At 60.2% G+C, this 230,686-nt stretch carries 184 protein-coding genes, 1 tRNA gene and 3 pseudogenes (1 of these 188 cut by a window edge); 87 read left to right on the top strand and 101 right to left on the bottom strand.

Features of this window, described 5'->3' with window-relative positions; all coding sequences use genetic code 11:
• On the top strand, positions 1 to 952 hold the 3' portion of the coding sequence (locus ACTJK7_RS00940; protein ID WP_189121121.1) for an MFS family transporter. Its footprint begins 416 nt before the window's first position; the window shows 952 of its 1,368 coding nt (coding positions 417-1,368); its start codon lies off the left edge, out of view; its stop codon occupies positions 950 to 952.
• 13 nt (positions 953 to 965) lie between these two features.
• Positions 966 to 2,009, top strand: coding sequence for a hydroxyacid dehydrogenase (locus ACTJK7_RS00935; RefSeq protein WP_440779624.1), 1,044 nt, complete (start codon positions 966 to 968; stop codon positions 2,007 to 2,009).
• Between the two features lie 47 nt (positions 2,010 to 2,056).
• Here ACTJK7_RS00935 and ACTJK7_RS00930 read toward each other — a convergent pair whose 3' ends face one another.
• Both ACTJK7_RS00930 and ACTJK7_RS00925 read right to left on the bottom strand, forming a co-directional pair.
• The gene (locus ACTJK7_RS00930) at positions 2,057 to 3,172 is read right to left on the bottom strand and encodes an FUSC family protein (protein WP_189121119.1); all 1,116 of its coding nucleotides are present in this window, start codon (positions 3,170 to 3,172) and stop codon (positions 2,057 to 2,059) included.
• A 6-nt stretch (positions 3,173 to 3,178) separates the two neighbouring features.
• Entirely contained in the window at positions 3,179 to 4,576 is a 1,398-nt protein-coding gene (locus tag ACTJK7_RS00925; RefSeq protein WP_440779625.1) for an aldehyde dehydrogenase family protein, read from the bottom strand.
• Positions 4,577 to 4,744: 168 nt separating this feature from the next.
• On the opposite strand from ACTJK7_RS00925, the gene ACTJK7_RS00920 reads away from it, so the two are divergent.
• On the top strand, positions 4,745 to 5,656 hold the full coding sequence (locus tag ACTJK7_RS00920) for a LysR family transcriptional regulator (protein ID WP_189121117.1): 912 nt from the start codon (positions 4,745 to 4,747) through the stop codon (positions 5,654 to 5,656).
• Here ACTJK7_RS00920 and ACTJK7_RS00915 read toward each other — a convergent pair.
• The 10 genes from ACTJK7_RS00915 to ACTJK7_RS00870 form a co-directional block, all read right to left on the bottom strand.
• Positions 5,653 to 6,243: a glutathione S-transferase family protein gene (locus ACTJK7_RS00915; protein ID WP_440779627.1), complete on the bottom strand. Its 591-nt coding sequence runs from the start codon at positions 6,241 to 6,243 to the stop codon at positions 5,653 to 5,655. The genes ACTJK7_RS00920 and ACTJK7_RS00915 overlap by 4 nt on opposite strands.
• Positions 6,244 to 6,327: 84 nt before the next feature.
• A complete protein-coding gene (locus ACTJK7_RS00910) occupies positions 6,328 to 6,906 on the bottom strand; it encodes a TetR/AcrR family transcriptional regulator (protein ID WP_189121115.1) in 579 nt (192 codons plus the stop codon).
• Positions 6,907 to 7,001: 95 nt separating this feature from the next.
• Complete coding sequence (locus ACTJK7_RS00905) at positions 7,002 to 7,826, bottom strand: HpcH/HpaI aldolase/citrate lyase family protein (protein ID WP_440779630.1); 825 nt, start codon at positions 7,824 to 7,826, stop codon at positions 7,002 to 7,004.
• Positions 7,823 to 8,665 (bottom strand): FAS1-like dehydratase domain-containing protein, encoded by an 843-nt coding sequence (locus tag ACTJK7_RS00900; RefSeq protein WP_440779631.1) that lies wholly within the window; start codon positions 8,663 to 8,665, stop codon positions 7,823 to 7,825. The genes ACTJK7_RS00905 and ACTJK7_RS00900 overlap by 4 nt, the downstream gene beginning before the upstream one ends.
• Before the next feature lie 18 nt (positions 8,666 to 8,683).
• Positions 8,684 to 9,613 (bottom strand): electron transfer flavoprotein subunit alpha/FixB family protein, encoded by a 930-nt coding sequence (locus ACTJK7_RS00895; RefSeq protein ID WP_440779632.1) that lies wholly within the window; start codon positions 9,611 to 9,613, stop codon positions 8,684 to 8,686.
• Positions 9,613 to 10,362 (bottom strand): electron transfer flavoprotein subunit beta/FixA family protein, encoded by a 750-nt coding sequence (locus ACTJK7_RS00890; RefSeq protein ID WP_189121114.1) that lies wholly within the window; start codon positions 10,360 to 10,362, stop codon positions 9,613 to 9,615. The genes ACTJK7_RS00895 and ACTJK7_RS00890 overlap by 1 nt, the downstream gene beginning before the upstream one ends.
• 53 nt (positions 10,363 to 10,415) lie before the next feature.
• The gene (locus tag ACTJK7_RS00885) at positions 10,416 to 11,618 is read right to left on the bottom strand and encodes a CaiB/BaiF CoA transferase family protein (protein WP_440779633.1); all 1,203 of its coding nucleotides are present in this window, start codon (positions 11,616 to 11,618) and stop codon (positions 10,416 to 10,418) included.
• 54 nt (positions 11,619 to 11,672) lie between these two features.
• Positions 11,673 to 12,836: an acyl-CoA dehydrogenase family protein gene (locus ACTJK7_RS00880; protein WP_189121112.1), complete on the bottom strand. Its 1,164-nt coding sequence runs from the start codon at positions 12,834 to 12,836 to the stop codon at positions 11,673 to 11,675.
• Positions 12,837 to 12,908: 72 nt separating this feature from the next.
• A complete protein-coding gene (locus tag ACTJK7_RS00875; RefSeq protein ID WP_189121111.1) occupies positions 12,909 to 13,505 on the bottom strand; it encodes a thiamine pyrophosphate-dependent enzyme in 597 nt (198 codons plus the stop codon).
• Positions 13,493 to 14,023 carry a thiamine pyrophosphate-binding protein gene (locus ACTJK7_RS00870; RefSeq protein ID WP_189121110.1) on the bottom strand — a complete coding sequence of 177 codons (531 nt, stop codon included), beginning with the start codon at positions 14,021 to 14,023 and terminating at the stop codon, positions 13,493 to 13,495. The genes ACTJK7_RS00875 and ACTJK7_RS00870 overlap by 13 nt, the downstream gene beginning before the upstream one ends.
• A 421-nt stretch (positions 14,024 to 14,444) precedes the next feature.
• Between ACTJK7_RS00870 and ACTJK7_RS00865 the strand changes: the two genes are divergently transcribed.
• The 3 genes from ACTJK7_RS00865 to ACTJK7_RS00855 all read left to right on the top strand — a co-directional run bounded on the left by ACTJK7_RS00865 (position 14,445) and on the right by ACTJK7_RS00855 (position 17,853).
• Positions 14,445 to 15,368 carry a LysR family transcriptional regulator gene (locus ACTJK7_RS00865; protein WP_440779636.1) on the top strand — a complete coding sequence of 308 codons (924 nt, stop codon included), beginning with the start codon at positions 14,445 to 14,447 and terminating at the stop codon, positions 15,366 to 15,368.
• Between the two features lie 272 nt (positions 15,369 to 15,640).
• The gene (locus ACTJK7_RS00860) at positions 15,641 to 17,011 is read left to right on the top strand and encodes an MFS family transporter (RefSeq protein ID WP_440779637.1); all 1,371 of its coding nucleotides are present in this window, start codon (positions 15,641 to 15,643) and stop codon (positions 17,009 to 17,011) included.
• Positions 17,012 to 17,172: 161 nt separating this feature from the next.
• A complete protein-coding gene (locus ACTJK7_RS00855; protein ID WP_440779639.1) occupies positions 17,173 to 17,853 on the top strand; it encodes a nitroreductase in 681 nt (226 codons plus the stop codon).
• Positions 17,854 to 17,969: 116 nt separating this feature from the next.
• Here ACTJK7_RS00855 and ACTJK7_RS00850 read toward each other — a convergent pair whose 3' ends face one another.
• The 3 genes from ACTJK7_RS00850 to ACTJK7_RS00840 all read right to left on the bottom strand — a co-directional run bounded on the left by ACTJK7_RS00850 (position 17,970) and on the right by ACTJK7_RS00840 (position 21,291).
• Entirely contained in the window at positions 17,970 to 19,406 is a 1,437-nt protein-coding gene (locus ACTJK7_RS00850) for an alanine/glycine:cation symporter family protein (protein WP_440779641.1), read from the bottom strand.
• 86 nt (positions 19,407 to 19,492) lie between these two features.
• Complete coding sequence (locus ACTJK7_RS00845) at positions 19,493 to 20,302, bottom strand: alpha/beta fold hydrolase (RefSeq protein ID WP_189121108.1); 810 nt, start codon at positions 20,300 to 20,302, stop codon at positions 19,493 to 19,495.
• Positions 20,303 to 20,391: 89 nt separating this feature from the next.
• The gene (locus tag ACTJK7_RS00840; RefSeq protein ID WP_189121107.1) at positions 20,392 to 21,291 is read right to left on the bottom strand and encodes a LysR family transcriptional regulator; all 900 of its coding nucleotides are present in this window, start codon (positions 21,289 to 21,291) and stop codon (positions 20,392 to 20,394) included.
• A gap of 107 nt (positions 21,292 to 21,398) precedes the next feature.
• On the opposite strand from ACTJK7_RS00840, the gene ACTJK7_RS00835 reads away from it, so the two are divergent.
• From ACTJK7_RS00835 to gabP, 7 genes are all read left to right on the top strand, one after another.
• Positions 21,399 to 22,079, top strand: a complete 681-nt coding sequence (locus tag ACTJK7_RS00835; RefSeq protein ID WP_440779642.1) for an RraA family protein — start codon at positions 21,399 to 21,401, stop codon at positions 22,077 to 22,079.
• Complete coding sequence (locus ACTJK7_RS00830) at positions 22,063 to 22,728, top strand: RraA family protein (RefSeq protein ID WP_440779644.1); 666 nt, start codon at positions 22,063 to 22,065, stop codon at positions 22,726 to 22,728. The genes ACTJK7_RS00835 and ACTJK7_RS00830 overlap by 17 nt, the downstream gene beginning before the upstream one ends.
• Entirely contained in the window at positions 22,725 to 23,354 is a 630-nt protein-coding gene (locus ACTJK7_RS00825) for an RraA family protein (protein WP_189121104.1), read from the top strand. The genes ACTJK7_RS00830 and ACTJK7_RS00825 overlap by 4 nt, the downstream gene beginning before the upstream one ends.
• A complete protein-coding gene (locus ACTJK7_RS00820) occupies positions 23,351 to 24,559 on the top strand; it encodes a pyridoxal phosphate-dependent aminotransferase (RefSeq protein WP_189121103.1) in 1,209 nt (402 codons plus the stop codon). Before ACTJK7_RS00825 ends, ACTJK7_RS00820 begins: the two co-directional genes overlap by 4 nt.
• A gap of 76 nt (positions 24,560 to 24,635) precedes the next feature.
• Positions 24,636 to 25,571 carry a LysR family transcriptional regulator gene (locus ACTJK7_RS00815; RefSeq protein ID WP_189121102.1) on the top strand — a complete coding sequence of 312 codons (936 nt, stop codon included), beginning with the start codon at positions 24,636 to 24,638 and terminating at the stop codon, positions 25,569 to 25,571.
• A gap of 438 nt (positions 25,572 to 26,009) precedes the next feature.
• On the top strand, positions 26,010 to 26,912 hold the full coding sequence (locus tag ACTJK7_RS00810; RefSeq protein WP_189121101.1) for a DMT family transporter: 903 nt from the start codon (positions 26,010 to 26,012) through the stop codon (positions 26,910 to 26,912).
• A gap of 146 nt (positions 26,913 to 27,058) precedes the next feature.
• A complete protein-coding gene (gabP, locus tag ACTJK7_RS00805; RefSeq protein WP_189121100.1) occupies positions 27,059 to 28,465 on the top strand; it encodes a GABA permease in 1,407 nt (468 codons plus the stop codon).
• A gap of 43 nt (positions 28,466 to 28,508) precedes the next feature.
• On the opposite strand, the gene ACTJK7_RS00800 is transcribed toward gabP, so the two are convergent.
• The 6 genes from ACTJK7_RS00800 to ACTJK7_RS00775 form a co-directional block, all read right to left on the bottom strand.
• On the bottom strand, positions 28,509 to 29,549 hold the full coding sequence (locus ACTJK7_RS00800) for a GlxA family transcriptional regulator (protein WP_440779645.1): 1,041 nt from the start codon (positions 29,547 to 29,549) through the stop codon (positions 28,509 to 28,511).
• A gap of 66 nt (positions 29,550 to 29,615) precedes the next feature.
• Positions 29,616 to 30,467: an ABC transporter permease gene (locus ACTJK7_RS00795; protein ID WP_440779647.1), complete on the bottom strand. Its 852-nt coding sequence runs from the start codon at positions 30,465 to 30,467 to the stop codon at positions 29,616 to 29,618.
• The gene (locus ACTJK7_RS00790; protein WP_440779648.1) at positions 30,454 to 31,311 is read right to left on the bottom strand and encodes an ABC transporter permease; all 858 of its coding nucleotides are present in this window, start codon (positions 31,309 to 31,311) and stop codon (positions 30,454 to 30,456) included. The genes ACTJK7_RS00795 and ACTJK7_RS00790 overlap by 14 nt, the downstream gene beginning before the upstream one ends.
• Positions 31,308 to 32,420 carry a quaternary amine ABC transporter ATP-binding protein gene (locus ACTJK7_RS00785; RefSeq protein ID WP_189121096.1) on the bottom strand — a complete coding sequence of 371 codons (1,113 nt, stop codon included), beginning with the start codon at positions 32,418 to 32,420 and terminating at the stop codon, positions 31,308 to 31,310. Before ACTJK7_RS00785 ends, ACTJK7_RS00790 begins: the two co-directional genes overlap by 4 nt.
• Positions 32,421 to 32,494: 74 nt before the next feature.
• Complete coding sequence (locus tag ACTJK7_RS00780) at positions 32,495 to 33,346, bottom strand: glycine betaine ABC transporter substrate-binding protein (RefSeq protein WP_189121827.1); 852 nt, start codon at positions 33,344 to 33,346, stop codon at positions 32,495 to 32,497.
• A 125-nt stretch (positions 33,347 to 33,471) separates the two neighbouring features.
• The gene (locus ACTJK7_RS00775; RefSeq protein ID WP_189121095.1) at positions 33,472 to 34,164 is read right to left on the bottom strand and encodes a GntR family transcriptional regulator; all 693 of its coding nucleotides are present in this window, start codon (positions 34,162 to 34,164) and stop codon (positions 33,472 to 33,474) included.
• A gap of 339 nt (positions 34,165 to 34,503) precedes the next feature.
• On the opposite strand from ACTJK7_RS00775, the gene ACTJK7_RS00770 reads away from it, so the two are divergent.
• From ACTJK7_RS00770 to ACTJK7_RS00745, 6 genes are all read left to right on the top strand, one after another.
• Positions 34,504 to 35,226, top strand: a complete 723-nt coding sequence (locus ACTJK7_RS00770; protein WP_189121826.1) for a GntR family transcriptional regulator — start codon at positions 34,504 to 34,506, stop codon at positions 35,224 to 35,226.
• Positions 35,227 to 35,320: 94 nt separating this feature from the next.
• On the top strand, positions 35,321 to 36,640 hold the full coding sequence (locus tag ACTJK7_RS00765; protein ID WP_440779649.1) for an NAD(P)/FAD-dependent oxidoreductase: 1,320 nt from the start codon (positions 35,321 to 35,323) through the stop codon (positions 36,638 to 36,640).
• A gap of 184 nt (positions 36,641 to 36,824) precedes the next feature.
• Positions 36,825 to 38,153 (top strand): MFS transporter, encoded by a 1,329-nt coding sequence (locus ACTJK7_RS00760; RefSeq protein ID WP_440779775.1) that lies wholly within the window; start codon positions 36,825 to 36,827, stop codon positions 38,151 to 38,153.
• 71 nt (positions 38,154 to 38,224) lie between these two features.
• A complete protein-coding gene (locus tag ACTJK7_RS00755) occupies positions 38,225 to 39,118 on the top strand; it encodes a dihydrodipicolinate synthase family protein (protein ID WP_189121093.1) in 894 nt (297 codons plus the stop codon).
• 12 nt (positions 39,119 to 39,130) lie between these two features.
• Positions 39,131 to 40,621 carry an aldehyde dehydrogenase gene (locus ACTJK7_RS00750; protein ID WP_189121092.1) on the top strand — a complete coding sequence of 497 codons (1,491 nt, stop codon included), beginning with the start codon at positions 39,131 to 39,133 and terminating at the stop codon, positions 40,619 to 40,621.
• 217 nt (positions 40,622 to 40,838) lie between these two features.
• Complete coding sequence (locus ACTJK7_RS00745) at positions 40,839 to 42,584, top strand: MOSC domain-containing protein (protein ID WP_440779651.1); 1,746 nt, start codon at positions 40,839 to 40,841, stop codon at positions 42,582 to 42,584.
• A 51-nt stretch (positions 42,585 to 42,635) separates the two neighbouring features.
• Here ACTJK7_RS00745 and ACTJK7_RS00740 read toward each other — a convergent pair whose 3' ends face one another.
• The 7 genes and pseudogenes from ACTJK7_RS00740 to ACTJK7_RS00710 form a co-directional block, all read right to left on the bottom strand.
• Positions 42,636 to 43,439 carry a helix-turn-helix transcriptional regulator gene (locus tag ACTJK7_RS00740; protein WP_189121089.1) on the bottom strand — a complete coding sequence of 268 codons (804 nt, stop codon included), beginning with the start codon at positions 43,437 to 43,439 and terminating at the stop codon, positions 42,636 to 42,638.
• Between the two features lie 85 nt (positions 43,440 to 43,524).
• The gene (eutH, locus tag ACTJK7_RS00735) at positions 43,525 to 44,757 is read right to left on the bottom strand and encodes an ethanolamine utilization protein EutH (protein WP_440779652.1); all 1,233 of its coding nucleotides are present in this window, start codon (positions 44,755 to 44,757) and stop codon (positions 43,525 to 43,527) included.
• A gap of 97 nt (positions 44,758 to 44,854) precedes the next feature.
• Positions 44,855 to 45,619 (bottom strand): SDR family NAD(P)-dependent oxidoreductase, encoded by a 765-nt coding sequence (locus ACTJK7_RS00730; protein ID WP_189121087.1) that lies wholly within the window; start codon positions 45,617 to 45,619, stop codon positions 44,855 to 44,857.
• A 300-nt stretch (positions 45,620 to 45,919) separates the two neighbouring features.
• Positions 45,920 to 47,308 carry an efflux transporter outer membrane subunit gene (locus ACTJK7_RS00725; protein WP_440779653.1) on the bottom strand — a complete coding sequence of 463 codons (1,389 nt, stop codon included), beginning with the start codon at positions 47,306 to 47,308 and terminating at the stop codon, positions 45,920 to 45,922.
• A pseudogene (locus ACTJK7_RS00720) lies at positions 47,308 to 47,640 on the bottom strand (efflux RND transporter permease subunit); the annotation flags it as partial. The pseudogene ACTJK7_RS00720 and the gene ACTJK7_RS00725, both read right to left, overlap by 1 nt.
• Positions 47,641 to 47,717: 77 nt before the next feature.
• Entirely contained in the window at positions 47,718 to 48,179 is a 462-nt protein-coding gene (locus ACTJK7_RS00715; protein ID WP_440779654.1) for a MaoC family dehydratase, read from the bottom strand.
• Between the two features lie 13 nt (positions 48,180 to 48,192).
• Entirely contained in the window at positions 48,193 to 49,083 is an 891-nt protein-coding gene (locus ACTJK7_RS00710; RefSeq protein WP_346641787.1) for an HpcH/HpaI aldolase/citrate lyase family protein, read from the bottom strand.
• Positions 49,084 to 49,424: 341 nt separating this feature from the next.
• Here ACTJK7_RS00710 and ACTJK7_RS00705 point away from each other — a divergent pair, with 341 nt between their 5' ends.
• Positions 49,425 to 50,273, top strand: coding sequence for an alpha/beta fold hydrolase (locus tag ACTJK7_RS00705; protein WP_440779655.1), 849 nt, complete (start codon positions 49,425 to 49,427; stop codon positions 50,271 to 50,273).
• Between the two features lie 39 nt (positions 50,274 to 50,312).
• A complete protein-coding gene (locus ACTJK7_RS00700; RefSeq protein WP_440779657.1) occupies positions 50,313 to 51,005 on the top strand; it encodes a nitroreductase in 693 nt (230 codons plus the stop codon).
• A 23-nt stretch (positions 51,006 to 51,028) separates the two neighbouring features.
• Here ACTJK7_RS00700 and ACTJK7_RS00695 read toward each other — a convergent pair whose 3' ends face one another.
• Positions 51,029 to 51,781: a YkgJ family cysteine cluster protein gene (locus ACTJK7_RS00695; RefSeq protein ID WP_440779658.1), complete on the bottom strand. Its 753-nt coding sequence runs from the start codon at positions 51,779 to 51,781 to the stop codon at positions 51,029 to 51,031.
• 228 nt (positions 51,782 to 52,009) lie between these two features.
• Here ACTJK7_RS00695 and ACTJK7_RS00690 point away from each other — a divergent pair, with 228 nt between their 5' ends.
• On the top strand, positions 52,010 to 53,074 hold the full coding sequence (locus ACTJK7_RS00690) for an MBL fold metallo-hydrolase (RefSeq protein ID WP_440779776.1): 1,065 nt from the start codon (positions 52,010 to 52,012) through the stop codon (positions 53,072 to 53,074).
• 67 nt (positions 53,075 to 53,141) lie between these two features.
• Here the strand turns inward: ACTJK7_RS00690 and ACTJK7_RS00685 are convergent, their stop codons facing one another.
• Entirely contained in the window at positions 53,142 to 54,542 is a 1,401-nt protein-coding gene (locus ACTJK7_RS00685; protein ID WP_440779659.1) for an MmgE/PrpD family protein, read from the bottom strand.
• A 216-nt stretch (positions 54,543 to 54,758) separates the two neighbouring features.
• On the opposite strand from ACTJK7_RS00685, the gene ACTJK7_RS00680 reads away from it, so the two are divergent.
• The 6 genes from ACTJK7_RS00680 to ACTJK7_RS00655 all read left to right on the top strand — a co-directional run bounded on the left by ACTJK7_RS00680 (position 54,759) and on the right by ACTJK7_RS00655 (position 62,261).
• Positions 54,759 to 56,258, top strand: a complete 1,500-nt coding sequence (locus ACTJK7_RS00680; protein ID WP_440779660.1) for an aldehyde dehydrogenase family protein — start codon at positions 54,759 to 54,761, stop codon at positions 56,256 to 56,258.
• An 87-nt stretch (positions 56,259 to 56,345) separates the two neighbouring features.
• Positions 56,346 to 57,692, top strand: a complete 1,347-nt coding sequence (locus tag ACTJK7_RS00675) for an MFS transporter (RefSeq protein WP_440779661.1) — start codon at positions 56,346 to 56,348, stop codon at positions 57,690 to 57,692.
• A gap of 239 nt (positions 57,693 to 57,931) precedes the next feature.
• Positions 57,932 to 58,993 carry a TRAP transporter substrate-binding protein gene (locus ACTJK7_RS00670; protein ID WP_346648320.1) on the top strand — a complete coding sequence of 354 codons (1,062 nt, stop codon included), beginning with the start codon at positions 57,932 to 57,934 and terminating at the stop codon, positions 58,991 to 58,993.
• A 3-nt stretch (positions 58,994 to 58,996) separates the two neighbouring features.
• Positions 58,997 to 59,536, top strand: a complete 540-nt coding sequence (locus ACTJK7_RS00665) for a TRAP transporter small permease (protein ID WP_440779662.1) — start codon at positions 58,997 to 58,999, stop codon at positions 59,534 to 59,536.
• 2 nt (positions 59,537 to 59,538) lie between these two features.
• Entirely contained in the window at positions 59,539 to 60,822 is a 1,284-nt protein-coding gene (locus ACTJK7_RS00660) for a TRAP transporter large permease (protein WP_440779663.1), read from the top strand.
• A 194-nt stretch (positions 60,823 to 61,016) separates the two neighbouring features.
• A complete protein-coding gene (locus tag ACTJK7_RS00655; RefSeq protein WP_440779664.1) occupies positions 61,017 to 62,261 on the top strand; it encodes an OprD family outer membrane porin in 1,245 nt (414 codons plus the stop codon).
• Here the strand turns inward: ACTJK7_RS00655 and ACTJK7_RS00650 are convergent.
• Together ACTJK7_RS00650 and ACTJK7_RS00645 are read right to left on the bottom strand one after the other, a co-directional pair.
• Complete coding sequence (locus ACTJK7_RS00650; RefSeq protein ID WP_440779665.1) at positions 62,240 to 63,049, bottom strand: SDR family NAD(P)-dependent oxidoreductase; 810 nt, start codon at positions 63,047 to 63,049, stop codon at positions 62,240 to 62,242. The two genes, ACTJK7_RS00655 and ACTJK7_RS00650, sit on opposite strands and share 22 nt — an antisense overlap.
• A gap of 148 nt (positions 63,050 to 63,197) precedes the next feature.
• Positions 63,198 to 63,530, bottom strand: a complete 333-nt coding sequence (locus tag ACTJK7_RS00645; protein WP_440779666.1) for a hypothetical protein — start codon at positions 63,528 to 63,530, stop codon at positions 63,198 to 63,200.
• Between the two features lie 200 nt (positions 63,531 to 63,730).
• Between ACTJK7_RS00645 and ACTJK7_RS00640 the strand changes: the two genes are divergently transcribed.
• Positions 63,731 to 64,663 carry a LysR family transcriptional regulator gene (locus ACTJK7_RS00640; protein ID WP_440779667.1) on the top strand — a complete coding sequence of 311 codons (933 nt, stop codon included), beginning with the start codon at positions 63,731 to 63,733 and terminating at the stop codon, positions 64,661 to 64,663.
• A gap of 153 nt (positions 64,664 to 64,816) precedes the next feature.
• Here ACTJK7_RS00640 and ACTJK7_RS00635 read toward each other — a convergent pair whose 3' ends face one another.
• On the bottom strand, positions 64,817 to 66,382 hold the full coding sequence (locus ACTJK7_RS00635) for an IclR family transcriptional regulator domain-containing protein (RefSeq protein ID WP_440779668.1): 1,566 nt from the start codon (positions 66,380 to 66,382) through the stop codon (positions 64,817 to 64,819).
• A gap of 175 nt (positions 66,383 to 66,557) precedes the next feature.
• Between ACTJK7_RS00635 and ACTJK7_RS00630 the strand changes: the two genes are divergently transcribed.
• The 10 genes from ACTJK7_RS00630 (at position 66,558) to ACTJK7_RS00585 (ending at position 76,121) form a co-directional block, all read left to right on the top strand.
• On the top strand, positions 66,558 to 67,367 hold the full coding sequence (locus ACTJK7_RS00630; RefSeq protein ID WP_440779669.1) for a ribonuclease activity regulator RraA: 810 nt from the start codon (positions 66,558 to 66,560) through the stop codon (positions 67,365 to 67,367).
• Positions 67,368 to 67,370: 3 nt separating this feature from the next.
• Positions 67,371 to 67,817: a nuclear transport factor 2 family protein gene (locus ACTJK7_RS00625; RefSeq protein ID WP_027608974.1), complete on the top strand. Its 447-nt coding sequence runs from the start codon at positions 67,371 to 67,373 to the stop codon at positions 67,815 to 67,817.
• A 65-nt stretch (positions 67,818 to 67,882) separates the two neighbouring features.
• Positions 67,883 to 69,289: an aldehyde dehydrogenase (NADP(+)) gene (locus tag ACTJK7_RS00620; protein ID WP_440779670.1), complete on the top strand. Its 1,407-nt coding sequence runs from the start codon at positions 67,883 to 67,885 to the stop codon at positions 69,287 to 69,289.
• A gap of 13 nt (positions 69,290 to 69,302) precedes the next feature.
• Positions 69,303 to 69,596, top strand: a complete 294-nt coding sequence (locus tag ACTJK7_RS00615) for a Dabb family protein (protein ID WP_264232907.1) — start codon at positions 69,303 to 69,305, stop codon at positions 69,594 to 69,596.
• An 87-nt stretch (positions 69,597 to 69,683) separates the two neighbouring features.
• Positions 69,684 to 70,973, top strand: coding sequence for an MFS transporter (locus tag ACTJK7_RS00610; RefSeq protein WP_440779671.1), 1,290 nt, complete (start codon positions 69,684 to 69,686; stop codon positions 70,971 to 70,973).
• 35 nt (positions 70,974 to 71,008) lie between these two features.
• Entirely contained in the window at positions 71,009 to 71,818 is an 810-nt protein-coding gene (locus ACTJK7_RS00605) for an NAD-dependent epimerase/dehydratase family protein (RefSeq protein ID WP_440779672.1), read from the top strand.
• Positions 71,815 to 72,903 carry a mandelate racemase/muconate lactonizing enzyme family protein gene (locus ACTJK7_RS00600; RefSeq protein ID WP_440779673.1) on the top strand — a complete coding sequence of 363 codons (1,089 nt, stop codon included), beginning with the start codon at positions 71,815 to 71,817 and terminating at the stop codon, positions 72,901 to 72,903. The genes ACTJK7_RS00605 and ACTJK7_RS00600 overlap by 4 nt, the downstream gene beginning before the upstream one ends.
• Before the next feature lie 83 nt (positions 72,904 to 72,986).
• Complete coding sequence (locus ACTJK7_RS00595) at positions 72,987 to 73,856, top strand: aldose 1-epimerase (RefSeq protein ID WP_440779674.1); 870 nt, start codon at positions 72,987 to 72,989, stop codon at positions 73,854 to 73,856.
• A 39-nt stretch (positions 73,857 to 73,895) separates the two neighbouring features.
• A complete protein-coding gene (locus tag ACTJK7_RS00590) occupies positions 73,896 to 75,176 on the top strand; it encodes an OprD family porin (RefSeq protein WP_440779675.1) in 1,281 nt (426 codons plus the stop codon).
• A 42-nt stretch (positions 75,177 to 75,218) separates the two neighbouring features.
• Positions 75,219 to 76,121, top strand: a complete 903-nt coding sequence (locus ACTJK7_RS00585) for an alpha/beta hydrolase (protein ID WP_440779676.1) — start codon at positions 75,219 to 75,221, stop codon at positions 76,119 to 76,121.
• Positions 76,122 to 76,133: 12 nt separating this feature from the next.
• Here the strand turns inward: ACTJK7_RS00585 and ACTJK7_RS00580 are convergent, their stop codons facing one another.
• Positions 76,134 to 77,171, bottom strand: a complete 1,038-nt coding sequence (locus ACTJK7_RS00580; RefSeq protein ID WP_440779678.1) for a LacI family DNA-binding transcriptional regulator — start codon at positions 77,169 to 77,171, stop codon at positions 76,134 to 76,136.
• A 281-nt stretch (positions 77,172 to 77,452) separates the two neighbouring features.
• Here ACTJK7_RS00580 and ACTJK7_RS00575 point away from each other — a divergent pair, with 281 nt between their 5' ends.
• The 4 genes from ACTJK7_RS00575 to ACTJK7_RS00560 all read left to right on the top strand — a co-directional run bounded on the left by ACTJK7_RS00575 (position 77,453) and on the right by ACTJK7_RS00560 (position 83,021).
• Positions 77,453 to 78,838: an MFS transporter gene (locus tag ACTJK7_RS00575; RefSeq protein ID WP_440779679.1), complete on the top strand. Its 1,386-nt coding sequence runs from the start codon at positions 77,453 to 77,455 to the stop codon at positions 78,836 to 78,838.
• 16 nt (positions 78,839 to 78,854) lie between these two features.
• Complete coding sequence (locus tag ACTJK7_RS00570) at positions 78,855 to 80,042, top strand: L-talarate/galactarate dehydratase (protein WP_440779680.1); 1,188 nt, start codon at positions 78,855 to 78,857, stop codon at positions 80,040 to 80,042.
• 65 nt (positions 80,043 to 80,107) lie between these two features.
• Complete coding sequence (locus ACTJK7_RS00565; RefSeq protein WP_440779681.1) at positions 80,108 to 81,640, top strand: UxaA family hydrolase; 1,533 nt, start codon at positions 80,108 to 80,110, stop codon at positions 81,638 to 81,640.
• Positions 81,641 to 81,776: 136 nt separating this feature from the next.
• Positions 81,777 to 83,021, top strand: coding sequence for an OprD family porin (locus ACTJK7_RS00560; RefSeq protein WP_440779682.1), 1,245 nt, complete (start codon positions 81,777 to 81,779; stop codon positions 83,019 to 83,021).
• A gap of 277 nt (positions 83,022 to 83,298) precedes the next feature.
• On the opposite strand, the gene ACTJK7_RS00555 is transcribed toward ACTJK7_RS00560, so the two are convergent.
• Complete coding sequence (locus tag ACTJK7_RS00555) at positions 83,299 to 84,240, bottom strand: tyrosine-type recombinase/integrase (protein ID WP_440779683.1); 942 nt, start codon at positions 84,238 to 84,240, stop codon at positions 83,299 to 83,301.
• A gap of 203 nt (positions 84,241 to 84,443) precedes the next feature.
• Here ACTJK7_RS00555 and ACTJK7_RS00550 point away from each other — a divergent pair, with 203 nt between their 5' ends.
• The 5 genes from ACTJK7_RS00550 (at position 84,444) to ACTJK7_RS00530 (ending at position 93,265) form a co-directional block, all read left to right on the top strand.
• Entirely contained in the window at positions 84,444 to 85,430 is a 987-nt protein-coding gene (locus ACTJK7_RS00550; RefSeq protein WP_440779684.1) for a DNA-binding protein, read from the top strand.
• Between the two features lie 326 nt (positions 85,431 to 85,756).
• Positions 85,757 to 87,811 carry an AAA family ATPase gene (locus ACTJK7_RS00545; protein WP_430757556.1) on the top strand — a complete coding sequence of 685 codons (2,055 nt, stop codon included), beginning with the start codon at positions 85,757 to 85,759 and terminating at the stop codon, positions 87,809 to 87,811.
• Entirely contained in the window at positions 87,808 to 88,629 is an 822-nt protein-coding gene (locus ACTJK7_RS00540; protein ID WP_430757557.1) for a hypothetical protein, read from the top strand. Before ACTJK7_RS00545 ends, ACTJK7_RS00540 begins: the two co-directional genes overlap by 4 nt.
• Before the next feature lie 314 nt (positions 88,630 to 88,943).
• Entirely contained in the window at positions 88,944 to 91,337 is a 2,394-nt protein-coding gene (locus ACTJK7_RS00535) for an ATP-dependent endonuclease (protein ID WP_440779686.1), read from the top strand.
• Positions 91,334 to 93,265: a UvrD-helicase domain-containing protein gene (locus ACTJK7_RS00530; RefSeq protein ID WP_440779687.1), complete on the top strand. Its 1,932-nt coding sequence runs from the start codon at positions 91,334 to 91,336 to the stop codon at positions 93,263 to 93,265. The genes ACTJK7_RS00535 and ACTJK7_RS00530 overlap by 4 nt, the downstream gene beginning before the upstream one ends.
• A 131-nt stretch (positions 93,266 to 93,396) precedes the next feature.
• Here ACTJK7_RS00530 and ACTJK7_RS00525 read toward each other — a convergent pair whose 3' ends face one another.
• The 6 genes from ACTJK7_RS00525 to ACTJK7_RS00500 form a co-directional block, all read right to left on the bottom strand.
• A complete protein-coding gene (locus ACTJK7_RS00525) occupies positions 93,397 to 95,637 on the bottom strand; it encodes a DEAD/DEAH box helicase (protein ID WP_440779688.1) in 2,241 nt (746 codons plus the stop codon).
• Positions 95,612 to 96,907, bottom strand: a complete 1,296-nt coding sequence (locus tag ACTJK7_RS00520) for an ATP-binding protein (protein WP_440779689.1) — start codon at positions 96,905 to 96,907, stop codon at positions 95,612 to 95,614. Before ACTJK7_RS00520 ends, ACTJK7_RS00525 begins: the two co-directional genes overlap by 26 nt.
• The gene (locus ACTJK7_RS00515; RefSeq protein WP_440779690.1) at positions 96,904 to 99,324 is read right to left on the bottom strand and encodes a TerB N-terminal domain-containing protein; all 2,421 of its coding nucleotides are present in this window, start codon (positions 99,322 to 99,324) and stop codon (positions 96,904 to 96,906) included. The genes ACTJK7_RS00520 and ACTJK7_RS00515 overlap by 4 nt, the downstream gene beginning before the upstream one ends.
• 150 nt (positions 99,325 to 99,474) lie before the next feature.
• Complete coding sequence (locus tag ACTJK7_RS00510) at positions 99,475 to 101,124, bottom strand: hypothetical protein (RefSeq protein WP_440779691.1); 1,650 nt, start codon at positions 101,122 to 101,124, stop codon at positions 99,475 to 99,477.
• A gap of 703 nt (positions 101,125 to 101,827) precedes the next feature.
• Entirely contained in the window at positions 101,828 to 102,628 is an 801-nt protein-coding gene (locus ACTJK7_RS00505) for an SIR2 family NAD-dependent protein deacylase (RefSeq protein WP_440779692.1), read from the bottom strand.
• 191 nt (positions 102,629 to 102,819) lie between these two features.
• Positions 102,820 to 103,281, bottom strand: a complete 462-nt coding sequence (locus tag ACTJK7_RS00500; RefSeq protein WP_440779693.1) for a hypothetical protein — start codon at positions 103,279 to 103,281, stop codon at positions 102,820 to 102,822.
• 142 nt (positions 103,282 to 103,423) lie between these two features.
• Here ACTJK7_RS00500 and ACTJK7_RS00495 point away from each other — a divergent pair, with 142 nt between their 5' ends.
• Positions 103,424 to 103,699, top strand: a complete 276-nt coding sequence (locus ACTJK7_RS00495; protein ID WP_440779694.1) for a helix-turn-helix domain-containing protein — start codon at positions 103,424 to 103,426, stop codon at positions 103,697 to 103,699.
• A gap of 355 nt (positions 103,700 to 104,054) precedes the next feature.
• Here ACTJK7_RS00495 and ACTJK7_RS00490 read toward each other — a convergent pair whose 3' ends face one another.
• The 8 genes from ACTJK7_RS00490 to ACTJK7_RS00455 form a co-directional block, all read right to left on the bottom strand.
• Positions 104,055 to 104,420, bottom strand: a complete 366-nt coding sequence (locus tag ACTJK7_RS00490; protein ID WP_440779695.1) for a hypothetical protein — start codon at positions 104,418 to 104,420, stop codon at positions 104,055 to 104,057.
• Positions 104,421 to 104,714: 294 nt separating this feature from the next.
• Positions 104,715 to 105,026 (bottom strand): hypothetical protein, encoded by a 312-nt coding sequence (locus tag ACTJK7_RS00485; protein WP_440779696.1) that lies wholly within the window; start codon positions 105,024 to 105,026, stop codon positions 104,715 to 104,717.
• Positions 105,027 to 105,099: 73 nt separating this feature from the next.
• Positions 105,100 to 106,380: a tyrosine-type recombinase/integrase gene (locus ACTJK7_RS00480; protein ID WP_440779698.1), complete on the bottom strand. Its 1,281-nt coding sequence runs from the start codon at positions 106,378 to 106,380 to the stop codon at positions 105,100 to 105,102.
• A gap of 275 nt (positions 106,381 to 106,655) precedes the next feature.
• On the bottom strand, positions 106,656 to 107,855 hold the full coding sequence (locus tag ACTJK7_RS00475; RefSeq protein WP_440779699.1) for a hypothetical protein: 1,200 nt from the start codon (positions 107,853 to 107,855) through the stop codon (positions 106,656 to 106,658).
• Between the two features lie 533 nt (positions 107,856 to 108,388).
• On the bottom strand, positions 108,389 to 108,904 hold the full coding sequence (locus tag ACTJK7_RS00470) for a cupin domain-containing protein (protein WP_108561972.1): 516 nt from the start codon (positions 108,902 to 108,904) through the stop codon (positions 108,389 to 108,391).
• 256 nt (positions 108,905 to 109,160) lie between these two features.
• On the bottom strand, positions 109,161 to 109,820 hold the full coding sequence (locus ACTJK7_RS00465) for a carbonic anhydrase (RefSeq protein WP_011334144.1): 660 nt from the start codon (positions 109,818 to 109,820) through the stop codon (positions 109,161 to 109,163).
• A 134-nt stretch (positions 109,821 to 109,954) separates the two neighbouring features.
• Positions 109,955 to 110,464 carry a nucleoside deaminase gene (locus tag ACTJK7_RS00460; protein ID WP_323151682.1) on the bottom strand — a complete coding sequence of 170 codons (510 nt, stop codon included), beginning with the start codon at positions 110,462 to 110,464 and terminating at the stop codon, positions 109,955 to 109,957.
• Between the two features lie 30 nt (positions 110,465 to 110,494).
• Complete coding sequence (locus ACTJK7_RS00455; protein ID WP_440779701.1) at positions 110,495 to 111,835, bottom strand: nucleobase:cation symporter-2 family protein; 1,341 nt, start codon at positions 111,833 to 111,835, stop codon at positions 110,495 to 110,497.
• A gap of 214 nt (positions 111,836 to 112,049) precedes the next feature.
• On the opposite strand from ACTJK7_RS00455, the gene ACTJK7_RS00450 reads away from it, so the two are divergent.
• On the top strand, positions 112,050 to 112,964 hold the full coding sequence (locus tag ACTJK7_RS00450) for a LysR family transcriptional regulator (RefSeq protein ID WP_108561967.1): 915 nt from the start codon (positions 112,050 to 112,052) through the stop codon (positions 112,962 to 112,964).
• 191 nt (positions 112,965 to 113,155) lie between these two features.
• Complete coding sequence (locus ACTJK7_RS00445) at positions 113,156 to 114,610, top strand: MFS transporter (RefSeq protein ID WP_108561965.1); 1,455 nt, start codon at positions 113,156 to 113,158, stop codon at positions 114,608 to 114,610.
• A gap of 6 nt (positions 114,611 to 114,616) precedes the next feature.
• On the opposite strand, the gene ACTJK7_RS00440 is transcribed toward ACTJK7_RS00445, so the two are convergent.
• Together ACTJK7_RS00440 and ACTJK7_RS00435 are read right to left on the bottom strand one after the other, a co-directional pair.
• Complete coding sequence (locus ACTJK7_RS00440; protein WP_108563683.1) at positions 114,617 to 115,468, bottom strand: LysR family transcriptional regulator; 852 nt, start codon at positions 115,466 to 115,468, stop codon at positions 114,617 to 114,619.
• A gap of 93 nt (positions 115,469 to 115,561) precedes the next feature.
• A complete protein-coding gene (locus ACTJK7_RS00435; protein WP_011334137.1) occupies positions 115,562 to 115,792 on the bottom strand; it encodes a hypothetical protein in 231 nt (76 codons plus the stop codon).
• A 282-nt stretch (positions 115,793 to 116,074) separates the two neighbouring features.
• On the opposite strand from ACTJK7_RS00435, the gene ACTJK7_RS00430 reads away from it, so the two are divergent.
• On the top strand, positions 116,075 to 116,875 hold the full coding sequence (locus ACTJK7_RS00430; protein ID WP_440779702.1) for a DUF1206 domain-containing protein: 801 nt from the start codon (positions 116,075 to 116,077) through the stop codon (positions 116,873 to 116,875).
• On the opposite strand, the gene ACTJK7_RS00425 is transcribed toward ACTJK7_RS00430, so the two are convergent.
• Positions 116,869 to 117,783 carry a LysR substrate-binding domain-containing protein gene (locus tag ACTJK7_RS00425; RefSeq protein WP_011334135.1) on the bottom strand — a complete coding sequence of 305 codons (915 nt, stop codon included), beginning with the start codon at positions 117,781 to 117,783 and terminating at the stop codon, positions 116,869 to 116,871. The genes ACTJK7_RS00430 and ACTJK7_RS00425 overlap by 7 nt on opposite strands.
• A 197-nt stretch (positions 117,784 to 117,980) precedes the next feature.
• Between ACTJK7_RS00425 and ACTJK7_RS00420 the strand changes: the two genes are divergently transcribed.
• The 4 genes from ACTJK7_RS00420 (at position 117,981) to ACTJK7_RS00405 (ending at position 122,009) form a co-directional block, all read left to right on the top strand.
• Positions 117,981 to 118,730 carry an SDR family NAD(P)-dependent oxidoreductase gene (locus tag ACTJK7_RS00420; protein ID WP_064381592.1) on the top strand — a complete coding sequence of 250 codons (750 nt, stop codon included), beginning with the start codon at positions 117,981 to 117,983 and terminating at the stop codon, positions 118,728 to 118,730.
• Positions 118,731 to 118,824: 94 nt separating this feature from the next.
• Complete coding sequence (locus ACTJK7_RS00415) at positions 118,825 to 120,123, top strand: MFS transporter (protein WP_039768386.1); 1,299 nt, start codon at positions 118,825 to 118,827, stop codon at positions 120,121 to 120,123.
• An 18-nt stretch (positions 120,124 to 120,141) separates the two neighbouring features.
• Positions 120,142 to 120,990: a transketolase gene (locus ACTJK7_RS00410; protein ID WP_108561961.1), complete on the top strand. Its 849-nt coding sequence runs from the start codon at positions 120,142 to 120,144 to the stop codon at positions 120,988 to 120,990.
• Positions 120,987 to 122,009 (top strand): transketolase family protein, encoded by a 1,023-nt coding sequence (locus tag ACTJK7_RS00405; protein WP_108561959.1) that lies wholly within the window; start codon positions 120,987 to 120,989, stop codon positions 122,007 to 122,009. Before ACTJK7_RS00410 ends, ACTJK7_RS00405 begins: the two co-directional genes overlap by 4 nt.
• Before the next feature lie 20 nt (positions 122,010 to 122,029).
• On the opposite strand, the gene ACTJK7_RS00400 is transcribed toward ACTJK7_RS00405, so the two are convergent.
• On the bottom strand, positions 122,030 to 123,007 hold the full coding sequence (locus tag ACTJK7_RS00400; protein ID WP_108561957.1) for a GlxA family transcriptional regulator: 978 nt from the start codon (positions 123,005 to 123,007) through the stop codon (positions 122,030 to 122,032).
• 105 nt (positions 123,008 to 123,112) lie between these two features.
• On the opposite strand from ACTJK7_RS00400, the gene ACTJK7_RS00395 reads away from it, so the two are divergent.
• The 4 genes from ACTJK7_RS00395 (at position 123,113) to ACTJK7_RS00380 (ending at position 128,441) form a co-directional block, all read left to right on the top strand.
• Positions 123,113 to 123,910 (top strand): SDR family NAD(P)-dependent oxidoreductase, encoded by a 798-nt coding sequence (locus ACTJK7_RS00395; RefSeq protein ID WP_064381600.1) that lies wholly within the window; start codon positions 123,113 to 123,115, stop codon positions 123,908 to 123,910.
• A 213-nt stretch (positions 123,911 to 124,123) separates the two neighbouring features.
• Positions 124,124 to 124,279 carry a hypothetical protein gene (locus ACTJK7_RS00390; protein ID WP_176243893.1) on the top strand — a complete coding sequence of 52 codons (156 nt, stop codon included), beginning with the start codon at positions 124,124 to 124,126 and terminating at the stop codon, positions 124,277 to 124,279.
• A 373-nt stretch (positions 124,280 to 124,652) separates the two neighbouring features.
• The gene (locus ACTJK7_RS00385; protein WP_108561955.1) at positions 124,653 to 127,058 is read left to right on the top strand and encodes a glucose/quinate/shikimate family membrane-bound PQQ-dependent dehydrogenase; all 2,406 of its coding nucleotides are present in this window, start codon (positions 124,653 to 124,655) and stop codon (positions 127,056 to 127,058) included.
• A gap of 84 nt (positions 127,059 to 127,142) precedes the next feature.
• A complete protein-coding gene (locus ACTJK7_RS00380) occupies positions 127,143 to 128,441 on the top strand; it encodes a carbohydrate porin (protein WP_440779707.1) in 1,299 nt (432 codons plus the stop codon).
• A 69-nt stretch (positions 128,442 to 128,510) separates the two neighbouring features.
• Here ACTJK7_RS00380 and ACTJK7_RS00375 read toward each other — a convergent pair whose 3' ends face one another.
• A complete protein-coding gene (locus ACTJK7_RS00375; protein WP_440779708.1) occupies positions 128,511 to 130,706 on the bottom strand; it encodes an OsmC domain/YcaO domain-containing protein in 2,196 nt (731 codons plus the stop codon).
• A gap of 207 nt (positions 130,707 to 130,913) precedes the next feature.
• Here ACTJK7_RS00375 and ACTJK7_RS00370 point away from each other — a divergent pair, with 207 nt between their 5' ends.
• Positions 130,914 to 132,209 (top strand): OprD family porin, encoded by a 1,296-nt coding sequence (locus tag ACTJK7_RS00370; RefSeq protein WP_440779710.1) that lies wholly within the window; start codon positions 130,914 to 130,916, stop codon positions 132,207 to 132,209.
• 8 nt (positions 132,210 to 132,217) lie between these two features.
• Here the strand turns inward: ACTJK7_RS00370 and ACTJK7_RS00365 are convergent.
• The 5 genes from ACTJK7_RS00365 to ACTJK7_RS00345 all read right to left on the bottom strand — a co-directional run bounded on the left by ACTJK7_RS00365 (position 132,218) and on the right by ACTJK7_RS00345 (position 136,694).
• Positions 132,218 to 132,313, bottom strand: a tRNA-Sec gene (locus ACTJK7_RS00365).
• A gap of 6 nt (positions 132,314 to 132,319) precedes the next feature.
• Complete coding sequence (gene selB / locus ACTJK7_RS00360; RefSeq protein ID WP_440779777.1) at positions 132,320 to 134,230, bottom strand: selenocysteine-specific translation elongation factor; 1,911 nt, start codon at positions 134,228 to 134,230, stop codon at positions 132,320 to 132,322.
• Complete coding sequence (gene selA / locus ACTJK7_RS00355; RefSeq protein ID WP_440779711.1) at positions 134,227 to 135,633, bottom strand: L-seryl-tRNA(Sec) selenium transferase; 1,407 nt, start codon at positions 135,631 to 135,633, stop codon at positions 134,227 to 134,229. Before selA ends, selB begins: the two co-directional genes overlap by 4 nt.
• Positions 135,634 to 135,684: 51 nt before the next feature.
• Positions 135,685 to 136,365 carry a DUF3313 domain-containing protein gene (locus tag ACTJK7_RS00350; protein WP_440779713.1) on the bottom strand — a complete coding sequence of 227 codons (681 nt, stop codon included), beginning with the start codon at positions 136,363 to 136,365 and terminating at the stop codon, positions 135,685 to 135,687.
• A gap of 17 nt (positions 136,366 to 136,382) precedes the next feature.
• Positions 136,383 to 136,694, bottom strand: coding sequence for a hypothetical protein (locus ACTJK7_RS00345; RefSeq protein ID WP_011334117.1), 312 nt, complete (start codon positions 136,692 to 136,694; stop codon positions 136,383 to 136,385).
• A gap of 149 nt (positions 136,695 to 136,843) precedes the next feature.
• On the opposite strand from ACTJK7_RS00345, the gene ACTJK7_RS00340 reads away from it, so the two are divergent.
• Complete coding sequence (locus tag ACTJK7_RS00340; RefSeq protein WP_440779715.1) at positions 136,844 to 137,569, top strand: response regulator; 726 nt, start codon at positions 136,844 to 136,846, stop codon at positions 137,567 to 137,569.
• On the top strand, positions 137,566 to 138,897 hold the full coding sequence (locus tag ACTJK7_RS00335) for an ATP-binding protein (protein WP_108561940.1): 1,332 nt from the start codon (positions 137,566 to 137,568) through the stop codon (positions 138,895 to 138,897). Before ACTJK7_RS00340 ends, ACTJK7_RS00335 begins: the two co-directional genes overlap by 4 nt.
• A gap of 3 nt (positions 138,898 to 138,900) precedes the next feature.
• Here ACTJK7_RS00335 and fdhE read toward each other — a convergent pair whose 3' ends face one another.
• The 4 genes from fdhE to fdnG are packed head-to-tail and all read right to left on the bottom strand — an operon-like array spanning position 138,901 to position 144,496.
• Entirely contained in the window at positions 138,901 to 139,827 is a 927-nt protein-coding gene (fdhE, locus tag ACTJK7_RS00330; protein WP_085654090.1) for a formate dehydrogenase accessory protein FdhE, read from the bottom strand.
• A gap of 3 nt (positions 139,828 to 139,830) precedes the next feature.
• The gene (locus ACTJK7_RS00325) at positions 139,831 to 140,484 is read right to left on the bottom strand and encodes a formate dehydrogenase subunit gamma (RefSeq protein ID WP_085654089.1); all 654 of its coding nucleotides are present in this window, start codon (positions 140,482 to 140,484) and stop codon (positions 139,831 to 139,833) included.
• Positions 140,481 to 141,416 carry a formate dehydrogenase subunit beta gene (fdxH, locus tag ACTJK7_RS00320; RefSeq protein WP_108561938.1) on the bottom strand — a complete coding sequence of 312 codons (936 nt, stop codon included), beginning with the start codon at positions 141,414 to 141,416 and terminating at the stop codon, positions 140,481 to 140,483. Before fdxH ends, ACTJK7_RS00325 begins: the two co-directional genes overlap by 4 nt.
• A 14-nt stretch (positions 141,417 to 141,430) precedes the next feature.
• A complete protein-coding gene (gene fdnG / locus ACTJK7_RS00315) occupies positions 141,431 to 144,496 on the bottom strand; it encodes a formate dehydrogenase-N subunit alpha (RefSeq protein WP_159085216.1) in 3,066 nt (1,021 codons plus the stop codon).
• A 251-nt stretch (positions 144,497 to 144,747) separates the two neighbouring features.
• On the opposite strand from fdnG, the gene ACTJK7_RS00310 reads away from it, so the two are divergent.
• The 4 genes from ACTJK7_RS00310 (at position 144,748) to ACTJK7_RS00295 (ending at position 148,941) form a co-directional block, all read left to right on the top strand.
• Entirely contained in the window at positions 144,748 to 145,896 is a 1,149-nt protein-coding gene (locus ACTJK7_RS00310) for a MalY/PatB family protein (RefSeq protein ID WP_108561934.1), read from the top strand.
• 95 nt (positions 145,897 to 145,991) lie between these two features.
• Entirely contained in the window at positions 145,992 to 146,849 is an 858-nt protein-coding gene (locus tag ACTJK7_RS00305) for a glucose 1-dehydrogenase (protein WP_108561932.1), read from the top strand.
• Positions 146,850 to 146,937: 88 nt separating this feature from the next.
• Positions 146,938 to 147,549, top strand: a complete 612-nt coding sequence (locus ACTJK7_RS00300; RefSeq protein ID WP_108561930.1) for a Yip1 family protein — start codon at positions 146,938 to 146,940, stop codon at positions 147,547 to 147,549.
• A 48-nt stretch (positions 147,550 to 147,597) separates the two neighbouring features.
• The gene (locus ACTJK7_RS00295) at positions 147,598 to 148,941 is read left to right on the top strand and encodes a cation:proton antiporter (protein ID WP_108561928.1); all 1,344 of its coding nucleotides are present in this window, start codon (positions 147,598 to 147,600) and stop codon (positions 148,939 to 148,941) included.
• 2 nt (positions 148,942 to 148,943) lie between these two features.
• On the opposite strand, the gene ACTJK7_RS00290 is transcribed toward ACTJK7_RS00295, so the two are convergent.
• The 4 genes from ACTJK7_RS00290 to ACTJK7_RS00275 all read right to left on the bottom strand — a co-directional run bounded on the left by ACTJK7_RS00290 (position 148,944) and on the right by ACTJK7_RS00275 (position 155,988).
• Positions 148,944 to 150,863, bottom strand: coding sequence for a PAS domain S-box protein (locus ACTJK7_RS00290; protein ID WP_440779717.1), 1,920 nt, complete (start codon positions 150,861 to 150,863; stop codon positions 148,944 to 148,946).
• Positions 150,864 to 150,963: 100 nt separating this feature from the next.
• Positions 150,964 to 151,878 carry a zeta toxin family protein gene (locus ACTJK7_RS00285; RefSeq protein ID WP_108561923.1) on the bottom strand — a complete coding sequence of 305 codons (915 nt, stop codon included), beginning with the start codon at positions 151,876 to 151,878 and terminating at the stop codon, positions 150,964 to 150,966.
• Positions 151,879 to 152,053: 175 nt separating this feature from the next.
• Positions 152,054 to 154,339, bottom strand: a complete 2,286-nt coding sequence (locus ACTJK7_RS00280; RefSeq protein ID WP_323162370.1) for an ATP-dependent DNA helicase — start codon at positions 154,337 to 154,339, stop codon at positions 152,054 to 152,056.
• Complete coding sequence (locus ACTJK7_RS00275; RefSeq protein ID WP_440779719.1) at positions 154,336 to 155,988, bottom strand: VRR-NUC domain-containing protein; 1,653 nt, start codon at positions 155,986 to 155,988, stop codon at positions 154,336 to 154,338. Before ACTJK7_RS00275 ends, ACTJK7_RS00280 begins: the two co-directional genes overlap by 4 nt.
• Before the next feature lie 196 nt (positions 155,989 to 156,184).
• Between ACTJK7_RS00275 and ACTJK7_RS00270 the strand changes: the two genes are divergently transcribed.
• Positions 156,185 to 156,409, top strand: a complete 225-nt coding sequence (locus tag ACTJK7_RS00270) for a YgdI/YgdR family lipoprotein (RefSeq protein ID WP_039768348.1) — start codon at positions 156,185 to 156,187, stop codon at positions 156,407 to 156,409.
• Positions 156,410 to 156,467: 58 nt separating this feature from the next.
• On the opposite strand, the gene ACTJK7_RS00265 is transcribed toward ACTJK7_RS00270, so the two are convergent.
• The 14 genes from ACTJK7_RS00265 to ACTJK7_RS00200 form a co-directional block, all read right to left on the bottom strand.
• Entirely contained in the window at positions 156,468 to 156,842 is a 375-nt protein-coding gene (locus ACTJK7_RS00265) for a hypothetical protein (protein WP_108561916.1), read from the bottom strand.
• A gap of 159 nt (positions 156,843 to 157,001) precedes the next feature.
• Positions 157,002 to 158,855, bottom strand: a complete 1,854-nt coding sequence (locus ACTJK7_RS00260; RefSeq protein ID WP_440779721.1) for a polyurethane esterase — start codon at positions 158,853 to 158,855, stop codon at positions 157,002 to 157,004.
• Positions 158,856 to 158,955: 100 nt separating this feature from the next.
• On the bottom strand, positions 158,956 to 160,644 hold the full coding sequence (locus tag ACTJK7_RS00255; RefSeq protein ID WP_440779722.1) for a polyurethane esterase: 1,689 nt from the start codon (positions 160,642 to 160,644) through the stop codon (positions 158,956 to 158,958).
• Positions 160,645 to 160,701: 57 nt separating this feature from the next.
• Positions 160,702 to 163,788: an autotransporter serine protease gene (locus ACTJK7_RS00250; protein WP_108561910.1), complete on the bottom strand. Its 3,087-nt coding sequence runs from the start codon at positions 163,786 to 163,788 to the stop codon at positions 160,702 to 160,704.
• Positions 163,789 to 163,967: 179 nt separating this feature from the next.
• A complete protein-coding gene (eprS, locus tag ACTJK7_RS00245; protein WP_440779724.1) occupies positions 163,968 to 166,919 on the bottom strand; it encodes an autotransporter serine peptidase EprS in 2,952 nt (983 codons plus the stop codon).
• Between the two features lie 56 nt (positions 166,920 to 166,975).
• Positions 166,976 to 168,343 (bottom strand): TolC family outer membrane protein, encoded by a 1,368-nt coding sequence (locus ACTJK7_RS00240; RefSeq protein ID WP_323151605.1) that lies wholly within the window; start codon positions 168,341 to 168,343, stop codon positions 166,976 to 166,978.
• A gap of 2 nt (positions 168,344 to 168,345) precedes the next feature.
• The gene (locus tag ACTJK7_RS00235; protein ID WP_085654085.1) at positions 168,346 to 169,695 is read right to left on the bottom strand and encodes an HlyD family type I secretion periplasmic adaptor subunit; all 1,350 of its coding nucleotides are present in this window, start codon (positions 169,693 to 169,695) and stop codon (positions 168,346 to 168,348) included.
• The gene (locus ACTJK7_RS00230; RefSeq protein WP_064381661.1) at positions 169,692 to 171,467 is read right to left on the bottom strand and encodes a type I secretion system permease/ATPase; all 1,776 of its coding nucleotides are present in this window, start codon (positions 171,465 to 171,467) and stop codon (positions 169,692 to 169,694) included. The genes ACTJK7_RS00235 and ACTJK7_RS00230 overlap by 4 nt, the downstream gene beginning before the upstream one ends.
• 204 nt (positions 171,468 to 171,671) lie before the next feature.
• Complete coding sequence (locus tag ACTJK7_RS00225) at positions 171,672 to 172,097, bottom strand: AprI/Inh family metalloprotease inhibitor (protein ID WP_159085215.1); 426 nt, start codon at positions 172,095 to 172,097, stop codon at positions 171,672 to 171,674.
• Positions 172,098 to 172,190: 93 nt separating this feature from the next.
• Positions 172,191 to 173,657: a serralysin family metalloprotease gene (locus ACTJK7_RS00220; RefSeq protein WP_064381663.1), complete on the bottom strand. Its 1,467-nt coding sequence runs from the start codon at positions 173,655 to 173,657 to the stop codon at positions 172,191 to 172,193.
• A 387-nt stretch (positions 173,658 to 174,044) separates the two neighbouring features.
• Positions 174,045 to 175,130 (bottom strand): polyamine ABC transporter substrate-binding protein, encoded by a 1,086-nt coding sequence (locus ACTJK7_RS00215; protein WP_108561904.1) that lies wholly within the window; start codon positions 175,128 to 175,130, stop codon positions 174,045 to 174,047.
• 56 nt (positions 175,131 to 175,186) lie between these two features.
• Entirely contained in the window at positions 175,187 to 175,531 is a 345-nt protein-coding gene (locus tag ACTJK7_RS00210; RefSeq protein ID WP_011334089.1) for a cupin domain-containing protein, read from the bottom strand.
• Between the two features lie 27 nt (positions 175,532 to 175,558).
• Positions 175,559 to 176,965 (bottom strand): NAD(P)/FAD-dependent oxidoreductase, encoded by a 1,407-nt coding sequence (locus ACTJK7_RS00205; RefSeq protein ID WP_108561902.1) that lies wholly within the window; start codon positions 176,963 to 176,965, stop codon positions 175,559 to 175,561.
• Between the two features lie 51 nt (positions 176,966 to 177,016).
• The gene (locus ACTJK7_RS00200; RefSeq protein ID WP_011334087.1) at positions 177,017 to 177,832 is read right to left on the bottom strand and encodes a helix-turn-helix domain-containing protein; all 816 of its coding nucleotides are present in this window, start codon (positions 177,830 to 177,832) and stop codon (positions 177,017 to 177,019) included.
• Positions 177,833 to 178,095: 263 nt separating this feature from the next.
• Between ACTJK7_RS00200 and ACTJK7_RS00195 the strand changes: the two genes are divergently transcribed.
• The gene (locus ACTJK7_RS00195; RefSeq protein WP_011334086.1) at positions 178,096 to 178,368 is read left to right on the top strand and encodes a DUF1652 domain-containing protein; all 273 of its coding nucleotides are present in this window, start codon (positions 178,096 to 178,098) and stop codon (positions 178,366 to 178,368) included.
• A 57-nt stretch (positions 178,369 to 178,425) separates the two neighbouring features.
• On the opposite strand, the gene ACTJK7_RS00190 is transcribed toward ACTJK7_RS00195, so the two are convergent.
• Positions 178,426 to 180,900 carry a UvrD-helicase domain-containing protein gene (locus ACTJK7_RS00190; protein ID WP_440779725.1) on the bottom strand — a complete coding sequence of 825 codons (2,475 nt, stop codon included), beginning with the start codon at positions 180,898 to 180,900 and terminating at the stop codon, positions 178,426 to 178,428.
• Positions 180,901 to 181,178: 278 nt separating this feature from the next.
• Between ACTJK7_RS00190 and ACTJK7_RS00185 the strand changes: the two genes are divergently transcribed.
• Positions 181,179 to 181,874: a pirin family protein gene (locus tag ACTJK7_RS00185; RefSeq protein WP_440779726.1), complete on the top strand. Its 696-nt coding sequence runs from the start codon at positions 181,179 to 181,181 to the stop codon at positions 181,872 to 181,874.
• A 61-nt stretch (positions 181,875 to 181,935) separates the two neighbouring features.
• Here ACTJK7_RS00185 and pgm read toward each other — a convergent pair whose 3' ends face one another.
• The 4 genes from pgm to ACTJK7_RS00165 all read right to left on the bottom strand — a co-directional run bounded on the left by pgm (position 181,936) and on the right by ACTJK7_RS00165 (position 188,161).
• Positions 181,936 to 183,582 (bottom strand): phosphoglucomutase (alpha-D-glucose-1,6-bisphosphate-dependent), encoded by a 1,647-nt coding sequence (pgm, locus tag ACTJK7_RS00180; protein WP_323162355.1) that lies wholly within the window; start codon positions 183,580 to 183,582, stop codon positions 181,936 to 181,938.
• Positions 183,583 to 183,658: 76 nt separating this feature from the next.
• A complete protein-coding gene (locus ACTJK7_RS00175) occupies positions 183,659 to 185,089 on the bottom strand; it encodes an aminotransferase-like domain-containing protein (protein WP_108561894.1) in 1,431 nt (476 codons plus the stop codon).
• A 49-nt stretch (positions 185,090 to 185,138) separates the two neighbouring features.
• Positions 185,139 to 186,593 (bottom strand): hypothetical protein, encoded by a 1,455-nt coding sequence (locus tag ACTJK7_RS00170; protein ID WP_064384099.1) that lies wholly within the window; start codon positions 186,591 to 186,593, stop codon positions 185,139 to 185,141.
• A 545-nt stretch (positions 186,594 to 187,138) separates the two neighbouring features.
• Positions 187,139 to 188,161 (bottom strand): zinc-dependent alcohol dehydrogenase family protein, encoded by a 1,023-nt coding sequence (locus tag ACTJK7_RS00165; RefSeq protein WP_064381679.1) that lies wholly within the window; start codon positions 188,159 to 188,161, stop codon positions 187,139 to 187,141.
• Between the two features lie 270 nt (positions 188,162 to 188,431).
• Here ACTJK7_RS00165 and ACTJK7_RS00160 point away from each other — a divergent pair, with 270 nt between their 5' ends.
• On the top strand, positions 188,432 to 189,346 hold the full coding sequence (locus ACTJK7_RS00160) for a LysR family transcriptional regulator (protein WP_042610061.1): 915 nt from the start codon (positions 188,432 to 188,434) through the stop codon (positions 189,344 to 189,346).
• Positions 189,347 to 189,404: 58 nt separating this feature from the next.
• Here the strand turns inward: ACTJK7_RS00160 and ACTJK7_RS00155 are convergent, their stop codons facing one another.
• On the bottom strand, positions 189,405 to 190,655 hold the full coding sequence (locus ACTJK7_RS00155; protein WP_323151611.1) for an MFS transporter: 1,251 nt from the start codon (positions 190,653 to 190,655) through the stop codon (positions 189,405 to 189,407).
• A gap of 102 nt (positions 190,656 to 190,757) precedes the next feature.
• On the opposite strand from ACTJK7_RS00155, the gene ACTJK7_RS00150 reads away from it, so the two are divergent.
• Positions 190,758 to 191,726 (top strand): AraC family transcriptional regulator, encoded by a 969-nt coding sequence (locus tag ACTJK7_RS00150; RefSeq protein WP_064381684.1) that lies wholly within the window; start codon positions 190,758 to 190,760, stop codon positions 191,724 to 191,726.
• Between the two features lie 37 nt (positions 191,727 to 191,763).
• Here the strand turns inward: ACTJK7_RS00150 and ACTJK7_RS00145 are convergent, their stop codons facing one another.
• From ACTJK7_RS00145 to ACTJK7_RS00120, 6 genes and pseudogenes are all read right to left on the bottom strand, one after another.
• Positions 191,764 to 192,525, bottom strand: coding sequence for an SDR family oxidoreductase (locus ACTJK7_RS00145; RefSeq protein WP_108561890.1), 762 nt, complete (start codon positions 192,523 to 192,525; stop codon positions 191,764 to 191,766).
• 29 nt (positions 192,526 to 192,554) lie between these two features.
• Positions 192,555 to 193,381, bottom strand: a pseudogene (locus ACTJK7_RS00140) (EamA family transporter).
• Positions 193,382 to 193,456: 75 nt separating this feature from the next.
• Positions 193,457 to 194,362, bottom strand: a complete 906-nt coding sequence (gcvA, locus tag ACTJK7_RS00135) for a transcriptional regulator GcvA (protein WP_108561886.1) — start codon at positions 194,360 to 194,362, stop codon at positions 193,457 to 193,459.
• A gap of 41 nt (positions 194,363 to 194,403) precedes the next feature.
• On the bottom strand, positions 194,404 to 196,395 hold the full coding sequence (locus tag ACTJK7_RS00130; RefSeq protein ID WP_108561883.1) for an FUSC family protein: 1,992 nt from the start codon (positions 196,393 to 196,395) through the stop codon (positions 194,404 to 194,406).
• A complete protein-coding gene (locus tag ACTJK7_RS00125; RefSeq protein WP_236196360.1) occupies positions 196,395 to 197,303 on the bottom strand; it encodes an efflux RND transporter periplasmic adaptor subunit in 909 nt (302 codons plus the stop codon). The genes ACTJK7_RS00130 and ACTJK7_RS00125 overlap by 1 nt, the downstream gene beginning before the upstream one ends.
• A 12-nt stretch (positions 197,304 to 197,315) precedes the next feature.
• Complete coding sequence (locus ACTJK7_RS00120) at positions 197,316 to 197,504, bottom strand: DUF1656 domain-containing protein (RefSeq protein ID WP_236196361.1); 189 nt, start codon at positions 197,502 to 197,504, stop codon at positions 197,316 to 197,318.
• Between the two features lie 140 nt (positions 197,505 to 197,644).
• Here ACTJK7_RS00120 and ACTJK7_RS00115 point away from each other — a divergent pair, with 140 nt between their 5' ends.
• The 4 genes from ACTJK7_RS00115 to ACTJK7_RS00100 all read left to right on the top strand — a co-directional run bounded on the left by ACTJK7_RS00115 (position 197,645) and on the right by ACTJK7_RS00100 (position 204,605).
• A complete protein-coding gene (locus ACTJK7_RS00115; protein ID WP_064381695.1) occupies positions 197,645 to 198,460 on the top strand; it encodes an AraC family transcriptional regulator in 816 nt (271 codons plus the stop codon).
• Positions 198,461 to 198,726: 266 nt separating this feature from the next.
• Entirely contained in the window at positions 198,727 to 199,980 is a 1,254-nt protein-coding gene (gene mexE, locus ACTJK7_RS00110; protein WP_011334072.1) for a multidrug efflux RND transporter periplasmic adaptor subunit MexE, read from the top strand.
• 15 nt (positions 199,981 to 199,995) lie between these two features.
• The gene (locus tag ACTJK7_RS00105) at positions 199,996 to 203,187 is read left to right on the top strand and encodes an efflux RND transporter permease subunit (protein WP_064381697.1); all 3,192 of its coding nucleotides are present in this window, start codon (positions 199,996 to 199,998) and stop codon (positions 203,185 to 203,187) included.
• Positions 203,184 to 204,605 carry an efflux transporter outer membrane subunit gene (locus ACTJK7_RS00100; protein ID WP_440779728.1) on the top strand — a complete coding sequence of 474 codons (1,422 nt, stop codon included), beginning with the start codon at positions 203,184 to 203,186 and terminating at the stop codon, positions 204,603 to 204,605. The genes ACTJK7_RS00105 and ACTJK7_RS00100 overlap by 4 nt, the downstream gene beginning before the upstream one ends.
• An 86-nt stretch (positions 204,606 to 204,691) precedes the next feature.
• Here ACTJK7_RS00100 and ACTJK7_RS00095 read toward each other — a convergent pair whose 3' ends face one another.
• The 3 genes from ACTJK7_RS00095 to ACTJK7_RS00085 are packed head-to-tail and all read right to left on the bottom strand — an operon-like array spanning position 204,692 to position 207,975.
• Positions 204,692 to 205,645 (bottom strand): HlyD family efflux transporter periplasmic adaptor subunit, encoded by a 954-nt coding sequence (locus tag ACTJK7_RS00095; protein WP_440779729.1) that lies wholly within the window; start codon positions 205,643 to 205,645, stop codon positions 204,692 to 204,694.
• Between the two features lie 4 nt (positions 205,646 to 205,649).
• Positions 205,650 to 205,850: a DUF1656 domain-containing protein gene (locus ACTJK7_RS00090; RefSeq protein ID WP_064381702.1), complete on the bottom strand. Its 201-nt coding sequence runs from the start codon at positions 205,848 to 205,850 to the stop codon at positions 205,650 to 205,652.
• On the bottom strand, positions 205,840 to 207,975 hold the full coding sequence (locus ACTJK7_RS00085) for an FUSC family protein (RefSeq protein ID WP_440779731.1): 2,136 nt from the start codon (positions 207,973 to 207,975) through the stop codon (positions 205,840 to 205,842). Before ACTJK7_RS00085 ends, ACTJK7_RS00090 begins: the two co-directional genes overlap by 11 nt.
• Positions 207,976 to 208,167: 192 nt before the next feature.
• On the opposite strand from ACTJK7_RS00085, the gene ACTJK7_RS00080 reads away from it, so the two are divergent.
• The 3 genes from ACTJK7_RS00080 (at position 208,168) to ACTJK7_RS00070 (ending at position 212,521) form a co-directional block, all read left to right on the top strand.
• On the top strand, positions 208,168 to 209,223 hold the full coding sequence (locus ACTJK7_RS00080; protein ID WP_108561875.1) for a tetratricopeptide repeat protein: 1,056 nt from the start codon (positions 208,168 to 208,170) through the stop codon (positions 209,221 to 209,223).
• 128 nt (positions 209,224 to 209,351) lie between these two features.
• Positions 209,352 to 210,854, top strand: a complete 1,503-nt coding sequence (locus ACTJK7_RS00075; protein WP_064381707.1) for an ATPase domain-containing protein — start codon at positions 209,352 to 209,354, stop codon at positions 210,852 to 210,854.
• Positions 210,851 to 212,521 (top strand): ATP-binding protein, encoded by a 1,671-nt coding sequence (locus tag ACTJK7_RS00070; protein ID WP_323151742.1) that lies wholly within the window; start codon positions 210,851 to 210,853, stop codon positions 212,519 to 212,521. Before ACTJK7_RS00075 ends, ACTJK7_RS00070 begins: the two co-directional genes overlap by 4 nt.
• 13 nt (positions 212,522 to 212,534) lie before the next feature.
• Here the strand turns inward: ACTJK7_RS00070 and ACTJK7_RS00065 are convergent, their stop codons facing one another.
• The 5 genes from ACTJK7_RS00065 to ACTJK7_RS00045 are packed head-to-tail and all read right to left on the bottom strand — an operon-like array spanning position 212,535 to position 219,079.
• Positions 212,535 to 212,912: a response regulator gene (locus tag ACTJK7_RS00065; protein WP_007954537.1), complete on the bottom strand. Its 378-nt coding sequence runs from the start codon at positions 212,910 to 212,912 to the stop codon at positions 212,535 to 212,537.
• 44 nt (positions 212,913 to 212,956) lie between these two features.
• A complete protein-coding gene (locus ACTJK7_RS00060; protein WP_323151743.1) occupies positions 212,957 to 214,171 on the bottom strand; it encodes a hybrid sensor histidine kinase/response regulator in 1,215 nt (404 codons plus the stop codon).
• Positions 214,165 to 214,758, bottom strand: a complete 594-nt coding sequence (locus ACTJK7_RS00055; protein ID WP_197868151.1) for a chemotaxis protein CheB — start codon at positions 214,756 to 214,758, stop codon at positions 214,165 to 214,167. Before ACTJK7_RS00055 ends, ACTJK7_RS00060 begins: the two co-directional genes overlap by 7 nt.
• A complete protein-coding gene (locus tag ACTJK7_RS00050; RefSeq protein WP_064381715.1) occupies positions 214,755 to 215,588 on the bottom strand; it encodes a CheR family methyltransferase in 834 nt (277 codons plus the stop codon). Before ACTJK7_RS00050 ends, ACTJK7_RS00055 begins: the two co-directional genes overlap by 4 nt.
• The gene (locus tag ACTJK7_RS00045) at positions 215,588 to 219,079 is read right to left on the bottom strand and encodes a response regulator (protein WP_064381716.1); all 3,492 of its coding nucleotides are present in this window, start codon (positions 219,077 to 219,079) and stop codon (positions 215,588 to 215,590) included. The genes ACTJK7_RS00050 and ACTJK7_RS00045 overlap by 1 nt, the downstream gene beginning before the upstream one ends.
• 261 nt (positions 219,080 to 219,340) lie before the next feature.
• Here ACTJK7_RS00045 and ACTJK7_RS00040 point away from each other — a divergent pair, with 261 nt between their 5' ends.
• The 8 genes and pseudogenes from ACTJK7_RS00040 (at position 219,341) to ACTJK7_RS00005 (ending at position 230,616) form a co-directional block, all read left to right on the top strand.
• Positions 219,341 to 219,706, top strand: a complete 366-nt coding sequence (locus tag ACTJK7_RS00040; RefSeq protein ID WP_085654080.1) for a response regulator — start codon at positions 219,341 to 219,343, stop codon at positions 219,704 to 219,706.
• Between the two features lie 205 nt (positions 219,707 to 219,911).
• Positions 219,912 to 223,778 carry a hypothetical protein gene (locus ACTJK7_RS00035; RefSeq protein ID WP_159085214.1) on the top strand — a complete coding sequence of 1,289 codons (3,867 nt, stop codon included), beginning with the start codon at positions 219,912 to 219,914 and terminating at the stop codon, positions 223,776 to 223,778.
• An 82-nt stretch (positions 223,779 to 223,860) separates the two neighbouring features.
• Positions 223,861 to 225,151 (top strand): annotated as a pseudogene (locus ACTJK7_RS00030) (glycosyltransferase).
• A gap of 151 nt (positions 225,152 to 225,302) precedes the next feature.
• On the top strand, positions 225,303 to 226,142 hold the full coding sequence (locus ACTJK7_RS00025; protein ID WP_108561861.1) for a phospholipase: 840 nt from the start codon (positions 225,303 to 225,305) through the stop codon (positions 226,140 to 226,142).
• A 75-nt stretch (positions 226,143 to 226,217) separates the two neighbouring features.
• The gene (locus ACTJK7_RS00020; protein WP_011334055.1) at positions 226,218 to 227,123 is read left to right on the top strand and encodes an AraC family transcriptional regulator; all 906 of its coding nucleotides are present in this window, start codon (positions 226,218 to 226,220) and stop codon (positions 227,121 to 227,123) included.
• 225 nt (positions 227,124 to 227,348) lie between these two features.
• Positions 227,349 to 228,659 carry an ABC transporter substrate-binding protein gene (locus tag ACTJK7_RS00015; protein WP_108561859.1) on the top strand — a complete coding sequence of 437 codons (1,311 nt, stop codon included), beginning with the start codon at positions 227,349 to 227,351 and terminating at the stop codon, positions 228,657 to 228,659.
• Positions 228,660 to 228,850: 191 nt separating this feature from the next.
• Positions 228,851 to 229,777, top strand: a complete 927-nt coding sequence (locus tag ACTJK7_RS00010; protein WP_039768250.1) for a carbohydrate ABC transporter permease — start codon at positions 228,851 to 228,853, stop codon at positions 229,775 to 229,777.
• A gap of 8 nt (positions 229,778 to 229,785) precedes the next feature.
• Positions 229,786 to 230,616 carry a carbohydrate ABC transporter permease gene (locus ACTJK7_RS00005; protein WP_007957423.1) on the top strand — a complete coding sequence of 277 codons (831 nt, stop codon included), beginning with the start codon at positions 229,786 to 229,788 and terminating at the stop codon, positions 230,614 to 230,616.
• The last annotated feature ends 70 nt before the right edge of the window (positions 230,617 to 230,686 follow it).

The raw sequence follows: 230,686 nt of genomic DNA, 5'->3' as shown, positions 1-230,686 counted from the left end.
CACGGGCGCGACCTACATCAGCGAGGTGTCCAGGGCGGGGCGCCGATCGTTTTACGGGTCTTTCCAGTACATGACGATCATTGCCGGGCAGTTGCTGGCGCTATTGACCGTGGCACTGCTGCAACTGCTGCTGTCCGAGCAGGACCTCAAGGCCTGGGGTTGGCGCGTGCCGTTTCTCATCGGCGCACTGGCGTCCATTGTCGTCGTGTATCTGCGCCGGACCATGCGCGAGACGGCGACCGAGCAGGACATGAAACGCAAGGAGTCCGGTTCGCTCAAGGCGCTGATGCAACATAAGCGCGCCGTGTTGTTGACCTTCACCATCACGATCGGCTGCTCACTGTATTTCTATACCTTCACCGCCTACATGCAGAAGTTCCTGGTGGTCAGTGTCGGCATTGCGGCCCCGACTGTGAGCATCATCATGGCCGCTGCTCTGGTTGTCTTCATGCTATGCCAACCGTTGTTCGGGATACTCGCGGACAAGATCGGTGTGCGCCGCAACATGATCATTTTCGGTGCGCTGTCGACTTTCCTTGTAATCCCGTTGCTGTCAACCATCAAGACAGTGAACGATCCGTTTGGCGCCTTCGTTCTGGTGCTTGCTGGCTTGCTCATCGCTGCGTTTTACACACCGGTGACAGGCGTGCTCAAGGCCGACTTTTATCCGCCAACCGTTCGTGCGCTGGGCGTAGGTCTGCCCTATGCAGTGGGCGCGGCGATGTTCGGTGGCTCGGCTGAATACGTGGCCTTGACGTTCCGTGCAATGGGTATCGAACAGTACTTCTATGTCTACGTCGCGGCGATTGGTGCAATCACCCTGATCTCCTCGTTACTCATGCCTGATCTGGGTAAGCACGGATACCTGGACGGTGACGGAAAGGTGGAGGAGAACATCGGCCTTGGCAAGTTCTCGCGACGCAAGTCTCTATCTACCCAGATCAGCCAGTGAAGTAGAGGTTTCGATGAACTCGAATGCCAAGAAAGTCATGCGTTTTGATGTCTGGTACCACCCAGTAATGGCACAGACTTTTGCCAGTGCGGGCGGTGTCGAGTTGGTAACGGTCGCCCGTAGTGAGACTACTGATGGGGTGCTGGATGTTTTGCGGGCAAGTCATGTCTATCAGATCCCTTCGGCTCGGGATGAGCTGCCAGCTCAGTGGCGGATCACGGCCCAGTTGCTGAAACAGCTACCCAACCTGCTTTGCGTTTCCACCAATGGTGCCGGATACGACACGGTCGATATCGACGCCTGCACTCAAGCGGGGGTACTGGTCGTCAACCAGTCTGGTGCCAATGCACAATCTGTGGCCGAGGCCACCATCGGGCTGATGATCGACTGTGCGCGACGGATCAGCGAGTCGGATCGGCGACTGCGGTCGGACCGCGGGTTTTCCCGTGAGGACCTGATGGGCAGCGAACTGTATGGCAAGACGCTTGGCATAGTCGGTTTGGGGGAAATCGGTAGTCGGGTTGCCCGTGTTGCCCAAGCGCTTGGTATGTCTGTCGTCGCCTATGACCCATTTCTGGATAACGCGCAAATCCAGTTGCGCGGTGCAACCCCCAGCAATCTGGACGCGTTGTTACAAGAAAGCCATGTAGTCTCCTTGCACTGTCCCCGCGATACGGCAACGCTGAAACTGATGGATGAGTCGAGATTTGCTCGCATGCGCAAGGGCGCCATATTCATCAACACGGCACGTGGCGGTTTACACGACGAGGCCGCGTTACATGCGGCCCTGGCGACGGAGCATCTGGGGGCCGCCGGGCTTGATGTCTGGGATGAAGAGCCCCCCGCTCTGGAGCATCCACTGCTGGGATTGCCGGGAGTTGTCGGGCTTTATCATACCGCTGGGGTTACTCGCGAGGCACGGTGGCGCATGGGGCGCTGGGCCGCTGATCAGATCCTTCAGGTGCTGGCTGGAGAGCCTGGGCCGCGCATGGTCAATCCGCAGGTGTTTCCACGCTATTTGCAAAGATTGAAAGCGAGTGATCATTCATTGGCATGATTGCCAGGGTTGGGGCCAGGGCCCGAGCCATGAGCTGGTCTGGCAGCTCATGGCTCACGTTTAGTGTGCCGTTTCAGCCAGTTCGGTAACCGGACCAGGGCGATCAGCAAAAATCCCAGCATGACGCCTTCCAGGCGGATCAGGCCCGGAGCAGGACTTGCGTACAGGTATGAGTCGGGAACCATGACCACCAGGTACACCAAGGCGAATTGCGTTCCCATGTAGGCGAACGGTTGGCCGCTGTTCTCGAGATGGCGGCCGATCCAGACACCCACGCACATCACCAGGGTCATGGCGGCCCAGCTTGAGCCCAGCAGCCAAAGTGCGAGACCTGCGAGCAACGCCCCAACCCCACATCCCAGCAGGCGGTGCAGATTACGACGGTGCACGCTTCGGCTACCCTCGGCCAATGCCGCAGCAGGTACCATCATCACTGCCATGATGGTAATCGCGGCCTGGCTGAGGCCGTCCTCGGCGACCCAGCTTGAAAACAGCGGTACCAGGGCCAGGGCTACAGCGGCCTGCACGGCATGGGTGAGCTGCGCGCGATCCACGCAATCATGGGAATTCGCCTCGGCCGCGTAGGGCGAAAGATGGCGCTGGAGCCCTTGATGCTGCACGGTGCTGGAGAAAATGCGGATGAACCAGCAGGCCACAGTACCGCAGGCCACTTCTTTCACCCGGGTACTGGCGAAATGAAAGATCTGCTCCGGGCTTGTGGCCTGCATGGCCGCGATGGCGACCATGGCGAAGGTGAGCCCCGTGAACAGCCAGGCGTACCCGTGTGTCTGGCGGATGGCGAGTAGCAAGGTGGCGCCGCCCACCAACCCAACGACCAGGCCTAGCAGGTGTGGGGCGATTGCAAGCTGAGACGTCAGCCAAGCGGCGGACGCGGCACCAGCGGCGGTGCCGATTATGCGCAGACCGCCGCGGTAGACACATTCATGCAGGCTCGCGCGCATGACCATGTAACCGCTGAACGCCGCCCAGCCGACGTTCTCCACCTTGAGGTAATGGGCCATGGCGATGGCCAGCAGTACCGAGAGCAAGGTCTCGACCTCATCGGTCAGCCTGGCCTTGAGCCGGGTCGGTGCCACGAACTCGTTGCGCAGTGCCTCCAGGAAGGTGGCCAGGCCGGCCCGGAGCAAAGACAGCCTGTTCATCCACGGTTACTCCAGCACCTTGGAACGCCATACCATCATTTTCTCGGTCTGCATTTCCTTCATGGTGTGAGGAATGCCACCGACACCATGGCCCGACTGGCGAACGCCGGCAAACGGCATCCAGTCGACACGGAACAGCGTGTTTTCATTGACCATCACCGCCGAGGCGTCGAACTGCTGATAGCACTGCATGGCGGTGTCCAGGGCACGGGTGAAGACAGCAGCCTGGAACGCGTAGGGCAGGACATTGGCAAGCTCGATCGCCTCACCCAGCTCGTCGTAGCTGTACACCACGATGACCGGGCCGAACACTTCTTTCTGCATCACCTGACTATCCGCTGGCGGATCAAGCAGCACGGTGGGCGCGTAGCAATTGTTGCCCAAGGCGACGCCGCCGCGAATCAGCTCGGCGCCCGACCCGACTGCCTCATCGACCCACTGGCCGACGCGCTTGACTTCACGCTCGTGGATCAACGGGCCTACGTCGGTCTGCTCGCTGCTTGGGTCGCCCACCTTCAGCGCGGCGCCAAGCTCGCCCAGGCGCTGGGCGACCTCGCGGGCAATGCTGCGATGGCAGAATACCCGTTGCACGCTGACGCAGGCTTGCCCAGCATGCCAGAAACCACCGCGCGCCAGGCGCGGCAGAGCATCATCAAGGTCCGCGTCTGCAGCGACGACCACCGGTGCCACACCGCCGTGTTCAAGCGCGCAACGTGTACCCGGGGCCAGTTTCGATCGGAGCATCCAGCCAACCGGCGCGGAACCGATGAACGAGAAGAAACCGACGCGCGGATCGGCAACCAGCTTGCCAGCCACCTCGGTGTCCAGCGGCATCACCATCTGCGCCCAGCCTTCCGGCAGGCCGCTTTCGAGCAGGATGTCGATGATCACCTTGCAGCTGAGCGGCGTATTGGCCGCCGGCTTGACCACCACCGGGGCGCCTACTGCAATCGCGGGAATCACCTGGTGGATGATCAGGTTGAACGGATGGTTGAACGCCGAGATCGCGGTCACCACGCCAATCGGTTCAAGCTGGGTGAACGCAACCTTGCCGGTGGAGATTGTATTGAGGCCCATGGGAATGACATGGCCCGCGTCGGCGCGCAACACCTCGATGCAGTTACGGATACCTTCGATGCCCCGGTCAACTTCGGTCAGCGAGTCTTTCAAGGGCTTGCCGCCTTCACGTGCGGCCTGCAAGGCGATCGCCTGGCGACGGGCGCCGATCAATTCGGCCGCGCGCTCGAGAATCTGCATTCGGGTGACTTTCGACAGCCAACCTTTGCGATCACGGAACAGCGCGTAGGCTCTGGCCAGGGCTGCGTCGACATCCTCGGCAGTGGAAATGGCTACTTGGCCAACCAGGCTCTGGTCATAGGGGGAATACACCGAATGCTGTGACATTGCTCGAACCTCGTAGCTATAACAGGGGAATCATGTTCTGGATCAAAGCCTAGTTCCTGCGGGCGTTAAGGAAAATTGGCATTTCTTAAAGGAGGCGTTAGTCAAATCTAAACGCTGAAGCCGCAACTGCGTTAATCTGTCAGCATCATTGATTCGGGTAAGTCCCCCATGCATTTCGATTTCAAGGATCTGGCGCTGTTCATCCAGATCGCCGAGGCGCCCAGCCTGACCCAAGGGGCCAAGCGGGCTTTCCTGTCACCTGCTGCTGCCAGCGTTCGGATCAAGGCCCTTGAGGCCCAGCTGGGCACTCATCTGTTGTATCGGGCCAGCCGCGGCACCGAACTGACAGAGGCCGGACAGCGCTTGCTCAAGCACGCCCGGGTGATCATGCGCCAGGTCGGCTACCTGAAAACCGAGTTCGACGAGTACGGTGCCGATGGCTCCGGGCACATCCGCATCTTCGCCAACACCACGGCGGTGACCGAATTCCTGCCGGAGATTCTTGCGGGGTATCTGGGACGCAATCCCGGGGTAACCATAGACCTACAGGAGCGCTCTTCGAGGGATATCGTGCGCGGCGTGCTGGAAGGGTCGACCGACCTTGGCATCACTGCCGGCACCATCACCGCCAAAGATCTGGAGGTGATCCATTTCAGCACCGACAGGGTGGTGCTGGTGGTGCCGGTCGGGCACCCGCTGGACCGGGGCCAGCCGCTGCGCCTGGCCGACACACTGGGGTATCACCAGGTCGGGCTGCAGGAGGGCAGCACGTTGCATGAGTTCGTCCGTGAACACGCCGAACAGGAGGGTCGGAACCTGTCGTGGCGCATCCAGGTGTCCAGTTTCGAAGCCCTCTGCAGGATGGTGGAGGCGGGAGTAGGTATCGGCATCATCCCGCAGTCGGCAGCGCTCAGGCACCAGAAAACCCTGCAGCTGTCGGTGGTCCCGCTGGATGAACCCTGGGCGCTTCGCGAACGCAGTATTCTGGTGCGCGATTTCGATGCGCTACCGGGCTGCGTCAAGGCGTTGATCAACCTGATGCGTCCGGCTGCGGGTGATTCTCGCAAGCAGCCAGGTTAGGCCAGTACCGGACGGGTGCTGGCAAATGAAGCGCGTTGATTGAGGTGATTGCTCAGCGCATCCAGCGCCGCAACGTCTGGCAACCAGGGCGCGTGGCCGAAACGAAAACGCACGGCATCGAGCAGCACCACCGTGATGATATTGGCAAGACTCGGCATGCTGCCTTCGTTGTGCGTCGGTGCGCCGGCGTTCAAGCGTTGCAGCGCGTCTTCGATGGCACGCCGTCGGCGCAAGCCGACGGGGGCGTCATCGAAGTCCGGGCGTGTGCGACGGCCGATGATGATCGAGGCGAAGGCTTCGAGGGCTCCGAAGGCCAGCGCACTCTGCGCCAGCTCGCAGGCCGAAGGCAACGCCAAGGCCTGTTCCGGGTAGGCAGCTTCCAGATACTGGGCGATCAGCAGGCTATGACTGATCACCACGCCAGCATCGACCAGGGCTGGAACCTTGCATGTGGGCGTAGCGTCGATCAATGCTGCGGGCGAAGCCCAAGGGTCGACCAGCACTTCTTGGTGGGCAATACCTTTTTCCTGCAGCAGGATCCTGACGATACGCGCAAAAGGGGAGGTGGAGCTAATGAACAGTTTCATGTCGCGAATCGCTGTCGGGTAAGTCGGAAAACCATGATCCGGCGCGGCAGGCGTCTTTGGAATCAATCATTTTCAAAGCAGGGGTTAACGTTTGACTAACACCGGTGCCTGGCACTGCTCGACCAGCAAGCGGCTCATGCGCATCACCCAACGTTCGATCGCTGCTTCTGCCATCGGTGTTTCCCGGTGGCGCAGGTTGTCGGCCGAGTCGAGCAAGGCTAGAACCGCATCGCACACCCCGGTAACGTCTTCCGGCCCGTGCTGTTCGAGGGCGATGTACTGTTGAAGCGGATCACATAACCGTTGTTGGGCGGCATGCACCCAGCCACGTTGCTTTCCGGTCAGATGCCGCACTTCGTGACGTAGCAGCAGGTGCTCACCAGGGTGGCTGCGCTGACGGTCCAGCATGAACCGCAGGTAGCCCTGCAGGTTGCGTGGGTAGGTGCTGCAGCGCCAGGCCTCCAGGCGCCGGGCCAGAGCGTACAGCAGCACGTCCAGGAGCAGGTCCTGCTTGCTGGCGACATGGTGGTAGAGGCTGCCGGGCTGCAGACCGGCGCGTGCCGCCAGTTGGCGCATGCTCATGGCGGCATAGCCAATTTCGGCCATCAGTTCGCTTGCCGCCTGAAGCAAGCCGTCACGGCAAGAGTGTGCGTGCTGAGGCATGGCGTGGACATCTCGGGGTTGTTGAGGGGCCCCTGGTGTCGGGGGCCCGGTCCGTCAGAACGTGGGCAGCCCGGCACCAGGGGCAATAACGCGGATTACGCTTGCGGATCGGCGAATTGCAGCAGCGCGCGGGCGCGCAGGATCACCGGTGCGTCGACCATCTGCCCGTCGAGAGTGAAGACGCCCGCTCCACTGTCGGCAGCCGCGACCACGCGGCGAGACCAGTCCAGTTCGGCTGCCGATGGTTGCAGTGCACGGTGAATGACCGCGACCTGGCTGGGGTGGATGCACAGGGCGCCGCCAAAGCCCATGTCCCGGGCGAACTGCACGTGCTCATGGAGCCCGACTGCGTCCTGGATGTTCGGGTAGACACCATCGAGCGGTGCCGCCAGGCCTGCGGCCCGGCTGTGCATGATCACCGCGTAGCGGGCATGGGACAGTACCTGCTCGGCCGCTTCGCTGCCGCTGCGCAGGTTCAGGTCAAGGCCCAGGTCCAGACTACCGAACGACAGGCGCTCGACGCCGGTTGCCGCTGCCAGCTGGGGCAGGGCGACCAGGCCCTTGGCACTTTCGATGATCGGCAGTACCGGTTTGCCGGTAGCATGCGCGCGCTCGATCTGCTGAACGGTTTCGGCCTTCGGCAAGAGGATGCCGATCACCCCGGCATGGCGCTGGCAGAGCGAGAGGTCGGCGTCGAACGCCCAGTGCCCAGGGGCATTGACCCGCACCAGTACTTTGGCCTGCGGATGATCGCCGAGGAACTGTTGCAGGTTTTCTCGCGCCTGTTCCTTGGCGGCCTCCTCGACGGCGTCTTCAAGGTCGACGATCACACGGTCGGCGCCAGTGGCCAGCGCTTTGCCGATCCGCTCAGGCCGAGTGGCGGGGACGAACAGCGCCGTTCTGACAATCACCGGGCTCATTGGCTGTTCTCCAAGGTGAATGCGATTTCGCCGGTCTGGGCCATGCCTTGCGCTGCCGTGGCCCAGACCTGGGCCTTGCCCGGCTCGAGCACTCGCCCGCCGACATCGAACGGTGCCGGCGAGATCAACGGGCGCAGACCGCGAAATGCAAAGCGCCGAACCTGAGCGTGCGGGTTGGCACGCTGGAAGGCACGTAGATTCAAGGTCGCGATCAACGGGCCGTGCACCACCAGCCCAGGGTAACCTTCGGTTTCGGTGACGTAAGGCAAGTCGTAATGAATACGGTGGCCATTGAAGGTCACGGCCGAGTAGCGGAACAGCAAGGTGGCGTCCGGTGCTACCGGCTCCTGCCATTGCGCCTCGGGCGCGGCATCCGTGCCGCCGAGCTTGGGCGGGCTGGGCTCGCGGTAGACGATATCGTGCTCCTCGATCAGTGCCACGCGGCCGTTCTGCAGGTACTCATGTTGCACCGTCACGAACAGCAGCGCACCGGTACGGCCCTGTTTCTCTTCGGCCTGGATGACCGTCGAGCGACGCGTCACATCGGCTTCGACGCGCAGCGGGCTGATGAACTGCAGGCGGCTGCCGGCCCACATGCGGTTGCGGTTTTCAGCCGGGGGCAGGAAGCCGCCACGTGCCGGATGGCCGTCGCTACCCAGGCCTGCTGCGTCTACTGCCGGCTGAAAGAACGCCCAGTGCCAGAGCAGCGGCAAGGCTTCGCCGGGGGCCGGACACGGTTCGCTCAAGGTCGCAGCGATGCGCTCGACCAGAGTGTGGGTGAGGCGTTCCTCGCAGCTTTCACTGCGGCCGATCCAGGCGCTGAAGTCTTGTGTGGTCATGCTGATGTCCTCTTGTGGTCAGAGCTGGTCGCTGAGTTCAGGCACGGCTTCGAACAGATCAGCCACCAGACCATAATCGGCCACCTGGAAGATCGGGGCCTCTTCGTCCTTGTTGATCGCGACGATCACCTTGGAATCCTTCATGCCGGCCAGGTGCTGGATGGCACCGGAGATGCCGACGGCGATGTACAGCTGTGGCGCAACGATCTTGCCGGTCTGGCCGACCTGCATGTCGTTCGGCACGAAGCCAGCGTCCACCGCGGCGCGCGAGGCACCCACAGCAGCACCGAGCTTGTCGGCCAGGCTGTACAGGTGCTTGAAGTTGTCACCGTTGCCCATGCCACGGCCGCCGGAAACGACGATCTTGGCAGCGGTCAGCTCTGGGCGGTCGGATCTGGCCAGGTCTTCGCCAACGAAGGCCGAGATGCCGGCATTGTGCGCAGCCGCTACCGCTTCGACGGCAGCCGAGCCACCTTCGGCGGCCACGGCGTCGAAGCCGGTGGTACGCACGGTGATGACCTTGACCGAAGCGCTCGATTGCACGGTGGCAATGGCGTTACCGGCGTAAATTGGGCGCTTGAAGGTATCGGCCGATTCGACCGAGATGATCTCGGAGATCTGGTCGACGTCCAGCAGCGCGGCAACACGTGGCAGGATGTTCTTGCCGTTGGTGGTGGCCGGGGCCAGCACGTGGCTGTAACCCTTCGCCAGCTCGACGATCAGCGGCGCGACGTTTTCGGGCAGCGCATGGGCGTAGGCCACATCATCGGCCAGCAGTACCTTGCTGACGCCGGCAATCTGCGTAGCAGCAGAGGCTACATCTGCGGCGTTGAAGCCGACCACCAGCATGGCGATTTCGCCGCCGATCTGGTTGGCCGCTGCCAGTGTGTTGAGGGTGGCGGGGGCCAGTGTGTGATTGTCGTGTTCTGCAACTACCAGAATGGCCATCAGATTACCTTAGCCTCGTTTTTCAGTTTCTCGATCAGCTCAGCGACCGACTTGACCTTGATGCCAGCGCTGCGGGCAGCCGGAGCTTCGACTTTCAGGGTCTTGTTGGTGGAGGCGAGGGAAACGCCCAGTGCATCTGGAGTGACGGTCTCCAGCGGTTTCTTCTTGGCCTTCATGATGTTCGGCAGCGACGCGTAGCGCGGCTCGTTCAGGCGCAGGTCGGTGGTGACGATGGCAGGCAGGTTCAGCGCAACGGTCTGCAGGCCGCCGTCGATTTCACGGGTAACGTTAAGTTTGTCGCCCGCCAGTTCCACCTTGGAAGCGAAGGTGCCTTGGGCGAAGCCGGTCAGCGCAGCAAGCATCTGGCCGGTCTGGTTGTTGTCACTGTCGATGGCCTGTTTGCCGAGGATCACCAGATCAGGCTGCTCCTTGTCGACAACGGCTTTGAGCGCCTTGGCCACGGCCAGGGAATGCAGCTCGTCAGCGGCTTCGACCAGGATGGCGCGGTCGGCCCCCAGGGCCAGGGCGGTACGCAGTTGCTCCTGGGCGGAGGTCGGGCCGACGGAAACCACGACGATCTCGGTCGCCGCGCCGTTTTCCTTCAGGCGCACGGCTTCTTCCACGGCGATTTCACAGAAGGGGTTCATGGCCATTTTCACATTGGCCAGGTCGACACTGGAGTTGTCCGCCTTGACGCGGACTTTCACGTTGTAATCGACCACACGTTTGATAGCGACCAGCACTTTCATAAGCAGTAAGACTCGTTCTGGATCAGGGAACAGCAGGCAATTAAAAAGAGGGGTCAGATGACCCCTGAAGTGCGCAGCTGTTGAATGCGTTCACTTGGCAAGCCCAGTTCAGCCAGGATGGCCTCGTTGTGCTCGCCAAGGGCAGGGACAGGGTCCATGCGCGGTGTATAGGCGTTGCTGGTGGCGGGTGGCAGCAGGCTGGGTACGCTGCCGGTGGCCGTGTCGATCTGCCGCCAGCGCTCACGCGCCTTCAATTGCGGGTGCTGCCAGACACCCTGCATGTCGTTGACCTTGGCGTTGGCGATGCTGGCGCCTTCCAGGCGCTGGATCACGGTGTCGAAGTCGAGCGTGGCAAAGGCTTGGACGATCAGGGCGCGCAGGGCATCGCGATTGGCCACGCGCTTGTAGTTGGCGGCAAAACGCTCGTCCTCGGCCAACGCAGGGTCCAGCAGCACTTGCTGGCAGAACAGCTGCCACTCCCGTTCGTTCTGCAAGCCGAGCATCACCGTGCTGCCGTCGCCAATCGGGAAAGGCCCGTAGGGATAGATCGTGGCATGCGCGGCCCCGGCGCGCGGTGGCGGCGGGGCGCCCTCGTAGGCGTAGTACATCGGGTAGTTCATCCACTCGACCAGGCTTTCCAGCATGGAAATCTCGACCTGGCTGCCGACACCGGTCTTCTCCCGCAGCAGCACCGCCGAAAGGATGCCGGTGTAGGCATACATGCCGGCGGCGATGTCGGCGATGGAGTTGCCCGCCTTGGCCATCTGGTCATCACCCGCGCCACCGGTTACCGAAAGGAAACCGCCTTCGCTCTGGATCAACAGGTCGTAGGCTTTCTTCTGCTCGTAGGGCCCGCCAACGCCGTAGCCGGAGATGTCACAGACGATCAGGCTGGGGAAACGCTCGTGCAGCGCCTCGAAACTCAGACCCAGACGGGCGGCGGCGCCAGGTGCCAGGTTTTGCACCAGAACATCGGCCTGCTCCAGCAGTTGGTCGAGGATGTCACCGGCAACGGCTTGCTTGAGGTCCAGGGTGAGGCTTTCCTTCGAGCGGTTGGTCCATACGAAGTGCGAAGCCAGGCCATTGACGCGTTGGTCGTAACCCCGGGCGAAGTCGCCACTGCCGGGGCGTTCGACCTTGATGACCCGGGCGCCCAGATCGGCCAACTGACGCGTACAGAAGGGCGCCGCGATGGCGTGTTCGAGGCTGATGACGGTGATGCCTTCGAGGGGGCGTTGGGCCTTGGACTGGCTCATGTGTATCGTCTCTCTTGTCATGGCAGCCCCTTGGCGGGGCAAGGGGACGCTGAATCAGAACGAGCGTGGCAGTTCCAGAAGGTGTTCGGCCACGTACGACAGGATCAGGTTGGTGGAGATCGGCGCCACCTGGTACAGGCGGGTTTCGCGGAACTTGCGCTCCACGTCGTATTCGTTGGCAAAGCCGAAGCCACCGTGGGTCTGCAGGCAGGCGTTGGCAGCTTCCCAACTGGCTTTGGCGGCCAGGTACTTGGCCATGTTCGCGGCAGCGCCGGCGTTTTGCCCGCTGTCGTACTGGCGGCAAGCTTCCCAGCGCATCAGGTCGGCCGCTTCGATCTCGATGTGAGCTTCGGCGATCGGGAACTGCACGCCCTGGTTCTGGCCGATCGGCCTGCCGAACACCACGCGGTCACGGGCGTACTGGGCAGACTTTTCGGTGAACCAGCGGCCATCGCCGATGCACTCGGCGGCAATCAATGTGCGTTCGGCATTCAGGCCATCGAGGATGTAGCGGAAGCCCTTGCCTTCTTCGCCAATCAGGCTGTCGGCCGGGATTTCCAGGTTGTCGAAGAACAGTTCGTTGGTTTCGTGGTTGACCAGGTTGGCGATCGGTTGCACGGTCAGGCCGTTGCCGATGGCTTCGCGCAGGTCGACCAGGAAGATCGACATGCCGTCGACCTTCTTCTTTACCTCGGCCAGTGGCGTGGTGCGGGCCAGCAAAATCATCAGATCGGAGTGCTGGATACGGGAGATCCAGACTTTCTGGCCGTTGATGACGTACTTGTCACCCTTGCGCACGGCTGTGGTCTTGATCTTGGTGGTGTCGGTACCGGTGGTCGGTTCCGTAACACCCATCGACTGCAAACGCAGTTCACCGCTCGCCAGCTTCGGCAGGTAATAGCTTTTCTGGGCGTCGCTGCCATTACGCAACAGGGTGAACATGTTGTACATCTGCCCGTGGATGGTCCCGGAATTGCCGCCGCAACGGTTCACTTCTTCCAGGATGACCGAGGCCTCTGCCAGGCCCAGCCCGGAGCCGCCGAATTCCTCGGGGATCATCGCCGACAGCCAGCCAGCGTCGGTCATGGCTTTGACGAACGCCTCGGGAAAACCTTTTTCTTCATCGATCTTGCGCCAGTACTCCGCAGGGAAGTCGCTGCACAGGGCACGCACGCCTTCGCGGATGGCGTTGAGTTCTTCGTGGTTGTATTCGGTCATGGTCACTCTCCAGGGTGGGCAGGGCCGGTGGCGTCATCGTGGTTCCGCCACCAGCCCCACCCGCAAACACGGTCAGATGGGCTGGAAGCCCAGGGCGGCGCGGAAGCGGTTCTTGATGTAATGGCCGTCGCGCGGCGGCAGTACCCGCGGCGGGTTTTCTGCCTTGATTTTCACAGTGGCGAGTTTTACGCCGTCGCGGTTGGCGAAGCGCTCGCGAAGCCCATGCACGCCGTTCATCTCGAGGATTTCGTCAGTCCAGGAAAACCCGCAAGTGGCGGCAACCTGGTCGAGCTTGATGCCGAAGCCGGCGTGGCTGACCTGCATACCGGTCTCACCGAAGTGGCCGTTGTCGAGCACCACGATGGTCAGGTTCTTCGGCTGCTGCAGGGATACGGTTGCCAGCGCACCAAAGCCCATCAGCAATTCGCCGTCACCGGTGATCACCACCACGCTTTTGTCCGGCTGGGCATTGGCCAGGCCCAGGCCAACGGTGATGGCGCTGCCCATGGCGGCCCACAGGTAGTAGTTGTTGTCGTGGTCGCCGGCGGCCATCACGTCGTACGAGGCGGAGCCCAGGCCGGTGACGACCAGCAGGTCGCTGCGGTCGGCGAGCAGGGCGCGCACTACTTGGCGGCGGCACAGCACGTGGTTGGCGCTTACTTGACCCATTTCTTTTCTCCGATCAGGCGCTGACCGAGCAGCAGGGCGGTGGCAGCATCACCGTTGAAGGCCATGGTGGCGGCACCATGCAGCAGCGGGGCAACGTCTTCCGGTTTGTCGGCGCGCCAGGTCATGATTTTCATCAGGTTCAGCGAGGCTTCGGTGGCTTGGCCCATGGGGTTTTGCCAGGCGTTGAACTCAGCCCAGTCACCGCGCATGGTCACCACCATGAGCAGAGGGAAACCCGCGCAATTCTGCAGGGCGAGGGTATTGATGCAGTTTCCGACGCCACTGGACTGCATCAGCAAGGCGCCACGCTCGCCGCCAAGCCAGGCACCTGCGAGGTAGCCGATGCCTTCTTCCTCGGTGGTCAGGACCACGGCTTTGATATCAGGATCTTCATAGGACATGCGGATGGCGGCCGAGTGGCCAGCGTCCGGTACGAACACGACATGCTTGACGTCGTGGGCCTTGAGGACGCGGAACACGTCCTCTTGCCAGTTCTGTTCAGCTTCTTGCGATGACATGGGTATCTCCTGGCAGGGCTGCTCTTGTTTTTTTACATCATGGCGAGAGAAGGCCGGGGCGACGACTACCGTTTTTTTCTTTGAGATATGCCGCAAAAGCATAGCTTTAGGTGTAAAGCCACATGTTCGCGGGGGTGTGCGACCGCGAGACGCATCACTTGGGGTATGGCTGCGCAGCGGCGATGTGCGCCTGCGTCTGATCAAAATGCTCAGAGGGTCGCTGGTGTTATCCACGCTGATGGTCGGCATTGCCACTATGGGCGATGCCAGATGAGCGCAGTCGCCGATACCTCCACCTGCGAATGCTGCGGGTGACTATCTGATATATCCAAATTGTATAGCTGCTGCCCCGGCCGCTGATTAGACTGTGCCGAAAGCGCCGGTCAGAGGGCGCTGCCTTCCTGCTCGCAATGGTTGACCGATGGACGTAGTGCAACTCAAGACCCTCATCCACGTGGCCGAGCTTGGCAGCTTGAGCAAGGCATCCGATCGTCTGCACGTGGCGCAACCTGCCTTGAGTCGGCAGATCCGGCAGTTGGAGAAGGAACTGGGTGTCTACCTGTTCGAGCGGCACGGCCGCGGCATGGAAATCACGCCGGCCGGGCTCGAGGTGCTGGAGCGCGCGACGCGCATCATGGATGAGCTCGAAGCCATCCGCAGCTCCGTCGCCGGCGGGCGCGCCGCGTTTCGTGGCATGGTCGCCATCGGCACCACGCCGACCATCGCCGAAATTGTCACGGTGCCTTTGGTCAAACGTATACGCGATACCCACCCGGACCTGTCCATCAGGTTCTCTTCGGCATTCAGTGGCTACCTGCTGGACTGGCTGCAGCGTGGCGAGTTGGAACTCGCCATCTCTTATGACCCGCAACCTTTGCATACGCTGCGCATCGAACCGGTGATGATGGAAAACCTGGTGCTGGTCGGCCCACCCGAAGCAGGCCTTGATAGGGATACCGCCCTGCATTTCGCCGAATTGGCCGAGGAGCAGATGGTACTGCCAAGCCCGCGCCACGGCTTGCGCAAGATCATGGATCAGTGCGCGCTGGAGCGCGGGTTCAAGATCACCACCAGCGTCGAGGCCGACTCCTTCGGCGCCATGATCGACCTGGTCCGCAACGGGTTCGGTTTCACGGCCTTGCCGCTGGCATCGATATACGCGCAGTTGAAGGACGGCACATTGTGCGCCGCGCCGCTGATCGATCCGACACCCATGCGCAAGCTGGTGCTGGTGTCACCGGCAGACCGGCACGTCAGCCCAGCCACGCGTTATGTTGGCCAGACCTTCGTCGAGATTGCCTCGGAGCTGGTGGAGCAGGGGATCTGGGCTGGGCACATGCTCTGAGCCGCCACGCCTGAGCTATTCAATCGCAGCATAACTGCTAGAGCCCAGTGGGTCTGGCCGCTGTCAGGGTGAGGGCGTAGCTTTGCCCGGGAATAAAAGTCAGTGCCCTTTGACTGACTTGTAAAATAATAGATCCCAAAAGGTACCCCAAGATGTGTGTTACATCGCCTCGTGTTCTGCCGTCCCCCTCATTCATATCTGCAACGACTCCTAGCCAGTAATCCGACGCCGCTGTTCCTTTCTTGCGTTCGCCCAGAATCTGGAGTCACCCCATGCACGCCAACAACAATAATGCCGCTTCGCCCGAAATCCGTAACCTGACCAACCGCCAACGCATCCGCGCCATTCTCAGCGCCTGCTCCGGCAACCTGGTGGAGTGGTACGACTTCTTCATCTACGCCTATACCTCGATCTACTTCGCCGCGCTGTTCTTCCCCCAGGGCGACCAGACCACGCAACTGCTCGCCACGGCAGGCATCTTCGCCGTCGGTTTTTTCATGCGCCCGCTGGGCGGATGGATCTTTGGCTACCTGGCCGACACCCGCGGCCGGCGATTCTCCATGATCATCTCGGTGTTCCTGATGTGCGGCGGCTCGCTGATGATCGCCGTATTGCCGACCTATGAAAGCGTCGGCATGGCCGCCCCGGTGCTCCTGCTCATCGCCCGGTTGATGCAGGGCCTTTCGGTCGGCGCCGAATACGGCACTGGCGCAACCTACATCAGCGAAGTGTCGAGCACCGGCAAGCGCTGCTTCTTCGGCTCGTTCCAGTACTTCACCATCATCGCCGGCCAGTTGCTGGCACTGCTCACCGTGGTGGTGCTGCAGAATGTGCTGGCGCTGGACGACCTGAAGGCCTGGGGCTGGCGAATCCCGTTCCTGATTGGCGCGGTGAGTGCGCTGGTGGTGGTTTACCTGCGCCGCTCGATGCTGGAAACCGCCCACGCCAAGGACAGCAAGCACAAAGAGGCCGGGTCGATCAAAGCCTTGATGCGTCACAAAAAGGCGGTGTTGCTGACCATGGCGATCACGGCCGGCTGCTCGCTGCATTTCTACACGTTCTCGACCTACATGCAGAAGTACCTGGTGGTCTCCGCAGGTTTCGACCCTGCCACCGTCAGCTTCATCATGACCGCAGCGCTGATCGTGTTCATGTGCTTGCAGCCGGTCTACGGGATGCTGGCTGACCGGATTGGTTCGCGCAACAGCATGATCGCATTTGGTGTGCTTTCCAGTGTGTTCATCGTGCCATTGTTGAGCGGGCTGAAGAACGTCAGTAACCCGTACGAGGCCTTCGCGCTGGTCATGGGTGGATTGCTGATCGCCGCGTTCTACACGCCAGTGACCGGCGTGCTGAAGGCCGACCTGTACCCGGCCACGGTGCGTGCGCTGGGTGTCGGTTTGCCTTATGCCATTGGCAATGCCTTGTGCGGCGGCACGGCCGAGTACGTCGCGTTGATGTTGCGAGGAGCCGGTGTCGAGTCGATTTTCTATTACTACGTTGCCGCCATGAGCGCGATCACCTTGCTGGCTGCGGTGCTCATGCCCGATCTGCGCAAGCACGGCTATCTTGACGGTTCCGGTGCGGTCGAAGAAAACACCGGGTGGCGCTCGAGCCCGGATTATACGTCTGCCCGTAATTGAAGTCCGCAGGCTTCGGGCAACTGCACGATGCGTTGCCTGAGGCCTTCGATACTGCATAGTCATTAACAACTCTCAGTACAGAAAGATGTCGCCAGTGGGCCATTTATCCCGCTCCGGTGCGGAAATAGGCTAACCACCTTTTTCTCAACCGGAGACATCTGATGAACGCAATGAACCCAAGTTTCAGCCATGTCGTGCGGCAACGCCGTTCGATGCGAGAATTCCTCCCCCAGACGGTACCCACAGCGTTGATTCAGAACGTTTTGGAAGAAGCCCAGCAATCCCCCTCAAACTGCAATACCCAGCCTTGGCAGGTGCATATTGTGTCCGGCGCCAAACGTGACGAGTTGGCTACGGCTCTGAAGGCGGCAGATGACGCCGGCCAATTCACGCCCGATTATTACTTTGATATGACGGAGTATCCGCAACTGTATGCCGAGCGAGCTCAGTCGAGTGCCAAAGCTCGCTACGATGCGATCAAGGTTACCCGCGAAGACAGGGAAGGTCGGGCCAAGGCCATGCGTCTGAACCTGGATTTTTTCGGAGCCCCACATGTGGCACTGCTATTCATGCCCGCGCTCGGTGACAGCGTTCGAGTGGCCAGCGACATGGGCATGTACGGCCAGACCTTCTTGCTCTCATTGACTGCCCACGGCCTGGCAGGTATCCCCCAGACCCTGCTGGGAATGTATGCCGATACCGTTCGAGAAGTGCTGGGCATCGATTCAGGAATGAAAATGCTGTTTGGTATCTCGTTCGGCTACGCTGACCGAACGGCAACGGCCAACGACATGGTGGTGGGCCGTATTCCGGTCTCGCAGAGTGTTACCTTCCACGGCTGACGTGACGAGTCAGGCAGCGCTTGGCCGTGGGCTGGTTCAACTCAACACTCAGGTCGGGCATCTGGAGCGAGCGCGCAGCTTGAAGGCTGCGCGTCGTTGCAAATGTGCATTCAGGTTCAGGCTCGGCGCACGTCCAAGGCCTGGTCGCGTTCGACCTGCTCCGGCGGATCGACCCAGATGGTTTTGTCGATGTTGAGGTCTTGGAATGCACCGGTTGTGAGAACCGGCTCGGCGACACCGGCTTTGCGCTGTGCGTCATAGTCTGCGAGCAGTCGCAGGCAGACTCGGCACAGCAACACCAACGCAATGAGGTTCACCAGCGCAGAAAGGGTCATGGTGATGTCAGCGAAGGCAAACACCGTGGACAAGTCCTGAACCGAGCCCCAGAGAATCAAGGCCAACACCAGGGCGCGGTAGCTCAACAGGGCGTTGTGGTTCTTGCCGAGAATGAACCTCAGGTTGTTTTCGCCCAGGTAGTAGTTGTAGAGGATGGAGGTGAACACGAACAGTGCCAGAGCCACGCTGATGAAGATGCGGCCCCAGTCGCCGACCACCGCTGCAAGCGAATTCTGGGTCAGTACGATGCCGTCACCGGTAAAACCTGGGGTGTAGAAGCCCGATAACAGGATGAGCAACGCGGTGCACGTGCAAATGATGAATGTATCGAAAAACACGCTGAAAGCCTGCACGACACCTTGCGAAACAGGATGTCGAACTTCGGCCACTGCCGCGACATTTGGCGCGCTGCCCAGGCCGGCTTCATTGGCGAATACGCCACGCTTGACGCCCATCACGATGGCGCTGCCGATCAGGCCGCCAAACGCTTGATCGAGTCCGAAAGCACTCTTCACGATGGTCAGCAGCATCAAGGGCACGTGATCGAATTGCAGCACCATGACGTACAGCGTCACTGCGATATAGGCGAGCGTTTTCACCGGTACGAGCAAGTCTGCCACTCTGGCGATACGTTTGATGCCGCCCAGGAACACGAGGGCTAGCACGGCTGCCAGGGCAATCCCGGAATAGGCGGGTTCAAAACCAAAGGCATTTTGCAGTGAATGGGTCACGGCGTGTGATTGCAGGCCGTTGAATGAGAAACCAAAGGTGACGATCAAAAGCACGGCCATCACCACGCCCAGCCATCGTTTGTTCAGGCCATACTGGATGTAGAACGACGGCCCGCCGTGAAACTGGCCGCTACCGTTGTGGCGCTTGTACAACTGCGCCAGGCTGCACTCGAACAACGTTGTGGCTATACCGACCAATGCGGTAACCCACATCCAGAAGACTGCGCCAGGCCCCCCCAACGTTACAGCGACGCCGACGCCAGCGATGTTGCCCGCCCCGACGCGGCCGGCCAGGCTGAGCATGAGGGCTTGGAAGGAACTGATTTGGGTCGAGCTACTGGTGAGGCTGTCTTTGAAGACTTTGAACATGTGCAGGAAATAGCGCAGCTGCACAAAGCGGGTTTTGACGGTGAAATAAGCGCCCAGTCCGACGACCAGGACGATAAGCAGCTTTCCCGAAAGAAAGCCATTGATGGCTTCGAGCATGACGCAACCTCATTGTTATTATGACTGGGTGTGCGGGCACACACGGCCGCACGCAGCCGTGTAGTGGTTAAAGCCGGTGATCGGGATCAGGCGCGGTTTTGCAATGCCTTGATGTGCTGCCACATCAGCGCCGGGTTGGAATACATCGGGAAGTGGCCACAATCGGGGATGCACGCCAGTTGCACCCCTTGGGCCGCGATGTCTTCCAAATAAGAAAGGTGGGAGTTGGTGACGCCGTACATGTACTGACGCGGGAATGGCAGCGCCAGGAATTTCTCCATCAGACCGCCGTTATCTGACAGCTCGACCATGGACTCGAAAATGCCGCGCACCGCGCCGGTGCGCACTTTGTGCGCCAGACTAGCCGCATAAAGCGCACTGGCAGGGTCGGTGGCAAGTCGGGTGCGCTCGATGAAGTCGCGGAAGAAGCGCGCATCATCCTCGCGTTTGTGATCGTGGATCTGCCGGCTGAGGAAGCAATCCTCGGGCGCGATGTTGCCCTCGATGTCGACGAAACTCAGCACGCGCGCTGGCGCTGCGTCAGCGAGTATCAGCCCGGTCAAGCCCCCCATGGAGTGACCGACCAGATGGAATCTGTCGACGCCGAAGTGTTCAAGTACAGCCAGGGCCGTCTGCACCAGAAAGGGAATGTTGATGCGAGAGAGATCAGCGCATTCGGTTTCACCGCAACCAGGCGCATCGTAGGCAATGAAGGGGTGACCTTCGAATGCGGGCTGCAGCGTGATGTCGGCATAGTCTTCTTTGGTCGAACCGAACCCATGCAGGAAGAGGATGGGCGCTTTGGGACCGGATCGATGGATCACTGCCAGATCCAGCAACACGCCGTCGATGTTCAACGGCAATTTCTCGTGAGTGAAGCGAGCAGGGTTTGCCACGGTGGGAACTCCTTTTACAGAGGCCTCAATGTCGGTCCAGCTCCGCCTTTTGTAAAATACGAAGCCGCGAACCCAGTGATATGCCCAGCCTATGATGGAAAAATCTGTTTGGCCTGATCGATCATCGCATCCACCAGGGGGTTGCTGTTGACTCCATGCCATGCCATTGCGGTGGTGACCACCTTCACTTCCGGCTGCAAAGGCCGCACCAGCACATTTTCCGGCGCCAGTTTGTCCATGGACGTCGGCACCAAGGCGATGCCCTGGCCACAACTGACGAACGCCACCTGCGACGAGACCGAGCGGACCTGATGCACGATACGCGGCGCGAAGCCGCTGGTTTTGCATAGCCCCACCAGATAATCAAAGTAAACTGGGCTTACGTCTCTTGAGGCCATCACCAGCGTTTCATCGGCAAGCGTCTTCAGATCGATGGCTTCACTGGCAGCCAGAGGGTGGTCCTTGGGCATTGCGACGGCCAGGCGGTCCTCTGACAGAGGCATCGACTGCAGGTGCCGGCCGAGGCTGCCCTCGAGGCGCGCAAACGCGATATCGATATCGCCGGCCTCAAGTGCCGGAATCGCCTCCGCGCTGTCGATTTCCCGAACCGAAACCGTAATCAACGGGTGGTCCTGCTTGAAGCGCTCGATCAGCCGGGGCAGCACATCGATCATTGCCGATGTGATCGCACCGATGGTCAGCACACCGGCGTGACCGGTCACGGCCTCGTGGACCGCCAACTCCAGACGCTCCAACTGATCCGCAAACTTTCTCACTGCCGGAAGGATTGCCGCTCCGGCTGCAGTGAGTTGAGCGCCACGGCGAGAGCGGGTGAACAGTTGAACGCGAAGGGACTGTTCGAGCGCCTGGATCTGCTCGGTCAACGGTGGCTGCGACATGCCCAGTCGCTTGGCTGCGCGGCTGAAGTTCTGGTCTTCGGCAACTGCCAGGAACAGCCAGAGGTGGCGTATCAAGCGAAAGTTGATCACAGCACTCTTCCATAGGTTTGGGGTATGACAAGCTTAGCTTCTTCGTAATATACGTATCAAATCTCGGCGCAGATACTCAAGCCTCACCTACAAGAGGCCTGCAACCGATGAGCTTGAAAGCCCCGCTTGATCGCCTGGCTGCGCTCGATACCAACACGGTGTCGGACGCGCTGGACTTCCTCCAGCTTCCTGGTGCCACCAATGGCCTGATGCCGCTCTGGAACTGCCCGAAGATTGTTGGCCGTGCCAGCACTGTGCAGTTGGGGCCAAAGCAGGACGTGGCGCCCACCGTTCACCTGATTACCCCGGTCGTTGAACAGATCACCACCGATGACCGCGTGCTGGTGATCGCCGGTGGCGTCGACGGTATCTCCAGCTGGGGCGACATCCTGGCCAACGCAGCCCAGCGCAAAGGCATCCGAGGCTCGATCATCGATGGCTTCAGTCGCGACATCCGCGGCAGTGCCGATATCGGCTACCCGGTTTTCGGCCGCGGCGTGACCATGATCAGCGCGCGTAACCGGCTCATCCAGGTCGACGCAGCCGTGAAGGTTCGCATGGCCGGTGTTGAGGTCGAGGAGGGCGACTTCGTGATCGCCGATGAATGCGGCACCGTTTTTGTCCCGGCCCACGCTATCGAAAAGGTGCTCGACCTGGCCGAGCGTATCGATCGCCGCCAGGCCGGCATGGTCGATGCCGTCCGTGCGGGCCGCTCGGTCGAGGAAGTGATGCACGACACCCAATTCGAAGCCATCAAGGTGGAGCACTGGTATGAGCCTTTGCGATAAAGATCTCGTTGCTTTGTTTGAAGGCCTGGATACACCAGGTGTGTCCGATGCGATGGACAAGCTGGGCCTCCCAGGCCAGGCGTTCGGTATCGCGCCACTGGCCGACTACAGCCAGGTTGTGGTCGGGCCAGCCTTCACTGTTCAGTACGTCAGTGCGAGCACACCGCCTGGTACTGTGGGCGACTTTATTGATGAAGTAGCACCTGGTGACGTTGTGGTCATTGCCAACGACGGCCGCACCGATTGCACGGTGTGGGGCGACATCATGACCCAGTACGCCTTGGCCCGCGGTATCGCCGGCACGGTCATAGACGGTGTCTGCCGCGATGTGAACAAGGCACTGGGCGAAGGCTACCCGCTGTTCAGCAAGGGCCGCTTCATGCGTACCGGCAAGGACCGCGTGGAAGTCGTGGCCGTCAACCAGCCGGTATCGGTTGGCCAAGCCCGGGTTTGTGCCCGCGACATCGTCGTGGCTGACGCCAATGGGGTCGTCATCGTCCCGCGTGATCGTGCCCAGGAAGTCGCTGAAACGGCACGTCGAATCGAACACGTCGAAGCGCAGATCCGCGAACAGATCGCCACTGGCAAGAGCCTTAAAGAAGCCCGTGCCGCCCTCGGTTACCACTCCCTGCAGAGCAAACAACCATGAGCCTTCCATACGACTATCAGAACATCGCAAAAGTCCTCGGCAGCTCCACCCTGTACGAGGCCTCTGGGCTGCCGTGCGCGGTCGACCGCGAAATTCGCGCTGTCTGGAAAGGCGCGTTCATCGCGGCACCAGCCTACCCGCTGCAATGCTCGCCAGGTGACAACCTGGGCCTGCATTTGGCTGTGGCGAAAGCGCCGCGCGGTAGCGTGCTGGTCTGTGATACTGCCGATTTCGTTGCTGGCTACTGGGGTGAAGTGCTCACTGTTGCGGCTGAAGCCGCAGGCATTGTCGGCCTGGTGATCAACGGCGGCGTGCGCGATATCGCCGCGCTTGAAGCCCATGGCTTCCCGGTGTTTGCGCGGGGTATCTCGGTCAAAGGTACTGTCAAGGCGACCACGCCTTCGGTAGGCAAGTCGTTCGACTTCAGCGGCGCGCAGGTCAGCGTCGGCGACCTGGTTGTCGCGGACGAGGACGGTGTCATCATCATCCCGGCCGATGCCGTTGAACGCACACTACGCGAAGGCCAGAAGCGCGCCGACAAAGAGGCCGTGTTCATGGCCAAGCTGCGCGAAGGTAAGACCACCATGGACCTCATGGGCCTTTCACACCCGGAGGAGCACGCGTGAGCCTGGAAACGCTGAACCGTCGCCTGGAGGCTGCCAAGCCTTCGGCGACCTACAAGATCATCGACCGCGTCGCTGCGCGCCGCGCAGAAGGGGTGAAAATCATTTCGCTCTGCGCAGGCGAGCCTGACTTCGATACGCCGGAGCACATCCGTGCCGCGGCCATCAGTGCGATCAACGATGGCCACACTCGCTACACCCAAGTGGCTGGACTTCGAGCGCTGCGTGAAGCCATCGCGCGCAAATACCAGCGTGAAAATGGCCTGGATGTCACCTGGCAGGACACGCTGGTGTGCAGCGGTGGCAAGCAGGTCATCTTCAATGCCTTGGCCGCGACCCTCAACGAAGGCGACGAAGTTGTAATTCCTGCGCCGTACTGGGTCAGCTATCCAGAAATGGTCGAGCTGTGCGGTGGCCAGTCGCGGATCGTTACCTGTGGCGCCGAATCGAACTTCAAGCTCACCCCGCAGGCGCTGGCCGGCGCCATCGGGCCGAACACCCGCTGGCTGATCCTGAACTCGCCGTCCAACCCCACGGGCGCGGTGTACGACCGCGACGAGCTGCTGGCGCTGGCCGAGGTGTTGCTGGCCCATCCGCAGGTGCTGATTCTGGCGGACGACATCTATGAACACCTGATCTTCGACGGTCGTGAGTTCCTCACGCTTGCCCAGGTCGAGCCACGCCTGGCAGCACGAACACTGACCATGAACGGCGTATCGAAAGCCTACGCCATGACCGGCTGGCGCATCGGGTTCGCCACGGGCCCTCGCTGGCTGCTCGAAGCCATGGAAAAGCTCCAAGGTCAGCAAACCTCGGGCGCCTGTTCCATCTCACAGCACGCTGCAATCGCTGCACTTGACGGTCCGAAGGACTTTATCGCTCACAGTCGCGAAGTATTCCAGCGGCGCCGCGATTTCATGGTCGAACTGCTCAACCAGGCGCCGGGTATCAGTTGCGAAGTCCCGGGCGGTGCCTTCTACGCGTTCGCAGACTGTTCTGGCCTGATCGGCAAGCGTTCGCCAGGCGGCAGTGATCTCGTTGACGACCAGGCGGTGGCGATGGCGCTGCTTGAAGAAGCCAACGTGGCGGTGGTGCAAGGCAGTGCGTTTGGTTTGCCTGGCTACCTGCGTATTGCCTATGCGCTCGATGATGAGTCGCTTCGCGCTGCATGTGTGGCCATTCACAGCTTCTGCAAAAGTGCGCAGTAACCTTGCCTGATTCTTCCTCAGGTATCCCACGCTATTGTGGGATACTTGGGGTTGTCTCCAGTCTAAGGCTGCCCTGATGCTTGATCGCCTGCGCTCCATGGAAGTGTTCATAGCTGCGGCTACGGCCGGCTCATTTACAACTGCTGCGGTGCAGTTGGGCATGTCCGCGCAAATGGTGGCCCGGCATGTTCAGGCTCTGGAGGATAGACTGCAGGTCCGGCTCATCAATAGGACTACACGCAAGCAGAGCCTTACAGAAATCGGCCAGTTGTACCTATTGCGGTGTAAAGCGGCTCTGGCCGCAGTAGACGCTGCCGACTTATCAGCCATGGAAGCACAAGATCAACCGCATGGACGGTTGCGCGTCAGTGCACCGCATCAGTTCGGCTCGCACAGCCTGATCAGGTTCGTTGCCGGATTCATGCAGCGATACCCGAACATCGAGATCGACCTCAACCTCTCCGACCGCGTGGTAAATATCATCGAAGAGGGCTATGAGGTAGTCGTGCGAATCGGAGACCCTGGAATCGGTGAGAGCAGCAGCCTAGTCGCAAGGCCGCTGGGTCGTTATCAGATGTACGTCTGTGCCGCCCCGGAGTACCTTGAGCGTCACGCTGCACTGGTTCACCCAATTGATCTGCAGGATCACCAATGCCTGGGCTATGTATTCTGGGATCGGGCAGTCGATGAAGAATGGCTGTTCACCAAAGGAAGCGAGCAATTCAGCGCGCGCGTGGCAGGTCGGCTTCAGGTAAATGATGCGGTCGCGCAGCTCAACGCGGCACGGGCCGGCGTGGGTATCTTGTTGGGCGCCGAGGACCTGGTCCGCAGCAGCCTGGACTCTGGAGAGCTGGTTCGAATCTTCCCCGAATACAGCGCTCCTTCCAAGCCAATGCATTTGATCTACCCAGCGGACAAGCAGCGCAGCGTCAAGCTGCAGCGGTTCATTGATGAGGCGATGATCGAATTGAATACGCCTGACCACGATGAAGAAAAGGTCGAAAGGAAATAGTGTGAATTCCGGTCGCTGGCCAATTCGCAGCCTTGTGTTTCGTACTCACATAAATAACCTGCGACGCAAACTGTCAGAACTACTCCAGGACATGACCTGCTCAGGTCTGTATCGGGGTGGGTTATAGCTTTGAGCTTGAGTAGAACGCGCTGGCGTTGAATGACACAAAAAATGTCCTGTTTTGACAAGACCCTGTCGTTTCCAAACAGTCGAGCGACCCATGCCCCATCAATAATTCACATAACGACTCGCCTCGCGCCACAGGCCAGCCGTTGCAGTTTCGCGAGTAAGCAGCCTCGTCTTACAACTCCAATGCTGCGGCGCCCCTTGCACCGGCAATCCGGTAGCACTCCTATAAAAGACAAAACCTTATACGTATCCAACGCCGCGCCGCGCCGCGTGGAACGCGCTCGCGCGCTTATTGAAGACTTGACTGCCATGATTGCTACTTCTGCTTCCAGTACCGGTGTCTCCACCGGTCATCGCAATGCTTTGCTCGCCGCACACGTCGCTGCGGTTTTGTTTGGGCTGACAGGTATCCTTGGCGCGTTGATCCTCGCCGATGCAAGCGTCATCACTTTCGGCCGAGCAACATTTGCGTTCATCGCTCTCGGTTTTGTAGCGGGTCTTAAAGGCACCCGACTACTGGACGCCCTGAGCTGGCGCAACTTACCAGTCCTTGGCCTCACTGGTACGTTATTGGCCGCCCACTGGGTGACGTTCTTCATCGCGGTGAAGGTGGGGGGCGTAGCAGTGGCTACTCTCGGCTTTGCGAGCTTCCCCGCCTTTATCGCGCTCGTAGACTTGCTGCTGTTTCGTGAGCGTATCGGTAAAGTCGAAAGCCTCCTGCTGCTGATGGTGACAGCCGGGCTGGTGTTGGTGGTTCCCTCGTTTGACCTGCTCGATAAGGGCACGCTCGGTTTGGTCTGGGGATTGGCTTCGGGTTTGTCATTCGCACTGCTGGCGGTGGCTAACCGTCGCCACACGGCGGGTATGAAAGCTCTGCAGATCGCGTTCTGGCAGAACGTGGTAGTGGCAGCGCTGATGGTGCCATTTGCGTTCAGTCACCTCGGCAACGCCAGCCTGCGGGCAGATGATTGGGTGAACCTGGCGCTTCTGGGCGTTTTCTGCACCGGGCTTTCCCAATTTCTTTTCGTCAAGAGTCTGGATGGCCTGCAGGCGCGCACGGCAGGGATGATCATCGCGCTGGAGCCTGTGTATGCCATTGCCTGTGCTTGGTGGCTATTTGGGGAACAGCCTTCGCTGCGCATGGGCGCTGGAGCGGCGCTGGTGGTGCTGGCCACTGTGCTGAGCGCCCGCTGCAAACCATCATCTCACTGACGCTGTGTAGCGAGGGATATGTCCGGCTCATTGCATTTGATGTCCGAACCAGTCAATTGAACCCTGTTTTCGCTCTCTATGGTTAAGCGGTGCAGTGCCCTTGGCACTGCACCCTACCCATAACAAGAGCAAAAGCAGGGACCATAATGACTATGACGATGTCAGGAAAAGCCAGCGATCAGCTGGCGCAGGGATTCAAGCCTCGACATGTGACCATGTTGTCGATTGCCGGTGTGATCGGCGCGGGTTTATTCGTAGGTTCCGGACAAGCGATCGCTGCGGCAGGTCCGGCAGCGATCATTGCCTATGCGCTTGCTGGCGCTCTCGTAGTGCTGGTAATGCGGATGCTGGGCGAGATGGCGGTGGCGAGTCCTGACACCGGTTCCTTTTCCACTTATGCAGATCGCGCAATCGGGCGCTGGGCCGGTTTCACCATTGGCTGGCTGTATTGGTGGTTCTGGGTGCTGGTGATTCCGATCGAGGCGATTGCTGCCGGCGTCGTGCTCAACAACTGGTTTCCCGGGGTTCAACCTTGGTGCTTTGCGTTGTCGATGACAGTGCTACTCACCGCCACAAACCTGTTCAGCGTAGCCAAGTACGGTGAGTTCGAATTCTGGTTCGCCATGCTCAAAGTGATTGCGATCGTTGCCTTCATTGCACTTGGCGGATTCGCTCTGGCAGGGGCACTGCCTGCACGCGAGGTCAGCGGTCTGGCAAGTCTGATGAGCGCCCATGGTGGTTTCATGCCTAATGGCTGGACCGCCATCATTGGTGCCTTGCTCACCACCATGTTCAGCTACCTCGGCACCGAAGCGGTCACTATCGCCGCTTCCGAATCTGCCGACCCCGCCCGAAATATCGCCAAGGCGACACGCTCGGTGATCTGGCGGATAAGCGTGTTCTACCTGCTTTCCATCTTCATCATCATATCGGTGGTGCCATGGAATGATCCGCTGCTGCCACTTCATGGTTCCTATCAACGGGCATTGGAGATCATGAACATTCCCTATGCCAAGCTGATGGTAGACATTGTGGTGTTAGTGGCGGTGGCCAGCTGCCTGAACTCGTCGATCTACATCGCTTCGCGCATGTTGTTCTCTCTTGCCAAGCGCGGAGATGCACCGGCTGCCGTAGGCCGTACTTCGGGAGCCGGTGTACCACGGGCTGCCGTGATAGGCAGCACACTGATTGGCATGGTGACCACCATCATCAACTACTTCGCACCTTCAGAGGTGTTTGCATTTCTGTTGGCCAGTTCGGGGTCAATTGCTCTGCTGGTATACCTCGCCATCGCTTTCTCACAGCTACGCATGCGAGCCGTGCTGGAGAAGCAGAACCAAGCTATTGCCTTCAAGATGTGGCTCTACCCATGGCTTACCTATGGGGTGATTGGCTTCATCATTTTCGCCTTGGGCGTGATGTTCGTGATGCCCCAACATCGATTGGAGGTATCGCTAACCATCGGCTTGGCCTTGGTGATCCTGGTAATAGGTGTGATCAACAGCCGGCGCCATGGGCAGGTGATGCCGCTGTCGACGACAGAAGCTGCGTGACATAGAAAGCCCGCTCGCAGAACGTCTGCGGGCGGGCTCTACTTCAACTGGGTTCGCGCTGCATGCTTTTCACGCAGGCAAAGCGTTTTTCTTTCGAAGGGCTGTATCCGAAGAACGACGCATAACACTTGCTGAAGTGGCTTGCTGAGACGAACCCGCACGCCACGGCCACGCCCAATAGAGGCAGGTCGGAATACTGCAGCAGCCGTCGGCTCTCGGTGATGCGTAGCTCCAGGTAGTAGCGCACAGGAGTAGTCCCCAGCTGATGCTGGAACAAGCGTCCGATCTGGCGCTTCGAGCGACCCACGTATTCGGCTATCTGATCCTGGCTCAGGGGCTCTTCGATGTTCGCGGTCATCAGGCTGATCGCTTCACGTAGCGGCTCACTGATGTTGGTGTGGGGGGCCGGGACAGTGCGCCGGTAGCGGGACGCCTCGAAAGCCAAGATGGCGGTAACGCCATCGGTCAACGCCGTGCCTCTTCTTTGCCCTAACCACTCAAGCACCATGTTGAACGCGCCTGCAGGACTCGCCGCGCTCAAGCGGTCACGGTCGACGACGAAGCTGTCTGTGCTTACGTGACTGTGTTGGGCGATTTCTGCTACGGCCCCACGGTGCTCCGGATGAACCGCGCAGCGATAGCCGTCAAGCAACCCCGACTGCCCTAAGAACCATGCGCCGTTCCATAGTCCGGCTAATGCAACTCCTTTTCTTGCCAGGCCTTGTAGGCATGCGCTCAAGTCAGCGGAAGCTACCAGCGCGGTACGCAGGCCTCCGCAAATCACCAGCAAATCCAAGGGTAGCTTGAGGCTTTTCTCCAATGATGCCGCAGGAGAAATATCGATTCCCAGGTCACTGATTACTGACTTTCCGTCCAAGCTGAAGGTGGTACTCACACAGGTTTCTGGCTGAATCAGATTGGCAGTAACCAGAGTGTCAAGGGCCTGAGTAAACGCCAACAGCGAGAAGTGCTCGAGCAAGAGAAAGCCCACGCGCGTCTGTTGAAGGGTGGGCTGTTCGACCGAGTGGGTGAAACGCGAATTGTGCCCATTCAGGGCATTGCTGAACCTACGAGTGGGACGCAACGGTGTTTCTCTTTGATCATGCAAAAGTTGTGGCGGGCCAGAACGGCCCGCCGTGTTTTCCAGGGTTTACTGAAGTTGTGGCCCAGCCCGACGGCTGAGCAGGTCTCGTGAGAGCCGGTCGAGTAATAGCGCCACGGCGACGATAGCCAAGCCCGCACGTAGGCCTAGCCCCATTTCCATGCGCGTCAGGCCGCGGGTAACCTCGGCGCCCAGGCCCCCTGCACCGACCAACCCGGCCAGAACGACCATGGCCAGCGACATGAGGATGCACTGGTTGAGGCCGACCAGCAGGGTAGGCATGGCACTGGGAAGCTCGATCTTGAACAAGATGGTGCGGGGTTTTGCACCGGTAGCCTGGCCGAGCTCCAGCAGGTCTTTGGGTACCTGGCGGAAGCCAAGCGTGGTCAGGCGCAGCATCGGCGGAATGCCATAAATGATCGTCGCCATGATCGCCGGCACTTTGCCCAGGCTGAAGATGATCACTGCGGGGATCAGGTACACCCACGGTGGGACGGTCTGCATCACGTTCAGCAGCGGACTTACGGCGTTGTCGAAACGTTTTACCCGAGCTGCAAGGATGCCGAGCGGGAAGGCCACGGCAACCGCAATCAGTACTGCCACGGACACCAAGGCGATGGTCTGCATGGAAGCGGTCCAGAAACCACTGAGCCAGCAAAAGCCCAGTAGCACGCCTGCAAGCCCTGCGCTGCGCAGGTTGATCAACAGCCCCGTCACAATGCATACACCGGCAATCATGGCGTAAGCCGGTGGTAGCAACAGCAGCGCCTCGATCGCGCCTAGCATGGCCTCGACGAAGCGGCTGATGACGGCGAACAGCCCATGTAGGTTGGTGTTAAGCCAGTCGAACAAGGGGGCAAGGTAGGCGCCGGGGGAGAGGTTCATTTCAGTGAGCGTCATGACGTGCCTCCTCGGCAGTACGGATGCCACTCTGTGCCAGCCGGTCCAGGATCAGGGTGAGGACCACGATCGCGATCGCTGCGTTGATCGAGCGGGCGATGTCCAATGTCCGAATGGCGCTGTAGATAACTTCCCCAAGGCCTCCAGAACCGACGATCCCTGCGATGACCACCATGCCGAAGGCCATCATCAAGCTCTGGTTGATACCAGTCATGATGCTTGGCATGGCGAACGGCAAACGGATTTTGACGAATTGTTGCCAGCCGGTAGTCCCGCTTGCGTTCCCTAATTCCAGAAACGCTTTGGGGGTCATGCGGATGCCCAGTGCAGTGAGGCGTAGCACTGGGGGTACGGCAACGATGACCGTTGCTACCAGTGCTGTGCCAGTGCCGTAGCCGAGCAAGGCGATGGCAGGCAGCAGATAGATGTATGGCGGTAACGTCTGAACCATGTCCATGGCCGGTTCACAGATGCGATTCACCGCTGGAGACAGGCCGGCCGCTACTCCGCAGGGAATCCCGATTACCAGAGCAAGGCTGGTAGCGGTAAGCACCAGGGCCAAGGTGCTCATGGTTTGCGGCCACAATCCCATCAGCGCGCACATCAGCAGCGCCAAAAAGGTACCCAGCGAAAAGCGCCACCCTGCCAAGCGCCAGGCCAGCAGGGCGAACAGCAATGCCACGGCATAAAAAGGGGGTACTTCCAGTACCGTATAGACCGCCTGGTACATAGCTTTCAGAAGGTCGTTGAACAGGTCGAACAAGCCAGCGGCATTGTCTGACAGCCACATCAAGGCATTGTCGACATGTTCATCGAAGGCGGAAGCGAAGTCTTCGGGGTTCATACGAGACCCTCCACAGACGTACGTGCCTGAGCATGGGATTCGTCGTCCCGGACGCCCTGGACGGCGCGCAGCAAGTCGCGCTGGCTTATCACTCCCAGCAATGTTCCGTTGTCGCGTACGCCCACGGCGTCGTGGCCTGAGCGTATCAACAGGTTGATAAGGTAATCCAGGTCACTTTCGGGGGCCGCACATTGCAAGAGCTCGGGGTTTTCGTGCGGGTGGCGGGCACTGTATTCGGCAACCGGCTGCATGATGGAGTGGGCTTTGACCAAGTGCAGGCGCGAGATCCCTGCGACGAACTCCGCTACATAGTCGTCGGCCGGGTTTAACACGATGTCTTCGGCGGTGCCTTCCTGGATGATCACCCCATCTTTCATGATGGCGATACGGTCACCGATGCGAATGGCCTCTTCCAGGTCGTGAGTAATGAACACGGCGGATTTGCCCAAGGATTTGGTCAGCTCCCTGAACTCGTCCTGCAGCTGCCGACGGATCAGCGGGTCCAGGGCGCTGAAGGGCTCGTCCATCAGGATCACCTCCGGATCGGAAGCGATGGCCCGTGCGAGACCGACACGCTGTTGCATACCGCCGGAGAGTTCGGCGGGGTAGCGGTTGGCCCAATCGCTCAGACCAACCTTGGCCAGGGCGCGCCCGGCCACCTCATGGCGTCTGGCCTTGGACAGGCCTTGCACTTCCAGCCCGAAGGCTGCGTTCTCCAAGACAGTGCGATGTGGCAGCAAGGCGACACTCTGGAACACCATGCCGATATGCTTGGCACGTACTTCCCGCAGTGCGGCAGCGTCCAGTTGGGCGATGTCGCGGCCCTTGACCAGTATTTCGCCGCTGGTAGGAACGATCAGGCGGTTGAGAAGCCGGATGAGCGTGGATTTACCACTGCCAGAGAGGCCCATGATGCAGAAGATCTCGCCGCGGCGTACCTGCAGATCGACGTTGGAGACGCCTACAACGCAGCCATAATCCTGGAGAATCTGGGTCTTTGTCAGGCCGCGCTCGCGGTAGGCCTGCATGGCGGCCGGCGCGCGGTCGCCGAAGATCTTCCAGACACCGCGGCAATCGACCAGTGTTTCAACAACATTGTTGGTATTCATGTGTGCACCCGAACCAGAGTTTTTCTGGTGTGTTCTTGTTTCAAGTTCGGCAGTGGCAAGGTGAAACGCTGCTGTCAGTATTTTTTGATGTTTTCCCAGCGCTTGAGCAGATCGGCATGACTGTCGGTCCAGTCCTTCACGGCCTGGTCCATTGTCTTGCCATCGTTCACTGCGCTGTTGATCGCACTGATGTCCGCCAGGGGTACATAAACGCTGGCGATGACCTCGCGTGCCTGGGGGTTCTCCGCTGAGAAGCCTTTCTGACCAATCCAGTAGTAGCCTTGCGCTGGAGCGAACACGCCTTTAGGATCCTTGAGGAACTTGGTGTCGTATTTGAGGGCCATCCAGGTCGGCTCCCAGAGTGTCACGGCCACCCATTCCTTGCGGTCGACTGCGGATTTCAGCGCCGCCGTCATGGCTGCGGTGCTGCCTTCAAGCAGGTTGAGTTTCAAGTCATAAGCCTTGACCGCTTTGGCGGCATCACTCATCAAGCCCGACCCGGGTTCAATCCCGACGATCTTGTTGCCGAACTTGTCAGCGTTTTCGTTGAGCTGCTCAATCGAGTCGATTGGCACGTACTTGGGCACCGCGATCGCCTGGTACAGCCCGTGAGAAACCGGCGAGATCTTTTCCAGGCGGTTCTTGTTACGGTTCCAGAAATCCTGGGCCACATAGTCGATCTGCGAGGCGAGGATTTGCACGTCACCCTTGCTCAGCGCCGCGTAGGCGATGCCCCATTCCGAAAACGAAGTCACCTTGACGGTGTAGCCGGCGTCTTCCAGTACTTTCTTGGTAATCCCGGTAATGGGCGTGAGGTCTTCCCAAGACAGGGTGCCCATGTTGATGACCTTTTCTTCGGCATGGGCCTGACACAGTCCTAAACCGACCATGGCGATTGCGCACAGTGCCTTGCGGATACGATTCATGTTGAACTCCTGCATAGTGGTGGCTGGGCGTTGAGCCCTGTTTTTGTTGAAATTCACCTGCGTGCATCCGTGGCCGGCCAGCGTCCGTCCAGGGAGGTACTGCAAAACTGTCTTACGAACGCGTTTCAGCCGCTGTTGAGATCGCGTGCGACGTCTTCAACCAGGCTTTGAGGGGCGATAAACAGCTGCATGTTGCAGCGCGAAAGCTCCCAATGTTCAAACACCAGATCGACTACCGCGCCTTCGTCATGTCGGCTGAACGCTTCAATGAAGCTGTCATGATGTTCGACGGCCAAGCATAGGTTGCGCTCCATGTCGCTATTGCGTGGGCGGAAGAAGGTATGGCCGATACGTGCGTGGTCGATCAGTAGGCGACCAAGACTGGGTTCGAGATAAGGGTTGCCCGACATCTCCCCCATGATCTCGTGGAAGCGGTTGTTCTCAACGACCATCGCCCGAGGGTCGCGAACTTGGCTCGCCGTGCGAAAGCGCTCCTGGGTGGCATGCAGGTCGCGCAGTTGAGCGGGCTTGTAGTTTTGAACAGCAAGTCGACCGATGGCGGCATAAACCATGGGCGCCACCAGGAAAAAGTTACGCAAGGTGTTGTGGTTCATCGGTGCCACTCGGGCGCCACGATGTTCCTGTATGTCCAGATAGCCTTCGCCCGCCAGGCGGCGAAACACCTCTCGGACAGGGGTGCGCGATAGCCCGTATCGTTCGCTTAGCCCCAGCTCGTCCAGCAGTTGGTCGGGACTGAGCTCCATGGTCAGAATCTGGCCTTTCAGATCCTCGTACAGCTCATTTTTGCCGCCTCTCATGGAACCCCCCACCGTTCACCACAACCCGGAGTGATCACTGTTTGATGCAGACTGGCACGGGACCTGACCCACGTCAACGCGATTGTATTCTTTGTGTATACCTAGATAATTTAGAAAGAATACCGCGAGCCCAGTGGTCATCAGCCTTTGCGGCGGGTGCGCTGGGCATCACTATGGTCGCGGGTTGGCATGATATTGTCGCGGACAGAAATGTGCGCTTCGAGTCATCTTGATCACGCTGTACCGATGGTCGAAAAACTAGTAGACACATTGTCTAACGACCCCTATATTCATTATACAAATTGTAGACACAACAACATGAAAACCAAGAAAGCCGCCATGAAAGCAACTGCTGAGGCTCATCCACTGATCGGTGAAGTACCGCTGGACCGCAAGGGCGTCCTCGCGGATGCCTTGCGCCGACGCATCCTCAGCATGGAGCTGGCACCTGGCGCAGTGGTGGATGAGCTGGCCTTGTGTGACGAGTTTGGCCTGTCTCGCCCGCCGGTTCGCGAGCTACTGAGACAGATTGCTGCTGAGGGCTACATCGAATTGGAGGCCAATCGAGCGCCTCGCGTGGCTGCGATGAACCACGATTCTTTGCATAGCTTTTTCTTGGCCGCGCCGTTGATCTACATAGCGACGACCCAGTTGGCGGCTACACATGCAACTGCGCGTGAGATTGAGGGGCTCAAGGCCATTCAGGCGATGTTCCGCCAGGCCATTGAACAGCGCGATGTGGAAAATCGTGTGCTCTACAACGATGCCTTCCATCTGGAGATCGGCCGGATGGCGCATAACGATTACTTGCTGCCCAGCCTGCGGCGCCTTCTGATCGACCACACACGGCTGGGCAAGATCTTCTACCGACACCCGACCACTGATGACATGCAGCGCGACCTAGAGCTCGCCTGCCAGCAGCACGATCAAATGATCGAGGCCATCGTGCGTCGGGATCCTGAAACTGCCGGACAACTGGTGCGCGAGCACTTCGAGTTGTCCCGTCGCCGCATGGCCGAATACGCGGCGCCCCAAGGGATGGAAGTGGCACTGGCCTTGTGAAGTAATGCTCACCGCGCGCCAATACCTGGCAGGAGGCCGGGTATGGCGATGCGTGATGAGGAACAGACGCTAACAACAATATCTGGTTCCTGAAATGACAAAGATCACCTCGTTGCCCGCTGACGACACTACGTGTGGTTGGTACCACCTGAGCAAAGGACGGCAGATCAAAGCTCCGCACCATGGGCACACCGCCGCACGTTGGGTTGTTGTCGGCGCCGGTTTTACCGGGTTAGCCGCTGCACGTCAGTTGGCGTTGAATTTTCCGGATGACCAGATCGTACTGCTGGAGGCCCAGGAAGTAGGGTTTGGTTCGTCGGGGCGCAATGCGGGTTTTGCCATCGACCTGCCGCATGACATCGGCGCCGACGACTACATCGGTGACATCGCCATCGCCAGAACTACGCTGAAGCTCAATCTCAGCGGACAGTCATTCCTGAAGGAGCTGGTGGAACGCTATCAGATCGATTGCCAGATGAAGCATTGCGGCAAGTACCAAGCTGCCGTAGAGCCACGCGGCATCGCCGTTCTGGATGCCTACCGGCGCGGTCTGGACAAGCTCGATCAGCCTTACGAGATGATTGACGCCGATCAGCTTCCAGAGCATATCGGCACCCACTTCTACCGCAAGGCCCTGTTCACTCCGGGTACTTCTCTTATTCAGCCCTCGGCGTTGGTAAAAGGGTTGGCAGATAATCTGCCGCCGAATGTCACACTGTATGAGCAGACGCCGATCACTGATATTGAATACGGCGCAAAGACCGTGCTCAAGCATGCCAATGGCTCGATCACGGCTGATAAGCTGGTGCTCACTACCAACGCTTTCGGTATGAGTTTCGGCTTCCTCAAAGGCCGCATGCTGCCGGTGTTCACTTATGCCAGCCTGACCCGTCCGATGAACGAAGAGGAGCAGGCGAGGCTAGGGGGCAAGCCATATTGGGGCGTCATTCCCGCTGATCCATTCGGCACCACTGTGCGTCGCACGCCAGACAACCGTTTGTTGATCCGTAACAGTTTCAGTTTCAACCCAGATGGCCGGGCCAACCGCAAATACCTCGAACGCTTCGTGGTTCGACATCGTGATGCCTTCGAACGTCGATTCCCGATGCTGCCAAACATGTCTTTCGAATATACCTGGGGCGGTGCGCTGGCAATGTCGCGAAACCACATGGGCTATTTTGGAGAGTTGGCGCCTAACGTTTATGGTGCCCTTTGCTGCAATGGCTTGGGTGTTACTCGCGGCACCGCTACGGGCAAACTTTTGGCTGACTGGCTGGCCGGTGAGAAGAACGAACTGATCGATTTTGTTCGCCAGGCACCTGGGCCGTGCGCGAACCCACCGGCGCCCTTGGTGTCGCTGGGTTTGAATCTCAATCTGAAATGGGGACAGTACCGCGCCGGGAAAGAAAGCTGAGTTAATCAAGACGCTATAACTTTTTGATATTTGCCGGGCAATAAGTTGCCTGGCCTGCGGTTTCTATTGCGTGCTGTTTAGGGTCGAAGCGCACTTCGACAAGACAGAGCTGAATAAGATTTTCAGCTTTGCGGACTCGTTCGCCCTAAAACAGGCTGCACTTTGGTCGTGGCAGGAGAAAACAATGACAAATTCCAATGTATCAATCGAAGACGTACCTATTACTCGTTTTCATCAGTTCCTGACGGTACGCTCTGGCGGCGGATCGTTCGTTGACGGCTATGTGCTTAGCATCGTTGGCGTGGCCATGGCGCAGATGTCCGCCGGGCTTGGCCTGTCCAACTTCTGGCAGGGCATGATCGCGGCCTCGGCATTGATCGGCATTTTTTTCGGTGGCTTCTTCGGCGGCTGGCTGACTGATCGCTTTGGTCGCAAACGCGTTTTCTTCGTCGGCCCGACCCTGTTCGTTCTCTCCTCAGTCGCGCAGTTCTGTGTGGAGTCGGCGCTTGCGCTGTTCTTGCTGCGTTTTGCCATTGGCATCGCGGTCGGCATTGAGTATCCGGTGGCCACTTCGCTGCTGGTCGAGTTCCTGCCCAAGAAGAATCGGGGGCCTCGCCTGGCCACCCTCACTGTGCTGTGGTTCGCAGGCGCAGCTGTGGCTTACATGGTTGGGGAAGCGATTCTTCATCACGGTGGCGATGATGCCTGGCGCATGGTCCTGGCCAGTGCAGCGGTAGTCGGTAGCGTGTTGTTCATGTTGCGCCTTGGTACGCCTGAGTCGCCACGCTGGCTTATCAGCAAAGGCCGCAGCGCCGAGGCCGAGCAGATTATCAAGCGTGTGTATGGCAATGATTTCTCTCTGCGTAACCTGCCGGAAGAGCCTAAAACGCGGAAACTGTCGTTCCTCAGCCTGCTGCACTCCGGCTATGGCAAACGCATGCTGTTCGTCACCATGTTCTGGACCTGCTCGGTTATTCCGGTGTTTGCCGTCTATGCCTTCGCCCCGAAGGTTCTGGGTGCGCTCAACCTCAAAGGTGAGTGGGCGTCGATCGGCTCTGTCGCCATCACCTGTCTGTTCGTGGTCGGCTGCATCATCGCCACGCGCCTGATCAATGGCCTTGGCCGGCGTACCACGCTGCTGCACAGCTTCCTGTGGTCTGGACTGGCGTTGCTGGGCCTGGGCGCATTCAGTAGCGGTTCGGAAATGCTGATTCTGGCCTTGTTCGGTGCCTACGCACTGTTTATCGGCGGGGCCCAGGTGCTGCAGCTTGTTTATCCCAACGAACTTTTCCCTACCGAAATCCGCGCTGGCGCGGTGGGTGTAGGCACTTCCATGTCGCGGGTCGGCGCTGCGGTCGGTACCTGGTTGGTCCCGATTGCCCTCGATACCTATGGAATCGGCGCAACCATGTATGCCGCCGCGGCAGTGACCTTCGTCGGCCTGGCGTTTTCCTTCGCGCTGGCACCCGAAACCCGATCAATGAACCTGCAACAGGCCGCCTCACTCGCCTGACCTGAAACACAGCCGTCGCGGCGCGTAGCGTCGCGGCGTTCACTACCAAATGTATCCCTGGAGAACCTACCGTGAAATTTGAAGGCATCTACACCCCGGCAATCACTCCACTGGCAGCAGACGGCTCGATCGACAAAGCGGCCTTCGCCGAAGTGCTCGAGTACTTGGTTGAATCGAAGATTCATGGCGTGATCATCGGCGGCTCGACGGGTGAGTACTATGCCCACACCACTCAAGAGCGCATCGAGTTGGCTGCCCAGGCCAAGGACGTGCTCAATGGTCGCTTGCCACTGATCGTTGGTACCGGTGGCATTCGCACCGAAGACGCTGTGGCTTTCGCCCAGCACGCCAAGGAAATCAAGGCCGATGCGCTGCTGGTCGGTACCCCGCCTTACGCGTTGCCGACACAGCAGGAAATCGCTCTTCACGTCAAAGCAGTCGACGCTGCCGCTGGCCTGCCAATCATGCTTTACAACTACCCCGGCCGCATGAGCGTGAGCATGGGTGAAGAGTTCTTCGACGCGGTGGCTGATGTGAAGAACATCGTCGCCATCAAGGAAAGCTCTGGTGATATGGCCCAGCTCCACCGCCTGGCCATCAAGCGCCCGAACATCCAGCTCTCGTGCGGCTGGGACGATCAGGCTCTAGAGTTCTTCGCCTGGGGTGCGAAGAGCTGGGTCTGCGCCGGCTCCAACTTCATCCCACGTGAGCACGTGGCCCTGTACGAAGCCTGCGTGATCGAGAAGGACTTCGACAAAGGCCGCAAGATCATGGCCGCCATGATGCCGCTGATGGACTTCCTCGAAGGTGGCAAGTTCGTACAGGCCATCAAGAACGGCGTTGCCCTGAACGGTCTGAAAACCGGTGGCGTACGCAAGCCGCTCTACGACCTGGACGAGGCCGAAAAGCAGGAACTCAAGCGTGTGGTCACCGAACTGAAAGCCTCCATCGCCCAGATCAAATAAGGAGACTGGAACATGGCTGAATTGCTGAGCAAGGCACAATACGCGGCCATCGCTGCCGACCTGCAACTGCGCACGAAGGCGTTCATCGACGGTGAGTTCCGCGATGCCATCTCCGGCCGCACGTTTGTCACCACCAACCCCGCCACCGGAAAGCAACTGGCTGAAGTCGCCGCCTGCGACGTCAACGATGTCAACGTCGCTGTAGCCGCGGCCAAACGCGTCTTCGAAGAAGGTACCTGGTCGAAGATGCAGCCGAACGACCGCAAGCACGTGCTGCAGAAGTTCGCCCAACTGCTGGAAGACAACGCCCATGAGCTGGCGGTGCTGGAAGCGCTGGACAGCGGCAAGCCTGTCAGCGAGTGCCAGACCGTCGACGTGCCGGAAACGATTCATACCATCCGCTGGCATGCCGAGCTGATCGATAAGATCTACGACGCCACTGCCCCGACCGGCAACGCTGCGGTGACCATGGTCGTGCGCGAAGCCATCGGCGTGGTCGGCCTGGTGCTGCCGTGGAACTTCCCGCTGCTGATGCTGGCCTGGAAGATCGCTCCGTCGCTGGCCGCCGGTTGCTCGATCGTGGTCAAACCGGCCAAGGAAACCACCCTCAGCGCCCTGCGCGTGGTCGAGTTGGCCCACGAGGCTGGCATTCCTGCAGGCGTGTTCAATCTGGTGCCTGGCGGTGGCCGTGAAGTGGGCGAAGCCATCGGCCGCCACATGGACATCCCGATGGTCAGCTTCACCGGTTCCACCGACACCGGTCGACTGTTCCTGAAATACGCCGCCGAGTCCAACCTGAAGCGCATCGTCCTGGAGCTGGGAGGCAAGAACCCAGCGGTGGTCATGAACGACTGCGAAGACCTCGACGAAGTGGCCCAGTACGTCACCGCCGGTGCGTTCTGGAACATGGGCGAAAACTGCTCGGCCTCGTCGCGCCTGATCGTCCACAAGGACGTGAAAGACGAACTGCTGGGCTTGATCGCCAAGCACCTGAAGGACTGGAAGCTTGGCGACCCGCTCGACCCGGACAATCGCCTGGGCGCCATGGTCAGCAAGTCGCACTTCGAGAAGGTGAAGTCGTACCTGGAATACGCGGCCGAGCAGAAACTCAGCATCGTTCAGGGCGGCGAAACCGAGGAAGGCGTGTTCGTGCAGCCGACCATCGTCGACAACGTTGGCCGCGACAACAAGCTGTTCGTCGAGGAAATCTTTGGCCCGGTGCTGAGCGTGACCAGCTTCGAGACCATCGATGAAGCGATCGAGCTGGCCAACGATACCGTCTACGGCCTGGCCGCTTCGGCCTACACCGGTAGCCTGCGCAATGCGCTGCGCCTGTCGCGTGAAATCCGTGCGGGCGTGGTCACGGTTAACTGTTTCGGCGAAGGGGATGTGACTACGCCCTTCGGTGGCTACAAGGAGTCTGGCTTTGGTGGGCGGGACAAGTCCATCTGGGCCCATGATCAGTACACGGAGCTGAAGACCATCTGGATCAACGCTTCGTGACTGGCGGGACGCAGGTGGTGCAATCACCTGCGTCCTGATCCCGCGCTGTTCTGACGGAGTTCGGTGCGGACCCGGCCACTGCCCCACCGGGCAGTGGCTTTTTTGCATCAGTGTCGAGCGACTGGGTGATCGGCATTTCATGCAAGAGAAAATCGGCCCCGTCAGGTCAAGCTGGGCTTCAAGTAATTCCTACGAATTTGTGAAGAGGGCATGTCAGATGGCTCACGTCGTTTCGCTGTTCCGCTATCCAGTAAAAGGCTTCGAAGGTGAAAAGCTGGACCGTGTCTCGTTGGAATACGGGAAAGGTTTTCCAGGAGACCGCGCTGTAGCCATTACGCGAAGTGGAACGGTGGCAGGCGCGGCCCCATATCAGCAGCTTACGACCAATTCAGCGCTTGTTCATTTTGTACCTGGCAAAAGTCTGGGAGCAGCGACGCTTCATGAACGGCAATCGGTAATTCGTGGAGATTTGCTGACAGATCCAGAACTTTTGGCCGAATTTTTTGGTGTGCAAGCACGCGTTGTTCATCAGAACGATTGTCTCGGCCATTGGGATTTTGATGACTCGGCACTGTCCATCATCAATGTCAGGACAGTACAGGCGCTGTCGAAGCTAGTGGGCGCAACGATCGATCCCATGCGTTTTCGAGGCAACATCTATATCGATGCAGAACCATTTTCAGAATTCGGATGGCTTGGCAAAGGTGTAGACTTTGGTCATTCCCGTCTTTCGATCATTCGGCCAATCAAGCGCTGCCGAGCGACGTCGGTACATCCGCAGACGGGCGAATTGGACATGAACATTCCCGCCCAACTGAACCGACACTTCGGTCACATGTATTGCGGTGTCTATGCACAGGTCGAGCAAGCAGGATCGCTTCAACCTGGCGACAGAATATCAGGCACGCAGGCGCATTACGGCGAAAGGCTGGCAATTGCAGCCAAGGTTCCAAGAGCACCTGCGTTGACTACCTGGCCGCGTCCTGCAGAAGTCGTTGAGATTGTTGAGGAAGCACCGGGCATTCGCTCAGTATGGCTACGAGATCCCCTAGCGGTGCTTGGCTCGCTGGACAGCTTTGTGGCCGGGCAGCATGTTGCAGTTCATCACTTGGCAGTAGATGGCACGTGGCGCCGCTACACCGTGTCGGGTATCAAGGGTGATCGGTTACGCATCACGGTGAAGCAGGGGAGTGGTGCCGGCTCCCAAGCTATTCATGCTTTAGAGACTGGACAGCGTCTACATCTGACAGGACCTTCCGGCTCAGACACGTTCAGCCTCGACGCTCCAGCTAATCTCTTTCTTACAGCGGGGATAGGCATAACCCCGACGATCACCAAGCTTGAAGCTCTGGCGCAGGCCAACTATCCGCATCCAGTGCACGTCGTGCATACAGTGAAGTGCAGCGACGAACTAGCGCTGTGGAATGAGGTGATTACGCTGGTGGGACAACTTAGCGAAGGTTCTAGCGCTTTGCATGTCACCCAAGCTTTGAATGGGGATGGGGGGGCGATCAAAGGCAGGCCGGATATCACCGCGTTGGTCACCGATGCTGTCGGGAGAGGTGCTGCAATCCATGTTTGCGGGCCTGAAGGCTTTCAGAGCCAGATAGAGAATAGCGTGATTCAGGCGGACGCTGCCGATCGGCTGTACATGGACAGCTTCGCAACCCCTGATAGTCCGGTGGAGATGCGCAAAATTCCTGACGGTGATTCATTTAAGGTCACCTTCGCCAGGTCAGGTGTCTCTGTAACATGGCAACCCACAGATGGGACCCTCCTGAGCTTCGCAGAAGCCAAAGGGCTGGTACTACCTGCCCACTGTCGCGCAGGCATATGCCAAACCTGTGAGTGCGCTGTGTTGGACGGAAAAATTATTCAGCTGATCGATTCTTGTAGAGCTAAAACTGGGTATGCGCTCATGTGCGCTTCCGTTCCTGGGAGTGATATAAGCATTGATTGTTGAGACCAAACGAATAACGCCACCGCAGAGGCGAAAAAACAATTGCCGTTCAGGCTAACTGTTTTTGATGAGATAACTGATAAATAAACGAAACAATTCAGCATTCCCCGCAATGCCTAAGCGTTGCCAGATATTGTGCCGGTGCACCTTCACCGTCCCTTCCGAAATCCCCAGCTCTCGGGAAATCGACTGGCTGCTATGCCCCTGCAGGATCAGCTTGGCCACATGCCGCTGGGTTTCGGTCAGCTGACCCTGGAGGATATCAACGAAGGCATCTTCCAGCTGGCTGCCCGATTCCTGCGGGTCGGCCAGGTCGTCGGCATGGGCCAGGCGCAGGTGCTGACTGAAAATGGCATCGATCACCGGCGTCAGTACTGCCAACCGCTGCGCTTCTTCAAACGCGAACGCGCCCTTGTCCAGGCCTCGCATCAGCGAATAAACCAAAGCGGTACGTGACCGTACCGGGACGATGAAGCCGATTTCCTCGATCAGGCTGCCGTGGTGCGTGGACACGCAGGGGTGGATGTCGTGGGAAATGGAAAAGCCCGAAGCGAAGAAACTGTCCGGGGCCAGTTCGCGCATCCGCCACAGGCCACCCGCGTGGTTGTTGGTACAGGCGACGTAAAACGGGTCGAGCAGATAGCCGCCGCGCAGGTAGGCTTTCAGCGTACGCTCGGCGACTCGCTGGTTGTAGCCGTCATGGATCAGTAGCGCGGGCTGGTTGAAACGAAACAGGTAGGCACAGCTCATGTCGAAATCGACCACGGCCTTGAGCGCGGTGTCGAGGGTCGAGCCCAGTGCGTCGCTGCCGATGCTGCGAATGACCGTACCCAGGCGGTTGGCGTTGTCGTTGTTCATTGCGGTGGCCCGTGCGGTGTGGGAAAAGGCGCAAATGCCGCCCGGCTGTGCAAGCCCGAACGGCATTGAACGATGCCTGGCCCACTCAGTGCAACGGTGCACAGGCGGGCAGCATGCCGGCCTCTTCTTCCTGACGGCCCAGTTCCAGTGCCTTAGGCACCGCCAGCCAGTAGGCCAGCAGCATGCCCAGCAGGCCACCGGCGAGCTTGCCGATGATCAGCGGCCCGATAAGCGTGGGCTGGAAGTTGGCCGAGTAGGCCAAGTGATCACCAAAGGTGAAGGCGGCGCACACGGCAAAGGCAATCACCAGCACCTTGTCTTTTGGCGGCATGTCGGCCACCAGGCGGAACATCGCCAGGATGTTGGCCGAGGCCGCGAGGATACCGGCCGCGCCCACCGGCGACAGGCCGAGTTTCGACGCTACCTTCTCGATCGGCTGCGACAGGAAACGCTTGATCAGATAAACCATCGGGAACGCACCGCACAGCATGATGCCCACGTAGCCGGCAATTTCCAGCGCCCGGAATTGGTCGTCCTTGTCGGCAATAATCGGGGCGAAGCCCCAGCCACCGAACAGCGAAGTGAACGCGCCGGTGAAGTACTCGACGATCGACGCCACCAGCACAAGCGTCACGGCGGCGTACATCAACTGCCCCAGCTTGAGGAACAGGCTGACCATGAGGTTGGGGAAGTAGCGCAGCGCCGCCGCCAGTGCCACGCAGAACAGGATCAGCGGCGACAAGTTGCGCAGCAGGGTGGGCAGGGTGAAGTGCAGCGCCTGGGTCGCAGCGCCCGCCGTGGCGATGTCCGGGCGCACGCCCAGGCCCATGGCCTGCATGCCCATGGCGATCAAAACGATGCTGATCGGGATGCTCAGCAGCCCGGCCATGATGCCCAGCGCCATGTACTTGTGGTCGGCCTTGTTGAGCATGGCCAGGCCCACCGGGATGACGAAGATCACCGTCGAACCGCACTGGAAGCCAGTGATAAGGCCGAGGATCCAGCCTTCGGGGCTGTGCGATAGCGCCTGGGCCAGCTGGTAGCCGCCCAAATCCGAGGCGATGAAGATCGGCCCGGCGATGCCGGCATCGGCGCCCGTGGCCAGGAACAGCGGGCCGATGAACTGGCTGATGAAACTGGAAATGAACGGGATGGCGGCCATGATCCCGGCCACCGGGATGAAGATCGGGCCGATGCTGTGCAGGCCGGCGGTGAACTCCTTGGCCAGCTCGGATTCCGCATTGACGATCGATGCGATCGCGCCGATCACGGCGCACACCATGATCACGTAGATGACGTAAGTGCCTATATTTTCCATCTGCTGCCTCTGTCTTGTTGGAATCGGCTTGGGGGCAGAATTGAAGGGTGCTGCTTATCGTTGTTGTTGGACGCTGACAGCGGGGGCCGGCGAGGTATCACATGGCGGTGTAGGCGTTGTCGACGAACAGGTGCGAGCCACTGACGAAGCTCGACTCATCGCTGGCCAGGAACAGCGCGGCATTAGCCACTTCAGCCGGGTCGCACAGGCGCCCCTGCATGGCCTTGATCGCCTCGTCGGAGGCGTCCACGCCATAACCGCGCAGCAGGTCGAGTTCGCGGCGGCCATGGGCGGTACCGATGAAACCAGGGCAAATGGCATTGCTGCGGATGTTCTGGTCGCGATATTCCACCGCGAGGGCGCGGGCGAACATGTGACAGGCGCCCTTGGTGGTGCAGTAGAGCACCTCCATCGGTGTGCCGACCACGGCGGAAATCGAGGAGGTGCAGATCACGCTACCACCGCCGGCGGCGAGCATGCCAGGCAACACCGCCTTGGTGACCAGAAACATGCTTTTCACGTTGACGCTCATCAGCCGGTCCCATTCCGCTTCGCTGGTTTCGAGGAACGGGCCGGCAGCGATGATCCCGGCATGGTTCATCAGCACGGTTATCGGGCCGAAGTGCGTCTGGGCCTGGGTTACGGCGCGGTGCACCTGGTCGGCCTGCGACACATCTGCGGCGACGAACAGCGCCTGGCCGCCGTCCGCGTTGATGCGCGCCGCCACGGCTTCGCCCTGGCTGGTCGGCAAGTCGAGGATCACCACCCTGGCGCCCTCGGCGGCGAACAGTTCCGACGCGGCCAGGCCACAACCGCCTGCGCCGCCGGTAATCAGTGCCACTTTCCCTTTCAAACGATCCATGGTTATTTTCCTCGGTTGTTATGGTTGTTGTCTCCAAAACTAGAGCCGAGGTCGAGTGCGGTAAATATACCTAAGGGTATAGCCAAGCTTGGCTTTCGCCTCTTGGGGGCAGGGCATGGCTCAGTAGATCCACGATGAAATGGCTGGTGGCAGCCTCACCATGCAGGTGTACAGCGGAATCCTATGCATGTCAGCGCAATCCCTGCGCCCGCGTCCAACGCCGTCAGCGCGATCTTCCGTCGCTATACATAGCTCTCTTGAAACCATTGAAAGCTGATGGGAGGTACTACCGGGCTTGTATCAACTGGATTTATCACCTTTAGCCCATTCGCCACCAAGGGTTTTGTACAACGTCACCCGGTTGGTCTGCTCTGTCAGGTTCAAGTTAATCAGCGACTGCTGCGCCGAATACACGGAGCGCTGGGCGTCGAGCACGTCCAGAAAGCTCTCCGAGCCTTGTTTGTACAGGGCCAATGAGAGCTGATAAGCGGTGTCGGTAGCATCGGTCAGGCTGCGCTGGGCATCGAGGCGCTCATTGATATGAGCACGTACTGACAGCGCATCCGCCACTTCGCTGAACGCGGTCTGGATCGTCTTCTCGTAAGTCGCCAGTTCGATTTCGCTGTTGACTTTGGCTGCAGTTAGGCTGGCTCGATTGCTCCCCGCGTTGAAGATCGGCAGGTTGATCGAGGGGGCGAAGCTCCATGCGCCGCTGCCGCCTTTGAACAACCCGGACAGCTCGCTGCTGGCGCTGCCGCCGCTGGCGGTAAGGGTAATACTCGGGAAAAACGCAGCCCGGGCCGCGCCGATATCAGCGTTGGCCGCCTTCAGGGAATGTTCAGCGGCCAATACGTCCGGGCGACGCTGCAGCAGGCTCGAGGGCAGGCCCTGCGGCACGCCCACCAGCAGTGTGCTATCGAATGGCTGGTCGCTTGGCAGCAGCGCGTCGCTCAGGCGTTGGCCCACCAGCAGTTCGAGCGCGTTTCGGTCCTGCTCGACCTGGCTGGCATAATTGGCCGCATCGGCCCGAGCGGACTCGACTGTACTGCGCGCTTGCGCCAGGCTCACCCCGGACTCGCCGCCCAGCCCATGGCTCTGCTGCACCAGCGTGTAGGTTTTCTGCTGGCTGGCATAGGTGTCATTGGCCAGCTTCAGCAGTTGCTGGTCGGCGGCCAGGGTCATCCAGGCCGTCGCGACTTCGGCTACCAGACTGAGTTGCGTGCTGCGGCGCGTTTGCTCCAGCGAAAGGTACTGCTCCAGCGCAGCGTCCTTGAGGTTGCCCAGGCGGCCAAACAGGTCCAGCTCATAGCTGCTGACGCCGAGGCCGACGCTGTACTGGCTGCTGACCGCCGAGCTGCCGTTGGTCACGCTGCGCTGGCGAGTACCATCGGCCGTTGCCGAAACTGCCGGAAACAGCTCGGCGCGCTGGATGCGGTACTGCGCCCGCTGGTATTCGACATTCAATGCAGCCACGCGCAGGTCGCGGTTGTTGGTCAACGCCAGCGCCACGGTGTCGCGGAGGCGGGCATCGGTGAACAGCGATTTCCAGCTGATATCGGCGCTTGCGGTGGTTGCGCCGGTGGCGGTTGGCCACTGCTCGGCTACCGGTGCTGCCGGGCGCTGGTAGTCAGGAGCTAGGTTGACGCAGCCAGTGAGGGCCAGCGCCAGCAAAAAAGGGGACAGACGCATCAGGCTTCTCCTGCAACAGTATCGACAGTGCTGGCGCGTCGGCCGGCCAAGCGCTGTACCAGTACATAGAACAACGGGATGAAGAACAGGCCGAGCACGGTAGCGGCGAGCATGCCACCCAGCACGCCGGTACCGATCGCCTGTCGTCCACCGGCCCCGGCTCCGCTACTCAGGGCCAGCGGCAGCACACCCAGGATGAACGCAAGCGAAGTCATCAGTACCGGCCTAAGGCGGATGCGCACCGCTTCCAGGGTGGCAGTGATGAGGTCCTGGCCACGCTCGTATCCTTCTTTGGCGAACTCGACGATCAGAATGGCGTTTTTCGCCGCCAAGTTGGCGCAGATCTTCTCGGCGGCATCGACGATGGCACGTTGGTCAGCGGTCAGTTGATAGTCCATGGTCGCTCTCCTTACGCCTGCCCGGCAGGGCGCAGCATCATCAGCCCGGTGCGCACCGCGGTGCAGACCACTTCGTCACGTTGGTTCTTGGCTACGTGCTTGAACGTGACGATGCCTGAGTCATTGCGGCTCTTGGACAGTCGCGTCTCCACGATCTCGGTCTGCACCCGGATGGTGTCACCGTGGAAGGTCGGTTTGGGGAACGCGATCTCGCCGAAACCGAGGTTGCCCAGGGTGGTGCCCAAGGTGGTTTCATAAACGGTGATACCGGCCACCAGCGCCAGCAGGAACATGCTGTTGACCAGGCGCTGGCCGTAGAAGGTGTTGGCGCTGTATTCGGCATCGATGTGCAGCGGCGCGCAGTTGTAGGTCATCGCCGAGAACAGGATGTTGTCGGTCTCGGTCACGGTGCGGCGAATGGCGTGCTCGATCACCATCCCCGGTTTGAATTCTTCGAAGTACAGTCCGGCCATTTTGCAGATCTCCTCAGTGGTTGAAGGCGCGAGCCAGTTCGATGACTTCGCGGGCGGTCTTGGCGTGGGCGATGTCGATGTGCTCGCCGTCATAGATGCACGAGGCGCGGCCTTCGGCCTGGGCGGTCTCCAGGGCGTCGATCATGCCCTGATAGAAGGCCACCTCTTCCTCGGTGGGGCTGTAGGTACGGTTGACGATGTCGATGTTGGAAGGGTGAAGCACCAGTTCGCCGCTCATGCCCAGTTGGCGGTCGTTGGCCGAGGACACCTTGAGCCCTTCGAGGTCGTGGACCTGCTGCCACACGCCGCCGATCGGCAGCTTGCCGGCGGCCCGTGCGGCCATGACGATGCGCGACTTGAGGTACTGGGTTTCGCGACCTTCGAGTGACCACACGGTTTTCAGCGCACGGGCCACATCGGCATTTTTGGCGGTGGCACCGACGATGGCGGGGACCCGCTCGTGCTGGGCGATCTCGTACGCCAACTGCAGGGACCGGGCGGTCTCGAGCAGTGGAATGACCCGGGTGTGGCCGACAGGCACGCCCGCGCGGTATTCGGCTTCGGCGAGCATGGAGGAGACGGTGTGGATGTCTTCCGGCCCGCAGGGCTTGGAGATGACGATGCCTTCGATCAGAGGGCTGACAACGGCGAGGATGTCGTCGAAGTCATACAGGTGGGCGCTGCGGTTGATACGCACCCAGATGCGTTGCTTCTGCTCGGCCAGCCAGGCGAGTTTGGCCTTGACGATGCCGCGGGCCTCGACCTTGAGGTCTGCGGGTACGCTGTCCTCCAGATCGAGGATCAAGGCATCGGCCTTGGCGCCTGCAGCCTTTTCAATCATGTTCGGCTTGTTGCCGGGCACGAACATCATCGAGCGGATCGGTTTGAGGGGAGTGGAAGCCATCGTGCGTTTACTCCTTCTTGTTTTCCTGGTTGACCTAACGATGGTTAGATTCAATGGCAACTGATGCCTGGGTCGAGCATGTATCGGGGGGCAGGAAGGCGCCAAGCGAGGTGGCTGAACATTTCCGTACTTTGGAATTGCAGGGTGCTAATGATTGAAACCGGTAGGGCGCCCCAACCAAAGAACGGAACAACCGCCCGAAGCGCCTTGCCAGTCGCCTGTAGGCGGGGCACTCTGCCTAACACGCGTAAGGTGCCATTTGACAGGTGTAAGAGGAGGTGTGCATGGCGGACCCTGAATTCATCGCGCAACGTAGCCGGCTGCCAGGCACTCCGCAGCCTATGCGTTCTTGGCGCGGAGCCGATGGTGTGACCCTGGCGGGTGACTGCTGGGGAGACCCTGAAGGGCCGCTGGTCATCCTCCTGCACGGCGGCGGGCAAACTCGCCACGCCTGGGGTGCCACCGGGGCCTTGTTGGCAAGTGCGGGTTGCCACGCAGTCGCCCTTGATGCGCGAGGCCATGGTGACTCGCAGTGGAGCGCCACTGGTGACTACAGCACCGACGCCATGGTGCAGGATCTCAAAGCGGTGATCGCCAGTTTTGGGGACAGGCCCGCTGTGTTGATCGGCGCCTCCATGGGCGGCATCACCAGCCTGGTAGGTATTGGCGAAGGAGAGATCAACGCCAGCGCGCTGATTCTCGTGGATGTCGTGCCACGTTGTGAGGCGTCGGGCGTCACTCGGATCAAAGCCTTCATGCAGCAACGTCCTGAAGGGTTCGAGACGCTCGACGAGGTGGCCGAGGCCATTGCGCGTTACCAGCCGCAGCGGCGCAAACCTGCCAGCCGACAAGGCTTGGTGAAGAACCTGCGTACTGCACCTAACGGGCGCCTGTACTGGCACTGGGACCCTCGCTACCTGGAGGCGACCCATGACCTGGAATCGCGCTATCAGCGCTTGTCGAATTGCGCGAGACGTCTGCGCCTGCCAACGCTGCTGGTACGTGGCGCCCAGTCTGACGTTGTCTCCGAAGCCGGGGTGCAGGACTTTCTGGCCCTGTGTCCGCACGCCGAACACCTGGACGTCGCCCAGGCGCAGCACATGGTGGCGGGCGACCGCAATGACGTATTTGGCAAGGCCGCCTGGGATTTCCTCTGTCGACACTTGCCGATCACTGTGACCGGGGCCTGAAGCCCGTTTCACTTTTACTGCCCCTAGATGAGGCCAGCCATGAACGAAACGACTGAAAAGACGCCCGATGCCGAATTGCTCAAGCGCTTGCTTGCCGGCCGCTCCACCTGTCGCGCCTATCGCCCGGACAATGTGCCACTGGCGGTAATCGAGGACATTGTCGATATCGCCCGACGCACGCCTTCCTGGTGCAACACCCAGCCATGGCAGGTGTTGATTACCTCGGGGCAGCGTACTGAAGCCTTCCGTGAAGCCCTCCTGGCACGAGCCCAAACGCACACCGAGACAAATTCGGACATCCCTTTCCCGGAAGCCTACCGGGATGTCTATGCGGAGCGGCGACGCGAAGCCGGCTTCAAACTGTATGAGGCCTTGGGTATCACCCGTGGTGACAAGGAGCGCTACGCCCAGCAAAGCCTGGAAAACTTCCGTTTGTTCGGCGCACCGCACGTGGCCATCCTGACCACGCGGGCCGACTTGGGCCCCTACGCGGCGGTGGATTGTGGTGGCTTCATCAGCGCCTTCCTGCTTGCAGCCCAGGCCCATGGAGTGGCCACCGCGCCACAAGCGGCATTGGCTCGGCATGCCCGGTTCATTCGTGACTACTTCGGGATAGCCGAAGATCGTCACATGGTCTGCGGCATCTCTTTCGGCTACGCCGATAGCGAGCACCCCGTGAACAGCTTCCGCACCAGCCGCGCTGCACTGAGCGAGGTGCTGCGGATTGTCTGAGTGGTAACGGACGGGCATGATCGTCAACTGGCCAGTGGAATAAAAACCTGATTCGGCGCTTCACTCGCCAGCTGTACGCCCAGTTGCTCAAGCTCCAAACGCAGCGCCTCGCCATGGATGCGCACATGCCATTGGGTAGCTGGCGCCTGCGATCTGCTCTGATGGGCTATCGCCAGGCGCAGCTGTTCGTTGGTTGGAAAGAACACCGTGAATCCATTGCCTTTCCAGGCCGTGGTGGTGAAACCTAGGTGGCGGCAGATGTTGACCTTGTCCAGCGCATCTTCCCGGTCGGCCTTCCGCGAGGCGTCGATCAACTGGCGCAAGGCGGGTGGTGGTAGCCCATCCGAAGCGATCAAGGGCTCCCCATCCATCTGTGACCATGCCGCTGTCGGGCACTCCTTGGTTGCCGGGTTCAGTACGATGAACGGATTGACCTCCATCGGATAGATCCGGCATACCAGTGGTCGCTCGGTGTAGATCCCGCATCGGGTATCGGCGAGTTGGTTGGGGCAGCCCTGTAGATTGCCCGCCGCGAACACCGCAATGACCTGAATGTCCGCCGAACCGGAGCGCGCCGCCGCTGAGCGAGCGTGGTTATGCCGGTACTCTGGAGATTGCTCGTTGGCACCCAGGGTGGAAAATGCCTCCAGGAGCACGACCACATCATCGCCACGGGCCAGCCAGGCTTCGGTTTCCGCGAGGGTCAGGGGTACGAAGCGTCCCTTGCAGCAAGCGCCGCAGCCGGCAATGCAGTCGAAATGGACAGGGGAGTTCATGGCGCGTTTTCCGAGGCAGTTGGACAACTGCATGCTACGAAGCCGGCCATGGCTTTCCTTGCCCGATTCCACGAGCTTCTTGCACAAATGAAACGAGTGCGATTGTGGGCAGCAGGATCAGGCATGCAGCTCGTTGAATTGGGCAAACCCGTTTGAGTGACCGTTTTTATACTGCCTGCTCAACCACTGCGCCCGCACGAGGTCTGCAACTTGAAACGCCCTTCACTGATGCGCACACCGATTCTCGAATACGGCGACTCTCCCCAATCTCGCGAGGGGCGCTTTCACAATCTGTCACCGCGCCCTGCAGACATGCCTGAACCCGACGCCAGGACGATCTGGAACGCGCTGTTCAACAAGCCAACGTTCACGGTGCCGCGTGCGCCGGTGCCGGTGCTGCAGTTGACCCGTGCACAGCTCGATGCTGCGCCGCACGCCAGCTTGTTCCGCCTGGGGCATTCCACGGTCCTGTTCAAGCTGGGCGAGGGCTGGTGGCTGACGGACCCGGTGTTTTCCAAGCGTGCCTCGCCATTCACGTTTGCGGGCCCGAAGCGGTTCCATGCACCTCCTTTGTCCTTGGATGAGCTGCCCCCTATTCAGGGGGTCATTCTCTCCCACGACCATTACGATCACCTGGACCGGGCAACGATCAAGGCACTGGCGCCTAAGGTTGAACGCTTTCTCACGCCGCTGGGTGTTGGCGACCGGCTGCTGGCCTGGGGTGTGCCGGCAGCCAAGATTCATCAGTTCGACTGGTGGCAAGGCATCGAGGTGGGTGGCTTGCGCCTGACGGCGACACCTGCTCAGCACTTCTCCGGCAGGGGGCTGCGAGATGGCAACCGCACGCTGTGGTGCTCGTGGGTGATCCAGGCAGCGGAGTTGCAGATGTTCTTCAGTGGTGACACTGGCTATTTCGATGGCTTTGCCGAAATAGGGCGGCGTTTCGGGCCGTTCGATGTGACGCTGATGGAAACGGGCGCCTACGATGAGCATTGGCCCTATGTGCACATGCATCCTCGGCAGACCGTACAGGCCCACCTGGACCTCGGTGGAGGCTGGTTGCTCCCGATCCACAACGGCACGTTCGACCTTGCGCTGCATGCCTGGTACGAACCCTTTGAGCAAGTGCTGGAGTGGGCAGGGCAGCAAGGCGTTCCTGTGGCTACCCCCAGAATGGGTGAGCGGGTCGACCTGCGCTCGCCGCGTGCGGTTGAGCGCTGGTGGCGCGAAGTGGTGAAAAAAGAGGAGCAGCCCAAGGGACGCGGATGCCGAATGCGCTGGGCGAACCAATGAGGCTGCTGACCAGGCGAGGGCCCTGCGGGCGCGGCGAACCTGCCCCCGCAGAGGCCTAGGCACGTGCTTAGGGGACCAACGGGTCGATCAGCACAGGCACCACATTATCGAAACGCTCGAGTTGCAGTATGTCGTGAATCATCCCATCCACCACCGCATCGGCCAATGGCAGCACAGAGTAGGGGACGCACAAGCGGAACTTGTCGATGAAGTCTTGCTCGCTGAAGGGGTTGAGTGGATGGCCCTTCACATAGGTATAGGCATTTTCCAGCACTCTCCCGTCACGCAGGACAGTGGTCAAGCGGGCCCCCCAATCGGAAACGCTCGGGTCCTCCACAGCTGAAATTCGGGTCATCAGGTCACGCACCTGCGGCCGTTCGCGCGCCTCGGCCGTGTAGGTCTCGACAAATACCTTGTCGTCAAACGCCGCACTGGCTACGGCATAGGGCAGGCTGAACTGGCACTCGGGGACGGTACGGGGGTGCCATTTCTTTTCCACCGGCTCGCATACAGCGCGCCAACCAGGCGTAGACACTGCAATCTCGATGCGCTCGATATCCTCGGCGGCGAAATCCTGGGTATGCATCTGGTCGCGAATGCCATCGATGGATGAGTGCGAGAAGTAACAGGCGCTGTAGCCCTTGGTGATGATCTGTTCGAGCATCCACTGTTCGCCAAGCCCCTCGGTCAGCCATTGTGGCTCCGTTTCCCAGCGTGCAGTCGCGAGGAAGCCCTTGGGGCCTCCCAGCACTTCCTGGCGTGGGCCAGTGATCCCGCGTTGGGCCAGTTGGCATGCCGTGATGGCCGCTTGGCAGACCAGCCCATGGTGCACACGAACCATCAAGGTTGCCGGCGCGTAGATGCCCATGGTGTGCGGCTGGGTCATGGTCCGGCCGATGCCTTGGGCATGCTCCAGTTGCTCCTGGCTCAGGCCGATCAGGCGGCCCACGGCGGCAACCGCACCGAAGATGTAGTGGCCGCCGCAATCCTGTGCCTTGATCGCGCGATTGATGACTTTGTAGGCGCTGCCAATGCGTACCAGGATCTCCTGGCCGACGGCCATCGCGACGAGAAATTCCTTGCCGCTCACCGGGCCGGTCAGGCCCGTGGCTGCCAGCAGGCTGGTCACAACGTATTCACTGATGTGACCGGCTTCTTCATGCAGGTCACCACAGTCCATGGCCCTGGGCATAGGCCCCAGCGCCAATGCAGCTTCGGCTGCGGGAACCCGGCCGCCATAGAAAGGCAGTGCCGTCTGCGGCGCACCGCCTTTTTCCTTGACCAGATCGACGATCGCCGGAATTCCCTCCATCCCGGAGCCGCCAATAGTGACCGCCATGGCGTCCAGCAGAGTGTGCCGGGTATGGCGCAATACCGTTTCCGGCAGGTCGTCGTAGGTCATTTCCAGGGCCATCCGGCACAGGGTCGCCATCGGGTCTTCGCCGTGCTGCGGGGGGAAATTTCGCATGTGTAGTCCTTCTTGTTATCGCCACGGTTGATTGTGCATTGAAGGACGCGTTCACCCTGTCGGCAATCAGCACTTCCCGGCTGTTCCAGCCTGCGGAACGCGCTGCGACTGGCTGAATTCCACTGCTCGGAACGATCGCCTGCAAGCCGTTGACCCTGGTCGGAGTGCAACTGAGCATGGACTGGCAATAACAACGACAACAGCAAGGAAGTCCACATGCCTGTAAGCCTGACTGCCAAGCGCGATGCGCTTGGCGTTCGCCCCGGCCAACTCTTCATCAACGGCCAATGGTGTACCTGGGATGCTCAACGCTTCGAGCAGATTCATCCTGCCAGCAACGAAGTCATGACCCATTTCGCCGATGCGGGCCGTGCAGGCGTCGACCTGGCGGTAAAGGCAGCGCGCCAGGCGTTCGATGAAGGGCCCTGGCCACGCATGGCCGCGCAGGATCGGCGCCGCGTGCTGCGCCCGATCATGGACCGCATCCTGGCTGCGCAAGAGGAGTTGGCGGCGCTGCAGTGCCTGGACAATGGGATGCCGTTGAACTTCAGCCGTCAGTCGCGGGTGTCCCCCAGGGCGGCAGCAGACATCTTCGACCACTTCATTGGCTGGATCGACAAGATCAACGGCGAAACCTACCCGCAGTTTTCCGGTGCCTCGAACCTGCACTACATGTCGTTCCGCGAGCCCGTGGGCGTGGTGGCAGCGATCCTGCCATGGAACGGGCCGATCATGTCTTTCGCCATGAAAGTCGCTCCCGCGCTGGCCTGTGGCTGCACCGTGGTGGTGAAACCTTCAGAGCTCGCCGGCATAGCGGTTCATCGTCTGGCCGAGATCATCGCTGAAAGCGACCTGCCCCCCGGGGTGTTCAACCTGGTGACCGGCGGTGTCGAAGCCGGCGCGGCCTTGTCGAGCCATCCCGGGGTGGACAAGGTGACGTTCACCGGTAGCCCTGAAGTAGGCGAAAAGATTCTCCAGGCCAGCGGTGCCAACATGAAGCGCCTATCGCTGGAGCTAGGGGGCAAGAGTGCCGGGTTGGTATTTCCTGATTGCCGCGATGTGCCCGGGGCGGCGCGCAGCCTGATGGGGTTGTGCTCGACGTTTCTCTCCGGGCAGGTGTGCACCACGCCGTCCCGGGCGGTGGTGCATCGCTCGATCCTCGACGAGTTCATCCATCACGCCGGTGAGCAGCTGACGCAGGTGCGTTTCGGCGACCCTTTCGACCCGGCGACTACCTCGGCTCCGATCATTTCCAGACACCAGGTGGCACGTATCCTCGACCTGGTCCGCAGTGGCCAGGAAGAAGGTGCCCAACTGCTGGCCGGCGGCAGTTGCCCAGGCGGTGATTTGGCGAACGGTAACTGGATCAATCCGGCATTGATGGTGAACGTGCGCAACGACATGCGTATCGCTCAGGAAGAGATTTTCGGGCCGGTACTGTGCGTTATCCCGTTCGAAACAGAGGAGGAAGCTGTGCGGATTGCCAACGACAGCGCCTTCGGCCTGGCAGGTGCCTTGTACACCAGCGATATCTCTCGGGCCTTCCGCGTCGCTCGTGCTGTACGTACCGGTTCGCTGGGGGTCAACGGCTTCGCCAGCGTACCGAATGCGCCATTCGGCGGGGTCAAGCGCTCCGGTGTTGGGCGCGAGGGCGGCTGGGCTGCAATTGAAGCCTTCACCGAACTCAAGACCGTCAACTTCAACCTCGATTTGTAAACGCCGGCACTTCATCCGGCCTGCACTTGCACAAGCAGCAACGGCCGTTCTGGCCACCACACAACAAGAACAAGAGGAGTGGATGTCATGCAACGCATCGAGCTACATGATTTAACCGAAGAAGCCCGCCTGACCGGGTTGCATTGGATTGTGCTGGCTTGGTGTTTCGGCCTGCTGATCATCGATGGGTATGACCTGGCGATCGTCGGAGCGGCACTGCCGGCTATCATGCAGGCCATGGGCAGCGAGGCAACCAGTGCGGGGTTCATGGCCAGTTCCGGGCTAGTGGGCATGGTGTTAGGGGCAATCCTGTTCGGTACCCTGGCCGATCGGATTGGCCGCCGCTGGGCTATATCGCTGTGTGTGTTTCTGTTCAGCGCATTCACGGCGGCAGCGGGTTTCGCCCACGAACCATTGAGCTTCAGTGCGCTGCGATTCGTTGCGGGTATCGGCATGGGCGGTGCAGTGCCGAATGTGGTGTCCTTGATGTCGGAATACGCCCCGCGCAAGGTGCGTAATGTGCTCATGACCTTGATGTGCTGTGGTTATGCGCTAGGCAGCATGTTGGCAGCGTTGCTGGGCAAACAGCTGTTGCTAAGCCATGGCTGGCAGTCGGTGTTCTTTGTGGCGGCAACGCCGCTGCTGTTGATCCCGTTCATCCTCAGGTATATGCCGGAATCACTGGCATTTGTCTTGCGCAAGCAAGGTAGCCAAGCGTTGCTCGCGTCGGTACAGCGTCTGCGACCCGACCTGCAACTGTCGGCCGACTGTGAGTTCGTGCTGCCAGAAGTGGATCAACGCTCCGGTGACAGCGTTGGACGATTGTTCAGCGAAGGCCGTGCCTTCAGCACACTGATGTTCTGGGTGGCCGGTATCGCCGGGCTGTTTGTGCTTTATGCGTTGAGCTCCTGGCTGGTGAAACTCATGAGCCTTGCTGGACATGACCTGGGCTCGGCGTTGAATTACTTGATTGCATTCAACACAGGTGGCCTGCTGGGTGCCGTGGCCGGTGGCTGGGTTGGCGATCGCCTAGGGCTCAAATGGGTAAGCTTCGTGCTGTTCATTGTCGGGGCGGTTGCACTGATGCTGCTGGCCCGAGGCGTCCAACCACTGCCTTTGGTGGTGATGTTGGTAGGTGCCTCGACCATGGGCACACAACTGCTGGTGTACATCTATACCGCGCAGTTTTATCCGGCGTCGATTCGCTCCACGGGCCTGGGATTCGCCACAGGGCTAGGGCGCATCGGCGCAGTATCAGCGCCTATCGTGATCGGTTTGCTGGTCTCCTTGCAATTGCCTTTGATGGGCAACTTCCTGGTCATTGCCTGTGTCTCGCTGGTCGGGGCGATCGCCATCGCACTGGTCGATGAACGCGCCTCGGCCTATCACCGCAACAGCCACCGAATGGCGCCTGAGGCGCAACGGGTGGAGTAACTGCCTTAGGCAAACTTTCATGCTGCGCTCCGTTGTAACCGCCCGGCCATACCGTCTTCGGCCGTGGCGGTTTTTTCCTTTTTACGCCCCTCTCTACACACGTTGCATCACTGTACGGAACGATGCGGCTTGCTTGATTGACGCTGTTGCGGCGCCGCCCGCATCCTCATTTCACGCGGTAAGGCGATGCCTGCCGCGAGCGTAGCTCGGCCTAATAAAAACAAATAAGGACAAGAGTCATGCGAGTCAACTACCACACCCGTAAACCGGGGCGGTTACGTCGCCTGCTACAGGCCAGTCTGTTGGTGTCGGCAATTGCCGGGGCTGCGTTACCCGCTTTCGCGCAAACACCCCTGACGCTGAAATTCGCCCACCGTTTCTCCAGCAAGCATTACTTGTGGACCGATGCGGGTGCTGTGTTCACCGAGCAGGTGAAGCGAGCTTCTAACGGACGAATTGCGTTCGAACTCTACCCCGCGGGCCAACTGGGCAAGGACTACTTCAACCTGCTGCGCTCAGGCCTTGCGGATATCGCGATCTTCATACCGTCCTATGAGTCCGACAAGCTACCGATGTCGTCGGTGGCCGAACTGCCGGGCATGTACGCCGACGCCTGCGAAGGGGCTCGGCGCTACTGGAAGCTGGCCCGCACTGGCGGCGTGCTGGGGGATAGCGAATTCGCCCGTCAGGGCCTGCATGTGCTGTTCGTCGCCGCCATGCCACCGTACACCCTGATGACCACCCGCAAGCCGATCACCAGCCTGGATCAGGTGAAGGGTTTGAAGTTGCGAAGCACTGGCGCATCGATGATCAAGGCAGCCCAGGCCTTGGGCGGCGTGCCGGTACAGATCCCGTCATCGGAAACCTACGAGGCGTTGTCCCGGGGTACCGTCGACGGTGCGATCTTCCTGCATTACGGCCTGCCTCCCTACAACCTCGAGGATCTCACCCGCTATGCCGTGGACGGCGTCAACCTTGGAGGAGGGGTCATCGCCTTTGCCATCAGCCAGCAGGCCTGGGCGAAGTTGCCGGCGGATATCCAGGGCGTCATGACCCAGGCCGCGCAAGCGACCCAGGAAACCTTCTGCCAAGGCCTGGACGAGGATGACCGGAAAATTCGCGACGACATGGTGAAGCACCATGGGCATCAGGTTACTCAGCTAACGCCTGCGCAGATCAACCTCTGGAACAGCAAGCTGACACAGGTCATCGATGCCTGGCTCAACGACATGCAGGCGGTTGGCCAGGACGGTCAGGGTGTGCTCAAGGCCTACCAGGCCACGAATGGGCAGGAGATCTGAGCGATGGCAACCACCGAACCCCAAGGTGTCCCCATGAATACAACGCTCAAATTCCTGGAAAAGTCAGGCTCGGCAATCGCCGGGTTTTGCCTGATCGCGATCATGTTTCTGGTAGGCGCGGACGCCGCAGCTCGTTATGTCCTCGGTGCGCCGATCCCCTGGGTCACCGAGTCGGTCGGTTACTACCTGATGGTGGCCGTGTCTTACCTGGCTGCGGCCGATACGTTCCGACGCGGCGACCACATCCGCCTGGAGTTGGTTACCGAGCGCATGGGCCCGCGCCTGCGTGCCTGGGTCGACATAGTGCTGTCGCTGCTGAGCGCGATGGTGTTTGCCGTACTCACCTACAGCGCTGGTAGCAGCCTGCTGGAGGCGTTGCATGACCAGGAGTACGTGCATGGCTCGCAGGCTTGGCCGGTGTGGCTTTCGTATCTGCCCATCGTGCTCGGGTCGGCCTTGCTCGCCGTTCGCCTCGTCCATCACTGCGTGATGGTGCTGAGCCAGGGCAAGGACCCGGCTATCGAATTGCAGGAGGAGTTCTGACCATGCTTGCCGCAACCTTCTTCGTCGCTTTGCTGGTACTGATAGCCTTGGGGGCGCCCATCGCCTTCTCCATGGCAATCGTGGGTGCCGCTGGTTTGTTGGTGGTGGGTGGGGCTGACGCGACGGCCCTGATGCTCGGCTCGGTGGCCCGTGAGTCGGCCATCGTCTATGAATTCATCACCATCCCGATGTTCCTGCTGATGGCCGAGTTCGTGCTCAAATCCGGTGTCACCGATGACCTGTTTCGCGCCGGTGCGGCCTGGTTCGGCCGGTTTCCGGGAGGTCTTGGCATTGCCACGGCGTTCTCGGGTGCCGGCTTCGGGGCAATCTGTGGGTCGTCCACGGCCTCTGCAGCGACGCTGTCGTCCACTTCGCTCATGGCGATGCTCAAGCACGGATATGAGCCGCGTATGGCGGGTGGCTGTGTGGCAGTGTCCGGCACCTTGGCCATGCTGATTCCGCCGAGCATCATCATGATGGTGTATGGGCTGATCGCCAATGTGAACATCGCTCGCCTGCTCATGGCGGGGGTGGTACCAGGCCTGCTGGTGACGCTGACTATCGTGGCCACCGTATATACCCTTGTGAAGCACGACCCGTCCCGTGCACCGTTGTCAGAGCCGGTGCCACTGCGTGAGAGGCTGGCCTTGCTCAAGTCAGTGCTGCCCGTGCTGCTCCTGTTCGGGGCGATCACAGGGGTGGTCTATTCAGGTATCGCTACGCCGACCGAGACTGCCGCGCTGGCTGCATTTTTCGCAGGCGTGCTGTACCTGTGCCGGGGAAAACCCTCATGGGCGTCGTTCACCGACTTGCTGGCACGCGCGACGCGCACCTCGTGCATGATTGCTTTCATCATCGTCGGGGCCAAGGTGTTCTCGCTGTTCTTTGCGCTCACTCATGTGACCCAGGACCTGGTCGGTTGGGTCGGCGGCCTGCCGGTGGAACCGTGGGTAATCATCCTGGCGTTGGTATTCATGTATCTGATGCTGGGGTTTTTCCTCGACCAGATGGCGATCCTTGTGTTGACCGTACCGGTGGTGGCGCCCCTGGTTTCGGCGTTGGGTTATGACTTGGTGTGGTTCGGCATCATCATGATCATCGTTGCCGAGATCGGCTTGGTAACCCCCCCGGTCGGTCTGAACTGCTTCGTTGTTTCCAAATACTCGAAAATGCCGGTCACCCAGGTTTTCAAAGGCTGCTTTCCCTATGTCCTGTCGATGGGGGTGACCATTGCCCTGTTGCTGGTATTCCCGCAGCTGGTTCTCTGGCTGCCCGCCAACATGTAGTCGATAGCGGGCAGTGCCCGTAAGACGCGCAATTTCCTTACCGCTAGATCACGTCCGGCTGGCACCTTCAGGTGCCCGGCCCAGGACGTTGCTATCCGAAAAAACAAGAACAAGAGGGTGGTCCTGTGAGTATGCTGAAAGGCTCTTTGTATGTGTTGACCCCGTTAATCGGGACTGTTTTCTCAAGTGCCGCCATGGCGGACTTCCTGCAGGATTCGAAGCTGAACCTGGGCATGCGCAATTTCTACATCAACAGTGATTTTCGCGAGGGCCATACCGGGCCTTCGAAGGCTGAAGAATGGGCTCAGGGCTTTCGTCTGCAGTATCAGTCTGGCTATACCGATGGCGCGCTTGGGGTGGGTGTAGACGCTTTGGGTCTGCTGGGGCTGAAGCTTGACAGCGGGAGAGGGCGGCACCAGGGCAGCACGGTACTCAACTCTGACGGCGATCATGCCGCCGACGAATGGACCCACTTGGGGTTGACCTTGAAGCTCAAGGCCTCGGCGACAGAACTGAAATTGGGCACCTTGATGCCGAACTTGCCGATTTTGGTGTACAGCGATACGCGCCCGCTCCCGCAGACTTACCAGGGCGGCATCCTGACTTCGCGGGAGATTGACGGGCTGACCTTTACAGCGGGCAAACTGACCCAGGCAGTTGGTCGTGCTTCCAGCGATCGCACCGGGATTGCCGTCACCGGCGGGCAGCGCGAAAGCAACGATTTCCGCTTCGCGGGTATCGACTACAAGCTCAACAAAGACCTGTTGCTGCAGTACTATCAATCCTACCTGGAAGGCTATTACCGCCAGCATTTCGTGGGTGCCGTGCACACCTGGCAGGTGGTGGAAGGTCAGAGTCTGAAGACCGACCTGCGGTATTTCCGGACACGCGGTGAAGGCGCCAACGCATCGGGCAAACCCGGTTATCAAGTGGCGGGATACACCCCTGACGGCCGTGGTGAAATCGACAACGATACCTGGAGCCTGACCTTCAACTATGCCGTGTCTGGCCATGGGGTACTGCTGGGGTACCAGCGTGTTTCCGATGACAGCAACTTCGTTCAGCCGAACCAGGGGACGCTGGGTGGGGGAGTAGGAGCAGGAGGGGCTAGCTCCTACCTGACTACCGAGCGCGTACTCTCTAACTTCGGGCGGGCAGGCCAGGACACGATCATCGCCCAGTACAGCTATGACTTTGCCGCAATGGGCGTGCCGGGTTTGAGCCTTCTCTTCAATCACCAAAATTCGCAGGGCATCAAGACTGCACGTGATGGCGACCGGCGGGAGCGGGAAACCGACCTGATTCTCAACTATGTGGTACAGAGTGGCCCGGTGCGTGGGTTAGGTATCAGCCTGATGCAGGGCAGGCTGCGCAGCGAGGTGGCACCGGACCAGGACCAGGTTCGGGTGGTGCTCAACTATAATTTGTCGTTGTTCTGACGCGCTTTGCGCTGCCGATAGACCTCGGCCATGTAGCCGCCTGCCGCGGTAAAGCCTCCGTCCACCGGCAGCACCACGCCGTTGATGAAAGCGGCCTCTGGCGAAGCCAGGAAACTCACTGCATGGGCGACTTCCTCGGGTTTGCCGATGCGGCGCGCAGGGATGCGCTCACCGGCCTCGGCTACCTGCTCGGCGGACCACGCCACCCGCAGTAACTCAGTGTCGGTCGGTCCAGGAGCCACGGCGTTGGTGGTGATACCGTGCTCGCCGAGTTCCAGTGCCATGGCGCGCATCAGCCCCAGTTGTCCTGCTTTCATGGCGCCGTAAGCCGACAGCCCGACGGGGCCCGCCAGACCCGTGACGGAAGACACGAAAACCACCCGACCGTAGCCTGTGGCCCGCATCTTGCGCGCACACGCCTGCGCAAGCACGTACACTGAGCCGAAGTTCAGTGCCATCTGCGACTGCAGTTCGGCTTCGTTCATGTCAAGGAAGGGTCTGGACTTCCCTGCACCGGCGTTGCTGACCAGTATGTCAATTCGGCCATGTTCGGCGCACAGCAGGTCGATGCTGGCTTGCACGGCCGCAAGGTCGGTGACATCGAGCGTGAGGCAGGCCGCCTGGTGGCCAAGTGCAGTGATTCCCGAGGCTGTTTTGCTTGCAGCATCACCGTCACGGTCCGACACGATCACCAGGGCGCCATCCACAGCGAGGCGTAGTGCAATGGCCTGGCCGATACCCCGGGCAGCGCCGGTAACCAGCGCAATATGTCCTGTCAGTGGTTTCATGTGGTGAGTCTCCTTGCCATGGGTTGTCTGGGCCTTATTAGAAGTGGCCACGGCGAGGGAGGCGTGGATTTTGGTTGCGTGTTCCGGATTTCGGAAGTTAATGCAGGGGCCAACATACTTGCGCCTGACCGCGCCCCCTCGATCCGGCCTACAGGCAAGCCCCGGCGCTATCCTTCCAGCGCTGTGGGTTTCCCAGTGCGGCAGGTAGAAAGACCTCAATGTGAGCGCCAGTTGATTGCTCGGTAATAACCGCCAACGCAATCTGCCCAATATGGTATTCAGAGACGTTCAACGTATAGCCGGTTTTGCTTCGCACTGCCGAAGTGGTGGTGTTCAGCACCTGCCACTTCGGTTCCAGGCATTGGATGTAGTTGAGCGGTGTTTTTTGAGTGTCTGCTACGAAACTGTTTGAATGCGATTTCAGGTAGCCAGCTGAGCATCCGGTGAGAAGGATACACAGTGAAGTAAGCACTGCTTTCATAGTTGTCTCTCTTTTGGTTGCCATGGAGTGACAAAATAGTAGTGGCGATGGTGATTTTCATAGGCGGATTGATTCCGGCGTTCCGGAAAGTGGAACAACGCGAACATCCGCAAAGACAAGCAACCTGAAATCGATGACGATAAACAGTAGGCAGTCACGCAATTGTTTACTGCACATTGTGTAAGTGAGGGTGCTTGATAATGGACATGCTGCAAGCGATGCGAACTTTCGCCAGGGTAGTGGACTGCGGCAGCTTTGCCGGAGCCGCGCAGGTTTTGGATATTTCCGGGGCGCAGGTGTCGCGCATTGTGGCCGAGCTTGAGAGCCAGTTGCAGACCCGTTTGTTACACCGCACCACCCGGCGGCTGCGCATGAGCGAAGCAGGCGAGCGCTTTCTCGAGCGCGCCCGGCAAATCATGCTGCTCACCGAAGAGGCCACGGACGAGGCCCGTGGTGCTCATCTGACGCCTCGTGGCAGGCTGCGCTTTCATTGCACCCACGGCTTGGGGTTGCTGATCATGCCGCTGATTGCGCGCTACAACGCCTCTTGCCCGGAGGTGGTAATGGAATTGACCCTGTCGCAACGCAACCCCGGCCCTCTTGCCGATGGGCAGGATGTGGTAATCACTATCGGTCAGGGCCTGCCGGATTCGCAACAGATCGCCATTCCCCTTGGGCATATCTACAGCATCCTCTGTGCCTCTCCCGAATACCTGGCCAGCAACGGGGTGCCTGAGCACCCTGAAGACCTGCGTGGGCATACCTGCCTGCGCACGGTCGACCCGCTGTTCGAGGAGGACTGGACGTTTGAGGGCCATCCCGGCAGTTGCGTGATCGTGCCCCAAGACACCTTCCTTACCAACGTTGCCGACGCCATGCTCAAGGCCACCGAGCTGGGAATGGGAGTAGGCTTGCTGCCCTACTACTCAGCCAGTGAGGCCATTGAGCAAGGCCGATTGTGCCGACTGCTGGCTCCGCATCGGCTCCGTCTACGCGAGATCTATGCGCTCTATCCGTCGCGCCATTACCTGGATGCCAAGGTGCGCACCTGGCTGGATTTCCTCAAGGAGCAACTACCGTTGTTGTTTGCCGAGCACCAGCGGGTGGTGGATGATCACCGGTATTGGCGTTGAGGATAATTGCCTGAACAGGTCAGGTGGTACCCCCAGCAGATGCGCGATCGGGAATGGCGATTTCAGACAGCTGTCGAGGTGGTGCATATTGGACCTCAGTGTATCGCCATGGTATCGAGTCTGTGTTTGGTCGACACGTGCGGTCGTTGAAGCTCAAGTTTGCATTTGCAAAAGGCATCCTGAGTCCGGCGCGCTGGCCAAGGTTTCCAGTTGCAGTGCATGGCGAGCACTGGTGATGAACAGGATGGTGCCATCCTCCCCACCAAAGCACAGATCGGTCGGGCTCGGCACCGGCAGTCCGATCATCTGGTCCAGATTGCCCTCGGCATCGAAGCGCGCCAGGCTCCAGCCGTCCAGCTGCGTGGTCCAGACACCTCCTTTATCATCCAGCGCCAACCCGCCCAAGCTGCCACCGCCTCGCGGCAGCGAGGCCAGCCGGCGCACGCTGCTGCTGCCCGGCTGCATCATCAGGATATCTCCCGCTTCCGGCGCCAGGGCATAGACCGCTTTGCCCTTGGCATCCCAGCGAAACGCACTGACCGGCTCCGGCAACGTCCAGCCATGACGCAGTTCGCCCTCGGCGCTGAGTTCGCCGATCAAACAGCCATTGCCACTTTTGGCACACGCCCACAAGGTGCCGGATGGATGCATGGCCAAGGCCAGCAGGCGGCTGCCGAGCAGATCCTGGCGCGGGTGTTCCTTGCCATCCCAGTCGATCAGTGACCAGCCGCCAGCCTGGGCCACCAGCAGGCCGTCAGGGTGCAGTTCCATGCCGCGTACCGGTAGGTCGAGGCGGGTCAGCAGGCGGCTGCTGTGGCCGTCCCAGCAATGGATGGCCGGCGCCAGCGTGTCGGCCCAGTACAGCACGCGCTGGTTCGCGTGCCAGCGCGGGAACGCGCCGTGAAACGCCCAAGGGCCAGGCAGCACGCTGAGCTCGCTGGTGGCGCGCGGGGTGGTGTCCGGGCGCAGTTGCTCACCGACCCGGCGCGCCGCGTCAGCCAGTTCCGGGCCGAGCAGGGTCAGGCGCTCCAGTGTCAGGCGGTAGGCCGGCCCGGCCACGCTCAGGGCGCCGCGTACCAAACCCTGCTTGTCGACGATCGGCGCGGCGACGCAGCGGATGCCCAGGCGAATTTCCTCGTCGTCGAGGGCGTAGCCGCGCACTTGGGTAATCTGCAATTCGGCCAGCAGCCGGCGGCGGTCGGTGATGGTCAGCGGCGTCAGCGGTGCCAGCACCAGGCCCTTGAGGATCTCGTCGCGGGCCGTAGGGGAGAGCGCGGAGAGGATCGCCTTGCCCTGGCCGGTGCAGTACACCGGCTTGCCCTGGCCGAGGCTTGCGGCCGAGCGCTGGGTGTGGGCGCCGTCGCAACGTTCCAGCGAGAGCACCTGATTGCCGTCGAGCACCGCCAGGTAGGAGGTTTCGCCGGTGAGGTCGCGCAGGGCGCGCAGCTCGGCGCTGGCGGCGGCCACCAGGTCCGGCTCCAGGTAGGCGTTGCGGACCATCTCCAGGTAATTGAAGCCCAGGCGGTAGACCTTGCGTGTCGGGTCGCGGCGGATCATGCCGCGCTCCACCAGGGTGGCGATGATGCGGTACAGCGTGGTGCGCGGCAGCGGCACCTGCTCGGCCAGCTCGGCCTGGCTGATGCCGGTGGCGGTTGCGCCAATGGCCTGGAGCACGTCCAGGGCCTTTTCGAGCGCGGCGGTGCCTTCACCTGCTTTCATTGTTTGATTCCCATCTGTTGGAACTCGACTGCCTGAGCACCCATTCTGCCCCTTTTTATCCCGGTTTTCCGCCATAGAATCGGCCTCAGCAGGGCATTCAGTGAACGCATGTTCCATATGTTGGGAATTTGCCCTGGCCGCCCATCGGATGAACCCGCGAGGAGAACCTACAACAATGTCCGTCATCCACAACTACGCCGATGCCTATGAAAGCGTCTCTGGCAAACAGGTCGTCGTCAGCGACGAAGTACTGGCCAAGCTCGCCACCTGCAGCAGCGGCTCGCTGACCACCCAGCTGTTCAAGCGCGGCTTCCGTCAGCCAGCGCTGGTCGGCCTGCGCGCCATGTGCCGCGATGCCAAGCCGTTCGCCGGGCGAGCCTTCACCATGCGCTTCATCCCCGCCCGTGAAGACATCGACACCTACTCGACCATGACCACCAAACCCAACGACGACAACCTGCAATGGGTGGGCGTGGAGCAGATCCAGCCGGGCGACGTTCTGGTGATCGACAGCCGCAACGACCCGGCCGCCGCGTCGGCCGGCAACATCCTGGTGACCCGCCTGCTGGCCCGTGGCGCCAAAGCCATCGTCACCGATGGCGCGCTGCGCGATGGCAGCGAGATCGCCGCCATGCGCCTGCCGGCCTATGCCCGTGAGATCACCGCGACCACGCGTATTTCCTATCACCACGTGGCTGACCTGCAGGTGCCGATCGGTTGCGCCGGTGTGGCCGTGTACCCGGGCGACATCATTGTCGGTGACGCCGATGGCCTGACCGTGGTTCCTGCGCACCTGGCTGAAGAGTTGGCCGAGGTGTGCAGTGTGCAGGATGACATCGAAGGCTACCTGGCCATGCGCATTGCCGCAGGCGAGCCGCTGTGGGGCGTGTACCCGCCGAGCCCGGCGTCGGTGTCCGACTACCACGCCTGGGTCGCCGCCGGCCGCCCGGCCATCGCGTCGATCATCGACCGCGAGGAGGTCTGAGCCATGGCCGAGCACAAGCATGCACAACTGATCCGCCGCTACTTCGACGCCTGCAACGAAGGTGACTACGACAAGCTGGTGTCCTGCTTCACCCCGGACGCGGTGCATTACTTCCCCTCGGGATTGCCTGAAATTCCGTGGCGCACCGCCGACACCATCGCCCGCAAGTGGGTGTGGTGCGTGGAAAACCTGGGCTCGCAGTGGACCATCGAGAAGATCCTGGTCAGCCACGACAGCAACGAGGCGGTGATCGAATGGACCCATTGGAAGAGCAAGCTGGGCACGGCCCTGCGTGGTGACGAGTGGTACGTGTTCGACGAGCAGAGCGGCTTGATCAAGGAGATCCGCGCCTATTACGCCTCGCCGGCCGACAAGGACGTGGTAATCAACGAGCTGGTCGATTTCGACTATGTCGGCCGGGGGTATCACCTGGAGCCGAAGGCGCGTTAAGGCCACAGGCCTCTTCGCGGGTTCACCCGCGAATGGCCACACCGCAATTGTTGAAGGAGCTCCCCATGACCACCCCGCAAAACCCGAATTTCGCTGCCATCGACGCAGTCGTCGCCCAAGCGGCCACCGCCGCCGACTTCTGGGCCGATTCCACCGCCATCCAGCGCGCCACCCTGCTGCGCGGCCTGGCCGATGCCCTGGAACAGCAGCAGGCTGAGCTGGTCGCCATCGCCGACCGCGAAAGCGGCCTCGGTGAAGCCCGCCTGAACGGTGAAGTGGCCCGCACTGCCTTCCAGCTGCGAGGTTTCGCCAGCGAAGTGGAAGCCGGTGTGCCATACCGTCAGGTCGATGATGAAGCCATCGCCGGTGCGCCACCTGCCGGTCGTCCACGCCTCACCCGCGTGCAGCGCCCGCTGGGCCCGGTGGCGATGTTCTCGGCCAGCAACTTCCCGTTCGCCTTCTCGGTACTGGGCGGCGATACGGCCTCGGCCTTGGCCGCCGGTTGCCCGGTGGTGATCAAGCCGCATTCCGGTCACCCGGAACTGTCCCGCGCTGTGTTCGCCCTGGCCGCTGGAGTGGTCCGCGCCCAAGGCCTCCCGGCAGGCCTGCTGACCTTGGCCGAAGCGCCCAATCGCGCCGCCGGCACCTACCTGGTCCAGCACCCGTCAATCGCTGCCGTGGCCTTCACCGGCTCCTACCAGGGCGGCAAAGCCCTGTGGCAGGCCGCCAATGACCGTGAACGGCCGGTGCCGTTCTTTGGCGAGCTGGGTTCGATCAACCCACTGGTGGCCTTGCCGGCTGTTCTGGAAAAAGACAGCGAAGCCTTGGCCAGGACCCTGGCTGGCTCGATCACCCTGGGTTGCGGCCAGTTCTGCACCAGCACCGGCGTGATCGTGCTGCTCGACTCACCCCACAGCCAGCGTTTCGTCGCCCAGCTGGCAGAGGCCATTGCGCCGATTGCCACGCACCGTATGCTGACCCCGGGCATGCAGCAAGGCTTCGAGGCGGCAGCTGCCACGGTAGCTGCCAATGCCACAGCGGTGTTCGCCCCGCAGGCCGATGGCGCTGGCCCGGCGCCACGGCTGTTCGCCAGCGATGCGGCATCGTTCATTGCCAACGCTCACCTGCGCGAAGAAATGTTTGGCCCGGCGGCGCTGATCGTCACCGCGTGTTCCGTGGCCCAGGCGGCCGAAGTGCTCGAAGCCATCGGCGGTACCCTGACCACTACTTTGTGGGGCCTGGACGCCGACAACGCCGATAACCGCCAGTTGCTGCGCGCGGCCCAGCGAGTGTCCGGGCGCGTACTGTTCAGCGGCGTGCCGACCGGCGTTGCCGTGTGCCACGCCCAGCAGCACGGCGGGCCATGGCCGTCGTCCACCGCGCCACAATCCACCTCGGTCGGCTTTGCCGCCATCGAGCGCTTCCTGCGCCCGGTTGCGTTGCAGGACGCACCGGCCTGGGCACTGGGCTGAGGAGGGCAGGGCGATGATGCGACATATCGTGCTGTTCCGCCGCCTGCCGGGCGTCGAGGCGCAGCCTGAACTGGAATCGGTGCTGGTGGCGCAGATGCGCAACCTCACCGAAGAAATCGACTTCATCCGCGACTGGCGTGTCGCGGCCAACGAACTGGATCGGCCGATCTGCTGGGACTACATCCTCGAGTCCAGCTTCGACGACGCCGACGCGGTACAGCGTTACCTGCCACATCCGGCGCACCAGGCCCTGGTCGCCGACCTCAAGCAGTACTTCGAGTGGGTGGCGGTGGATTACAGCGTCTGATTGACCCCAGAGGCACCTGGCTCTCTGCGGGGGCCAGGCGTTATAACAAAAAAGATCCGGCATCACAGGTGCCGGGCGGAGTCGTACATGAACAAGAAAAAGAATTATCGCTGGACGATCCTGACCATGTTGTTCCTGGCCATGATCATCAACTATGTGGATCGGGCTGCCCTGTCGATCGCCATGCCGTTCATTACTCAGGAGTATCACCTCACGCCCGCCGAGAAGGGCATGATCTTCAGCAGCTTCTTCTTTGGCTATGCGCTGTTCTGCTTCGTCGGTGGCTACTTGGCCGATCGCTTCGGGCCCAAGCGTGTGCTGACCTGGTCGATGAGCTTCTGGTCGGTGTTGTGCGGTTCCACTGCACTGGCGTTCAACTTCTGGTCCCTGCTGCTCGTGCGGGCACTGTTCGGGGTCGGCGAAGGCCCGGTGTCGACCACCGCCAACAAGACCGTCAACAGCTGGTTCCCGATCAAGGAGCGCGCCCGCGCCATCGGCATCAACCAGGCTGGCGGCCCGCTGGGCGGGGCCCTGGCCGGCCCGATCGTGGGCTTTCTCGCCCTGTGGCTGGGCTGGCGCGTGGCTTTCGTAGTGATCGCGGTGATCGGCGTGTTGTGGGCCATCGCCTGGTACCGCCTGGCGGCCTCTACTCCCAAAGAGCACCCGCAGGTGTCGGCCGAAGAGCTGGCGTTGATCAACGAAGGTCGTGAGGCCCCGGTCACTGCCGTCGCAGACGCGCCGCGTACGCCGGTGCTGCAGATCATCCTGCAGCGTTCGGTGCTGGTCACTGGCGTTTCGCTGTTCTGTTACAACTACATCCTGTACTTCTTCATGACCTGGTTCCCCAGCTACCTGATCGAGGCCAAGGGCATCGACCTCAAGGCCATGAGCATCGTCACCGCGCTGCCGTGGCTGGTGGGTACCGTCGGCTTCATCTGTGGCGGGCTGCTGATCGACTGGGTGTACAAGCGCACCGGCAAGCAACTGTTCTCGCGCAAGGTGGTGCTGGTCAGCTGCCTGCTGGTGGCTGCAGTGTGCATCGGCCTGACCGGCCAGGTGCAGAGCGTGACCAGCACCGTAGTGGTAATGACTGTGGCCATCGGCTTCCTGATGCTTACCGCGCCAGCCTACTGGTCGCTAATCCAGGACGCCGTGCCGGACCATCAGGTAGGTACCGCCGGCGGCTTCATGCATGGTCTGGCCAACCTGTCCGGTATCGTTGCTCCGACCGTGACCGGCTTCATCATCCAGTCTACCGGCACTTACGGCAGTGGCTTTGGCCTGGCTGCGGTGCTGGGTATCGTCGGTGCGCTGATCGTGGCCTTGTTCGTCGGCCAGAAGCCGGCCCGGCAAGCCGCCGTCATCGCTGCCGCCTGAACTGAATGCAACCCCACGTTTTACGGGACTACACCATGCCTACGCTTCTAGTCACCGGCGCCGCCGGAATCGTCGGAACCGCCTTGCGGCCGTACCTGCGCGAGCGCTTCAACCTGCGCCTGCTGGACCGCCGGCCGGTCAGCGAGCTGGCCGCCAATGAAACCGCGTTGGTCGGCGACCTGACCGACCCGGCCTTCGTCCGCCAGGCCTGCGAGGGTGTCGATGCCGTGCTGCACCTGGCCTGCGCCCACGGTACCGATATCCAGTTTCAGGCCACGGTAGAGCCCAACTACCACGCTACCCTGTACCTGCTCGAAGCTGCCCAGCGCGCCGGGGCGCGGCGCTTTGTGTTCGCCAGCAGCCACCATGTGCTGGGGCAGTACCCCACGCAGGCTGCCGAACAGTTCGACGACCACCCGGTGGCGCCGGACAGCTACTACGCGCTGAGCAAGGTGTTCGGCGAAGCAGCCTGCGCCACCTTCTCCCAGCGCAGCGAGCTGGCCACGTTCATCGTGCGCATCGGCAACGCCGACGCCAAAGTCGCCGATGCCCGTCGCCTGCGTCTGTGGACCAGTGCCCGCGACCTGGCTCAGCTGGTGCTGATCGGCCTGGAGCACCCCGAGGTGCGTCACGAGATCGTCTACGGCGTGTCGGAGTGCCCCCAGGCGCTCTTCCACAACGGCCGTGCCCGTGCCCTGGGCTACCGGCCGCAGGACAATGCGGCCGAGCACCTGGCCGACAACTTCCTCTCTTATGAGGCCATGGCCCCGGTTGGATCTGGTCGTGACCATGTTGGCGGCGCCTATGCCGGTGTGGTCCTGGCCAGTGTTCTGGAGCAAGCATGAAAATCGTCCGTATCGATACCCAGGTCGTTGAAATCCCCTTCCATGATGGCGGCAAGGGTCAGGGCATCACGCCGACCACCTGGCACACCCTTGAGAACGTGCTGATCCGGCTGGAGGACGAGCAGGGCAATGTCGGCTGGGGTGAAGCGTTCGGTTACTTCGTCGCCGACGCCACCAAGGCCCTGGTCGATCGCCTGATCGCGCCGCTGCTGCTGGGCCGGCAGATCGAGGACATTGCCGCCTTCAACCGGGAACTGCAGCTGCGCCTGCACCTGTTCGGCCGCTATGGCGTGACGATGTTCGCCATTTCCGGTGTCGACATCGCCCTGTGGGACCTGGCGGCCCGGCGTGAAGGCGTGCCCTTGCACCGGTTGCTCGGCCAGGCCACCCGCGAGCAGGTGCCCGCTTACGCAAGCCTGGTGCGCTATGCCGACGATCAGGTGGCCCCGGCCATTTGCGAGAAGGCGTTGGACATGGGCTTCACCGACATCAAGCTGCATGAAGTGACCGTGCCGGAGATTGCTGCCTGCCGCCGTGCCATCGGCCACGACGTGCCGTTGGCCACCGATGTGAACTGTGCCTGGTCCGTGGCCGATACCCGCGAATGGCTGCCGGCGCTGGCTGACCTGCAACTGGCCTGGCTGGAGGAACCGATTTTCCCACCGGAGGACTTCGCCACCCTGGCCAGCCTGCGCGGGCAGGGCGTGCCACTGTCGGCCGGAGAGAACTGGTGCACCGCCGTGCAGTTCGAGCAGGCACTGCGCAGCGGTGCGGTGGATTCGATTCAGCCCAGCGTGACCAAGGTAGGCGGCATTTCCGAGTGCCTGCGCATTGCCGCGCTCGCCGAGCAGCAGGCGGGCGTGGTACTGCCGCACTGTCCGTACTTCGGCCCGGGGCTGATCGCCACCTTGCACCTGGCGGCGGTGCAGCCGCAGGTACCGCAGATCGAATATCTGTTCGTCGAACCGGCTGGCTGGTTGTACCCGGTGGAGCAGCTGCGTCAGGGCAATCAGTTGCAGATCCCTCAGGGTCCAGGTTTAGGATTGGACATCGACCTGCAAGTGGCCGAGCGCTTCCGCCGCTAACCCGCCCCGTTAACGCCTCACCCGCCGTGCCTCGGCACGGCGGCAGGGGATGTGCATGCCTGAAAAATGGCATTGGAGGTTCTATGCACACCGTGGTTCTCAGCAATGCCACCTGGTCGCTGAGCGTGCTGCCGGCCTGGGGCGGGCGCATCGCCCACCTCAATGCCGAGGGGCTGGATGTCCTGTTGCCGATCAACGCCAATCAGTTCAACCCGCTGGACTGGCCACGGGCCGGTGCCTACCCGCTGATGCCGTATTCCAACCGCATTCGCAACGCGCGGTTGCAGTTCGCTGGCAGCGAACATGCGCTGCCAGCGCATCCGGCTGCTCGGCCCCATACCTTGCATGGGGTGAGCCACACCCAGCCTTGGCAAGTGATGACCTCGGGCCGCGATAACTTGAGCATTGCCTGCGACTATCAAGGCGAGCACTGGCCCTGGGCGTTTCGCGCCGAACAGCACTTCGCACTCGACGGCGCACGCCTGCGCATCACCTTGGTGCTGATAAACCTGGGGCAGACACCCATGCCTGGCGGCCTCGGGCTGCACCCGTACTACCAGCGCCACCCCGGCATGCGCGTGCGGTACCGCACCGGGCGCGAATGGCAGATCGACGAGGAGTACATGGCTACCGGCGCGTACCTGGAGGGTATCAGGAACTGGTCGATCGACGCGGATGCGGGCGAGCCTCTCGCGCATTACCAATCACGCTGGGATGGCCAGCTGCAAATCGATTACGCCAACGGCCATGTGCACCTTCAGGCCTCGCAGGTACTGAACCACTTCGTCGCTTTCGCCCCGGTCGGCAGCCCCTACCTGTGCCTGGAGCCGGTGTCGCATCTGGCTGACGCGTTCAACCAGCCCCGCGACAGTTGGGCCGAAACCGGCACCCATGAACTCGCTCCGGGCCAGCGCCTGGAGGCCACTCTCGAATTCACCTGGCAACACCGCTGACGCAACACCCTACATACCTATAAGAAGAGCACAACAACAATGAAACACTCCTCGACTGGAGCGGGCTTCGCTCGCGCTGCAAAACCCTTGTCCCTGCTGCTCGGGCTCGGCCCGCTGTATGCCCAGGGTGCACTTCTCGAAGACAGCAAGGCCAACCTGATCTTTCGCAACTTCTACTACAACCACGACCTGCGCGACTCGACCAAACCTGCCCAGTCGAAGCTGGAGGAGTGGGCCCAGGGTTTCATTCTCAAGGGCGAGTCGGGTTATACCGACACGACGGTCGGGGTGGGCGTGGATGTGTACGCAGGCCTTGGCCTGAAGCTCGACTCGTCGCCCTCGCGCAGCGGCACCGGGCTGCTGCCGGGGGCCTATGATCGTGCCGGTGGACCGCGCAATGCCGATCCGCGCTCGGTGGACAATTTCTCCGAGGCCACGGCGGCGGTGAAGTTCAAGTACTCGAAAAGCGAACTCAAGGTGGGTGGGCTCTTCCCGAAGATCCCGCTGGTCAGCTCTGGTGACGCTCGTCTGCTGCCGCAGTTCTTCGAAGGGGCGATGCTTGATATTCGCGAGCTGAACAATCTAGACATCGGCCTGGGCGAGATGCGCCGGGTCAACCAGCGCGAATTCGCCGGCGCCCGGGATATCCAGGTGGGCAACTACTACAGCGTGTTCAGCGACCGCTTCGATTACCTCGGTGGCACCTGGCGCGCCACGCCACAGAGCTCCCTGGGGGTGTGGACCGGTCGCCTGGCGGATGTCTACCAGCAAACCCTGTACACCGGCACCCACACCCTCAAGGCCGGTGACTGGAACCTCTCCGGCACGCTCAACTACCTCGAAACCGGCGAATCCGGCAGCGAAAAGGCCGGCCAACTCGACAGCCGCATGACCTCGGCGATGCTCAGCGCCAACCTGCGCGCGCAGACCTTCCGCCTCGGCTACCAATACAACGCCGGCGATAGCGCCTTGCCGTTCATCCACGACACCGACCTGCCCGGGGTGGCCAACGCTGTACAGGTGCTGCGCTTCGACCGCGCCCAGGAGCGCTCCTGGCAGGCCCGCTACGACCTCGACTTCGCCGCCTTTGGCGTACCGGGGCTGACCGCGTTCGCCCGCTACGTGAAAGGCGACAACTTCAAGGTGGCCGGCGAGGGCGGCAGCGAATGGGAGCGCAACCTCGACATCAGCTACGTGATCCAGAGCGGGCCACTGAAGAACCTGGCGCTGCGCTGGCGCAACGTCGAACTGCAGGGCGATGCCACCGGCCGGCGTGATGAAAACCGGATGATCATCGCCTACACCTTGCCTTTGCTCTGACCTGGAGAATTGCCCGTGGTATCCCGTCTGCTAGACCCTGCCATGCAGGCTTACATCGAGAACAGTCAACGCTTCGCTCCGCGTGACGGCAGCCTGGCGGCCCGGCGCGAAGCCTTTCTCGCCGCCTGCCTCGCCTGCACGCCACCGCGGCCGGCGGGCTGGCAGGTTGCCGATATCGAACTGGAGGGCTTGCGCCTGCGCTGTTACACACCTCCGGGCGAAGTGCCGCCCGGGGGATGGCCGACGCTGTTGTACCTGCACGGCGGCGGCTGGGACCTGGGCAACCTCGACACCCATGACTGGTTTGCCCATGCTCTGGCGCGGCGGGTGCCACTGGCGATCGTCGCCGTGGAGTACCGGCTGGCGCCAGAACATGCCTATCCGGCGCCGCTGGAGGACTGCCTGAACGCATGGCTCGGTTTACGGGCCGGGGTCGTCGCCCCCCGTCTCAGCACGGCGTGCCTGATGGTAGCTGGGGACAGCGCGGGTGGCACGCTGGCTGCGGGCCTGTGCTTGGCATTGCGCCGTGACGGGTTGCAACAGCCGCTGGGGCAGTTGCTGGTGTATCCGGTGCTGACGGCTCGGCAGGACTTGCCATCGATGCATGAACAGGCCGAGGCGCCGATGATGACGGTGGCGGGGTTGATGAAGTCATTGGAAGGCTTCGTGCCCGCAGCGCCGCAGCGTAATGACCCCTGCGCGATGCCGCTGGAGGCTGAAGACTTTGCCGGGCTGGCTCCGGCCTTGGTGTTGGTGGCGCGGGTCGACCCGCTGTGCGATCACGGGCTGGCCTATGCCGATGCGCTGGCGACGGCGGGCGGGGTGGCCCGGGCCTGGGTGGGAGAGGGCATGGTGCATTCGAGCCTGCGGGCATTCGGGGTGGCCGAAGTCGAGCAGGCCTGGGATTGCATGGCGGCGCAGTTGCTGCGCTGGACGGGCGATTGACCAGCGCAGCCTTCAGGTGCTTTCGCGAACCACCAGGTTGAAGCCCACATCCTCCACCTGCTCCCCACGCCCCAGGCTGCCTTCGATCCGTTGCAGCAGCAACTCTGCCGTACGCAGGCCAATGCGCCCGCCGTCAACATTTACCGTGCTCAGGCGCGGGTGGGTATGCGCGGCGAATTCCAGGTTGCCGAAGCCCATCACCGCCAGGTCCTGAGGCACCCGCAGGCCGTTGGCCTGGGCCTCGGCCATGACCCCCTGGGCGAGCAGGTCGATGCTGCAGATCACCGCGTCCATCGGCACCTTGGCCGCCAGCAGCCGGGCCATGGCTTCACGGCCGTGGCCCATGTTCACCGGCACGGCTTCGAGCTCGCAGGCAACTACCTCGACACCGGCCTTGCGCAGGGTATCGGCACACGCCTGGCGCCGGCGAGTGGCGCGGGCGTCGTCGCTCCAGACCAGGCCCACGCGGCGGTGGCCGCGTTCGATAATGTGCTCGGCCATGGCCTGGCCGACGGCCTCGTGGGAAAAGCCGACCACAGTGTCGATCGGGTCCTGCGCCAGCTCCCAGGTCTCTACTACCGGAATGCCACGGGTGATCAGCTTTTCCCGCGCTTCCGGGCTTTGCAACTGGCGGGTCAGCACGATGCCGTCAGGGCGACGGGCGAGGATCGCGTCGATCAGTTCCGGTTCACTGCTGTGTGCCAGGTCCGACTGGCTCAGCAGCAACTGGTAACGCGCCTTGGCCAGGCGGAGGCCGAGCTGGGTGATGGTGTCGACGAAAGCGCGGTTGGCGACATTCGGCACCACCACGATGACCAGCCTGCTGCGCTGCGAAACCAGTGCGCCCGCGAGCATGTTGGGCACATATCCGGTCTTGCGGATGGCATTGCGTACCTTTTTCTGGGTTTTTTCCGATACCAGTTCCGGCCGGTTGATCACCCGGGAAACGGTTATGGGCGAGACCTTGGCCATCTTCGCCACGTCATCGAGTGTGGCAGGGGGGGCCAGCAGTGGTTTCGAATCAGCGACGGTAGCGGGCGTTTCCAGCATCGGGGGCCTCTGGACGGGAGCTTTGAGCATGTTGCCGATTCTACCGGAACGGCGCGCGGTTTTTTGCATTTCCTGCTCATTCCCAATGCATGGGAATTCACTGCGAACGGCGATTTGCAAAGCCCGTCGGCTCAGGTCTAGGATTAATGACAGCGCTGTCATTTGATAACGCTGTCATTGCTCGGAAACAGCTCTGCCAAGGGCTGCAAGCTGCCAGAATTTGAAGCAGGTGCCGGTGCAAGGCCCTGCACGACGCCAATAAAAACAATGAGGCAACCGCGATGCACAATCACGACACCTACGCCGCCGGGCCTGCCCCCGGTGCCGTGGCCGCATCCACCACAGCTACCCGCTATCGCTATTTGATCCTGGCCCTGATCACCATGGTCCTGGCCTTGAGCAGCGGTGACCGCGCTGCCCTGTCGGTGGCGGGCTCCGACATGAGCAAGGAGCTCGGCATCAGCTCGGTGGAAATGGGCTACTTGTTCTCGATCTTCAGCTGGGCCTACGTGATCTTCCTGATCCCTTCCGGCTGGCTGGCCGACCGCTTCGGCTCGAAGAAGACCATGGCCCTGGCCATCTGCGTGTGGTCGGCCTTCACCGTGTGCATGGGCCTGGTGCACTTCGTCGGCATGATCGTGCCGCTGCTGCTGGGCCTGCGTTTTCTGCTGGGTGTGGCTGAGGCGCCGGTGGGGCCGGCCTCGACGCGGGTGATCGCGTCCTGGTTCCCGTCGGCGGAGCGGGGCATGGCTGGGGCCATCTTCAACAGTGCGCAGTACATCTCGCTAGCGTTCTTCACCCCGTTCATGGGCTGGTTGTGCTACGCCTTCGGCTGGGAGTACGTGTTCATCGTCATGGGCATCGTCGGCTTCGGCATTGCCGCGATCTGGTGGAAAAACTACTACCTGCCGGTCAGCCACCCGAAGATGAATGGCGAGGAACTCGACTACCTGCGCAAGGGTGAAGCGCTGGTTGACCTCGAAGCCCAGGCTTCGCTGCCCAAGGGTAAGCGCCGCAGCTCGCTGGCCGAAGTCGGCCTGCTGTTCAAGAGCCGCATGCTGGTCGGCATGTTCATCAGCCAGTACTGCGTCAGTGCGGTCACCTGGTTCTACGTCACCTGGTTCCCGATCTACCTGGTCAAGGAGCGTGGCTTCGACATCCTTCAGGCCGGCCTTGTGGCTTCGATCCCGGCCCTGTGCGGGCTGATCGGCGCGGTGTCGTCGGGCTTCTTCTCCGACTACCTGTTGCGCCGCACGAAGTCCCTGAGCATTGCCCGTAAAACGCCAATCATCACCGGCGTGCTGCTGAGCTCGACCATGATGCTGTGCAACTACGTCGATGCGCAGTGGCTGGTGATCGCGGTGATGAGCCTGGCGTTCTTCGGCAAGGGCTTCGGCAACCTCGGTTTCAGCGTAGTGGCCGACACTGCCCCGCGAGAAATGATCGGCATGACCGGCGGCGTGTTCAACGCCTTGGGCAACACCGCCGGCATCGTCACTCCGGTGGTGATCGGCTACCTCCTGCACTCCAGCGGCTCGTTCAACAGTGCACTCATCTATGTTGGCGCTCACGGCCTGCTGGCGGCGTTCTCCTACCTGGTGATCGTCGGCCGCATCCAGCGCCTGCAACTGTCCGACCTGACGGGCCAACCTTCCAACGCTCAATGATTCCGAGGACGACTCCATGATAGAAAGCAACGTCTACATCGACCCGAAAATCGCTGCCCTGCAACCTGGCGAAGCGACCACCGACAGCATCGCCTGGATCAAACTGTCGTATACCGTGCTGCCACTGGGCGCGCCAATCAGCGATGCCAAGGTGCTGACCGGGCGGCAGAAACCGCTGACCGAAATCGCTTTCATCTTCGCTGAGATCCGCACCCGCGAGGGCCATGAAGGCATTGGTTTTGGCTACTCCAAGCGCGCCGGCGGCCCGGGTATGTATGCCCACGCCCAGGAAATTGCCCCGACCCTGCTGGGCGAAGACCCGAACGACATCGCCAAGCTCTACAACAAGTTGCTCTGGGCCGGTGCTTCGATGGGCCGCAGCGGCCTCACCACCCAGGCCATCGCGCCGTTCGACATTGCTCTGTGGGACTTGAAAGCCAAGCGCGCCGGCCTGCCGCTGGCCAAGCTGCTTGGCGCTCACCGCGATTCGGTGCAGTGCTACAACACCTCCGGCGGCTACCTTTCGACGCCACTGGAAAAGGTTCTGGAAAACGTAGATACCTCCCGTGGCAATGGCATCGGCGGCATAAAGATCAAGGTCGGCCAGCCGGACACCAGCATCGACTTTAAACGTGTGCAGGCCGTGCGCGAGCAACTGGGCGAAGGCTTCCCGCTGATGGTCGATGCGAACCAGCAATGGGACCGCGTCACCGCCCAACGCTTCTGCCGCAAGCTCGAGCAGTTCGACCTGACCTGGATCGAGGAGCCGCTGGACAGTGCCGACGTCGAGGGCCACGCCGCCCTGGCCGCGTCGCTGGACACCGCCATCGCCACCGGCGAGATGCTCACCAGCTTCAACGAGCATGCCCAGCTGATCACCGCCAACGCTTGTGACTTCGTCCAGCCTGATGCGCCACGGGTCGGAGGTATCACGCCATTCCTGCAGATCATGAGCCTGGCCAGCTTCAAGGGCCTGAAGCTGGCGCCGCACTTCGCCATGGAGATCCATCTGCATCTGGCCGCAGCGTACCCGGAAGAGCCATGGCTGGAGCACTTCGAATGGCTTGAGCCCATGTTCAACGAGCGCCTGGAACTGCGCGAAGGCCGCATGTGGGTGCCCAACCGCCCGGGCCTGGGCTTCTCCCTCAGCGAACAGGCCCAGGCCTGGACCCAGCACAGCATCGAGTTCGGCAAACGCCCTTGAGCCAGCCATGGCGGTGGCGCTTGTGTCGCCACCGCCATGGGTGACAACACCCATAGGAAAACACCATGAGTCACCGTGAAGTCAGCCCCGTCATTCGCCTCGATGCCGCCGACAATGTCGTGGTCGCGCGTATCGAAATCCCTGCCGGCACCGCCATCGCCGGTGAAGGTGTCACCACCCGGCAAGCCGTGCCGCTGGGGCACAAGGTCGCTGCCCGGCTGATCGCCAAGGGCGAAGCGGTGCTCAAGTACAACACCGTGATCGGCTATGCCGCCGAGGACCTGCCGCCTGGCACCTGGATGCACAGCCACAACATCGCCTTCGGCGAGACCGATCGCGACTACCGCTACGGACTGGACTACGTGCCCACCGACCTGCTGCCGGCCGATCAGCGCGCGACCTTCCAGGGCATTGTCCGCGAGGACGGCCGCGTGGCCACGCGCAATTACCTGGGCGTGTTCGTTGTTGGCAACTGCGGCGCCACGGTGGCGCGCAAGATCGCCAACCATTTCGACGAGCGCCGCCTGGCCGGCTTCCCCAACATCGATGGCGTGGTGCCCTATGTGCACGAAATCGGCTGTGGCATGGAAATGACCGGCGAGCCGATGGACCTGCTGCGTCGCACCATAGGTGGCTACATCAAGCACCCCAACACCGTGGGTGCGGTGGTCATCGCCTTGGGCTGCGAACGTAACAACATTCACGGCTTCTTCGAGCAGGAAGGGCTGGTGGAAGGCGACATGCTGAAGAAACTGGTGATCCAGGACGTCGGCGGGGTGAAGAGTGCCACCGACCAGGGCATCGCGCTGATCGAAGGCATGCTGCCCAAGGCCGACCAGGCGCGCCGCGAGCCGGTGTCCGCCGAGCACCTGATGATCGGCATGCAGTGCGGTGGCTCCGATGGTTTCTCCGGCCTTTCGGCCAACCCGGCGCTGGGCGCGGCGGTGGATATCCTGGTGCGCCATGGCGGCACCGCGATCCTTTCGGAAACCTCGGAGATTTTTGGCGTCGAGCACACCTTGACCGCCCGCGCCGCCACCCCGGCGGTGGGCCGCAAGCTGATCAAGCGCATCGAGTGGTGGCTGGAGTACAACCGCGGCCGCGATACCCAGATCAATGGCCGGGTCAGCCCCGGCAACAATGCCGGTGGCCTGGCCAACGTGCTGGAAAAATCCCTGGGGGGCGCGAAGAAGGGCGGCAACGCCCCGCTGATGGACGTGTACGAGTATGCCCATCCGGTGAAAACCCACGGCCTCGTGTTCATGGACACCCCCGGTTACGACCCGGTCTCGGCCACAGGCCAGATCGCCGGCGGAGCCAACCTGATCGCTTTCACCACCGGACGCGGCTCGTGCTTTGGCTCGGTGCCGGCGCCGACCTTCAAGCTGGCCAGCAACTCGCCCATGTACCAGCGCATGAGCGACGACATGGACATCAACTGCGGACAGATCATCGACGGCGACAAGACCATTGCCCAGATGGGCCAGGAAATCTTCGAGCGCCTGCTCGCCCATGCCTCGGGGGAGGCGACCAAGAGCGAGCTCAATGGCCTGGGCGAGGATGAGTTCTGCCCGTGGCAGATAGGCGTGCTCGCCTGACCTGGCCTCTTCGCGGCTAAAGCCGCTCCTACAGGTGTTGTGCGGTCCTTGTAGGAGCGGCTTCAGCCGCGAAGGGCCCTTCCAGACAGTCACAACAATAACGGCCAGCACTCCAACCTGGCCGAATGGACCAGCCATGCACAAAAACAACAAGATCCTGCCTGCTGCCTCACTGCTGTGCTTCACCTTTCCGGCCCATTCCGAAGGCTTCCTTGAAGATAGTCAGGCCACCCTGAAAGCCCAGAACTTCTACCTCAACCGCGACTTCCGCGAAGACGCCGGCATCTCCAAGCGCGAAGAATGGGCCCAGGGCTTCATCCTCGATTTCCGCTCCGGCTACACCTCCGGCACACTCGGCTTTGGCGTCGACGCCCTCGGCATGCTCGGCCTGAAGCTTGATTCAGGCCCTGGCCGCAGCGGCACTGGCCTGCTGCCGGTCGGCGACGACGGTCGCGCGCCGGACCAGTACAGCAAGTTCGGCATTACCGCCAAGGCGCGTCTGTCGAAGACCGAACTGAAGATCGGCACCCAGCTGCTCAAGTACCCGACCATCGCCTCCAGCACCGGGCGCATCCTGCCGCAGACCTTCCAGGGCGGCGTGCTCACCTCCAAAGAGCTGGATAGCCTGACCTTCACCTACGCGCAGATCGACCGGACCACCAAGCGTGACTATTCCCATACAGAGGCCATGAGCCTGGTCAACAAGACCCGGCGTTTCAGCGGCACACCCGAGGCTGACGACTTTCGCATGGGCGGGGTGGACTACGTGGTCAACCCCAACCTGAGCCTCAGCTATCAATACGGCGAGCTCGATGAGATCTACGGCCAGCACTATGTCGGTCTGCTCGGCAGCACCGCGCTGGGCCCCGGCAAACTGGCGCTGGATGCGCGCTACTTCATCAGCGACGACAAGGGTGAGGCGCTGGCCGGCCCGGTCGACAACCGCACGCTCAACGTGTTGCTCAGTTACAGCCAGGCCGGGCATACCCTAGGCGTCGCCTATCAGGGGCTCTCCGGCTCCACGGCCATGCCTTACCTGATCGGCACTGATGCCTACCTGACCAACTACATGATGGCTGCCGACTTCATGGAAACCGGCGAGCGCACCTGGCAGTTGCGCTACGCCTACGACTTCGTCGCCCTGGGCATCCCGGGCCTGACGTTCTCGACCCGATACAACCATGCCGATCATGCCAACCCGGCCACTTTCGCCGGGGAAGGGCGCGAGTGGGAGCGCGATACCGACCTGGGTTACACCATCCAGTCCGGGCCACTGAAGAACGTCAACGTGCTGTGGCGCAACGCGGCGCTGCGCTCCAATTACCAACGCGATATCGATGAGAACCGGCTGATCGTGAGCTACACCTTGCCGCTGTTCTGATCGCTCAGGTCATGTACGAGGAGTGGCCGCCGGGTTTTGGCGGTGTGGCCGGTAAAGTCTTTTACCGGCCTTTTTTTCAATAGGTACGGCGGCGGGGGTGGGGCGCGAAGCCACGGAACTGGTCAGTACGCTGCTGGCGTTGTTGGTTCTGGGCACGATGTGTCATTTGCCGTGGGTGGCCTGCAGCGCCTTGGCCTGCTCCAGGTTGTGCTGCAGCTACCGTTATTGATGAAACCGCTCTCCCTTTTTACCGACCCTTAAGTGAAGCTGTATTGGCTCACCCCTCCAGCTTCCTGATCAGCCGCCCAAAATTCTGAGCTGGTTCCACATACCGCAATGCTGACTTCATGTCGCTCCAGCCGACGTACTCCATGAGCGTCTTGATATCCCAGCCAGAGCTGGCCGCCCAAGTAGCAAATCCACGCCGTATGGAGTGGGCGCTGTAAATCTTCGACGGCAAACCGCATCTACCCAGAGTGTCGCGCAGGAGAGGAATCAAGCTGTGGGCTGCGATAGGGCGATCGCTAATATTGCCCCATCGATCAATACCCCTAAACACACCACCGCGAGTTAATCCCGCTGCTTCGATCCAGTTCAGGTACGCCTCGACCGGGCAGAGCTTGCTCAACGACGGTGTCTTGTACTCCCGTCCTATGTTCTGCCGGTCTCCTTTGGAAGACCCGAGATAGAACCTGATGCCGACGTAGCGCTCGGCATGCGTGTTCTCGATCGTGAGCCTAGCCAGTTCGTCCCCGCGGAACCCTCTCCAGAACCCGATTGTGAGCAGAGCGATGTCGCGGGTCGATTTGAGCAGGGCGGCCATATTGCCGTCGGCTCTTGCCTGAGCTACCTCATCTTCGAGATGTGCGACTGCCTTTTCGAGATGCAGCAATGCTAGTGGGGCCGCTTGCTTCTGCTGCGCGGGGTGTATCGCCCGGATGCCTTTTAGCAGTTGCCTGACCTTGGGGGTCTTGGTGGGATCGGGAAAGCCGTTGCTTTGATGCCAGTTCGCAAGCGCTGCCAGGCGCTGCTTGAGTGTGCTGAGCGCTAGCTGGTCAGCGTACTCCGCGATGTACCGCACCACTGACTCAGTGGTTGTAGGCAGGTATCCACCCCAGGCCACTTCGAAATGGGAGAGGGCGGCCGCATAGCTTTTCGACGTGTTCTGGCGAACGCTCGCCTGTAGATATCTATCTGCCTTGCTGGGCACATCAACCACGCCAATCTCCATATCGAGCCGGGGCGGCTCTCATTTGCCGTTTGTACTGCCTTTCGGGCCATTTTACCTCCACGCTGAGGCATGACAAGCCATAAACCTCGATTATGTCTTGCCAAAAATTAGGGCATATTTGGTATCTAAAGATGTTAAGGTGGCACGTAATTACATGAAACGTACAACAGTACGAAATCGTAGGGGCGGACATGGCTAGAGGCGGCATTAACTTGGTGCTGGTGCGCAAGGCTCGCGAGGCGCTGCTGTCGAGAGGGCAAAACCCTAGTATCGACGCGATACGCATCGAACTTGGAAATACCGGCTCAAAGACAACAATTCAGCGGTGTTTGAAGGAGATTGAATCACACGATCCTCGACCCTCGGCTTCGCCTTCGCGCCTAAGTGATGAGCTCACGGAGCTGGTGGGTAAGTTGCTTGAACGCCTGCTTGATGAGGGAAACGAAGCCTTGGCGCATGAGAGAGCTGCATTTGAGGTTGAACGCAAAGCGATGAAAGCTGAGAGCGGTACACTTCAAAGCAAGCTTGAGCAATCGCAATTGGAGATCGCCAAGCTGCAGTCAGCCCTGCAGGCTCAGGACGAAGAACTCAAGATCGTTAAATCCAGCCTTCAAACCGAGATCACTCGAAACGCCCGGATCAGCCAGAGCTGCAGCGACCTTGAAATTCGCGTGCAAGAGAAGGACGCCCAGATCGAATCTCTGGAGGAGAAGCATACGCATGCCAGAGAAGCACTCGAGCACTACCGAGTAGCAGTAAAGGAACAGCGCGACCAGGATCTAAACCGTCACGAAACTCAGATCTACCAGATGCAGCAAGAGGTGGCTCTGCTTCAGCAGACGCTGATGGTTAAGCAGGAGGAAACCACCCGCATGATCCGAGACAACGAACGCCTGATCGCCGAAAACCGGCAGCATGCCAAGGAGGCCAGCCAGCATCGTGATGCTATAGAGCATCTGAGGGGGGACTTGGGCATTGCCAGCGCGGCGACTGCGCGAGCAGAGGGTGCAAAAGAGTTGCTCACCCAACAACTCGAGACCAAAAATAAGGAGGCTAGCGATGCCCACCTGACTGGAGCAGTAGCACAGCAGAGGGCAAAGGAATTGAAGGCACTGCTCGAGCAGTCTGAAACGGAACTAGAAGCACTTCGCGCTGCGATTGGAGCTAAAAACAGTTAGAAACATAGTAAGGCTTGAGCACAGCCGTAGCGGAAAGAACAAATGTACTCCTCCGTGTTTCAAGCATACGCGTTTCTTCACGTATGCACCTAGGTAAAACATCGGGCCGGGTAACCCATCGCAATGTGCCTTTCTTGGACGCTTACGAAGCGGCGAATCGCGAATGACAGCTATGCGGCCAGCAAGCTCAGAGGTGTTCTTTGTGGGGGCGGGCGTGCCCCGCGAATCCGACCTATGGCAAAGTAGCATTACTCAGTCTGAGCAGCGTATGATCCCGCCGCCACCCCGACAGCCCTGCGCGGGGAACGATCGCCAAGGATGCCGCTGTGACTCCAATTCATCGCCCTGAGTGCCCTGAATACCTGATCCCTTTACTTGCGGATGACAGGAGTCGATGGGAGCAGCTTTACGGGCCCTCTTCAAAGGGGTGGCTTAACCGTGACGACATCCTCAGAAAATACCGAGGTGATCTGGCAGATGACTTGATAAAAGTTTTCGGCCCAATCTGCTGTTATTGCGAGAGCTATGCACATCGGGGCAGCGGGGCCATCGAGCGCTTCCGCCCCAAGACCGGCGTGCGAGGAGAGCCGCACTACGCACACCTGCAAGCGGACTGGCGTAACCTCTACTGGGCATGCGCGGTATGTAACCGCTACAAATCGAGACGCTTTCCCCAGTTGGGCGATTCGTGTCCAGATAGTCCGTACCTGGAAACAGTTGCGTTCGAAAAGCCAGGCTTGATCGATCCCTGCAGTGATGATCCAGATCTCCATCTTAAGTTCGAGTCCAATGGAATTGTGCTTCCGCTTAGTGATCGGGGAAAAATTACCATTGATTTGCTGGATCTCAATCGTCGGCAACTGGTGCAAACCCGGCGTGAGCAGGCCGTTCTGCTGACAGCTGGTCAACCTTACTGGGACGATGATGGCGAGCATCGAGCGCATGCTGCTGTGTGGCGCCAGCTTTCAACTGAACTCAACAGGACTCTATGGGAGTTTCCGCGCCCCATCGAAGATGAACATGGGGATGAACCCGCAACATATATAGCTGCTGCGCCTAGCGAGCGGATTGATACTGAGACCAAGGAGGGTATGGAGTCCTACCTTGAGAAAGCCCAATACGTGACTCAGCTGCAGATCAAAAATTTCGGGCCCATTGACCACTTGGATCTCAACTTGGAAGCTCCTGGTGCATCAAGCGCGCCTTGCTACGCGTTGCTCGGCGAGAACGGTGTCGGAAAAAGCACAGTGCTCAGGGCTTTGGCGCTCGCATTGTCAGGTGAGGCTTATTCGAAAGCACTTGGCCGCACCAGCAATAAGCTCCTGGCTACCGGAGCCTATGAGGGATCAGTCGTCGTCACCCTGGTGGGTGGCGATCAGATCTCGATGACGTTCACGCGCAACAAGAAAATCAAGTTCAGCAATGTGCACTCTCGCTCACTGGTCGTGGCGTATGGCGCCACGCGCTTGCTCGCCACCAAGCGTCACCGGGCGAAGCCTGGGAAAGACCACGCGAAGATCGACAACCTCTTCGACCCGTTCCTCCCGATCACCAACCCATCAGAATGGCTCAAGAGCATCGATCCCCACCGCCTGGAAGAAGTGAACGAAGTACTGCTCAGACTGATGCCGAAGGATCATCAGGTGCAGGTCATCATAGCTGCCGATGGTTCCGTGAATCTCAATGTGGGTGGTATCGAAGGGCGCCAGCTCCATGAGCTGAGCGACGGCTACCAGTGCATGATCGGCATGGCTGTCGACATCATGCAGGTGCTCTCTCAATCCGGCGCGGCGCTTGATTCTGCTGAGGGCATTGTCCTGATCGATGAGCTCGGCAACCATTTCCATCCGGCCTGGCGACTTCAGTGTCTGCCGGCCCTGCGTGAAGCTTTTCCTGGTGCCCAGATAATCTATAGCACCCATGACCCTCTGTGCCTGCGTGGACTCAAGGAAGGTGAGGTTGCTGTGCTACGGCGGGATAGGCTGAACCATATCTACGCACTCGAAAACCTACCAACAGTTTCCAAGCTCAGGGTTGAGCAGCTTCTTACCTCCGAGCATTTTGGACTGCGCAGCACTGTGGATCCTGAGCTCGATCTAAAGATCCAGGCTTACGAAGAGCTGTTGAGCAAACCACAGCGGTCTGCTGAGGAAGAGCAGTCACTTGCCGACTTGGTGGCTGAGCTAACGGACACACGCTACCTTGGCGGCAGCCGTCGAGAACGTATGGCCTTGCAGATGCTGGACACCACAGGTGCGATCGATATTCCTGTTGAGGCTGCCGCCAACGTGCAGCAGTTCACTGACTCGACTGTCTCGAAGCTCAAGTTCCTCATGCAGCAGGTCACGCCATTGGCTGGCCGGCTCGAGGGTGAGCCATGATCAAGGTCGAACGCCCGAAGGGTAGTACCCCCAAAGGTTTAGTCCGTAAAGGGCTCGCAGAATTGAAGAAACACCGCGATCTCGATCCCAAAGATCGCAAATTCAAGGCTTACTCGGATGATCCCGTAAAAGAGAAGCTGGCGGAGTTGTTTGGACGCAAATGCATGTTCTGCGAATCGCTGCTGGCAGGGAGCCAGCCAGGTGATGTGGAGCATTACAGACCAAAGGGAAAGGTGGTTATCTGCCCCAAGACGAAAGATGCGCCTGCTCAGCACGCAGCTGGATACTATTGGTTAGCAGCCAAGTGGCCAAACCTTCTGTTGTCCTGCGCTGACTGCAACCGACCGAGAACACAGGATGATTGCGACGGCAATGCCCGGGTGATCGGCAAAGCTAATTTCTTCCCCCTTGCTGATGAGACAAAGCGAGCGTCCGGGCCTTGGTTTGTGCTCAGGGAAGAACCGCTGCTTCTGAATCCCTGTATTGATGATCCTGCTGACCATCTTGTCTTTTTGGAGGATGGACGCGTGCAAGCGCGATTGATAGATGGGGCACCGAGTCGCAAAGGTGAAGCCAGCATCTACTACCTAGGGCTCGCTCGTGCGGAACTGCTGCAAATGCGCGCACGTCATGCTCGTATGGTACGCGCCGCGATTCGACATACAGTGGATGCCTTGGAAGAGCATAGAGACCCAGGTGCCGACCTGGAGGATTTGGTTGCCTTTCTCGATCCCAAGGAAGCGTATGTCGGTTTTAGCCGCATGCTAATCAATAAGTACATGGGCAAGTACATCGCAGCGCTAAATCTTCCCGTTTGATGGGTTGCTTTATACCATTGCGATCGCTGCGCAACGGCTGTGCTGGAAGAGCTGGATTGCTTCAAGCAGAAGCCAGCAGCCCTCTGATGCATGTATGTACTGGTAAGGTCGTCGTTACGTCGGCGTGGATGTGCTGGCTGGCGGTTTAGCGTGGTGAGTCCGCATGGCGTACGCTATAAAAGTCTCATCTCGGCATCCCACATGGATGCTGTTAGCTTCAGCAAGCGGAAAAAAAGCGCGAGCGTTCAAAGGAAAGCAGCCGGCCTGTGTGCTTAGCACCAAGTTGCCCCGGCAACACTTAGGAAGAGGTGATCATGAAGCTACAGGCATATCGGCTGCAGAACTATCGCCGACTGCGCGACGTCGTCATTGAGCTTGACGACGAGATTTCCATCTTCGTTGGCGCCAACAACAGCGGCAAGACGTCTGCCGTGCAAGGCCTGTACTCGATGCTCCGTGGCGAAGCGAAGAAGTTCGAACTCTTCGACTTCAGCGCAGCGCTGTGGGCCGAGATCGACGCCATAGGCAGGACGCCTCCAGGCGATGAGGACGCGCCCAAGCAGTTACCGTCCATTCTTTTGGATCTCTGGTTCCGCGTCGGTGAAGACGATCTCGCCACTGCAATGTCGCTTCTTCCGAGCACGGACTGGGACGGCAAGTGCGTCGGGATCCGGGTGGCGTTCGAGCCTCGGGACGCCCATTTGCTTGTCCGGAAGTTCCATGAACTGCATGAAAAGGCCAACAACGCTGCAACCGCACTGGTGACCAGGCGCAAAGCAGTTGCGGAAAAAGGGACTGTGGTGGTGGCGGATCCCGGCGAGTACAAGCCCTGGCCAGAAAGTCTGACGAAGTACCTCACCAAGGAGCTGACCAAGGAATATACGTTCCGCTACTACGTACTCGATGAGCGCGAATTTGTCGGCTATCAGCCTAAAGAGGCCGATTATGAGCCGCTGCCGCTAGGTAACGAGCCGGGTGGCGCGGCCATTCTGAAGTCTCTGGTGAAGGTGGACTTCCTGCGTGCGCAGCGGCACCTTGATGACCCGGATGCTGGCAGCTCCGACCGCGCTGAGAGCTTGTCGCGTCGTCTCAGCCGTTTCTATCACCGTAATCTGGAGAAGCGTGGTGACGACCATGTAGCGCTCAAAGCGCTCGATACCTCGGAAAAAGAACTGAACTTCCACCTGGAGGAAGTTTTCAGCGACACCCTCAAGCGCCTCGCCAAACTCGGCTATCCAGGCGTCAACAACCCCGAGATTGTGATTCGGGCGGCCTTGGATCCGACCACCGTCTTGGGGCAGGATGCCAAGGTCCACTACGTGGTTCCTGGTGCGGTCACCGCGCAACTGCCCGACAGCTACAACGGTCTGGGGTTCAAGAACTTAGTCTATATGGTGGTTGAACTCCTCGACTTGCACGAGCAGTGGAAAGCCGAGGAAGACAAACGGGCGCCACTGCATCTGGTCTTTATCGAAGAGCCTGAGGCGCATCTGCATGCGCAGATCCAGCAGGTCTTCATCAGGAACGTTCTGCGCCTCCTTGAGGATGCCAACGATCACGCAACGTTTTTCCACACGCAGCTCGTTGTCACCACGCATTCCCCACACATCCTATATGAGCGCGGGTTCTCACCCATCAGGTACTTCCGCCGTGTTAGCGACCAGCTGGCCCATAACACCGAAGTAAGGAATCTTTCGCTCTTCAAGACGGGCGCGGCCGACGCTCCAGCGCGCGAATTCTTGCAGCGGTATCTGAAACTCACACACTGCGATCTCTTCTTTTCCGATGCGGTCATCTTGGTGGAGGGCAATGTCGAGCGCCTGCTCCTGCCAGCCATGATCGAGTCGGCCGCTAAACGCCTGCGCTCCTCCGCCCTGACCATCCTTGAAGTCGGTGGCGCGTTCGCGCATCGGTTCCAAGAATTGATCGCCTTCGTTGGACTCACTACGCTGGTCATCACGGATCTGGACAGCGTAACGGTCAAGCCGGATGCTGAGGATGCCGCCGAGCAAGACGCAGGAGCTGGCGGCACCGTCGACGGAGATAACGAGGACGACGATCTGAAGCCCTTCGAAACCGAAGACGACGACGAGGCAGCACCGGGCGGCAAAAAGAAATCCAAGAAGCGTGGGAGCACCTGCCATGCTCACGTGGAGGGCGCCGTCACGTCCAACCAAACCCTCATCAGCTGGATCCCTAAGAAGCGGTCGGTGGCCGAACTCTGGGAAGTCACGGCGGAGCAAAAGACGCTATCGCTTGCCGAGGGCTCCAGCGCTGAGGTTCGGGTGGCCTATCAAACCAAGGTTTTGGTTTCGGTGGGTGCTACGACCTCGCAGCTTTGCGGCCGCACGCTTGAGGAGGCCTTCGGTCTTGAGAACTCCGAGTGGTGTCAGGCTGAGGCTAACCGGGCGGTCGGACTCAAGCTAAAGCGCGCACCAAACAGCCCCGAGGAACTGGCTGAGAAGTTGCACGTCAGAGTGACCAGCAAGAACTTCGACAAGACTCGCTTTGCGCTGGAGGTCCTTGCAAGTGGTCCGCTCAACTGCTGGAAGGTCCCCACGTATATCGCCGAGGGCTTAGCCTGGCTCGAAGCCAAAGTGGCGCACGAGATTGAGGCGGACGCGGCTGTTGCCACCGAGGTCACGACAATTGAGCCGACTGCAGCCGGTTGTGTCGCCGTCATTGCAGATGCGGAGCAGACGGCATGAGCAGGCGAGTTGATAGCCCAGACACTGCCGCCGACCGCGAGATCTACGCGTGTATTGCTGCGACACCCCCACAGCCGTTCGTGGTCCGCGCTGGCGCAGGTTCCGGCAAGACCACCTCCCTCATCAAGGCGCTGGACTGGGTGATCACAGAGCACGGCGCCAGCATGCGGGCGAAAAAGCAGAAGGTCGCTTGCATCACATATACCGACCTCGCCGCCAAAGAAATCTTGGCGGATGTTAACGATCATCCGCTGGTCCATGTCTCGACCATCCACAGCTTCTACTGGTCTATCACCAAGACGTTTCAGGCGGACATTAAGGTTTGGCTACAGAACGACATACGCAGGCGGATTTCCGAGCTGGGAGAAGAGTTCAAGAACTACAGCTCGCGTGTTCGGCAGACTACACGCGACAGGAACAAGGCTGACCAGGAGCGTTATGTCCGCCACCTAGAGGTTATTGCTGGCGTCAAGACCTTCAGCTACGGGGTGGGCAGCGACTACGCAAAGGGCATCCTCGGCCACGAGGACATCCTTCAGCTCGCTGATTTCCTTCTGCAAAATCGTCCGCTGTTCCGACGGGTCGTAGCGCTGAACTTCCCGTTTGTGTTCATAGACGAGAGTCAGGACACGTTCCCGAGCGTAGTGAAGTCCTTCAAGGACGTGGAAGCCCAGATGCGGAGCAAGTTCTGTCTCGGTTTTTTTGGCGACCCAATGCAGGCGATCTTCATGAGAGGCGCGGGGGACATCCCGCTTGAGGACCATTGGCGGGCCATCACAAAACCAGAGAATTTTCGCTGTGCCAAGCAGATCCTTGATGTAGCCAACGCCGTGCGCGCGCAGGGCGACGGCATGGAGCAAGTCCGAGGACTACACGAAAAGGTTGATGGTGATCTCAAGCCGGTGGAGGGCTCGGCCCGGATGTTCGTCCTGCCGAACACGCTTAACCGAATTGAGGCCCTGGCAAGAGTCCGGGCGTGGAGCGCGGCGACGAACAACGACGAGGGTTGGACGACTCCAGACGTCGCGCTCAAGATTCTTGTCATCGTGCACCGCATGGCCGCAAACCGGCTCGGCTTCGGTGGCATCTACTCGGCGCTGAACGATAGGACATCGGAGGGCATGAAGCAGGGGATGCAGGATGGCACCGGCTGGCCCGTTCGACCCTTCCTAAGTTTTGCGCTACCAATCGTTACCGCCGTCAAGGCCGGCAACGAGTTCGCGGCGATGAACCTGCTCCGGAAGTTCAGCCCGCGTCTGGCACCAGGGGCTCTTACCGGCCGCCGTGCCGCGGCTGTGTTGCGAGATTTGCACGCGGCTATGTTGAGACTTGTCGTCATGCTGGACGAGGCAGGGACCACCATTGGTGACATAGCTCTCCATCTCTGTGACACGGGGCTTTTCGAATTCGACGATCGCTATGCGCGTGTTCTTGGATTTGTCAGGGATGTTGCTGATGCTGCTCAGGAGCCCGAGGATGCTGATGCAGTTCCGGCCGAAGGACCATCCTCGGACGCAGCAATGGCCAAGTTCTTCAAGTGCTCTGCGCAAGAGCTTTGGCCCTATGAGCGCTATGTCTCAGAAGGCTCCCCCTATGCTACACAGCACGGTGTAAAGGGAGCGCAGTTCGAACGAGTCATGGTGGTGATGGACGAGGAAGAAAGCGACTACCGAACCTACAACTACGAGCGGGTCTTCGCGAGCGCTGAGGCCCGTGCTGCAGATCGTGCACGAGCACTAGGTGGTGATGAAAACACTTGGAGTCGAACGCTGCGACTGCTTTACGTCTGCTGCACTCGCGCCCAGCGGGGTCTGGTACTAATGTTCTTTGTCGCTGATCCGGCGACCACTCTGGAAAACGTCATTGCGAGCGGGATTTTGCCGCGGAGCGCAGTCTTTACGCAGGAAGTGTTAGCTGGACGGCCATAGACGAACGAGTGCCTGATCGAGGTCGCCGCAGGGAAGCTGAGTTTATGCATATGCTTCCTATTTATAAGCCGACCTCGAAAAAATGGGCGACAGATCGTAGGGGAGGACGGGGCATGAGTATTCGCCTCGCCCTACGCCTCCTCGCTAAGAAGTCGTGCTGTTAAAACCGCAGCCTGGAGATCAAGATGGCTCGAAGCAAACGACTTCATGAGGAGCGAGCGGGGAAGGGCCCAATCCCATTTCTCTCGGATCATGTTTTCGACATTTTCCAATATGAGCTCTACATCTGTGATGTCCATTTGCCCGACCACGCGCAACGCTCGCAACGTGTCTTCCTGACCGAAAGCAACCTCCAGGAAGAGTCCGTTGTTTTCGCACTGAATGCCCACATGCCTGAGCAATAAGACCAGCGCATCATTGGTGTAATCCCCCCGCCAGGTCGCCACGTGGCTTACGCTAGCAGAGCCAACAATCGCCGTGCTATCCAGGCCGAGGGCACGGAAGTTACTCCGAGCCTCCTCCAGCAGGGCTTGAGCGTGCTTGTCGAGGAAGGGACAGGGGGTGGTTTCCATCAACACGTTTCGCATTTCAAGCCTGACGCGATCATGCACCTGCGCACCTAGCCCATCAAACTGAGGGGGCTCGCCGCCCCGCGCTGGCATGACCACGATCACCTTCGCTTCAATGTCGACGTCCTGAACCTGCCAGCGTCGGCCGCCGAAAATGATACGTTGCCCCTTGGTCAGGGGTTTGCTGACGGGCAGCGAGCCAAGTAGTTTGCCATCCCGGAGCAAACGAAACTCTTCATCACTCGTGAAGGCGGTGTAGAACTCATAGTGGTTGATCAACCGCTCCCCGAGTTCACCTGGCAGCAGAAGTCCCAAGCTGTCCTGAACGATCAACTCTTTCTCACCCATACCTTTGAGCAAAGACAGGAAATCAGGCTTGGTAACGCACGCAAAACTGCCGCTCGCTATGAGATTTCCCCATAATTGCGCCGCCGATGCACCGCCGAGCTGAGCAATCGAAGACAAGCACTGCTGCACCAGTGTCGAGGCGTGTAGGCCTTCCGACCGAGGAGGTTCAAACCATCCACTGATCAGCAAGCGGATCATGGCGACCGTTTGGACAAGGCCTTCACGTAACTGATCGGAGAGATCAGAATGATCCGTTAAGGGGCGCTCTCGGCAGTATACCCTCAGCATGGCAGGCTCACCGGGTCGACGACCTGAGCGGCCAAGCCGTTGCCTCAGACTCGCCACAGAGGGTGGGGAGCCGATCTGTGCGACCGTCCTGATGTTACCGATGTCGATACCCAGCTCCAGGGTGGTAGTGCATACGGCAGAAGCTGGAGGATCTCCCGCCTTCAACGCGCGCTCCGCATCCTGGCGCAGCTCCTTGGACAAGCTACCGTGGTGCGGCCAGAACTCGTTTGGCACGCCATCGTTCTCGCACAGTGAGCGCAGACGGTCGGCAAACCATTCAACCTCTTGGCGCCTGTTGGGGAAGATCAGGTTGTTGTGCCCTCTCAATACCTTGTACAGGTGGCCTGCAATTGCCACCTTGGTACCAGAAGTCTCCTCCTGTTCGTCGCCTTCATCTGTTGACGATTTTCCAGAGTATTCCGCCACCACTTGTTGCATCGGCTGTTCAAGGTAGCCGCGTACCTGCACTTGGAGTTCCTGGCCAGAGGATTTCGACTCGATGATGGTGATGTCATCAGGGCGAACCGGCCTCAGAAACTTTCGGGCCAGCGACATCTCCCCAAGCGTCGCGGAAAGTCCTACGCGAGGCAGAGCCCTGCCTACGACGATCTCAACCCGCTGCATGAGCGATTGCAGTTGCTTACCGCGCTCACTGCCAATGAAGGCATGAAGCTCATCGATGACGATGTAGCGCAGCTTCTGAAAAGCCCCAGCTAAACTCGCACCTTTGTTTACGAAGAGGGCTTCGAGGGACTCCGGCGTGATCAGCAAGATGCCCTCAGGCGATTTCAGGAACCGTTGTTTCTTGCTTGCTGCCACATCACCATGCCAGGCAACGACGGGCAGCTCTAGCCGCTCGCACAGCCGGCTGAGCCTGTCCCATTGGTCATTGATCAGTGCCTTGAGTGGGCTGATGTACAGCACTGCGCCGGCGGACTCACGGTCGTTGAGGAGGTTGGTCAGGATAGGGAGGAAGGCGGCCTCCGTTTTGCCTGCCGCTGTGGACGCCGCGATGATCACATCGCGATCAGCGCCCACCAACGCTGGTACCGCCCACTCCTGGGCATCACGTAACGACGTCCACCCCTGTGACCAGACCCATTGCTGAACCTCGGGATGCAGACGCTCAAACGAAGAAGAGTCAGAGCTTGAAGCTGGCGAGCTCATCGTCGACCTCAACTTCAAGATCCTGTTGGCCAGCCTCATCCTTGGCCAGCTCCACGGCGCCCAGCAGGGTGCGCCAGTCCGCTGTAGGGTTCTGCTCGATTACCGCGAGCAGGTTGATGAAAGCTGTAATGGTCGTGCGCGGCGTCCGGAAATAGGCCTCGCCCAAGCGCTGGTTGCAGTGCGCCATGAACGCGGGGATGGCTTCGTCCGGCAGCAAGAACTTCTCAGGTTCGCCGAAGGCATAGACATTGCGCAGCTTCTGCAGCAGCACGTAGAAGTCTTCAGGGGTCAGGCTGCTGAGTCGAATGACTGGCCCAGAAAGGTCAACCAAGCCAGACCTTGCAAAGCTGTTTTCCGCGAGGCGTGATTGCAGGGCAGGGTAGCTGTAGAGTCCACGACGCGTGTCCATCAGAAACTCTGGTGTGCCGCCCAAGACAAAGCCCAGGCCTTCAGCAGAGCCCTGTAATGAATCGTTGAGGATGCGCAGGATTTGTTCGTAGTTAGCGTTCCGAGCCTGGGTATTTGCCAGTTTGTACAGGTTGACCAATTCATCCAAGCAGACCATCAAACCGCCGAAACCGGCCAGGCGCACAAACCTGGACAGCAATTTCAGCTGGTCGTAAACAGAGGCATCGTCGACGATCGTACGCACACCGAGCGCAGCCCGGGCATCTGTCTTGGTAGAGAATTCGCCGCGCAGCCAGCGGATGGCATCAGCTTTGAGCTGCTCGTTGTCTTCCTCGAAACCGCGGCAATAGGCAGCAATGACGTCGGCAAAGTCATAGCCGTTGACCATCTCGGTGAGCTCCGCCAGGTACTCACGAATGACCACCTCGCTCTCGACACCTTTAGTCTTGGCTTCCGTTTTAGCCTGTGAGATGAATTTCTCAACGATACCCTGTAGCGCGCCGCCATCGGGTTTGGTGCGGGTGGCCATGTTTTTGGCCAGCTCGGAATAAAGGGAGCGTGCCTGGCCACCTGAAGCATGAAGACGACGGTCAGGGTTCAAATCGGCGTGCATGGTAACGAGCTTGCGCTCCATGGCGATGCCGCGAACCAGGTTGAGGAAGAAGGTTTTACCCGCGCCGTACTCGCCAACGACAACGCGGAATGCAGAACCGCCATCTGCGAGACGATCGACATCCTTGAGCAGCGAGTCGAGTTCACCCGCCCGACCCACCTGGATCAGGTGCTGCCCGACACGCGGGACAACACCCGCACGCAGCGATTGAATGACCGCGTCGCGATCCTTGGCTCGTATCTTACTCATAGGGCTAATACATCCAGAATTTCTGGGTTGATTTCGATGGGATCATCGCCTTCAGTTACGGGCATGTCGAACAGCTCAAACGCTGTGTCGTTGATCCGTTCCAGGGCGCCATCCAGCATCAGTTCCATATCACTGGCTGCGTCTTCCAGCTCAGCGCGGCTCCATTCAGTCCGAGAAACCAACAAACGGAGGAACGCAGAATGCTCAACGTCCAAACCATGAACGGTAGCAAGCTGTTCGGCGCTGCTGCTTTCCTGCTCTTGGAGCGTTTCTGGTTCCGAGGCGCCAGATGTTTCGGTGGGAGACTCTTCATTGAAGACGCTGGCCAGAAGCGCCGACACCTCTGCCGTTTCTTGTTGCAGACGAGCGACCTTGCTCATGTCCAGTGCGAAGCCTGAACCCATGCCTGCTGGCGCCTCCGCCGCAGTCGCCGGCGCGGCAGTCGAAATCATTGCCTCCGCGATCTGGGAAGGGCGAACGGCTGCACTATGGAGATCGCTGTAGACGAACTGTGGATCGAGGGCGAGCGATTTGTAAACGCGCTCAAGCAGCTTCACTTCCTGCGGCGTCACCTCGCCATCCGCATGTGCCAAGTGGGCCAAAAAGCTGGCAATTTTTCGTTTGGCCTCGAGGGGCAGGGACTCGAGCTTCTTCTTGAGGCTTGCCAGCGTGGGCGGTTGCTTCAGCTGAATTTGGAGGTGCGCTTTCAGGCGTTTGCGATGCGCAACGCAAAGGTGATCCCACGAGTCAATGTGCCCAGATAGCAGGCTGATCTCCTCAAGCGAGGTGTCGCCGTCTGCAGCTGCGACTGCACTGGCCAGGTCTAACGTCACTGCTGCTGCGCTGTAGGCATCGGTGGAGCGAAGCGTGCCTTCGTCAGAGTCCGCTGCGAACAGCGCGATGGTGTCTTCTGCCTTGGGTGTGCGGCTGCCGGACAGGACGTCGGGTTCCAAACCGATCCGCTTGCTCTCCAACGCCCGGGCAAGGGCGATGACTTTGTCACGGGAAAGCGCGCCGGCCGATTTGAATCGGCCTGCCAGCTCAGCGAAACTCATGCAGATAGTTTCGCCCCCGACGCGTTGCTCTAACTGTTCGAGCTCTGCTTTTGCTTCAGTAGGCCAGAGTTCGGTTGGCAACTGCAGGATGGCTTCCAGGCTATCCCCGGCGTCTGGATTACGCCCTAGGTACCGACTGAAAGCGTCGAGTACGGTGGTGCAGTCCTCGACAATGACCTGCAGCTTGTTACGCGTTCCTGAGGTCGCTGCGACATCAGGAAGGTCACCTACGGCCACTGCTGGAATATTCAATCCGGCAGAAGCGGGTCGATAGGCGACCTTCAGCTTGGTCTTGTTCTGGGGAAGCACAATGCCGTTGGGATAGCGCTTCTCGAATTCGTGTTTGAAGAGCGCTGCGAATTGCTCGGGACACCGCGTCACAGGTGTGCGCCTGGAGATGTTGGGCTCTGCAAGCGCCCAGGCCAATGCCCAGCTCGGATTAAGCGGATACTTGTCCACGGCCATCTGTCCCAGCGCAACGCGCAAGGACATGGGCAGCTCGTACCCATCTGCGGGGCTGGCGCCGGGCTCGCTTAGGTAACTCTGAGGCTGAACGGCGCCCGCGTCGATATGGGCGAGGAAACGGGTAGCGTAACCGCGGAAAGAATTGTTATCGCCGTAAAGGCCAAGTAAACGACCGACCTCGGCCTTAATGGCCGGGATTTCTGCCTTGGCTTGAGGCTCGGTCGGCGCATCGATCAGCACACGGCGTTCAAGCCCATAGAAAAACAGGAACACGTAACCCGCATCTGCAGGCTGGCGACGACCTCCTGCCAACCATTGCAGGTACGCTCGCCGCGCCTCGGGCGTGATGCTCCGGTAGCTTGGCCAGTAGGGCATCTGTCGCTCGGTGAGGTTCATCGGTGAGCGCGCGACACGAAGCGTGGCGTCGATAAGGGAGGGTTCAGATTGGCCGAATTGTGTCGCCCGCTCGGTGATGTAGAGCAGTCCGCCGGGGATGGCCAACCCAGCCACGTTAATGGACTCATTTTCAGCCAGCCAACGAACCCCCGCGGGCTTGGCATTTGGCTTTGGAATGGCGTAACTCTGACTGTCGCTGGAGGACCCGACCTGGACAGTATGGAAGTCTCGTTCGAAGGCACTGGTGCTGAACTGGACAGTGGCACTGGGGTACGTTGCGTGTCGAGACACCGCAGCGATCTCGGCAACAATGTCATCTTCAGGAACGTAAGGCTTTGCACGGGTGGCACGTCTGACGGCCCATACCAATACGCCTATGCCCAAGACGACCCCAATGGCAATCCACACCTGTTTAGGGATTTGTGCCAAGAGGGCAATAACAAAAAACAGGGCGTACAGAGCGATCGACCCGCCGCCGCTCCCTTTGCGCTTCCGTGGCATATAAGTGTTCCGTACAGTTGGTAATGGCCAAATGACATTCTTACGGATTTTTCAAGGCCAGCCAAGCGGAACAGACGAAGGGAGAGCTTGGATGAAATCAATGAACTGTAGCTCTGCGACGTAGCAGCGATTACGTCGCAGAGGTTAGGGCTAGAAGTTATCGCGCTGATATTGAATGGAGCTGAAGAGTGGCTGGCCTTCGCCGTCGAAGAAAGGCTCTGTCAGAGGATTGGATCCCCAGGCGTCTGAGGGTGCGCGGGCTGATGCATTGAGCGACATTCTGGGCGCATCCTGCAGTTGATTGGGTAGGCTATGTATGCGCAGAATTTGCCCTTCACAGATAGCCTTCTTCAGGACCTTCAGCGATTGGCGTTGTACTAGCTTGAGTAAGGCCGGTTTGAGTTCGAGGTAGAGCGCGGATCCGTGCTCATCGGTCTGCATCACGCGTCGGCCGATCAGATGTGTGCTTTGGAAGACGGTCTCTTCGATACACTTCAGTGAAAGGCTCAGGTCCGCGTGGGAGGACTGCGGCGGCAGATCGATACGCATGGCATAGCTAGCACCCAGTTCAGCGCGCTCGTAGTGAATGAACTGCCCCTTGAACACTCGCTCCAGCACTTCCACGGCTAGCTCCGTGTTATCGGTCTGCAAGGTGCAGAGGGTTTCGTCTGGTTCGGGCTTGATCTCCACCCGCAACTCGCACTCCAGGCTGAAATGGTTGGCGGGGGAGATGAATAGCAGGTCGTCCCAGCCACTCACGGGGGGGGCAATCCAGCCGGCGGCGGCTGCGCCTCCCAGCAGGCCATGACACAGCGCTTGGTGATAGTCGGCGTATTCCCATTCGTGCCGGTCAAGGGATTTGGGAGGCGTCAGCTTTTCGACCTGCACCAGTTGGCTATCGAACAAGACTACCTGGTAGCAATTACTGTCGTCGTCCGCAAATTGAACATACTGGCGGCGCAATGGGGAAGAGGTAACCGCTTCTGAGCAAGGCACCCCAAACACCAGGTAAGCGTGCCCCTGATACAGGAATGGAATGAACTCCTCGCCTTCATCGTTATAGTGGCTCTCTTGCGACCACCCCTTCAGGCACTGAGCAAGCCATCGCCTATGCTGCGACATGCGAGAAGTCTCAACGATGTGCGGTTCGACCAATTCCGGCAGATCGTCCCAGTCATCGGCGCGCTGGTACTCGAGCAGGTAGTCGCGGCTGGCTTGATACCAAGGCGCGACCTCCCACATGACTTTAAGGTCATCGCCAACCGGCTCCGCCGTGCGTGCCTCGACTGTGATGTCAGCGTCATGGTTAAACAGCCGTGGCCAGAAAATTCGGGTGCCTATCAACTGCAGTTCTATGCCGTTGATACAGACCCGGCTCTGAATTACCGCCAGCGGATCCGGGCTGATGTCGGTGGCCTGCCACGCAGTCGGCGTGACTGGCTGCAGTACATCCGCCAATGTTACCGGGTTGCCCGGGACCGCGAAGACTTGTCGCAGTGCTTCACAGAGCTCTGGCAAGTTGCGGTTAGTGAGGATCAGTTGACTGACCGAGGAGGCCAACCGGCGCAGATGTTTTGCCAGGTACGCGGCAGCAATGGGCGATTGGGGCAGCTCGGCCAACTGCAGGGCGTGTTGCAGTGGAGGACCTTCACTCAGACGGGTGCACAGATCTGACCAGTCGGCACAGCCATACGGCCCCCGCGCCAAAACATACTTGGCGGTGGTGAGGTCGATACCGAACAGGTCGCGCAGGCGCTTGGCCTGGACTTTGATTGATTCGTGTGGTGTGTTGGGAACCATGAATTTTCTCCGTTGCTCCAGTAGGAGCGACATCGGAGACGCCCACCCGCCGCCCCCGATGCCCGGAAAGGCTCAGGTTGGGAGATTACAGTGATGAGCATGGTTCGATCCAGTTAGCTGCGGCCAGCGAGGCCTTAAAGGGGTGGGCAGCCCGTCGACCATGTAGCGACGTCCGGCTACGCTAGCGCAAAGTGCGCCAGGCTGCAAGCTACGGGGTTTCGTTGTTTTGTTGCCCGCCAGGATCAGGTGCGAAATTAGGCTGCTTACGTTGTGGGGTGTTACGTGAGAGGCCTGTCAGCTCCAATTTCCGTATCTTTCAGCCAACCCCCTTTGGTTACGTAGAATGTGGGATCACTCGTGCGCATCATCAATTCTGATTCCGCGAGTTTGATCGCTGGCGTGAGGTACGCCCCGGCAGGCTGCCGCGTTACAGTGTCGGTAAGAGAGCACCTAGCTCTGACGCTGAGTCGCTGAAAACAGATTGGACATCAATGAGAAATGCGTGCGAATCCTGTCCACGATCTATGGAATGTGGACGGATGCGGAATGCGTGGGGAAGCCGCTCTCAACTCGATTTTGTGCCTGAGAGTTATACCTCCGGACTGATACTCGCCGCTGCTGCCACTGCTGGAGAGCCCACCACTTCCTGTACTTTTCAAACATCTGAAAAGTTCTGGTGAGAACATTCATGCTGGCCCGACCCTCATGGTGCTGAGCGGGGGTAGACGAGCGCTGTGCTGACTCTGTTCGTCAGTGCCAGAGCAATCAGCTGTGGCAGTATTTTCTCAGCAGGGCCTATCAACATGATCTCGTTCGGCCCATTCATAGATACATCTACGTTATTGACGTGTATGACCACTGCACCAGACGCTAACGCGATATCTGGTAAGTCAGCAGCAGGCCTGACCACACCGGAAGTCCCGATAGAAAGCAGGACATCACACTGTCGTGCTGCTCGGCTGGCAGTTTTCCATGCACCTGGCGGGAGATCCTCACCAAACCACACAATAGCTGGACGCAAGCGGCCGTTGCATCGGCGGCAGCGGGGCGGTTCGATCAATGCGCCTTCCTCTGGAATGATCGGAAACACCAGCGGTTCCACAAGGAATCGATGACAGGCGAAACATTTGGGGTGCATCAGGCTGCCATGAAGATGGAGCACGTCCTGATTGCCTGCCCGCTCGTGCAAATCATCAATATTCTGAGTGATCACAGTGACACTCCGGCCGCTGCCAGATAATCGATAGATCGCTTGATGTGCCGCATTGGGCTGGGCTTGCATGACCTGTTGGCGCCGCCATAGGTACCAGCCCCAAACCAGCGCCGGATTTTCGCGAAATGCCTGCGCGGTTTCTAAACGCTCAGGGTCTTGGCGCTCCCACAACCCGGTTAGTCGGTCGCGGAAAGTTGGAATGCCGCTGCCGGCAGAAACGCCAGCGCCGGTAAACACCATGATATGTTGCGCATCCCGCAGTGCGCCTGCGGCTTTTGCTAGGGTGTTCATGAGTCCTCATCATCCTATCGCGGGCCAGGGAAGGCTGTCAGGAGAGCGGCCGCGGGAGGCATCGGAATTGTCGCTAATTAGGTGAACAGCCGTTACGGGGCCTCGTACCTAAAAAGCACGGCCCACGCTTGGAAAGCCGAAACTGCGTTGTGGAAGGGCTTCACCGGTAAACGACGCCGTGCGTACCTGCATCAAAAGTGCGCGTACAACTGCGGTTCTTCTGCAGACTTAAGTGGAGGTGCCGCGGTGGTGATTCGCGCTTTTAGGTTGCGTGCCGAATACAGCACATGTGACCGTTTCCGCAGGCGTAAATCGAGATCCCCTAGTTTGTAGGTGGCCACCGCGGTCTCGTAAACCACCGCGCTTTGCGAGGATTCAAGCCCACGGTGGATCACAATCTTACGAAGCTCTTCCAGGCTCCAGTGCGGACGTCCGCTAATGGATGGAGGGCATAGCATTTGTACCTGCGCGATCTCGACGCCCGCTGCCTGGCTGAGGAAAACGTTGAGTTCGTAAGCATCCTCAACCACAGCTGCTCGCTCGCTCTCACCGTTGAGGGGCGACCGCAAGGTCACCCAAAAGCACATCCCCTCAATTTCACAATAAGAACCCGTACGGACAGTACGGGTGTGAGATTCGGACAAATAGATCAAAACGGGCTCCACTGAGCGCTGCATACCCCTAGGCGACCAGTCACCAGGGCTGTAAACGCCAAATTATCCCACAATGAACACTATAGATTGTAGCCCTATCGTGTTCGATAGCGCTTCATCATTCCTTTTCTGAGGAATGATGATGGAAATCCGTGAATCCTTGGGTGAGGCACTGCGGCGCATGCGCATCCTTCACGACCTGACCCAGGAAGATTTCGCCGTGGTCAGCAGTCGAACCTACGTGAGCTCCCTCGAGCGAGGACTCAAGTCGCCGACGATTCAAAAAATCGAAGAGCTGGCCGGCCGTATGGGTATCCACCCCCTCAGTCTGATCGTATCGGCGTACCTTATCCAAGACCCGGATGTGAGCTTAGACGGGCTGATCAAACAGATCAGAAAGGAAGCGCTCAAGCTTTGACGGCCGATCCAGCGCCGAAAATGAGCGCTATAGTGTTCAGTCTTCGCTAAATCGATTAGCATCGCGCTGCTCACTGATAACAAGCTTCGGGGAGCAGCGTAGCCATGCGTAGATCATTCCATGGCTAAGGTGGCCCCTTCTACATCCAAATGCCTATGGCCACCGCCGCTGCTTTCCGTTTTTCAGAGGGCCAGTACAAGCGATCGTGACGAGAATCGTGGAAGATTCCTGACTAGCACTGGCGAAGGCGGCAGGCCGGGAGCCTGGATGGAGGAGGGCGTAGCTAAATAATGGGGTTTTGTCTCTCAGGCTTAGCGAGCGGAGCGTACTCATAGGTTAAGCTTCCAACCCAGTGCTACCCATGCGAACTGCCATCTATCTCGTCCTGAGCGGCTTTGACAACCGCGTCGAGATCAGAAGAGATGAGATCCTTCGGCAGCTGACCCGCCAAATACGAATTGGATGATTCAAACCATAACGCCATGCTCCAGCCACTCATCCTGGTGCCCAGCACAGCGATGACGCGCTGCATTCCCCGCTGCGCTACCGCCAAGCTGCGTGATTCAATGGCATAACGCGGGAAATACTCCACACCTTCGTAGCTAATGGATAAGATCGCACCCTCCAGAAGTCGGTCAGGACAGCTGTCATTTCGCCCCTTAACCGACGCGGGCAACAGCGCATGTAGCTCTGGCCAGGTGAGCCAGTTTCCGCTGGCCATGATCCTCGATTGGGCCTTGGACTGTAAAATGGCCTCTCGGCGGGAGGCATTACTCGCTTTTCGGAATACACGCATTCTGCAAAACGCTCCATAAGCCTTAGGGGGAGGGGTGACTACTGGTTAATCCTGAGGGGCCCGCCGAGAGATAAATCACCGCTTATTTAGGCTGCTCGGTAGTGGTCGCGGTCGACCGCTGGCCCAGGATAGTCGGCGCTCTTCCTCATCCGGTCCAGCTGAGTTGTGCGCTGGAACCTTTACCCAAACCGTCTCCGATGGCCGATCAAGGTCTGACTGTCAGCGACGACCCGTGTCCAGGAAGTAATCGTCCCGGGTAACCAGGCCCAAGTCATCACCCTCAGCAGACGGCTCACTACTGAACAGGTGCTGAACACGTCGCTCTTGCTTCACGTACGCCAGGGTCTGAAAAAAGCAGTGCTCACAGAGGTGTACCTCAAAGCGCTGACCATCGTGGTCGCTGCCATACCCCCAGTGGGCTTGCAGGGTTCCGTACTGGTAACTGCCCGCAGCCATGCGCGTAGAGCGACCGCAGACGTCGCACGTGACATCAGTGATGGCCTCAATCTCGACCCGCCCGGTGATTTTCACTCTTGACTCCTAGAAAAAGGCGGCGATCCCTGTTGGACGCCAGGCTGGGGATCGGCGAGCAGGCGATCCGAGTTCAACCGCGGTCGCGCATGCCAATGCGTTTAACCGAATGCGCGCGCTCCTGATCATGCGCGTGATAATAGGTGTTCTGGGTCGTACTGAGGTTGCTGTGCCGCAGGTCTTCCTGCAGGTCTTTAGGATTGCGCAGCGGCGCGTCAAAGGTGGCAGAGGTGTGTCGCAGCCAGTGCGCAGACGCACAGCGCAGACTTTCCATCTCATGGTTCGCGCGGCCTTCGCTGCGCATCTTCTCTACGGCTTTATCAAAAACAGCCTGGAGGAGGGCGCGGATCTGTCGGTCAGACAAACCTGCGCGACCCTTGAGCGTTTTGATCAGCGGCGTACTTTCCCCGGGATGAGGTAATTCGGAAAGCCCCAGGAATCGGCGATAACGTTTCAAATAGCGCTCTACGTAAACATCCCGCACGGCAATCTTGGCCGCCTTGTTGCCTTTACCCACCGTGAAGTACCACCAGTTGCCTTCATCATCTAAGCGAAAGTCTCCCATGGTGGGCTTCCAATTCTTTCGACCGGCGAGATCTGAAACCCGCAGATACATGGCGAACAGCGTGGCAACAATAAACAAGGTTCGCTCATGCCGCTCCGGCTCGGCGCTCGCCATCTCCTCAACGGTATCCAGGACAAAGTCCCACTGCAGCGGCGTGAGCGCCCGCGAAGAAGTAACTTCATGCTCTTGCGTGGAGAATCGGTTGCCTTTTTTAAGGAGCCGAAAAGGATTCGCTTGGGTGAAGCCATCTTCAATGAGGAACTCATAGAACCGGCTGCAGACCGTGTACACCTGATTTAATGTGCCGTTCGCCGCTTGATAGTGCTGGGCGCCAGGAGACTCTGCAGCCATCGCCTTGCGGGACTTCATGTTGAAGGGATGCCATTTGGGATTAGGCATCCAGGCTTCGCGTGCATCCACTGCGCCCGGGTTGTCCAGAAAACGACTGCGGGTCACCGGACCGACCCAGTCAGCTGGCGGGTTTCGGCAGAAATCCAGATAGTCTTGCGCATCCTGGCGCTTCAGGTGATTCAGCGGCTTGCCCTGAACCAGCAGTGCCCACAGCAACAAGCGCTCGGTATGACTGCGGTACGAATTGAACGTCTGCGCGTTGTCGGAAAACGCGCGTAGGAACGCACGCACCGCAGCGTAGCCACGCTCAGGTTCCAACGCAGCTTCACACTCATTCAAGAAGGACGCGACGCAGGCCAACGGTGAGCCGTGCATACTGAAGTCTTGCTCGATGAAGTTGTCGTAGGTTTCGAACAAGGGTTGGGGTGCACGCGCCATGGAATACCAGCCAGAGTTTGAAGACAATAGACTTCCAGTTATGACAGTAATCGGAAGTTCAATGACATTAGAGACGTAAGCGTCAGGCGATCGATAGTAGCGGTGCGTCACTTGGCACGCAATGGTGGCCGATGAAACCTTCTCCTAGGTCAATGTAAGTGGCTTCACATGGGTGACATCCACTTTCCGGCTTACCACTAAGGCGGAAATCATGAAAATATGCCAGTGCAAGGACATGAATGCAGTCGATCAATCCTGATGGTTTTCACAAAAGCTCACATATCAAAATTCGTGGTCGAGTCAGCGGAGAATCGGTTGTGAAGGGCATTAAGCGTCTCGTAAGCCAATCTACCACGCGTCTGGCCAAACCCATAGGTATCAATAGATCTCATAATGCTAGCCGTACGAATACTATCCATGCGCGCCTCCGTAACTTGTTTGATTAATGTTTCATCACAGCCGTCTCTCGCCATCAGATCTGCCGCCACACACGAAACATCCCTCATAATATTACCAATCTGTCTGACGCTTAACCCTGGCCTTCCGTGCACCGTGGTGAAAAGCGCAACATCTGGCAATCGGCCTTGGATAAATGAGACGTCTCGCGCATTCAGATAGCGTTCTAAGTAGGGGGTAAATTCAGCAGGAGCGCTAATTTTAAAAGATCTAGCGGAGTCAAAAACTAAATAGTTCCAGGACGAATCCTTATGGAAGCTAGAACAAGTTGGCTGCCAAAACCTATTTCCTGACATGAACCTGACAGGAACAAGCAGATAAATTGTCATGGCCAAAATAAATAGGGATCGTTCATGCGCAGAGTCATGCTCGCACATGTACCTTGCCGCCCTTAAAAGGTATTCCAGATGTTCCGTTTCCAGTCTTCCTACTAGCGATACACCCTTGCCACCGATACTATTGACGAAAGAAGTTTCCACCTGCGAAGCTGGATTGACCTCTAGAATTGCCTTGGCCGCTAAGTAGTCGAAAATTTGGATGCATATCGATTTAATACCTGCGAGCGCTCTTGGTCCGGCCCCCTCGCTGCTTGATGCACTTGAAAAAGGGCGCCACCAATTATTCATTAACCGTTTTCCATCATCCCCGGAAATAAATCGGCGAAAAGGACTAGCTGCTATCCAGTTATCAGGCGGTGAAGCACAAAATCTGAGGAACTCCTTAAAATCATGCACGCGCAAACTTGAAAGCGGCTGTTGACGCTCGACCCAGGACCAGAGCAGTAACCGCTCAGTCACTCCACGGTAGTATGCATAGGTAGAGCTAATTTCGGCCGGTTGGTCATGTCGAATATAACCAGCAAGAAACAACCTGAGCGCATCAAAAAGAGCTACAGGGTTATCTTCATGGTTGAATTTCTCAATGTACCCACGGATTTCCGGATGCAGCTCAAAGTACTTTTCCAAGGGGAGCGTGATTGTGTCTTGATCAGAATAAATTGGGCGAGGTTCAATCATCACGGTCGTTCACATTGCAAGCCTGAACTGAAGTGTAGCTTAGACATCACCTGAGGATATTCGGAGCGGTGTTCGCATCTATGAGGTGCCGGAGCATTAAGGATTTATCATTTATGAATTTCACAATTGATCTCTAAGCTATTGAGTTTTCTAGATTAAGAGGTTTGGCTTCAGGCTGAATTATCATCTATGAGTAACATGATTTTTGGGTCGTTCCTCGTCGATTTCGCGCATTTGAGGAGTACGTCAAGGCTGCCGCAGGCAAGCCAATACAGCTAAGTCACTGATTTTTCGAGCGCATCTATGGATTACAAAATTCGCATCTATGGATGCCGGTCACAGCATGTCTGGTTTTCGGGGGGCTGGTGACATCAGGAACATTTCTAACATGGCATCTGGTTTAACATAATATACATTACACGTAACAAAATATTACGACGCCAGCCCGGTTGCGCACACCATTTCAATCTCCAGCATCGCTCTCAAACGACCTGATCCTTGGTGCCTGCAGATCCTTTATTTGAAATGTGCCGCTCTCAATCCTCGTCACGCGTCAGCATTTCAATCAGCGCTCGATGCTGCGGATACTGCGTTGTGAGTTTCCGTCGATTCCCGATTTCCATATCGGCGAAATCAAACCCTGATGAAACCGCTTCGCTGATCAAACCAAATCCGTTCTCGCCATTCAGCAGTCTGGAGGCTTTCCAGATTCCGCCCGGTACGTGTAATTGCAAATGTTGTCCGGCCAGAACATCACTGCCCATCACCAACGTCTGCAGTGAGCCGTCTGCAAGGATCAGGCTGTATTCGATGGCGTCACCCAGATGGAAATAATGCAGGATGTCGGACTGATTGAAATGAAACTGGCCCACTGGCGATTCCGCAGTCAGCAAGTAGTAGATCGACGTCATCAGAAATCGTTGGCCACCTTCGGTTTCGAGCATGTCACGATGGTCGGCCTGATAGGTTCTGCGAAAGAAACCACCTTCGACGTGAGGCTCAAGGTCCAATGCAGCAACCAGATTTGACGCAGTAATCAGGCGTGGATTCATGACCTGCTCCGTGGGATTAATACGTTGCGTAATAACTCTACTAAACGATCATTTAGTGTAGTTAGCTTCAATTCGCAGCTTAATCGAAGGTAATCCCCTCATTTTTGTCGCGTTGACATGCCGAAGGCCCTTCTGCGCAAATCGCCTGGGATATATTTCGCGCTCCAGAAAACCAGCTTATCGCCGGTACCTTTTATTCATGTCTGCGACCCGTGGCCGGGACGAAATTTTCCCCGTCCCGCCCTGTCTGTCGCCCTTAGATCTGACCACCATTGCGCGCAGCGACGGCAACGGTGGTCGGTGAATCGGACAGTGGAACGAAGCGTCGAGTGGCTCCATCCAGCGCATCGATGCAACCTGCCTCGATGTCATAGACCCAGCCATGCAAATTCAAGCGTCCTTGCTCAAGTGCAAGCGCCACCGATGGATGAGTCCGCAGGTTCGCCAGTTGTGCGATCACGTTTTCACGAACGAGGCCATCGAGCTTGTCGCGTGGCGTATCGAACTCATGCGCCGCATTGATCGCTTTCGCGGCGTCCGAGTGACGAAGCCAGTTGGCAACGGCCGGAAGATGATCCAGACACGTGCAGCGTGAAATCGCGCCCATCGCTCCGCAATCCGAGTGGCCGCAGATCACGATGTCCCGTACGCCAAGCACTGCAACCGCATATTCGACGGTGGCCGAAACACCACCGGGTTCAGGACCATATGACGGCACAATGTTGCCGGCGTTGCGGATCACGAACAACTCACCCGGCTCGCGCTGTGTGAGCAGTTCAGGCACTACACGACTGTCCGAGCATGTAACGAACAACGCCTTTGGGTTTTGCTCTGTCGCGAGCTGCCTGAAAAGCTCGACGCGTTGTGGATACACCTCGCGCTGAAACCGCAGAAAGCCATCAATAATGTCACGCATAAAGTCCTCCAAAGCCTGATTCCGGATGCCGAGACGAGCACTCGATGCCTTCGCGCCTCACTGGGTCGTGATTATCGCAGACGTTGCAGGCGAGTGCGCGACATCACATCACTCGAGCTTCGTTTCAAAACCTGTTACGACCAAAAACCCCTGTGCGGTTCAGCCGCCTCCCCCTCCAGCATCGGCCCCAACACGCTGACCTTGCGTTGCCCCTTGGCGAACACTTCGCGGCACGGCAGCGAGAACGTCGGATTCTCCGGGTGGTCCCCCGTCAATCCCAGCAAGGCATGCTCCGACAAGGCATAGACCACCCGTCCGATCCCCGTCCAATACACGGCGCCGGCGCACATGCAGCAAGGCTCGGCGCTGGTGTACAGCGTGCACAGTTCCAACTCCTGGGGCGACAGCAGTTTTGCCGCTGCCGCCGCTGCCACCAACTCGGCATGCTGCGTTGGATCACCTTCCGGGGGCATCGAGTTGTTCCCCGCTTCCACAATCACCTTGCCGTTGCGGTCGGCCACCAATGCCGCGAACGGATGGCGACCGCGTTGCTTCGATGCCTCGGACAAGGCAATGGTCTGGCGCAGTAACGTCAGATCAAGCGCGCTGATGCCAGCCGGGATGAGTTCATTCAATTGATTCATGGGTAACTCCAGGGCAGTGGAAAACAAAAGTCAGTCGGCCAATTCAGCCGATGTATCGCCGATGGTTTCGGTCGATTTTTTTTCATCGTTGAGCAGAACGTTGAGGACGATGGCGGTGATCGCTCCGAGGAAAATCCCGCTGTCGAGCACCAGTTTCAGGGTCGGGCCGACGTGTTCGAACAGCGCCGGAAAGGACATCGGCAGCACCCCGACACTCACTGACACGGCGACGATAATGCCGTTGCGCGTGCCCTCGAATTGCACCCGTGACAGTTCCTGAATCCCCGCCGCCGTGGTCATGCCGAACATCACAATCGCGCAGCCACCGAGCACCGGCGTCGGCACCGCGGCGATCAACGCGCCGAGTTTCGGGAACAGGCCCATCAGCACCATGATTGCCCCGGCAGCGGCCACGACGAAGCGGCTTTTAACGTTGGAGAGCGCAATCAAGCCAGTATTCTGAGTAAAGGCGTTGTAAGGAAAGCTGTTGAACAAGCCGCCGAGCATGGTCGACAAGCCATCGGCGCGAAATGCGTTGCCGAGGGTCTGTTGCGTGGTCGGTTTGCCGGTCAATTTGCCGATCGCCAGACAGTTGCCGGTGGTCTCGGCCATGATGACCAGCATCGCCAGGGTCATGATCAGAATCGGCACCGGCGCGAATTCCGGCGCGCCGAACGCCATCGGCGCACTCAGCTCAAACCACGCCGCTTCGCTGACCCGATTGAAGTGAGTCATGCCGCAAGCCGCTGCGATCAGGCTGCCGACAAACAGGCCAATCAGCACGCTGAGGTTGCCGATGAAGCCCTTGAATCTGGCGTAGATCACCAGCGTCACACTGACCGTGGCCAAACCGAGCAACAGGTTGGCGGGATTGCCAAAATCTGCCGCATCGGGATTGCCACCGCCCAGCCAGATCGCCGCGGCCGGCATCAGCGAGATGCCGATAATGGTGATCAGGCTGCCAATCACCACCGGCGGAAAAAACCGCAGCAATCGGCTGAACACCGGTGCCAGCGCAACGGTGATAAATCCAGCCGCGATCACCGCACCGAAAATCTGACTGAGGCCGAACTCCTTGCCGATCATGATCATCGGCGCCAGGGCGATGAACGAGCAGCCCTGAATCAGCGGCAGGCGCGCGCCGAACTTCCAGAAACCGAGGGTTTGAATCAGCGTCGCCACACCAGAGGTCAACAGGTTCGCGTTTATCAGCAACACCACCTGCGCCGAAGTCAGTCCCATCGCACTGCCAAGAATCAGCGGCACCGCCACCGCTCCCGCGTACATCACCAGAACATGCTGCAAGCCAAACGTGAACAACTGTCGCAGTGGCAAAACCTCGTCCACCGGATGAATGCGTTGTGTGGTCATTTCACACGCTCCTGAAGGTGCGGCATCTGTTGAGATTGCGGGCATGCCCAAGGCGTTTGAAAGGTGCATCCGCCCCGGAGATCGTTTGAAGCGGGGCCATATTTGAACGTTTATTGCGATGAAACAAATTAGCCACCATCGCTTTTTCCGATGGCACGAATCTGGCTTTCGTTAGCCGCTCCAAACCTTCATTTTCGAACCGGGAGTTCTACGCTTGCGCTTCTCACTCGATCAACTGCTGATGTTCGTCCAAGTGGTCAAAAGCGGATCGTTTTCCGCCGCCGGGCGCAAACTGTGCAAGACCCAATCAACCATCAGCGCAGCGATTGCCAACCTCGAAACCGACCTTGGCGTCGACCTGTTCGACCGCAGCAACCGCAGCCCTGCCCTCACCGCCAGCGGCCACAAATTGCTGGTGCAGGCCGAAGCCGTGCTCGAACGCTGCATGACCTTCGAAGCCCACGCCGACTGCCTCTCGGACAACGTAGAACCCAGCCTGACACTGGCCATTGAAACGCCGTACGGCCCGATCATGCCGGTGCTCAAAGCCTTCGAGGCAGCCTTCCCCTTCGTCGACCTGATCATCCGTCATCCGGTCCATGGCGACGTCAGCGAGCTGGTCAGCAGCGGCGAAGCGGTACTCGGTGTGGCGTTCTCGCAGCCCGGCTACCCCAAGGAGCTGGCGTTCCAGCAACTGGGCAAACTGATCATGCTGCACGTCTGCCATCCCCGGCACCCATTGGCGCAACTCGAAAACGTCACGTTCGAGGATCTGCATGTCCATCGCCGCCTGGCCTTCAGCGCCCACGCGAGCAAACTGCCGAGCAGCGAATACCTGCGTTCGACCCAGCTGTGGCAGGCGGAAAGTTATCTGGCGTTATTGGAGATGGTCCGCGCCGGACTCGGCTGGGCCACCCTGCCCCGCCAACTCATACAGCGTGAACTGGCCAAGGGTGAGCTGGTGGAACTGCAGCTCTCGGCGTATCCGCATACGGACTGGCAGATTGGTGTGGATTTGCTCTGGGCGCGGCAGCGGCCGCTGGGTAAGGCGGAGCGATGGCTGAAGGAGAAGTTGCAGGGCAACAAGGTGTATGAACTGGATCGCAACGGGCAGACCACCACGCTTTGAGGTCAATGCAGTCGGCCTGCCGGGATCGGAAGACGATGGCACTGACACGAATGAACGTTGGCCGTGCAGTTTTGTAAGGCGAAAACGCAGGAGCGATTCCTTAAATTGGGACCCGGCGACCTGGTCCAAGCAGGCGCGAAGCCTTGCCCTTCGGTCGTCGTCAAACCTGAGTTCCCTACAGGATGCCTGTCATGTCTCGAATCGAAATCGAAGTGCCCGAACCCCGGCGCTGGTTGATGTTTGCCATATTGCTCGTCGGAGCGTTTCTGCCGCCCCTGGATTTTTTTATCGTCAACGTCGCCCTGCCCTCGATACAAGAGGATCTGGGGACAGCCTCCTCTGCTGAGCAACTGGTGATTTCTTCCTATGCAACGCTCTATGCCGTGACGCTGATTACCGGCGGGCGACTCGGCGATCTGTACGGCCGCGGGAGGATGTTCTTCCTTGGCTTGTTGGGCTTCGCCGCCGCGTCGCTGATGTGCGGCCTGGCGGTTTCGCCGTGGATGCTCATCCTCGGACGCGCCTTGCAGGGTGTGACCGCCGCCGTCATGGCCCCTCAGGCACTTGCATCGGTGCAGGCGATTTTCCCAGTGTCGGAAAGACCATTGGCATTGAGCATTTACGGGGCCGTATTTGGACTGGCGTCTGTGATCGGTCAGGCACTGGGCGGCTTTTTGATTGAGGTCGACGTGTTGGGCATGGGATGGCGCGCGATCTTCCTGGTCAACCTGCCGATCGCGTTGCTGGTGATTGCGTTCGGCATCCGTGTGCTCAAAGAAACCCGTGCGCAGCACGCGAGCAAGCTGGATCTGGTGGGCACTGCGTTGTCGATGCTGACCCTGACCACCCTGGTCGTGCCATTGATTGAAGGCCGCGAGGCCGGATGGCCGTGGTGGGCATGGCTGTCGCTGGCCGCCAGCCCTGCGCTGGCGGTAGCGTTCTGGCGCTACGAGAGCCGCTTGCACCGGGCCGGAGGAACGCCCATCCTCGCCCCGGCCGTACTGAATGCACCGGGCCTGGGGCGAGCGCTTCTGGTCGCGCTTTGCTTCTATTCAATCGGTGTGTTTTTTCTGATGTTCTCGATGTACATGCAAAGCGCATTGCATATGAGCGCACTGCACGCCGGCCTGATCTTTCTGCCGTTTGGCGCGGGATTTCTGCTCGGTCCCCTGTCGGTTCCGCTCCTCAGGCGCGTCCTCGGGGGCTACGTGAATCCGGTAGGCATGGGACTGGAAGTCGTCGGACTACTATGGCTGGGCTGGCTCGTGTCAGTGACACCGACTACCCTCGCCCCGCCCTTCACTTCTCTGACGGTCATCCTGTTCCTGATCGGTCTGGGACAGGGGCTCGGCCTGCCGACGTTGATGCGCATGGTCACCGGCCGGGTAGCGCCGGCGTATGCCGGAATGATCGCAGGCATTACCAGCGCCACGCTGCAGATCAGCACATCGCTGAGCGTCGCACTGATTGGCGGTGTGTTTTATACCTTGCTGGGAGAACCGGCGACGGCGGTCAGCATCACTCATGCGTTCACGATCGCTGTTCTGTGCATCGCCGTTTGCCTGGCCGTAGGGGCAGCGATAAGCCTGACGTTAGCGCGCGAGCCAGCGACGGTAGCGCAAGCCTCGGCTGTTCGCCCGACCTGAGGCATGCTACCCCGCACCGATCATGCTGGAGGCAAGTTCAGCCAGTGCGCGCAGCCGGTCCATCTGGCGCATGTCCTGGTGATACCCCATCCAGATATCCCGCCCTGGCGGTGGCTCGTCCTCATCCAGCAGTCGCAGTCCCGACACGGAGTCACCGAGGACGCGGGGCAAAACGGCAACGCCCAGCCCCTTTGCGCACATCTGTGCCTGAACCGTACGGCTGCTGCTGGTGAACACGGTGCGGGCCAGCGGATAGCGTTGCTGCAGCCATTGCACGTCCGGGTAATGGGCCTGGGCGATGTTCATCAGGATCAGGCCAAGCCCCTCGCCGTCCGGCTGCGGCGCCGGGGCATGCAAAGCCGCGTATAGGCCGTACGACAGAGTTGTCAGCTTGCGGTGCACTATGTCGGGTTCGGTGAAAGGCACGATCCGGAAAGCGATGTCGGCATCCCGGCGGGCAAGGTCGAACAGCCGATGACCGGCGATGACTTCGGGAACGATCAACGGATAGCGGTGCACCAGTTCGCTGAGAACTGGCGACAAAACATGGCAGGCGAACCATTCGGCTGAGGATATCCGCAACAGGCCTTCAGGCTGATCACCATGCCCCGCCAGACGCCGCTCGATGGCCAAGGCGCTGTGTTCCATGTCCTGCGCCAGACCGAGAATCCTCTCGCCACTGTCCGTGAGCACCAGCCCCTGGGCGGTCCGCAGGAAAAAGGCTTGCCCACTGGTTTGTTCAAGCACCTGCAAGCGCCGTCCGACCGTCGGGTGACTGACCCCCAACTCCCTGGCGGCTCCGCCCAGCGAGCCGTTGCGGGCAATCGCCAGGAAGATCCGCATGTCACTCCAGTCCATGCCCTCGCCCCGTACAAAAATGAACATTGAGTGATCAGCTTATAGTTCAAGTAGATGGCTGTTCATGAATATCGATTCAATCAGCCGATCTGATCAGCCTCGCGACAATGACTTCAAACGCTCCACCAGCGCGGCTTCGAAAATGATGTACAGCCTCTCGGCATCACCAGCACGCAAGGCCCCGCCGGTTTCCAGTCCCAGCACGAAACCATCCGCCCGCGCCCCTGCCTTGACAGCAATGATCATCGAGTCTGCCCGGACAATCTGCGCCAGCAGTCGATCCGCTTCTCGCTGAATCTTGTCGCCCAACACCACGCCTTCCACATCGCCACCCAATACGTTCAATTAGACATCCAGTACATGACCGCGATAACCGCTGAAACCCAGATGATGGTCAATACAATCGAGTAACCAGCCAGTTGCTTGTCCATTTTCACCACGGCATCAATATGAATCTGAATGATGGGTCAGGATCGTCCGGCTCGCAACGGCAGCTCGTCCCCTTCATCCATCGCACTCCGGGTAAATGTCCGGACTCCGATTCGTAACAGAACCCCTTTCAGCAACAAGGGTCTGCTCTCTTACCAGTCCTCGGAAATCTATCCAATGTCCGCGCAACGCAGTCTCGTCATACTCGCTCGGGGCGGATACGCCGCTCGCGGAGTGCTTTATTTGATTATCGGCATATTCGCGTTATTGGCTGCCCATGATTCGACAAAATCCAAGGACAGTCACAAGAGCCTGGAAGCCTTGCTGAGCCAGCCGTTCGGCTATTTTCTGGTGGGGCTCGTGGTGGCGGGTCTGCTTGCGTTTGCAGCCTGGCGTGTCCTGCAAGCGATACACGATGTCGATCATCATGGCACGCAGCTCAAAGGTCTGGTGATCCGTGCAGGCCTTTTTGCAGGAGGTCTGGTCAACGGTGCTCTGGCGTTTTTTGCATTGGGCCTGCTTGTGAGTGGTAGCCACCGTTCGAGCCATTCCGCAGAGCAAACCAAGGATTGGCTTGCGCATCTTTTGTCGTGGGAACACTCGAATCTATTGTTGTACCTGATTGCGCTCATTCCGCTGGGGGTTGGCGTTGCTCACATCATCAAGGGCTGGCAGGCCTCGTTCGAGAAGTATTTCGAGGCCGACGAAGAGGTCATGCGCTATGTCCGTCCGGTATCTCGATTCGGCCTGATCGCCCGCGGCATCGTGTTTATGGAAATTGCTTTGCTGCTGGCCTTCAGCGGTTCCGCTTATCAAGCCATGGACCCGCCTGGCATGAAGGAAGCACTGGACGCGCTGCAGAATCTACCCGCTGGATGGCTTGTGTTGATGGTGATGGCCCTGGGGCTGATTGCGTTCTCGGTTTACAGTTTCTCGGAAGCGTGTTGGCGCAAGATCAATATGGATGTGCTTCAGTAACTGAAGTCATGCCCCAACTCACGCTGCATCCATTCCAGAAACCGCCTCACCCGTGGAAACCCCGCGTGCGCCTTCGGGAAAACCAGGTGGTGTGCAGTGATCGGGGCACTCAAGCCGGGAATCACTTCGACCAACTCGCCGCGCGCCAGGTAGTCCTGCGCCAGCAGCGTGCTTTCCAGTGCAAATCCAAGCCCGTGGCTGGCGGCTTCGAGGGTCATGTAGGAGCGGTCAAAGCTCAAGGTATACGGGCTTTCAGGGCGCGACAGCCCGTGTTGAGCAAACAGTTGCGGCCACTTGATCAGCGTCGCCTCCGACAGGATCAGATTGCAGTCCAGCAAGTCGGCGACGGCGCGGATCGGGCGTTTTTCCAGAAGTTTGGGCGATGCGAGGACTGCGATTTTTTCGTTGCGCAACGTGCGCACTTCGAAACTTGGCCAGTTCGGCATGCCGTGGCGGATGTCCACGTCGATCTTGTCCCGACTGAAGTGCAGCGATTCATAGGAGCATGAGAGATTGAGCTGAATGTCGGGATGGCTCTCGCGAAACTGTTCCAGGCGCGGCATCAGCCACAGCAGGCCGAAGCTGGGTGACGAATGTAGTCGCAGGCAGTCGAGGCTGACATCACTGGTCGCGCGCTCTGTTGCCACCGCCAGGCTGTGCAGGATGCCGGAAATCTCGGACAGGTATTGCTCTCCTACCGGCGTCAACGTCACCCCTCTGGCCGTTCTGAGGAACAGCTGCCGCCCGATCATTGCCTCGAGTTTGGCCAGTTGGTGACTGACTGCCGAGGGTGTCAGGTCCAGCACTTCTGCCGCACGCGCGACGTTGCCAAAGCGCGCAGTTTGCTCAAAGGCCTGAATGGCTTTCAGGGGTGGAAGGATCGGCGGAGCTTCGCCAGATGAACTCATGATGATGGTTATTCCGCTGCAAGTGGCTGAGGCCGGGCGTTCGGCTATTCAAACACCGCAACCGCATGTTGGCGAGTGCTGAATTTTTTTCAGCATCCAGTGAAGTTTGCGTTATTGCTCAGGGTCGCTACGGGAGACAAGCTGAGTCATCGGTTCTGCACGGACCGACTCAATAACAACAATCAGAGGTTTCTCCCATGCTTCTTCAAGGCAAAGTCGCGATCATCACAGGTGCTGCCTCCGCACGTGGTATCGGCCGCGCGACAGCTACGACCTTCGCTCAACATGGCGCCCGGGTGGTGATTCTGGATCTGGACGCATCCGCTGCCCGCGATGCCGCTGCCTCTTTGGGCGAGGGGCATCTCGGCCTGGCTGCCAACGTCGCCGACGAGTCTCAGGTGCAGCAGGCTGTCGCGACCGTCATCGAACACTTTGGCCGGATCGACATACTGGTCAACAATGCCGGCATCACCCAACCCCTCAAGACCCTCGATATCCGCCCCGGTGATTACGACAAGGTGCTGGACGTCAGCCTGCGCGGTACGTTGCTGATGTCTCAGGCGGTGATTCCGCTCATGCGCCAGCAAGCCAGCGGCAGCATCGTGTGCATGTCTTCGGTTTCCGCGCAGCGCGGCGGCGGCATTTTTGGCGGGCCTCATTACAGCGCCGCCAAGGCCGGTGTGCTGGGTCTGGCCAAGGCCATGGCGCGTGAGCTGGGGCCGGACAACGTGCGCGTCAACTCCATCGCCCCCGGCCTGATTCACACCGACATTACGGGCGGCCTGATGCAGGACGAACGCCGCCACGCGATCATCGACGGCATTCCGCTGGGGCGCCTGGGCGAGGCGCAGGATGTGGCCAATGCGGCGCTGTTCCTGGCCAGCGACCTGTCCTCCTATCTGACCGGCATCACCCTGGATGTGAACGGCGGCATGCTGATTCACTGACACACGTGGCGGGCCTCGCGGCCCGTGCGGTTCTGGATCGATGATACGGCCGGGCAGACTTGCCCGGCGGTCAATAAAAACAAGAGATCAGACCATGACTACCCTGTCGCTCGAAGCCGTTTCGGCGGTGCGTTCCAACGCCTACCGTAAAACCGCCTGGCGCCTGATGCCGTTCCTGATGCTGTGCTACCTGTGCGCCTACCTCGATCGCGTCAACGTCGGCTTTGCCAAACTGCAAATGATGAACGATCTGGCGCTCAGCGAAACAGTCTACGGGCTGGGCGCGGGCATGTTTTTCATCGGCTACTTTCTCTGCGAAGTGCCCAGCAACATCATCCTGCACAAGGTCGGCGCGCGGGTCTGGATCGCGCGCATCATGATCACCTGGGGCATTGTCTCCGCCCTCTTCGCCTTCGTCGAAACCGCCTGGCAGTTCTACGCCCTGCGCTTTCTGCTGGGCATTGCCGAAGCCGGCCTGGCGCCGGGTCTGCTGCTGTACCTCACCTATTGGTTTCCGTCCTACCGGCGTGCGCGCATGACGGTGTTGTGGTTCATCGCCATCCCGTTGTCGGGCATGGTCGGCGGCCCGCTGTCCGGCTGGATCATGAACCACTTCGCCGGTATGCACGGCTGGGCCGGCTGGCAATGGATGTTTGTGCTGGAGGCTGTGCCTACGGTGGTTGTCGGACTGCTGGTGCTCAGCTACCTCAAGGATGGCGTGCATCAGGCCAGTTGGCTCAACGACGACGAAAAAGCACTGATCACCCGTGAGCTGGCGGAGGATGACCAGCAGAAAGTGACGCATGCGTCCGTGGGCGAATTCATTCGTGACCGTCGCCTCTGGCTGCTCGCGGGGATCTATTTCTGTGTGGTGATGGGGCAGTACGCAATTACCTTCTGGCTGCCGACCCTTGTGCGTAATGCCGGGGTCTCCGATCCGATGAAGATCGGTTTGCTGACCAGCCTGCCCTACCTGTGTGCCATCGCCGCCATGTTGCTGGTCGGACGCAGTGGCGACAAACATCGCGAACGCCGCTGGCATCTCATCGTCCCGATGATCGCCGGGGCCATCGGCCTGACCCTCGCGGCGCTGATGGGAGGCAATGTGATGCTGTCCATTCTCAGTCTGTGCCTGGCGGCTTCCGGCATCCTGTCCGCGACCTCGCTGTTCTGGATGCTCCCGACCACGCTGCTCGGCGGTGTCTCCGCTGCCGCAGGCATCGCCGCCGTCAACAGCTTCGCCAACCTTGCCGGCTTCTGCTCGCCCTACCTGATTGGCTGGATAACCACACTCACTGGCTCCAGCGCTATCGGCATGTATCTGATCACCGGCGTATTGCTGGTCGGCGCCTCGCTGGTCCTGCGCATTCCCGCCGCCCTGGTCAATCGTTGATTCACAGGAGAATTCACCATGACTGCCAACCTTTCATTCACAACACCCCAGACGCTGGCCGAGCGCGCCCACAACATTCGCCGCCATGCCTTGCGCATGGGCCAGGTGCAAGGCCAAGGCTACGTCGGCCAGGCCCTAGGTGCCGCCGACCTGCTCGCGGTCGCCTACTTCCATGCGCTGAGCTATCGCCCCGAAGACCCGGCGTGGGAGCCGCGTGATCGGTTCTATCTGTCGATCGGTCACTACGCGATTGCGCTGTACGCGGCGCTGATCGAAGCCGAGATCATTCCGCTCGATGAGCTTGAAACCTACGGCTCGGATGACAGCCGATTGCCGATGTCGGGCATGGCCGCCTACACGCCGGGCATGGAAATCACCGGTGGCTCGCTGGGTCAGGGGCTGGGCATCGCCGTCGGGGCTTGCCTGGGCCTCAAGCGCAAGGGCTCGACATCGTTCGCCTACAACCTGCTGTCGGACGGCGAGCTGAACGAAGGTTCGACCTGGGAAGCCGTGATGTCGGCCTCGCACTGGAAGCTCGACAACCTGATCGCCATCGTCGACGTCAACAACCAGCAAGCGGACGGCCATTCCAGCGAGATCCTGTCGTTCGAACCCATCGTGGATCGCTGGCAAGCGTTTGGCTGGTTCACCCAGCGCGTCGACGGCAACGACCTGGACGCACTGGTCAAAGCCTTCGATGCCGCCCGCCACCACCCTGGCACCCAACCCCGGGTGATCATCTGCGACACCACCATGGGCAAAGGTGTGCCCTTCCTCGAAAACCGCGAAAAGACCCATTTCATCCGCGTGGACGAACACGAATGGGATCTGGCACTGACCACGCTTGAAGAAGGAAAAAACCAATGAGCAACGCCGCCAACTCACCGACTTCGACTGGCGAACCGATCAAGAAGCGCCTGACAACCTCGGCGATGATTGCCTCGATTGCCTCTGAAGGCCAAGCCACCCGCTCAGCACCTTTTGGCCATGCATTGGCTGCACTGGCGGATCAGCGTCCGGACATCGTCGGCCTCTCCGCTGACCTGTCCAAGTACACCGACCTGCACATTTTCGCCAAGGCCCACCCGGATCGTTTCTATCAGATGGGCATGGCCGAACAACTGTTGATGAGCGCTGCCGCAGGCATGGCCCGCGAAGGCTTCGTGCCGTTCGCCACCACGTATGCGGTGTTCGCCTCGCGTCGCGCCTACGACTTCATCTGCATGGCGATTGCCGAGGAAAACCTCAACGTCAAAATCGTTTGCGGATTGCCCGGCCTCACCACCGGCTACGGCCCCAGCCACCAGGCCACCGATGACCTGGCGATCTTCCGGGCGATGCCCAACCTGATGATCGTCGACCCTTGTGACGCGCTGGAAATCGAACAGGCCGTGCCCGCCATTGCCGCGCATCAGGGCCCGGTCTACATGCGCCTGCTGCGCGGCAACGTGCCGCTGGTGCTGGATGAATACGGCTATCAATTCGAGATCGGCAAGGCCAAGACCCTGCGCACCGGTAACGATGTCCTGATCATCTCGACCGGTTTGATGACCATGCGCGCATTGGAGGCCGCCAAGGCGCTGCAGACCGATGGCGTCGATGTCGCCGTGCTGCATGTGCCGACGATCAAACCGCTGGATGAACAGACCATTCTCGCCGAGGCCCGCAAGTCTGGCCGGCTGGTGGTTACCGCAGAAAACAGCTCGATTATTGGCGGGCTGGGTGAAGCGGTCGCCGGGGTACTGCTGCGCAACGGAGTGACGCCGACGTTCAGGCAGATCGCATTGCCCGACGCCTTCCTCGACGCCGGCGCACTGCCGACGCTGCATGATCGCTATGGCATTTCCACCGATGCCGTCTGCGCGCAAATCAAGTCCTGGCTTTGACTGCTGGCTGATCGGGGCGCTTACGGATGAGCGGCCCGATCAGATGGATTCTCCTGGTCGATCCGCCTGGCATCCCTTCGAACCGCCTGCGGCGGAACGCCAAACCCTCGCATGAATACTTCGCGCATGTGGCGACGGTCTCGAAACCCCGTTTCCTTCGCCACGCGATCCAGGCTATGACGACTTTGCTCGATCATCACGCGAGCGGCCTCCAGACGCAGGCTTTCCACGGCTTTGGCCGGTGACTGGCCCGTCTCGGCGGTAAATATCCGGGTGAATTGTCTGGGACTCAAGTGCACGACGTCGGCAAGTTCCTCCACGCTGAGCGGGCGGCTCAGGTGCGTACGCGCATACTCCAGCGCACTCTGAATACGGTCCGACTTTGGAGCAAGCGTGAGCAGTTCCGAATGCTGGGACTGCCCACCCGAGCGCCGTTGATGCATGACCAGTTTGTGCGCCACCGACCGGGCCATGTCCGTGCCCAGATCCTTTTCCACCATGCCCAGGGCCATGTCCAGCGCGGCTGTCATGCCTGCCGACGTCCAGACGGGACCGTCGACGATGAAGATCCGGTCTTCCTCGACCTCGATTCTTGGATGCAGCTCACGGAGCTTGTTCGCATAGGACCAGTGGGTGGTCGCCCTTCGAGTGTCCAGAACCCCAGCCTGCGCCAGAACGAACGAGCCGGTGCACAGACCTGCTGTGCGTCGGGCTCCATCGACGAAGGCGCGCACACTGGCCAGCACCTCTTCACCTGGCGGGTTCAAGGGGGTCAGCGTACCGGTAATCATCCATGTGTCGGCCAATCCCGGCGCGCCCAGAGGGAGCGTGTCGATGTACATGCCCAATGAAGAACGCACGGTTCCGCCGCCGATCGAGAAGTTCTGGACCTTGTAGATCTCTTCCCCTGCAACGATGTTGGCGAACTCGAATACAGCCTGGGTTGCCAGGGACATCACCTGAAAACCCTCGGTAATCAGATAGCCGACGCGATGCATGACTGAACTCCTTTTTGAATGTCCTTAAACACTACCATATACGTCGTTTAAGACATCGGTCCCCTTCTTCATCATGGCTCCACACACAACCCACGGAGCTTGATCATGACGCAACAATACAAAGGCACTGCGCTCATCACCGGCGCGTCCACCGGCATTGGCTCGATTTACGCCGAACACCTTGCCCGCCGGGGTTACGACCTGGTGCTGGTGGCGCGCAACCGCGAACGTCTGAACGCACTGGCCAGCCGCCTGACCAGCGAAACCCGGCAGAACATCGAAGTGTTGCAGGCCGATCTTGGCCGTCCCGAGGACCTCGCCAAGGTAGAACGCAAGTTGCGTGAGGACGCCAGCATCACCTTGCTGGTCAACAATGCCGGCATCGGCACCCATACCGGCCTGCTGGAGAGTGATGTCGAGCGGATGGCCGAGATGATCACGCTGAACGTCACCGCCCTTACCCGCCTGACCTACGCCGCGATTCCAGGTTTTGTCGCCCGCGAACAAGGCGCCGTGATCAATATCTCCTCGATCGTCAGCCTGGCGCCGGAGTTGCTCAACGGCGTGTACGGCGGCAGTAAGGCCTACGTCACCGCGTTCACCCAGTCCCTGCACAAGGAACTCTCGGATAAAGGCATCCGGATCCAGGCCGTCCTGCCCGGCGCAACCGCGACGGACTTCTGGCAAATCGGTGGATTGCCTGTCGAGCATCTGGATCCGGGCATCGTGATGTCGGCCCAGGACCTGGTCGCCGGCGCTCTGCAGGATTTCGACAACGGCGTGCTGATCTCCATCCCCTCGATGCACGACCTGCAAGGTTACGAGCGTTACGAAGCCAGCCGTCAGGCCTTGTTCTCCGAGCTCTCGAGCAACCGGCTCGCACCGCGCTACAACGCCAACTGATCGCTAAAGCCATCTGTCGTCAAGCTGCCAGCCCTCCCTGATGGGGGGCTGGCAGCTTTGTATTTTCCGCAAAATGCGGAAAGTCTTCCTGCGTTCTGCTTCTGTCTGGAGAAGGTCGTCGCGCATAGCCTGTCACTGCCTTCTCGTGCTCACTGATTTATCGCGACTCGTGCTTGAAGGCTCCTCATATCACTGGCGCTCAAGGACTTGAACATGAACAGATTATTTAAAATCGCAGGCCTGGCCCTTGCGGTATCCGTAAGCGGCCTGGCCGTAGCGCAAAGTGATACGGGCAAAGGCGCCGCCATCGAACGTGTTTACGCGTTCAATGGGGCCATGCCGACAGGCGTGACGGTGACGAATACCTGAAGGTCAACTACGCGGACTATTTTCTTCACGATCACGAAATTCTGTAGGGTGCGGACGAAGTTTTTCAGCGTAATGGGAAAAATGATCATTGCCCAGCCGTCGCTCAGACGGCGGCGCTGTTAGCCATTAGTCTAATCAGCCCAGGCACCGGCGTAATCACTGCGCGAGCCATGCCTGTCACAAATCCCACTTCCCCTGACAGAAAAGCGACTTTCAACCGCATTTCAATATCGCTTGCAGCCTAACAGGCGCAAACCGTTCTCTGATCCGACGCTCCGCTGAGCAGCAAACTACACTTCATTCTGATTTAGTGATTTAACTAGGTAGTTACCTAACTATATAATGCTCGCCTCATTTCAACGGGACATTCAACGTGAAGCAGAGTCAACGCCTCTCGGGCATATCAACATTCATTCTGGTCGGGCTCGGCGTGATCATCGCCCTGCTCGGCCTGGCACTGGCTGCTGGCGGTGTGAAATTGGTCAGCCTGGGAGGCTCCTGGTACTTCCTGGTGGGTGGTCTGGCGATGGCCGTCTCCGGTCTGCTGATCGCGCGGCGCAAGCCTGCCGGTGCCTGGCTGTTCGCGGCGTTTCTGGTTGGGACCGCCATCTGGGCCGTGATCGACGCAGGGCTGGTGTTCTGGCCGGTGTTCTCGCGCCTGTTCATGTTCAGCGCCGTGGGTCTGGTGGTCGCGCTGGTCTATCCGCTGCTCAAGCGCGCCAATGGTGACGTTGCAGGTCGCGGTGCTTACGGCGTTGCGGCTGTTCTGGCGGTTGGACTGGCCGTGGCTGCCGGCAACATGTTCGTCGCGCACCCGACCGTCGCCCCTACCGGCACCGGCCCGGGCCTCACCCCGGTCGAGCCGGAAAAGGCGCAGAAAGACTGGGCCCACTACGGCAATACCGAAGGCGGCAGCCGCTTCGCCGCGCTGGACCAAATCAACCGCAGCAACGTCGACAAATTGAAAGTCGCGTGGACCTACCACACCGGCGACATCGCCGAGAGTGACGGCAATGGCGCCGAAGACCAGCTGACTCCGCTGCAGATCGGCAACAAGGTGTTCATCTGCACCCCGCACAACAACCTGATTGCGCTGGATGCCGACACCGGTAAAGAACTCTGGAAAAACGCGATCAACGCTCAGTCCAAAGTCTGGCAGCGTTGCCGTGGCATGGCGTATTTCGACGCCAGCGCCGCCGTCGCCAAGCCGTCCAGCTCGCCAGTGAGCGAAACCCCGACCGCTCCGGTCGCCAACTGCACGCGTCGCTTGCTCACCAACACCATCGACGCCCGCCTGATCGCGGTCGATGCCGACACCGGCGAGTTCTGCCGGGGTTTCGGCAACAACGGCCAGGTCGATCTGAAGGCCGGTCTGGGTGATGTCCCGGACAGCTACTATCAACTGTCCTCCGCGCCGCTGATGGCCGGCACCACTGTGGTGGTTGGCGGTCGTGTGGCCGACAACGTGCAAACCGACATGCCAGGCGGCGTGATCCGAGGTTTCGACGTCATGACCGGTGCCATGCGCTGGGCTTTCGACCCGGGCAATCCGCAGGATAAAAAGGCACCGGCCGATGGCAAAACTTATGTGCGCAGCACGCCGAACAGCTGGGCGCCGATGTCCTATGACCCGGCGACCAACACCGTATTCCTGCCGATGGGCAGTTCGTCCACCGACATCTATGGTGTCGAGCGCAGCAAACTCGATCACACCTACGGCGCTTCGATCCTCGCGCTGGACGCCAACAGTGGCGAAGAAAAGTGGGTATTCCAGACCGTGCACAACGACCTCTGGGACTTCGACCTGCCGATGCAGCCAAGCCTGATCGACTTCACCAAGGACGGTAAAACCGTACCGGCGGTGGTCATCGGCACCAAGGCCGGGCAGATTTACGTGCTCGACCGCGCCACTGGCAAACCGTTGACCGAAGTAAAAGAAGTGCCGGTCAAGGCCGCCAATATCCCCAACGAGCCGTATTCGCCGACCCAGCCTAAATCGGTCGGCATGCCGCAGATCGGTGCCCAGCACCTGACCGAATCGGACATGTGGGGCGCCACGCCTTACGACCAGCTGCTGTGCCGGATCGATTTCAAGTCGATGCGTTACGACGGTCTGTACACCGCGCCGGGCACTGATAAATCCCTGAGTTTCCCGGGTTCGCTGGGCGGCATGAACTGGGGCAGCATCTCCACTGACCCGGTGCACGGTTTCATCTTCGTCAACGACATGCGTCTGGGTCTGTGGATTCAGATGATCCCGTCGCAGAACAAGGCTCAGGCGTCTTCCGGTGGCGAAGCGCTGAACACCGGCATGGGTGCCGTGCCGCTCAAGGGCACGCCTTACGCGGTGAACAAAAACCGCTTCCTGTCGGTCGCCGGCATTCCGTGCCAGGCCCCGCCGTTCGGTACGCTGACCGCCATCGACATGAAAACCCAGAAAGTCGCCTGGCAAGTGCCGGTCGGCACCGTTGAAGACACCGGTCCCCTGGGCATCCGCATGCACCTGCCGATCAAGATCGGTCTGCCAACCCTCGGCGGCACACTGTCGACCCAGGGCGGCCTGATCTTCATCGCCGGCACCCAGGACTTCTACCTGCGCGCCTTCAACAGCGCCAATGGTGAAGAAATCTGGAAAGCGCGTCTGCCGGTCGGCAGCCAGGGTGGCCCGATGACCTATGTGTCGCCGAAAACCGGCAAGCAATACGTGGTCATTACCGCCGGTGGCGCTCGCCAGTCGACTGATCGCGGTGACTACGTAATGGCTTACGCCCTGCCGTAAACCGTCGCGTTCGCCTTCGTTTCACTTGTGCGCGGCACCTTCGGGTGCCGCGTTGTTTCATGTCCTTCGCTCTGGATTTGCGCAATGTCATTGGCTGTTCGCTTTTCTCACGCCGGGGTTTTCACCGGCATGCTGTTCGGTCTCACCTGCGGCGCTGCCCTGCCCGCCCTTGCCGATACCGATTCGAACGTATTTACCCGCAGTACCCTGACCGGCGACTGGGGCGGCCTGCGCCACCAGTTCGATGAAGACGGCATCAAGTTCACCGGCGATTACACCGGCGAAACCGCCTACAACGCCGACGGCGGCCTGCATCGCTCGGCGCGTTACTCGCAAAACATCAAGCTCGGCGCACAGTTCGACCTGAGCAAACTGTACGGCGTGGACAACGCCGGCAAGGTTCAGCTGAGCATCAACGATCGACGCGGCAACAGTGCCTCCGAAGACCTGGTCGGCAACCGTCTGCCGATCCAGGAAAACTACGGCGGCCTCTACACCCGCCTGACCGAGCTCAGCTACGAGCGCAGCCTGTTTACCCCGGCACTGAACGTCAAACTCGGCTACATGGCCATGGGCAATGACCTCGGCGGCCTCGACAGCGGCATTCTCTGCAACTTCATGAACGCCGGTTTCTGCGGCCATCCGCTGAACATGTCCGGTGGCAGCGGCTGGACCAACTACCCCAACGCCCACCTGGGTGTGCGGGTGAAATACGACCTCTCCCCGGCCTGGCAACTGCGCGTAGCCGCGTTCAATGTCGACCCGGAAAGTAACGGCAACTCCAGCCGTGCCTGGCACCTGGGCCCGAAACACACCACCGGCACCGTGGTGCCGATCGAACTGGTCTACAAGCAGGCCGGCAAACTGCCCGGCGAGTACAAGGTCGGTTATTACTACGACAGCTCCGACGTCAAACGCATCGGCAGTGACAAGGAAGTGTCCGGGCGCGGCGGCCATTATGTCCTGATCGACCAGGCCGTCTGGGCTTCGGAGGTCTCTGAAGGTCGCAGCCTGCACGCCTTCGGCCAATACTCGGCGGCCAGCGAAGCGGCCTCGCCGTTCAGCAAGTGGTACGGCACCGGCCTCGTTCTGTACAAGCCTTTTGAGGGCCGTTCGCGTGACACGGTAGCGCTTGGCTACGGCCGCGCAGTGCCGAACCCGCGCAGCCGCGATGTGCTGCAAGACGCAGCGCTGGACAATGGCGCCGCGTTCCCCAATCTGGACAGCGCCGAACAATTGATCGAACTCGGCTACGGCTACCAAGCCACTCCATGGCTGACGCTGCGCCCGAATGTGCAGTACATCATCGAACCGGGCGCCTTCTCCGGCCAGGACATCGACAATGCGTTGGTGTTTGGATTGCAGGTGAAAGCCGCGCTCTGACAGCATCCTTTGCCGACCACAAAAAAAGCACCCGCAAAGGTGCTTTTTTTGTACGTGCCGCCAAGCGAATCAACCCGCGAAGTTGGCCCGCGCCGCGTGCAGTTTCTTGTAGCTCTCGATCAGGCGCAGGTGCCGATCCAGCCCTTCCAGCTTCATGCTGGTCGGCGTCAGGCCGTAGAAGCGCACGCTGCCGTTGACCGAGCCGATCGCCGCATCCATGCGCTCGTCGCCGAACATGCGGCGGAAGTTGGCTTCGTAATCTTCCAGCTGCAGATCCTCGTCCAGCTCCATTTCCAGCACCACGTTGACCGCTTGATAGAACAAGCCACGCTCGACGGTGTTGTCGTTGTATTGCAGGAAGGCTTCGACCAGATCCTTGGCCTGCTCGTACTTCTGCAAGGCGAGGTAGATCAGCAGGCGTAGTTCAAGAATGGTCAACTTGCCCCATGGCGTGTTGTCGTCGAACTCGATGCCGATCAGGGTGGTGATGTCGGTGTAATCGTCCAGCTCGCTGTGTTCCAGGCCTTTGACCAGGTTGCGCAGGCCGACTTTGCTCAGGGTGTGCAGGTTAAGGATATCCGCACGGAATTGCAGCGCTTTGTTGGTGTTGTCCCAGATCAGGTCTTCTACCGGATAGATCTCCGAATAATCCGGCACCAGAATGCGGCACGCCTTGGCGCCGATGTGCTCGTAGACCGCCATGTAGACTTCCTTGCCCATGTCTTCAAGGATGCCGAACAGCGTTGCGGCCTCTTCGGCGTTGGAATTTTCGCCATTGCCGGAGAAGTCCCACTCGACGAATTCGAAGTCGGCCTTGGCGCTGAAGAAGCGCCACGACACCACGCCGCTGGAATCGATGAAGTGCTCCACAAAGTTGTTCGGCTCAGTCACGGCCTGGCCCGAGAAGGTCGGCTGCGGCAGATCGTTGAGGCCTTCGAAGCTGCGGCCCTGCAGCAACTCGGTGAGGCTGCGTTCCAGCGCCACTTCGAAGCTCGGGTGCGCGCCGAATGAGGCGAACACGCCGCCGGTGCGCGGGTTCATCAGTGTCACGCACATCACCGGGAATTCACCGCCCAGCGACGCGTCCTTGACCAGCACCGGGAAGCCCTGCTCTTCCAGCGCCTTGATCCCGGCGAGGATGCCCGGGTATTTCGCCAGCACCTCTTGCGGTACATCCGGCAGGGCCATTTCGCCCTCGAGGATTTCGCGCTTGACTGCCCGTTCGAAGATTTCCGACAGGCACTGCACCTGCGCTTCGGCCAGGGTGTTGCCGGCGCTCATGCCGTTGCTGAGAAACAGGTTCTCGATCAGGTTCGACGGGAAATACACCACCTCACCGTCGGACTGACGCACGAACGGCAGCGAGCAGATGCCGCGCTGTGTGTTGCCGGAGTTGGTGTCGAACAGGTGCGAGCCACGCAGTTCGCCGTCACGGTTGTAGATGCCGAGGCAATAGTCGTCGAGGATTTCCGCAGGCAACTCATCCTTGGCGCCGGGCTTGAACCAGCGCTCGTCCGGGTAATGCACGAACTCGGCATTGGCGATCTCTTCGCCCCAGAACTGGTCGTTGTAGAAGAAGTTGCAGTTCAGCCGCTCGATGAACTCGCCCAGCGCCGAGGCCAGCGCGCTCTCTTTGGTCGCACCCTTGCCGTTGGTGAAGCACATCGGCGACTGCGCATCGCGGATGTGCAGCGACCAGACGTTGGGCACGATGTTGCGCCACGAAGCGATTTCGATCTTCATGCCCAGGTCGGCCAGAATCCCCGACATATTGGCGATGGTCTGTTCCAGCGGCAGGTCCTTGCCGGCAATGCAGGTGCCCGCGCCGGACGTGGAAGCCGGCATCAGCAGGGCCTGGGCATCGGCGTCGAGGTTCTCGACTTCCTCGATCACGAACTCCGGCCCGGCCTGCACCACCTTCTTCACCGTGCAACGGTCGATCGAGCGCAGGATGCCCTGGCGATCCTTTTCGGAGATGTCCGCCGGCAGCTCGACCTGGATCTTGAAGATCTGGTTGTAGCGGTTTTCCGGATCGACAATGTTGTTCTGCGACAGACGAATGTTTTCGGTCGGGATGTTGCGGGTGCTGCAGTACAACTTTACGAAGTAAGCCGCGCACAAGGCCGACGACGCCAGGAAATAGTCGAACGGACCCGGTGCAGAGCCATCGCCCTTGTAACGGATCGGTTGGTCGGCCACCACCGTGAAGTCATCGAACTTGGCTTCGAGTCGGAGGTTGTCGAGAAAGTTGACCTTGATTTCCATGCGGGTTACCAGAATAGCGGGCTAAACAAATTGGCCGCCATTATCCGGCTTTTGAGCGTGAAGTCTTGTGCTTTGCGCAATCAATCCTGAGCCGGCCGACGGAACATGACGCTTGTTCACACATTCAACTCAGCACATGCGCTCAATCGCCGGCAGCCGATCCGCGTGAGCATGGCGTCACCTTCCGCCAATCCTGGTTGCTGACAAATGATGGTTTTATCCAAGCCGCGCCTCGCGCTCGCCTTAATGATTGGCGGGCTCGCCGATACCGCGTGCGCCAGCGGATTTCTCGACGACGCCAAGACCGAAGTGCTCAGTCGCAACTTCTACCTGAGCAACGATTACCGCTCACCCTCACCCGCCGGTAAGAATTACAAACAGGAATGGGCTCAAGGGTTTATCGGCACTTTCGCATCCGGGTTCACCGAAGGAACCGTCGGCTTTGGCCTCGATGCTCATGCCTTTTATGGTTTGAAACTCGATGGCGGCAAAGGGCATTCCGGTACGGGGCTGTTGCCGGTGGACAGTGACGGGCGTAGTGAAAGCGACTATTCCAGCGCCGGCGGTGCATTGAAGCTCAAGGCCTCGAACACCACCCTCGCCTTCGGTGAAATGACCGTGGAAACGCCGGTGTTCGACACCTCGGACAAGCGCCTGCAACCGGAATATGCCACGGGGCTTCTGCTCGACAGCCGCGAGATCGATAACGCGCGCGTCGTGGCCGGGCGCTTCACGGCGTTCAAGAACCAGGACAGTTCCTCCGGCAGAGGCGATTTCCAGGGTTATGGCGCCAGCACCCGAGGCGAAAGCATCAGTTTTGTCGGCACCGACCTGTTCAGCGACAGCCCGGTGGGCGGCGCGCTGTATGCGTCCGATCTGAGCGACACTTGGCGCCAGTACTACGCCAACCTGCATTTCAAACAGTCCGGTCTATTGCTCGACGCCAACGTCTACCACACCCGCGATACCGGACAGGCACTGGCCGGCGACATCGACAACACCGCGTTCAGCCTCTCGGGCAAATACACCTTCGGCGCCCACGCGGTGATGCTCGGCTGGCAACGCATCAATGGCGACACGCCGTTCGATTTCGTCGGTGGCGACTCGATCTACCTGGCCAACTCGATCAAATACGCCGACTTCAACGGCGCTCACGAGCGCTCCTGGCAAGCGCGTTACGACCTGGATCTCGGCGCCTTCGGCATTCCCGGGCTGAATTTCATGACCCGTTACGTTTCCGGCAGCCACATCGACGGCACCCACGCGCCCAAGGGCGGCGCCTATAACCCGTTCGACGCGGACTCCGGTGAATATCAGCCTCAGCAAGGGGACGGCGGCAAACACTGGGAACGCGACATCGACCTGCGCTACATCGTCCAGTCCGGCGCGGCCAAAGATCTGTCGCTGCAGCTGTCTCACGTTTCGCATCGGGCCAACAGCGCCCAGGCAGGCGATGACATCGACCGGATCTACGTGGTGATCCAGTATCCGTTGGGCTTTTGAGGGGAAATTGGCGGAAGGCAGCCGGAGTCGAACCAGCCCGGGAACGGATGCCGTCCCCAACCGGGTTTGAAGCCCGGCCGCGCCACCGGGCGCGATTGCCTTCCTTGAACTCAGTCGGCGCCGGGGTTGGCCAGCGCACTGTCGGTGCGGATTTGCCGGCCTTCGCCGACGCGCCGGGTCAGGCCCAGCCGATCGAAGTATTCAAGGATCTGAATACTGCGCTTGCGTCCCAAGCCTAGCGCATCGCGGAAGGCCGTGACTTCGATCTGCGGATTTTCTTCGGCCAGGCGCAGCAGCACCGCCGCCATTTGCCGCAGGGTGATGTCGGTGACAAACAGGTCGCGCACCACTTGATGCATCACGCCTAGGCGCGCCAGTTTGCGCAGCAGCAAACGCACGATCGCATCTTCCTGACCGACGACTTTCGCCACGTCACGTACCCACGGTGGATCGAAACCGGCCTGCTCGAACAATGGCTGCAGCGCTTGCCACAGGGTTTCGTCGTCGGTGCTCAGGCGCACTTGATGGTCGGGCAAATGCAGCCACGGGCCGCTGGCGGCCAGTGAACCGGCGCCGAGCAGTTCTTCCAGCAGGCTGATAAAGGTCGCGCGTTCGAGGCTCAAACCGCTGAAACGCCGCAGACGATCGCGATCCGGGCCCATCTGATCGGGTTCCAGTTCATGAAAGCGCGCCAGTTGTTCCAGCAAGTTGAACTTGAGCATGCCCCAGCGCTGCGCATTGAACAGCACCGGCCCCTGACGGGTTTCGATCAGGCGGACGTTGTCCGGCAGCGTCCAGCCGTCACGCGGACGATTGAACTGACGTTCCAGGCGTTGCGGGTCGAGGCCGCTTGCGCTGTATTCCAGCAACGTCGGCAAGGCCTGTTCCAGCACGGAGCTGATCGCCAGTGCCCGCAGTTGTGCCAGCCGTTCCGGGCTGCGCCGCTGGCGGGCCGGGGCGAAGGGATCGAGCACGCGCCCGCCGCCAAGGGTTCGCTGGGCGCTGGCATCACGCAGGATCAGCGGATCACCGTGGACGCCGTGCACCGGGACGTTCGTCAGCAGTTGCGCAAACATGCGCTCGCCGGGCGCCAGGCTCGAACCTTCCAGCAAGGCGACTCGGGCGATCACATCTTGCGTGCCCAGATGCAGGTGCACCGGCTGGAAATGCTGGAAAATCCGCTCGTCCGGCAACAGCCGGAATTCGATGTCCAGCCGCTGGGCCGGCGCGTGCAGCCATTCGGCCAGCAACCATTGCCCGCGATGGATCTGCCCGAGTTCCAGACGATCCGCGCTGATGTTCAGGGCCACGCGCTGGCCGGCGAAGGCTTGTTCGGCAGTCTGATTCTGCGCGTGCAGGCCCCTGACCCGCACGGTTTTGCCCGCCGGGCCGAGGCTGAGCTTGTCACCCACGGCGACCGAGCCCGAAAGCGCCGTCCCCGTCACCACAATACCGGCGCCGGCGACACTGAACGCCCGGTCGATGGCCAGGCGAAAACCGCCTTCGCGACTGCGCTCCTGTGCGTCTATCTCCAGCAACGCCTCGCGCAGCGCATCGACGCCCTCGCCCGTCACGCTGGAAACCGTCAGCAACGGTGCTTCGGCATAGGGTCCGGTCGCCAGCAGGCTTTCGACTTGTCGGTGAACCTCTTCCACCCTGCCCGCCTCGACCCGATCACACTTAGTGATCGCCACCAGCGCCCGTGGAATGCCCAGCAGCTCGACAATCGCCAGATGCTCGCGGGTCTGCGGCATCACTCCGTCATCCGCCGCCACCACCAGCAACACCAGATCGATGCCCTGCGCGCCGGCGAGCATGTTGTGGGTGAATTTCTCGTGCCCCGGCACGTCGATGAAACCGGTCAGCCCGGCGCCGGGCGCCAGTTCGGCGTACAGATAACCGAGGTCGATGGTCATCCCGCGCTCGCGTTCCTGCGGGCGGCGGTCGCCGGTTTGCCCGGTCAGCGCTTGCAGCAGTGACGTCTTGCCGTGGTCGATGTGCCCTGCCGTGCCGACGATCACGTTTGCAACTGCCCGAGTTGCGCCAGCCACGCCGGTTCATCGTCGAGCTGCCGCAGATCCAGCCACAGCGCGTCGTCATCGATGCGCCCGAGCACCGGGATCGGCAAGGCGCGCAGCGCGGCTTCCAGATTCAGCAGGCAACGTCCGCGCAGGCGTTTCGATACCTGTGGGCGCAGGCACAGCGCTGCGCTCGGCAGGCGCGCCACCGGTTGGCTGCCGCTGCCGATCATGCCCAGCGCCGGCTCCGCCGTGACGGTCCAGCCCTCGCCCAGCAGTTCGGCCCAGGCCGGTTGCAGGCGTTCGGCCTGGGCCAGAATGTCGGCTTGCGGTCGGGTCAACAGTCGCAGGCTCGGCAGGCGTTCGGCCAGCCGATCCGGGTCGCGATAAAGTCCAAGCACCGCTTCCAGTGCGGCCAGCGTCAGTTTGTCGACCCGCAGCGCGCGTTTCAGCGGGTTCTTCTTGATCTTCGCGATCAGGTCCTTGCGCCCGACAATCACTCCCGCCTGCGGCCCGCCAAGCAGTTTGTCGCCGCTGAAGGTGACGATGTCGGCGCCATCGAGCAGCGCCTGACGCACCGTCGGTTCCGCCGGCAGGCCCCAGCGGGTCAGGTCCAGCAGACTGCCGCTGCCCAGGTCTTCGAGCAGCGGCAGGTCATGCCGATGGGCCAACGCCGCCAGTTCGGAGGTCGGCACCCGAGCGGTAAAACCTTCGATGCTGTAGTTGCTCGCGTGCACGCGCATGATCAGGCCGCTGCGTGGGCTGATTGCCGCCTCGTAGTCGCGTGCATGGGTGCGATTGGTGGTGCCGACCTCGTGCAGGCGCACCCCGGCGCGGCTCATGATGTCGGGGATGCGGAACGCGCCGCCGATCTCGATCAGCTCGCCCCGGGAAATGATGCCTTCCTTGCGCGCGCCGAGGCTATTGAGGGTCAGCAGCACGGCGGCGGCATTGTTGTTGACCACGGTCACGGCTTCGGCGCCGGTCAGCTCGCGAATCAGGCCTTCGATCAAGTCGTCGCGGTCACCGCGCTTGCCGCTGTCCAGATCAAATTCCAGATTCAAGGGATAGCGCGCCGCCAGTTGCACGGCGTCGATGGCTTCTTCGGGCAGCAAGGCGCGGCCGAGGTTGGTGTGCAGCACGGTGCCGGTCAGGTTGAACACCCGGCGGACCTGGCTGCGCTGCTTCAGCGCCAGACGCTCGGTAACCCTTCCGGCCAGCGCTTCAGGGCTGATTTCAATGGCGGTCAGTTGCCCCGCCACCACCGCTTCGCGCAAGTCATCCAGTAACTGGCGAAACCCCGTCAACAGCGCGTCACGCCCGTAACGCTCGGCCAATGGCTGGCACGCGGGGTGGCGCAACAGGCTGTCAATCGACGGTAACCGCAGGGCAACACTCACGGACATCAGGCACTCCCGAAATCGAAATACGCCTGATGATGTTAGACCACCCTGCTTCTAGCGCAGCGCGGCCCGCTGAACCGGCACATAGGTTTGACTCAAGTCCGTGGCCCAGCCATCGAGGACGGCTTTCACGTTATCGGGCGTCATGACCTGTTTGTCGTTCTCCAGCGGCACGCCCTTGCCCTTGCGCACCACTTCGGCCACGACTTCCCCGGTCGAACCGTCCTCGAAGGACACTTCCGTGGCGATCTCACTGTCGCGGTCACGAATGCCGGTGGCGCTGCTCACCCCGGCCGCGACCAGTGTCACCGGCAGCCATTCATAAAAACGCAGGCCCTGAGTGCTGGCCGCGACCTGGGTGATGGCCGGTTTGACGATCAGTGTGTTCGGGCCGGGTTTCGACGCCAGCGGCAGCACTTTGCCCAGCTCCAGCCTGAGGGCTGCGTCGTAATAGTGGGTTACGCCCGACAAGGTGCTTTGTGGAATGCGCGACGAAGGCTGGGGCCGTGGATAGAACTGGCTCGGCGCCAGGTAAACCTGGGTGTAACGGCCCCTCGTCAGTGTCGGGCTGACCCAGCTCAGAATCTTCTGCCCCGAAGCGGTCTGCCCTTCCTTGAGCACGCTGTAATCCCGCAGAAATCCGGCCTGCGGCTCGGTCGGTAGCTTCTTGCTGCTGCACGCCGACAGGCTGAGGGTGGCGGCAAACAACACGGCCAGTGAGCGATGGCTAGTCATCAATGGTGTTTCCTTGTTCAAGCGTGGACGTGGCTGTGCGGGGTGTTGTCGGAGCACTCGATGCGCAACTGGCCGTGGGTCATGATCCATTGAATGAATTCGGCGGTAGGAATCGTGTGCAGGTATTCGACCCAATGGGCCTCGGTCGGGCTGAACCGTTCGAAATAGCGGCGCAGGATCAACTGACTCTGATCGTTGGCCAGCCCCAGGCACGTCTCCTGGAACAGGATCGGCGTGTCCGGGCCCGGTGCGGTGGTGCGCTGGGTCAGGATCAACGGGCGCACCGCGCCATGGTCCCGGGTGATGTAGCCGCTGTTCATGTCCTTCATGTTGAGCCCCCTTGGTTGGAAGGCGTGCAGAGTGCCTGCGGATGTTTGCCCGACGATGTCCGGCTGGTGTCCGCGCTGAAGGAATGTTGCAGGATTGAAATATATGACCGGCGCATCGAAATGGTTTTAGATGCGCTTCTTTTGGGGTCATGGATTGCGCAAACGTGAGCAGATTGCTGATCGTCGATGACGACGGGGAAATTCTGTCCTTGCTGAAGAAGTTCTTCGTTCAGCACGGCTATCAGGTCGATGTCGCCGCCCATGGCGAGGCCATGTGGGCGGCCATTGCGCAGGCGCGGCCGGACACCATCATCCTCGACCTGATGCTGCCCGGCGAGGGCGGCCTGAGCCTGTGCCAGAAGGTCCGGACGCAGATGGGCATTCCGATCATCATGCTCACGGCGATGGCCGAGCTGAGCGACCGCATTGTCGGCCTCGAACTGGGCGCCGACGATTACCTGACCAAACCCTTCGCCCCGCAGGAACTGCTGGCCCGGGTGCGCGCCCTGCAACGTCGGATCGGTGAGAACACGCCGTCCGGCACCGAGCCTTCACGGCCGGTCATGGCCTTCGCCGGTTGGCATCTGGACATCACCTGCCGCGAACTGCGCTCGCCGGAAGGCGTGATGATTCCGATGTCCGCTGGCGAATTCGACCTGTTGCTGGTGTTGCTCGAACATCCGCAACGCATCCTGACCCGCGAACAACTGATCGACCTGACCCACGGCCAGGGCCACGACGCCTATGACCGCAGCATCGACGTGCAGATCAGCCGGCTGCGGCGCAAGATCGAACCGGACAGCAAACGCCCGGACCTGATCCGCACCGTGCGCAACGGCGGCTACATGTTCACTGCCAAGGTCAGCCGCTCATGATCGGCCGGATGCTGCGGCGCGACACCCTCAGCCGGCGGATTGCCCTGACAATCGTCGCGGCCATGCTCGCTTCGCTGCTGCTCAACGCGCTGTTCGTTCAGGTCGCGGGGATCTGGGCCCGGCCGCCGATCGAGCGCACCGGGCTGCTGGAACAGATTGCCGCTACTACCCGAGTGATCGAGGCTGCGCCGGCAAACCTGCGCCCGCAACTGGCCAGTGCCGCCAGCAGCCCGATACTTGAGGTGTTGTGGAAACCCCGTCGGGTCGACTTCGGTCTGCCGGGGGACGGCGAACAGGTCGAGGCCGGAAAAGTGCCGGCGCTGCGGCAATTGCTCGGCGATGACCGACAGATCGATGTGTTCAACCCCGATGACTGGCCCGCCGGCAGCCCTCGCGCGCATTACATGGCGCTGGTGCGGCTGGCCGATGACAGCTGGCTGTCGTTCACGCCGCCGGAGCGCAGTTGGGGCTTGAGTCTGAACGTGCGGATTGCCGTGATCGTGGCTTTGGGATTGGTTGCCACGTTGCTGGTTGCCTGGCTCGCTACACGGCAACTGGCCCAGCCGTTACAGCGCTTTGCCCATGCGGCGCGGCGTTTTGGCGGGGATCTGAAAGCGCCGCCGATCCACCTCGAAGGCCCGCACGAAATCCGTCAGGCCATCGTCGCCTTCAATACGATGCAGGCGCAGATCCAGCATTTCATCGGCGAACGCACGCACATGCTCGCCGCGATCTCCCACGATTTGCGCGCCCCGCTGACCCGGATGCGCCTGCGCAGCGAGTTCATGGAAGACCTCGACCATCAGGGCAAACTGATCCGCGACATCGAGGAAATGCAATCGATGATCAACGCCGCCCTGGCGTTCTTCCGGGAAGACACCCACCTGGAACAATCCACCACGTTCGATCTGTCGGAGTTGCTGCAAACCATCGTCGATGACTACCGCGATCAGCACATCGACATCGGTTTCACCGGTCCGGCGCATGTGGTGTATGACGGCCGGCCGCTGGGCATCAAACGGGTCATCGTCAATCTGCTGGATAACGCGGTGAAATACGGACAGCGACCCAGTGTGGCGCTGAGCTGCGATGACACGTCGATCCGCATCGAGGTCATTGACGAAGGGCCGGGAATTCCTGAGGACGCGCTGGAGCGGGTGTTCGATCCGTTCTTCCGACTCGAGACCTCGCGCAACCGTGACACCGGTGGCGTAGGGCTCGGTCTCTCGGCGGCACGAGGAATCATTCGTGAACAGGGTGGCAAACTCAGTTTGCGTAACCGCCGCAGCGGCGGCTTACGCGCACGGGTTGAGTTGCCGCACCGCTGAGGCCTATTCGTCGCCGGGTGCCAGCAATAGATTCGGCGCCAGGCGCTGATAGCCGTCCTGAGCCAGGCGCATGTCGAGCAGCAGACTGCCCAGATCCGCCGACAGCGCCTCGCCCTCCCCGTCGTTCTCCAGATACAGCAACTTCAAATAGCTGTTGCAGCCCGGACAGACCTCGGCGCGCAACGGCGCCTGATTGGCGGCGTGACGGTCATCCTCGAGGCTCAGGTACTCAAGCCCTTTGCTTTGCTCGCAATACACGCACTTGACCCGCACCACATGCCATTCGCAGGCGCACAGCGAACACACCAGATAACGCAGGCCGTTGTGCTTGCCGCGATGGCGGATCACCCCGGCCATGGCCGGCGAGCCGCAGGCCGGGCACTGACTGAGGCTGTCGCCGGGTGTCAGTTGCAGGTTTGGCGCACTGAGCAGCCAGTGACTCCACGCCGCTTGCAGCGCCGCCCCGAGAAACGGCACCAGCGCCGCCGGCACCAGCGAATACTGGCCGCTGACCAGCGCCACCGCCCAGGCGCGCCACTGGCCGGGGCTGGCGATGCGCAGCGTAGTCACGGCCTCGACCACCGCCGGTTGCTCGGGGACGACATAACGCTGGAGCAAAGCCCCGAGATACAGCTGCCAGGTGTCCTCGCGAATCAGGGTGTCGGCGGCGAACGGCGGCATGCCGTGTTGCCGGCAGACTTCCAGCCGCTGTTCATCAAGCGGCGCGGTCGAGGGCGGATCATCGAGGATTTGCTGTTGGACACGGCACAAACCGGCGATCAAATGCAGGTAATCGGCCAGCGGATGCCCTTCGGCCAGACGCTCGAGACGCTGGGCCCGCAACAGGAACAGGTTGTGCGGCGGCAGGTGCAGAAACGGCGGCGAACTGGCCGCCGCTTCGATTTCTCCGGGTTCAAGGATGGTTGGCAAACGTCAGCCCTTTTTCGTGACCGGTCGCTCTGGCGGATCTTTGCTCTCCACCTCGCGATACCAGAGTGCATGGTGTTTCCTGGCCCAGGCGCGGCTGACCCAGCCGTGCATCATTGCGTCCACCGAGCCCTTGATCCAGATCCCGGCGTAGATGTGCACGATGATGCTCAGGATCAGCACAAACCCCGCCAGAGCGTGCAGCAGCATCGCCCAGCGGATCGTGGTGATGCCGAAGTAATGACTGAAATACGCGCGCCAGATCACCAGTCCCGTGAACAGCAATCCGAGCATGCACAGCAGTAAAGTCCAGAACAGCAGCTTTTGCCCGGCGTTGTACTTGCCCACCGCCGGCACGGTTTCCTCGTCGTTGACCAGCACCCGGTCGATGCGCCGCAGCCATTTCCAGTCGTTGTCGATGAAGAAGTTGGAACGCCAGAAGCGAAACACCAGCCCCAGGAAGAACACGAACATCAGCACGCCCATGAACGGGTGCAGGATCCGAGTCCACGGCCCGCCGCCGAACAGGTGGGTCAGCCAGAACATCGACGGATGAAACAGCGCCAGCCCCGACAGCCCGGCCATGAAGAACAGGATCGCCACCAGCCAGTGATTGGTGCGCTGGTTGGCGGTGTAGCGCAGGATCGTCTTGTTGCTCATGGCCGGCCCTCCCCGCGTGGGTCGAAGGTGTGCACCGCCGGATCGACAACGTGCACCGAGGTGTCGGGCGGTTCGGGATGTTCATCTTCCTCGACCCGGTTCGGGCCGATCCGCACGTAATGGAAGAACCCGGCCAGCACCGCCGCGCCCATGGCCAGCAGGCCCAGTGGTTTGCTGATGCCTTTCCACAAGCCCACCAGCGGGCTGATCTCGGGGTTGTCCGGCAGGCCGGCGTAGATTTTCGGGGTGTCGGCGTGGTGCAGCACGTACATGACGTGGGTGCCGCCGACACCAGCCGGGTCATACAGGCCGGCGTTGTCGAAGCCACGGCTTTTCAGGTCGGTGATGCGCTCGGCGGCGTGGGTCTTCATGTCGTCCTTGGTGCCGAACACGATGGCGCCGGTCGGGCAGGTTTTCACGCAGGCCGGTTCCAGCCCTACCGCCACCCGGTCCGAACACAGCGTGCATTTGTAGGCCTTGTGATCCTTTTGCGAAATGCGCGGGATGTTGAACGGGCAGCCGGTGATGCAGTAACCACAACCGATGCAGTGATCCTGATCGAAATCGACGATGCCGTTGGCGTGCTTGATGATCGCGCCGGGGCTGGGGCACGCCGCCAGGCAACCGGGTTCGGCGCAGTGCATGCAGCCGTCCTTGCGGATCAGCCATTCGAGGTTGCCGGCGTCGGTTTCGTGCTCGGTGAAGCGCATCAGCGTCCATGAATCGGCGCTCAGATCCTGCGGATTGTCGTAGGTGCCGTGGTTATGGCCGACCTCGTCGCGCAGCTCGTTCCATTCCGAGCACGCGACCTGGCAGGCCTTGCAGCCGATGCATTTGGTGGTGTCGATCAGCTTGGCCACCTGTTCCTGGCCGCGTATCGAAGGCGCCGGCGTGGTGGTGGCCGAGCGGGCGATGATGTCTTGGCTGGCCATCTAAAGATTCTCCATCAGAGCTTCTCCACGTTGACCAGGAATGACTTGGATTCCGGGGTCTGGGTATTGCCATCGCCGAGGAACGGCACCAGGGTGTTGGTCAGGTAACCGTGGCGAGTCAGGCCGGTGAAACCCCAGTGCAGCGGAATGCCGATCTGGTGCACCACCTGGTTGTTGACCTGCAACGGCCGGATCCTTTTGGTCACCACCGCCACCGCTTCAATGAACCCGCGCTTGCTGCTGACCCGCACCCGGTCGCCGGCAACGATGCCCTTCTCCTTGGCCAGCACTTCGCCGATTTCCACGAACTGCTCGGGCTGGGCAATCGCGTTCAACTTGCAGTGCTTGCTCCAGAAGTGGAAATGCTCGGTCAGCCGGTAACTGGTCGCTGCATACGGGTAATCCTTGGCCACGCCGAGGCTGTCCCACACCGAATCGAAAATCCGCGCCGCCGGGTTGCTGGTGGCTTTCTTGTTTTCCGGGTGCAGCGGGTTGATGCCGATCGGCGTTTCGAACGGCTCGTAGTGCTCGGGGAATGGCCCTTCGTTCATCTTGTCGACGGCGAAGAACCGCGCCACGCCTTCGGGGTTCATGATGAACGGGTTCATCCCGGCTTCCGGCGGCACGTCGGCCTTGTAATCCGGCACATCGGTGCCGCCCCAGGCCTTGCCGTTCCACCAGACCAGGCGCTTTTTCGGATCCCACGGCTTGCCGGCGACGTCCGCCGAAGCGCGGTTATAGAGAATCCGCCGGTTGGCCGGCCAGGCCCACGCCCAGCCCTGATGCTGATGCATGCCGTACGGATCGGCGTTGTCGCGCCGGGCCATCTGGTTGCCAGCCTCGGTCCAGCTGCCGCAGAAGATCCAGCAACCGGACGCGGTGCTGCCGTCATCCTTGAGCTGGGCGAACCCGGCCAGTTGCGAATTGCCCTTGATCGCCACACCCGTGGCGTCGGTGAAATCAGTGGTGGCGTAGCCGTTGACCTCTTTGGCGATTTCTTCCGGCGAGGGCTCTTCGGCAATCTTGTACGGCCACGACAGCTTCAACAGCGGATCGGCGAATTTGCCGCCCTGGGCCTGATAACGCTCACGCAGGCGCAGGAACAGCGCACTCATGATCTGCACGTCGGTGCGCGCCTCGCCGGGGCCATCGGCGCCTTTCCAGTGCCATTGCAGCCAGCGGCTGCTGTTGACCAGCGAGCCGTCCTCTTCGGCAAAACAGGTGGTCGGCAGGCGAATGACTTCGGTCTGGATGTCGGCGCTTTTCACATCGTTGAACGGCCCGAAGTTTTCCCAAAACTGCGAGGTTTCGGTGGCCAGCGGGTCCATCACCACCAGCCATTTCAGTTTGGCCAGTGCCGCCATCACCCGGTTCTTGTCCGGCAACGCGGCAATCGGGTTGAAGCCCTGACACATGTAGCCGTTGACCTTGCCCTGCCCCATCAGGTCAAACACCTTGAGGATGTCGTAGTTGGGGATGTCGAGTTTCGGCAGGTAGTGGTAGGCCCACTGATTCTCGGCAGTGGCATTGGCGCCGTACCAGGCTTTCATCAGGCTGACGTGGAACTTGCTGTAGTTCTGCCAGTAGGACAATTGCCCCGGCCGCAACGGTACTTGAGTGCGTTTATGGATGTAGGCCGCGTAATCCTGCTCGGCATCGGTGGGCAGGGTCAGGTAACCCGGCAACGCGTTGGACAGCAGCCCGAGGTCGGTCAGGCCCTGAATGTTCGAATGTCCGCGCAAGGCATTCACGCCACCGCCGGGCATGCCGACGTTGCCCAGCAACAGTTGCACCATCGCCGCGCTGCGGATGATCTGCGAGCCGATCGAGTGCTGGGTCCAGCCCAGCGCGTAAAGAATGGTCATGGTCTTGCCCGGTGCCGAGCAGGTGGCGATTTCCTCCCAGATTTTCTTCATGGCATCGACTGGCATGCCGCAGATCTGGCTCGCCAGGTCGATGTTGTAGCGGCTGTAATGCTGCTTCATCAATTGGTAGACGCAGCGCGGGTCCTGCAGGGTCGGATCGACTCTGACGAAGCCGTCGTCACCCAGCTCATAACCCCAGGTGGATTTGTCGGTGTAGCTGCGCTTGGCCGCGTCGTAACCGGTGAACAGCCCGTCCTCGAAGCCGAAACCGGCTCTGACGATGAACGACACGTCGGTGTAGTTGCGCACGTATTCGTGCTGGATCTTGTCCTCGGTCAGCAGGTAATTGATCAGCCCGCCCATGAACGCGATGTCGCTGCCGGTGCGGATCGGCGCGTAGTAATCGGCCACAGACGCGGTCCGGGTAAACCTCGGATCGACCACAATCAGCCGCGCGGCATTGTGCGCTTTGGCTTCGGTCACCCATTTGAAGCCGCAAGGATGGGCTTCTGCTGCGTTGCCGCCCATCACCAGGATCAGATTCGCGTTGGCGATATCGGTCCAGGTGTTGGTCATGGCTCCACGGCCGTACGTCGGGGCAAGACTTGCCACCGTCGGGCCGTGTCAGACACGCGCCTGGTTATCGAACCCCAGCATGCCGAGACTGCGCACCACTTTGTGGGTGATGTAGCCCGCTTCGTTGGACGCTGCCGACGCTGCGAGGAAGCCGGTGGTCAGCCAGCGATTGACCGTCTGGCCCTGGGCGTTCTGCTCGACGAAATTGGCATCGCGGTCGGCCTTCATCAGGTCGGCGACGCGGTCGAGGGCTTCGTCCCAGGTGATCCGGGTCCATTCGCTGCTGCCGGGCTTGCGCACCTGCGGGTACTGCAAGCGGCCGGGGCTGTGAATGAAGTCCAGCAGGCCGGCGCCTTTCGGGCACAGGGTGCCGCGATTGACCGGGTGATCGGCGTCGCCCTCGATATGGATGATGTTTTGCGCAACGTTCTTCGCCGCGTCGCCCTGGCTGTACATGATCAAGCCGCAACCGACCGAGCAATACGGGCAGGTGTTGCGGGTTTCATGGGTGTGGGCAAGCTTGAAGTGGCGCACCTGCTCGGCGAAGGCCTGCGTCGGGGCCATGCCCAACGCGCCCAGGCTAGAGCCTGCAAGGCCGATACCGGCGACCTTGAAGAACTGACGACGGCTGAGATCCATCGTGCACTCCTGATCAGGTGGAACCCGGTACTGGTGCCGGGTTTGTTCTGGACAATCACGGTGGCGGCACACAGGTACCGACTTTTTCACTGTAGACAATGCCCCCGCCGCCTGTGTGAAAACCGACCGTCGGGCAAATATATGAATACTTGTGGGAGCTGGCTTGCCAGCTCCCACAGGTAATGTGGCTCCCGCAGTACTTGGGGTTTATCATCGCCGGCACGACCCATCTCCGCCTTCAGAGACCGCGCATGACTTTCGATTTTGATCAGGTATTCGACCGCCACGACACCGGCAGCACCAAGTGGAGCCGCTATCCGGCCGACGTGTTGCCGATGTGGGTCGCTGACATGGATTTCGCCGCGCCGCCGGTGGTCATCGAGGCGCTGCAACAACGCCTGCTGCACCCGTTGGTCGGTTACAGCGTGGCCCAGGACAACCTGCGGGAGGCCATCGTCGCCGACCTCTGGAACAAGTTCGCCTGGCGGGTCAAACCGCAGGAGCTGATCTTCCTGCCGGGCGTGGAATCGGGTTTCAACATGGCGCTCAAGGCGCTGGTGCAACCGCAGCAGAACGTCGTGGTGCAAACCCCGAACTACCCGCCGCTGCGCCACGCGCCGGGCCATTGGGGCCTGAACAAGGTCGAGCTGGAATTCAACGCCCAGGCCGACGGCAGCTACGCCACCCCGCTGGACGCACTGCGTGAATCCCTGAACGGTGGCGGTGCCCTGCTCCTGAGCAACCCGCACAACCCGATCGGCAAGGTCTTTGGCCGAGAAGAACTGCAAGCGGTAGCGGACATCTGCGTGGCGCAGGACGCCTGGATCATCTCCGACGAGATCCATGCCGAGCTGTGCTACGACGGCCGCGTGCACATTCCGACCGCGTCCCTGAGCCCGGAAATCGCTCGCCGCACCATCACCCTGATGTCGGCGAGCAAGGCCTACAACATCGCCGGTCTCAAGACTTCGTTCATGATCATCCAGGACGCGGCCCTGCGCGAGCGCGTCAACCACGCCCGTTGCGGCATGGTCGACAGCGTCAATCCGCTGGGCATGGAAGCCACCCGCGTGGCCTACAGCGAAGCCGGTCCGTGGCTCAAAGAACTCAAGCAGTACCTGCAAGCCAACCGTGACTGGCTGGTGGACGCCGTGCGCAGCCGCCTGCCCGGGGTGACCCTCAATGTGCCGCAAGGCACGTATCTGGCCTGGCTCGATTGCTCGGCGCTGGATCTGGACGACCCGCAAAAATTCTTCCTGGACCACGCCCGCGTTGGCCTCAGCCCTGGCCTGGATTTTGGCGATCACAGCCATCAATTTGTGCGCCTGAACTTCGGCTGCCCGCGTTCGATGCTGGAAGAAGGCATCGCGCGGATGGAGCGAGCCCTCAAGTCCCGGTAATCACGTCAGGGCAAACCCAAGCGTCAATCCGATCGAACTCAGCGCAAACGGGTCGGGTCAACCGGCCTACTTGCCATGAGACCCGGAGATTGACGATGACCGACTATCCAAAACCCCCGTTCCCGAAACAGGCGCAGCCGGTTCCCGGTTCGCAGCGCAAAATGGAGCCGTATCCTGATTGCGGCGAACAGAGCTACACCGGCTCCGGCCGGTTGGCCGGCAAGATCGCCTTAATCACCGGTGCCGACAGTGGCATCGGCCGTGCGGTGGCCATTGCCTTCGCCCGCGAAGGTGCCGATGTGGCGGTCGCCTATTTGAATGAACACGAAGACGCCAAGGAAACCGCGCGCTGGGTTGAACAGGCCGGTCGCCAGTGCCTGTTGCTGCCCGGTGACATTGCGCAGAAAGCCCAGTGCCAGGCGTTGGTGGATCAAACCGTCGAGCGCTTCGGCCGCATCGACGTGCTGGTCAACAACGCGGCTTTCCAGATGACCCACGAAACCTTCGAGGAGATTCCCGACGACGAATGGGTGATGACCTTCGACGTCAACATCACCGCGATCTTCCGCCTGTGTCAGGCCGCCATCAAACACATGGGACCTGGCTCCTCCATCATCAACACCAGTTCGATCAACTCGGACATGCCAAAACCCTCCCTGCTCGCCTACGCCACCACCAAAGGCGCCATCGCCAATTTCACCGGAGGCCTGGCGCAAATACTTGGCCCGAGGGAAATCCGCGTGAATTGCGTGGCGCCGGGGCCGATCTGGACGCCGCTGATTGTCTCGACCATGCCCGATGAGGAAGTGCAGCATTTTGGCGAGCAAACACCATTGGGGCGTCCCGGCCAGCCAGTGGAAGTTGCGCCGATCTACGTGCTGCTGGCGTCTGACGAAGCCAGCTACATCACCGGCCAGCGCTACGGCGTGACGGGCGGCAAACCGATGCTCTGAACCACTTGCCAGAAAAAGTGAACCGCTGGACAGGGCGACCTCTCCATACCTTCATGGCCCATTCGGGTTGCGAGATCAGGAGGTCGTCATGTCCGCACCTATCGTCAAGCTCTTTACCCAGCCTAACTTCGCCTGGACCGATATCCGCCGCGAAGAAGAGGCGCATCCGCGTCATTACCTGGCCCATTTGCTGCTGCTGGCCCTTGTGCCGGCGGTGTGCCTGTTCATTGGCACCACCTATGTCGGCTGGAGCCTGGCAGTCGGTGAAACCGTGAGACTCAGCAGTACCAGCGCACTGCAACTAAGTATTTTGCTGTACCTGACCATCGTGGTTGGCGTGGTGATCATCGGCGGATTCATTCGCTGGATGTCGCGCACTTTCGATGCGCGGCCGACGCTCAATCAGTGCATCGGTTTCGCGGCGTACACCGTCACCCCGTTTTTCATCGCCGGTATCGCCGGCCTGTACCCGAGCCGCTGGCTGGCGGTGCTGGTGCTCGGCGCAGCGTCGATCTATTCGACATTCCTGTTGTTCGTCGGCCTGCCGACTTTCATGCACGAGCGCAAGGAACAGGGTTTGCTGTATTCGGCCAGTGTGTGGGGTGTCGCGCTGCTGGTGCTGGTGACGTTGTTGGTGTCGATGATTCTGCTGTGGTTCAACGTGCTGACGCCGGAATACCTGCGCACGACTGCAGGTTAGGCCGGTCATGTCGGGGCGGCATCGAACTGACCTTACGGGCCGCGCGTCATGAGCTTCATCATCTGGGTGGCGGTGCTCGGTGCCGTGCTGCTGACCCTGGCGCTGACGTCGTCGTACCTGCGCTGGATGCCGGTCACCACCTCCGCTGTCTGTTTGCTGCTGGGGGTTGGCATCGGGCCGGCCGGGCTCGACCTGCTGAAACTGCCGTTGAATGAAGCCTCTTTGTGGATGGAGCACCTGACCGAAGTCGCGGTGCTGTTTTCCCTGTTCGTCTGCGGTTTGAAGTTGCGTTTGCCGTTGCGCGACAAACGCTGGCGGATTGCATTCGGCCTGGCGGGCCCGGTGATGGTGCTGACGATCATTGGCGTCTGCCTGTTGCTGCATTTTGGCCTGGATCTCGATTGGGGGCCTTCGCTACTGATCGGGGCGATTCTGGCGCCGACCGACCCGGTGCTTGCGGCGCTGGTGCAGGTCAACGATGCGCGGGATGTCGACAGCGTGCGGTTCGGCCTGTCCGGCGAGGCCGGGCTCAATGACGGAATCGCCTTTCCGTTCGTGATCCTCGGGCTGTTGCTGCTGCACGGTGAAGGGTTTGCCGCCGAGTGGCCCGCCTGGGTTATGCGCAGCGTGCTCTGGGCGGTTCCAGCCGGTTTGCTTTGCGGGTACTGGATGGGCCGTGGCATCGGTCGACTGACCCTCTCGCTACGTATCCGCAACGATGACAGCACTCTGAGCCCGAATGACTATCTGGCCCTGGCGTTGATTGCGCTGGCGTATGTGGTGGCTGAATCCATCGGCGGCTATGGCTTTCTGTCGGTATTCGCCGCCGGCCTCGGCTTGCGTCAGGAGGAAGTCAAATCCACCGGCGCCCACCAACCGCCCGCCGAGCACATGGTGCAACCGGTGGTCGGTCATCAGAACGTCGAGCCGCAGCAGGCGGTGCACGGCGACACCGAGCGGCTGGAAGACAGCCAGGTCGCCGCCGGCATCATGATGGGCGACATGCTCGCCTTCGGCGGTCTGGTGGAACGGGCGATGGAGGTGTTTCTGGTTACCCTGCTGGGTGTGGTGCTGGTCAGCCACTGGGACTGGCGGGCACTGCTGGTTGGCGGCGTGCTGTTCTGTGTCATTCGCCCAGTCTGCGTGGGGTTGATGCCGTGGGGGGCGTTGCTGGCAGGACGCCAACGGTTATTGATCGGTTGGTTTGGCATCCGCGGCATCGGCAGTCTGTTCTACCTCTTCTACGCGCTGAACCATGGGCTGGGAGACAACATGGCCACATTGTGTACCGACCTGACCCTGTCGGTCGTGGCCCTGAGCATTCTGCTGCACGGCGTCAGCACCCAGCCGATCCTCGCGCGCTATGCGCGGCATAAAACACACAAACCCTGAACTCACTTCATCGACCGGCCAATGATCTCCACCAGATTCAGCTGATTGAACGGTTTCGACAGTCGCGGCAACCCCGCTGCAAATCCTTCGAGGCGTTCGGCATAGCCGGTGGCGAGGATGATCGGCAGATCCGGCTTGAGCAGGCGCACGGCGTGAGCCAGTTGCGCGCCGCTCATTTTCGGCATGGCCATATCGGTGATCATCAGATCGATCACCTCGCCCCGTTCGAACAGCTCCAGGGCCCGGGCGCCGGAGGTGGCACTGACCACCCGGTGACCAAGGTCTTCCAGCAGCAGAACCGTGCTGGTGAGTACCAGACTGTCATCATCGACCACCAGCACGCTAAGGCGCGGCACGGTATCGGTGGACGCATTCGAGCCAATCGATTTGGCCGCGGCGCCTTCGATGGCTACCGGCAACCACAGTTCAGCGGTGGTGCCCTGCCCCTTGGTGCTTTTCAGAATGAAGCGGCCACCCAATTGCTCGATGAATCCATGGACCATCGACAACCCCAGACCAGTGCCTTTGCCCAGCCCCTTGGTGGTAAAAAAAGGATCGGTCGCCGACGCCAGCGTGTCAGCGTCCATGCCTTCACCGGTATCGCTCACTCGCAGACAAACATAACGCCCGGCCGCCAGCGTTGAATCGTTCTGTTCGATGACCACTTCGGCTTCGGCACTGAGGGTTACGCTGCCGCCCTCGGGCATGGCATCGCGAGCATTGGTCGCCAGGTTGAGCACCGCCAGCTCCAGCTGATTACTGTCGGCCAGCACCGCTTGCAGGTCTTCGGGGAACTGCGTTTCGATGCGGATCCCCGGCCCCAGTGAACTGCGCAACAGCCCGGTAATGCCCTGTACCAGTTGCGGAATCTCGACAGGTTCGGTCTTGAGTTCCTGACGCCGGGCGAAGGCCAGCATGCGCTGGGTCAGCGACACGCCGCGCAATGCGCCCTGGGTGGCGTTCTCCAGCAGACGGCTGACTTTCGGGTCATCGCCGACCCGTTTGCGCACGATTTCCAGGTTGCCGAGGATCACCGTCAGCAAATTGTTGAAGTCGTGGGCAATGCCGCCGCTGAGTTGGCCGATGGCCTGCATCTTTTGCGCCTGGAACAGCGCCTCGCGGGTTTTCTCCAGAGCCTGTCGTGCCTGGGTGGCTTCGGTGACGTCGCGGGTGATCTTGGCAAAACCGAGTAAAGTGCCGGTGTCGCCGCGAATCGCATCGACCACCACATGCGCCAGAAACCGCGTGCCGTCCTTGCGCTGGCGCCAGCTCTTGCTTTCGAACCGGCCCTCGCGCACCGCCGTCTCCAGGGCACGCTGGGGTTCTCCGGCTTCCCGGTCTTGCGGGGTGTAGAACATCGAGAAGTGCCGGCCGATGACCTCCTCCGGCTTGTAGCCCTTGATCCGCTGCGCACCGGGGTTCCAGTTGGTCACCCGGCCTTCGGGGCTGAGCATGTAGATCGCGTAGTCAGTGACGCCCTGCACCAGCAGACGAAACTGCTGTTCGCTCTGTTTGAGGGTTTCTTCGGCCATCTTGCGGTCGGTCAGATCGCGGGTGATCTTGGCAAAGCCGAGCAATTGCCCGCTCGGACTGAAAATCGGGTCGATCACCACATGGCACCAGAAATGCGTGCCGTCCTTGCGTACCCGCCAGCCTTCACCCTCGAACCGGCCTTCGCGAATCGCCGTGTCCAGCGCCCGCTGCGGCAAACCGTTGGCGCGATCTTCGTCGGTGTAGAACCTTGAAAAGTGCTCGCCAAGGATCTCGGCTTCTTCGTAACCCTTGAAGCGCTTGGCGCCGGAGTTCCAGCTGGTAATGATCCCCTCGGGGTCGATCATGTAGATCGCATAATCGACCACCGCATCGATCAGCAAACGAAAGCGCATGTCTTCGATTGCAGCGGACTTCTTGTTCTCGCTCATCAGGCTTGGCTCAAAGCAAATTCTCAATGACAGGAGTATGCGTCAAACCGGTGGAATGGACAGCTGCAAAAGCATACCGGGCCGGGCAAGGGACAGCAGCTCATCGCTGGACATATCTGACGATCCTGGCGTAAAGCGCATTGAAGAGGAAATCCGGTACCTGCGTCGCGTATTGCGTTGCTTTGGACAAGGCCAGATGGCTCTCCCTGACCATTTCATTACGCTCGCTTTCGCCATTGACCGATTTGCTGAAAATACGCTGATAGGCCTCGTAGCTGTAAGGCGTGACTGTCGAGGAAATGGAGAGCCTGTTCTGGCTGTCCAGGCTGTATGTGCTGTGCGCGCGCAGGACCCGATCCTGCAAGGCCCCCAGGCCGCGTTCGTACAGAAAAATCTGCGATCCGCTGACTTTTTTGGCGGCCGCCTCCAGGGTGTACAGCACTGCATGAGCGTTACCAAGGCTGGTTTTCAGCACCGACGGTTTGACGAAACGCTCGAGTTCGCCCTTTTCGAGGCTTTTGAGCCCGCGTCGAACCCCGGAAATAAAGGCAAAGGGGTAGTTGCAGGCGACCACGTGCACTTCCAGCTGATAGCCGGCATTGGCGGCGTACTCAGGCAAGGCGGCAAATTCGATGGTGTCGAATGCGCACTCCAGAATGATGTTGAGTTTTTCGTTGAAGGCTCTTTCGAAAATCTTCTGGCACAGATCGCGGACGAACGTCTCTGTGTGTTCGTAGGCATGCAATACGCCGATTTTGATCATTTCCTCATATTGCGGATGCTTTTCCCGATACTGGGGAAGGTAAAGGCGAACATGGTTTTGATAGCGACCGGAAGGCAGCAGGCTTTTTTCCAGAAGGTAGGTTTTGCCCGAACTTTGCACGCCGGCAGTGACCAGCATCCGGGGTGTGGTCTCGGCCGTTACTGCGGAAAACAGCGTCGGGCTGAGGGTATCGAAAGCGGCAGTGACCTGCTCCGGCGTGTAGGTGTAGTGGTAGGCAGTGGTGAAAGACATGCAGTGATTTCCTTATCTCGTCTTGAGGGATACCGGTGACCGGCCCTATGACTAAAGACCGGTTTTCTGACCTCATCAAAGACAAGATATTTACAACGTATATCGCTGTTTTATAAATGATTATTCCTACAGCTTGCGGTGAAAATCGCCCTGTTCAAAGTCCCGAAAACGTACGTCAACCCGACAGGTTTCCTGCGCATTCACTCCCTTCCAGCGACCACCAGCGCGGCAGCAACTGCCGAATCCGGCCCTCGGCAAAACGATCATCGATCAGCATCACCACGCCGCGATCCTGCTGGGTGCGGATCACCCGTCCGGCGGCCTGTACCACTTTCTGCACGCCGGGGAACAGATAGGTGTAGTCGTAGCCGGCACCGAAGATCGCGGCCATACGGCGCTTCATCTGTTCATTGACCGGGTTGAGCTGAGCCAGCCCGAGGGTGGCGATGAACGCGCCGATCAGCCGCGCGCCGGGCAGATCGATGCCTTCGCCGAACGCGCCGCCGAGCACGGCGAAGCCGATACCCTGGCTGTCGGCGGTGAATTGATCGAGAAACGCCTGACGCGCGCCTTCGTCCATGCCTCGGGATTGCTGCCACCGGGTGATGTGTGGGTGCCGCTCGGCCAGCAACTGCGCGACCTGTTGCAGGTAATCGAAACTACTGAAGAACGCCAGGTAGTTGCCCGGACGTTCACTGAACTGGCGGGCGATCAGCTCGACAATCGGTTCCAGCGACGCTTGCCGGTGCGTGAAACGGGTGGAAATCCGGCTGACGATCTGCACCTGCAATTGCTCGGCGCTGAACGGCGACTCGACGTCGATCCAGACCGTGTTGGCCGGCGTGCCGAGCAAATCCGCGTAATAGTGGCGCGGGCTGAGGGTGGCGGAAAACAGCACGCTGCTGCGCGCCGCCGTCAGGCGCGGGCCGATGAACGCCGCCGGCACCACGTTGCGCAGGCACAGTTGCGATAACGGGCGTTTGCGTTCGAGGTCACGTTTGCTGATGTCGAACAGGTAATGCGCGTCGAACAGTTCCGCCACCCGACCGAATTGCAGCATCTCGAAGTAGAAATTCTGCAATCCGCTGTCGAGTCCTTGCGGGTGATCGTTGAGGTAGTCGCCGATGCTCGCCGTGCAGGATGAGAGCGCCTGCAGCAGTTTTTCCGGCGCCTTGTCGTAGGCCTGATACGGCGCCAACTGGTCATTGTGCAGGGCGTTCCATTCGCGATTGACCCGTTGCAACGACTTTTTCAAGGCCTCGGGCGCGGTTTTGCGCACGCTGCCCAGTGTTGCCTGATCGAGCGTCGCGCTGTACATCTGCCGCCCGCGCTCGACCAGGTTGTGCGACTCGTCCACCAGCACCGCAACGTTCCATTGATTGAACTGGGCCAGACCGAACAGCAGCGCGCTGAAATCGAAGTAATAGTTGTAGTCCGCCACCACCACGTCGGCCCAACGGGCCATTTCCTGGCTCAGGTAATACGGACATACCGCATGTTGCAAGGCGACCTCACGCAGCGCGGCCTGATTCAGCAGGCGCAATTGGCTGGCGGCTTCGCGGGCAGCGGGCAAACGGTCGTAAAAGCCCTGGGCCAACGGGCAGGATTCACCGTGGCAAGCCTTGTCCGGGTGTTCGCAGGCCTTGTCCCGGGCGACCATTTCCAGCACTCGCAGGGGCAAGGTTTCGCTGTGATCGAACAGCACCTGCGCCGCATCCAGCGCCAGTTTGCGTCCGGGCGTCTTGGCGGTAAGAAAGTAGACCTTGTCCAGTTGCTGCGGCGCCATGGCCTTGAGCATCGGAAACAGGGTGCCGAGGGTCTTGCCGATCCCTGTCGGGGCCTGGGCCATCAGGCAGCGACCGGTGCTGACGGCCTTGAACACCGATTCGGCGAGGTAACGCTGACCGGGGCGAAACGCGGCATGGGGAAACCCCAATTGCTGCGCCGCCCGGTTGCGCGCTTCGCGGTGAATCATTTCCTGTTCGGCCCACGCCAGGAACAAACCGCACTGTTGTTCGAAGAACTGCCGCAGCGCATCGGCGCTGAACGCTTCGACCAGACAGGTTTCCTTTTCCGTGACGATGTCGAAATACACCAGCGCCAGATTGATCTGCTCCAGCTGCAAGCGACAGCACATCAACCAGCCGTAGATTTTCGCCTGGGCCCAATGCAGCGCACGGTGGTTTGCCGGCTGTTTGCTCAGGTCACCGCGATAGGTTTTGACTTCTTCCAGGCAGTTCTGCGTCGGGTCGTAGCCGTCTGCCCTGCCCTTGACCTTCAATGGCCCGAATGCGCCCTCCAGCGCCACTTCGCTTTGGTAGGCGTCGTTGCGCCGGGACGCCACGGTGCGATGCCCGGCGATGCCCTCCAGCGCAGTCGGTGACGGGGTGAAGCGCAGGTCGAGGTCACCGGTTTTCGCGGTGAATTCGCACAGCGCCCGCACCGCGATGCTGTAGCTCAAGCGCCCTGCTCCGCCCATTGCACGTAACACACGGCGACCGGCATCCGGTGCGTGTTGCAGAACTCCAGCCAGCGCAGCTGGTTGTCCTGCAAACGATCGCCGGGGCCTTTGACTTCGATCATCCGGTAGGTCTTGTGCTGCGGCCAGAACTGGATCAGGTCGGGCATGCCGGCGCGATTGGCCTTGATGTCCAGCAGCAGACGGCTGAACCAGTGCTTGAGGTGTTCGGCCGGCAGACAGGCCAGCGCCTGCTCCAGCAGTTCTTCATTGAGCGCGCCCCAGAACACGAACGGCGACTGCACGCCCCATTTGGCGGCGAACCGCGCGCGGATGGTGTCGGCATAACGGCCATCGTCAAGTTCGGCCAGACAGGTCTGAAACAGCTCGGCGCGGCGGGGCTGGAAGTCTTCATTGAGCAGATCCACTGGTCCGCGCTGGAACGGGTGAAAGAACGCGCCCGGCAATGGCGCGAAGATCGCCGGCCAGCACAGCAGGCCGAACAGTGAATTGATCAGGCTGTTTTCCACGTAATGCACCGGGCCCGTTTCTTCGTGCAGGTGCGCCTGAACGTGATATTCCACCGACAACGCCGGATCGAGACGCGGCAGATGCAGGTCCAGCCGTTCCACCATGCCGGGCGCCGTGCGCTTGATCGGTGGGCCGCCGAGCTTGCGCCGCAAACGCGGCACCAGCCGTTGCAGGCCCTGTTGTTCGGTGGCGGTTTCCGGCGCCTGCTCGGCAATGACCGCCAGTTCCAGAGCCAACGCATATTCGGCGCTGCGCTCCAGCACGCGGATCATCCGCAACCGCGCGCCGGGATAGGCGCAGTCGCGATAGATCTTCAGCGCCAGGGCGAATTCGCCGAGGCGCTCGCAGTATTGGCCGATCTGGAACAACAGCTTGCCGCGCCGGCGTTGCAGCCACGGGTTATCGAAATGCAGCGCCGCGACCTGCTCGACGATCGGCTCCAGCGGCTCGCCAGCTTCGAAATATAGCTGGCAATCGTGCAGAAACAGGCATGCATCGACGTCGGCACGGCTGCGCAAGCCCCGGGAATCGGCGCTGAATTCGACTTTTTCGTAGGTAAAGATGCCAAGGTCGGCGAGCACGAATTCCGACCAGTCCTGATAGAGGTTGCCGAAGAACATCAGGCGAAAACGATCACACAGGTCCATCAGCGTCAGGCTGAACAGCCGGTCCGGCAGCGCCGGGCACCATTGCCGGAAACTGCGGGGCTCGGGGAATTGTTCGTGCAGCTGCGGCAGCCAGTCGACTTTCTTGCCTTTGGGCTGGTCGATGGCCGGGCCGAAGGCTTGCAGGATCTCGGCCTTGAGCAACACCTCGAACAGATCTGTCATCGACAACGGCGCCTGTTCATCGAGCCAGCCGTGATCCAGCAGCGGTTGGGCCGCCTCGGCGATGTTGCCGATTTCCGGATAATTCAGCTTGCCGGCGCGAAAATGCACGCCCTTGCGCATCACCATCCGCACCAGCAATCCCTGGGATCCGCGCGGCAGTGCCGTGAAGTCGCGAATGAAAGCGTGTTCCGCTTCGCTCATCACATCGGCATAACGAAGCTCAAGCCAATCAAGCACCTGGCGGAAGTTGTTGAGGTAATAGAACGGGTCATCGAGGGGATTGGCAGTCACGGTAATTTCGGGGCCATGGCAAGCGAGTACTGGTTATGCGTACAGATACCAGCCTGCCCCGGCGGGCGCAAACGGAAAAAGATCAGTGGCACATTCATTACGGTTTTTTTCAGGTGGCCATCGAACTTTTCCGGGCGTAATGGCACCAACCGCGTTAGAGGCCGACAATGGTCGAAATGAACAGGAATGCTTGCTTATGAAAATCAAGACTCTCGGAATTCCGTTGGCTGTTGCAGCCTTGCTGACCCTGGCCGGTTGCTCGACCCCGACAGTGGTGACCTTGCAGAACGGCACCCAGTACCTGACCGAAGACATGCCCGATACCAAAACCGAGGATGGCTTCTACGAGTTCAAGGATATTTCCGGCGCCAAAGTCCGCGTACGTGCCGACGAAGTGGCCACGGTGCGCAAGGAAGACTGACGGATAAAACATCAAAAAAGGCTGCGTTCCTGTTGGAGCGCAGCCTTTTTTGCATTTGTCAGCGGGGTAATGCCATGCCCGGCAGGGAGCCGTCGCAACTGAAGGGACGCTCGCCGCGGCGAACCAGTTCTTCCTGCAAGCGCTGACAGCGCTGACGCTCCTGTTGCGCCATGCGGTCGATGCTCAGGTTGCCGGTCATTTCCGGCTCATGGTCTTCGCCGATGCGAACGGTCACGAACGGTTGTTCGGGCTGGATATGAAAGCGGCTTTTTTCTTCGACGGGTTTGGTGTCTTCGCTTTTGGCCGGCTCTGGCAGTTGATCGGGTGTCACGCCATAGCGGCTCAGAATCGAGCTGTGAGGCAGATCGGCCCAGGCATTGGCCGACAGCAGCGCCAGTCCCCCGATACCGAAAAACCTCTTGAAACCTTTCACGTGTGAATCTCCTGTACTCGTTGGCGACCCTTACATGACGAACGTTGCCGTCATGGCTTTAGGCCGCATTTCCTGTTAGTGCAGGGATTGGAGTCAGGGAATCGCTGGTGAGTCACTTTTGCTATGGGGAGGGAATACGCTCCCTCCCCACCCTTGCCGTCAGGCGATCACGATCCCGTCGGCACTCAGGCTGTTCAACGCAACCCCGACCAGCGTCACCGAATCAGCACCAAACTTCAGCACCGTATCCTGCCCCACCGCCGTGGCATGGGCGCGGAAGTCGTCGCCCGGCAACACTCCCTGCACGCCGAGGAACACCAGTTTGTCGTTGGCGGTGTAACCCACCACGCGATCCTGGCCGAATGCGCCGTTGAACAGGAAGGTATCCGCCCCGCCACCCGACTCCATCAGATCATTACCGGCACCGCCGACGAACACATCGTTGCCCGCCCCGCCGATCAGATGGTCGTTGCCGTCCAGCCCGAACAACCAGTCACCGCGGGCCTTGGCCTTGAGGGTGTCGGCGCCGCTGGTGCCTTTCACGCTCGACTCGTATTGAGTGACGTTGTTGCCGACCTTCAAACCGGTCGCTGTGACGCTGTGGGTCACGTCGTCCTTGAACAGGCCCCAGAGAAAGCCCGGCTCCTTGGTGACGATGCTGCCGATGTCGCGAGTGATGCTGATTCCGCCGTTGGCATCGCGGATATACAGGTTGCCGGCGCCGTCGTTGGCGAAGTCGAACTTGTTCACCGACTGTTGCAAATCGAGGGTGTTGTTACCGGCACCGCCGAGGATGACGTTGTAGCCCCCGCCATCGCGGAAGGTGTCGTTGCCGGAGCGCCCCTCCAGATAATCGTTGCCGCTGCCGCCCTGGATCAGGTCGTTGCCGTCGCTGCCGATGATGAAGGTGCTGCCCTTGTGGGTTTCGGCGTTGCGGTTCAGGTCCTGCACCCAGGTGTTGGCCCGTGCCGGATCCGACAGGTTGGCGACGATGATTGTCGAATCCTTGCTGGTCAGGTCGTAGAACTTCGACTCGATCACCCGGTTCATGCCGTCGCCATAGGCGGTCGGCAGGTGTGAGATCCAGGTCGGAATGTTGATGATAGAGAACGGCAGCACGTTCCACGCCGCCGAGGCGTAATGGTCGTTGAAACTGACGATGTTGTCGGTCGCCGACTCCTTGGGCGCGTCGTGCACGCCGAGGGAGGCGCCGGTGAAGGTCGAGCCGTCGAGGGCGCGGAACACCGGGTCGTTTTCGTAGCCGACGTTGAGCACCTTGTCGGTGCTGCTCTGGGTTGGCGAGGCGTAGGCGATGTAGTTGGAGTCCTGGAAGAACCCGCCCCATTTGCTGGTGCTCAAGTCCGCCATGCTGTTGACCGCCAGCCCGCCGAGGCTGTGGCCGCTGACCAGCACGTCCTTGCCGCTCAGGCCGTTGGCCTTGGCAAAGGCCACCACAGCGTTCATCAGGTTGCCGAAGGCTTCGCCGACGTAGTTCCTGGCGTAATCCTTGGGGCCGAACGCGGCGAGCAAGTCGTTGATCACGTCACCGATGGAATCGCCGATCAGGATTTCCCGCGGGCCGCTGGTGCCACGAAAGGCGATGCCGATCTCCGTGAGATGGCCCTGAGCGTCGTATTTGCCGAGGATTTCCACCTGAGCGCTGGTGTAGCCGGCCTTTTCGCCGAAGAAGGTGCCGCGCGCGTCGGTCTTGCCCTCGTAACCCAGTTGCGAGGCGGTGATCGGGGTCCAGCCGGCTTTTTTCACCGCGTCGAGTGCGGCTTTTTCCGAATCGGGATTCCACGGAATACCGGGGATCACCCCCTGGGAATCCGTGCCGCCGATCAGCGCGGTCACCAGCGTGGCCGGCAAGCCGAGGCCGAAGCCGTTCTGCTGATAACCGACGGCAAAGCCGTTATCGAGGTTGTGATAGGAATACAGCGTAATGGCCATGGCGTCGCTAAACAGCGCCTTGGATTCCGCCGTACCGAAGTTCTTGTAGTCATACACACCCATTGCTGTTGCCTCTCTTTTTGTTGGAATTGTTCAGAGATAGCTCACAACCAGAACGCCCCTCCCGAGGCGCCCCGGAGCATTTCAGTACAACTTTCGTTTGTCAGGCGAAGACGAAACTCGAATCCGACAGGTTAGCCACACCGACCCCGATCAGCGTCACGGCAAAGTCGCCAATCTTCAGCACGGTATCGCTTCCGGACTGCGACGCGTGCTGTTTGTAGTCGTAGCCCTGCCCCGCGCCTTCGACGCCCATGAACACCAGTTTGTCGCTGCCCTGATAGCCATTGATCGCGTCGAAGCCGAAGGCGCCGCTGAACAGGAAGGTGTTGTTGCCACCCACCGCGCTCATCACGTCGTTGCCGGCACCGCCGACGAAGGTCACGTGGGCCTTGTCGCTTTGCAGGTGATCGTTGCCGCCCAGGCCGAACAGCCAGTCGCCGTCGGCGGTGGCTTTGAGGGTGTCGCCCATGTCGCCGCCGCTGAGCGAATGGTTGTACTGGGTCAGTTCGGTACCGTTGGCCAGGCCTTTGGCGGTGACGGTCCAGGTGATTTCCTTGCTGCCCCACCACGAACCCGATTCCTTGCTCACCAGCGCGCCGATGTCACGGGTCATGCTGATGCCGCCGTAGGCGTCACGCACGTACAGCGTGCCGTCGCCGTCGTTGGCGAAGCTGAAGTTCTGCAACGGCTTTTGCAGCTCGAAGGTATTGTGGCCCTGGCCACCGAGCAGGATGTTGAAACCGCCGTCATCACGGAAACGGTCATCGCCGCCCAGGCCTTCGAGGAAGTCGTTGCCCGCCCCGCCCTTGAGCCAGTCACCGCTGTCGGTGCCGATGATGAACGTGCTGCCGGTGTGCGGCTCGCCGCTGCGGCCCAGATCCTCGACCCAGGTCTTGCCCCGCGACGCTTGCTCAAGGTTGGAGACGATGATCGTCGAGTCCTTGTGCGTCAGGCCGTAGAACTTCGACGCGATCACCCGATTCAGGCCGTCGGCATACCCCAGCGAGCTGTGGGCCGACCAGTTCAGCGGGTTGGCGATGCTGAACGGCACCAGGTTCTGCGCGGTGGACGCGTAGTTGTCGTTGAAGTTGACGATGTTGTCAGTGGTCGAATCGCGCGGTTTGTCGTGCTTGCCCATCGACGCGGTACTGAACGTGGTGCCGTCGAGCACGCGGAACACCGGGTCGTTTTCGTAGCCGATGTTCAGCACGTTCGTGCCGGTGCTGCTCTGGGTCGGCGAGGCGAACGAAATGTAGTTGGCGTCCTTGAAAAACCCGCCCCAGTTGCTCGCGCTCAACTCCGCCACGCTGTTGACCCCGAGACCGCCGAGGCTGTGACCGCTGACCAGCACGTCCTTGGCCGCAATGCCGTGGGCGACAGCGAACGCGGCCACCGATTTGAGCAGGTTGTCGAAGGCGTTTTTCGCGTACTGGGTGGCGTAGTCCGACGGGCCAATGGCAGCCAGCAGGTTGCTTTTCATGTCGCCGAAGGTGTCGCTGTAACCCAGCCCGCCGGTGCCGCGGAAGGCCACGCCGATGCCGATCAGCTTGCCCGCGGCGTCGTACTTGCCGAGCACTTCGGCTTCGGCGCTGGTGAAGCCGTCCTTCTCGCCGAAGAACGTGCCCTGTGCTCCGACCTTGCCCTGATAGCCCAGCGCCGTGGCGCCGATCGGCTTCCAGCCTGTACCGGGCAAGGCTTGGCCAGTCGGCGTGTAGGCATACAGCGTCAGGGCGATGGCATCGCTGTACAGCGCTTTGCCGTCGGCATTTTTGTAATCGAACAGTCCCATGTTGTGCTCTCTCTTCCTTTAAAAAACGGCAGTTCTCGAAAGAACTGCCGTTACCCCTTAGAACTGCCAGTCCAGCGTCAGGCCCACGCCGTGGTCCTTTTCGTTGGAGCCAATCAGCCCGTTGTAGTCCAGGTTGACCCGGACATCGCGGTTCAGCGCCAGACCGGCGCGCACGCCGACCACCGCTGCATCTCGATCCATCGACACACTTTGCACGGTGAACGCACTGTTGCCATTGACGAAGGCCAAGTGACTGTCAGCATCCACGCTGCTCAAGTTGTGCTGCCAGCCCAGGCTTGCACCCAGTTCCAGCTGGTGTTTCTCCGACAGGGCAAACGTGCGTTTGGCCCGCACACCGAGGGTCGACAGCACCACATCGCGGTTGTCTTCACCGCCCTTCAGTGCGGCGGCATCACCCTTCTCGGTGAAGCTGTCGCTGTTGAGGTGCACGTAGGCCAGATTGGCGAACGGCTCCAGGTTCATCGGTTGCAGGCCCAGGTCGTAGGCCGCTTCGGTGAACAGTTGTGCGGTGGTCGCATCGCGCTTGGTTTTCTGTTTGCCGCTGACGCCACCGAACTGCAGGTCGCGTTTGACGTCGATGCGATGCCAGCTGTAGGCCGCACCGGCGGTCAGACGCAACGCATCGATCTGATGCCCCAGGTACGCGCCCAGGTGATAGCTGTCGACCGAGGCGGACGAATGTGTCCCGTCTCCCATGCTCAACGAGCTGTCGCTATAACCGGTAACGAAACCCAGACGGGTATCTTCAGCGATCAAGCCGTCGACACCGGCCAGCAGGCCGCCGATGGAACTGGTGGAATCGGCGTATTTCGACCCGCCATCGCTCTTGCCCCAGGCGCCCAACACTTTCAGCCAGGCGTTACTGCGGTCATCGGTTGGCGCGCCGGCATCGAACAGATCACGCTCGCGCAGACGTTCGCCCACGGCATCGCGCAGGTAGCGGCTGTCGTTGATCAGCAGCGTGCCGATGGCCGGGTGAATCTCGCCGGACAGTTGCTGGAAGGCCTCCTGCGCAGCGGCCGCCGACGGCGACAGCAACAGGGTTTCGAACAACGCATTGCCGGCGCCGAGACGTTCGGCGGCAGCACCGACTGCGCGCTGGTTCGGGGTCAGGCCAACGCTGGCGAACGAGGCGCCATTGCGGCCGACGTCCAGTTGCACACCGCTTGCCGAGTACGCCAGGGTGCCGCCGAGGAATGCGTAGTCGGGCAGCACTTGGCCGAACTGCCCTTCAATGCCGCCCGCTGCCTGCAAGATGTTGAACTGCGTGCCAAGCAGGCTTTTCACTTCGCCGGTGGTCAACAGCGTCGGGCTGTTTTCCAGCGACATGGTTACGGTCGCGCCTTCGATCACCGCTTTGCCGCCGGCGACGATCCGGTCGCTGCTGGTCGGCGAGACTTCCACCGCATAGGTCGAACCTGGTGCGAAGGTCACGTCACCCGCCACGTTCAAGGTGCCGATGGAATTGCCCGGCGCCACGGTGCCGCCGCTGTTGGCGGTCAGCGCGGCGATCCGGCCGTTACCACCGAGGATGCCGCCGTCATTGACCGTCACCGCCGATTGCAGCGAGCCATTGATTGCCAGTCGCCCCTGATTGACCAGGGTCGGGCCGCTGTAGGTGTTGTTGCCGGTCAGCACCAGGGTGCCGATGCCTTGTTTGGTCAGACCGCCATGGCCGGAGATGTCGTTGCGCCAGGTGTCGAGCCCGCAGGTGATGTCGTTGCACACGCGCTCGGTGGGTTTGCCCGCATCGATGATCGCGCCGATGCCCGGCAGATCGGCCACGAACTGACCGGAACCGTAGGCGCCCTGGATGCGGAATTCTTCGGGAATGTCCTGCTCAGTGACGAACATCGCCGGGCCGTCGATGCCCTTGCGCAGGTTGATCATGCCCCAGCCGTACAGGGCGTCGATGCCCGGTGCGCCGAGGTCGGTGGCCGTGGTGCGCAACACGCTGGCGACCTGATCGCCGGTCATGTACGGGAAGCGCTCCATCAGCACCGCCATGGAGCCGGCCACGTGCGGCGCGGCCATCGAGGTGCCGTTGTAGTTCTTGTAGCCGGTGGTCAGGTTGTCGGCGTTGGTGCCTTCGATGATCGAACTGTAGATCTGCGTGCCCGGTGCCGAGACGCAGAAACTGGCGGTGTAGCCGCAGCGCGAAGAAAACGTACTCATGATGTACGGATTGGCGCTGGTCTGATCCGGGTTCCTCTGCAATGCGGCGACGGTGATCCAGTTCGGCGCGATGTCCGGCACGAAGTAACCGAGGCCGGCGATGGCGTCCGGGTTGTTCAGGTTGTAGTCGTTGCCCGCTGCGAAAATCGTCACGATCCCGCTGCGTGCGGCGGCGATTGCACCGTCGTAGGCGCCGCCGGGTTTGGTGCCCAGCAGTGTGCGGATCTCGTTGAACTGCAGTTGCGCATCGTTGACGGTGAAGTGCGGGTACGCCGGGTCACGGCCGCCGAGGTCGAAACGGTCGGTGATACCGATCCCCCAGCTGTTGTTGATGATCCGCGCGCCGCTGGCGATCAGCGCATCCCAGCCGGCCTTGTACACCGCACCGTCGTTGCCGCGCACGATGCCGTCTTCCGGGCCTGGGTCGCCGTTGTCGGCGCTGATGACCTGCGCGCCAAACGCCACACCGTGCATCGGTCCGCCGTCTCGGCTGCCGGCGGCGATCCCGCCGACGTGGGTGCCGTGGGCGCCAAGCTTGCCGTCGGAACCGACCGAGGGCGAGCCGTCATAGCGGAACGCGTCCCCGGCTTTGACCGGAATGTAGGGGTCGGTGTATTCGCGGATCCCCGAGGTCACCAGGGTGATGACCTTGTTGCTGCCGGAAAACTCCGGATGTGCGGCGTAGACCGGCTGGTCGAAGATCCCGAGCTTCACGCCCTTGCCGGTGTAGCCGGCGGCGTAAGCGTAATCTGCGCCGATGGCGCCCAGGCCCCAGTCGGCCTTGAACTCGGCACTGCGCCAACTGCCAGGATCTCCTGCCCGACCGCTTTCCACGTAGGGTGCCGCGTGCGCGCTGCCCCAGGTGGCCATCGCGCAGAGCAAGGCAAAGTTCAGAGTTTTCAGGCGAAAGCAGCCACCCGATTGCGCGGGGGTGTTGTTGTTTTTCATCCAGCGACCTTCCTTAGTGATGTTGCGAAAAATCCGTGTGTTCAGCCCCGTGATCGTTCCCACGCTCCCGCGTGGGAACGCAGCCCGTGACGCTCCGCGTCACTGGACGCGGAGCGTCCCTAGAGGCATTCCCACGCAGACGGTTCGACGCCTCGACGTGGGAACGATCATCCGTGTGTCTAGAACTGCCAGTTCAGACTAAGGCCCACGCCATGCTGCTTCTCGCGGCTGGCCAGTTGTCCGGTGTAATCGAGGTTCACCCGCACGTCGCGGGTCAGTGCCAGGCTGGCCTGCACGCCGATCAGCGCAGCGTCGCGCACCAGTGGCGAGCTTTCGACCGTGTACGGCGCGCTGCCGCTGGCGAAGCGCAAATGCTGTTCGGATTCGATGTCGGTCAGGCTGTGCTGCCAGCCCAGATGCCCGCTCACGTCCAGCTTCTGCGCGGACGGCAGGTCAAAGGTCTTGATCGCCCGAACGCCGAGGGTGCTCAGCACCGTGTCGCGCTGGTCGTCGCCGCTTTTCAGCGCGGCGGCGTCACCCTTCTCGGTGAAGCCGTCGGTGTTGATGTGCACGTAAGCCAGGTTGGCGAACGGCTCCAGGGCCAGCGGTTGCAGGTTCAGTCGATAGGCCGCTTCGCCGAATACCTGAGTGGTGGCGGCATCGACCTTGGCTTTCTGTTTGGCGCTGACGTTGCCGTACTGCAAGTCGCGTTTCACATCGGCGCGATGCCAGCTGTAGGCCGCGCCGGTGCTCAGACGCCAGGCACCGATGTCGTGACCGGCGTAGGCGCCGAGGTGATAGCTGTCGACCTTGGCCGAGGAATGAGTGCCCGAGCCCATGCTCAGCGAACTGTCGCTGTAACCGGTGACCAGACCGATGCGGGTCTGCTCATCCAGCGCTCCGTCTACACCGGCCAGCAAGCCACCGATGGAAGTGCTGTAACCGGCGGTGTCGTGGCGCGAGTCGGTTGTGCCCCAGGCGCCGAGGGCCTTGATCCAGCCATTGCTTTGCGTGGCTTGGGCGTCATGCAGGCGTTCGCCGATGGCATCGCGCAGTTGCCGGCTGTCGTTGATCAGCATCGAGCCGAGGGCCGGGTAGATTTCGCCACTCAGCTGTTGAAAGGCTTGTTGCGCGTCGCTGGCGGTGGCCGACAACAGCAGACTTTCGTACACGGAATTGCCCGCGCCCAAACCCTCGACCGCCGTGGCCACGGAGCGCTGATTCGGTGTCTGGCCAATGCTGGTAAAAGACGTCGCGTTGCGCTCGACGTTCAAGCCAATGCCGTTGCCGCTGTAGGCCAGGCTGCCACCGATGAACAGGTAATCCGGCAGCACTGCACCGAACCGACCCTGAATGCCGCCCGCCGCTTGCAGAATGTCGTACTGCCGGCCGAGCAGGCTTCTGGCTTCGGTGGTGCTGAGCAAGGTCGGGCTGTTTTCCAGCGACAGGCTCACGGTGGCGCCGTTGATGGAGGCGGAGCCGCCGGCGACGATGCGGTCGCTGCTGGTGGGAGATAACTCCACGGCGTAGGTCGAGCCTGGCGCGAAGGTTACGTCCCCGGCCACGTTCAAAGTACCGATCGAGTTGCCCGGTGCCACCCGGCCACCGCTGTTGGCGGTCAGTGCGCCGATCCGCCCGGAGCCGCCGAGGGTGCCGCCGTCATTGACGGTCACGGCCGAGGTCAGCGATCCGTTCACCGTCAGCAGACCGCCATTGACCGTGGTCGGCCCGCGATACGTGTTTTCACCGGTCAGAATCAGTCGCCCGTCGCCGGACTTGATCAGACTGCCTTGATAAACCCGAGCGGAAGCTGCTGCGTCACGGGCCATGCCCACGGCGTAATCAGTCTGATCCTGCTGGCTGGCGCCGGCCGGCACGCCGCTCTGCCAGCCTTTGTTTTGCAGGGTTTGCTGCCAGGCGCTGTGTTCGGCGAGGTCTTCGCTCTGGCGCTGGATCAGCGCCTTGTCGCTGATGTCATTGCTCCAGACATCGCTCTGCCCGGCCGCCAGATTCGCGTTGAAAGCACCAAGCAATTGCCCCGGCCCGCGCATCGCCCGGTACAGGTTGGCCACGCCCCAGCCGACTCGTTCGGTCGGCGCGTCAGTCACCGAACCATCGAGTTGAGTGGCGGTGGTCAGCAGCACTTCGAGAGCCTGCTGGTTGTTCATGTACGGGTAGCGTTCCATCACCAGCGCCAGTGCGCCGGTGGCGTGTGGCGCGGCCATCGAGGTGCCGGACTTGATCGCATAACCGCCGTCGGGAATGGTGCTGTCGATCTTCGCCCCCGGCGTAGTGATGCACCAGTATTTGGCGATGCCGCACTGGTTGTACTTTTGCTGATTGCTTTGGTCGAGTCCGGAGACCGCCAGCCAGTGGCCTTCCAGGTCTGGCTGAAAGTACGGCAGCGCCGAACGCACGCTGGCATTCGGGTAGCCGCTGTTGCCGGCGCTGAACACGTTGATCACGCCACGACGGGAAACGTCTGCCGCCGCATCCAGCCAGGTGCCCTTATTCCAGTGCTGGGCGTAAGCGGCGTGCAGGTCGGCGAGGGTTCGGTAACTGACATCCGGCGGCTGGCTGCCCCAACTGTTGTTGATCGCTCGCACGCCGGCATCGGCCAAGGCGTCGTACACCGCTTTGAAGTAGCGCGGATCAGGGTTGGGGCCGAACAGGAAACTGTCGTTCTTGTTGGTGTTGCCGACATAGATCTGCGCGTTGTACGCCACACCATGCATGCCGGTGCCATCGCGGGACGCGCCCATGGTGCCGACCACGTGGGTGCCGTGGGAGTCGTTGTTCGGGTTGAGGGTGCCGTTGACGTTGAATAGCGAGCCATCGAGGTAGCTGCCGCTGGCCAGTACCGGGTGATAACGGTCGCTGGCGAACTCGGGATGGGCCGTATCGAAACCGGAGTCCAGTGCGCCGATTTTCACCCCCTTGCCGGTAATGCCGGCGGCGTAGGCCTGATCGGCCTGCATCCGGCCAAGGCCCCAGTCGCGCAGGAATTCGGCGCTGCGCCAACTGGCCGGATCGCCGGGTTGTCCGGATTCGAGGTATTGGGCCTGAGCCTGGGTCGAAGAAATCACAAGCAGCAGGGTGCCGACCGAAATCGGCTTGATGCGTACGTCCATGTTCACCACTCTTTTTGTTGTTTTGGGTCGAAGCTTTTTGCGTTGAAGCTACGGTGTTATTGCGTTCGTGGGCCCTGTCCGAACGCCTCATCCACCCGCGCCAGATCCTGTTCGCTCAAGGTGCCCGCGTAGTAATGCAACTTGGTCCAGGCCATGAGGTAGTCATAGCGTGCCTGGGCCAGATCACGGCGGGTGGTAAACAGTTGTTGTTCGGCGTTCAGGGCGTCGAGATTGGTGCGCTCACCGCCGAGAATGCTTTGTTTGGTCGACACCACCAGCGCTTCGGCCGAGGCCAGGGCCTTTTGATAGGCACGCAACTTGTTGACCCCGGACAGACACGCGCTGAACTGCCGGCGCAATTCGATCAGCGTCTCGCGGGTCTTGCCGTCCAGTTCGTATTCGGCCTGTTCCATGGTCCGGCTGGCCTGACGGGTCGAAGCCGACACGCCGCCACCGGCATACAACGGCACACTGACTTCGAAACCGATGGTGTTGGTTTCGTAACGCTGGTTGTAGGTGTTGCCGCTTTCCGATTCGTTCTGGCGCATCGTGGCGTAAGCGCTGACTTTCGGCAGGTGCCCGGCGCGGTTGCGCTCGACTTCGTACCGCGCCACTTCCACCGCCTGACGCTGGGACGCAAGGTTCGGGTTGTTGCTGACTGCCAGCTCATGCCAGGTGTCGTAGTTGGCCGGTATCAAGGCGAACGTCTGGAAGTTCTGATCCAGCGGCGCCAGATCACTGATGTCCATCGCCGGCACGCCTACCAATGCGCCCAGCTCCCGTAGCGCGGCATCCTGCTCGTCGCGGGCCTCGATTTCCTCGGCGGTCGCCAGTTCGTAACGCGACTCGGCTTCAAGGATGTCCGTACGGGTGCCCTCGCCCTGCTTGAACATATGCTCGTTCTGCTGGAACTGCTGCTCGTAAGCCTTTTTCTTGGCCTGCGCGATGTCGATCTGATCCTGGGCAAACAAGGCCTTGGTGTAGTTATCCAGTACGCGAACCAGCAGCTCCTGGCTCTTGCCGCGAAAGTTCTCGTCGGCAAACAGCGACTGGGCCACGCCTTTGCGATAGGCCGCGTAGGCTTCGTAGTCGAGCAACGGTTGTTGCAGGGTCAGGCTTGAGCCATAGCTGCTGTAATTACGCTCATCGGTGCGATTGCGCGCGCGTTCGTCGAGGGACGTGGCCTTCGACGAGTTGCGGCCCTTGTTGTAGTTGTAACCCAGTTTCGGCAACAGGCCGGCGCGGCCGATGGCACGGTTTTCAAGGCCGGCATCGCGCTCCTTGATCGCACCGAGGAACACCGGGTCATTGCGCAACGCCTGTTCGTAGATCTCGAACGGCCCCATGGCCGCCACTGCACTGTTGCCCGCAAGCAGCGCGAACGCTGCCGCCAGCATGGAAAGCTTATTCATACAGCCGAACATCCTTATTCTTCGGTCAACGCGGAACCGGCGCGGTCGAGCAGCGGCTTGAACAGGTAGTTGAGGAGTGAACGTTCGCCAGTGCGCACGAACATTTCCGCCGGCATGCCGGGCTTGATCACCAGCCCGTTGAGTTTTTCCATGGCCTGATCGCTGACGCTGCTGCGCAGCACGTAGTACGGCACGCCGGTTTTCTCATCGACCATCTGGTCGGCGGAAATCAGGCTGACTTCGCCGGGCACCCGTGGCGTCTTGCTCTGGTTGAATGCGGTGAACAGGATGTCGACCGGCAAGTGCGTGCCGACCTTGTCGATCAGGTTGATCGGCAGGTGGCCTTCGACTTCCAGGCGCGTGCCTTGCGGGACGATTTCCAGCAGGGTTTCGCCCTGACGCACCACGGCGCCTTCGGTGTGTACGCCGAGGTTGACTGCCACGCCGTCGGCGGTGGCGAGGATTTCGCTGTGCTGCAGGTCGAAACCGGCGGAGGTCAGTTGCTCGGACAGCGTGACGCTTTTCAGTTGCGCGTCAGCCAGTTGAGTGCGGACTTCCTTCTGGTACTCCTCGCCGTGCTGTTGCAGCTTCAGGCGGGATTCAAGAATGCCCTGCTCTACCCGGCCACTTTCGCCAGTGTTCTCGGCCAGTTGCTGCTGCACCTGCGACAGCTGACGCTGATATTCCATCAAGCGGTTGCGCGGGATGTAGCCGTTGTCGGCCAGCGGTTGCAGGTTGCTCAGTTGCTGTTGCAACGAATCGGCCTGCGCGTTGAGGTCAGTACGGGCGCGGCGCATGCCCGCCAGTTGCGCAGTGGCGCCTTCGATGCTGGCACGCAGGGCGGCCTGCTCGCGGGCAAACGCTTCGCGGCGACTGCTGAACAGTTGCCGTTGCCCTTCCAGCACCAGTGCCAGGCGCGGATCGGCGTTGTCGCTCAGTTCTGCCGGAAAGGTCACTTGCTTGAGGTTGTCACGCTCGGCCTGCCAGCGCGCGAGGCTGGCCCAGGCCATGCGGTATTGCGCCTGCAGCGACTGCACGTCGGCGGCGACCTGGGTCTGGTCGAGGCGGAACAGCGGCTGGCCCTGCTTTACGATTTCGCCTTCGCGCACCAGAATCCGGCTGACCACGCCGCTGCTCATCGACTGCACGGCTTTGCGTTTGCCCGACACCACCACAGTGCCTTGTACCGGAATCCCTTGATCCAGCGGCGCCAATGCCGCCCAGGTGAAGAAACTGCCGGCACCGACCAGCGCCAGAATCCAGCCCATGCGGGCGAAAAACTTTGCGTCGCGCTCCGGGCGCTCGGTGATGTAGTCGTGTTCCATCGTGGCTTCATTTTGCGTGTTCATGCTCGCGCTGCTCATACACCCGAATTCCTTGTCGTCGGCTGATACTGTCGGCTCATGCTGAGCCCGGCCGGTGCCTGCGCAGGTTTTTCATTTTGTTGTGGCGCGTTGCCGGACAGCGCCTTGAGCACATCGTGGCTCGGGCCGAAGGCTTGCAGGCGACCGTCGTTGAGCACCAGCAGCTTGTCGGCCTGGGCCAGTACCGAAGAACGGTGGGTCACCAGCACTACAGTGGTGCCCTGGGCCTTGAGCTGCACGATCGCGCTGGACAGCGCGGCTTCGCCGACGGTGTCGAGGTTGGAGTTAGGTTCATCCAGCACCACCAGGCTCGGGTTGCCGTACAACGCACGGGCCAGTGCCACGCGCTGTTTCTGCCCGCCGGACAAACCGCTGCCGTCCTCGCCCAGTTGCGTGTCGTAGCCTTGTGGCATGCGCAGGATCAGTTCGTGCACCCCGGCCTGTTGCGCGGCGGCCACGACCTTTTGCGGATCGGCTTCGCTGAAGCGGGCGATGTTCTCGGCGATGCTGCCGCTGAACAGTTCGATGTCCTGCGGCAGATAGCCAATGTACGGGCCGAGCTGATCGCGGTTCCAGCGGTGAATATCAGCGCCGTCCAGACGCACCGTGCCGCCAAGGGCCGGCCATACGCCGACCAGCACACGCGCCAGGGTCGATTTGCCGGAGCCGGAAGCACCGAGCACGCCCAACACTTCACCGGCCCCCAGGCTGAAATTGACCATATGCAGGGTTGCGGCGCGCTGACCCGGAGGACCGGCGCTGACTTGTTCGAAAGTGATCTGGCCTTTCGGCGCCGGCAGCGCCATGGCGTCGTCACTTGGCGGGAAGGCTTGCAGCAGCGCATCGAGGCGGCGGTAAGCCAGCTTCGCCCCGCTCCACTGCTTCCACACGGCAATCAACTGGTCGATCGGGCTCAGCACCCGGCCCATCAGGATGGAGCCGGCGATCATCATCCCGGCGGTCATGTCGCCCTTGATCACCAGCAGTGCGCCGAGGCCCAGCACCAGCGATTGCAGGCACAGACGCAGGGTCTTGCTCAGCGAGCTGATCACCGCACCAGTGTCGCTGGCCTGATTCTGCAGGCCGAGGAAGCGCGAATGCACCTGGAACCAGCGCTTGCGCAAGGCGCCGAGCATGCCCATCGCCTGAATGGTTTCGGCGTTGTGCAGATGGCTGGTGGCCAACTGGCTGGACTTCTGCGAGAAACCGGCGGCTTCGCCCAGCGGCTTTTTGGTCATGTATTCGTTCAGGCACGCCAGCGCGATCAGCAGCAGCGCTCCCGCTGTGGCGAGCACGCCGAGCCAGACGTTGAACAGGTAAATCACGAACAGGTACACCGGGAACCACGGCGCATCGAAGAACGCGAACAGCGCAGGCCCGGTGACGAACTGGCGAATGTGGGTCAGGTCGCCCAGGGACTGTCCGGCGTTACCCTCGCCCTTGAACAGATTGCGCTCGAACGCCGCCTGATAGACCCGCAGATTGAAACGACGCTCGAGCTGGCTGCCGATGCGGATCACGATAAAGCTGCGCACCACCTCCAGCAGACCGATGAAGGCGAAGAAACCGACGACCATCAGCGACAGCATCGCCAGGGTGGTTTCGTTCTGCGAAGACAGCACCCGGTCGTAAACCTGAAGCATATATATGGAGGGCACCAGCATCAGCACGTTAATCAGTGCGGTAAAGCATCCGACGCTGATCAGAATGCTTTTATAGTCACCCAAGGCCTTGAATAAGGGAGCGGTGGCTGGGGCCTTCGCCATCTTCATTGATTATTCCTGAAATGGTATTTCCCGCCCTGCTTGGCGAGACTTCAATTAATTGTCCGCATGGCGTGCGGGACATAAACCGCCAGTACCTGCTTACACTTCAACAACAACTTCGGCGATTAAAACCGGCCTGCAAGTTATTGCACTGTCGCTTATAACTGTAACGGGGCGCTTTATATTTAAACGGTCAGTCGGTTTCGGTCATTACGGCTGCTGCGAGGAACGCTCAAGTGTAATCACCAGGCCCGACTTCAAAGTGCTCAGATAAAGCCCTTCACGTTGTCGGCTGAAAAACTGGATTCTTGAGCCTTCCTTGCCGGTGATCGACAGACCGTCCGGATCGGGAAACCAGCCGATGGCGGCATCCTGCAACCACGCGCTCAGGCAATCGGCGCCCTTGCCCAAGGTCTGGTTCGCCTCGAGGTCGATCTGGCAGGTGTTCGACGGTTTGTCTTGCAGGGCTTGCGCTTCGGGACTGTCACTGCGGGCGCTCAGGGTTGCCTGCCACTGCCCGGCAAATACCGATGGGTCTTCAAGTCTGAGGCTGCTTGCCATGGTTGTTTCTCCAGAAATCATCAGCATCGGCAACAGATACGCCGCCGCTTTGCGGGTAATAGCGAATTGGATCATAGGAAATTTCACTCCGGTACGTAGCCTTGCTTACCGGCCATGGCGATGCAAGTAAAGAAAGCGGCGCATCACGCGCCGCTTTCCCGTGTTACGTCACGCCACGATGTCGCTGGTGGCTGCCTGGCCAACGGTACTGACCTGGAAATCAGCCACGCCGTGCCCGGAGAAGTCCACCGACAGCAGGCTGTTGCCACCCGAGGAAGTCAGGACCGCATCACCCGCCGCACCGGTGAAGGCGCTGACGAAGTGCAGGCCGGCGCCCTTGGTGATACCGGTCAGGTCGATTTTGTCCAGACCGCTGACGAAATCGAGGATCTGATCGATCGCACCCGGCTTGGAGTCGGAGCTGGCCGCGAACACAAAGGTGTCCGAACCCGCGCCGCCCCACAGCTTGTCAGCACCGCCGGCGCCCCAGATGATGTCGTTGCCGGCACCGCCTTTGAGCTCGTTGGCCGCGCTGTTACCGATCAGCAGGTCGTTGCCCGAACCGCCAATGGCGTTCTCGATGGTGACGCCCTTGGCGATGGACACGTTGCCCACCAGGCCGCCAACGTCGGAGAACGAGGCTTCATTGAGGTTGATCTTCTGGTTCTGGGTGAAGCCCGAGAAGTCGAAGGTGTCCTTGCCGCCCGCATCCCACACCGAGAACACCAGCTTGTCGGCCGACGACGAGGCGCTGAGGAAGTCGCGACCTGCGTTGGAGTTGAAGCCGTAAGTGGTATCACCGGTACGGGTGGTCAGGTTGGCTCCGTAGAGCTTCTGGATCGCTGCGATGTCATCCATCAGCGGGCCGGAGGAATAGGCTTCCACGCCACCCTTGCTGAAGTTCTGACTGGTGTTGCTTTCGCTCCAGTAGCTCATGACGCTGTAGCCGCGGGTGTCTTGCCCGTAGGTGGCGTCGTTGTAGGTCGGGTTGCCGTTGCCGGCGTTGTAGTCGCCCGGGTGCGCCAGACCAAGGGTGTGGCCGATTTCGTGGGTCAGGGTCTGACGACCGTAGTTGTTCAGATCCGGATTCTTGTTTTGCGTGTAGCCACTGTTGATCAGGTACCACGATGTGCCGTCATAACCGGCGCCGGTGCCTGGCAGATAAGCGAACGCTGCAGCGCCATCCTGGCCACCGCTGTAGTTACCGAAGGTCATGTGACCGTCACCGCCCGAGGCTTTCTCGGTGAAGGTCACGTTGGCCACATCGGCCCAGGATTGCATGGCGAGCACGGCCTGGGCTTTTTGTTGGGTACTGAACTGACTGAACCCGCTGATCCCGTGCTTGTTCATCGTGCTGGACGATGCCGAGGTCAGGAACGTGTAGGTGAGCTCGATCTTGCCGCTGCCATCCTTGTCCTGATAGGCAGCGCCGTCGCGCAGCAGCTGGGTGGCGGCCTGGTCGACGGAGAAGGAGGGTTTGCCATTGACCGTGAGGTTGCCGCCACGATCGTACTGATGGCTGAAGCTATTGATCTGGTTATACGCCGTGCTGGTCGCTGCCAGAGGTTGCGGCGCCGCGCCCAGCTGGAAAGCCTGTTCGGCGGTATCAACAGCGTTAGCTTTTACTTTCGACATAAACACACTTCCTTGTTTAGCAATGGAACAGTTTTTGTCCGATAGCGACAACCCCTGGCGAGATTGTCCTATCACTCGCCCAATGAAGGCGTAAGAAACCTGACACAATTTGAAATCTGTCGTCTAGCGTTTTTTCGAGATCAAATTGAACTGTTCCGGGAAACTCCCGTAAACAAAGCGCGTGCCGCCGAAAGAATGTTGTAAGTTTGGTGAGCCTGCCTAATTGTCTGACGATTTCTTATTTAAATATTAAATATCGGTAAGTTGTTTTTTGTTAGCAACGTCTCACTTTGCTGCACTTTATCAGTGCGATGCCAGTGTATTGATATCAAGTAATTCCGACAGGACATAATCAGCGAGGGCTGTGCCGCCCTCGCCTGTTTTTCTTCAGCTGCCAGTACGAATCTTGTTCCACACCCGCGTGCGGATCCGGTCGATGTTCAGCGGCATCGCTTCCAGTGCGAACAGCTTGCCCATCATTTCCGGGCTCGGATACACCTTGGTGTCGTTCTTGATCGCCGGATCGATCAGGCTGTCGGCCTGCTCGTTGCCATTGGCGTAGTGCACGTAGTTGCTGATGCCGGCCATCACGTCCGGGCGCAGCAGGTAGTTCATGAATGCGTAGCCGGCCTTCTCGTCCGGTGCGTCGGCCGGCATGGCGACCATGTCGAACCAGATCGCGGCGCCTTCCCTGGGAATTTCGTAACCGATGTCGATGCCGTTCTTCGCCTCTTTGGCGCGGTTTTCCGCTTGCAGTATGTCGCCGGAGAAACCGACAGCCACGCAGATGTCACCGTTGGCCAGGTCGCTGGTGTACTTCGAGGAGTGGAAATAGCTGACGTACGGCCGCACTTTCATCAGCAGCGCTTCGGCTTTTTTATAGTCTTCCGGATTCTTGCTGTGGTGCGGCAACCCCAGGTAATTGAGCGCTGCCGGTAGCAGTTCCGGGCCGTTGTCGAGGATCGCCACGCCGCATTTCTGCAGTTTTTCCATGTATTCGGGTTTGAAGATCAGGTCCCAGGAGTCCACCGGCGCGTTGTCACCCAGCACAGCCTTGACCTTGGCGATGTTGTAGCCGATGCCGGTACTGCCCCACAGGTACGGAAAGCCGTGTTCGTTGCCCGGATCGTTAGTCTGCAAGGCCTTGAGCAACACCGGGTTGAGGTTCTTCCAGTTCGGCAACTGGCTCTTGTCGAGTTTCTTCAGCGCTCCGCCCTCGATCTGCCGCGCCATGAAGTGGTTGGAGGGAAACACCACGTCGTAACCGGATTTACCGGTCATCAGCTTGCCGTCGAGGGTTTCGTTGCTGTCGTAGACGTCATAGGTGACGCCGATGCCGCTGGCCTTTTCGAAGTTCTTGGCGGTGTCCGGTGCGATGTAGTCGGACCAGTTGTAAACCTTGACCGTATCCGCAGCCTGAGCGAGGGAAACGGCGAGCATCAAAGGTGCGAGCGCGAGGGTCTTTCGGATCATGGATCGATTCCTGTATTGGCTATTGTTGTTGGCAGGCAATCAAAAGGATCAAAACGTCAGAAAATCAGGACATAGGTCTTGCGCACGGTTTCCTCGATGTCCCAGATCCCGAGCGTATTGGCCGGCAACATCAGTGCGTCGCCACCTTGTATGTGCAGGGTTTCGCCGCCGTCGTCCGGGGTGAACGTGCAGCGACCGGAAATGAAATGGCAGAACTCCTGAGCGGTGATCTGCCGGCGCCAGCGCCCCGGGGTGCATTCCCAGACCCCGGTTTCGACGCCGTCGTCGCGCTCGACGCTGGTGGTCGATGCAATCGCTACCGGCGTGCCGAGCGGTACGGCCACCGGATTGGACTCATCCAGTTGCAACGTGGCGGTGTTCTTGAATTGGGTGATGCTCATGGCGTTACCTGTCTCGTAGTAAAACGTTTAGTGCATGAAACCTTCCATGAATCCGGCCACCTGGCGGGCAAGCTTGCGCCGCCAGGGTGCGGTCGCCGGATTGGCCAGGGTCTGGTCTTCGTGGACGAAGCTTTTGATGATTGCGTTGTAGCCGAGCCAGCGGCACGGCTCGGGCTCCCACGCTCGCAGTGCGTGGATCCCGCCATCGGGCAACACCCATGGCTGATGCGTCAGCTCGGTGTCGCGCTCAAGAATCAGATCCGCCAGCGTCCGTCCGCCCAGATTGGAGGCGCCGACACCCTCACCGCCATATCCACCGGAAAGCGCGATGCCGTTGGCCCGGTCACACAGCATGTGCGGTTTGAAATGCCGGGACATGCCGAGGTTGCCGCCCCAGGCGTGGGTGATCTGCACGTTTTTGAGCTGCGGGAACAGTTCGCCGAACAGGTAGCGACGCAGCTCGACTTCATCGCGGGTCAGGTCGAAGTTGTGGCGCAGCTTGCCAGCGAACTGATAACCGCCACGGGCGCCGAAGATCAGCCGGTTGTCGGCACTGCGCTGGCCGTAAGTGACCTGACGGCTGAACTCGCTGAAAGCCTGGCCTCGGCTCAGGCCGATTGCGTCCCAGGTCGCGGCGGACAACGGCTCGGTGGCGACGATCAGGCTCTGCACCGGTAATTGATAACGGCCCAGCGGCGGCAGCGTGACGGAATAACCTTCGATGGCCGGGACGATCCAGCGGCTGCGTACGGTTGCCTGTTCGGTGCGCAGACTGCCGGCCTGCCAATGGATCACCGGGCTGTTTTCGTAGATTTTCACCCCCATCCTTTCGACGGCTCGCGCCAGGCCGCGCACCAGTTTCGCCGGGTGAATGGTCGCCACGTGCGGCGCGAAGATCGCGCCATAGGGTTTGGCGATTCGCAGTTGCTGCGCCAGTTGCTCCGGGCTTAGCCAGCGGTAATCGTCGTCGGTCAGGCCCTGGGCGTGGAGCTTTTTCAGGTAGTCGCGAAGACTGGCTTCCTGCTCGGGATAGCGCGCGGCGCAGTACAGCACCCCGCCCTTGCGGTAATCACAGTCGATGCCTTCGCGTTCGAGGACGATTTCCACTTCATCGGGAATGCTGTGCAACAGGTCGAATGAAGCACGGCGTTGTTGTGGCGACAGCCCTGCCAGCAGGCGATCCTCGCCCAGCAGATTGCCCATCAACCAGCCGCCATTGCGACCGGACGCGCCGAACCCGGCGGTTTGCGCTTCGATGATGGCGATGTTCAGGTTCGGCGCCTGTTGTTTCAGGTAGTACGCAGTCCACAGTCCGGTGTAACCGGCGCCGATGATCGCCACGTCGACGTCCAGGTCCTGCGCAAGCGACGGGCGCGCGGTCAGCGGCTCGTCGAGTTGATCCATCCACAAACTGATAGTGCGCCACGCCGGCATGCAAGACTCCGCCAATCCAGGTTTCGATGGCGTCGATCCTAGAGGCAGAACTCAGGGATTGTCTTGCGCGCGTGTCCGCAAAGAAATTTGCTTCGCATAGGCCTTGGGCGACTGGCCGGTGTGCTGGCGAAAGCAGCTATAGAAAGCCGACAGCGAATTGAAACCGGCGGCGAAGGCCAGTTCATCGATGCGCAGCGGCGGCGTGGCGTTGTCCAGCGACTGCAACAGATGTTGCAGGCGCGCCTGATTGACGTAGCGGTAGAAGCTTTGCCCCAGCACCTGATTCAACAGGTAGGAAATCTGGTTACGGCTGTACCCGCACTCCTTCGCCACCCGTTGCAGATCGAGTTCCGGATCGAGATAAGGCTGCTGACGCTGGAAGTATTGTTGCAAGTCATCGGCCATGAAACTCAGCTGACGGGGCGACAGGCCCAGGCGACTCGTCGCCGGGCGCTGGCGGGTTGCCGTCAAGCTGTCGGCCTGTTCGCGCACCAGCGACGCATATTCGTTGACCCGCCAGATCTGTCCGTCCTTGACCGTGATCGCTTCACTGGAGCGAAACGACACCAGCCCGTTACCACCGCGCAACGTCACTTCGTATTGAATGAAGGCGGTGTTGCCGTCGATACGGATGCGGTCGCAATGCTCCAGCGCTTCGTCGGACTCGCGCGGCATGCTGACCCGGACGTACTCGCGCAACTCGTCGAGGCCGAGCACGCGGTTCTGGAAGAAATCGTTGTACTGGATGTCCGGGTGGTACAGCGCCATGACGCCATCCAGGTCCCGGTGTTTCCAGCACAGGTGATAGCGCATGACCGTTTCGGCCGTGGCCCGGCTCTGTTCCGGGCCGTCATCATCGGCGTGCATAAGAGACTCGTGGAAAAAGAATCGAGCTTGCCCAACTTCTGATGTTGCTTCAATAACCGACAGTGATAGCACTTTGCCGAAGATCGCGATGGACAGTGACTTACATCAAAAAAATCCCGGCAATCGCTAAATCGACTGAAAATTCTCACAGGAACTTCACATCCAGATGCTACTTTTAAAGGCAATCACCGGTTGGGCCAATGACGGCTCTTCCCACCTACCATGAGCGAACGGAAGCGCTCGATGAAGAAGGCGGGCAACACATGAATAAAGGGTCAAGCAAGGTCACGTTTCCCAATGCCTGCCAGCTGATGCGCTGGCATTTTCATCCCATGGGGTTCGAGGCGACCATGGATGCGCCGGGCAGTCTGGTCGCGCGTCTGTTCGATCGGGCCAGCGGCGAAACCCTGATCGCGATCGCCGGCATCCCCTGTGCCACAGTGATGAACGCGGCGGATGTGGAGCGAATAATCGAAGCCGTCGAGGACGAGCTGGAGGCATTCATTCCTCCGGAATCTCTCAAGAGTTATGCATAACTAGCTGATTTAAAATAAAAAGCCCGCTTTGCGCGGGCTTTTTCTTGGGCATTGGATTCAGGCCGTTTTCTTTTCCGGACGATGATCGACGAAGAACGGTTTGCCTTTGGCAACCCGGTCGGAAGCTCGAGGCATGTTGACTGCCTGCGTGTCTTGCGGCTCGACGTACCAGTAGCAATGGCTGACTGCGCGAGTGATGCCGACGTAGGCCAGGCGCAGGATTTCGTCTTTTTGCGCACTGTCATAAGGCTCGCTGTCGCCGGCCTTGCCCAGTCCGGCCATGCGATACACCTGATTCTTGTATGGCGAACTGGTCAGGTGCTGGCAATCGCCCAGCAGAAAAACCGCGTCGGCCTGCAGACCTTTGGCGCTGTGATAGGTCAGTTGTTTCAGTCGGCGGGACTCGTACGGCAAGCTCGAATCCACATTAACTACAGACTGAATATGCTGCTCTATCAATAATTTATCGCTGCTTTTTCGATATAGCATCAGGATTGAATCGCCCTTGCGGTAGTGTTCCGCCAGGCGCTGGCCGAGTGCCTGATCGTCGCGCTCCAGCACGTTGACTGGCTGCAACGGCCTCTCCTCGCCGCTGGCCTTGGCCTTCTTGCCCGGGATCGCCGGCGCTGCCCGGACGATGTGTTCCGCCGCGTCGATGATGTGCTGATGGCTGCGATAGTTGTCGCTGAGCATCACCCGGGTCGTACTCGGCGACGGGAATTCCTTGTTGAATTCCATGAAGTAGCTCGGCGAACTGCCGCGCCAGCCGTAGATCGATTGCCAGTCATCGCCTACGCAAAGCAACGAGGATCGCTGCGCGCCTCGTCCGACGTGCATCGCGGGACCACGACTGCGGATTTCCGAGAGACTGGCGCGAATCCACGAGACGATTTGCGGCGAAACGTCCTGAAACTCATCGATCATCAGGTGCGACATTGGCCGCAACAGCTCATCGCTGAGCAGTTTGAAGTTTTCCGGTGAATGCTCGCTGAACAGCGCGAACATCCGGTTGTAGGTCATGACCGGCGGCTTCTGATCCAGCAGATGATCTTCCAGCGCGCGCCAGAATAGGCTCAAGGCTTCGAAGAAATACCGGTCCGGATCATCCTTGGCGAAACTCATGCGGCCAACGGCGTCCGGCACATCCAGGCCCAGGTTCTCGATAAAACCGGCGGCGGCGACAAAACAGTCGAGCAGTGGCGCGGACGCCAGCTCGCCCTTGACCTTGTAATCGAAGCCGGGACCGGCGCTGACATCGCCTGCCAGCGTGGCCAATAAACGCTTTGAAGATTCGTAATTATCCAGCCAAATCAGTGGCTTGCGACAGAAAGCTTGAAACAGGGTGCGCTTTACTGCCCACTCTGCACGCACCGTCAGCTTGGCGTTGGGACGGCAGACCTGCGGGTTTTCCCGAGGGTCGAAACCCAATACCACCCAGGCGTCCAAGCTCGGAATGTAGCCGTGGCCATGGAACGATGCGCCATTGATTTCGAATGCCTGGCGACTCGGTTCGATACCCTTGATCGGCCAGGCGCCCGCACGCAGCCACATGTCCTCGATCATGTCGCACAGCTCTTCATCGCGGCGAGCGGCCAGCTCTGTCACGGCCACGCGCTTTTGCACGTCCGGGTGATCGCGTTCCAGCTCCTTGAGCTGCAAGGCGTGCCGGGACAGCGGCTGGATCAGTTGCGCAAAGCGCGGGTCTTCTTTGTAGAGACGGTGGTAACACGCGTTGAGCTGCTGGCGCTGCGCGTCGTTGATACGCAGATCGAACGGATTGCTGTCGACGTCTTCTTCCCCACCCTGCGGGCGGTGGCTGAGGTTTTCGAATGCCTGCAAGCGCTCGAACCCCGGCAGGCTGCGAACCATCGGCAAGATCCGCGAGTGGAAGGTGCGCACCAGATCCCGCGCGTCTTTCTGACTCAGTGCCCGGCCCCACAACGCGAACAGTTCGATCAGTTTTTTGATGAAGTCCCTGCGCGACTCGCGGGTGAAGGTCACCACGGTCATCGAATCGAGCTCGAAGCCCAGATAGTGAGTCAGCAGCAGGATCCGCAACACCAGCGTGGTCGATTTGCCGGCTCCGGCGCCGGCAATCACCGAGGTTGACGGGGTATCGCTGAAAATCATCTTCCATTGCGCAACGCTCGGCTGGGCGTGGGCTGGCAACAGACGCGCAACGTCGGCTTTCATGCGTTTCTTCAGTTCTGCGCCGAGCGGCAGGCGCCAGTCGTCGAACAGATGATTATCGATACCCGGAGGACGATGCTCGGTATTACGGCTGTCGCGGATCAACAAAACCTGGCGGCCCTCTTCCAGCCCGTCCGCCTTGCCTTCCTTGTACCCGTAATCCACGCCGGCGGTATGTCCGCTGCGAAAGCCATCGGCCTGACCATGCAGCCACGAGGCTCGGTGCTGGGCGCGCAGTTGCGTCAGGCCGTGGCCTAAGAAACGCGCCGCCAGGCGTTTGAACCATGGCATCTCGGCCAGTGGGCGAAGTTCGGGAGGAAGATCGGGGGTGTGTTGCGCCACGCTGACGGACTCCGGATGTGAGGCTGTGGGGGGCTATGGTGTCTGCATTTGCTTTTTTGTTCTAGCGAAATGCTTACAGGTCATTGGTTTAGGCGATGAATTGAAGGTGGGATGAGACGGTTTCGAGCTTTTTATATATCCATTGATTCGATTGGAATGCCGCACTTTTTACGCTTTTTATCGATGTTTGACTGATAGATGATGCGTGCCATCAATCACCGGTCTCGCTTCGTGGCTCAGGCATCACGCCCCATGACGAACCTTTTGAGGAGACGATCATGCTTGAACTCAGACCCTTCAGCTCGCTGGGCGGCGCCCATCACGGCTGGTTGGATGCCCATCACCATTTTTCGTTCGCCGAGTACTACGATCCGCAACGCATGAGCTGGGGCAACCTGCGCGTGTGGAACGACGACATCATTGCCGCCGGTACGGGCTTCCCGACTCACCCCCACCGCGACATGGAAATCATCACTTACGTGCGTGAAGGTGCGATCAGCCACCAGGATAACCTTGGCAACAAGGGCCGCACCGAGGCTGGCGACGTGCAAGTGATGAGCGCCGGCACCGGGATCGCCCACAGTGAATACAACCTGGAAGCCACGGATACCAAGATATTCCAGATCTGGATTCTGCCAACCGAAAACGGCGCGCCGCCGTCCTGGGGCGCCAAACCGTTCCCCAAAGGCAACCGCGAAGGTTTCGTAACGCTCGCCAGCGGCAAGACTGGTGACGACCAGAGCCTGCGCATCCGCGCCGACGCGCGTTTGGTGGCGGCCAATATCAAGGCCGGTGAAACCGCTGAATATCGCCTTGATGCCGGACGCCGGGCGTATCTGGTTCCCGCTACGGGTGTCATTGAAGTCAACGGCTTGCGCGCACAAGCTCGAGACGGTGTGGCAGTGGCCGATGAACAGGTGTTGACCGTCACGGCGCTTGAAGACAGCGAGATCGTGTTGGTGGATCTGGCCTGATCGGCGAATCGCGGGTACAAAAAAGGGCGACCTCAGGGTCGCCCTTTTCCATTGCCTGGATTTACTGGGTGCTGATCGCACCGTCGACCAGCGTTTGCGCTTCAGCCACCAGTTGCTTGAGGTGGTCGTCGCCGATAAAGCTCTCGGCGTAAATCTTGTAGATGTCTTCGGTGCCCGACGGACGTGCGGCGAACCAGCCGTTTTCGGTCATCACCTTCAGACCGCCAATGGCCTGATCGTTGCCCGGCGCTTTGCTGAGAATGCTCTGGATCTTCTCGCCCGCCAGTTCGGTCGAGGTGACCTGCTCCGGCGACAGTTTGCTCAGCAGGGCTTTCTGCTCTGGATTGGCCTTGGCGTCGACACGCACCGAGAATGGCTCGCCCAGCTCGTCGGTCAGCGCACGGTAGGTCTGGCTTGGGTCACGGCCGGTACGGGCGGTCATTTCAGCGGCCAGCAGGGCTGGAATCAGACCGTCCTTGTCGGTGCTCCAGACCCCGCCGTCCTTGCGCAGGAACGAGGCGCCGGCGCTTTCTTCGCCGCCAAAACCCAGCGAGCCGTCAAACAGACCATCGGCGAACCATTTGAAGCCGACCGGCACTTCGTACAGGCGACGGCCCAGACGCTTGGCCACGCGATCGATCAGACCGCTGCTGACCACGGTTTTGCCCACGGCCGCATCGGCGCGCCACTGCGGACGGTTCTGGAACAGGTAGTCGATTGACACGGCCAGGTAGTTGTTCGGTGCCAGCAGGCCGCCGGACGGCGTGACGATGCCGTGACGGTCGTGATCCGGATCGCAGGCGAAGGCCACGTCAAAGCGTTCTTTCAGACCGATCAGGCCTTGCATGGCATGGCTGGACGATGGGTCCATACGAATCTGCCCGTCCCAGTCGACGGTCATGAAGCGGAACGTCGAATCGACTTCCTTGTTCACCACGTCCAGGTCCAGACGATAGTGCTCGGCAATCGCCGACCAGTAGCGCACCCCTGCTCCGCCCAGCGGATCGACACCCAGGCGCAGTTTGGCGCCGCGAATGGCATCGAAGTCGATGACGTTGATCAGGTCGGCCACGTAGGTGTTGACGTAGTCGTGACGGTGGGTGGTTGCGGCCTTGAGCGCCTGCTCGTAGCTGATGCGTTTGACGCCGGCCAGTTTGTTGGCCAGCAGTTCGTTGGCCTTGGCTTCGATCCACTTGGTGATGTGGGTATCGGCCGGGCCACCGTTGGTTGGGTTGTACTTGTAACCGCCGCTCTGAGGCGGGTTGTGCGACGGCGTGATGACGATGCCGTCGGCAAGACCCGTGGTGCGACCACGGTTGTAGCAGAGAATGGCGTGAGAAACCGCCGGGGTCGGGGTGTACTCATCGCCTTCGGCGATCATCACGGTCACACCGTTGGCCGCCAGCACTTCCAGGGCACTGGCCCCGGCCGGGGTCGACAGTGCATGGGTGTCGATACCGACGAACAACGGCCCGGTGATGCCCTGGGCTTCGCGATACAGGCAGATTGCCTGGCTGATGGCCAGAACGTGCCACTCGTTGAAACTCAAATCAAAGGAACTGCCCCGGTGCCCGGAGGTGCCGAACGCCACGCGCTGGGTGGAAACCGAGGCGTCGGGTTGCCCGGTGTAATACGCCGTAACCAGTCGCGGGATGTCGACCAACAGTTCTGCCGGTGCCGGTTTGCCCGCAAAAGGACTGAGTGTCATGCAAAACCTCTGAAATAGAGTGGTTCAGGAAATTGAAACCGAGTTTACTGGCAGTTCGTCCAGAGTGCGATGGGGTCTATTGCATACAGGCCGGGTGTTTTCGAGCATCCGCCCGCGGAGCCAGTCGTAACGCATCCCCAAGCAGTCCGACAAGTCTTAACAACTCGTGTTCGGCGCTGCCCGTCACGCTCACGCGCATGTATTGCGCGTGCAGCCCCTGAAGGCTGAACAGCTCCCCCGGCGCAATCAACACATGCTGCTTGAGCAAGCGTTGAAACACCGTGTCCATCGCAATCGGATGTGCAGAATGCAGCCAGATCGTTGCGCCTCCCTGAGGTTCGACGATCTGCACAATGTCGCCCAGACGCTCACGCATCAAATCGATCCATTGCGTTCGACGCTCCCTGAGCAAGTGCTTGAGCACCGGCAAATGCTGGTCGACCCGCCCGCTCGCATAGAGCCGGGCAATCGCCTTTTGGCGGATCGGCGACAGACGAAACGAACGCAGCAGGAAATGACGCTGCAGGTCTGCGCGCCACTGTCGCGAGATGACAAAACCGTAGGGGGCTTCGACCCCGATGATTTTTTCGAACATGGAAAAAACCAGCAGACGGTCGGGATCCACCAGCTCACGCAGGGGTTCCCCTTCAGCGTCGTCCAGCAATTCGCCATGACAATCATTTTCCAGCAGCCAGGTGCCATGACTCAGGAGCAAATCCGCGATGGCCTCACGGCAGGCCGGCGGGATACGGCTGCCGTGCGGCATGTTCAATCTGGAGGACAGCAGGATCAATCGCACCCGCTCGCTCTCAAGCAACCTTTGGAGGTTCTGCGGATCGCAGGCGCCGTCCGGCTGAAGCGGCAGCTCGATCACCCGAACCTCGGCGGACTGGAACAGGCGCAGGATCATCCAGTCGCATGGCGACTCGACCACCACCGTCGAGTGACGCAGCTCAAGGACAGCGATCAGGATCTCCAGCACCCCACGCAGATCGGCACCGATATAGACGTCTTCGGCGTGCCAGCAATGGTCGGCCGATGAGGTGTAGCGGGCAGCGAGCAGCGTGCGCAGCTCCAGTTCGCCGCAAGGCTGGGCCGGCGTCTGCAAGTGTCGTGGATACTGGCGCAACAGCTCTCGTTCAAGCATCAGCAAAGGGCGGTCAAGGGGCTGGATCGACGCCGGTTCATCGGCACTCAGTACCTGCATCCCGGTGCACCTGGCGTTGACGTAGACCGTTTCCAGCAAATCACTGCCGCGTCCGGGCGGCATGACCACCGATGTCGGCTGTGCGAAATACCCCGACTTGGCCACGGAATAGACCCGGCCTTCTTTTTCCAGCAATGCGTAGGCGTATTGAATGGTCGAGATCGATACGCCAAGCCGCTCGGCCAGCTGCCGTAACGATGGCAGTCGAATCGCGCCTTCACTGCCCGGTTCGCTGATCAGTTGCGTCAGGTAACGATAGACCGCCTGATAGGCAAAATCGGATCCTCGCGACTCACTCATGAGCGGGCGCCTGCAAGCAGATCCCCGTGGTCGAGCAATACAAACACACTCAACCTTCCGCCGAACGGTCGCCCAGCGTGACTTCATGCTCGGGCAACTCGGGCGCTTTTGCGAGGTGATCGCCCATCGGGACCGCTTCCATTGCGTACAACCGGCTGATCAGTCGAAGGGGCAAGCCGCTGACATCTGTCATCCACTGCAGCACCTGCTCCGGCGCATGCAGGCCCTGCATGGCGCGGTGCAGCTCCGGCATGGCGACCAGCATCCCCGGATGACAGGTGCGCAGGAATCGCTCAAGGCCGGCGCCTGCGTTGATGAAGGGTGCGAACAACAGGCACACCAGTTGCGGCTCATCAAGGTCGAAGTTCTTCTGCAGGGCAGCCGCCGCCAGCGATCGGTGCTCTGCGAGATCAGCCAGATTGGCGAACGCGGATTCAAACCGCTCACAAACCTGCTCCGGCGTGTTCCTGCGACGCATCGTCGCCAGGCATTGCTGTTGATACTCCGAAACCCCGGCTTCATAGGTGCGCCCTTCGATGTAACTGGCCTGCAACCCTTTCAGATAGGCGCCGATCAAAGGATCGGCACACTCGCCGGTACGCGCTTCAAGCATCAGGTCGTCTGCCTGAAACCCGAGGAAGTCGCTGAGCAAGGGCCACCGCTCTTCCATTTTGCCCACCACCATATCGTCGATACCGATATAGCTGGTACGGCGACAGGCTTCGAATTCACCGAGCGGTCGCCACGGCACCCGGTCGTCCTGGCTATAAAGCTCGCGATAGCAATCACCGCCAAGGCTGTCGAGCAGACAGAACAGCTCTTCGAATCCGCCACCCTTGCGCGACAACTCGCCCAGGCCAACCTTGCGGACCGCCCGCTCCAGCCCATCCAGAAACTGCTCCTGACGGAGTGCGTTGTCGCTGCTGATCAATGCGTCGACCCCGTTGTTCCAACGGGCGACCTGACCGTAGAACTCGGCGGTGCTCAGGTACAGGTCATCCCATAGGGTCAGCGCCTCATCCCATCCGCGGCGGTGCCCCACCATCAGCAGATTGAGTCTGCCGGCCTCGCGCCCCTCGTCGCAGACAGGCGCCAGATGGTTGAATGGCAGGATCTCGCGATGATCCACCATCAACAGCTCGACTCTCGGGTCGTCATGCAGAAACAGCGCACTGAAACAGCGATGCAGGTTGTGCAATGCCGAAGCCGGTACGCCATTGCTGCGCAGGGTAGCGACCCGCAACTGAAACGTGGCCGGTGCACGCCCGGCAATGCTCAGCTGGGCTGCACGTAAAAGGGCCAGGCTATAGCAACAATCGCGCGTGCCCGATTGAATCGCCAACACCTTGAAATCACCGATGCGATCCATGCCCCCGGCAGCGACCGCCAGCCTCTGGATCAGCAACTGCAACGCCGTGCGTTCAGCACGGGAAAAGAAACTCAGCAATCGTTGCAACACTTGCTGGTAGACATAATTCATTGCCTGATCATGGATCGTGCTCATCAGTACTTCACCCGGTATCAAAGGTTTATATCGCGCGATCACGAATGGTGAACGCACAATCATTCTTCATTAATTAATAGACGCTGAAATGCTAACACTTAAGTTTTTGTAGTTATTTGAAACAGTTGAGCGCGCGGCACTTGTGCTTGACCAACGGCAAGCCTGAAAGCCGCGCCGTTACTGGGCCCTTCGCGAGAACGCGTTTTCCTAGGAAACTTCTTACAAGCCCCTGCACATGATGAGCACAAGAAAAAAAGAAAGGATTACATGGCACCCCTACAAACATTAAACAAAAGTTTGAGGCGCGATGATAAACAGCTGCTTGATATTGCAAGGAGCAAATAGAATGCACAGACATAGCTCATTCCTTGAGATGAAAGTAGTCATTCAATTATCAGGGTCTGGAGGGCAATTAGAAGATACAGATCGAGAGTAAAAACCAGTTCAGTTGCTGAACGTCCCCAGGTGTCTGACCCAGGGATTCTCGGTGTCTGAAGGATAAAACGCACAAGAGTCCGTGGGGCCACGGACTCTGATCGGGAAGGTCAGGCAGTTTCGATTTGCAGGGCAACCCGCTCGCGGCATGGGCACTCGTCCATGTAGCGGTGAGCTTCGACAAACTCGTTGAACGGGAACACACGAGTCTTTAGCGGCAGCAGCACACGGTCGGCAGTGAGCTGGTTGATATCACGCAAGGCACGCTGCAAGGCGACGTGATCCTGAATGATGCCGAGCTCCGGCTTGCCGGTGAAATTGCCGATGCAATGCACGAAAAACTGAATGTTCTTCTGGAACGCTGCGCAGGCCGGGAACGGCGTTTGGTTGCCTCCCTGCAAGCCGTACAGCACCAGACTGCCACGGGGGGCCAGCACATCGCCGAGCAGCGACATCTGTGGCCCGCCGAGACCGTCGAACACCACGTCGACACCACGGTTGTCGGTGATCTTGTTGATGCGCATCAACAGGTCTTCTTCTTCGGTGACGATCACTTTCTCGGCACCGAGAGACAGCAGGTACTCACGTTCCTCCGCCGTTTTGGTGGCGGCAATCACCCGCACACCCAGTGCTTTGCCCAACTGGACGAAGGATGGGCCGGCACAGTGGCTGGCGTCGGTCACCAGGGCGAACTGCCCGGGTTTGACTCGTGCCAGGTCAACGTAGCCAAAATAGGCGATCAACAGCGGCGTGTAATGCACGCTGGCTTCAATCGGGCTGAGCACGTCCGGATAACGGGTCAGCGCGGTGCGCGGCAGAACGATCAGTTCGCCGTAGACCGGGTAATCGTTGGGGCTCTCGGCCGGGAAGCTGGCCACCTTGTCGCCCACTGCCAGATCTTCGACGCCGTCGCCGATGGCTGTGACTACACCGGCCATTTCATGGCCCAGGCCTGAAGGCAGGCGCGCCTGGGACGACGCCAGATTCTGACGCCAGAGCGTGTCATACCAGCTGATGCCGATCGCCTCGACACGCACCTGCACTTCGCCAGGACCTGGCTGAGCAGCCGCATGCTCTTCGCATTTGAGCACCTCGGCCGGACCAAACTTGTGAAAACGGATCGTGCGGGACATCGCAAACCTCGTCAAAGTAACCTCTAATGCCATGAACTCTATCTGGGCTTTCCAGCCACGACTATCAGTGGCTATTAATAGTCGACATGCCTGTCATTGATTCCGCAGCATGGCCAGCATTGAAAAAATCCATGAAAAAACTGCTGCCACCTTCTCAGTAAAGCTGAATTACCCGGTGCAGAGTACCAGCCTTTCCCCGTAAGATTCATGCCGGCCATTGTTCTCATATGGCCACTCTCGTCAAGCTTGATGACTCTGCCAGGACTCCAGATGAATCGTAATGACCTGCGTCGTGTCGACCTCAACCTGTTGATCGTGTTTGAAACGCTGATGCATGAGCGCAGCGTGACCCGTGCGGCGGAAAAGCTGTTTCTCGGCCAGCCGGCGATCAGCGCGGCGCTCTCGCGTCTGCGCAGCCTGTTCGACGACCCGTTGTTTGTGCGCACCGGGCGCAGCATGGAGCCTTCCGCCCGCGCGGTGGAAATCTTCGCCCTGCTCTCCCCGGCCCTGGACTCGATTTCGACGGCCGTCAGCCGCGCGGCGGAATTCGACCCGGCCACCAGCACTTCGGTATTCCGCATCGGCCTGTCGGACGACGTGGAATTCGCATTGCTGCCGATGCTGCTCAAGCGCCTGCGCGCCGAGGCGCCCGGCATCGTGCTGGTGGTACGCCGCGTCAACTACATCCTGATGCCCGGCCTGCTCGCCTCCGGCGAAATTTCCATCGGCGTCAGCTACACCACCGATTTGCCGGCCAACGCCAAACGCAAGGTTCTGCGCCGCAGCGCCCCCAAACTGCTGCGCGCCGATACTGTGCCGGGCCCATTGAGCCTGGATGATTACTGCGCTCGTCCGCATGCGCTGGTGTCGTTTGCCGGTGACCTCAGTGGTTTCGTCGATGAGGAACTGGAAAAACTCGGGCGTAAACGGCACGTGGTATTGGCCGTGCCGCAGTTCAACGGCTTGGGTACGCTGCTGGCGGGCACCGACATCGTCGCGACCGTCCCCGATTACACAGCGGAAGCCCTGACTGCCGCTGGCGGCCTGCGCGCCGAAGACCCACCGCTGCCGACGCGCACGTTCGAGCTGCACATGGCCTGGCGTGGGTCGCAGGATAATGATCCGGGGGAGCGGTGGTTGCGGTCGCGGATTCAGATGTTCTTTGGGGACCCTGACAGTCTCTAGGCTTCCTTTGCGGCATCTCCTTGTTACGGACGGGTTCGAAACGGTTTGGCAATCCGGATCAAAGGTGCAACGCGGGCTTGGCCTGGCGAACGCCATGGACAGTAGGCACGCGGACACGCAGCGCAATCAGTAACGCGGCCAGCAGCATCAGCATGGCCGCCGCCACGAATACGGCGGCACTTCCTCCAAGGCTGAACATCGCGCCGCCAGCAGCCGCGCCCGTTGCGATGGCGGACTGCACAGAGGCCACCACCATGCCCCCGGCGCTTTCCGCCTGATCAGGTACCGCGCTGGCGACCCAGTTCGACCACGCCACCGGCACACCACCAAAGGCCAGACCCCAGATCGCCAGCAATACCGCCTGCCCCGGCACCGACGCCGGCAACAGCACCAACGCCAGTGCTCCGACGCCGACCAGCGCGGGCATCAATACCAGAGTGGCCAGAGGGTGGCGCTCCAGCAGCCTCCCGGCCAACAGCGTGCCGACGAAGTTCGCCACGCCGAACCCCAGCAGCATCAGCGACAGCCCTTGCGGACCGATGCCGGTAGTTCCTTCAAGAAATGGCCGAACATAAGTGAACATCGCAAAGTGCCCGCTGTGCACCAGTACACAACCGAACATGCCCATGGCGATGCCCGGGCGCAGCAATACCTCCAGAACGGTGCGCAGTCTTGCCGGCCGGCGCGGTGCAAGGCACGGCAGCGTGAGCGACTGGAAAGCCAGGGTCACCATGCCTACTGCCGCCGCTGCAAAGAACGCGCTGCGCCAGCCATATAACCCGCCCAGATAACTGCCCAGCGGCACCGCAACGACCGTCCCAATCGCTATGCCGCTGAAGATGATCGACAACGCCCGAGGCAACAAAGCACTCGGCACCAAACGCATCGCTACCGCTGCCGCCATGCTCCAGAACCCGCCAAGGGCAATACCCAGCAAGATGCGCATCAACAACAGCACCGCGAAGCTGGAGGAAACGGCGACCAACAGATTCGACGCCACCATCAACGTGGAAAAACCCAGCAACACCCAACGTCGATCGATGCCGCGGGTCAGGCCTGGCACCAACAGGCCCGCGAACAGCGCCACCACGGCTGTCACCGTTACCGCCTGGCCAGCCAGCGCTTCGGACACTCCCAGATCGTTAGCCATCAGCGTCAACAAACTCGCCGGCAGGTATTCAGCGGTCAGTAACCCGAACACACCCATTGCCAACGAGAAGACGGCCATCCACGCGGGCGTCGAAGGTTCCAAGTCCGCGCCGACGCCGCAATGGCGGTCGGATACGGTGTTACTTAAACAGTCAGTCATTGCACGGATCTCCCAATGTTCATTGCGAGCCGAAGTCTAGGCGCCGGAAATCGGATGATCTATGATCCAAAGTCTCTACTTTTTGATCAAAACACCTGAACAATGTCTGCAGATCAGTTTGCTCTCTCCTCGGACCTCATCAATGAACTATTGCGCGGCATGCGCCTGCGTGGCGTTGAATACCGGCGTATCCAGGCGGGTCCCACTTTTGGATTGAGCTTCGCGCAAAAGCCTGGGCACGCCTGGTTCCACTTCATGGCCGTGGGCAATGCGGAACTGCGAATGGAGGACGGCAACACCTACGCGCTGTCTGCCGGCAACGCCGTGTTCATCTCCCATGGTGCGACCCATCAACTGCTTTCCCATCCGGACGCGCCTGTTCAAGACATCGACGGTCTAGACGGCGAAACCTTGGGTGACACCATCAGTGCGGTGGATACCGGAACCGATGCCTGCCCCACGCCGAGCACTCTCTTGTTCAGTGGTTGCATGGAGTTTGAACTGGGCAGTATCCATGGGCTCGGCCGGCTGATGCCGGGCCTGATGCTGATTGATGCCGGCGGCCAGCGTTACCCCGGGCTGGTACCGATCCTGACCGCCATGGAACGGGAGGTCAGCGCCGCCCGTGTGGGGTTCGCCGGTATCCTCGCGCGGTTGGCCGACGTGGTGGCCGCCATGGTTGTTCGCGGCTGGGTGGAGTGCGCCTGCGGCAATGCTTCCGGGCTGATCGCCGCCTTGCGCGATCCACGCCTGGCCGGTGCACTGCTTGCGCTCCATCAACAACCGGGCCGCGACTGGACCGTTGCGCAGTTGGCAGAGCACTGCAATACCTCACGTTCGGTATTCGCGGAGCGCTTCCAGGTCACGATTGGCATGACTCCACTGCGCTACGTGACCGAACTGCGAATGCGGCTTGCAAGCCAGTGGCTGACGCTCGAAAGGCTGCCGATTGAAGAGGTGGCGCAGCGCTTGGGCTATACATCCCAGGCTGCTTTCAGTCGTGCATTCAAGCGCATTACGGGCAGGACACCGGGTTTGAGTCGCAAGGCGAGGCAGCCCGCGACTACTTGAAGTCCAGCGCAAGGAGTCAAGGATCCGCGCCTCTGAGTCACTTGCCGCCGGTTACGTCGAGGAATGTACCGGTCACAAATGATGCCTCTGCGCTGGCCAGCCACAAAATGGCCCGCGCCACCTCCTCTGGCTGCCCGCCCCGGCCCATCGGGATTGAGTCCTTGACCCGATCGACCCGCCCCGGTTCGCCGCCGCTGGCATGCATGTCGGTATAGATGTGGCCCGGGCGGACACAGTTGACGCGAATGCCCTCACGGGCCACCTCCTTGGCGAACCCGATGGTGAACGTTTCCAGCGCCCCCTTCGACGCTGCGTAGTCAACATACTCATTCGGACTGCCCAGACGCGCCGAAGCCGACGAGACATTGATCACCACGCCTCCCGCACCACCGTGCCGCAGAGACATGCGCTTCACAGCCTGCTGGGCGCACAGAATCGGCCCGAGCGCATTGACCGCAAAGATGCGTTGCATGCGTTCGAAACCCAGATCCTCAAGGCGTGACTGCTGCGCCAGCACGCCTGCGTTGTTGACCAGGACATCAATGCGCCCGAACGTGCGGTCGATCGCTGTGAAAAGCCTCACGACCTGCTCGGGGTCGGCACTGTCGGCGCGCATCGCCAACGCCTTGCGCCCCATCGCTTCTATATCTGCCGCTACCGCCAGCGCAGCAGACTCATTGGCAACGTAACTGATCGCCACGTCGTAGCCCTGCTCGGCAGCGAGTCGAGCGGTGGCGGCGCCCACTCCTCGGCTGCCACCGGTAATCAGAATCAGCGGAGCCTGCGAGACGTTAACCATGAAACTACTCCTGAGCAGATGAAGCCGAGTCAGCCGATGATGATCGCGCCGCTGGCGATCACCACACAGGCCAGCATCCGGCGGACGGTAAGTGTTTCACCGAGGAACAGGTAGCCAAGCAGCGCCGCAAACAGCACGCTGGTTTCACGCAGGGCTGACACCGCGCCCAGCGGGGCTTCGTTCATCGCGTAAATAACGATTGCATAGGCAATCAAAGAGACCAGCCCGCCCATCGCTGCAGCGGGCATTCCGGGCCGGATCGAAAACAGGCTGCGGGCATCGCGCAGACCGATGTAGACCACCGGCATCAGCACGCCCCACAAGGCACTCATCCACACCGTGTAGGCAAGCGGCGCACCGGAAAGCCGGGCGCCAATGCCGTCGACCACGCTGTAAGCCGCGATAAAACCACCGGTGCCCAGCGCATAAGGCAGGCTGGGCACCGACAGGCTGCGCCCCCGGAAGGCCAGCGAGATGATTCCGCCTGACACCAGCGCAATGCCGAGCAACTGGCCGGGGGTGATGGTTTCGCCGCAAACAGCGCGGCGCCGAGCGTGATCAATGCAGGCGATGAGCCGCGCGAAATCGGATAAATCTGACCCAGATCGCCGACCCGGTAACTGCGCACCAGAAACAGGTTGTAACCGACATGCAGCAATGCCGACAGCAGCGCATACCCCCAGCTCTGAGGCGCAGGCGCCGCCATGAATATCGCGGCAACTGCACAGACCATCGCGATGGCAACGCACATCACCGTCATCGACCAAAGCCGATCGGCACCGCCGCGCAGCAATGCATTCCAGCCGGCGTGCAGCAGCGCGGCGAACAGGACAAGGAGGACGAGATGATTAGGCATTGGCCATTCTAGACAGCCTGAGCGGCCGGATTACAGAGAAGACTCCTCATTGCACCATGAGTGATTCTTCATGCCCTAAACCTGTCCGCCTTGCACTTTAAGCGCCTCACCGAGCAACCATTCGCGAAAACTCTCAATGTGCGGCTGCGTCTCAACGCCCTTGGGGCAAACGAAGTAATAAGCGAGCGGTGACTGAAACGGCACATCGAACAGCCGCACCAGACGGCCGTCGTCGATTTCCTTCTCGACGTGCCCGCTGCGCACCAGAGCAATGCCATGGCCGAGTAAAGCCGCCTCCACCGTCATATTGGTATCGCCAAACCTGACGCTTTCCCGCAGCGGGGAAAACGCCAGCCCGACGGACTGGAACCACGCTTCCCATTTCGGCGCCAGTTCGGCGCCGTCACGAGCCAGCAGCGGCAACTGCAGCAAATCGGCGGGACTGCCCGGCATTCCGACGCGTTGCAGCAGTTCGGGACTGGCCACCGGAAAAACCTGCTCACCGAACAAAAACTGCGAATACAGACCGGGGTAGTTGCCCTTGCCCAAGCGGATCGCGACATCGGCTTCGCTGCTGGCGAAATGGATGACCTTGTCCGTGGTGTCCAGCGACACCAACAGTTCCGGGTGCTGGCGGGCCAGGCTCGGCAAGCGTGGCAGCAACCATTTCAACGCAAAGGAATACGTCGTGCTGACGCTGAGCCGGACCCTGCCCTTTTGCTCACGCAGATCAGCCAGCGTCGCCTCAAGGCTCATGAAAAACTCGCGCACAATCGGCGCCAGGGTAGCGCCCGCAGGCGTAAGGCGTAACGACTTGCCCCTTTCAAACAGCTGCAAGCCCCATAGATCTTCCAGGTGTCGCAGCTGGTGGCTGACCGCGCTCTGGGTCACATGCAGTTCCTGCGCGGCAGCGGTGAACGTCGGGTGTCGGGTCGACACCTCGAAAGCACGCAAGGTCGAAGTCGGGGGCAGATCTCTCATAAGAAATGGGTCCGGGATCGGCAAAAATCGAAGTATGAATATCAAGTCATGTTAGAGCGAAAGTTCAGTGGTTGCCTCTTGCGCGTAACGGGACTCGCGATGATTGCGTATTGCTCCAGCAGCCAGGCGAGGTTCGAGTAAACAATCGCCAGATGATCCGCCCCGCGCCGGCTCATCGCTTTTGCTGTGCGCCGTGCCTGTGCCGCGCTGATCGCCGGGACATCTGCATCGCGAGCCATCCGCCGAATGCCGGTACGAGCACATTGGGCGACGGCAGAGTCAGCGCCCAATTCGCAGGTTTTGTGATGCAGTTGGTTCAATTGCCTGCTCAATTGCAGTGACAGCCAGCCTGCTCGGTCATCGAGCGTGCTCTCGGTGCCAAGCAGATTTTTCAGTGTGACGATTCGATGCTGTTGTTGCGCTTGCCACTGCGGGTGATTGACAGCGCCTACACGGCGCAGCAGTGACCGAACGCCCCTGTGGATCGAACGCTTCAGTGCTCGAACATCCCGGGCTCTGTCTCTCGGCATTATCTGGAAGGCCAACAGGCAGATGGCCATGGCCACGAACCAGGCGAGCGACTGATTCGCGAAATCAGCGAAATCATAGATTGCGGTTCCGCCCGTACTCACCAAGGTGTTAAAGCCGATCAGGTATGCAACCCCTTGCAACGCGTTGCGAGGCAGGCTCGTTGCGTGAATCCCGAACGACCAGAATGCCGCCAGCGACAGCAGCAACAGTGGGAAATCGTTGATGTGCGGCAGCAGCAGAAACTTGCACAGCGCAGCTGCGATCACGGCATAGAACGTACCCCGGATAAAACCGGCCATGCCTTGTTCAGGCGCGGGAGCGGTCGCCAGCAGCGTGCAGCAGGGTCCAACGACCGCCAACAAAGTGGGGCCCTGATCCCAGCCGCTGAGGTACCAGACTGCGCCGGTGGCCAACAGGGCGAGCAATGCTCTGCAGCCGTTGCGCGCGGCATCGGCGTAGTTGCGGTGGAAACTCACGGCCCTTACCGGTTCTCGGCGACGGTGATCGAGGCTGGAAAAGTGCTGCAAGGCTGCGCTCAGGTCGGCCAGTTGTTCGCCGAACGAACGTGGGCCTGGGGTTGCCCGCTTACAAGCGTCCACCCGAATACGCAGTTGATCCACGATCAGGGCACCGGCGCGATAGTCTCCATCGGCATCGATCATCCGCTGGCTCAGCGCGTGCAACGCCGAGCCTGTTTGAGTGAGTAATGTCGCATCGTTTTCCATGCAGTGCTGGTCGTAGTGCATGTCGAGCACCACGGCTTGCAGGTGCGCCAGCCCTGCCTGAATCGCCGGTTGCCGCGCGCGAAGCAGCACAGACTCACCACGTCCGAGCCCTAACAGATCGTCCACTTTGCCGATATCAATGGCGAGCTGATGAGCCTGTGCAATCCGCTCGACACTCTGTTCGCCCGAGAGGCGCATCGCGAGTAGCCTTGCGCTGCGGGCACAGACCTCGGCGAGCGTGCGCCTGATGGTGTTTTCCATGGTTCTCGGACTGAACAGCGTGACCACCAGGCTCAGGCACAGCACGCCGAGTGCCACTGCTGTGCCGCGAGTCATGATGTGCTCGAAAGCCTTTTGCGGCGCGACAATGGCCGGCCCCAGCGCCAGGCAGACGGTATAACCGGCCACCACGGCGGCAGTGGCCTGGTAATGACGCAACACGGTCATCGCCGCCATACAGAAGCCCAGCCAAAGACCGATGCCCAGCAAGAACAGCAGCATCTGTTGCGCAAACAGCCAGGTCAGGACGCAGGCCGCGAGCAAACCTGCCAGCGTTCCCAGCATCCGATAGAAGCCCTTGCCGCGAACCGCGCCTTGTACCGGTTGCACCAACAGCAACACGGTGGAAGCGCCCGAGAACGGCGAGTCCAGATGCAGCTCAAAGCCGAGCCACAGCGCCAATCCTGCCGCCAGGACGCCGCGTAATACGTAGGCGAAAGTGGCAGACGTCCAGGGCCGAGGGATGGCCGCGAACAGCCGTATTGTCAGACGGGTCATCACATGAACGCCTGCAACCAATGGATCAGGCGCCAGCGCGGCAGCCCGTCGGGCTGCGTGACTTCGACGCTGGCGGTCATGCCCGCTGCCAGCTCCACGCCTTCGGGTACCTTGTCCAGTTCGATGCGCACCGGCACCCGTTGTGCCAGGCGAATCCAGCTGAAGGTCGGGCTCACCTCGGGCAAACCGCTGTCGTTGCGCACTTCATTGGTGTCCGCAATTCCTCGGCCCATGCTTGCGACATGACCTTCGAGCACCGGCGCGAAGCTCATCAGTTTGATCGACACCGGCGCACCGATACGCACTCCCGGCAGCTTGGTCTCTTCGAAGTAGCCGGTGATCCAGAAACTGTGGCCGTCGACCACGAACAGGTTGGTATGCCCAGCTTCTGCGTAATCACCCGGATGCAGCCGCAGTTGCGTGACGTAGCCATCGACCGGCGAGCGGATCGTCGTGCGTTCAAGGTCGAGTTGCGCCTGCTCAAGATGACTGCGTGCCGCATCCAGCCGCGCTTGCGCCACCGCCAGGTCACGTGCGGCGTTGTCGACCTCTTCCCGGGCGATGGCCCCGGCCAGTTGTGCACGACGCTGGTATTGAGCGTTGCGCTGGTCGAACACGCTGCGTGACTCAGCCAACTCCGCCCTGCGCTGCTGCAGGGCCAATCGATAAGAGCGCGCATCGATTCGATACAGCAGATCGCCCTTGGCCACCCGTTGGTTATCGCTGACCACCAACTGATCGATTTGCCCGGACACCTCCGGTGCAATCCGCACAACCTGCGCACTCACGCGCCCGTCCCGCGTCCACGGCGCCAGGACGTAAGCGCGCCAGAGTTGCAGGCAGAACATCAGGGCCAATGTACCCAACACGAGAGTGACGACAGGCTTGAGCATTTTGACTGAAGACATGGCGAACCTCGCTCAGCAATGGACGACCAGCGTCGACAGGACGATGAGCGAGACGAAGAAACGTGCCAGCGCGGGGTGCCACACTTTGTCCAGCCAATGACGGGTCAGACGCTCGATGAGGGTGTAGGCCAGGAACGCCACACCGAGGTAGATGAACAAAGGAGGAAAGTAGAGGTTGGCAATGGCGATTTCGTTAAGCATGGCGGGCATCCGGTTTGCAGATTTTCAGCGTTCGCCCGGTGTGGTCGGGCGTGTCGAAAATGCTAGAGAATCACCGCACTTGCCGATATTGAGCAGACTGCCAAAATATAATCAAATCCAGACAACCTGCGACGTCTTCCATGGCCGAAACCCATCCCTTGCCTGTCGATCAGTTCGAGTACGACAACCTCGCGCAGCCTGCCGTCGCGCTGATGCTCGCCCCCCAGCGCAACGACAGTGAGTCCGCCGAACACACGCACCGCAAAGGACAATTGGTCGTGGCTTACCGCGGCGGCATTGTCTGCACGGGCGAAAATGGTGTGTGGATGGTCCCTTCAGGTTTCGGTGTCTGGATTCCCGGCGGTATTTCCCACAGCAACCGCGTAACGGCCAACGGTCAGGTGTGTTTTCTGTTCGTCGAACCCGACGCCGCCTCATTGCCCGATCACTGCTGCACATTGGCGCTGTCGCCGCTGATTCTGCAGTTGATCCTGCACCTGAGCGATCAGGCGCAGGATTACCGCGCTGACTCGCGCACCTCGCGGCTGGCCGGTGTGCTGCTTGAAGAGCTTGAACAAGCGCCGACCGAGCAGCTCTACCTGCCGCTGCCCGCTTCCAAACCATTGCGCAGGATCGCCCGAGCCTTGGCCCAAAACCCTGCCAACCGCGCCACCATGGCCGATTGGGCACAACAGGTGGCGATGAGCGAACGTTCGCTGGCCCGGCTGATAAAAGCCGAAACCGGACTCACTTTTGGCCAGTGGCGCAAGCAATGGCAGATCATCGTCGCGCTGCAAAGCCTGGCCGAGGGGCTATCCGTGCAAAGAACGGCGGAAGCGCTGGGCTACGAATCGGTCAGTTCCTTCATCAGCATGTTTCGCAAGACTCTGGGCAGCTCCCCCGCACGCTATCTGCGCAGCACCCCTATATCAGCGTTGGCTGATCGTTCAGCGTGAAGGATGCCGGGGCCTGGCAACCTCGGCCGGGTATTTAATCGCCGCATAATCCTCGCCGCGCAATTTCGCCTGCGACAGTTGCCGATCACGCAACACAGAATTGTCATCGGATCGATTGATAGCCTCCTAACGAAAGGTGCATGCTAGAGGGCTTTCCTTGGGCTTATATCATTCCGAATGATAGTTACCTTCGTGTCATTCGATTCGTTTGCCATCTACCCGCCGAGCATCATCCGCCCATCTTCAATACATTGGCGGATGCATCCATGGAACAATCACTCAAACATTTGCGCTTCCCGTTGGCTCTGTTGGCCGTGCTGGTGATGAGCGCGTGCGGCAAGACTCCGGAAACCGCCGCCACCATGCCCGCTGCCAAGGTCAGCGTGGCCAAGGTGCTGGAACAACCGGTCAACGAGTGGGACGAATTCACCGGGCGCCTCGAGGCGCCGGAAACCGTTGAAATCCGTCCGCGGGTCTCCGGCCAGATCGACGAAGTCGCCTTCACCGAAGGTGCGCTGGTCAAGAAAGGCGACCTGCTGTTCCAGATCGACCCGCGTCCGTTCCAGGCTGAGGTCCGCCGCCTCGAAGCTCTGGTTGCCCAGGCACGCGCCAATGCCACCCGCAGTGAAAACGAAGCCGGCCGTGGCGAACGCCTGCGTGCCAGCAACGCGATCTCCGCCGAACTGGCCGACTCGCGCACCAGCGCTGCACAAGAAGCCCGTGCTGCTGTCGGCGCCCTGCAAGCGCAACTGGATCTGGCCAAACTCAACCTGAGCTTCACCCGCGTCACCGCGCCCATCAGTGGCCGCGTCAGTCGTGCCGAGATCACCGCGGGCAACCTGGTGACTGCCGACACCACCCCGCTGACCAGCGTGGTGTCCACCGACAAGGTTTACGCCTACTTCGACGCCGATGAGCGTGTGTTCCTCAAATACACTCAACTCGCCCGTCAAGGTCAGCGCGGCGCGACCACCCCGGTGTACATGGGCCTGTCCAATGAAGACGGCAACCCGCACCTGGGCCAGATGAACTTTATCGACAACCAGGTCAACCCGAAGACCGGCACCATCCGTGGTCGCGCGGTGTTCGACAACAGCGACGGCAGCTACACCCCGGGTCTGTACGCACGCCTGAAACTGGTCGGCAGCGGCACCTACAACGCCATGCTGATCAACGACGAAGCGGTCGGTACCGACCTCGGCAAGAAGTTCGTGCTGGTGATGGATGGCGACAACAAGACCGCCTACCGCGCCGTTGAGCTCGGTCCGAAGATCGAAGGGCTGCGTATCGTGCGCAGCGGCCTGAACAAGGACGACACGATCGTCGTCAAAGGTCTGCAACGGGTTCGCCCTGGCTCCCCGGTTTCGCCTGAAGTGATCCCCATGGCCAGCGAGCAAACCATTGCCGCTCTCGCTCAACAACGACAAGCGCTGGAAGCCAGCAACCTGCCCAAAGTCGCACCTGCCAAAGGCGCGCCGGGTTCGGTTGTGAAACTGGCTGCTGCGACCCCACGCGGTTAAGGGACGACAACTCCGATGAATTTTTCCCAATTCTTCATTTCACGGCCGATCTTCGCAGCGGTGCTTTCGCTGTTGATCCTGATCGCCGGTGCGATTTCGCTGTTCCAGTTGCCGATCAGTGAATACCCGGAAGTCGTGCCACCGACCGTGGTGGTGCGCGCCAACTTCCCGGGTGCCAACCCGAAAGTCATCGGTGAAACCGTGGCGGCTCCTCTGGAGCAGGCCATCACCGGCGTCGAGAACATGCTGTACATGTCCTCGCAATCCACCGCTGACGGCAAGATCACCCTCACCATCACCTTCGCTCTGGGCACCGACCTGGACAACGCGCAGGTGCAGGTGCAGAACCGCGTGACCCGGACCGAGCCGAAACTTCCCGAGGAAGTGACGCGCATCGGTATCACCGTCGACAAGGCATCGCCCGACCTGACCATGGTTGTGCACTTGACCTCGCCGGACAAACGCTACGACATGCTGTACCTGTCCAACTACGCGATCCTCAACATCAAGGATGAGCTTGCTCGCCTCGGTGGTGTGGGTGACGTGCAGCTGTTCGGTATGGGCGACTACTCGCTGCGGGTATGGCTCGACCCTAACAAGACCGCTTCGCGCAATCTGACGGCAACCGATGTGGTGACCGCGATTCGCGAGCAGAACCGTCAGGTGGCTGCCGGCCAACTGGGCGCGCCCCCTGCCCCGAATGCCCAGAGCTTCCAGCTGTCGGTCAACACTCAGGGCCGTCTGGTTTCCGAGGAAGAGTTCGAGAACATCATCATTCGCGCAGGTGACAACGGTGAAATCACTCGCCTGAAGGACATCGCCCGCGTTGAACTGGGTTCCAGCCAATACGCCCTGCGTTCGCTGCTGAACAACCAGCCGGCCGTAGCGATCCCGATCTTCCAGCGTCCGGGCTCCAACGCCATCGAAATCTCGAACGAAGTTCGCGGCAAGATGGAAGAACTGAAGAAAAGCTTCCCGCAAGGCATGGACTACAGCATCGTCTATGACCCGACGATCTTCGTGCGCGGCTCCATCGAAGCGGTGGTTCACACCCTCTTCGAAGCACTGATCCTCGTGGTACTGGTGGTGATCCTGTTCCTGCAGACCTGGCGCGCCTCGATCATTCCGTTGGTGGCGGTGCCGGTATCGTTGATCGGTACGTTTGCGGTGATGCACCTGTTCGGTTTCTCGCTCAATGCGCTGTCGCTATTCGGCCTGGTACTGGCGATCGGTATCGTGGTGGACGACGCCATCGTGGTGGTGGAGAACGTCGAGCGGAACATTGAACTGGGGCTCAACCCTTTCGATGCGACCAAAAAAGCCATGGGCGAAGTAACCGGCCCGATCATTGCCACGGCACTGGTGCTGTGTGCGGTGTTCGTACCCGCCGCGTTCATCTCGGGCCTCACCGGTCAGTTCTACAAACAGTTTGCATTGACCATTGCCATCTCCACCGTGATCTCGGCCTTTAACTCGCTGACCCTGTCGCCAGCACTGGCCGCCGTCTTGCTCAAGGGCCACGACGCGCCGAAAGACCGCTTCTCGCGAGTGCTGGACAAGATCTTCGGTGGCTGGCTGTTCCGTCCGTTCAACCGTTTCTTCGACCGTGCCAGTCATGGCTACGTCGGCACCGTGCGCCGGGTCATCCGTGGCAGCGGCATCGCCCTCTTCCTGTACGCAGGCCTGATGGTGCTGACCTTCTTCGGTTTCTCCAGCACCCCGACCGGTTTCGTACCCGGCCAGGACAAGCAATACCTGGTGGCCTTCGCGCAACTGCCGGACGCCGCGAGCCTGGATCGTACCGAAGACGTGATCAAGCGCATGTCCGACCTGGCACTGAAACAGCCAGGCGTGGAAAGTGCCGTAGCGTTCCCGGGCCTGTCGATCAACGGCTTCACCAACAGCCCGAACGCCGGCATCGTGTTCGTGACCCTGAAACCGTTCGACGAGCGTAAAGACCCGAGCATGTCCGCCGGGGCGATTGCCGGTGCCTTGAACGGCCAGTACGCCGGGATTCAGGAAGCCTACATGGCGATCTTCCCGCCGCCGCCGGTACAGGGTCTGGGCACCATCGGTGGTTTCCGCCTGCAAATCGAAGACCGGGGCAACCTGGGCTACGAAGAGCTGTACAAGGAAACCATGAACATTATTGCCAAGAGCCATAACGTTCCGGAACTGGCCAACCTGTTCACCAGCTACACCGTGAACGTGCCGCAGGTCGATGCCGCCATCGACCGGGAAAAAGCCAAGACCCACGGCGTGGCCGTCAGCGACATCTTCGACACCCTGCAGATCTACCTGGGTTCGCTGTATGCCAACGACTTCAACCGCTTCGGTCGTACCTATCAGGTCAACGTTCAGGCAGAGCAGCAGTTCCGCCTCGAATCCGACCAGATCGGTCAGTTGAAAGTACGCAACAACAAAGGCGAAATGATCCCGCTGGCGACCTTCATCAAGGTCAGCGACACCTCGGGTCCGGATCGCGTGATGCACTACAACGGCTTCATCACCGCTGAAATCAACGGTGCGGCAGCCCCGGGCTACAGCTCCGGCCAGGCCGAAAAAGCCATCGAGAAACTGCTCAAGGATGAACTTCCGAACGGCATGACCTACGAGTGGACCGACCTGACCTACCAGCAGATTCTGTCCGGCAACACTGCGCTGTTCGTGTTCCCGCTCTGCGTACTGCTGGCGTTCCTGGTGCTCGCGGCGCAATACGAAAGCTGGAGCCTGCCACTGGCAGTGATCCTGATCGTACCGATGACCCTGCTGTCGGCCATCACTGGTGTGATCATCTCTGGCGGCGACAACAACATCTTCACTCAGATCGGTCTGATCGTACTGGTGGGACTTGCCTGTAAGAACGCGATTCTGATCGTCGAGTTTGCCAAGGACAAACAGCAAGAGGGCCTGGATCCGCTGGCAGCTGTACTGGAAGCGTGCCGTCTGCGTCTGCGGCCGATCCTGATGACCTCGTTCGCGTTCATCATGGGTGTTGTGCCACTGGTGTTCTCCAGCGGTGCCGGTGCCGAGATGCGTCATGCCATGGGTGTGGCAGTGTTCTCCGGGATGCTCGGTGTGACCTTCTTCGGTCTGCTGTTGACCCCTGTGTTCTATGTGCTGATCCGCAACTTCGTGGAGCGCAGTGAAGCTCGCAAAGCGGCCAAGGCGCAAAATCTTCAAAAGCCACTGGAGGCGCACCCATGAGTCTGAAAGTCTTCCTGCCGAGCCTGCTGGTGCTGGCCCTCAGTGCCTGCGCCGTCGGCCCTGACTACAAGACCCCGACGACGGAGGCGGCGAACATCACGTCCGCCACCGACGGCGCCGCCGGCCAGAAGAACTTCGATCGTTCGAAATTCGAAGGCATCTGGTGGCAGCAGTTCGACGATCCGACCCTCAATCAGTTGGTGACTCAATCGCTGCAAGGCAACCGTGAACTGCGCGTGGCATTCGCCCGCTGGAAAGCTGCCCGGGCGATCCGCGACGATGTCAGCAACGATGCGATGCCGACCATCACCAGCCGCGCGAGCAGCGATCTGGCCAAAGGTCAGATCCCTGGCCAGACCACCAAACGGGTCAACAGCGAACGCTATGACCTGGGACTGGACATGGCCTGGGAGCTGGACCTGTTCGGCCGCATCCAGCGCAATCTGGAAGCCAGCGACGCCGACCAGCAAGCGGCTGAAGCCGATCTGTATCAGTTGCAAGTCACCATGATTGCCGAACTGGTGGACGCTTACGGTCAACTGCGCGGTGCCCAGCTGCGGGAAAAGATCGCCCTGGCCAACCTGAACAACCAGCAGGAGTCGCGCAAGATCACCATCAGCCTGCGTGACGCCGGCGTTGGCGACCAGCTTGATGTGGAACGAGCCGATGCCCGTCTGGCGTCGGTCGAAGCCAGCGTGCCACAGTTGCAGGCGGAACAGGCCCGGCAGAAAAACCGCATCGCCACCCTGCTGGGTGAACGTCCGGACAAACTGACCGTCGACCTGAGCCCGAAAGATCTGCCGGCGATTGCCAAGGCTCTGCCGATCGGTGATCCGGGCGAACTGCTGCAACGTCGTCCGGACATCCTCAGCGCCGAACGCAAACTGGCTTCGGCCACGGCGCGTATCGGTGTGGCCAAGGCCGATCTGTTCCCACGAGTCAGCCTCAGCGGTTTCCTCGGCTGGACGGCTGGCCGTGGTTCGCAGATCGGTTCCTCGGCGGCCAACGCCTGGGCACTGGGCCCGAGCATCACGTGGGCGGCGTTTGATCTGGGCAGCGTGCGGGCCCGTCTGCGCAGCGCTGATGCCGATGCCGAAGGCGCACTGGCGACCTACGAGCAGCAAGTATTGCTGGCCTTGGAAGAGTCGGAAAACGCCTTCAGCGATTACGGCAAGCGTCAGCAGCGTCTGATTTCGCTGATCCGTCAGAGCGAATCGAGCCGCAAGGCTGCCGACCTCGCCGAAATTCGCTACCGTGAAGGCACCACCGATTTTCTGGTGCTGCTCGACGCCCAGCGTGAACGCCTGAACGCCGAAGACAGCCAGGCCCAGGCCGAAGTGGATCTGTACCGCGGCATCGTCGCGATCTACAAGGCTCTTGGTGGTGGCTGGCAGCCAGAGACGGTCGCCAGCAAGTAACAGTTTTTTAAAGAGCTCCTTTGGTTGGCCGCAACCAACCAAATTTTTTGCCCCGCGTATCATTCGGTCGCGGGGCTTTTTTGCGCCTATCTTTCAGGGTTTTCCAGCACGGTGACCGTGGCGGTAGTGCCGGCTCTCAGTCGGTCCTTACCTGAATAATCGGGATCGATACCGATCCGCACCGGTACTCGTTGCGCCAGTTTTACCCAGGTGTAGCTGGGGTTGATGTTGGCCAGCAATCGACTGCCCGGCGCGTTTTCCCGGTCAGCAATGGCGAAGGCGATGCTTTGCACGGTGCCGCCGAATTTTTCCCCGCTCATCAATTCGATCCGCACCCGATCACCCTCCTCGATCCTTGGCAACTTGGTTTCTTCGAAATAGCCGCTGACATAAAAGGAGCTGCTGTCCACCAGCGCCAGCAAGGCACCCCCGGCCACCGCGTAATCCCCCTGACGGGTCAACAAATTGGTGACATATCCGCTGACCGGCGCTTCGACTCGGGTACGTTGCAGATCCAGTTCAGCCTGGGTCAGTGCGGCAATCGCCAGCTGCACGTTGGCTTCGGCCAGGCCGAGATTCGCCTGATTGCGCAACAGATCGGCCTGGGCCACCGCCACGTCGGTACTGGACTTCTCCCACTCTTCTCCGGAAATCGCGAACCCCTGCTTGAGCGTACGTCGCCGGCGCTCTTCACTCTGGCGCTGTTTGAGCAATGCTTCGCTGGCGACAATGGCCGCTTGCGACTGACCAAGCGTGGCCTTTGAGACCTCCACCGAGCGTTTCGCATGCTCGACGGCGAGGCTGTAGCGAGCCGGGTCGATCTCCAGCAACAACTGCCCCTTGTCGACATGCTGGTTGTCCTGCACCGCCAGCGTGACGATGCGGCCCGAGACGTCCGCTGACAGCGTCACCACATCCGCCCTCACCCGCGCATCCCGCGTCCAAGGCGCCCGGGTGTAATGTTCCCAGGCGAACCAGCCGAGCACGATTGCCAGCAGCACCACTGCCAATGTCGTCAATCGAGTGAGCAACGTCTTCAAGTTTTCAGGCTCCCATCAACAGAATAAAGGTGGCGCATACACAGGCGTACAAGGCGCCTTCGAACAGGGCCTCATGCCAGACAAAGCGCAGGACGCCGAGCCGGCGCAACCCCCAGTCGAGCAGCAGAAAAACCGGTATGGCCAGTAACAGGGCCTGAGCAATGGGGGGCAGGTAAACGCCGCCGATCTCGAAATCAATGGGCAAGGACGGGCTCTCCTTCAGAAAGGTCGGGCTGCAAATGCTCGCCATGTCGCTCCAGAAACGACACCACGATCAACAGGGCCACACGCATGCGAAACACCGACCACAAGTGTTCATGGGTGGCGACATGCAAGGCATCCAACTCATCGCCAAGCGCATGCAGCGTGGTCAGCAACGGTGTCAGGCGCACGTCCGGTCGGCCGGCGACGAAACGGCCGGTCTGACGCAATGCCGTCGACAGTTCTTGACCGAAAGCGTCCGTGAGCAATGTGTTGTTCTGTGCCTGTTGCCTGAGCTGGTGCATGGCCACACCCAGCGCCACGCAGGCGAGACTGATCTCATACAGACGTTGCATGTCCCGATCATTGGCGGCCGGCAACACGCCCTGCATCGAGGTCAGACGATCGACCATTCGACTTTCGAAGGCAAATTGCTCTTCGTCGCTGGCCGGGCTCTTGGTCAATTGGTAGACCTGCTCCCGCGCTTCGTTGTAGAAGCGCCGGATGCGCAGGGCCGGGCGGAACGGGAAAATCCAGGCGTAGACGATCAGAGCCAGCATGGCCGCGCTGACGTAGGCTCCGGCAAATTCGAACCATTGGATGGCGGTGTTCTGCCCGGTGCCGACGTTCTGCGGCCCGAGCATCAGGAAACTCGACAGGCCCAGGCCCATGCCGATACCGGCGGTGGCTGGGCTGGACAGTCCGACTGCGATCACATACAGCAAAGGCGCGAGCAGCAAGGCCAACATTTCGAAATCATTGATCGCCGGAACCAGCATGAACTGATAGAACGCCGATACCACCAGTGCCAGCCCCAACCCTCGGGCGTAACTCTGTGCGGCGATCAGGGGGCGCGGAAACGTCGCCATCAATGAACACAGAATCCCCACCAGAATCATCCCGCCCCGCGCGCCGTCCCAGGCGGTCTCGATCCAGATCAATCCGGCCACCAGCAACGCGCTGAAGGCGCGGATGGCGTTCATCGTCGCGAGGGTGAAATCCAGGTGCAAGGGGCTGGACTGGCCGCGGAACATGCAACTGGCTTCCCGCCCCTCCTGTATCGCGTCGCTCAACTCGAGAATCTGTTCCAGTTGTTGCAACAGCCGCGCCTGTTCCCAGCGCAACGCCCAGGCCAGCGAGCGCAGGGTTGCACTCATGTCTTCCGTCAGTTGTTCGGCCTTGTAGGCAAGTCCTTCGAACTGTTGTTGCAGCGCAACGAACTGATGTCGCGCCTCGGCTGGCAATGAGCGTCCTTGCTGTGCGAGCTGATCAAGAAGTACCAGCTCCTCGGCGCGCAATTGCTGGATATCCAACGGTAGATCGCCCTCCCAGCGTTCGGTGAGCAATTCCCGCTGATGACGCAACGCGGTCAGGCGCGAGGTCAGCAGCATCAGTTGATTACCCAGCAAGAGCACCAGATTGTTGGCACTGCGCAGGCGCGGGGCGTCGAAGTATAAATGCCGGCGCAGTCCTTCGAGGGCGCTGATTTCCCCCAGCAGCTGCATTTGCCGGCGCTGAAAGTCCGCTTCGCTTTCTTCGGTGCGCAACACCGCGGCAGCATGGGTAGCAGCCAGTCTGATGACCTGATCGACCTTCGCGAAATAGTTGCGTGATACCGCTTCGGGCCGCGCCGTCAGCAGGCTGACCACGCATACGCACGCCACCGCCAGCAAGGTTTCGGTAACCCGGGTGACCGCCAACAGAAAAGTGCCGTCCTGATCCGGAATCGCCAGCAGCGCCACTACCACGGCGGTATAACCACTGAGCACGAACGCCTGGGAGCTGGTGTAACGCAGCAACGTGCCGCCGGCCGTGCACAGGGCCAACCACAGCGCCAGGGTCGTGATGAACGGCAACGGCGCCTGGGGGAAAATCGCCATCAGCACCACCGCTACCACCGCGCCAAGGGTCGTCCCGATGATTTGCCCGAAGCTGCGTGCCAGCGCCATGCCGGCCAGTGGCTGGCTGATGATCACCACCGCCATGATCGACCATTTCGGTTGATCCAGATCGAACAGGAACGCCAGGTACAAGGTCAGCAATCCGGCGACGATGGTGCGCAAACCGAACAGCAGCACTGCCTGGCTGGGGTGGATCACCGCTCTGAAGTAAATGAACAGGGATTGCATGGATAGCCTCGTCGAAACAACTTCTGAAAGCGTAGACACTGCATGGAGGGCATGACGGCTAACAGGGTGGACACGGGCTGTAGGTCGATTCAACGCTTGCAGTAGGTCATATCGGGCAGAGAGTTTGACTCACGGCGCGAGCTGACAGAAGCTTGCGACCTCCGCTACAAAACGAAAGTTTCGGAAATTCGCATGTCTCAGTCTCGCCGTTATTTGCTCATCAGCCTCGGCCTTGTGCTGGCCCTCTGCGTGGCCTGGCTGTCATTGCGCAGTACCGCGCCCGTGGTGCCGGAAGCGATCAAGCATGGTTACAGTGAAGCGCTGGCCGCTGCTCGCGCCGGCCAGCCGGGTGCCGCGCGGGTTTTGTACCAGCAACTGGGACGTCCGGACCTGTCGGTCAAACGTCGCGTCTGGCTGCATGCGGAGTTGCCCAATTACCCGAGCCCCCAGGCCCTGAAACTGGCGGATGCCGATCTGCAAAACCAATCGCCGGAGGTCCGGCTGGCGGCAATAAAAAGCGTGACCGGCCTGGTGCCGGGCGGCCAGCGCAGTCTGCTGCTGGGCCCGTTGCTCGACGATGAGGATCAAACCGTACGCTTTGCTGCGATCAACGCCCTGCTCGGTTTGTCTCCGGATCAACTGGGCCTGTATTTTGCCCCGCTCCAGCAAGGCATCGACATGTGGGAGCAGGCGCTCAAAAGCCAGCCGGAAAGCGCCGCCAACTATGCGCAGCTGGCGCGCCTGTATCTGCACAACGCCGAACTGAAACAGGCACAGCAAGCACTGGAGCAGACCTTGCGCCTGGATCCCGGCAACCTTCCGGCGCTGGTAATGCAGATCGAAGTGCTCGACCGTCAGGGACAGAGCGATGCCGCCCGGCAACTGCTGGCCCGACAGCTGAAGGCCCAGCCCGATTCGGCCTATCTGCAGCATGCCCTGGGCCTCTGGCTGCTGCACCACGATCAACGCGAATATGCCCTGCTCGGCTTGTCCAAAGCCGTGGAACTGGAGCCCGACAACAAAGACTATCGCTACGACCTCGCCACCACCCTGCACAGCGCCGAAGAACTGGAAGCGGCGCAAAAGCAGTTGCAGGAAATCGTCCAGCGCCATCCTGCCGACCGCAAGGCGCGGGTGCTGTTGATCAATTACTGGAAAGAAAGCGGCCAGTTGCAGAACGTACAGATTCTGCTCGCTCAGCTCGAACAGATGAACCCGGACGATCCCTCGTTGCAGCAAGGCCTCTAGCGGTAATCTGGACACATCCGGCAAGAAACTCGGAACCGTGGTCTCGGCAAAGGGTCAAGTAATCAGGTAGTGCAAAACGGCGTCCGGCGCCCGCTGCCTCGTTTCCCCTAGTCATGAGAGGGCATTTTTTGTCTACATCGAACGCGTTGATCAGTGCAAAAGCCGCCACCGGCATCGAAGGGTTGGACGATATCCTGGCCGGTGGTTTGTCCCGCAGTCACGTTTTCTTGCTGGAGGGCGAGCCTGGAACCGGTAAAACCACAGTCGCGTTGCATTTCTTGCTGGCCGGCGCCCGTGCCGGCGAACGTTCGTTGTACATCACGCTGTCCGAAACCGAGCGCGAGTTGCGTCAGGGCGCGGCATCCCACGGTTGGGAGCTGAACGAAAATATCGAGATTTTCGAGCTGACTCCCCCGGAAAGCCTGCTCAACGCCGAGCATCATCAGAGCCTGCTCTACTCCTCCGACCTTGAACTGGGCGAGGCGACCAAACAGATTTTCGAAGTGGTCGAGCGCTTCAAACCCACCCGGGTCGTGCTGGACAGCCTCTCGGAAATTCGCCTGCTGGCGCAAAGCTCGCTGCGCTACCGTCGACAGATCCTGGCGATCAAGCATTACTTCGTGCGTTACGACGCCACGGTACTGCTGCTGGATGACCTGACCACCGAATCCCTCGACAAAACCGTTCACAGTGTCGCCCACGGCGTCATCCGCCTTGAAGAACTGACCCCCAACTATGGCGCTGAACGTCGTCGCGTGCGGGTGATCAAGTACCGTGGCCAGAAATACCGTGGCGGCTTCCACGACTTCACCATCATGGGCGATGGCGTGCACGTCTTCCCGCGTCTGGTGGCGGCGGAGCACCGCGGCGATTACCCACGGCTGCAACTGTCCAGCGGCATCCAGGAAATGGACGCCTTGCTCGGTGGCGGTATCGAAACCGGGTCCAGCACGCTGATTCTCGGACCGGCGGGCACGGGCAAATCCTTGATCGCGATGATTTTCGCGGCGGCGGCCGTGGCTCGTGGTGAAAAGGCTGCGCTGTTCATTTTTGACGAAGAGCTGGGCTTGCTGTTCGAGCGCATGAACAACATCGGCATTGACCTCAAGGCTTTGCAGGCCACCGGCAATCTGCTGATCGAACAGGTGGACGCCGCCGAATTGTCCCCCGGCGAGTTCTCTCACCGGGTGCGACGCTGCGTCGATGAAGGTGACATCAAGACCGTGGTGATCGACAGCATCAACGGCTATCAGGCCGCGATGCCGGAGGAAAACGCCTTGGTGCTGCACATGCATGAACTGTTGCTGTACCTGAACCGCAAGGGCGCCGCGACGTTCATGACCGTCGCCCAGCATGGGCTGGTGGGCGACATGCAGGCACCGGTCGACATTACCTACCTCGCCGACACGGTGATTCTGCTCCGCTATTTCGAAGCCCTCGGCAAGGTTCGCCGGGCAATTTCGATTATCAAGAAACGTACCGGCAGCCACGAATCAACCATTCGCGAGTACCGTATTTCCAAGCGGGGCATGACCATCGGTGAACCGCTGGACGCCTTCCAGGGCGTACTGCGCGGCGTGCCCACCTACCTCGGCGCAAGCAACCCGCTGCTTAAGGATGAAAACTTGTGACCGTCACCGTGCCGCTGTCGGAACGAGCACTGATCCTTGCGCCCCAGGGGCGCGACAGCCAGGTGGCGCTGATGATCCTCAACGAGGCCGGCTACGGTGGTCTGATCACGCCCGATCTGGCTACGCTCTGTGCCGAACTTGAACCCGGCGCCGGGTTACTGCTAATCGCCGCCGAGGCCCTGCGTGGCCCGGAGCTGGAATCCCTGCTGTCATATCTCGATCAACAGCCCGCCTGGTCAGACCTGCCCATTGTGCTACTGACACACCATGGCGGCTCAGGACAGGGCCCCTCGTCGCAGCTCAGCAAGTTGTTGGGCAACGTGACGTTTCTCGAGCGCCCTTTCCATCCGGTGACCTTGGTCAGCCTGATCTCCACGGCCCTGCGAGGGCGACGACGACAATACGAGGCCCGCGATCGCCTGATCGATCTGAGCAATAGCGAGCGGCGTCTGCAATCAACCCTCGAAACCCTTGAGCAACAAGTCGAGGAACGCACGGCGCAACTGCGGCACAACGAAGAAGCTCTTCGTCAGTCACAAAAGATGGAAGCGGTCGGTCAACTCACCGGCGGTATCGCCCACGACTTCAACAACATGTTGACCGGCATCATCGGCAGTCTCGAACTGCTGCGTCGGCGACTGGCTCGTGGCCGTCTTGACGACCTCGACAGCCTGATCGATCTCGGGGTGACTTCGGCCAACCGCGCCGCCGGCCTGACCCATCGTCTGCTGGCGTTTTCCCGTCGCCAATCGCTGGATTCCAAAGCCGTACAGATGAACGATCTGGTGCAATCGATGGGTGAACTGCTGCAGCGCAGCCTCAACGAAAGCGTTCAGCTGGACATGCGCCTGCATAAAGAATTGTGGGTGGCCGAGGCGGATCCGAATCAACTGGAAAGCGCCCTGCTCAACCTGGTGATCAACGCGCGTGATGCGATGCCCGATGGCGGCAACCTGGTGGTCGAGACCGGCAATCAGGTGCTTGAGCGGGATTTCACCGACGCTTACAGCAACCTGGAACCCGGCGATTATGTCGTTTTGAGCGTGACGGACAACGGCTGTGGCATGCCCGAAAGTGTGATCAATCGCGCGTTCGACCCGTTTTTCACCACCAAGCCGATCGGCCAGGGTACCGGCCTGGGCCTGTCGATGATCTACGGTTTCAGCAAGCAATCCGGCGGACATGTCTCGATCGACAGCAAAATCGACGAGGGCACTACCGTCAGACTCTATCTTCCGCGCTTCAAGGGCGAATCATTGCCTCACGCGCCAGCGCATTCGGAGCAGGCGCCCGACGCCGTGGAAGGCGAAACCGTCTTGATCGTCGAAGACGACCCGGCCGTGCGCGTGCTGGTCAGCGCGGTATTGAGTGAATTGGGTTACAGGTTTGTCGAGGCCGGCGACGCTGACGGTGCCATGCCGATTCTGGATTCGGAACAACGCATCGATCTGCTGATCAGTGACGTCGGCCTGCCCGGCATGAACGGACGTCAATTGGCTGAAATCGGCCGGCAATACCGGCCAGACTTGAAGGTCCTGTTCATCACCGGTTATGCCGAGCACGCTGCGGTGCGCGGCGGGTTCCTCGACTCCGGCATGCAGATGATCACCAAACCGTTCACCTTCGATCTGCTGACGGCGAAGGTACGGGAAATGATCAAGAGCTGAGGCGCTTCACGCCTCAGGCCAGCAGTTCCTGAATCTTCTCCTGCAACACATCCAGATCGAACGGTTTTTCCAGGATCGGCGCCCGGCGAGTGATGGGGCTGCCGGTCTCGCGGATTTCCTGCGGATAGCCGCTGATGAAGATCACTTTCAGATCCGGGCGCAATTTGACAGCAGGCTCGGCGATCTGCACGCCCGAGATGCCGCCCGGCAAACGAAAATCGGTAATCAACATGTCCAGATGCGGCTTGCTCGCCAGAATCTCGAACGCCTGCTCGCCGTTTTCGGCCTGCAATACGCGATAGCCCTGGCCTGACAGATAGTCTGTCAGGACCATCAGGATCACCGGTTCGTCCTCGACGACGAGTACTACATCTTGTGCATCTACGCTCATGGGAAGCCTTTGTTCGGTCAATAGCTGCTGATACGACCGTGTGGTCACTCAGAGGTTGCGTTTGTTTCGCCGTTTTCCTGGAGCGGCAGACAAACGCGAAACAGGGCGCCCTCGTTGATCTTGCTTTCGACGACGATGGAGCCGCCATGGGCGGCGACGATCTGCTCGGAAATGAACAGACCCAGCCCGAGGCCGGCCACCACCGTCTTGGCGGAAACCCGTTCGAACTGTTGAAAAATGCGTTTCTGGTTCTCCTCGCTGATGCCGATGCCCTGATCCTGAACTTCGACCCGGGCTTCGTTGCCTTGGCGATAGACCCGTACCTGGATCGGGCTTTTGCCGCCGTAACGCAAGGCGTTGGTCAGCAGGTTCGACACGACCTGCTCGATGCGAAACTCGTCCCAATTCCCTTCCACCGGCTCAGCCGCTGTGAAGCTGACTTCCGTCTCGGCAGCTTCAATCTGCTGGGCGAAGTTTTGCAACACATTGCCTACCAATTGCGCGAGATTGAAACGAGTCGGTCGGATCGACAGCTTGCCTGTGCGGATCCGCGACACGTCGAGCATGTCTTCAATCAAGCGAATCAGGCTTTTGATCTGACGTTCGTCACGGTCCACCATCGCGTGCATCTTGTCGAGGGTGAACGCCGCCGCGTTGTCGCGGGCCAGGTGCATCTTGCGCAACTGGGTTTCGAGGATAAGGCCGTTGAGCGGTGTGCGCACTTCATGGGCAACGATCGACATGAAATCGTCGCGCATGCGCACTGCCTGCTCCAGTTCGCCCTGGGTGCGCTGCAGTTGCTGCAGCAGCGCTTCCTGTTCGCGACGACTTTGCTCGAGGGCTTCGACCTGTTGCTTCATCGCCTTGCTCTGGCGGTACAGGTCGACGAAGACGTTGACCTTGCTCTTCACCGCATGGATATCCAGCGGCTTGTGCAGGAAGTCCACCGCGCCGCTTTCATAGCCCTTGAACGCGTAATTGAGTTCACGGCCGGCGGCGCTGACGAAGATGATCGGGATGTTCTTGGTTTTCTCGGTGCCGCGCATCAGTTCGGCCAACTCAAAACCGTTCATGCCGGGCATCTGTACGTCGAGAATGGCCATGGCGAATTCGTGTTGCAGCAGCAGCGACAGCGCTTCGTCCGCCGACAACGCTTTGTAGACGGTGCGGTCCTCGCGTTTGATCAGCGCTTCGAGGGCCAACAGGTTCTCGGGCAGATCGTCGACGATCAGCAGTTTTGCCTGGATATTACTCAGCATGCGATTCGTTCCAGCTCGACAAGCAGACGGCCGATGCCGTGTATGGGAAGGATGTAATCCGGTTGGTGCGTTTTCAGCGCCGCGCGAGGCATGGTGGCGACTTGCGCCTCTTCAGGGTCCTGCACGATGGTCAGCCCGCCCTGAGATTTGACTTGTGCCAGCCCCCGTGCGCCATCGTGGTTGGCGCCCGTCAGCAACACCGCCGCCAGCGCTGGCCCGTAAACATCGGCAGCGGACTCGAACAGGAAATCGATCGAAGGGCGCGAATGGTGCAAGCGGTCTTCAAGGCTCAGTGACAGGCTGCGATCCTGCTCCACCGACAGGTGATAACCCGGCGTGGCGAAGTACACCGTGCCGGGCGTGATGTCCTGTTTGTCGATGGCTTCGGCGACCGGCAGCGCCAGCCGCCGGGCAAACACCTCGGCAAGCTGGCTGCGACGCTCTTCCGGCAAATGCAGCACGATGATGATCGGTAACGCGAACCCGGCCCGCAGCGAGCCGAGCAAGGTCAGCAAGGCCTCGACGCCACCGGCGGAAGCTCCGACCACAATCGCCTCGACCCGAGGCAAATCCGCTGTACTGATCATGATTTGCGATAGATCCGCTCTTGTTTCACCAACGGTTCGAACTGGTTGGAATAGCTGGAAAAGTCCAGGGTTTCCTTGCTGCCCAACACCAGAAAACCGCGATGGCACAACGACTCATGGAACAATCCAAACGCTCGATCCTGAAGTTTTTTGTTGAAGTAAATCAACACGTTACGACACGAAATTAATTGAGTTTCGGAGAATACACTATCGGTCGCCAAACTGTGATCGGCGAAGGTCACGTTCTCGCACAGACTCTTGTCGAAAATCGCGTAGCCATAGGCTGCAGTGTAGTAGTCGGCAAACGAGTGCTGGCCGCCCGCCTGCTGATAATTGGCGGTGTACGCACGCACATTCTCCATCGAAAAAATCCCTTGCTTGGCCTTTTCCAGCGAGCGCGGGTTGATGTCGGTGGCGTAGATGATCGTGCGGTCGAGCAGGCCTTCCTCGCGCAGCAGAATCGCCATCGAGTAGACCTCCTCGCCGGTACTGCAACCGGCGATCCAGATCTTGATCGACGGATAGGTCTTGAGCAGGGGCACCACCTCCTGACGGATCGCCAGGAAGTGCGACGGATCGCGGAACATCTCGCTGACCGGAATCGTCAGCAGTTGCAGCAACTGCATGAACGCCGTCGGGTCGTGCAGGACTTTCTCCTGCAAGGCCGAGATGGTCGCGCATTCGAACTGGCTCAATGCGTGCTGCACGCGGCGCTTGATCGACGCGCCGGAGTAATCGCGAAAATCGTAGCTGTACTTGAGATAAATCGCCTCGATCAGCAATCGCAGTTCGATTTCACTGTTCCGTTCAACGGGATGACTACGTTCCACTAAATGCGTTCCATCTTGGGTAACCACACGCGAATCAGCGAGAACAGGCGATCCAGGTCGATGGGCTTGGCCAAATAATCATTGGCGCCCGCCTGCAGGCAGCGCTCCTGATCGTCCTTCATGGCCTTGGCCGTCACCGCGATGATCGGCAGCTTGCGCCAGCGCGGATCCTTGCGGATTTCCATGGTGGCTTCATAACCATCCATTTCCGGCATCATCACGTCCATCAGCACCAGGTCGATGTCCTCGACTTCATTCAGTTTTTCAATCGCTTCACGACCGTTACGGCCGATCACCACGACTGCACCCTTGGTTTCCAGCGCACTGGTCAGGGCGAAGATGTTGCGTACATCGTCGTCCACCAGCAGCACTTTACGGCCTTCGAAGACCTTGTCGCGGCTGCGGGCGGTCTTGAGCATCTTCTGCCGTTCATGGGACAACTGCGATTCGACTTTGTGCAGAAAGAGTGTGACCTCGTCCAGCAGACGCTCTGGCGAGCGGGCGCCCTTGATGATGATCGAACGCGAATACTTGCGCAGTTCGGCCTCTTCGTCGCGGGTCAGGTTACGCCCGGTATAGACGATGACCGGCGGGAACGAGCAGATGTCCTCGGTGGACATACGCTTGAGCAGATCATTGCCGAGCATGTCCGGCAGCTTCAGGTCGATGACCATGCAGTCGAAGATCGTCGTGCGAAGCAGTTCCAGCGCGTCCTGAGCCAGGCCCACGGCGGTGATTTCGATGTCGTCGTCGCCAATCAGGCGGGCGATGCTTTCCCGTTGCAGATCATCGTCCTCGACCAGCAGCACGCGTTTGACCTTCTGGGTCAGCTTCGCTTCAAGACGGGCGAACACGTCCTTGAGCTCTTCGCGGGTGGTCGGTTTCACCGCGTAACCGATGGCACCCATGTGCATCGCCGCTTCGACGCGGTCCTCCACGGAAATCACGTGCACCGGGATATGCCGGGTTTCGGCGTGTTCTTTCAGGCGTTGCAAAACGGTCAGGCCCGAGTGATCCGGCAGGCGCATGTCCAGCAGGATCGCGTCCGGCACGAACTCTTTCGCCAGGTCATAACCTTCATCGGCACCGTGGGCGACCAGGCACTGATAACCCAGTTCATGGGCCAGGTCGTAGAGGATATGGGCGAAATTCGCTTCGTCCTCCACCACCAGAATGCAGCGGCTATTGAACGGCGCTTTATCGCGGTCATCGTTGAAGCGCGGAATCTCGACAGAGGCCAGCGGCGAAACCACTACAGCGGAGGCCATGACCGGAGCTGCTGCTGGCGGGCTGAACGTCAGCGGCGCGACAGGCGCGTCGCCCGGTTCGCGGTAGTGCTGCGGCAGCACCAGGGTGAAGACACTGCCCTGCCCCGGCGTACTGCTGACGCTGATCGAGCCGCCCAACAACGTCGCCAGATCCCGGGAAATCGACAGGCCCAAGCCAGTGCCGCCGTATTTGCGGTTGGTGGTGCCGTCCGCCTGGCGGAAAGCTTCGAAAATGCTTTCCTGTTGATCCGCCGCGATCCCGATCCCCGAGTCGCGCACGATAAAGGCGATGCGATCGTCTGGCTGGCCGGCGATGGTCAGGCTGACTGCGCCGTTTTCGGTAAATTTCACCGCGTTGGAAAGCAGGTTCTTGATCACCTGTTCCAGACGCTGGCGGTCGGTGAACAACGTACTCGGCGCATCGGGTTGCAACTGGACACTGAATGCGAGTTGCTTGTCTGCCGCCAGCGGTTCGAACATCCCGCGCAAGCCATCGGCCAGACGTGCCACGCTGGTGTTTTCCGGCACCACTTCGAGTTTGCCGGCTTCCACCTTGGAAATGTCGAGAATGTCGTTGATCAGGTTGAGCAGATCGTTACCGGCGGAATAGATCGATTCGGCAAACTTGACCTGTTCGGCACTGAGGTTTTCCTGCGGATTTTCCGCCAACAGCTTGGCCAGGATCAGCGAGCTGTTCAGCGGCGTGCGCAGTTCATGGGACATGTTGGCCAGGAACTCGGACTTGTATTTGCTTGAACGCTGCAATTCCTCGGCACGTTCTTCGAGCTGCACTTGGGCCTGATTGAGCTCATTGTTCTTCTGATCCATGGCGTCACGCTGCTCGGCCAGGGTCTTGGCCTGTTCGGCCAGTTGCTCGTTGGTCTGCTCCAGCTCCACTTGCTGGGTTTCCAGATGCGCCTGGGACTCCTTGAGAATCCGCGACTGTTCTTCCAACTCTTCGTTGGCGGTTTTCAGCTCTTCCTGCTGCACCTGCAACTCTTCGTTGAGTTGCTGGGTTTCGGCCAGCACTTCCTGCAAACGCTGACGGTATCGCGCCGCTTCTATAGACGTGCCGATATTGCCGGCGATCAGTTCCAGCAACGCCACATCACGGTCGGTGAGTGGACGCAGGAAACCCAGCTCGATCACGCCGTTGACCCGGTCGTCATCGCTGGTCGGCACCACCAGAACGCTGTGCGGGAGACCTTCGCCGAGGCCGGAACTGACCTTGAAGTAGTCGGAGGGCACCGAGTCGAGACGAATCAGCCGAGCCTGCTGGGCGACCTGCCCGACCAGACCTTCTTCGCTGTAGATCGATTGATTCTGTTGTTCCTGTTCGCGGGAGAAACCGTAAGTCGCCACGCGTTTGAGGCCGCCATGTTCCTCGCGCACATACAACGCGGCCACGGCGCTGCCCAGATACTGGGCGCAGAACTGCAGGATATTGCGCCCCAACAGATTGACCGTCAGTTGCCCCAGCACTTGTTCGGCGAGCTGGGTCTGGCCGTTGCGCAACCAGGCTTGCTGTTCCAGACGTTTTGCACTGGCCTCTTGCGCCGCCAGGGTCGCGGCATAGCTTTGCGACAGATTGAGCAAATCGCGCCTGCCGACATAGGCCAGCAGACCGCTGATGCCCGCCACGAACAGCAGATAAAGACTGATGCTCCAGACCGTTGTGCGGCGCACGTCTTCGTTACGGGAGGCACGCAGCAACTGTTCGGTTTCAATCACATCTTCAAACTGCTTACGTATCTCGTCGGTCAGGCGCTTGCCCTTCCCCGCTTTGACCGCCGACTTGTAATCGCCACTGGCGCGTTGCAGATCGATCATCGACTGCGCGTAATTCGCCCACTCGATTTGCAGCGCCTGAAGACGGCGCAGGCGGTCGGTCTGAGCCGGATTGTCCGCAGTCAGTTCGAGCAAGGTATTCAAAGCCACAGCGATGCGAGGCTTGGCCGTCTCGTACGGATCGAGGAAATGCTCGTCGCCGCTGAGCAGATACCCGCGCATGCCCGTTTCCAGGTCCACCGTGAGTTTCACTGCTTCGTTGGCGTTATTGATCACCCGGTCGGTGTGCTCCACCCACTGGATAACCGACAACAAATAAGTGATCAGCGAAACGAAGAACACGGCACTGATGACGCCGACGCCCAACGGCAGACTGACGTTGCGGCTCAGTAGTTTGCGAAACCGTTGCTCATCAACCGAAGACGGAGAGGACATGTGGCAGCCTTGTCGAACTGTTGAAAACCAGAGAGTTTGCCCCAAAAAGGCGGTATGGATCCATTTTTCTCACTGCTTTAGTACTGTTTTCCTACATTTGCCTACGCCGAATCGCAGGCCAACAGGTATCCTTGCCCGCCCGTTTGCGCCTATTCTTTTTTGTATCCACTCGGGAACTTGTGGCCATGCGCCACTTACTCATGCAAGAGCCCGGCATTTTTGATCGACCGGCGCCCCACCCCATTCTTGAGAGCCGCCATTATGTCCATTACCACGCCCACCATTCTTGTAGTAGAAGACGACTCCATCGTGCGCATGCTGATCGTCGACGTGCTGGAGGAATTGGAGTTCGGGGTTCTGGAGGCCGATGGCAGCGAACAGGCGCTGGAAATCCTCAAGGATTTGAATCAGCACATCGACCTGATGATGACCGACGTCGGCTTGCCCATCATGGATGGCCGTCAACTGGCTACCGAAGCCCGCACACTGCGCCCGACTCTGCCCATCCTGTTCGCCAGCGGTTACGCAGAGACGATTGAAGCGCCTGCGGACATGCACGTGATCGGCAAACCGTTTTCAATCGATCAGTTACGAGACAAAGTCAAAGCCGTACTTGAGTGTTCCTGAAAGTTTCAACTTCCATTCCCGAACTATTCAAAGGGCGGATCCCGGGTCTGCCCTGACCAACTTTGAAACCAACTACAACTGTTCATCAGCCGCAGAACAAAACTATTCTGCGGCCGTTCCGTAGTTGTGTTTTTTACGCACCACAAACTTTTGCATAACTGCCGAGGACAACTAATTCAGAATATAAACCAAGGATAAATTGCTTATGCAACTTGCACAGGGCACAAGCCTGCTGGATATAGACGACGCTGCATTCGATTTCGGGAATGTTGCCTCGCGTCGAAAGCTTGATCAAACAGAAAAATCCAGCATTGCTTCAAGCCTCTCTACCCTTGCAGGAAAACGCCCGGACACTGAACTCATCGACTTGCGCGACACCACGGTGCCCCGTTTATCCGGCACGACGTTTGATAATGCCCTGGAATTTGCCCGCGTCGCTTTGTCAAAGATGCTTGAAACCGAGGACTTTGCTTTCCTTGCGCAGAAACATTCCCTGCCTGATGACACTGTTGTCTGTATTGATGAGCAGGCCAGGCTCAGGGTCCTGATCAAGGATGGATGGGTTGATATCACCAACGACTCCGCCATTAGCAGCGACTTGCTCAATGACATCCTGATGTTGGGGGACTGCGCGGTAAAAACCGGCGGGTGTGTTTTTTCCGGAGAGTTTTTTGCAGTCGAACAGTGGCTTCGCTTTCATGAATACACCCTGCCCGGCAATGTTGAACAAGTGCGTAATCTGGTTGAGTTTCTTCAGTTCGAAATTCCGCAAAGCCCGGATACAGCCGATTTTTATCAATTGCTGGGGGAACCCGTCGACTCGCCTTTTCACCTGTCGGCAGAGGCACGCAAAACCATCACGCTGGTCACTGACGAACTCACGCAAGGTCAGTCCAGTCTGTTGAAGTTCATTGCCACGGAAGATCTGCGCCAGGTGCCTGAAGTTAGTCGGCGCGAACGCGCGGCCGACTACCTGGAACGCTTTCTCGATTCGCCGAAAGCCAGGATGCTGGGTGAAGTTCTGCATCAGCGGCTGCAATGGCACCTGGAACAAGCTGACCGGGAAGTGGCGAAACGACAAATCAAATGTCTGGCAGCCACCGCGTTGATTCTCGATCTGAAAGTCGATGTCGAACGGCATGCGAAAACAATCGCCGGGTTTGCTCTGTATCAACCGGACAATGCGTTGAGGACCCCTTCGCAGGTGGTGCAGGCATTTGAAAAACAACTGATCGTCGAAACGCAGCTGGAACCTGAATTGGGGCCTTTGGCCGCACACCTGTTGCTGGCAGGAGCGGCACCCCAGTTCCTCGTTCAGCAAATGCCCGTCGAATTGACGATCGGCAAGCCTGGCTGGGTCATTCTGTCCCAGGCGGTCGCACTGATTGAGCTCGCCGCGCCCGGCGCTTCGCGTCTGATGACCTACGCCCGGGTGAAGGCATTTTCTGAACTGGCGCCCGTCAGTAGCGCTCAACGTGCGATGCACGAACTGGCAACCATCACACCGGTTATCCAGTGGGCAATGCTCAACGGTGTCTTGCCTGCGACGACCGAAAATGAATATGACGTAGATGCCTTCATCATCGCCGCCAACCGTTTCAGCGAATATGCCGAAGCATTGAATGAAGTCGAAACAGGTATTTCGGTTGTTCCGCCTGATCGACGGGAGTTGGCACTGCAAGCGCTGAAACGCGTTTTGCCGGCAGGCGATTATCTTGAACAACGAGTATTCAAAGCCAGGTTCGACCCGTCATTGGGTGAACGCAATATTCTGGAGTGGCTACTGCTTTATCATCCTGTCAGCCTGAGTAATGCAAACGGCGAACATTCAAAAATAGAGAGACTCCGTGTTTCCATCCTCGACCTCTACCTGTCAGGTGATCTGGTCGTTGACGGCAAGTTGACGGACAAGTTCATAACCACCGAGGCATTCAATCCCCCCGCTAACGCCTTCTCACGGCTCGGCGAACTGGAACCAGTCGACTCGCTGTTCGACGAGGTTTTTGAGCAATACCATCAAACTTTGCAGAAGAGCCTCCAGTCCATCATCAAAATGACAGTGTCAAACTTGCCCAAACGTGACAGGACAATGCTGGCCAATGGTTTCATCACGTTATATACCGTTCGAAAGTCGGTAAACACGCTCAATCCATTTGAAGAAACCCAACGCCATCGCAATGCTGCCAAGGGGCGTTACGGCATTATTCTGGGCTGCCAAAACGGTAAGGCATTCCATTGTTATGAACTGTTCTCTCTCAGGGGACTTTGTCGCGAGCGTCCGGAGCTGGCCGACATGTTGCGTTCCACCGGGGTTGTGTATGAAGAGCCTTCACTGTCCTACAAAGGCGCGGACACGGACTTTCAGCCCAAAAAACCCGAGCGCCAATGGCCTCTTGACCTCGATGCCTATCTCAATGGCAGCGAGCCGAAACACGGTGTGAAGTCTGGCGCGGTCGTGGAAAAGCTTTGGCATTTCACCTTGACGTCCGAGGCAGTGCATCCGGTCCCGCTTTTCTTTTCCGCAGCCTTCCAATCCTTGGCGCAGGGGGTACTGGGCAATCACCCGGTGGCCACTCGTGACGAACTGTATTCATCGTTGTACGCAAAGACCGAACTGCAGCAAATACGCGCCGAAAATGATCAGGTGAATGAAGCCATCATCAATGTCATCGTGCCTTTCAAGAAATGTGTAGAGGACCTGCGATCCGGTGACGCGTCTCAAGTAACCGAGGGCATCGGCGGCTGCATTCTCGACGGTCTGGCGTTGCTGGGACTGGTTGTCGGCTTCGGTGCCACGATTGCCGGCATCGCTGGCAAGACCACCTCGACGACCGCCAAGGCTCTGAGCATTGCCAAGGCAGGGGCGCATTTTTCGGTGTCCATTTTCAACCCGCTGGACGGGTTGCCGACGTTGGCTGTGCAAGGTGGGCGCCTGGCCAAAAAGGGCGTGCTGCTTCTGAGCAAATACGGGCTGAACACTCTGGAAACCGCCACCGGCCAGTTGCGCAAACTGACTGGAAGCGCGCAATCCTACGATCTGGTCAAGGCTGCGCAGAAATCAGACCTGTTTCAGGGTACCTGGAAGGCTGCGAACAATCCGGGGGATGCGGTCAGTCTGTTGGCACTTCAGCGAAACAGTGACTGGTATGCACTGAATCACAGGGTTGGCGGTGCCTGGGGACCCAAGTTGAGAAACCTTAAAGCCTCGCCCTTGGCGCCGCTTCGCCGACTCTTCGGTCGCTCGAAACCCTTCAGTTATACCCGGGCCTATGTGAAAAGAGCCCTGCCGACAGCCAAATCAAAACTCGATAATGCTGTTCTGATGCTCCTGGATAACGACAACGCTGACATGCGCGCGGTGCTCAAGCACGTCTTTGGCAATGATTCCGATGAAGTACTCAGGCATGTGAAAGCCAATTTGCACAACATGCGCAACGATCTGGATTACGTCACGCTTGCCAACATGTCGTTCAAAAAAGGCTCGGAAGCCAACGCTGCGTTGCGGCCGCCGGTTTACAGGCGTTGGAAGGCCAGCGTACTCGACGGCTCGTACTTGAAAAACCCTCCGGAGCGATTTCTGGTGATCTACCCCGACGGACTGGACGACTATTACCGTATGGCCAAATACGACGATGGCCGGATTGGAGATGTGTTGGTTCATGAAATGGCTCACGGCGCGCCGGACACACTGGACTTGTATTACGGGCAATTGAAACAGGCCGGCGCCGGGCCTGCCGATATGGACGTGGCCGGATTGCTGGATTTCGCCAAGGATGCTCACAAGGCGCACCCTAAAAACCTTTCCAATCCGCATTTCCGGGCCACTCATGATGAGGGCTTCGAGTTGTTGGGGCTTATTGAAAATACGCTGCCGTCGCTCGTTAAAAAGCATCCGGCATTGCTCAACGCCGATTCCTACTCACTGGCGGTATCAATGCTCGATCAGGCACGGACACACCGGGAAACGTTCTTGCTCAATCTCGCTCGCATTCAGAACGGCTTGAAAAACACCAACAGGCTCGGCTTCATCGACGGCTCGGTGCGACTCAAGCTGAGCAAGGCACCGATCTGATAAAAAGCGGATTGGCAGGCGCGCGCATTGTGTTCTAATTCGCGCGCCTTTTTTTGTCCCTTTGTCCCAGGAATCGTTACTCATGAGTCAGCCCGCAACCAAAGTCCTCGTCATTGGTTACGTCTGGCCGGAACCTCGCTCCTCCGCCGCGAGCGGGCATGTGATGCAGATTCTCGAGACGTTCCTGCGACAAGGCTGGCAAGTTACCTTTGCCAGCCCGGCCGGTACCGGTGAGCACCGTGCCGATCTGACTGCGCTGGGCATTCACGAAGTACCGATCGAACTGAACAACAGCAGTTTCGATGTGTTTATCAGTGAACTGGCCCCGGACATCGTGTTGTTCGACCAGTTCATGATCGAAGAACAGTTCGGTTGGCGAGTGGAGAAACACTGCCCCGATGCCTTGCGCGTTCTGGAAACGTCGGACCTGCAGAGCCTGCGGCATGCTCGACACCAGCGCTTGAAAGATCGACTGAAGCTCAGCGACGACGCCAACGATTTCCAGGAACTGTTTGCCCCGGCGCTCGCCGAAGAGTTCGAACTGATGGCCGAAACCGATCTGGCCAAGCGCGAGATCGCCGCGCTTTATCGTTGCGATCTGAACCTGATGATCTCGCCAGTGGAAATCGAGTTGCTGGTGCAACAGTTCAAGCTGCCACCGGACTTGTTGCACTGGTGTCCGTTGATGGTCGAACCACTCGGTACACCGTCAAAACCCTTCGAGGAGCGCGCGCACTTCCTCAGTATCGGCAATTTCCGTCACGCCCCGAACTGGGACGCCGTTCTGTGGCTGAAGACGACAGTCTGGCCGCTGATTCGCGAGCAACTGCCCAAGGCACAATTACATGTCTACGGCGCGTATACGCCGCCAAAGGCAACAGCGCTGCACAATGCGTCCCAGGGTTTTCAAATCATGAACTGGGCGGAGGATGCATTGCAGGTCATGTCCGATGCCCGGATTTGCCTGGCCCCCCCTGCGTTTCGGCGCCGGCATCAAGGGCAAGCTGATCGATGCCATGCTCTGCGGAACGCCCAGCGTGACGACGCCGATCGGTGCTGAGGGTATGCACACGGATCATCTCTGGCCAGGAGCCGTGACGCAGTCGGCGCGGGCGTTCGCCGATGCAGCGGTTCAGCTGTACAAGGACGAGGGGCTGTGGCAAACCGCTCAAACTCAAGGCAGCACGCTATTGCGTGATCGCTATCAACAATCGATTCATGGTCCCGCCCTTATTGAGAAAATAGAATATTGCCGTGAACATCTCGCGCAACTCAGAAAAAACAACTTCACTGGCAGCATGCTGCGTCATCACGCACACAAGAGTACTCAATACATGGCGCAGTGGATCGAAGCAAAAAACCGGAACAAATGAGATGACGGACAACTATAAAAACAATCACCAACAACTTGCATCAATCCACCAATAGCCATTAAAAAAGTTAAACGCTATAAACATCCTGCAAGCGCCATTCAAATAAAAACTTGAATTGCCAACAACTCTTTAAATCACGCAGGATGCATAAATGAGCAACAATAACTGGATGGGCTCAACGCCCGCCATTGATACACTGACAATCGCTGAACTGACATTGCCCGGCACCCACAACGCAGGCAGTGACTGGCGCGCCGACTACCCGCTCTACCCGTCTCGCCATTGGCTGGTATGTCAGCACGATACCTTTTACGCCCAACTGCACCATGGTTCCAGAGCGCTGGATATTCGCCTGAGCTATGAAGCCAGTGCCGAAGGTCCAAAAAAATTCATCCTTCACCATAATGGTTTTCGGAACTCTCGGACATTAGGGCAACTGATCAACGACGTAGAACTTTTTCTGCAAAAAAACCCAGACGAATTCATTGTTCTTGATTTTCACAAACTTGATGGCAAAGACTTTGACCACGACTACTTCAATAAAATAATGAGCAGTTTTCTCGGGCATCGACTTATCCCACGCTGGAACGCGGCTCTGAGCCTGCGAGAGCTGAAGCGCGCCAGCACGCAACAGCGAGTGTTTGCCGCCGGTCCAGGCATAGAACTTGATCACACGATATTCCACGAGTATGTAAGCCATAAGTGGTCAGGCACCGATACGACTTCGCCTGACGAGCTGAGGGCGTTCATCGGTAGTGTCATGCAGAATCCACCGGGCTCCTGGCGTCCCTGGTCGTTGTCCGCCACCAGTTATACCTACCTGGGCGGTCCCGTCGACATCCATGACCAGTTGAACGAATGGTTCGATCTGGACAAAAGTGACTGGGCATTGAAGTGCAATATCATCAATGTCGACTTCATCGAAGAGTCGGACCTGGTAGAGATTTGCCGGATTGCCAACCTGATGAAAGCCCGGGAAAGGGCGCTCTGAGCGGCAATGGAAACTGGCGCAACCGACGAGGAACGAGGCATGATCACCGGGCGATAACAATAAAAGCGCTCTGCCATGACCCGAACAGCCCGCGTGACTGACCCTTCTTATGAGCTGATGGATGACCACAACGGGTTGTCCATCATCTATCGCCAGCACGGTTTCCCCTGCCCGCTGGTGCGCTGGCATTTTCACAAGGAGTACGAACTGCACTTGATCGTCGCCAGTTCGGGCAAGGTGTTCATCGGCGACTACATCGGCAACTTCTATCCGCAGACCCTGTTCCTGACCGGCCCGAATCTGCCGCATAACTGGATCAGCCAAGTGGCCGAGGATGAAGTGGTCGAGAAGCGCGACATGCTGGTCAACTTCACCGATGAACTGTTCGAAAGCGGCCATCAGGTATTCGCCGAACTCAAGACCCTGGCGCCGCTGCTCGAGCGTGCGCAATACGGCATCGAATTCCGCTCCCCGCAGACAATTCGTCAGGCCATGACCCTGATGCAACGCATCGCCGATTCAACCGGCATCACCCGTCTCGGGCACTTTTTCATCCTGATGGAATTGCTGGCGGCCTGCGACGACTACCAACTGCTGTCCGGCGCAACCACCCCGCAACTGGCCGACGAGCACAACATCGACCGCACCAACCGCGCGGTGGATTACATCTTCGCCCACTACGCCCGCGAACTACCCCTTGAGGAAGTCGCCGAGCACCTGGGCATGAAACCCACCTATTTCAGCCGCGTGTTCAAGCAGGCGACCGGGCGCAACTTCATCGAATTCGTCAATCGCCTGCGCATCAGTAAATCCTGCGAGTTGCTGGCTGATGGCGACAAGCCGGTGACCGAAGTGTGCTTCGAGTCGGGCTTCAATAATATTTCCAATTTCAATCGGCGCTTTCAGCAACTCAAAGGCATGACGCCTTCGCATTACCGGCGGCTGGTGGTACAGCGCCTGACCGAGCAAAACCACGGCTGAGCAGGAAAATCTGTACGGTTTCGCGCCCATCGCCCTGCTGAAACGCCCTTCCCTGCGTTTATCGCGCCAATCCAGAGTGCAAAAAAGTATCGATTCGAGTGCTAGGGATGATTTGTCAGCCCTGCGCCAGAAGGCTGTAATCAGTGCACATTCTTCCCCCGCCGGAAGAACACAAAAACAATAACTGTCCTTCTGCCCCCGCCGGGTGCAGAAAAGGAGTGCACGATGCAACCCACTGCAAAAGCTCTGCTGGCCCTCACCTGCATGACCCTCAGCAGCGTCAGCCTTGGCGCCCAGACCCTGACCATTGCCACCGTCAACAACAGCGACATGATCCGCATGCAAAAGCTCTCGAAAACCTTCGAGACCGAGCATCCGGACATCAAGCTCAATTGGGTGGTGCTGGAGGAAAACGTCCTGCGTCAACGCCTGACCACCGATATCGCCACTCAGGGCGGTCAGTTCGACGTGTTGACCATCGGCATGTACGAAGCCGCACTCTGGGGGGCCAAAGGTTGGCTGGAGCCGATGAAGGATCTGCCGGCCAGCTACGCCCTCGACGATGTGTTTCCGTCGGTGCGCGAAGGCCTGTCAGTCAAGGGTTCGCTGTACGCCCTGCCGTTCTACGCCGAAAGCTCGATCACCTATTACCGCACCGACCTGTTCAAGGACGCCGGCCTGACCATGCCGGAGCGCCCGACCTGGGAACAGATCGCCGGCTTCGCCGAAAAGCTCACCCACAAGGACAACGAGCAGTACGGCATCTGCTTGCGTGGCAAGGCTGGTTGGGGGGAAAACATGGCGCTGATCACCACCGTGGCCAACGCCTATGGCGCGCGCTGGTTCGATGAGCAATGGAAACCGGAATTCAGCGGTCCGGAATGGAAAAACGCGCTGAACTTCTACGTCGACACCATGAAGAAATCCGGCCCGCCGGGCGCCTCCAGCAACGGTTTCAACGAGAACCTCGCCCTGTTCAACAGCGGCAAATGCGCGATCTGGGTCGATGCCAGCGTCGCCGGCTCGTTCGTCACCGACAAGACCCAAAGCAAGGTCGCCGATCACGTCGGCTTCACCTACGCGCCGCATCAGGTCACCGACAAAGGCTCGGCCTGGTTGTACTCGTGGGCGCTGGCGATTCCGACCAGCTCCAAGGCCAAGGACGCCGCTAAAGAGTTCAGCGCCTGGGCCACTTCCAAGGAATATGGCGAACTGGTCGCCAAGACCGACGGCATCGCCAACGTACCGCCGGGCACTCGCGCCTCGACCTACAGCGACGCTTACATGAGCGCCGCACCGTTTGCCAAGGTCACGCTGGAATCACTGAAAGCGGCCGACCCGAGCAAACCGACCCTCAAACCGGTGCCGTACATCGGCATTCAACTGGTGACCATTCCCGAGTTTCAGGGGATCGGCACACAGGTCGGCAAGCTGTTCTCCGCCGCACTGATCGGCCAGACCACGGTCGACCAGGCGCTTACCGCCGCCCAGCAAACCACCGAACGCGAGATGAAGCGCGCGGGTTATCCGAAGTAACTCGCCACTAAACCTGTGGGAGCTGGCTTGCCAGCGATTAGCGATATAACGGCCGACAGCAATGTTGACTGTGCTGGCCCCCATCGCTGGCAAGTCGAATCGTCGCACCGCAGCTCCCACAGGGATCGCGTCAATGTCAGGAAGGTTTTCTCTCCTGAACATGTACCTGCACCCAAACGGTTGTGATCACCATGAATACTTCAACTGCCAAAGCCCACATCGACCTGTCGCAGCCCCGGCGCAAAAGCCGCGTGGCCAATCCCGGCTGGTTTCTGGTCAGCCCTTCGGTGGCCCTGTTGCTGCTGTGGATGATCGTGCCGCTGGGCATGACCGTCTATTTCTCGATGATCCGCTACAACTTGCTTGACCCGGGCACCAACGAATTCGTCGGGCTGGAAAACTTCACCTACTTCCTGACCGACTCCGGCTTCATGCCCGGCGCCACCAACACCTTGTTGCTGGTGGGCAGTGTGCTGCTGATCAGCGTGGTGTTCGGCGTATTGATCAGTGCGCTGCTGGAGGCCAGCGAGTTCTTCGGTCGCGGCATCGTGCGGGTGATGCTGATTTCGCCGTTCTTCATCATGCCCACGGTCGGAGCGCTGATCTGGAAGAACCTGATTTTCCACCCGGTGTCCGGGATTCTGGCCTACATCTGGAAACTGTTCGGCGCGCAACCGGTGGACTGGCTCGCTCACTACCCGCTGCTGTCGATCATCATCATTGTGTCGTGGCAATGGCTGCCCTTCGCGATCCTGATCCTGATGACCGCCATGCAGTCCCTCGACCAGGAACAGAAAGAAGCCGCCCGCCTCGACGGCGCCGGCCCGATCGCGATCTTCTGGCACCTGACCCTGCCGCACCTGGCACGGCCGATTGCGGTGGTGGTGATGATTGAAACCATCTTTCTGCTGTCAGTGTTCGCGGAAATTTTCACCACCACCAACGGCGGCCCCGGCTACGCGTCGACCAACCTCGCCTACCTGATCTACAACCAGGCGCTGGTGCAGTTCGACGTCGGCATGGCCTCGGCCGGCGGCCTGATCGCCGTGGTCATCGCCAACATCGCCGCGATCATTCTGGTGCGGATGATCGGCAAAAACCTGACTGACAAAGCCTGAGGCCTGCCATGACTCTTCAACAATCCCGCCGGCTGCAAAGCCTGCTGCTCGGCACGCTGGCCTGGGCCATCGCGATCATCATTTTCTTCCCGATCTTCTGGATGGTGCTGACCAGTTTCAAGACCGAAATCGACGCCTTCGCCACACCGCCGCAGTTCATCTTCACGCCGACGCTGGAGAACTACCTGCACATCAACGAGCGCAGCGACTACTTCAGTTTCGCCTGGAACTCAGTGGTGATTTCCTTCAGTGCCACCGCCCTGTGCCTGCTGATCGCGGTGCCGGCAGCCTACTCGATGGCGTTCTACGAAACCCAGCGCACCAAAGGCACGCTGCTGTGGATGCTCTCCACCAAGATGCTGCCGCCGGTGGGTGTGCTGATGCCGATCTACCTGCTGGCCAAGAGTTTCGGCCTGCTTGACACGCGCATCGCGCTGATCGTGATCTACACGCTGATCAACCTGCCGATCGTGGTCTGGATGGTTTACACCTACTTCAAGGACATCCCCAAAGACATCCTCGAAGCCGCCCGCCTCGACGGCGCCACCCTCGCCCAGGAAATGCTCCGCGTGCTGCTACCGATCGCCAAGGGCGGCCTGGCTTCGACCGTGCTGCTGTCGCTGATCCTGTGCTGGAACGAGGCGTTCTGGTCGTTGAACCTGACCTCGTCCAAAGCCGCGCCGCTGACCGCGCTGATCGCCTCCTACTCAAGCCCCGAAGGCTTGTTCTGGGCCAAGTTGTCGGCCGTCTCGACCCTCGCCTGCGCGCCGATCCTGATCTTTGGCTGGATCAGCCAGAAACAACTGGTGCGCGGTCTGTCGTTCGGCGCCGTGAAATAAATGCCCCTGTGGGAGCGAGCTTGCTCGCGATTGCGATGGTTCAGTCAGCATCGATGTTGAATGTCATGCC

The sequence above is a fragment of the Pseudomonas sp. 22085 genome (assembly GCF_052045815.1).
In the GTDB taxonomy this organism is placed as follows: domain Bacteria; phylum Pseudomonadota; class Gammaproteobacteria; order Pseudomonadales; family Pseudomonadaceae; genus Aquipseudomonas; species Aquipseudomonas glycinae.
The sequence above is the reverse complement of the archived record's forward strand: the minus strand, read 5'-3'. Positions and strand labels throughout refer to the sequence as shown.

Bases quoted from the DNA above. Each gene is read 5' to 3' on its own strand.
- ACTJK7_RS00550 (WP_440779684.1), top strand. From the start codon at position 84,444: ATGGCTAGAGGCGGCATTAACTTGGTGCTGGTGCGCAAGGCTCGCGAG.
- ACTJK7_RS00580 (WP_440779678.1), bottom strand. From the start codon at position 77,171: ATGCTGGAAACGCCCGCTACCGTCGCTGATTCGAAACCACTGCTGGCC.
- ACTJK7_RS00575 (WP_440779679.1), top strand. From the start codon at position 77,453: ATGCACAATCACGACACCTACGCCGCCGGGCCTGCCCCCGGTGCCGTG.
- ACTJK7_RS00830 (WP_440779644.1), top strand. From the start codon at position 22,063: ATGAGCCTTTGCGATAAAGATCTCGTTGCTTTGTTTGAAGGCCTGGAT.
- ACTJK7_RS00635 (WP_440779668.1), bottom strand. From the start codon at position 66,382: ATGAAAGCAGGTGAAGGCACCGCCGCGCTCGAAAAGGCCCTGGACGTG.
- ACTJK7_RS00615 (WP_264232907.1), top strand. From the start codon at position 69,303: ATGATGCGACATATCGTGCTGTTCCGCCGCCTGCCGGGCGTCGAGGCG.
- ACTJK7_RS00775 (WP_189121095.1), bottom strand. From the start codon at position 34,164: ATGAGAGGCGGCAAAAATGAGCTGTACGAGGATCTGAAAGGCCAGATT.
- ACTJK7_RS00400 (WP_108561957.1), bottom strand. From the start codon at position 123,007: ATGCATCGCGTCGGCTATCTGATTACCGAGGGTTTTCAGGTGATGTCC.
- ACTJK7_RS00685 (WP_440779659.1), bottom strand. From the start codon at position 54,542: ATGCGAAATTTCCCCCCGCAGCACGGCGAAGACCCGATGGCGACCCTG.
- ACTJK7_RS00125 (WP_236196360.1), bottom strand. From the start codon at position 197,303: ATGTCTTCAGTCAAAATGCTCAAGCCTGTCGTCACTCTCGTGTTGGGT.
- ACTJK7_RS00910 (WP_189121115.1), bottom strand. From the start codon at position 6,906: ATGCCTCAGCACGCACACTCTTGCCGTGACGGCTTGCTTCAGGCGGCA.
- ACTJK7_RS00495 (WP_440779694.1), top strand. From the start codon at position 103,424: ATGGAAATCCGTGAATCCTTGGGTGAGGCACTGCGGCGCATGCGCATC.
- ACTJK7_RS00905 (WP_440779630.1), bottom strand. From the start codon at position 7,826: ATGAGCCCGGTGATTGTCAGAACGGCGCTGTTCGTCCCCGCCACTCGG.
- ACTJK7_RS00310 (WP_108561934.1), top strand. From the start codon at position 144,748: ATGACTTTCGATTTTGATCAGGTATTCGACCGCCACGACACCGGCAGC.
- ACTJK7_RS00725 (WP_440779653.1), bottom strand. From the start codon at position 47,308: ATGCGTCTGTCCCCTTTTTTGCTGGCGCTGGCCCTCACTGGCTGCGTC.
- ACTJK7_RS00085 (WP_440779731.1), bottom strand. From the start codon at position 207,975: ATGCAATCCCTGTTCATTTACTTCAGAGCGGTGATCCACCCCAGCCAG.
- ACTJK7_RS00170 (WP_064384099.1), bottom strand. From the start codon at position 186,593: ATGAGCACGATCCATGATCAGGCAATGAATTATGTCTACCAGCAAGTG.
- ACTJK7_RS00515 (WP_440779690.1), bottom strand. From the start codon at position 99,324: ATGCCACGGAAGCGCAAAGGGAGCGGCGGCGGGTCGATCGCTCTGTAC.
- ACTJK7_RS00565 (WP_440779681.1), top strand. From the start codon at position 80,108: ATGAGTCACCGTGAAGTCAGCCCCGTCATTCGCCTCGATGCCGCCGAC.
- ACTJK7_RS00915 (WP_440779627.1), bottom strand. From the start codon at position 6,243: ATGAAACTGTTCATTAGCTCCACCTCCCCTTTTGCGCGTATCGTCAGG.
- ACTJK7_RS00920 (WP_189121117.1), top strand. From the start codon at position 4,745: ATGCATTTCGATTTCAAGGATCTGGCGCTGTTCATCCAGATCGCCGAG.
- ACTJK7_RS00870 (WP_189121110.1), bottom strand. From the start codon at position 14,023: ATGTCATCGCAAGAAGCTGAACAGAACTGGCAAGAGGACGTGTTCCGC.
- ACTJK7_RS00645 (WP_440779666.1), bottom strand. From the start codon at position 63,530: ATGAAAGCAGTGCTTACTTCACTGTGTATCCTTCTCACCGGATGCTCA.
- ACTJK7_RS00700 (WP_440779657.1), top strand. From the start codon at position 50,313: ATGAACGAAACGACTGAAAAGACGCCCGATGCCGAATTGCTCAAGCGC.
- ACTJK7_RS00005 (WP_007957423.1), top strand. From the start codon at position 229,786: ATGACTCTTCAACAATCCCGCCGGCTGCAAAGCCTGCTGCTCGGCACG.
- ACTJK7_RS00215 (WP_108561904.1), bottom strand. From the start codon at position 175,130: ATGATCCGAAAGACCCTCGCGCTCGCACCTTTGATGCTCGCCGTTTCC.
- ACTJK7_RS00420 (WP_064381592.1), top strand. From the start codon at position 117,981: ATGCTTCTTCAAGGCAAAGTCGCGATCATCACAGGTGCTGCCTCCGCA.
- ACTJK7_RS00710 (WP_346641787.1), bottom strand. From the start codon at position 49,083: ATGGCTTCCACTCCCCTCAAACCGATCCGCTCGATGATGTTCGTGCCC.
- gabP (WP_189121100.1), top strand. From the start codon at position 27,059: ATGACTATGACGATGTCAGGAAAAGCCAGCGATCAGCTGGCGCAGGGA.
- ACTJK7_RS00525 (WP_440779688.1), bottom strand. From the start codon at position 95,637: ATGAGCTCGCCAGCTTCAAGCTCTGACTCTTCTTCGTTTGAGCGTCTG.
- ACTJK7_RS00770 (WP_189121826.1), top strand. From the start codon at position 34,504: ATGAAAGCAACTGCTGAGGCTCATCCACTGATCGGTGAAGTACCGCTG.
- ACTJK7_RS00715 (WP_440779654.1), bottom strand. From the start codon at position 48,179: ATGGCCGGACTGTACTTCGAAGAATTCAAACCGGGGATGGTGATCGAG.
- ACTJK7_RS00745 (WP_440779651.1), top strand. From the start codon at position 40,839: ATGGCTCACGTCGTTTCGCTGTTCCGCTATCCAGTAAAAGGCTTCGAA.
- ACTJK7_RS00225 (WP_159085215.1), bottom strand. From the start codon at position 172,097: ATGATCCAATTCGCTATTACCCGCAAAGCGGCGGCGTATCTGTTGCCG.
- ACTJK7_RS00010 (WP_039768250.1), top strand. From the start codon at position 228,851: ATGAATACTTCAACTGCCAAAGCCCACATCGACCTGTCGCAGCCCCGG.
- ACTJK7_RS00060 (WP_323151743.1), bottom strand. From the start codon at position 214,171: ATGCTGAGTAATATCCAGGCAAAACTGCTGATCGTCGACGATCTGCCC.
- ACTJK7_RS00680 (WP_440779660.1), top strand. From the start codon at position 54,759: ATGCCTGTAAGCCTGACTGCCAAGCGCGATGCGCTTGGCGTTCGCCCC.
- ACTJK7_RS00210 (WP_011334089.1), bottom strand. From the start codon at position 175,531: ATGAGCATCACCCAATTCAAGAACACCGCCACGTTGCAACTGGATGAG.
- ACTJK7_RS00695 (WP_440779658.1), bottom strand. From the start codon at position 51,781: ATGAACTCCCCTGTCCATTTCGACTGCATTGCCGGCTGCGGCGCTTGC.
- ACTJK7_RS00835 (WP_440779642.1), top strand. From the start codon at position 21,399: ATGAGCTTGAAAGCCCCGCTTGATCGCCTGGCTGCGCTCGATACCAAC.
- pgm (WP_323162355.1), bottom strand. From the start codon at position 183,582: ATGACACTCAGTCCTTTTGCGGGCAAACCGGCACCGGCAGAACTGTTG.
- ACTJK7_RS00705 (WP_440779655.1), top strand. From the start codon at position 49,425: ATGCGTTCTTGGCGCGGAGCCGATGGTGTGACCCTGGCGGGTGACTGC.
- ACTJK7_RS00885 (WP_440779633.1), bottom strand. From the start codon at position 11,618: ATGAGCCAGTCCAAGGCCCAACGCCCCCTCGAAGGCATCACCGTCATC.
- ACTJK7_RS00730 (WP_189121087.1), bottom strand. From the start codon at position 45,619: ATGGATCGTTTGAAAGGGAAAGTGGCACTGATTACCGGCGGCGCAGGC.
- ACTJK7_RS00145 (WP_108561890.1), bottom strand. From the start codon at position 192,525: ATGGTTAACGTCTCGCAGGCTCCGCTGATTCTGATTACCGGTGGCAGC.
- ACTJK7_RS00055 (WP_197868151.1), bottom strand. From the start codon at position 214,758: ATGATCAGTACAGCGGATTTGCCTCGGGTCGAGGCGATTGTGGTCGGA.
- ACTJK7_RS00930 (WP_189121119.1), bottom strand. From the start codon at position 3,172: ATGAACAGGCTGTCTTTGCTCCGGGCCGGCCTGGCCACCTTCCTGGAG.
- ACTJK7_RS00415 (WP_039768386.1), top strand. From the start codon at position 118,825: ATGACTACCCTGTCGCTCGAAGCCGTTTCGGCGGTGCGTTCCAACGCC.
- ACTJK7_RS00510 (WP_440779691.1), bottom strand. From the start codon at position 101,124: ATGGTTCCCAACACACCACACGAATCAATCAAAGTCCAGGCCAAGCGC.
- ACTJK7_RS00295 (WP_108561928.1), top strand. From the start codon at position 147,598: ATGAGCTTCATCATCTGGGTGGCGGTGCTCGGTGCCGTGCTGCTGACC.
- ACTJK7_RS00240 (WP_323151605.1), bottom strand. From the start codon at position 168,343: ATGTTCGGCTGTATGAATAAGCTTTCCATGCTGGCGGCAGCGTTCGCG.
- ACTJK7_RS00900 (WP_440779631.1), bottom strand. From the start codon at position 8,665: ATGACCACACAAGACTTCAGCGCCTGGATCGGCCGCAGTGAAAGCTGC.
- ACTJK7_RS00350 (WP_440779713.1), bottom strand. From the start codon at position 136,365: ATGACTAGCCATCGCTCACTGGCCGTGTTGTTTGCCGCCACCCTCAGC.
- ACTJK7_RS00620 (WP_440779670.1), top strand. From the start codon at position 67,883: ATGACCACCCCGCAAAACCCGAATTTCGCTGCCATCGACGCAGTCGTC.
- fdxH (WP_108561938.1), bottom strand. From the start codon at position 141,416: ATGGCCAGCCAAGACATCATCGCCCGCTCGGCCACCACCACGCCGGCG.
- ACTJK7_RS00035 (WP_159085214.1), top strand. From the start codon at position 219,912: ATGCAACTTGCACAGGGCACAAGCCTGCTGGATATAGACGACGCTGCA.
- ACTJK7_RS00780 (WP_189121827.1), bottom strand. From the start codon at position 33,346: ATGAATCGTATCCGCAAGGCACTGTGCGCAATCGCCATGGTCGGTTTA.
- gcvA (WP_108561886.1), bottom strand. From the start codon at position 194,362: ATGAGAGATCTGCCCCCGACTTCGACCTTGCGTGCTTTCGAGGTGTCG.
- ACTJK7_RS00925 (WP_440779625.1), bottom strand. From the start codon at position 4,576: ATGTCACAGCATTCGGTGTATTCCCCCTATGACCAGAGCCTGGTTGGC.
- ACTJK7_RS00080 (WP_108561875.1), top strand. From the start codon at position 208,168: ATGTCTCAGTCTCGCCGTTATTTGCTCATCAGCCTCGGCCTTGTGCTG.
- ACTJK7_RS00690 (WP_440779776.1), top strand. From the start codon at position 52,010: ATGCGCACACCGATTCTCGAATACGGCGACTCTCCCCAATCTCGCGAG.
- ACTJK7_RS00235 (WP_085654085.1), bottom strand. From the start codon at position 169,695: ATGAGCAGCGCGAGCATGAACACGCAAAATGAAGCCACGATGGAACAC.
- eprS (WP_440779724.1), bottom strand. From the start codon at position 166,919: ATGGACGTACGCATCAAGCCGATTTCGGTCGGCACCCTGCTGCTTGTG.
- ACTJK7_RS00115 (WP_064381695.1), top strand. From the start codon at position 197,645: ATGGCCGAAACCCATCCCTTGCCTGTCGATCAGTTCGAGTACGACAAC.
- ACTJK7_RS00655 (WP_440779664.1), top strand. From the start codon at position 61,017: ATGGCGGACTTCCTGCAGGATTCGAAGCTGAACCTGGGCATGCGCAAT.
- ACTJK7_RS00100 (WP_440779728.1), top strand. From the start codon at position 203,184: ATGAGTCTGAAAGTCTTCCTGCCGAGCCTGCTGGTGCTGGCCCTCAGT.
- ACTJK7_RS00195 (WP_011334086.1), top strand. From the start codon at position 178,096: ATGAATAAAGGGTCAAGCAAGGTCACGTTTCCCAATGCCTGCCAGCTG.
- ACTJK7_RS00650 (WP_440779665.1), bottom strand. From the start codon at position 63,049: ATGAAACCACTGACAGGACATATTGCGCTGGTTACCGGCGCTGCCCGG.
- ACTJK7_RS00430 (WP_440779702.1), top strand. From the start codon at position 116,075: ATGTCCGCGCAACGCAGTCTCGTCATACTCGCTCGGGGCGGATACGCC.
- ACTJK7_RS00865 (WP_440779636.1), top strand. From the start codon at position 14,445: ATGGACGTAGTGCAACTCAAGACCCTCATCCACGTGGCCGAGCTTGGC.
- ACTJK7_RS00675 (WP_440779661.1), top strand. From the start codon at position 56,346: ATGCAACGCATCGAGCTACATGATTTAACCGAAGAAGCCCGCCTGACC.
- ACTJK7_RS00890 (WP_189121114.1), bottom strand. From the start codon at position 10,362: ATGAAAGTGCTGGTCGCTATCAAACGTGTGGTCGATTACAACGTGAAA.
- ACTJK7_RS00230 (WP_064381661.1), bottom strand. From the start codon at position 171,467: ATGAAGATGGCGAAGGCCCCAGCCACCGCTCCCTTATTCAAGGCCTTG.
- ACTJK7_RS00795 (WP_440779647.1), bottom strand. From the start codon at position 30,467: ATGACGCTCACTGAAATGAACCTCTCCCCCGGCGCCTACCTTGCCCCC.
- ACTJK7_RS00405 (WP_108561959.1), top strand. From the start codon at position 120,987: ATGAGCAACGCCGCCAACTCACCGACTTCGACTGGCGAACCGATCAAG.
- ACTJK7_RS00175 (WP_108561894.1), bottom strand. From the start codon at position 185,089: ATGAGTGAGTCGCGAGGATCCGATTTTGCCTATCAGGCGGTCTATCGT.
- ACTJK7_RS00300 (WP_108561930.1), top strand. From the start codon at position 146,938: ATGTCCGCACCTATCGTCAAGCTCTTTACCCAGCCTAACTTCGCCTGG.
- ACTJK7_RS00165 (WP_064381679.1), bottom strand. From the start codon at position 188,161: ATGTCCCGCACGATCCGTTTTCACAAGTTTGGTCCGGCCGAGGTGCTC.
- ACTJK7_RS00595 (WP_440779674.1), top strand. From the start codon at position 72,987: ATGCACACCGTGGTTCTCAGCAATGCCACCTGGTCGCTGAGCGTGCTG.
- ACTJK7_RS00425 (WP_011334135.1), bottom strand. From the start codon at position 117,783: ATGAGTTCATCTGGCGAAGCTCCGCCGATCCTTCCACCCCTGAAAGCC.
- ACTJK7_RS00605 (WP_440779672.1), top strand. From the start codon at position 71,009: ATGCCTACGCTTCTAGTCACCGGCGCCGCCGGAATCGTCGGAACCGCC.
- ACTJK7_RS00015 (WP_108561859.1), top strand. From the start codon at position 227,349: ATGCAACCCACTGCAAAAGCTCTGCTGGCCCTCACCTGCATGACCCTC.
- ACTJK7_RS00305 (WP_108561932.1), top strand. From the start codon at position 145,992: ATGACCGACTATCCAAAACCCCCGTTCCCGAAACAGGCGCAGCCGGTT.
- ACTJK7_RS00640 (WP_440779667.1), top strand. From the start codon at position 63,731: ATGGACATGCTGCAAGCGATGCGAACTTTCGCCAGGGTAGTGGACTGC.
- ACTJK7_RS00410 (WP_108561961.1), top strand. From the start codon at position 120,142: ATGACTGCCAACCTTTCATTCACAACACCCCAGACGCTGGCCGAGCGC.
- ACTJK7_RS00380 (WP_440779707.1), top strand. From the start codon at position 127,143: ATGTCATTGGCTGTTCGCTTTTCTCACGCCGGGGTTTTCACCGGCATG.
- ACTJK7_RS00285 (WP_108561923.1), bottom strand. From the start codon at position 151,878: ATGTCTTTCACCACTGCCTACCACTACACCTACACGCCGGAGCAGGTC.
- ACTJK7_RS00440 (WP_108563683.1), bottom strand. From the start codon at position 115,468: ATGGACTGGAGTGACATGCGGATCTTCCTGGCGATTGCCCGCAACGGC.
- ACTJK7_RS00255 (WP_440779722.1), bottom strand. From the start codon at position 160,644: ATGGGACTGTTCGATTACAAAAATGCCGACGGCAAAGCGCTGTACAGC.
- ACTJK7_RS00465 (WP_011334144.1), bottom strand. From the start codon at position 109,820: ATGCGTGACATTATTGATGGCTTTCTGCGGTTTCAGCGCGAGGTGTAT.
- eutH (WP_440779652.1), bottom strand. From the start codon at position 44,757: ATGGAAAATATAGGCACTTACGTCATCTACGTGATCATGGTGTGCGCC.
- ACTJK7_RS00325 (WP_085654089.1), bottom strand. From the start codon at position 140,484: ATGAGCAACAAGACGATCCTGCGCTACACCGCCAACCAGCGCACCAAT.
- ACTJK7_RS00855 (WP_440779639.1), top strand. From the start codon at position 17,173: ATGAACGCAATGAACCCAAGTTTCAGCCATGTCGTGCGGCAACGCCGT.
- ACTJK7_RS00630 (WP_440779669.1), top strand. From the start codon at position 66,558: ATGTCCGTCATCCACAACTACGCCGATGCCTATGAAAGCGTCTCTGGC.
- ACTJK7_RS00935 (WP_440779624.1), top strand. From the start codon at position 966: ATGAACTCGAATGCCAAGAAAGTCATGCGTTTTGATGTCTGGTACCAC.
- ACTJK7_RS00610 (WP_440779671.1), top strand. From the start codon at position 69,684: ATGAACAAGAAAAAGAATTATCGCTGGACGATCCTGACCATGTTGTTC.
- ACTJK7_RS00460 (WP_323151682.1), bottom strand. From the start codon at position 110,464: ATGAATCAATTGAATGAACTCATCCCGGCTGGCATCAGCGCGCTTGAT.
- ACTJK7_RS00160 (WP_042610061.1), top strand. From the start codon at position 188,432: ATGAATCGTAATGACCTGCGTCGTGTCGACCTCAACCTGTTGATCGTG.
- ACTJK7_RS00185 (WP_440779726.1), top strand. From the start codon at position 181,179: ATGCTTGAACTCAGACCCTTCAGCTCGCTGGGCGGCGCCCATCACGGC.
- ACTJK7_RS00270 (WP_039768348.1), top strand. From the start codon at position 156,185: ATGAAAATCAAGACTCTCGGAATTCCGTTGGCTGTTGCAGCCTTGCTG.
- ACTJK7_RS00340 (WP_440779715.1), top strand. From the start codon at position 136,844: ATGGATTGCGCAAACGTGAGCAGATTGCTGATCGTCGATGACGACGGG.
- ACTJK7_RS00815 (WP_189121102.1), top strand. From the start codon at position 24,636: ATGCTTGATCGCCTGCGCTCCATGGAAGTGTTCATAGCTGCGGCTACG.
- ACTJK7_RS00540 (WP_430757557.1), top strand. From the start codon at position 87,808: ATGATCAAGGTCGAACGCCCGAAGGGTAGTACCCCCAAAGGTTTAGTC.
- ACTJK7_RS00490 (WP_440779695.1), bottom strand. From the start codon at position 104,420: ATGGCCAGCGGAAACTGGCTCACCTGGCCAGAGCTACATGCGCTGTTG.
- ACTJK7_RS00220 (WP_064381663.1), bottom strand. From the start codon at position 173,657: ATGTCGAAAGTAAAAGCTAACGCTGTTGATACCGCCGAACAGGCTTTC.
- ACTJK7_RS00150 (WP_064381684.1), top strand. From the start codon at position 190,758: ATGTCTGCAGATCAGTTTGCTCTCTCCTCGGACCTCATCAATGAACTA.
- ACTJK7_RS00875 (WP_189121111.1), bottom strand. From the start codon at position 13,505: ATGGGTCAAGTAAGCGCCAACCACGTGCTGTGCCGCCGCCAAGTAGTG.
- ACTJK7_RS00670 (WP_346648320.1), top strand. From the start codon at position 57,932: ATGCGAGTCAACTACCACACCCGTAAACCGGGGCGGTTACGTCGCCTG.
- ACTJK7_RS00590 (WP_440779675.1), top strand. From the start codon at position 73,896: ATGAAACACTCCTCGACTGGAGCGGGCTTCGCTCGCGCTGCAAAACCC.
- ACTJK7_RS00020 (WP_011334055.1), top strand. From the start codon at position 226,218: ATGACCCGAACAGCCCGCGTGACTGACCCTTCTTATGAGCTGATGGAT.
- ACTJK7_RS00750 (WP_189121092.1), top strand. From the start codon at position 39,131: ATGGCTGAATTGCTGAGCAAGGCACAATACGCGGCCATCGCTGCCGAC.
- ACTJK7_RS00260 (WP_440779721.1), bottom strand. From the start codon at position 158,855: ATGGGTGTGTATGACTACAAGAACTTCGGTACGGCGGAATCCAAGGCG.
- ACTJK7_RS00390 (WP_176243893.1), top strand. From the start codon at position 124,124: ATGAACAGATTATTTAAAATCGCAGGCCTGGCCCTTGCGGTATCCGTA.
- ACTJK7_RS00825 (WP_189121104.1), top strand. From the start codon at position 22,725: ATGAGCCTTCCATACGACTATCAGAACATCGCAAAAGTCCTCGGCAGC.
- ACTJK7_RS00570 (WP_440779680.1), top strand. From the start codon at position 78,855: ATGATAGAAAGCAACGTCTACATCGACCCGAAAATCGCTGCCCTGCAA.
- ACTJK7_RS00665 (WP_440779662.1), top strand. From the start codon at position 58,997: ATGGCAACCACCGAACCCCAAGGTGTCCCCATGAATACAACGCTCAAA.
- ACTJK7_RS00585 (WP_440779676.1), top strand. From the start codon at position 75,219: ATGCAGGCTTACATCGAGAACAGTCAACGCTTCGCTCCGCGTGACGGC.
- ACTJK7_RS00785 (WP_189121096.1), bottom strand. From the start codon at position 32,420: ATGAATACCAACAATGTTGTTGAAACACTGGTCGATTGCCGCGGTGTC.
- ACTJK7_RS00530 (WP_440779687.1), top strand. From the start codon at position 91,334: ATGAGCAGGCGAGTTGATAGCCCAGACACTGCCGCCGACCGCGAGATC.
- ACTJK7_RS00375 (WP_440779708.1), bottom strand. From the start codon at position 130,706: ATGGAAATCAAGGTCAACTTTCTCGACAACCTCCGACTCGAAGCCAAG.
- ACTJK7_RS00445 (WP_108561965.1), top strand. From the start codon at position 113,156: ATGTCTCGAATCGAAATCGAAGTGCCCGAACCCCGGCGCTGGTTGATG.
- ACTJK7_RS00765 (WP_440779649.1), top strand. From the start codon at position 35,321: ATGACAAAGATCACCTCGTTGCCCGCTGACGACACTACGTGTGGTTGG.
- ACTJK7_RS00345 (WP_011334117.1), bottom strand. From the start codon at position 136,694: ATGAAGGACATGAACAGCGGCTACATCACCCGGGACCATGGCGCGGTG.
- ACTJK7_RS00790 (WP_440779648.1), bottom strand. From the start codon at position 31,311: ATGAACCCCGAAGACTTCGCTTCCGCCTTCGATGAACATGTCGACAAT.
- selA (WP_440779711.1), bottom strand. From the start codon at position 135,633: ATGTCCGTGAGTGTTGCCCTGCGGTTACCGTCGATTGACAGCCTGTTG.
- ACTJK7_RS00880 (WP_189121112.1), bottom strand. From the start codon at position 12,836: ATGACCGAATACAACCACGAAGAACTCAACGCCATCCGCGAAGGCGTG.
- ACTJK7_RS00740 (WP_189121089.1), bottom strand. From the start codon at position 43,439: ATGAACAACGACAACGCCAACCGCCTGGGTACGGTCATTCGCAGCATC.
- ACTJK7_RS00810 (WP_189121101.1), top strand. From the start codon at position 26,010: ATGATTGCTACTTCTGCTTCCAGTACCGGTGTCTCCACCGGTCATCGC.
- ACTJK7_RS00505 (WP_440779692.1), bottom strand. From the start codon at position 102,628: ATGAACACCCTAGCAAAAGCCGCAGGCGCACTGCGGGATGCGCAACAT.
- ACTJK7_RS00200 (WP_011334087.1), bottom strand. From the start codon at position 177,832: ATGCACGCCGATGATGACGGCCCGGAACAGAGCCGGGCCACGGCCGAA.
- ACTJK7_RS00040 (WP_085654080.1), top strand. From the start codon at position 219,341: ATGTCCATTACCACGCCCACCATTCTTGTAGTAGAAGACGACTCCATC.
- ACTJK7_RS00130 (WP_108561883.1), bottom strand. From the start codon at position 196,395: ATGACCCGTCTGACAATACGGCTGTTCGCGGCCATCCCTCGGCCCTGG.
- ACTJK7_RS00455 (WP_440779701.1), bottom strand. From the start codon at position 111,835: ATGACCACACAACGCATTCATCCGGTGGACGAGGTTTTGCCACTGCGA.
- ACTJK7_RS00625 (WP_027608974.1), top strand. From the start codon at position 67,371: ATGGCCGAGCACAAGCATGCACAACTGATCCGCCGCTACTTCGACGCC.
- ACTJK7_RS00105 (WP_064381697.1), top strand. From the start codon at position 199,996: ATGAATTTTTCCCAATTCTTCATTTCACGGCCGATCTTCGCAGCGGTG.
- ACTJK7_RS00155 (WP_323151611.1), bottom strand. From the start codon at position 190,655: ATGACTGACTGTTTAAGTAACACCGTATCCGACCGCCATTGCGGCGTC.
- ACTJK7_RS00120 (WP_236196361.1), bottom strand. From the start codon at position 197,504: ATGCTTAACGAAATCGCCATTGCCAACCTCTACTTTCCTCCTTTGTTC.
- ACTJK7_RS00660 (WP_440779663.1), top strand. From the start codon at position 59,539: ATGCTTGCCGCAACCTTCTTCGTCGCTTTGCTGGTACTGATAGCCTTG.
- ACTJK7_RS00045 (WP_064381716.1), bottom strand. From the start codon at position 219,079: ATGTCCTCTCCGTCTTCGGTTGATGAGCAACGGTTTCGCAAACTACTG.
- ACTJK7_RS00895 (WP_440779632.1), bottom strand. From the start codon at position 9,613: ATGGCCATTCTGGTAGTTGCAGAACACGACAATCACACACTGGCCCCC.
- ACTJK7_RS00535 (WP_440779686.1), top strand. From the start codon at position 88,944: ATGAAGCTACAGGCATATCGGCTGCAGAACTATCGCCGACTGCGCGAC.
- ACTJK7_RS00520 (WP_440779689.1), bottom strand. From the start codon at position 96,907: ATGAGTAAGATACGAGCCAAGGATCGCGACGCGGTCATTCAATCGCTG.
- ACTJK7_RS00850 (WP_440779641.1), bottom strand. From the start codon at position 19,406: ATGCTCGAAGCCATCAATGGCTTTCTTTCGGGAAAGCTGCTTATCGTC.
- ACTJK7_RS00370 (WP_440779710.1), top strand. From the start codon at position 130,914: ATGATGGTTTTATCCAAGCCGCGCCTCGCGCTCGCCTTAATGATTGGC.
- ACTJK7_RS00025 (WP_108561861.1), top strand. From the start codon at position 225,303: ATGAGCAACAATAACTGGATGGGCTCAACGCCCGCCATTGATACACTG.
- ACTJK7_RS00290 (WP_440779717.1), bottom strand. From the start codon at position 150,863: ATGAGCGAGAACAAGAAGTCCGCTGCAATCGAAGACATGCGCTTTCGT.
- ACTJK7_RS00335 (WP_108561940.1), top strand. From the start codon at position 137,566: ATGATCGGCCGGATGCTGCGGCGCGACACCCTCAGCCGGCGGATTGCC.
- ACTJK7_RS00065 (WP_007954537.1), bottom strand. From the start codon at position 212,912: ATGAGCGTAGATGCACAAGATGTAGTACTCGTCGTCGAGGACGAACCG.
- ACTJK7_RS00600 (WP_440779673.1), top strand. From the start codon at position 71,815: ATGAAAATCGTCCGTATCGATACCCAGGTCGTTGAAATCCCCTTCCAT.
- ACTJK7_RS00250 (WP_108561910.1), bottom strand. From the start codon at position 163,788: ATGAAAAACAACAACACCCCCGCGCAATCGGGTGGCTGCTTTCGCCTG.
- ACTJK7_RS00205 (WP_108561902.1), bottom strand. From the start codon at position 176,965: ATGCCGGCGTGGCGCACTATCAGTTTGTGGATGGATCAACTCGACGAG.
- mexE (WP_011334072.1), top strand. From the start codon at position 198,727: ATGGAACAATCACTCAAACATTTGCGCTTCCCGTTGGCTCTGTTGGCC.
- ACTJK7_RS00560 (WP_440779682.1), top strand. From the start codon at position 81,777: ATGCACAAAAACAACAAGATCCTGCCTGCTGCCTCACTGCTGTGCTTC.
- ACTJK7_RS00760 (WP_440779775.1), top strand. From the start codon at position 36,825: ATGACAAATTCCAATGTATCAATCGAAGACGTACCTATTACTCGTTTT.
- ACTJK7_RS00395 (WP_064381600.1), top strand. From the start codon at position 123,113: ATGACGCAACAATACAAAGGCACTGCGCTCATCACCGGCGCGTCCACC.
- ACTJK7_RS00480 (WP_440779698.1), bottom strand. From the start codon at position 106,380: ATGGCGCGTGCACCCCAACCCTTGTTCGAAACCTACGACAACTTCATC.
- ACTJK7_RS00860 (WP_440779637.1), top strand. From the start codon at position 15,641: ATGCACGCCAACAACAATAATGCCGCTTCGCCCGAAATCCGTAACCTG.
- ACTJK7_RS00470 (WP_108561972.1), bottom strand. From the start codon at position 108,904: ATGAATCCACGCCTGATTACTGCGTCAAATCTGGTTGCTGCATTGGAC.